The organism is Candidatus Pelagibacter sp. PS_28 (assembly GCF_059417885.1).
Map to the genome: position 1 here is coordinate 115,344 of NZ_CM182070.1, position 230,686 is coordinate 346,029.

At 29.5% G+C, this 230,686-nt stretch carries 237 protein-coding genes, 4 tRNA genes, 3 rRNA genes, 1 pseudogene and 1 riboswitch (2 of these 246 only partly in view); of the genes and pseudogenes, 160 read left to right on the forward strand and 85 right to left on the reverse strand.

Annotation, left to right across the window (positions count from 1 at the left end; genetic code table 11):
* Window positions 1-1,382, reverse strand: partial view of a preprotein translocase subunit SecA gene (secA, locus tag AC5SMR_RS00590; protein ID WP_494576991.1) — the 5' portion only. Its footprint begins 1,183 nt before the window's first position; the window shows 1,382 of its 2,565 coding nt (coding positions 1-1,382); the start codon lies at window positions 1,380-1,382; the stop codon falls past the left edge of the window.
* A gap of 65 nt (window positions 1,383-1,447) precedes the next feature.
* Between secA and argJ the strand changes: the two genes are divergently transcribed.
* Together argJ and AC5SMR_RS00600 are read left to right on the forward strand one after the other, a co-directional pair.
* Complete coding sequence (gene argJ, locus AC5SMR_RS00595; RefSeq protein ID WP_271615983.1) at window positions 1,448-2,749, forward strand: bifunctional glutamate N-acetyltransferase/amino-acid acetyltransferase ArgJ; 1,302 nt, start codon at window positions 1,448-1,450, stop codon at window positions 2,747-2,749.
* A 41-nt stretch (window positions 2,750-2,790) separates the two neighbouring features.
* On the forward strand, window positions 2,791-3,222 hold the full coding sequence (locus AC5SMR_RS00600; RefSeq protein WP_494576992.1) for a DUF1178 family protein: 432 nt from the start codon (window positions 2,791-2,793) through the stop codon (window positions 3,220-3,222).
* On the opposite strand, the gene ubiG is transcribed toward AC5SMR_RS00600, so the two are convergent.
* Window positions 3,219-3,941: a bifunctional 2-polyprenyl-6-hydroxyphenol methylase/3-demethylubiquinol 3-O-methyltransferase UbiG gene (gene ubiG / locus AC5SMR_RS00605; RefSeq protein ID WP_011281767.1), complete on the reverse strand. Its 723-nt coding sequence runs from the start codon at window positions 3,939-3,941 to the stop codon at window positions 3,219-3,221. The two genes, AC5SMR_RS00600 and ubiG, sit on opposite strands and share 4 nt — an antisense overlap.
* 65 nt (window positions 3,942-4,006) lie before the next feature.
* Here ubiG and AC5SMR_RS00610 point away from each other — a divergent pair, with 65 nt between their 5' ends.
* From AC5SMR_RS00610 to AC5SMR_RS00630, 5 genes are read left to right on the forward strand one after another with little or no spacing between them, the layout of a single operon-like run.
* Complete coding sequence (locus AC5SMR_RS00610) at window positions 4,007-5,218, forward strand: aspartate kinase (RefSeq protein ID WP_494576993.1); 1,212 nt, start codon at window positions 4,007-4,009, stop codon at window positions 5,216-5,218.
* Window positions 5,219-5,221: 3 nt separating this feature from the next.
* Entirely contained in the window at window positions 5,222-6,322 is a 1,101-nt protein-coding gene (ispG, locus tag AC5SMR_RS00615) for a flavodoxin-dependent (E)-4-hydroxy-3-methylbut-2-enyl-diphosphate synthase (RefSeq protein ID WP_494576994.1), read from the forward strand.
* 5 nt (window positions 6,323-6,327) lie between these two features.
* Complete coding sequence (prfA, locus tag AC5SMR_RS00620) at window positions 6,328-7,401, forward strand: peptide chain release factor 1 (protein WP_494576995.1); 1,074 nt, start codon at window positions 6,328-6,330, stop codon at window positions 7,399-7,401.
* Between the two features lies 1 nt (window position 7,402).
* Complete coding sequence (prmC, locus tag AC5SMR_RS00625; protein ID WP_494576996.1) at window positions 7,403-8,245, forward strand: peptide chain release factor N(5)-glutamine methyltransferase; 843 nt, start codon at window positions 7,403-7,405, stop codon at window positions 8,243-8,245.
* A 14-nt stretch (window positions 8,246-8,259) separates the two neighbouring features.
* Complete coding sequence (locus AC5SMR_RS00630; protein ID WP_271563825.1) at window positions 8,260-8,736, forward strand: DUF4167 domain-containing protein; 477 nt, start codon at window positions 8,260-8,262, stop codon at window positions 8,734-8,736.
* A gap of 2 nt (window positions 8,737-8,738) precedes the next feature.
* On the opposite strand, the gene AC5SMR_RS00635 is transcribed toward AC5SMR_RS00630, so the two are convergent.
* Window positions 8,739-10,037 (reverse strand): M23 family metallopeptidase, encoded by a 1,299-nt coding sequence (locus AC5SMR_RS00635; RefSeq protein ID WP_494576997.1) that lies wholly within the window; start codon window positions 10,035-10,037, stop codon window positions 8,739-8,741.
* Between the two features lie 330 nt (window positions 10,038-10,367).
* Here AC5SMR_RS00635 and AC5SMR_RS00640 point away from each other — a divergent pair.
* The 8 genes from AC5SMR_RS00640 to AC5SMR_RS00675 all read left to right on the forward strand — a co-directional run bounded on the left by AC5SMR_RS00640 (window position 10,368) and on the right by AC5SMR_RS00675 (window position 18,765).
* Window positions 10,368-11,842 (forward strand): 16S ribosomal RNA (locus tag AC5SMR_RS00640).
* 98 nt (window positions 11,843-11,940) lie between these two features.
* Window positions 11,941-12,017 (forward strand) — tRNA-Ile (locus AC5SMR_RS00645).
* An 11-nt stretch (window positions 12,018-12,028) separates the two neighbouring features.
* Window positions 12,029-12,104 (forward strand) — tRNA-Ala (locus tag AC5SMR_RS00650).
* Between the two features lie 149 nt (window positions 12,105-12,253).
* Window positions 12,254-15,007, forward strand: a 23S ribosomal RNA gene (locus AC5SMR_RS00655).
* The 16S and 23S rRNA genes sit together here with 2 tRNA genes alongside, the layout of an rRNA operon.
* Before the next feature lie 98 nt (window positions 15,008-15,105).
* Window positions 15,106-16,134 carry an N-acetylneuraminate synthase family protein gene (locus AC5SMR_RS00660; protein WP_494576998.1) on the forward strand — a complete coding sequence of 343 codons (1,029 nt, stop codon included), beginning with the start codon at window positions 15,106-15,108 and terminating at the stop codon, window positions 16,132-16,134.
* Window position 16,135: 1 nt separating this feature from the next.
* Window positions 16,136-16,990: a sugar phosphate isomerase/epimerase family protein gene (locus tag AC5SMR_RS00665; protein ID WP_494576999.1), complete on the forward strand. Its 855-nt coding sequence runs from the start codon at window positions 16,136-16,138 to the stop codon at window positions 16,988-16,990.
* Between the two features lie 5 nt (window positions 16,991-16,995).
* Window positions 16,996-18,459, forward strand: a complete 1,464-nt coding sequence (locus AC5SMR_RS00670; protein WP_494577000.1) for an aminotransferase class I/II-fold pyridoxal phosphate-dependent enzyme — start codon at window positions 16,996-16,998, stop codon at window positions 18,457-18,459.
* Entirely contained in the window at window positions 18,460-18,765 is a 306-nt protein-coding gene (locus AC5SMR_RS00675; protein WP_494577001.1) for a cytidylyltransferase domain-containing protein, read from the forward strand. It abuts the gene before it with no gap.
* A 369-nt stretch (window positions 18,766-19,134) separates the two neighbouring features.
* Here the strand turns inward: AC5SMR_RS00675 and AC5SMR_RS00680 are convergent, their stop codons facing one another.
* A complete protein-coding gene (locus tag AC5SMR_RS00680; protein WP_494577002.1) occupies window positions 19,135-19,794 on the reverse strand; it encodes a PglD-related sugar-binding protein in 660 nt (219 codons plus the stop codon).
* Between the two features lie 127 nt (window positions 19,795-19,921).
* Here AC5SMR_RS00680 and AC5SMR_RS00685 point away from each other — a divergent pair, with 127 nt between their 5' ends.
* The 6 genes from AC5SMR_RS00685 to AC5SMR_RS00710 all read left to right on the forward strand — a co-directional run bounded on the left by AC5SMR_RS00685 (window position 19,922) and on the right by AC5SMR_RS00710 (window position 26,312).
* Window positions 19,922-21,082 carry an N-acetyl sugar amidotransferase gene (locus AC5SMR_RS00685; RefSeq protein ID WP_494577003.1) on the forward strand — a complete coding sequence of 387 codons (1,161 nt, stop codon included), beginning with the start codon at window positions 19,922-19,924 and terminating at the stop codon, window positions 21,080-21,082.
* 21 nt (window positions 21,083-21,103) lie between these two features.
* Entirely contained in the window at window positions 21,104-21,871 is a 768-nt protein-coding gene (gene hisF / locus AC5SMR_RS00690) for an imidazole glycerol phosphate synthase subunit HisF (protein WP_494577004.1), read from the forward strand.
* Between the two features lie 80 nt (window positions 21,872-21,951).
* Window positions 21,952-22,596, forward strand: coding sequence for an imidazole glycerol phosphate synthase subunit HisH (gene hisH / locus AC5SMR_RS00695; RefSeq protein ID WP_494577005.1), 645 nt, complete (start codon window positions 21,952-21,954; stop codon window positions 22,594-22,596).
* Window positions 22,593-23,687 (forward strand): hypothetical protein, encoded by a 1,095-nt coding sequence (locus AC5SMR_RS00700; protein ID WP_494577006.1) that lies wholly within the window; start codon window positions 22,593-22,595, stop codon window positions 23,685-23,687. The genes hisH and AC5SMR_RS00700 overlap by 4 nt, the downstream gene beginning before the upstream one ends.
* 83 nt (window positions 23,688-23,770) lie before the next feature.
* Window positions 23,771-24,562 carry a hypothetical protein gene (locus AC5SMR_RS00705; protein WP_494577007.1) on the forward strand — a complete coding sequence of 264 codons (792 nt, stop codon included), beginning with the start codon at window positions 23,771-23,773 and terminating at the stop codon, window positions 24,560-24,562.
* 46 nt (window positions 24,563-24,608) lie between these two features.
* Window positions 24,609-26,312 carry an ATP-binding cassette domain-containing protein gene (locus AC5SMR_RS00710; RefSeq protein ID WP_494577008.1) on the forward strand — a complete coding sequence of 568 codons (1,704 nt, stop codon included), beginning with the start codon at window positions 24,609-24,611 and terminating at the stop codon, window positions 26,310-26,312.
* Between the two features lie 27 nt (window positions 26,313-26,339).
* Here AC5SMR_RS00710 and AC5SMR_RS00715 read toward each other — a convergent pair whose 3' ends face one another.
* Complete coding sequence (locus tag AC5SMR_RS00715) at window positions 26,340-26,543, reverse strand: hypothetical protein (protein ID WP_494577009.1); 204 nt, start codon at window positions 26,541-26,543, stop codon at window positions 26,340-26,342.
* A gap of 126 nt (window positions 26,544-26,669) precedes the next feature.
* Here AC5SMR_RS00715 and AC5SMR_RS00720 point away from each other — a divergent pair, with 126 nt between their 5' ends.
* The 6 genes from AC5SMR_RS00720 to AC5SMR_RS00745 all read left to right on the forward strand — a co-directional run bounded on the left by AC5SMR_RS00720 (window position 26,670) and on the right by AC5SMR_RS00745 (window position 32,134).
* The gene (locus AC5SMR_RS00720; protein ID WP_494577010.1) at window positions 26,670-26,948 is read left to right on the forward strand and encodes a hypothetical protein; all 279 of its coding nucleotides are present in this window, start codon (window positions 26,670-26,672) and stop codon (window positions 26,946-26,948) included.
* Window position 26,949: 1 nt separating this feature from the next.
* Window positions 26,950-28,728, forward strand: a complete 1,779-nt coding sequence (locus AC5SMR_RS00725; RefSeq protein WP_494577011.1) for an LIC12162 family transferase — start codon at window positions 26,950-26,952, stop codon at window positions 28,726-28,728.
* A gap of 138 nt (window positions 28,729-28,866) precedes the next feature.
* Window positions 28,867-29,619, forward strand: a complete 753-nt coding sequence (kdsB, locus tag AC5SMR_RS00730; RefSeq protein ID WP_494577012.1) for a 3-deoxy-manno-octulosonate cytidylyltransferase — start codon at window positions 28,867-28,869, stop codon at window positions 29,617-29,619.
* A 174-nt stretch (window positions 29,620-29,793) separates the two neighbouring features.
* Window positions 29,794-30,657, forward strand: a complete 864-nt coding sequence (locus tag AC5SMR_RS00735) for a putative sugar O-methyltransferase (protein WP_494577396.1) — start codon at window positions 29,794-29,796, stop codon at window positions 30,655-30,657.
* Window positions 30,650-31,066 (forward strand): hypothetical protein, encoded by a 417-nt coding sequence (locus tag AC5SMR_RS00740; RefSeq protein WP_494577013.1) that lies wholly within the window; start codon window positions 30,650-30,652, stop codon window positions 31,064-31,066. The genes AC5SMR_RS00735 and AC5SMR_RS00740 overlap by 8 nt, the downstream gene beginning before the upstream one ends.
* 354 nt (window positions 31,067-31,420) lie before the next feature.
* Window positions 31,421-32,134 carry a hypothetical protein gene (locus AC5SMR_RS00745; RefSeq protein WP_494577014.1) on the forward strand — a complete coding sequence of 238 codons (714 nt, stop codon included), beginning with the start codon at window positions 31,421-31,423 and terminating at the stop codon, window positions 32,132-32,134.
* Between the two features lie 112 nt (window positions 32,135-32,246).
* On the opposite strand, the gene AC5SMR_RS00750 is transcribed toward AC5SMR_RS00745, so the two are convergent.
* The 5 genes from AC5SMR_RS00750 to AC5SMR_RS00770 form a co-directional block, all read right to left on the reverse strand.
* The gene (locus AC5SMR_RS00750) at window positions 32,247-33,239 is read right to left on the reverse strand and encodes a glycosyltransferase family 4 protein (RefSeq protein ID WP_494577015.1); all 993 of its coding nucleotides are present in this window, start codon (window positions 33,237-33,239) and stop codon (window positions 32,247-32,249) included.
* Window positions 33,236-33,409 carry a hypothetical protein gene (locus tag AC5SMR_RS00755; RefSeq protein WP_494577016.1) on the reverse strand — a complete coding sequence of 58 codons (174 nt, stop codon included), beginning with the start codon at window positions 33,407-33,409 and terminating at the stop codon, window positions 33,236-33,238. The genes AC5SMR_RS00750 and AC5SMR_RS00755 overlap by 4 nt, the downstream gene beginning before the upstream one ends.
* The gene (locus tag AC5SMR_RS00760) at window positions 33,406-34,146 is read right to left on the reverse strand and encodes a glycosyltransferase (protein WP_494577017.1); all 741 of its coding nucleotides are present in this window, start codon (window positions 34,144-34,146) and stop codon (window positions 33,406-33,408) included. The genes AC5SMR_RS00755 and AC5SMR_RS00760 overlap by 4 nt, the downstream gene beginning before the upstream one ends.
* The gene (locus tag AC5SMR_RS00765; protein WP_494577018.1) at window positions 34,147-34,731 is read right to left on the reverse strand and encodes a glycosyltransferase; all 585 of its coding nucleotides are present in this window, start codon (window positions 34,729-34,731) and stop codon (window positions 34,147-34,149) included.
* A 98-nt stretch (window positions 34,732-34,829) separates the two neighbouring features.
* Window positions 34,830-35,237 (reverse strand): hypothetical protein, encoded by a 408-nt coding sequence (locus AC5SMR_RS00770; RefSeq protein ID WP_494577019.1) that lies wholly within the window; start codon window positions 35,235-35,237, stop codon window positions 34,830-34,832.
* Window positions 35,238-35,268: 31 nt separating this feature from the next.
* Between AC5SMR_RS00770 and AC5SMR_RS00775 the strand changes: the two genes are divergently transcribed.
* From AC5SMR_RS00775 to AC5SMR_RS00805, 7 genes are all read left to right on the forward strand, one after another.
* Window positions 35,269-36,423 (forward strand): glycosyltransferase, encoded by a 1,155-nt coding sequence (locus AC5SMR_RS00775; RefSeq protein ID WP_494577020.1) that lies wholly within the window; start codon window positions 35,269-35,271, stop codon window positions 36,421-36,423.
* Window position 36,424: 1 nt separating this feature from the next.
* A complete protein-coding gene (locus AC5SMR_RS00780) occupies window positions 36,425-37,510 on the forward strand; it encodes a glycosyltransferase (RefSeq protein ID WP_494577021.1) in 1,086 nt (361 codons plus the stop codon).
* A 263-nt stretch (window positions 37,511-37,773) separates the two neighbouring features.
* Window positions 37,774-38,529, forward strand: coding sequence for an FkbM family methyltransferase (locus AC5SMR_RS00785; protein ID WP_494577022.1), 756 nt, complete (start codon window positions 37,774-37,776; stop codon window positions 38,527-38,529).
* Between the two features lie 12 nt (window positions 38,530-38,541).
* The gene (locus AC5SMR_RS00790; RefSeq protein WP_494577023.1) at window positions 38,542-39,162 is read left to right on the forward strand and encodes an HAD family hydrolase; all 621 of its coding nucleotides are present in this window, start codon (window positions 38,542-38,544) and stop codon (window positions 39,160-39,162) included.
* Window positions 39,163-39,208: 46 nt separating this feature from the next.
* Window positions 39,209-39,904: a glycosyltransferase family 2 protein gene (locus AC5SMR_RS00795; protein ID WP_494577397.1), complete on the forward strand. Its 696-nt coding sequence runs from the start codon at window positions 39,209-39,211 to the stop codon at window positions 39,902-39,904.
* Window positions 39,877-40,929: a hypothetical protein gene (locus tag AC5SMR_RS00800; protein WP_494577024.1), complete on the forward strand. Its 1,053-nt coding sequence runs from the start codon at window positions 39,877-39,879 to the stop codon at window positions 40,927-40,929. Before AC5SMR_RS00795 ends, AC5SMR_RS00800 begins: the two co-directional genes overlap by 28 nt.
* A gap of 10 nt (window positions 40,930-40,939) precedes the next feature.
* Window positions 40,940-41,584, forward strand: coding sequence for a class I SAM-dependent methyltransferase (locus AC5SMR_RS00805; protein WP_494577025.1), 645 nt, complete (start codon window positions 40,940-40,942; stop codon window positions 41,582-41,584).
* On the opposite strand, the gene AC5SMR_RS00810 is transcribed toward AC5SMR_RS00805, so the two are convergent.
* Window positions 41,561-42,235: a glycosyltransferase family 2 protein gene (locus AC5SMR_RS00810; RefSeq protein WP_494577026.1), complete on the reverse strand. Its 675-nt coding sequence runs from the start codon at window positions 42,233-42,235 to the stop codon at window positions 41,561-41,563. The genes AC5SMR_RS00805 and AC5SMR_RS00810 overlap by 24 nt on opposite strands.
* Window positions 42,236-43,483 (reverse strand): hypothetical protein, encoded by a 1,248-nt coding sequence (locus tag AC5SMR_RS00815; RefSeq protein WP_494577027.1) that lies wholly within the window; start codon window positions 43,481-43,483, stop codon window positions 42,236-42,238. It lies immediately after the preceding gene.
* Between the two features lie 42 nt (window positions 43,484-43,525).
* On the opposite strand from AC5SMR_RS00815, the gene AC5SMR_RS00820 reads away from it, so the two are divergent.
* The 14 genes from AC5SMR_RS00820 to AC5SMR_RS00885 all read left to right on the forward strand — a co-directional run bounded on the left by AC5SMR_RS00820 (window position 43,526) and on the right by AC5SMR_RS00885 (window position 54,326).
* Window positions 43,526-45,205 carry a DUF8201 family protein gene (locus tag AC5SMR_RS00820; protein ID WP_494577028.1) on the forward strand — a complete coding sequence of 560 codons (1,680 nt, stop codon included), beginning with the start codon at window positions 43,526-43,528 and terminating at the stop codon, window positions 45,203-45,205.
* A complete protein-coding gene (locus tag AC5SMR_RS00825; protein WP_494577029.1) occupies window positions 45,198-45,929 on the forward strand; it encodes an FkbM family methyltransferase in 732 nt (243 codons plus the stop codon). Before AC5SMR_RS00820 ends, AC5SMR_RS00825 begins: the two co-directional genes overlap by 8 nt.
* A complete protein-coding gene (locus tag AC5SMR_RS00830) occupies window positions 45,916-46,716 on the forward strand; it encodes a glycosyltransferase family 2 protein (RefSeq protein WP_494577030.1) in 801 nt (266 codons plus the stop codon). The genes AC5SMR_RS00825 and AC5SMR_RS00830 overlap by 14 nt, the downstream gene beginning before the upstream one ends.
* Entirely contained in the window at window positions 46,713-47,534 is an 822-nt protein-coding gene (locus tag AC5SMR_RS00835) for an NAD-dependent epimerase/dehydratase family protein (protein ID WP_494577031.1), read from the forward strand. The genes AC5SMR_RS00830 and AC5SMR_RS00835 overlap by 4 nt, the downstream gene beginning before the upstream one ends.
* 2 nt (window positions 47,535-47,536) lie before the next feature.
* On the forward strand, window positions 47,537-48,577 hold the full coding sequence (gene gmd, locus AC5SMR_RS00840; protein WP_494577032.1) for a GDP-mannose 4,6-dehydratase: 1,041 nt from the start codon (window positions 47,537-47,539) through the stop codon (window positions 48,575-48,577).
* Window positions 48,570-49,511 carry a GDP-L-fucose synthase family protein gene (locus tag AC5SMR_RS00845; RefSeq protein WP_494577033.1) on the forward strand — a complete coding sequence of 314 codons (942 nt, stop codon included), beginning with the start codon at window positions 48,570-48,572 and terminating at the stop codon, window positions 49,509-49,511. The genes gmd and AC5SMR_RS00845 overlap by 8 nt, the downstream gene beginning before the upstream one ends.
* Entirely contained in the window at window positions 49,511-50,392 is an 882-nt protein-coding gene (locus tag AC5SMR_RS00850) for an NAD-dependent epimerase/dehydratase family protein (protein ID WP_494577034.1), read from the forward strand. The genes AC5SMR_RS00845 and AC5SMR_RS00850 overlap by 1 nt, the downstream gene beginning before the upstream one ends.
* Before the next feature lie 52 nt (window positions 50,393-50,444).
* Window positions 50,445-50,559, forward strand: a 5S ribosomal RNA gene (gene rrf / locus AC5SMR_RS00855).
* 13 nt (window positions 50,560-50,572) lie between these two features.
* Window positions 50,573-50,698: a type B 50S ribosomal protein L36 gene (gene ykgO / locus AC5SMR_RS00860; protein WP_006997331.1), complete on the forward strand. Its 126-nt coding sequence runs from the start codon at window positions 50,573-50,575 to the stop codon at window positions 50,696-50,698.
* A 5-nt stretch (window positions 50,699-50,703) separates the two neighbouring features.
* A complete protein-coding gene (locus AC5SMR_RS00865; protein WP_494577035.1) occupies window positions 50,704-50,814 on the forward strand; it encodes an aa3-type cytochrome c oxidase subunit IV in 111 nt (36 codons plus the stop codon).
* Window positions 50,815-50,823: 9 nt separating this feature from the next.
* The gene (locus tag AC5SMR_RS00870; protein WP_494577036.1) at window positions 50,824-51,912 is read left to right on the forward strand and encodes a Re/Si-specific NAD(P)(+) transhydrogenase subunit alpha; all 1,089 of its coding nucleotides are present in this window, start codon (window positions 50,824-50,826) and stop codon (window positions 51,910-51,912) included.
* Window positions 51,913-51,916: 4 nt separating this feature from the next.
* Window positions 51,917-52,225: a proton-translocating transhydrogenase family protein gene (locus AC5SMR_RS00875; RefSeq protein WP_020169127.1), complete on the forward strand. Its 309-nt coding sequence runs from the start codon at window positions 51,917-51,919 to the stop codon at window positions 52,223-52,225.
* 2 nt (window positions 52,226-52,227) lie between these two features.
* Window positions 52,228-53,622: an NAD(P)(+) transhydrogenase (Re/Si-specific) subunit beta gene (locus AC5SMR_RS00880; protein WP_494577037.1), complete on the forward strand. Its 1,395-nt coding sequence runs from the start codon at window positions 52,228-52,230 to the stop codon at window positions 53,620-53,622.
* A gap of 5 nt (window positions 53,623-53,627) precedes the next feature.
* Complete coding sequence (locus AC5SMR_RS00885) at window positions 53,628-54,326, forward strand: transaldolase family protein (RefSeq protein ID WP_494577038.1); 699 nt, start codon at window positions 53,628-53,630, stop codon at window positions 54,324-54,326.
* Between the two features lie 18 nt (window positions 54,327-54,344).
* Here AC5SMR_RS00885 and AC5SMR_RS00890 read toward each other — a convergent pair.
* The 11 genes from AC5SMR_RS00890 to tkt form a co-directional block, all read right to left on the reverse strand.
* Window positions 54,345-54,421 (reverse strand) — tRNA-Met (locus AC5SMR_RS00890).
* Window positions 54,422-54,427: 6 nt separating this feature from the next.
* Window positions 54,428-54,622, reverse strand: coding sequence for a 30S ribosomal protein S21 (rpsU, locus tag AC5SMR_RS00895; protein WP_006997326.1), 195 nt, complete (start codon window positions 54,620-54,622; stop codon window positions 54,428-54,430).
* A gap of 55 nt (window positions 54,623-54,677) precedes the next feature.
* Window positions 54,678-55,265 carry a DUF1013 domain-containing protein gene (locus tag AC5SMR_RS00900; protein WP_006997325.1) on the reverse strand — a complete coding sequence of 196 codons (588 nt, stop codon included), beginning with the start codon at window positions 55,263-55,265 and terminating at the stop codon, window positions 54,678-54,680.
* Complete coding sequence (gene rpmE / locus AC5SMR_RS00905) at window positions 55,266-55,496, reverse strand: 50S ribosomal protein L31 (protein ID WP_494577039.1); 231 nt, start codon at window positions 55,494-55,496, stop codon at window positions 55,266-55,268. It abuts the gene before it with no gap.
* A gap of 35 nt (window positions 55,497-55,531) precedes the next feature.
* On the reverse strand, window positions 55,532-56,272 hold the full coding sequence (locus AC5SMR_RS00910; protein WP_494577040.1) for an inositol monophosphatase family protein: 741 nt from the start codon (window positions 56,270-56,272) through the stop codon (window positions 55,532-55,534).
* Between the two features lie 5 nt (window positions 56,273-56,277).
* Window positions 56,278-56,838: an elongation factor P gene (gene efp, locus AC5SMR_RS00915; RefSeq protein WP_494577041.1), complete on the reverse strand. Its 561-nt coding sequence runs from the start codon at window positions 56,836-56,838 to the stop codon at window positions 56,278-56,280.
* The gene (thiE, locus tag AC5SMR_RS00920) at window positions 56,835-57,458 is read right to left on the reverse strand and encodes a thiamine phosphate synthase (RefSeq protein WP_494577042.1); all 624 of its coding nucleotides are present in this window, start codon (window positions 57,456-57,458) and stop codon (window positions 56,835-56,837) included. The genes efp and thiE overlap by 4 nt, the downstream gene beginning before the upstream one ends.
* On the reverse strand, window positions 57,445-58,455 hold the full coding sequence (locus AC5SMR_RS00925) for a class I fructose-bisphosphate aldolase (RefSeq protein WP_494577043.1): 1,011 nt from the start codon (window positions 58,453-58,455) through the stop codon (window positions 57,445-57,447). Before AC5SMR_RS00925 ends, thiE begins: the two co-directional genes overlap by 14 nt.
* Before the next feature lies 1 nt (window position 58,456).
* The gene (locus AC5SMR_RS00930; protein ID WP_494577044.1) at window positions 58,457-59,635 is read right to left on the reverse strand and encodes a phosphoglycerate kinase; all 1,179 of its coding nucleotides are present in this window, start codon (window positions 59,633-59,635) and stop codon (window positions 58,457-58,459) included.
* Window positions 59,635-60,642, reverse strand: coding sequence for a type I glyceraldehyde-3-phosphate dehydrogenase (gene gap, locus AC5SMR_RS00935; protein WP_271616090.1), 1,008 nt, complete (start codon window positions 60,640-60,642; stop codon window positions 59,635-59,637). The genes AC5SMR_RS00930 and gap overlap by 1 nt, the downstream gene beginning before the upstream one ends.
* 2 nt (window positions 60,643-60,644) lie before the next feature.
* Window positions 60,645-62,603, reverse strand: coding sequence for a transketolase (gene tkt / locus AC5SMR_RS00940; RefSeq protein ID WP_494577045.1), 1,959 nt, complete (start codon window positions 62,601-62,603; stop codon window positions 60,645-60,647).
* Between the two features lie 53 nt (window positions 62,604-62,656).
* Here tkt and AC5SMR_RS00945 point away from each other — a divergent pair, with 53 nt between their 5' ends.
* The 18 genes from AC5SMR_RS00945 (at window position 62,657) to AC5SMR_RS01030 (ending at window position 78,371) form a co-directional block, all read left to right on the forward strand.
* Window positions 62,657-62,980, forward strand: coding sequence for a 5-formyltetrahydrofolate cyclo-ligase (locus AC5SMR_RS00945; protein WP_494577046.1), 324 nt, complete (start codon window positions 62,657-62,659; stop codon window positions 62,978-62,980).
* The gene (locus tag AC5SMR_RS00950) at window positions 62,968-63,414 is read left to right on the forward strand and encodes a cell division protein ZapA (RefSeq protein WP_018413875.1); all 447 of its coding nucleotides are present in this window, start codon (window positions 62,968-62,970) and stop codon (window positions 63,412-63,414) included. The genes AC5SMR_RS00945 and AC5SMR_RS00950 overlap by 13 nt, the downstream gene beginning before the upstream one ends.
* A gap of 4 nt (window positions 63,415-63,418) precedes the next feature.
* Window positions 63,419-63,895, forward strand: a complete 477-nt coding sequence (locus AC5SMR_RS00955; protein WP_494577047.1) for a 5-formyltetrahydrofolate cyclo-ligase — start codon at window positions 63,419-63,421, stop codon at window positions 63,893-63,895.
* A gap of 66 nt (window positions 63,896-63,961) precedes the next feature.
* Window positions 63,962-64,768 (forward strand): TIGR00282 family metallophosphoesterase, encoded by an 807-nt coding sequence (locus tag AC5SMR_RS00960; RefSeq protein WP_494577048.1) that lies wholly within the window; start codon window positions 63,962-63,964, stop codon window positions 64,766-64,768.
* A 5-nt stretch (window positions 64,769-64,773) separates the two neighbouring features.
* Complete coding sequence (locus AC5SMR_RS00965) at window positions 64,774-65,499, forward strand: YebC/PmpR family DNA-binding transcriptional regulator (protein WP_018413878.1); 726 nt, start codon at window positions 64,774-64,776, stop codon at window positions 65,497-65,499.
* Window positions 65,499-65,993, forward strand: coding sequence for a RuvC family protein (locus tag AC5SMR_RS00970; protein ID WP_271485875.1), 495 nt, complete (start codon window positions 65,499-65,501; stop codon window positions 65,991-65,993). The genes AC5SMR_RS00965 and AC5SMR_RS00970 overlap by 1 nt, the downstream gene beginning before the upstream one ends.
* Window positions 65,994-66,046: 53 nt before the next feature.
* The gene (gene tolQ / locus AC5SMR_RS00975) at window positions 66,047-66,721 is read left to right on the forward strand and encodes a protein TolQ (protein WP_018413880.1); all 675 of its coding nucleotides are present in this window, start codon (window positions 66,047-66,049) and stop codon (window positions 66,719-66,721) included.
* Between the two features lies 1 nt (window position 66,722).
* Window positions 66,723-67,139, forward strand: coding sequence for a protein TolR (gene tolR / locus AC5SMR_RS00980; RefSeq protein ID WP_006997309.1), 417 nt, complete (start codon window positions 66,723-66,725; stop codon window positions 67,137-67,139).
* 5 nt (window positions 67,140-67,144) lie between these two features.
* Complete coding sequence (gene tolA / locus AC5SMR_RS00985; RefSeq protein ID WP_494577049.1) at window positions 67,145-67,954, forward strand: cell envelope integrity protein TolA; 810 nt, start codon at window positions 67,145-67,147, stop codon at window positions 67,952-67,954.
* 2 nt (window positions 67,955-67,956) lie between these two features.
* Complete coding sequence (tolB, locus tag AC5SMR_RS00990) at window positions 67,957-69,297, forward strand: Tol-Pal system beta propeller repeat protein TolB (protein WP_494577050.1); 1,341 nt, start codon at window positions 67,957-67,959, stop codon at window positions 69,295-69,297.
* A 24-nt stretch (window positions 69,298-69,321) separates the two neighbouring features.
* Window positions 69,322-69,864 carry a peptidoglycan-associated lipoprotein Pal gene (gene pal / locus AC5SMR_RS00995; RefSeq protein WP_271625819.1) on the forward strand — a complete coding sequence of 181 codons (543 nt, stop codon included), beginning with the start codon at window positions 69,322-69,324 and terminating at the stop codon, window positions 69,862-69,864.
* An 86-nt stretch (window positions 69,865-69,950) separates the two neighbouring features.
* A complete protein-coding gene (gene ybgF, locus AC5SMR_RS01000) occupies window positions 69,951-70,925 on the forward strand; it encodes a tol-pal system protein YbgF (protein ID WP_027306716.1) in 975 nt (324 codons plus the stop codon).
* Window positions 70,885-71,940 carry a tRNA lysidine(34) synthetase TilS gene (gene tilS / locus AC5SMR_RS01005; protein WP_494577051.1) on the forward strand — a complete coding sequence of 352 codons (1,056 nt, stop codon included), beginning with the start codon at window positions 70,885-70,887 and terminating at the stop codon, window positions 71,938-71,940. Before ybgF ends, tilS begins: the two co-directional genes overlap by 41 nt.
* Before the next feature lie 51 nt (window positions 71,941-71,991).
* Window positions 71,992-73,878 carry an ATP-dependent zinc metalloprotease FtsH gene (ftsH, locus tag AC5SMR_RS01010; RefSeq protein ID WP_027306714.1) on the forward strand — a complete coding sequence of 629 codons (1,887 nt, stop codon included), beginning with the start codon at window positions 71,992-71,994 and terminating at the stop codon, window positions 73,876-73,878.
* 279 nt (window positions 73,879-74,157) lie between these two features.
* The gene (gene folP / locus AC5SMR_RS01015; RefSeq protein WP_494577052.1) at window positions 74,158-74,934 is read left to right on the forward strand and encodes a dihydropteroate synthase; all 777 of its coding nucleotides are present in this window, start codon (window positions 74,158-74,160) and stop codon (window positions 74,932-74,934) included.
* A complete protein-coding gene (glmM, locus tag AC5SMR_RS01020) occupies window positions 74,934-76,265 on the forward strand; it encodes a phosphoglucosamine mutase (RefSeq protein WP_018413886.1) in 1,332 nt (443 codons plus the stop codon). Before folP ends, glmM begins: the two co-directional genes overlap by 1 nt.
* Window position 76,266: 1 nt before the next feature.
* Complete coding sequence (gene thiD, locus AC5SMR_RS01025) at window positions 76,267-77,079, forward strand: bifunctional hydroxymethylpyrimidine kinase/phosphomethylpyrimidine kinase (protein ID WP_006997300.1); 813 nt, start codon at window positions 76,267-76,269, stop codon at window positions 77,077-77,079.
* Window positions 77,079-78,371: an adenylosuccinate synthase gene (locus tag AC5SMR_RS01030; protein WP_018413887.1), complete on the forward strand. Its 1,293-nt coding sequence runs from the start codon at window positions 77,079-77,081 to the stop codon at window positions 78,369-78,371. The genes thiD and AC5SMR_RS01030 overlap by 1 nt, the downstream gene beginning before the upstream one ends.
* On the opposite strand, the gene rpoH is transcribed toward AC5SMR_RS01030, so the two are convergent.
* Both rpoH and AC5SMR_RS01040 read right to left on the reverse strand, forming a co-directional pair.
* Window positions 78,368-79,249, reverse strand: a complete 882-nt coding sequence (rpoH, locus tag AC5SMR_RS01035; RefSeq protein WP_018413888.1) for an RNA polymerase sigma factor RpoH — start codon at window positions 79,247-79,249, stop codon at window positions 78,368-78,370. The genes AC5SMR_RS01030 and rpoH overlap by 4 nt on opposite strands.
* 54 nt (window positions 79,250-79,303) lie before the next feature.
* On the reverse strand, window positions 79,304-80,284 hold the full coding sequence (locus AC5SMR_RS01040) for an RluA family pseudouridine synthase (protein ID WP_011281809.1): 981 nt from the start codon (window positions 80,282-80,284) through the stop codon (window positions 79,304-79,306).
* A gap of 23 nt (window positions 80,285-80,307) precedes the next feature.
* On the opposite strand from AC5SMR_RS01040, the gene AC5SMR_RS01045 reads away from it, so the two are divergent.
* Window positions 80,308-80,384, forward strand: a tRNA-Arg gene (locus AC5SMR_RS01045).
* Window positions 80,385-80,400: 16 nt separating this feature from the next.
* Here AC5SMR_RS01045 and AC5SMR_RS01050 read toward each other — a convergent pair.
* The gene (locus AC5SMR_RS01050) at window positions 80,401-81,333 is read right to left on the reverse strand and encodes an L-threonylcarbamoyladenylate synthase (RefSeq protein ID WP_494577053.1); all 933 of its coding nucleotides are present in this window, start codon (window positions 81,331-81,333) and stop codon (window positions 80,401-80,403) included.
* Window positions 81,334-81,353: 20 nt separating this feature from the next.
* Between AC5SMR_RS01050 and AC5SMR_RS01055 the strand changes: the two genes are divergently transcribed.
* From AC5SMR_RS01055 to dxs, 3 genes are read left to right on the forward strand one after another with little or no spacing between them, the layout of a single operon-like run.
* Window positions 81,354-81,599 carry a hypothetical protein gene (locus tag AC5SMR_RS01055; RefSeq protein ID WP_006997295.1) on the forward strand — a complete coding sequence of 82 codons (246 nt, stop codon included), beginning with the start codon at window positions 81,354-81,356 and terminating at the stop codon, window positions 81,597-81,599.
* Complete coding sequence (locus AC5SMR_RS01060; protein WP_271766543.1) at window positions 81,589-82,461, forward strand: polyprenyl synthetase family protein; 873 nt, start codon at window positions 81,589-81,591, stop codon at window positions 82,459-82,461. Before AC5SMR_RS01055 ends, AC5SMR_RS01060 begins: the two co-directional genes overlap by 11 nt.
* The gene (gene dxs / locus AC5SMR_RS01065; RefSeq protein WP_494577054.1) at window positions 82,461-84,374 is read left to right on the forward strand and encodes a 1-deoxy-D-xylulose-5-phosphate synthase; all 1,914 of its coding nucleotides are present in this window, start codon (window positions 82,461-82,463) and stop codon (window positions 84,372-84,374) included. Before AC5SMR_RS01060 ends, dxs begins: the two co-directional genes overlap by 1 nt.
* Window positions 84,375-84,385: 11 nt before the next feature.
* On the opposite strand, the gene aroC is transcribed toward dxs, so the two are convergent.
* The gene (aroC, locus tag AC5SMR_RS01070) at window positions 84,386-85,468 is read right to left on the reverse strand and encodes a chorismate synthase (RefSeq protein WP_494577055.1); all 1,083 of its coding nucleotides are present in this window, start codon (window positions 85,466-85,468) and stop codon (window positions 84,386-84,388) included.
* Between the two features lie 33 nt (window positions 85,469-85,501).
* On the opposite strand from aroC, the gene pdxH reads away from it, so the two are divergent.
* Entirely contained in the window at window positions 85,502-86,128 is a 627-nt protein-coding gene (gene pdxH / locus AC5SMR_RS01075) for a pyridoxamine 5'-phosphate oxidase (RefSeq protein WP_271623005.1), read from the forward strand.
* On the opposite strand, the gene AC5SMR_RS01080 is transcribed toward pdxH, so the two are convergent.
* Complete coding sequence (locus AC5SMR_RS01080; RefSeq protein ID WP_494577056.1) at window positions 86,125-87,138, reverse strand: polyprenyl synthetase family protein; 1,014 nt, start codon at window positions 87,136-87,138, stop codon at window positions 86,125-86,127. The genes pdxH and AC5SMR_RS01080 overlap by 4 nt on opposite strands.
* A 112-nt stretch (window positions 87,139-87,250) precedes the next feature.
* Here AC5SMR_RS01080 and AC5SMR_RS01085 point away from each other — a divergent pair, with 112 nt between their 5' ends.
* From AC5SMR_RS01085 to ppdK, 4 genes are read left to right on the forward strand one after another with little or no spacing between them, the layout of a single operon-like run.
* Window positions 87,251-88,057, forward strand: coding sequence for a S49 family peptidase (locus AC5SMR_RS01085; protein WP_006997289.1), 807 nt, complete (start codon window positions 87,251-87,253; stop codon window positions 88,055-88,057).
* The gene (locus AC5SMR_RS01090; protein ID WP_278386467.1) at window positions 88,047-88,931 is read left to right on the forward strand and encodes a glycine--tRNA ligase subunit alpha; all 885 of its coding nucleotides are present in this window, start codon (window positions 88,047-88,049) and stop codon (window positions 88,929-88,931) included. Before AC5SMR_RS01085 ends, AC5SMR_RS01090 begins: the two co-directional genes overlap by 11 nt.
* Window positions 88,931-91,000, forward strand: a complete 2,070-nt coding sequence (gene glyS, locus AC5SMR_RS01095) for a glycine--tRNA ligase subunit beta (RefSeq protein ID WP_494577057.1) — start codon at window positions 88,931-88,933, stop codon at window positions 90,998-91,000. The genes AC5SMR_RS01090 and glyS overlap by 1 nt, the downstream gene beginning before the upstream one ends.
* Window positions 90,997-93,660: a pyruvate, phosphate dikinase gene (gene ppdK, locus AC5SMR_RS01100; RefSeq protein WP_020169157.1), complete on the forward strand. Its 2,664-nt coding sequence runs from the start codon at window positions 90,997-90,999 to the stop codon at window positions 93,658-93,660. Before glyS ends, ppdK begins: the two co-directional genes overlap by 4 nt.
* Here the strand turns inward: ppdK and nadC are convergent.
* Window positions 93,657-94,490 (reverse strand): carboxylating nicotinate-nucleotide diphosphorylase, encoded by an 834-nt coding sequence (gene nadC / locus AC5SMR_RS01105; protein WP_494577058.1) that lies wholly within the window; start codon window positions 94,488-94,490, stop codon window positions 93,657-93,659. The two genes, ppdK and nadC, sit on opposite strands and share 4 nt — an antisense overlap.
* A gap of 5 nt (window positions 94,491-94,495) precedes the next feature.
* Window positions 94,496-95,485, reverse strand: coding sequence for a quinolinate synthase NadA (gene nadA / locus AC5SMR_RS01110; RefSeq protein WP_494577059.1), 990 nt, complete (start codon window positions 95,483-95,485; stop codon window positions 94,496-94,498).
* Window positions 95,486-95,586: 101 nt separating this feature from the next.
* On the opposite strand from nadA, the gene AC5SMR_RS01115 reads away from it, so the two are divergent.
* Window positions 95,587-96,459, forward strand: coding sequence for a class I SAM-dependent methyltransferase (locus AC5SMR_RS01115; protein WP_494577060.1), 873 nt, complete (start codon window positions 95,587-95,589; stop codon window positions 96,457-96,459).
* Between the two features lie 3 nt (window positions 96,460-96,462).
* On the opposite strand, the gene ygfZ is transcribed toward AC5SMR_RS01115, so the two are convergent.
* Both ygfZ and AC5SMR_RS01125 read right to left on the reverse strand, forming a co-directional pair.
* A complete protein-coding gene (gene ygfZ, locus AC5SMR_RS01120; RefSeq protein ID WP_494577061.1) occupies window positions 96,463-97,350 on the reverse strand; it encodes a CAF17-like 4Fe-4S cluster assembly/insertion protein YgfZ in 888 nt (295 codons plus the stop codon).
* A gap of 56 nt (window positions 97,351-97,406) precedes the next feature.
* The gene (locus AC5SMR_RS01125; RefSeq protein WP_494577062.1) at window positions 97,407-98,519 is read right to left on the reverse strand and encodes a hypothetical protein; all 1,113 of its coding nucleotides are present in this window, start codon (window positions 98,517-98,519) and stop codon (window positions 97,407-97,409) included.
* Between the two features lie 137 nt (window positions 98,520-98,656).
* Between AC5SMR_RS01125 and AC5SMR_RS01130 the strand changes: the two genes are divergently transcribed.
* The 4 genes from AC5SMR_RS01130 to AC5SMR_RS01145 all read left to right on the forward strand — a co-directional run bounded on the left by AC5SMR_RS01130 (window position 98,657) and on the right by AC5SMR_RS01145 (window position 103,496).
* Complete coding sequence (locus AC5SMR_RS01130; RefSeq protein ID WP_494577063.1) at window positions 98,657-100,438, forward strand: acetate--CoA ligase; 1,782 nt, start codon at window positions 98,657-98,659, stop codon at window positions 100,436-100,438.
* Between the two features lie 37 nt (window positions 100,439-100,475).
* On the forward strand, window positions 100,476-100,697 hold the full coding sequence (locus AC5SMR_RS01135) for an acyl carrier protein (RefSeq protein WP_494577064.1): 222 nt from the start codon (window positions 100,476-100,478) through the stop codon (window positions 100,695-100,697).
* Window positions 100,697-102,013, forward strand: coding sequence for an MBOAT family O-acyltransferase (locus tag AC5SMR_RS01140; RefSeq protein WP_494577065.1), 1,317 nt, complete (start codon window positions 100,697-100,699; stop codon window positions 102,011-102,013). Before AC5SMR_RS01135 ends, AC5SMR_RS01140 begins: the two co-directional genes overlap by 1 nt.
* Window positions 102,014-102,191: 178 nt before the next feature.
* The gene (locus AC5SMR_RS01145; RefSeq protein ID WP_494577066.1) at window positions 102,192-103,496 is read left to right on the forward strand and encodes a dihydroorotase; all 1,305 of its coding nucleotides are present in this window, start codon (window positions 102,192-102,194) and stop codon (window positions 103,494-103,496) included.
* Here AC5SMR_RS01145 and AC5SMR_RS01150 read toward each other — a convergent pair.
* Window positions 103,493-103,825 carry a DMT family transporter gene (locus tag AC5SMR_RS01150; protein WP_006997281.1) on the reverse strand — a complete coding sequence of 111 codons (333 nt, stop codon included), beginning with the start codon at window positions 103,823-103,825 and terminating at the stop codon, window positions 103,493-103,495. The two genes, AC5SMR_RS01145 and AC5SMR_RS01150, sit on opposite strands and share 4 nt — an antisense overlap.
* A complete protein-coding gene (locus AC5SMR_RS01155) occupies window positions 103,825-105,720 on the reverse strand; it encodes a propionyl-CoA synthetase (RefSeq protein ID WP_494577067.1) in 1,896 nt (631 codons plus the stop codon). The genes AC5SMR_RS01150 and AC5SMR_RS01155 overlap by 1 nt, the downstream gene beginning before the upstream one ends.
* A gap of 216 nt (window positions 105,721-105,936) precedes the next feature.
* Here AC5SMR_RS01155 and AC5SMR_RS01160 point away from each other — a divergent pair, with 216 nt between their 5' ends.
* From AC5SMR_RS01160 to AC5SMR_RS01175, 4 genes are all read left to right on the forward strand, one after another.
* Window positions 105,937-106,707, forward strand: a complete 771-nt coding sequence (locus AC5SMR_RS01160) for a bacteriorhodopsin-like (RefSeq protein WP_494577068.1) — start codon at window positions 105,937-105,939, stop codon at window positions 106,705-106,707.
* Between the two features lie 83 nt (window positions 106,708-106,790).
* On the forward strand, window positions 106,791-107,111 hold the full coding sequence (locus AC5SMR_RS01165; protein WP_271481173.1) for a 2Fe-2S iron-sulfur cluster-binding protein: 321 nt from the start codon (window positions 106,791-106,793) through the stop codon (window positions 107,109-107,111).
* Window positions 107,112-108,128, forward strand: coding sequence for an NAD(P)/FAD-dependent oxidoreductase (locus AC5SMR_RS01170; protein ID WP_494577069.1), 1,017 nt, complete (start codon window positions 107,112-107,114; stop codon window positions 108,126-108,128). It begins immediately after the preceding gene.
* Entirely contained in the window at window positions 108,125-108,751 is a 627-nt protein-coding gene (locus tag AC5SMR_RS01175) for a glutathione S-transferase family protein (RefSeq protein ID WP_494577070.1), read from the forward strand. The genes AC5SMR_RS01170 and AC5SMR_RS01175 overlap by 4 nt, the downstream gene beginning before the upstream one ends.
* Here the strand turns inward: AC5SMR_RS01175 and AC5SMR_RS01180 are convergent, their stop codons facing one another.
* A complete protein-coding gene (locus tag AC5SMR_RS01180; RefSeq protein WP_494577071.1) occupies window positions 108,752-109,579 on the reverse strand; it encodes a phytanoyl-CoA dioxygenase family protein in 828 nt (275 codons plus the stop codon). It abuts the gene before it with no gap.
* A gap of 18 nt (window positions 109,580-109,597) precedes the next feature.
* Here AC5SMR_RS01180 and AC5SMR_RS01185 point away from each other — a divergent pair, with 18 nt between their 5' ends.
* The 5 genes from AC5SMR_RS01185 to ehuA all read left to right on the forward strand — a co-directional run bounded on the left by AC5SMR_RS01185 (window position 109,598) and on the right by ehuA (window position 113,568).
* Window positions 109,598-110,389, forward strand: coding sequence for an MOSC domain-containing protein (locus tag AC5SMR_RS01185; RefSeq protein WP_494577072.1), 792 nt, complete (start codon window positions 109,598-109,600; stop codon window positions 110,387-110,389).
* Between the two features lie 107 nt (window positions 110,390-110,496).
* Window positions 110,497-111,342: a transporter substrate-binding domain-containing protein gene (locus tag AC5SMR_RS01190; RefSeq protein WP_271511512.1), complete on the forward strand. Its 846-nt coding sequence runs from the start codon at window positions 110,497-110,499 to the stop codon at window positions 111,340-111,342.
* An 82-nt stretch (window positions 111,343-111,424) separates the two neighbouring features.
* A complete protein-coding gene (gene ehuC, locus AC5SMR_RS01195; RefSeq protein WP_494577073.1) occupies window positions 111,425-112,096 on the forward strand; it encodes an ectoine/hydroxyectoine ABC transporter permease subunit EhuC in 672 nt (223 codons plus the stop codon).
* The gene (gene ehuD, locus AC5SMR_RS01200) at window positions 112,096-112,773 is read left to right on the forward strand and encodes an ectoine/hydroxyectoine ABC transporter permease subunit EhuD (protein WP_271626802.1); all 678 of its coding nucleotides are present in this window, start codon (window positions 112,096-112,098) and stop codon (window positions 112,771-112,773) included. The genes ehuC and ehuD overlap by 1 nt, the downstream gene beginning before the upstream one ends.
* Complete coding sequence (gene ehuA / locus AC5SMR_RS01205; RefSeq protein ID WP_494577074.1) at window positions 112,774-113,568, forward strand: ectoine/hydroxyectoine ABC transporter ATP-binding protein EhuA; 795 nt, start codon at window positions 112,774-112,776, stop codon at window positions 113,566-113,568.
* Window positions 113,569-113,584: 16 nt separating this feature from the next.
* On the opposite strand, the gene AC5SMR_RS01210 is transcribed toward ehuA, so the two are convergent.
* Entirely contained in the window at window positions 113,585-114,127 is a 543-nt protein-coding gene (locus AC5SMR_RS01210; protein WP_494577075.1) for a TraR/DksA family transcriptional regulator, read from the reverse strand.
* Window positions 114,128-114,169: 42 nt separating this feature from the next.
* Between AC5SMR_RS01210 and AC5SMR_RS01215 the strand changes: the two genes are divergently transcribed.
* Together AC5SMR_RS01215 and AC5SMR_RS01220 are read left to right on the forward strand one after the other, a co-directional pair.
* Window positions 114,170-115,528, forward strand: a complete 1,359-nt coding sequence (locus AC5SMR_RS01215) for a glycosyltransferase family 39 protein (protein ID WP_494577076.1) — start codon at window positions 114,170-114,172, stop codon at window positions 115,526-115,528.
* A complete protein-coding gene (locus tag AC5SMR_RS01220; protein WP_494577077.1) occupies window positions 115,525-116,397 on the forward strand; it encodes a glycosyltransferase family 2 protein in 873 nt (290 codons plus the stop codon). Before AC5SMR_RS01215 ends, AC5SMR_RS01220 begins: the two co-directional genes overlap by 4 nt.
* Here AC5SMR_RS01220 and AC5SMR_RS01225 read toward each other — a convergent pair.
* The gene (locus AC5SMR_RS01225; RefSeq protein ID WP_278386564.1) at window positions 116,390-117,670 is read right to left on the reverse strand and encodes a Y-family DNA polymerase; all 1,281 of its coding nucleotides are present in this window, start codon (window positions 117,668-117,670) and stop codon (window positions 116,390-116,392) included. The genes AC5SMR_RS01220 and AC5SMR_RS01225 overlap by 8 nt on opposite strands.
* The gene (locus AC5SMR_RS01230) at window positions 117,648-118,043 is read right to left on the reverse strand and encodes a LexA family protein (RefSeq protein WP_018413913.1); all 396 of its coding nucleotides are present in this window, start codon (window positions 118,041-118,043) and stop codon (window positions 117,648-117,650) included. Before AC5SMR_RS01230 ends, AC5SMR_RS01225 begins: the two co-directional genes overlap by 23 nt.
* Before the next feature lie 165 nt (window positions 118,044-118,208).
* Between AC5SMR_RS01230 and AC5SMR_RS01235 the strand changes: the two genes are divergently transcribed.
* From AC5SMR_RS01235 to alaS, 6 genes are all read left to right on the forward strand, one after another.
* On the forward strand, window positions 118,209-118,778 hold the full coding sequence (locus tag AC5SMR_RS01235; protein WP_494577078.1) for an SOUL family heme-binding protein: 570 nt from the start codon (window positions 118,209-118,211) through the stop codon (window positions 118,776-118,778).
* Complete coding sequence (locus AC5SMR_RS01240) at window positions 118,779-119,141, forward strand: GFA family protein (RefSeq protein WP_018413915.1); 363 nt, start codon at window positions 118,779-118,781, stop codon at window positions 119,139-119,141. It abuts the gene before it with no gap.
* Between the two features lie 6 nt (window positions 119,142-119,147).
* On the forward strand, window positions 119,148-120,074 hold the full coding sequence (locus AC5SMR_RS01245) for a uridine kinase (RefSeq protein WP_494577079.1): 927 nt from the start codon (window positions 119,148-119,150) through the stop codon (window positions 120,072-120,074).
* Window positions 120,074-121,372: a TolC family outer membrane protein gene (locus tag AC5SMR_RS01250; RefSeq protein WP_494577080.1), complete on the forward strand. Its 1,299-nt coding sequence runs from the start codon at window positions 120,074-120,076 to the stop codon at window positions 121,370-121,372. Before AC5SMR_RS01245 ends, AC5SMR_RS01250 begins: the two co-directional genes overlap by 1 nt.
* Before the next feature lie 104 nt (window positions 121,373-121,476).
* Window positions 121,477-122,628: a recombinase RecA gene (gene recA, locus AC5SMR_RS01255; protein ID WP_494577081.1), complete on the forward strand. Its 1,152-nt coding sequence runs from the start codon at window positions 121,477-121,479 to the stop codon at window positions 122,626-122,628.
* Between the two features lie 97 nt (window positions 122,629-122,725).
* Window positions 122,726-125,395: an alanine--tRNA ligase gene (gene alaS, locus AC5SMR_RS01260; RefSeq protein ID WP_494577082.1), complete on the forward strand. Its 2,670-nt coding sequence runs from the start codon at window positions 122,726-122,728 to the stop codon at window positions 125,393-125,395.
* Here the strand turns inward: alaS and AC5SMR_RS01265 are convergent.
* Window positions 125,388-126,602, reverse strand: a complete 1,215-nt coding sequence (locus AC5SMR_RS01265) for an NADP-dependent isocitrate dehydrogenase (RefSeq protein ID WP_006997261.1) — start codon at window positions 126,600-126,602, stop codon at window positions 125,388-125,390. The genes alaS and AC5SMR_RS01265 overlap by 8 nt on opposite strands.
* Before the next feature lie 77 nt (window positions 126,603-126,679).
* Here AC5SMR_RS01265 and AC5SMR_RS01270 point away from each other — a divergent pair, with 77 nt between their 5' ends.
* From AC5SMR_RS01270 to AC5SMR_RS01340, 15 genes are all read left to right on the forward strand, one after another.
* Window positions 126,680-127,327: a phosphatidylserine decarboxylase gene (locus tag AC5SMR_RS01270; protein ID WP_494577083.1), complete on the forward strand. Its 648-nt coding sequence runs from the start codon at window positions 126,680-126,682 to the stop codon at window positions 127,325-127,327.
* Window positions 127,328-127,330: 3 nt separating this feature from the next.
* Complete coding sequence (gene pssA, locus AC5SMR_RS01275) at window positions 127,331-128,134, forward strand: CDP-diacylglycerol--serine O-phosphatidyltransferase (protein ID WP_494577084.1); 804 nt, start codon at window positions 127,331-127,333, stop codon at window positions 128,132-128,134.
* On the forward strand, window positions 128,135-129,046 hold the full coding sequence (locus AC5SMR_RS01280) for a glycosyltransferase (protein WP_494577085.1): 912 nt from the start codon (window positions 128,135-128,137) through the stop codon (window positions 129,044-129,046).
* Window positions 129,047-129,658: an RlmE family RNA methyltransferase gene (locus AC5SMR_RS01285; RefSeq protein WP_006997257.1), complete on the forward strand. Its 612-nt coding sequence runs from the start codon at window positions 129,047-129,049 to the stop codon at window positions 129,656-129,658.
* A gap of 37 nt (window positions 129,659-129,695) precedes the next feature.
* Window positions 129,696-130,772: an IMP dehydrogenase gene (guaB, locus tag AC5SMR_RS01290; RefSeq protein WP_494577086.1), complete on the forward strand. Its 1,077-nt coding sequence runs from the start codon at window positions 129,696-129,698 to the stop codon at window positions 130,770-130,772.
* Window positions 130,772-131,209 carry a tetratricopeptide repeat protein gene (locus AC5SMR_RS01295; RefSeq protein ID WP_494577087.1) on the forward strand — a complete coding sequence of 146 codons (438 nt, stop codon included), beginning with the start codon at window positions 130,772-130,774 and terminating at the stop codon, window positions 131,207-131,209. The genes guaB and AC5SMR_RS01295 overlap by 1 nt, the downstream gene beginning before the upstream one ends.
* Window positions 131,199-132,764, forward strand: a complete 1,566-nt coding sequence (gene guaA / locus AC5SMR_RS01300; RefSeq protein WP_494577088.1) for a glutamine-hydrolyzing GMP synthase — start codon at window positions 131,199-131,201, stop codon at window positions 132,762-132,764. Before AC5SMR_RS01295 ends, guaA begins: the two co-directional genes overlap by 11 nt.
* 26 nt (window positions 132,765-132,790) lie before the next feature.
* Window positions 132,791-133,210 carry a VOC family protein gene (locus tag AC5SMR_RS01305; RefSeq protein WP_278386540.1) on the forward strand — a complete coding sequence of 140 codons (420 nt, stop codon included), beginning with the start codon at window positions 132,791-132,793 and terminating at the stop codon, window positions 133,208-133,210.
* A gap of 2 nt (window positions 133,211-133,212) precedes the next feature.
* The gene (gene panB, locus AC5SMR_RS01310) at window positions 133,213-133,986 is read left to right on the forward strand and encodes a 3-methyl-2-oxobutanoate hydroxymethyltransferase (protein ID WP_494577089.1); all 774 of its coding nucleotides are present in this window, start codon (window positions 133,213-133,215) and stop codon (window positions 133,984-133,986) included.
* 3 nt (window positions 133,987-133,989) lie between these two features.
* A complete protein-coding gene (locus tag AC5SMR_RS01315) occupies window positions 133,990-135,156 on the forward strand; it encodes a M24 family metallopeptidase (protein ID WP_271766612.1) in 1,167 nt (388 codons plus the stop codon).
* 58 nt (window positions 135,157-135,214) lie between these two features.
* Entirely contained in the window at window positions 135,215-136,303 is a 1,089-nt protein-coding gene (locus AC5SMR_RS01320) for an ABC transporter ATP-binding protein (protein WP_494577090.1), read from the forward strand.
* A gap of 133 nt (window positions 136,304-136,436) precedes the next feature.
* Complete coding sequence (locus AC5SMR_RS01325; RefSeq protein WP_494577091.1) at window positions 136,437-137,552, forward strand: extracellular solute-binding protein; 1,116 nt, start codon at window positions 136,437-136,439, stop codon at window positions 137,550-137,552.
* An 82-nt stretch (window positions 137,553-137,634) separates the two neighbouring features.
* Window positions 137,635-138,882: an ABC transporter permease gene (locus AC5SMR_RS01330; RefSeq protein ID WP_494577092.1), complete on the forward strand. Its 1,248-nt coding sequence runs from the start codon at window positions 137,635-137,637 to the stop codon at window positions 138,880-138,882.
* Between the two features lie 3 nt (window positions 138,883-138,885).
* On the forward strand, window positions 138,886-139,740 hold the full coding sequence (locus AC5SMR_RS01335; protein WP_271486547.1) for an ABC transporter permease: 855 nt from the start codon (window positions 138,886-138,888) through the stop codon (window positions 139,738-139,740).
* 56 nt (window positions 139,741-139,796) lie between these two features.
* Window positions 139,797-142,019, forward strand: coding sequence for a 3-hydroxyacyl-CoA dehydrogenase/enoyl-CoA hydratase family protein (locus AC5SMR_RS01340; RefSeq protein ID WP_494577093.1), 2,223 nt, complete (start codon window positions 139,797-139,799; stop codon window positions 142,017-142,019).
* Here AC5SMR_RS01340 and AC5SMR_RS01345 read toward each other — a convergent pair.
* The 3 genes from AC5SMR_RS01345 to AC5SMR_RS01355 all read right to left on the reverse strand — a co-directional run bounded on the left by AC5SMR_RS01345 (window position 142,016) and on the right by AC5SMR_RS01355 (window position 144,687).
* Window positions 142,016-143,224: a primosomal protein gene (locus AC5SMR_RS01345; protein ID WP_494577094.1), complete on the reverse strand. Its 1,209-nt coding sequence runs from the start codon at window positions 143,222-143,224 to the stop codon at window positions 142,016-142,018. The two genes, AC5SMR_RS01340 and AC5SMR_RS01345, sit on opposite strands and share 4 nt — an antisense overlap.
* Window positions 143,225-143,305: 81 nt before the next feature.
* Window positions 143,306-143,950, reverse strand: a complete 645-nt coding sequence (locus AC5SMR_RS01350; protein WP_494577095.1) for a peptidylprolyl isomerase — start codon at window positions 143,948-143,950, stop codon at window positions 143,306-143,308.
* A complete protein-coding gene (locus tag AC5SMR_RS01355) occupies window positions 143,950-144,687 on the reverse strand; it encodes a putative zinc-binding metallopeptidase (protein WP_494577096.1) in 738 nt (245 codons plus the stop codon). Before AC5SMR_RS01355 ends, AC5SMR_RS01350 begins: the two co-directional genes overlap by 1 nt.
* A 58-nt stretch (window positions 144,688-144,745) precedes the next feature.
* Here AC5SMR_RS01355 and speB point away from each other — a divergent pair, with 58 nt between their 5' ends.
* The 3 genes from speB to AC5SMR_RS01370 all read left to right on the forward strand — a co-directional run bounded on the left by speB (window position 144,746) and on the right by AC5SMR_RS01370 (window position 148,800).
* On the forward strand, window positions 144,746-145,711 hold the full coding sequence (gene speB, locus AC5SMR_RS01360; protein ID WP_494577097.1) for an agmatinase: 966 nt from the start codon (window positions 144,746-144,748) through the stop codon (window positions 145,709-145,711).
* Between the two features lie 14 nt (window positions 145,712-145,725).
* Window positions 145,726-147,162, forward strand: a complete 1,437-nt coding sequence (locus tag AC5SMR_RS01365) for an aldehyde dehydrogenase family protein (protein ID WP_494577098.1) — start codon at window positions 145,726-145,728, stop codon at window positions 147,160-147,162.
* 189 nt (window positions 147,163-147,351) lie between these two features.
* Window positions 147,352-148,800, forward strand: a complete 1,449-nt coding sequence (locus tag AC5SMR_RS01370; protein WP_494577099.1) for an NCS1 family nucleobase:cation symporter-1 — start codon at window positions 147,352-147,354, stop codon at window positions 148,798-148,800.
* A gap of 45 nt (window positions 148,801-148,845) precedes the next feature.
* Here the strand turns inward: AC5SMR_RS01370 and AC5SMR_RS01375 are convergent, their stop codons facing one another.
* The 4 genes from AC5SMR_RS01375 to argE are packed head-to-tail and all read right to left on the reverse strand — an operon-like array spanning window position 148,846 to window position 152,463.
* Window positions 148,846-149,349, reverse strand: coding sequence for an ureidoglycolate lyase (locus tag AC5SMR_RS01375; protein ID WP_494577100.1), 504 nt, complete (start codon window positions 149,347-149,349; stop codon window positions 148,846-148,848).
* Window positions 149,346-150,332 carry an allantoicase gene (gene alc / locus AC5SMR_RS01380; RefSeq protein WP_494577101.1) on the reverse strand — a complete coding sequence of 329 codons (987 nt, stop codon included), beginning with the start codon at window positions 150,330-150,332 and terminating at the stop codon, window positions 149,346-149,348. Before alc ends, AC5SMR_RS01375 begins: the two co-directional genes overlap by 4 nt.
* Before the next feature lie 2 nt (window positions 150,333-150,334).
* Window positions 150,335-151,234, reverse strand: coding sequence for an allantoinase PuuE (puuE, locus tag AC5SMR_RS01385; protein WP_494577102.1), 900 nt, complete (start codon window positions 151,232-151,234; stop codon window positions 150,335-150,337).
* Window positions 151,235-151,272: 38 nt separating this feature from the next.
* Complete coding sequence (argE, locus tag AC5SMR_RS01390; RefSeq protein WP_494577103.1) at window positions 151,273-152,463, reverse strand: acetylornithine deacetylase; 1,191 nt, start codon at window positions 152,461-152,463, stop codon at window positions 151,273-151,275.
* A gap of 27 nt (window positions 152,464-152,490) precedes the next feature.
* On the opposite strand from argE, the gene AC5SMR_RS01395 reads away from it, so the two are divergent.
* The 8 genes from AC5SMR_RS01395 to AC5SMR_RS01430 are packed head-to-tail and all read left to right on the forward strand — an operon-like array spanning window position 152,491 to window position 159,943.
* Window positions 152,491-152,832 (forward strand): tRNA-binding protein, encoded by a 342-nt coding sequence (locus tag AC5SMR_RS01395; RefSeq protein ID WP_494577104.1) that lies wholly within the window; start codon window positions 152,491-152,493, stop codon window positions 152,830-152,832.
* A gap of 5 nt (window positions 152,833-152,837) precedes the next feature.
* Window positions 152,838-153,425: a LysE family translocator gene (locus AC5SMR_RS01400; protein ID WP_494577105.1), complete on the forward strand. Its 588-nt coding sequence runs from the start codon at window positions 152,838-152,840 to the stop codon at window positions 153,423-153,425.
* 5 nt (window positions 153,426-153,430) lie between these two features.
* The gene (gene acnA / locus AC5SMR_RS01405) at window positions 153,431-156,100 is read left to right on the forward strand and encodes an aconitate hydratase AcnA (protein ID WP_494577106.1); all 2,670 of its coding nucleotides are present in this window, start codon (window positions 153,431-153,433) and stop codon (window positions 156,098-156,100) included.
* Between the two features lie 2 nt (window positions 156,101-156,102).
* A complete protein-coding gene (locus tag AC5SMR_RS01410; protein ID WP_494577107.1) occupies window positions 156,103-156,747 on the forward strand; it encodes a hypothetical protein in 645 nt (214 codons plus the stop codon).
* The gene (locus tag AC5SMR_RS01415; RefSeq protein WP_494577108.1) at window positions 156,740-158,041 is read left to right on the forward strand and encodes a PQQ-binding-like beta-propeller repeat protein; all 1,302 of its coding nucleotides are present in this window, start codon (window positions 156,740-156,742) and stop codon (window positions 158,039-158,041) included. The genes AC5SMR_RS01410 and AC5SMR_RS01415 overlap by 8 nt, the downstream gene beginning before the upstream one ends.
* A 2-nt stretch (window positions 158,042-158,043) precedes the next feature.
* Window positions 158,044-158,472: a hypothetical protein gene (locus tag AC5SMR_RS01420; protein ID WP_271486587.1), complete on the forward strand. Its 429-nt coding sequence runs from the start codon at window positions 158,044-158,046 to the stop codon at window positions 158,470-158,472.
* Entirely contained in the window at window positions 158,469-159,527 is a 1,059-nt protein-coding gene (zapE, locus tag AC5SMR_RS01425; RefSeq protein ID WP_494577109.1) for a cell division protein ZapE, read from the forward strand. The genes AC5SMR_RS01420 and zapE overlap by 4 nt, the downstream gene beginning before the upstream one ends.
* Window positions 159,524-159,943: a secondary thiamine-phosphate synthase enzyme YjbQ gene (locus AC5SMR_RS01430; protein ID WP_494577110.1), complete on the forward strand. Its 420-nt coding sequence runs from the start codon at window positions 159,524-159,526 to the stop codon at window positions 159,941-159,943. Before zapE ends, AC5SMR_RS01430 begins: the two co-directional genes overlap by 4 nt.
* On the opposite strand, the gene AC5SMR_RS01435 is transcribed toward AC5SMR_RS01430, so the two are convergent.
* The 17 genes from AC5SMR_RS01435 to AC5SMR_RS01515 all read right to left on the reverse strand — a co-directional run bounded on the left by AC5SMR_RS01435 (window position 159,940) and on the right by AC5SMR_RS01515 (window position 178,049).
* Window positions 159,940-161,361, reverse strand: coding sequence for a cryptochrome/photolyase family protein (locus AC5SMR_RS01435; protein WP_494577111.1), 1,422 nt, complete (start codon window positions 161,359-161,361; stop codon window positions 159,940-159,942). The two genes, AC5SMR_RS01430 and AC5SMR_RS01435, sit on opposite strands and share 4 nt — an antisense overlap.
* Before the next feature lie 6 nt (window positions 161,362-161,367).
* Window positions 161,368-162,498 carry a diaminopropionate ammonia-lyase gene (locus AC5SMR_RS01440; protein WP_494574731.1) on the reverse strand — a complete coding sequence of 377 codons (1,131 nt, stop codon included), beginning with the start codon at window positions 162,496-162,498 and terminating at the stop codon, window positions 161,368-161,370.
* Between the two features lie 15 nt (window positions 162,499-162,513).
* Window positions 162,514-163,839 (reverse strand): type III glutamate--ammonia ligase, encoded by a 1,326-nt coding sequence (gene glnT, locus AC5SMR_RS01445; RefSeq protein WP_006997971.1) that lies wholly within the window; start codon window positions 163,837-163,839, stop codon window positions 162,514-162,516.
* Window positions 163,840-163,882: 43 nt separating this feature from the next.
* A complete protein-coding gene (locus AC5SMR_RS01450) occupies window positions 163,883-165,199 on the reverse strand; it encodes an FMN-binding glutamate synthase family protein (protein ID WP_006997972.1) in 1,317 nt (438 codons plus the stop codon).
* A gap of 2 nt (window positions 165,200-165,201) precedes the next feature.
* The gene (locus AC5SMR_RS01455) at window positions 165,202-165,882 is read right to left on the reverse strand and encodes a GltB/FmdC/FwdC-like GXGXG domain-containing protein (RefSeq protein WP_011282299.1); all 681 of its coding nucleotides are present in this window, start codon (window positions 165,880-165,882) and stop codon (window positions 165,202-165,204) included.
* 3 nt (window positions 165,883-165,885) lie between these two features.
* Window positions 165,886-166,764, reverse strand: a complete 879-nt coding sequence (locus AC5SMR_RS01460; protein WP_271499110.1) for a class II glutamine amidotransferase — start codon at window positions 166,762-166,764, stop codon at window positions 165,886-165,888.
* Window positions 166,765-166,776: 12 nt separating this feature from the next.
* Window positions 166,777-166,929, reverse strand: a complete 153-nt coding sequence (locus AC5SMR_RS01465; RefSeq protein WP_271499107.1) for a hypothetical protein — start codon at window positions 166,927-166,929, stop codon at window positions 166,777-166,779.
* Between the two features lie 60 nt (window positions 166,930-166,989).
* Window positions 166,990-167,214, reverse strand: coding sequence for a hypothetical protein (locus AC5SMR_RS01470; RefSeq protein WP_006997976.1), 225 nt, complete (start codon window positions 167,212-167,214; stop codon window positions 166,990-166,992).
* An 11-nt stretch (window positions 167,215-167,225) separates the two neighbouring features.
* Window positions 167,226-168,626 (reverse strand): ammonium transporter, encoded by a 1,401-nt coding sequence (locus tag AC5SMR_RS01475; protein ID WP_415271430.1) that lies wholly within the window; start codon window positions 168,624-168,626, stop codon window positions 167,226-167,228.
* Between the two features lie 125 nt (window positions 168,627-168,751).
* Entirely contained in the window at window positions 168,752-169,153 is a 402-nt protein-coding gene (locus tag AC5SMR_RS01480; RefSeq protein ID WP_006997978.1) for a hypothetical protein, read from the reverse strand.
* Between the two features lie 9 nt (window positions 169,154-169,162).
* Window positions 169,163-170,587 (reverse strand): FMN-binding glutamate synthase family protein, encoded by a 1,425-nt coding sequence (locus tag AC5SMR_RS01485; RefSeq protein WP_006997979.1) that lies wholly within the window; start codon window positions 170,585-170,587, stop codon window positions 169,163-169,165.
* Window positions 170,587-171,441: a GltB/FmdC/FwdC-like GXGXG domain-containing protein gene (locus AC5SMR_RS01490; RefSeq protein WP_011282296.1), complete on the reverse strand. Its 855-nt coding sequence runs from the start codon at window positions 171,439-171,441 to the stop codon at window positions 170,587-170,589. The genes AC5SMR_RS01485 and AC5SMR_RS01490 overlap by 1 nt, the downstream gene beginning before the upstream one ends.
* On the reverse strand, window positions 171,429-172,373 hold the full coding sequence (locus tag AC5SMR_RS01495; RefSeq protein WP_494577112.1) for a class II glutamine amidotransferase domain-containing protein: 945 nt from the start codon (window positions 172,371-172,373) through the stop codon (window positions 171,429-171,431). Before AC5SMR_RS01495 ends, AC5SMR_RS01490 begins: the two co-directional genes overlap by 13 nt.
* 24 nt (window positions 172,374-172,397) lie before the next feature.
* Window positions 172,398-173,867, reverse strand: coding sequence for a glutamine synthetase family protein (locus tag AC5SMR_RS01500; protein WP_027307086.1), 1,470 nt, complete (start codon window positions 173,865-173,867; stop codon window positions 172,398-172,400).
* Between the two features lie 72 nt (window positions 173,868-173,939).
* Window positions 173,940-175,268: an NAD(P)/FAD-dependent oxidoreductase gene (locus AC5SMR_RS01505; protein WP_011282293.1), complete on the reverse strand. Its 1,329-nt coding sequence runs from the start codon at window positions 175,266-175,268 to the stop codon at window positions 173,940-173,942.
* 99 nt (window positions 175,269-175,367) lie between these two features.
* A complete protein-coding gene (locus AC5SMR_RS01510) occupies window positions 175,368-175,718 on the reverse strand; it encodes a hypothetical protein (protein WP_011282292.1) in 351 nt (116 codons plus the stop codon).
* Between the two features lie 3 nt (window positions 175,719-175,721).
* Entirely contained in the window at window positions 175,722-178,049 is a 2,328-nt protein-coding gene (locus tag AC5SMR_RS01515) for a trimethylamine N-oxide demethylase (RefSeq protein ID WP_011282291.1), read from the reverse strand.
* A 115-nt stretch (window positions 178,050-178,164) separates the two neighbouring features.
* Between AC5SMR_RS01515 and tmoX the strand changes: the two genes are divergently transcribed.
* From tmoX to tmoV, 6 genes are all read left to right on the forward strand, one after another.
* On the forward strand, window positions 178,165-179,109 hold the full coding sequence (tmoX, locus tag AC5SMR_RS01520) for a trimethylamine N-oxide ABC transporter substrate-binding protein TmoX (RefSeq protein WP_006997986.1): 945 nt from the start codon (window positions 178,165-178,167) through the stop codon (window positions 179,107-179,109).
* A 90-nt stretch (window positions 179,110-179,199) separates the two neighbouring features.
* A complete protein-coding gene (locus AC5SMR_RS01525) occupies window positions 179,200-179,679 on the forward strand; it encodes a hypothetical protein (protein WP_006997987.1) in 480 nt (159 codons plus the stop codon).
* Window positions 179,680-179,713: 34 nt separating this feature from the next.
* On the forward strand, window positions 179,714-180,091 hold the full coding sequence (locus AC5SMR_RS01530) for an MORN repeat-containing protein (protein WP_006997988.1): 378 nt from the start codon (window positions 179,714-179,716) through the stop codon (window positions 180,089-180,091).
* A gap of 11 nt (window positions 180,092-180,102) precedes the next feature.
* Window positions 180,103-180,651 (forward strand): hypothetical protein, encoded by a 549-nt coding sequence (locus AC5SMR_RS01535; protein ID WP_011282290.1) that lies wholly within the window; start codon window positions 180,103-180,105, stop codon window positions 180,649-180,651.
* Between the two features lie 72 nt (window positions 180,652-180,723).
* Entirely contained in the window at window positions 180,724-181,749 is a 1,026-nt protein-coding gene (gene tmoW, locus AC5SMR_RS01540) for a trimethylamine N-oxide ABC transporter ATP-binding protein TmoW (RefSeq protein ID WP_006997990.1), read from the forward strand.
* Between the two features lie 9 nt (window positions 181,750-181,758).
* The gene (tmoV, locus tag AC5SMR_RS01545) at window positions 181,759-183,912 is read left to right on the forward strand and encodes a trimethylamine N-oxide ABC transporter permease protein TmoV (protein ID WP_011282289.1); all 2,154 of its coding nucleotides are present in this window, start codon (window positions 181,759-181,761) and stop codon (window positions 183,910-183,912) included.
* 32 nt (window positions 183,913-183,944) lie between these two features.
* Here the strand turns inward: tmoV and AC5SMR_RS01550 are convergent, their stop codons facing one another.
* On the reverse strand, window positions 183,945-185,276 hold the full coding sequence (locus AC5SMR_RS01550; RefSeq protein ID WP_011282288.1) for a trimethylamine monooxygenase: 1,332 nt from the start codon (window positions 185,274-185,276) through the stop codon (window positions 183,945-183,947).
* Between the two features lie 79 nt (window positions 185,277-185,355).
* Between AC5SMR_RS01550 and AC5SMR_RS01555 the strand changes: the two genes are divergently transcribed.
* The 5 genes from AC5SMR_RS01555 to AC5SMR_RS01575 all read left to right on the forward strand — a co-directional run bounded on the left by AC5SMR_RS01555 (window position 185,356) and on the right by AC5SMR_RS01575 (window position 189,633).
* Complete coding sequence (locus AC5SMR_RS01555; protein WP_006997993.1) at window positions 185,356-186,384, forward strand: glycerol-3-phosphate dehydrogenase; 1,029 nt, start codon at window positions 185,356-185,358, stop codon at window positions 186,382-186,384.
* Window positions 186,378-186,572 (forward strand): hypothetical protein, encoded by a 195-nt coding sequence (locus AC5SMR_RS01560; RefSeq protein WP_011282287.1) that lies wholly within the window; start codon window positions 186,378-186,380, stop codon window positions 186,570-186,572. Before AC5SMR_RS01555 ends, AC5SMR_RS01560 begins: the two co-directional genes overlap by 7 nt.
* Before the next feature lie 6 nt (window positions 186,573-186,578).
* Entirely contained in the window at window positions 186,579-187,088 is a 510-nt protein-coding gene (locus AC5SMR_RS01565; protein ID WP_011282286.1) for a TRAP transporter small permease subunit, read from the forward strand.
* On the forward strand, window positions 187,088-188,419 hold the full coding sequence (locus AC5SMR_RS01570; protein ID WP_011282285.1) for a TRAP transporter large permease: 1,332 nt from the start codon (window positions 187,088-187,090) through the stop codon (window positions 188,417-188,419). The genes AC5SMR_RS01565 and AC5SMR_RS01570 overlap by 1 nt, the downstream gene beginning before the upstream one ends.
* A gap of 137 nt (window positions 188,420-188,556) precedes the next feature.
* Entirely contained in the window at window positions 188,557-189,633 is a 1,077-nt protein-coding gene (locus tag AC5SMR_RS01575) for a type 2 periplasmic-binding domain-containing protein (protein ID WP_011282284.1), read from the forward strand.
* 47 nt (window positions 189,634-189,680) lie between these two features.
* On the opposite strand, the gene AC5SMR_RS01580 is transcribed toward AC5SMR_RS01575, so the two are convergent.
* A complete protein-coding gene (locus tag AC5SMR_RS01580; RefSeq protein WP_494577113.1) occupies window positions 189,681-190,436 on the reverse strand; it encodes an SDR family NAD(P)-dependent oxidoreductase in 756 nt (251 codons plus the stop codon).
* 1 nt (window position 190,437) lies between these two features.
* Window positions 190,438-191,814 (reverse strand): aldehyde dehydrogenase family protein, encoded by a 1,377-nt coding sequence (locus tag AC5SMR_RS01585; RefSeq protein ID WP_027307076.1) that lies wholly within the window; start codon window positions 191,812-191,814, stop codon window positions 190,438-190,440.
* Between the two features lie 71 nt (window positions 191,815-191,885).
* Here AC5SMR_RS01585 and AC5SMR_RS01590 point away from each other — a divergent pair, with 71 nt between their 5' ends.
* Window positions 191,886-193,052 (forward strand): iron-containing alcohol dehydrogenase, encoded by a 1,167-nt coding sequence (locus AC5SMR_RS01590; RefSeq protein ID WP_494577114.1) that lies wholly within the window; start codon window positions 191,886-191,888, stop codon window positions 193,050-193,052.
* On the forward strand, window positions 193,049-193,840 hold the full coding sequence (locus AC5SMR_RS01595) for a type 1 glutamine amidotransferase (RefSeq protein WP_494577115.1): 792 nt from the start codon (window positions 193,049-193,051) through the stop codon (window positions 193,838-193,840). Before AC5SMR_RS01590 ends, AC5SMR_RS01595 begins: the two co-directional genes overlap by 4 nt.
* Window positions 193,841-193,843: 3 nt before the next feature.
* On the opposite strand, the gene AC5SMR_RS01600 is transcribed toward AC5SMR_RS01595, so the two are convergent.
* Complete coding sequence (locus AC5SMR_RS01600) at window positions 193,844-195,529, reverse strand: formate--tetrahydrofolate ligase (RefSeq protein ID WP_494577116.1); 1,686 nt, start codon at window positions 195,527-195,529, stop codon at window positions 193,844-193,846.
* Between the two features lie 126 nt (window positions 195,530-195,655).
* Between AC5SMR_RS01600 and AC5SMR_RS01605 the strand changes: the two genes are divergently transcribed.
* The 4 genes from AC5SMR_RS01605 to AC5SMR_RS01620 are packed head-to-tail and all read left to right on the forward strand — an operon-like array spanning window position 195,656 to window position 200,760.
* Window positions 195,656-196,912 carry a sarcosine oxidase subunit beta family protein gene (locus AC5SMR_RS01605; protein WP_011282278.1) on the forward strand — a complete coding sequence of 419 codons (1,257 nt, stop codon included), beginning with the start codon at window positions 195,656-195,658 and terminating at the stop codon, window positions 196,910-196,912.
* Window positions 196,913-197,179, forward strand: coding sequence for a sarcosine oxidase subunit delta (locus AC5SMR_RS01610; protein WP_271499032.1), 267 nt, complete (start codon window positions 196,913-196,915; stop codon window positions 197,177-197,179).
* The gene (locus AC5SMR_RS01615) at window positions 197,180-200,176 is read left to right on the forward strand and encodes a sarcosine oxidase subunit alpha family protein (protein ID WP_494577117.1); all 2,997 of its coding nucleotides are present in this window, start codon (window positions 197,180-197,182) and stop codon (window positions 200,174-200,176) included.
* Window positions 200,173-200,760 carry a sarcosine oxidase gene (locus tag AC5SMR_RS01620; RefSeq protein WP_494577118.1) on the forward strand — a complete coding sequence of 196 codons (588 nt, stop codon included), beginning with the start codon at window positions 200,173-200,175 and terminating at the stop codon, window positions 200,758-200,760. Before AC5SMR_RS01615 ends, AC5SMR_RS01620 begins: the two co-directional genes overlap by 4 nt.
* Before the next feature lie 3 nt (window positions 200,761-200,763).
* On the opposite strand, the gene AC5SMR_RS01625 is transcribed toward AC5SMR_RS01620, so the two are convergent.
* Window positions 200,764-201,615, reverse strand: a complete 852-nt coding sequence (locus tag AC5SMR_RS01625; protein WP_494577119.1) for a DMT family transporter — start codon at window positions 201,613-201,615, stop codon at window positions 200,764-200,766.
* A gap of 109 nt (window positions 201,616-201,724) precedes the next feature.
* Between AC5SMR_RS01625 and AC5SMR_RS01630 the strand changes: the two genes are divergently transcribed.
* Entirely contained in the window at window positions 201,725-202,036 is a 312-nt protein-coding gene (locus AC5SMR_RS01630) for a hypothetical protein (RefSeq protein WP_494577120.1), read from the forward strand.
* Here AC5SMR_RS01630 and AC5SMR_RS01635 read toward each other — a convergent pair.
* The 3 genes from AC5SMR_RS01635 to AC5SMR_RS01645 are packed head-to-tail and all read right to left on the reverse strand — an operon-like array spanning window position 202,026 to window position 203,601.
* Window positions 202,026-202,466 (reverse strand): hypothetical protein, encoded by a 441-nt coding sequence (locus AC5SMR_RS01635; RefSeq protein ID WP_494577121.1) that lies wholly within the window; start codon window positions 202,464-202,466, stop codon window positions 202,026-202,028. The two genes, AC5SMR_RS01630 and AC5SMR_RS01635, sit on opposite strands and share 11 nt — an antisense overlap.
* 3 nt (window positions 202,467-202,469) lie before the next feature.
* Window positions 202,470-203,216, reverse strand: a complete 747-nt coding sequence (locus AC5SMR_RS01640; protein WP_494577122.1) for an aspartate/glutamate racemase family protein — start codon at window positions 203,214-203,216, stop codon at window positions 202,470-202,472.
* A 37-nt stretch (window positions 203,217-203,253) separates the two neighbouring features.
* Window positions 203,254-203,601, reverse strand: a complete 348-nt coding sequence (locus AC5SMR_RS01645; RefSeq protein WP_494577123.1) for a cupin domain-containing protein — start codon at window positions 203,599-203,601, stop codon at window positions 203,254-203,256.
* A 155-nt stretch (window positions 203,602-203,756) separates the two neighbouring features.
* On the opposite strand from AC5SMR_RS01645, the pseudogene AC5SMR_RS01650 reads away from it, so the two are divergent.
* Window positions 203,757-204,418 (forward strand): annotated as a pseudogene (locus tag AC5SMR_RS01650) (alpha/beta fold hydrolase); the annotation flags it as partial.
* 81 nt (window positions 204,419-204,499) lie between these two features.
* Here AC5SMR_RS01650 and AC5SMR_RS01655 read toward each other — a convergent pair.
* The 4 genes from AC5SMR_RS01655 to purE all read right to left on the reverse strand — a co-directional run bounded on the left by AC5SMR_RS01655 (window position 204,500) and on the right by purE (window position 206,851).
* Window positions 204,500-204,706: a cold-shock protein gene (locus AC5SMR_RS01655; RefSeq protein ID WP_006998008.1), complete on the reverse strand. Its 207-nt coding sequence runs from the start codon at window positions 204,704-204,706 to the stop codon at window positions 204,500-204,502.
* Window positions 204,707-204,824: 118 nt separating this feature from the next.
* Window positions 204,825-205,292 carry a GNAT family N-acetyltransferase gene (locus tag AC5SMR_RS01660; protein WP_494577124.1) on the reverse strand — a complete coding sequence of 156 codons (468 nt, stop codon included), beginning with the start codon at window positions 205,290-205,292 and terminating at the stop codon, window positions 204,825-204,827.
* 11 nt (window positions 205,293-205,303) lie between these two features.
* Window positions 205,304-206,350, reverse strand: coding sequence for a 5-(carboxyamino)imidazole ribonucleotide synthase (locus AC5SMR_RS01665; protein WP_494577125.1), 1,047 nt, complete (start codon window positions 206,348-206,350; stop codon window positions 205,304-205,306).
* 9 nt (window positions 206,351-206,359) lie between these two features.
* On the reverse strand, window positions 206,360-206,851 hold the full coding sequence (gene purE / locus AC5SMR_RS01670) for a 5-(carboxyamino)imidazole ribonucleotide mutase (RefSeq protein WP_494577126.1): 492 nt from the start codon (window positions 206,849-206,851) through the stop codon (window positions 206,360-206,362).
* 114 nt (window positions 206,852-206,965) lie between these two features.
* Between purE and AC5SMR_RS01675 the strand changes: the two genes are divergently transcribed.
* From AC5SMR_RS01675 to AC5SMR_RS01685, 3 genes are read left to right on the forward strand one after another with little or no spacing between them, the layout of a single operon-like run.
* On the forward strand, window positions 206,966-207,937 hold the full coding sequence (locus AC5SMR_RS01675; protein WP_494577127.1) for a membrane dipeptidase: 972 nt from the start codon (window positions 206,966-206,968) through the stop codon (window positions 207,935-207,937).
* Window positions 207,934-209,586 carry a hypothetical protein gene (locus tag AC5SMR_RS01680; RefSeq protein WP_494577128.1) on the forward strand — a complete coding sequence of 551 codons (1,653 nt, stop codon included), beginning with the start codon at window positions 207,934-207,936 and terminating at the stop codon, window positions 209,584-209,586. The genes AC5SMR_RS01675 and AC5SMR_RS01680 overlap by 4 nt, the downstream gene beginning before the upstream one ends.
* 5 nt (window positions 209,587-209,591) lie before the next feature.
* Window positions 209,592-210,203: a DUF3726 domain-containing protein gene (locus AC5SMR_RS01685; RefSeq protein WP_494577129.1), complete on the forward strand. Its 612-nt coding sequence runs from the start codon at window positions 209,592-209,594 to the stop codon at window positions 210,201-210,203.
* Window position 210,204: 1 nt separating this feature from the next.
* Here the strand turns inward: AC5SMR_RS01685 and AC5SMR_RS01690 are convergent, their stop codons facing one another.
* The 3 genes from AC5SMR_RS01690 to AC5SMR_RS01700 form a co-directional block, all read right to left on the reverse strand.
* A complete protein-coding gene (locus tag AC5SMR_RS01690) occupies window positions 210,205-211,113 on the reverse strand; it encodes a homocysteine S-methyltransferase family protein (protein WP_494577130.1) in 909 nt (302 codons plus the stop codon).
* A 9-nt stretch (window positions 211,114-211,122) separates the two neighbouring features.
* A riboswitch (SAM riboswitch) is annotated at window positions 211,123-211,186 on the reverse strand.
* A gap of 89 nt (window positions 211,187-211,275) precedes the next feature.
* Window positions 211,276-211,866 (reverse strand): 2OG-Fe(II) oxygenase family protein, encoded by a 591-nt coding sequence (locus tag AC5SMR_RS01695; protein ID WP_271499334.1) that lies wholly within the window; start codon window positions 211,864-211,866, stop codon window positions 211,276-211,278.
* Between the two features lie 29 nt (window positions 211,867-211,895).
* On the reverse strand, window positions 211,896-212,642 hold the full coding sequence (locus tag AC5SMR_RS01700; protein WP_494577131.1) for a sulfite exporter TauE/SafE family protein: 747 nt from the start codon (window positions 212,640-212,642) through the stop codon (window positions 211,896-211,898).
* A gap of 18 nt (window positions 212,643-212,660) precedes the next feature.
* On the opposite strand from AC5SMR_RS01700, the gene moaB reads away from it, so the two are divergent.
* Window positions 212,661-213,161, forward strand: coding sequence for a molybdenum cofactor biosynthesis protein B (gene moaB / locus AC5SMR_RS01705; RefSeq protein ID WP_494577132.1), 501 nt, complete (start codon window positions 212,661-212,663; stop codon window positions 213,159-213,161).
* Here the strand turns inward: moaB and AC5SMR_RS01710 are convergent, their stop codons facing one another.
* Window positions 213,162-213,407 (reverse strand): DUF1244 domain-containing protein, encoded by a 246-nt coding sequence (locus tag AC5SMR_RS01710; RefSeq protein WP_271499342.1) that lies wholly within the window; start codon window positions 213,405-213,407, stop codon window positions 213,162-213,164. It lies immediately after the preceding gene.
* Between the two features lie 311 nt (window positions 213,408-213,718).
* On the opposite strand from AC5SMR_RS01710, the gene adh reads away from it, so the two are divergent.
* Both adh and AC5SMR_RS01720 read left to right on the forward strand, forming a co-directional pair.
* Window positions 213,719-215,269 carry an aldehyde dehydrogenase gene (gene adh / locus AC5SMR_RS01715; protein WP_026362714.1) on the forward strand — a complete coding sequence of 517 codons (1,551 nt, stop codon included), beginning with the start codon at window positions 213,719-213,721 and terminating at the stop codon, window positions 215,267-215,269.
* A gap of 45 nt (window positions 215,270-215,314) precedes the next feature.
* On the forward strand, window positions 215,315-215,662 hold the full coding sequence (locus AC5SMR_RS01720) for a DUF779 domain-containing protein (protein WP_494577133.1): 348 nt from the start codon (window positions 215,315-215,317) through the stop codon (window positions 215,660-215,662).
* Here the strand turns inward: AC5SMR_RS01720 and msrQ are convergent.
* From msrQ to moaA, 6 genes are read right to left on the reverse strand one after another with little or no spacing between them, the layout of a single operon-like run.
* On the reverse strand, window positions 215,659-216,228 hold the full coding sequence (gene msrQ / locus AC5SMR_RS01725) for a protein-methionine-sulfoxide reductase heme-binding subunit MsrQ (protein WP_494577134.1): 570 nt from the start codon (window positions 216,226-216,228) through the stop codon (window positions 215,659-215,661). The two genes, AC5SMR_RS01720 and msrQ, sit on opposite strands and share 4 nt — an antisense overlap.
* A gap of 24 nt (window positions 216,229-216,252) precedes the next feature.
* Complete coding sequence (msrP, locus tag AC5SMR_RS01730) at window positions 216,253-217,158, reverse strand: protein-methionine-sulfoxide reductase catalytic subunit MsrP (RefSeq protein ID WP_494577135.1); 906 nt, start codon at window positions 217,156-217,158, stop codon at window positions 216,253-216,255.
* Window positions 217,145-217,597 carry a molybdopterin synthase catalytic subunit gene (locus AC5SMR_RS01735; protein WP_494577136.1) on the reverse strand — a complete coding sequence of 151 codons (453 nt, stop codon included), beginning with the start codon at window positions 217,595-217,597 and terminating at the stop codon, window positions 217,145-217,147. The genes msrP and AC5SMR_RS01735 overlap by 14 nt, the downstream gene beginning before the upstream one ends.
* Window positions 217,597-217,866: a molybdopterin biosynthesis protein MoeD gene (locus AC5SMR_RS01740; protein ID WP_494577137.1), complete on the reverse strand. Its 270-nt coding sequence runs from the start codon at window positions 217,864-217,866 to the stop codon at window positions 217,597-217,599. The genes AC5SMR_RS01735 and AC5SMR_RS01740 overlap by 1 nt, the downstream gene beginning before the upstream one ends.
* 2 nt (window positions 217,867-217,868) lie before the next feature.
* The gene (gene moaC, locus AC5SMR_RS01745) at window positions 217,869-218,414 is read right to left on the reverse strand and encodes a cyclic pyranopterin monophosphate synthase MoaC (RefSeq protein WP_494577138.1); all 546 of its coding nucleotides are present in this window, start codon (window positions 218,412-218,414) and stop codon (window positions 217,869-217,871) included.
* On the reverse strand, window positions 218,415-219,407 hold the full coding sequence (gene moaA, locus AC5SMR_RS01750; RefSeq protein WP_494577139.1) for a GTP 3',8-cyclase MoaA: 993 nt from the start codon (window positions 219,405-219,407) through the stop codon (window positions 218,415-218,417).
* 35 nt (window positions 219,408-219,442) lie between these two features.
* On the opposite strand from moaA, the gene AC5SMR_RS01755 reads away from it, so the two are divergent.
* The 12 genes from AC5SMR_RS01755 to AC5SMR_RS01810 all read left to right on the forward strand — a co-directional run.
* Window positions 219,443-220,276: a phytanoyl-CoA dioxygenase family protein gene (locus AC5SMR_RS01755; protein WP_020169258.1), complete on the forward strand. Its 834-nt coding sequence runs from the start codon at window positions 219,443-219,445 to the stop codon at window positions 220,274-220,276.
* 22 nt (window positions 220,277-220,298) lie between these two features.
* Window positions 220,299-221,741 carry an NAD-dependent succinate-semialdehyde dehydrogenase gene (locus AC5SMR_RS01760; protein WP_494577140.1) on the forward strand — a complete coding sequence of 481 codons (1,443 nt, stop codon included), beginning with the start codon at window positions 220,299-220,301 and terminating at the stop codon, window positions 221,739-221,741.
* 5 nt (window positions 221,742-221,746) lie between these two features.
* A complete protein-coding gene (locus AC5SMR_RS01765) occupies window positions 221,747-222,649 on the forward strand; it encodes an ROK family protein (protein WP_494577141.1) in 903 nt (300 codons plus the stop codon).
* Window positions 222,650-222,839: 190 nt separating this feature from the next.
* A complete protein-coding gene (locus tag AC5SMR_RS01770) occupies window positions 222,840-224,099 on the forward strand; it encodes an ABC transporter substrate-binding protein (RefSeq protein WP_271622978.1) in 1,260 nt (419 codons plus the stop codon).
* A 63-nt stretch (window positions 224,100-224,162) separates the two neighbouring features.
* The gene (locus AC5SMR_RS01775; protein WP_494577142.1) at window positions 224,163-225,038 is read left to right on the forward strand and encodes a carbohydrate ABC transporter permease; all 876 of its coding nucleotides are present in this window, start codon (window positions 224,163-224,165) and stop codon (window positions 225,036-225,038) included.
* Complete coding sequence (locus AC5SMR_RS01780; RefSeq protein ID WP_018413992.1) at window positions 225,028-225,885, forward strand: carbohydrate ABC transporter permease; 858 nt, start codon at window positions 225,028-225,030, stop codon at window positions 225,883-225,885. Before AC5SMR_RS01775 ends, AC5SMR_RS01780 begins: the two co-directional genes overlap by 11 nt.
* A gap of 1 nt (window position 225,886) precedes the next feature.
* Window positions 225,887-226,996 (forward strand): ABC transporter ATP-binding protein, encoded by a 1,110-nt coding sequence (locus tag AC5SMR_RS01785; RefSeq protein ID WP_494577143.1) that lies wholly within the window; start codon window positions 225,887-225,889, stop codon window positions 226,994-226,996.
* Window positions 226,997-227,013: 17 nt separating this feature from the next.
* Window positions 227,014-227,883 carry an NAD(P)-dependent oxidoreductase gene (locus AC5SMR_RS01790; protein ID WP_494577144.1) on the forward strand — a complete coding sequence of 290 codons (870 nt, stop codon included), beginning with the start codon at window positions 227,014-227,016 and terminating at the stop codon, window positions 227,881-227,883.
* A complete protein-coding gene (locus AC5SMR_RS01795) occupies window positions 227,880-228,722 on the forward strand; it encodes a fumarylacetoacetate hydrolase family protein (protein ID WP_494577145.1) in 843 nt (280 codons plus the stop codon). The genes AC5SMR_RS01790 and AC5SMR_RS01795 overlap by 4 nt, the downstream gene beginning before the upstream one ends.
* A gap of 6 nt (window positions 228,723-228,728) precedes the next feature.
* On the forward strand, window positions 228,729-229,436 hold the full coding sequence (locus tag AC5SMR_RS01800) for a cytochrome c biogenesis CcdA family protein (protein ID WP_494577146.1): 708 nt from the start codon (window positions 228,729-228,731) through the stop codon (window positions 229,434-229,436).
* 23 nt (window positions 229,437-229,459) lie between these two features.
* A complete protein-coding gene (locus AC5SMR_RS01805) occupies window positions 229,460-230,044 on the forward strand; it encodes an FMN-dependent NADH-azoreductase (protein WP_494577147.1) in 585 nt (194 codons plus the stop codon).
* A protein-coding gene (locus AC5SMR_RS01810; protein WP_494577148.1) for an inositol monophosphatase family protein crosses the window boundary here: on the forward strand, window positions 230,041-230,686 show its 5' portion. 161 nt of this gene lie beyond the right edge of the window; only the first 646 of its 807 coding nucleotides appear in the window; it begins with the start codon at window positions 230,041-230,043; the stop codon falls past the right edge of the window. The genes AC5SMR_RS01805 and AC5SMR_RS01810 overlap by 4 nt, the downstream gene beginning before the upstream one ends.

The following is a 230,686-nucleotide window of genomic DNA, read 5'->3' on the forward strand; positions in this document are numbered from 1 at the left end:
TCATCATTTAGTAATTTTGAATAAATTTCTGATTTATTAATGCTAGAAGTGAAAACTAATATAGGCTGACCTTGCTTGTGACACTCCAGAACTTTTTCAATGATAGCTTTATTTTTTTCTTCTTCAGTTCTAAAAATTTGATCATTCCAATCTTTTCTAATCATTTCTTTATTTGTAGGGATGATAACCACAACTAAATTATATATTTCATAAAACTCCTGAGATTCAGTTGCTGCAGTTCCAGTACATCCTGAAATTTTATTATAGAGCTTGAAGTAATTTTGATAAGTTATTGATGCTAGAGTTTGATTTTCAGCTTGAACATCTATTCTTTCTTTGGCTTCAAGTGCTTGGTGTAAGCCATCTCCAAATCTTCTTCCCTCTAATATTCTACCAGTAAGTTCGTCAATAATTTTTAATGTTCCATCTTTAACAATATAATCCTTTCCTTTTTCAAATAGATGATGAGCTCTTAAAGATTGATTTACATGATGAACTAAACTTAAGTTTTCAGGGTCATAAAAGTTATTATTTTTTAGAATTCCAGCATCAGAGAATATTTTTTCTACATTATTTATTCCCTCATTGGTAAGCAATATATTTTTATCTTTTTCATCAATCTCATAATGTTCTGGTAATAATCTTTTTATAAATTTGTCAATCGCAAGATATTGTTCTGTTTTGTCTTCAGCAGCTCCCGATATTACAAGTGGCGTTCTAGCCTCATCAATTAAACAAGAATCTATTTCATCCACAATAGTATAAACATGTCCTCTTTGAACCATTTGTTCTTTTGAAAATTTCATATTATCTCTAAGATAATCAAACCCTAATTCACTATTAGTTGCATATGTAATATCAAAATTATAATTTTTTTTTCTTTCAAGATCATCTTGGTCATTATTTATAAAACCAAAAGTTAATCCTAAAAATTTATATATCTCCCCCATTTCTTGCGAGTCTCTTTTTGCAAGATAGTCATTTACAGTAACTATATGCACCCCTTCTTCTGTCAGAGCATTTAAATAAGCAGCTAGACTTATTGTTAAAGTTTTACCTTCACCAGTTCTCATTTCTGCAATTTTGCCCTCGTGAAGCACAACACCTCCAAGTATTTGAACATCATGATGTCTCTCATTTCTTGTTCTCTTAGAAGCCTCTCTCACAAGTGCAAAAGCTTCAGGCAATAGGGTGTCTAAATTTTCACCATTTTTAAGTCTATCTTTCAATTCTGTAGTTTTTTTAGGAAAGTCTTCGTCACTAAGGTTTTTAACAGAAGCTTCTAAGGAGTTAACTTTTACAACTATTTTGTTAATTCTATCGAGCTCTTTTTGATTGCTAGATTTAATAAACTTTGTGATAAAATTTAAGGGATTAAGCATTTAATTTTCTGGTATATAATTAATTATAACTTTTAATATAAGTATTAAATAAATATTTTAAACACATGCCAATAAACGTTAAAAACTTTATAAACTCACTAAATTTAAAGTCAAAAAATAGTGACTTTCAAGATTTAGAACATCTAGATGGAGTTTCAATATCCACAGTTTGTGCAAATTTATACAGCAAACCCAGGGATGATTTGGTTATGTTTTATTTTAGAGACGGGGCAAACTATGCATCTGTTTATACACAATCAAAAATAGTTTCAGAGAACATTAAGTGGAATTTAAATATTAAAAGTAAAAAAATAAGCTCTCTAATTATTAATACTAGAAATGCTAATGCATTTACAGGATCAGATGGTTACAAAGGTTTAAAAGAAATAGCAGAAGAAGCAGCATTACAATTAACAAAAAAACAAACTGAAGACGAAGATTTTCCAAAGAAGATATCATCAAATCAAGTACTTTTTGGATGCACAGGGACAATTGGAGAAAAATATCCAACTGAAAAAATTAAAAAGAACATTCCAGAATTAATCAAAAAAATTAAATATACACAAAATAAATTTACCTGGATGAAAGCTGCATTAGGCATAATGACAACAGACCTACAGCCAAAAATTTCTATGGAGGAATGCAAAATAGGAAATAAAAATGTTAAGATTTATGGGATTGCCAAAGGATCAGGAATGATTTTTCCAAACATGGCGACCACATTAGGTTATGTTTTTACAGATGCAGATCTTTCAAACGATATTTTAAACAAACTATTAAAGAAAAATATTAATACAACTTTTAATGCAATTAGTTGCGATGGTGACACTAGTACTAATGATATGGTTTCTATTTTTTCAACAGGAAAAGTAAAAAACTCAATCATTAATAATATTAATGATAAAAAGATATTTAGTTTTGATAAAGCCCTACATTCAGTATTATTAAATTTGTCAAAAAGAGTGGTTAAGGATGGTGAAGGAGCTACTAAATTTATTACAATCAATATAGTTAAATCAAAAAGTGAGAAAGAAGCAAGAGTAATAGCTTTTTCTATTGCGAATTCAAATCTTGTTAAAACAGCCATCGCAGGAGAAGATCCAAATTGGGGTAGAATAATAATGGCCATAGGAAAATCTGGAGTGAAAATAGATTTAAAAAAATTAGCAATAAACTTTGGTGGTATTAAGATTATAGAAAAAGGACAAATTTTTAAATATTACAAAGAAAATGAAGTGGCTAACTATATGAAAAGTCAATCAATAGATATTTCAGTAAATTTAAATATGGGATCAAAAAGTTTTACTGCTTACACAATGGATTTAACAAAAAAATATATTGAGATTAATGCTGATTATAGAAGCTAATTTGATATTGAATTAACTTTATTAATTATTAACTATAAACCATGATCAAATACAAGCTCATATGTAAAGATTGTGAAACTACTTTTGATAGTTGGTTTTCATCGTCTAAGGAATATGAAAAACTTAAAAAGAAAAAATTCTTAAATTGTCATTTTTGTAATTCTTTAAATGTTGGAAAGGGCTTGATGTCTCCTAATGTGAATACTTCAAAAAATATTTTAACAGACATTGATTCATCCAGTGAAAAATATAAAGAAATAAAAAAAACAATTTATAAATATCAAGAATTTATAAAAAAAAATTTTGAATATGTGGGAGAAAATTTTGCTTATGAGGCAAGGTCTCTACATTATAAAGACAAAAAAAAAGCCAAAGGTATTTATGGTACCGCAACAAAAAAAGATCTTAACGAATTAAAGGAAGAGGGTATAAAAGCAGAAATACTGCCTTGGATAAAAGATACTACGAACTAATTTTTTATAAATTTTGTAATATAATTAACAGAAGTATCATTTGTTACTTTCCAGCTATTATCTAATATATTAAAATTCATTCCATCTAATTTTTTAAGAGATAGATTGTTTTTTTTACTTATATCTATTAGCTCACTAGGTTTAACAAATTTTTCCCAATCATGTGTTCCAATTGGAAGCCATTTTAAAATATATTCAGCACCCACTATTGCAAATACATAAGATTTTAATGTTTTGTTAAGGGTTGCGATAAACATTATTCCATTTTTTTTCAATAATTTTGAACTTTCTTTAATAAAAAAGTCTATATCATTAACATGTTCAACTATTTCCATGTTCAAAATTACATCAAATTTTTTTTTATCTTTTAACATCTCTGGAGATGCAACTTTATAGTCAATCTTAAGTTTATTTTTTTTTGCATGAAATTTTGCAACTTCAATATTTTTCTTTGATGCATCAATGCCAACAACACTTGCTCCTAGTCTGCACATTGGTTCAGATAATAACCCTCCACCACAACCAATATCAAGTAATTTAATATTTTTTAACGGCTTATCAGATGATCTAATTTTAAAATCTTTGATAATATTTTCTTTTATATATCTAATTCTTATTGGATTAAAATTATGCAATGGTTTGAATTTACCATTAGGATCCCACCATTCTTCAGCAATTTTGGAAAATTTCTCAATTTCTTTTTTATTTATTGAATTCATAATAGATAACTTGTGGACATAACAATTAAGATGTATTTTATCAAATATAAATTACAAAATTATCAATGAAAACTGTTGTATTAAAGTTCGGTGGAACCTCCGTTGGAAGTATAGATAGAATAAAGAGCGTAGCAAAAATTATTTCCTCTTACAAAAAGAAGAAAATGGGTGTCATTGTGGTTTCATCTGCAATGAGTGGCACAACCAATGAATTAATAAAAAAAACAAAAGAATTAAGTAATACCTTTGATGCAGCAGAATATGATGTTTTGTTAGCAACAGGAGAGCAAGCAACTTGTGCATTAATTGCTGGTAGATTAAAACACCTTGGTTTTAAAGCTAGATCATGGATGTCTTGGCAGCTACCAATTATTACAGAAGGACCTTATAGCTCTTCAAGAATTAGCAAAATCAATAAAGGAAAAATACTTAGTTTCATGAAATCAGGTGGAATACCTATCATAACTGGTTTTCAAGGCATTAACTTAGAAAATAGACTTACAACACTGGGCAGAGGTGGAACTGATGCATCAGCAATAATGCTTGCAAAATTTTTTAATACTGATGCGTGTGATATCTACACTGATGTAGATGGTGTTTATACTACAGATCCAAGAAATCATTCTAAAGCCAAGAAAATTCATAAAATTTCCTACGATGAAATGTTAGAGATGGCATCATTAGGCGCAAAGGTTATGCAACCTACATCTGTGCAAGATGCAAAACTAAATAATATTAATTTTTCAGTTAAATCTTCATTTCAAAAAAAGAAAGGCACATTAATAACTGGTACAAAAAAAACCTTCAGTAATCAAATAATAACTGGAATTACTTCTACAAAAAATGATTCTAAAGTTACGATTGTAGGTGTTAAGGACAGACCAGGAGTAGCAGCTGCTGTTTTTAAACCATTATCACTTAATCAAATTAATGTTGATATGGTAGTTCAAAATATTTCTTTAAATGGAAAAGAAACAGACTTAACTTTTACAATTAAATCTGAGGATGTAAAAAAAACAGAAAAAATAATTAAACAAAATAAAAGAATTTCATTTAGAAAACTTACGTATGACAATAATGTTTCAAAAGTATCTATTATTGGTGTGGGTATGATTACAACACCAGGAATTACCTATAGAATGTTCCAAGCTTTGGCTTCAAAAAATATTAACATAATGGTTATTTCAACTTCTGAAATTAAAATTTCAGTTTTAATTTCAAATAAACAGATAAAAAAAGCAGTAGCAGTGCTTCACAAAGAATTTAAGTTAGATTAACTTATGAGCTTAAGACCATTTAGAGACATTCATAGAAAAAAAACAAAAGTAATAAATGTTGGTGATGTAAAAATAGGTGGTGACAATCCTATTTCTGTTCAATCAATGACCAATACCTTAACAACCGATATTCAGGCCACAATAAAACAAATTAATGATATTCATGAAGAGGGTGCAGATTTGGTTAGAGTTTCTTGCCCAGATGAAGAGTCTTCATTAGCTCTTAAAGAAATTACAAAACATGTATCTGTTCCAATAATTGCTGATATTCATTTTCATTATAAAAGAGCAATAGAAGCAGCTGAAAATGGAGCAAAATGTTTAAGAATTAATCCAGGAAATATTGGTGATAAATTAAAAATACACGATGTACTTAGTGCTGCTAAAAATAATGATTGTTCTATTAGAATAGGTGTTAACGCTGGTTCTCTTGAAAAAGATATTTTAGATAAATATAAAGAGCCATGCCCAGAAGCTTTAGTTGAAAGTGCACAGAGGAATATTAAAATTTTAGAAGATCAAGATTTTTTTAATTTTAAGATAAGTGTAAAATCTTCAGATATCTTTTTATCTATTGCAGCATACCGTCAACTATCAAAAGTTACAGATTATCCATTACACCTAGGGATCACAGAAGCTGGAGGTTTTGTATCGGGTAGTGTTAAGTCATCAATAGGTCTTGGCTCACTTTTAATGGATGGAATAGGTGATACTATAAGAATTTCTTTGTCTGATGATCCAGTTAAAGAAATTAAAATTGGTAATGAAATATTAAAGTCACTTAATTTAAGAAATAGAGGTGTAAAAATTATATCTTGTCCATCATGTGCAAGACAAGCATTCCAAGTAATTGACACGGTAAAAATATTAGAAGATAAACTAGCTCACATCAAAACCCCTTTAACATTATCGATTATTGGCTGTGTAGTTAATGGACCTGGTGAAGCAGCGATGACAGATATAGGAATTACTGGAGGTGGGAAAGGTAATAATATGCTTTATTTATCTGGCATTCAAAGTGAAAAAGTTTTATCAGAAGACATAATATCAAGAGTTGTAAGTGAAGTTGAAAAAAAAGCTGCCGAACTTGATAAAAAATTATAAATACAATGATACCTCTAAAAACTATTGAAGATTTAATATCTAAGCATTCTATTTTGGAGAAAGAATTATCATCAGGTGAAGTGGATAAAAAACTTTTTGCTGAAAAATCAAAAGAATACTCAGATTTAAACGAGGTAATTGATGATGCTAGAAAATATTTTTCTTATGAGGAGGAAAAAAAAGATCTAGAGAAAATATTAAGCGATTCTAGCAGTGATAATGAGTTTAAAGAAATGGCTGAGGTAGAATTAAAAAATTTAAAATTAGAAAACGAAACTATAGAAAAAAAATTAAAATTATTTTTATTACCAAAAGATGAGGCAGATAAAAAAAATGCAATTATAGAAATTAGAGCAGGTACGGGAGGATTAGAGGCAAGTTTATTTGCTGCAGATCTTTTTAAGATGTATGAAAAAGTTAGTCATCAAAAAAAATGGGAATTAGAATTAATAAGTATGTCTCAGAGTGAGGCAGGGGGACTAAAAGAAGTTATTGCATCAATTAGGGGGAAAAATATTTATTCAACATTAAAGTATGAAAGTGGAGTTCATCGTGTTCAAAGAGTTCCAGATACAGAAACTCAAGGGAGAGTTCACACTTCTGCTGCAACAGTGGCCGTACTACCAGAAGCAGAAGAGGTTGATATAAAAATAAATGAATCAGACTTAAGAATTGATGTGTTTAGAGCTGGTGGCCCAGGTGGACAATCCGTTAATACAACTGATAGTGCTGTGAGAATTACTCATATTCCAACAGGATTATCTGTATCTCAACAAGATCAAAAATCACAACACAAAAATAAAGCAAAAGGGATGTTAATTTTAAGATCAAGACTTTATGAATTAGAAAGATCAAGAATAGAAGGCGAAAGATCCGAAGATAGAAAAAGCAAAATAGGAACTGGAGACCGTTCTGAAAGAATTAGAACATACAATTTTCCACAAGGTAGAGTAACAGACCATCGTATTAATCTAACCTTGCACAAACTTGAAGCTTTTTTAGAAGGTGAAGCCTTTGATGAAATGGTAGAAAGCTTAACGCTGCAAGCACAAGAAGAAAAATTGAGCAATCTTAATTAAAATGAATATAGAAAATGTTCTAAATGAAGGAATAGGTATCTTACAAAAAAATAAGATAGCCAATCCTCAACTTGATAGTGAGATATTATTATCCAACTCGATTAAAAGAGATAAAAAACATATCATTTTAAATCCTAAAGAAGTTTTGAACTCGGAGCAATTAGGAAAATTTAAAAGTTTAATTGAAAGAAGAAAAAAAGGTGAACCAATTGCTTATTTAATAAATAAAAAAGAGTTTTGGAAAGATGAATTTTTTGTCAATAAAGATGTGCTAATTCCAAGACCTGATAGTGAACTAATAATAGAACAGGTTTTAAAAATTTATTCAAAAGATGATCAACTACAAATTCTCGATATTGGAACTGGATCTGGATGCATACTTTTATCTATATTAAAAGAGAGATCTAATTTTTATGGAACTGGAATAGATATTTCTAAAAAAAGTATAAATGTAAGTAAATTTAACGCAAAACAACTAAACTTAACTAATCGTGTAAAGTTTTTTCACTCAAGTGTTGACAATTTTAATAATGGCAAATATGATATCATTGTTTCAAACCCTCCATATATTGAACAGTTAAGTTTAAAATATTTGGAAAAAGATGTAGTTAATTTTGAGCCAAAGTTAGCTTTAAGTGGTGGGTTTGATGGTTTTTCAAAAATCAGAAAAGTAATCAATAAGACAAATAATCTGATTAAGAAAAATGGTAAATTTATTTTAGAGATTGGTTTTAATCAAAAAAATAAAGTTATAAGAATATTAAAAGAAGAAGGTTTTTACATTAACAAAGCCATAAAAGATTATGGCAACAATGATCGCTGTATAATCAGCACTAAAATTTAAATTGAAAAAATATTATGGTAACATTTAGAAGTAATAACAGTAATAACAATAGAAGACCTCCATTTAGAAGCAATAATAATAGAAGACCTCCATTTAGAAGCAATAATGAAGGGTCAAAATTTTCTAACAATGATAATTTTCAAAGAAAAGTTCCAGGTAGAAATAATCATAATGCAGTTAAACTTATTGAAAAATACAATGATTTAGCGAGAGAAGCCTTAGCTAATGAAGATAAAATTTTATCTGAAAATTATTTTCAACATGCGGATCACTTTACAAGAGTTCAAAACGAGCAAGAAAGCCTTAGAATGGCTAGAGTAAATTCATCTGCAACTTCAACTATTAAGCCAGTAGATTCAGAAAAAAAAGTTGAAGAAACTATTAAAACTGAAGCTGAAACGATTAAAAAAGAAGTGACTGAACCTGAAGTTAAAAAAGTTGTAAAAAGTCTAGATAAAAAAGTGGTTGAAAAGAAAGTCGCTGCTAGTTAATTTTATCCAATAATTAATTCTGATTTTAAAACATCTAATTTAATTTTTTCTACCTCAAATATTTCTCTATCTTTTCCTTTAAGAGTTTTACCAGAAGGCAACTTTAATTTTTGAGAGTTAACTTTTTTTCCATTTACAACTACCTCATAATGTAGATGTGGACCTGTAGATTTTCCAGTCGACCCGACATAACCAATTATCTGACCTTGTTTTACTCTTATTCCTTCTTTTATTCCTCTAGCAAAATTTTTCATATGAGCATAAATAGTTTCATAAGTTGAATTATGTTTTATTTTGATACAATTTCCACCACCACCACACCATCTTGCTCTAGTTATCAGTCCACTTCCAGATGCCATAATAGGAGTACCCATTGGGGCCGCAAAGTCAGTTCCTCTATGCATTTTATTAAAACCATCTATAGGATGTTTTCTCATTCCAAATGCAGAAGAAAGTCTTGCACCATTAATAGGAGTTTTCATCAATGCTTTTTCAACACTCTTACCATTTTTATCATAGTGTCCTTCACTTCCTTTTTTTTCAAAATAATATAATGCATTATTTTTTCCACTTAGCTTTAGATCTGCAAAAATTATATTACCAGTCTCAAATATTTTACCATCATCATCTTCAAACACTTCATACATGATTTGAAAATTATCATTTTTCCTAATATCTCTTTGAAAATCAACTTGGAATCCATAAATTCTTGCAAACTCAATAATCAAATTTGGTTGAACGTTCAAATCAATAGCTGTTTTATATAAACTTTGTGTAATTTTTCCTTCTTTAAAAATAATTTTTTTATTTAAATTTGTAATAATTATTTTTTTTTCAAAAAGGTTATTATCTAGATTTCTTGTTAATTGAATTTTTTCTGTTCTAGAAACTGGAAATAAAAAAGAAGTAATTTTTTTATTATTTGATTGATCAATAGTAATTTTTATTTCAAGATTTGGCTGAAGATTATTTATATTATAATCTGAATTTAATTTTTTTTTGATCTGATTAATTTCTTCATTAGGTATTGAATAATTATTTAAAATTTTATCAAAGGTTTCACCACTAGAAATTTTATGATCAATATTTTCATATCTTGGAACTAGACTATCAAAAATTTGGTTAATACTTTTTTGGAAATAAATATTATTTATTAAATTTTTGTAATTTTCATTTATTAATACTTTTTTTTCGTTATAGATATTGGTGCTTGAAATCGCAATTAACAATAATAAGAAAAGAAAAGTAATCTCAACGTTTTTTTTTATTATTTTTATTATTTTATTTGAACTAAATATCATCTTGAACTTTGAATTATTAATTTAGTAATGACTAAAAATCAAAAAAAACCTAGTATTTATTGATATATTTGAGCATTTATTTAAATGCTAAATGCTTGATTTACTTTTATTTTAGCTTATAAGCAGCACACTTTCTCAGTAAAATTATTGTTTACTCAATAGATTAGTGAGGATTATTGGGTGTTTTAGACCCAATTAGCTATTTGAAAAGTAAAAATTTAAGAAGAGAAGTGTGGACGGTTAAGGTTACCAAAATTTGTCGTACACACTTCAAAATCGTATGGATTGTATTCTTACAATTTATATATGAAGCTAGTGTGCGCCGTTTTTTAACTTGAGAGTTTGATCATGGCTCAGAACGTACGCTGGCGGCACGCCTAACACATGCAAGTCGAACGAAGTAGCAATACTTAGTGGCAGACGGGTGAGTAACATGTGGGTATCTACCCTTTGGCCTGGAATAACACGAGGAAACTTGTGCTAATACCGGATAAGTCTTTACGGAGAAAGCTTTATGCACCATTGGATGAGCCCGCACTTGATTAGTTTGTTGGTAGGGTAATGGCCTACCAAGACTATGATCAATAGCTGATTTGAGAGGATGATCAGCCACATTGGGACTGAGACACGGCCCAAACTCCTACGGGAGGCAGCAGTGGGGAATCTTGCACAATGGAGGAAACTCTGATGCAGCGATGCCGCGTGAGTGAAGAAGGCCTTTGGGTTGTAAAGCTCTTTCGTCGGGGAAGAAAATGACTGTACCCGAATAAGAAGGTCCGGCTAACTTCGTGCCAGCAGCCGCGGTAATACGAAGGGACCTAGCGTAGTTCGGAATTACTGGGCTTAAAGAGTTCGTAGGTGGTTGAAAAAGTTGGTGGTGAAATCCCAGAGCTTAACTCTGGAACTGCCATCAAAACTTTTCAGCTAGAGTATGATAGAGGAAAGCAGAATTTCTAGTGTAGAGGTGAAATTCGTAGATATTAGAAAGAATACCAATTGCGAAGGCAGCTTTCTGGATCATTACTGACACTGAGGAACGAAAGCATGGGTAGCGAAGAGGATTAGATACCCTCGTAGTCCATGCCGTAAACGATGTGTGTTAGACGTTGGAAATTTATTTTCAGTGTCGCAGGGAAACCGATAAACACACCGCCTGGGGAGTACGACCGCAAGGTTAAAACTCAAATGAATTGACGGGGACCCGCACAAGTAGTGGAGCATGTGGTTTAATTCGAAGATACGCGCAGAACCTTACCAACACTTGACATGTTCGTCGCAACTCTAAGAGATTAGAGTTTTCGGTTCGGCCGGACGAAACACAGGTGCTGCATGGCTGTCGTCAGCTCGTGTCGTGAGATGTTGGGTTAAGTCCCGCAACGAGCGCAACCCTCACTTTTAGTTGCCATCATTAAGTTGGGCACTCTGAAAGAACTGCCAGTGATAAGCTGGAGGAAGGTGGGGATGACGTCAAGTCCTCATGGCCCTTACGTGTTGGGCTACACACGTGCTACAATGGCATCTACAACAGGAAGCAAAACGGCAACGTTAAGCAAATCCCGAAAAGATGCCTCAGTTCGGATTGCACTCTGCAACTCGAGTGCATGAAGCTGGAATTACTAGTAATCGTGGATCAGCGTGCCACGGTGAATGCGTTCCCGGGTCTTGTACACACCGCCCGTCACACCATGGGAGTTGGTTCTACCTTAAGGCAAGGTTTTAAACCCTTGACCACGGTATAGTCAGCGACTGGGGTGAAGTCGTAACAAGGTAGCCGTAGGGGAACCTGCGGCTGGATTACCTCCTTTCTAAGGATGAGTGAAAGTAAAATTTCACTCTAAATAATATACATCGGTAATGTTGACCGTCCTCATTTCTCTTCTTAAAGTAATGTTTCCTTCTTGTAGGGCCGGTAGCTCAGTTGGTTAGAGCACACCCTTGATAAGGGTGGGGTCGAAAGTTCGAGTCTTTCTCGGCCCACCAAAAACCTAAATGGGGGATTAGCTCATCTGGGAGAGCGCCTGATTTGCATTCAGGAGGTAGCAGGTTCGATCCCTGTATCCTCCACCAGGAAACATTTAGTTATTAAAACTGTAAATAAAAATAATTTATATCAATATCTATATCCGAACATTAAAAGTTATTATTTAATGTTCAAAATAAAAATTTGATCACAACATAGATAAATTTTCTGTTAAAAGAATTTTTTTCTGTGCATAAATCAAGCGTTTAAGGGCGTGTAGTGGATGCCTTGGCACTGAAAGCCGATGAAGGACGTGATATACTGCGATAAGTTTCGGGGAGCTGTATGTAAGCTTTGATCCGAAAATTTCCGAATGGGGAAACCCACCACTTTATGTGGTACTTTAAACTGAATACATAGGTTTAAAGAGACAACCTGGAGAACTGAAACATCTAAGTAACCAGAGGAAAAGAAATCAATTGAGATTCCGTTAGTAGTGGCGAGCGAACGCGGAGTAGGCCAGTAGTTTTGTTAGAAAAATTTGAATAGTTTGGAAATGCTAACCATAGAGGGTGATAGTCCCGTATGAGTAATGTCTAACAAAATTCTTGAGTAAAGCGGGACACGAGAAATCCTGCTCGAATATAGGGGGACCACCCTCTAAGCCTAAATACTCTTCAGTGACCGATAGTGAACTAGTACCGTGAGGGAAAGGTGAAAAGAACCCCTATTAGGGGAGTGAAATAGAACCTGAAACTGCATGCCTACAATCAGTCCGAGCCCTTTTTAGGGTGAGGGCGTACCTTTTGTATAATGGGTCAGTGACTTAATTTATTAAGCAAGCTTAAGCCATCTAGGTGTAGGCGCAGCGAAAGCAAGTCTTAATAGGGCGATTAGTTTAATGAATTAGACCCGAAAACGAATGAGCTTACCATGAGCAGGTTGAAAGTTGGGTAACACCAACCGGAGGACCGAACCAGTTGACGTTGAAAAGTCTTTGGATGACTTGTGGTAAGGGGTGAAAGGCCAACCAAATTCGTAGATAGCTGGTTTTCCGCGAAAACTATTTAGGTAGTGCGTCGAATAAATAGATGTTTAGAGGTAGAGCACTAAATGGGCTAGGGGGAAGAGATTCTTACCAAACCTAATAAAACTCCGAATGCTAGACATTGTTCTTCGGCAGACAGACTGTGGGTGCTAAGGTCCATGGTCGAGAGGGAAAGAGCCCAGACCACCAGATAAGGTCCCAAAATCATGATTAAGTGTGAAAGGATGTGGAAATTCCTTAACAGCCGGGAGGTTGGCTTAGAAGCAGCCATCCTTTAAAGATAGCGTAACAGCTCACCGGTCTAATAGAGTTTCTGCGCCGAAGATGTAACGGGGCTAAAATCATGTACCGAATCTGTGGCTTTGCAAAGTTTTCGAACTTTGTAAGGGGTAGCGGAACGTTCTGTAAGCCTGCGAAGGGATACCCGTGAGGGATCCTGGAGGTATCAGAAGTGCGAATGCTGACATAAGTAACGATAAACGAAGTGAAAAACTTCGTCGCCGAAAATCTAAGGGTTTCTATGCAAGGTTAATCCGCGTAGAGTTAGTCGGCACCTAAGGCGAGGGCGAAAGCCGTAGTCGATGGAAACAAGGTTAATATTCCTTGACCTGATGGTAGTGACGGATTTCGTAAGTTGTGAGTTCTTAATGGATTGAACTTGCCGCGAAGAGGTCCCAAGAAATAGCTCCATCATGAAGACCGTACCCGAAACCGACACAGGTAGATTAATAGAGTATATTTAGGCGCTTGAGAGAATGATGTTGAAGGAACTCGGCAAAATGCTTCCGTAACTTCGGGATAAGGAAGACCCTTTTGTAGGCAACTATGGAAGGGTGGCACAAGCCAGGGAGAAGCGACTGTTTATCAAAAACACAGGGCTCTGCTAACACGTAAGTGGATGTATAGGGTCTGACGCCTGCCCGGTGCTGGAAGGTTAATGCGGTTGGTGCAAGCTAACTTCTGAAGCCCCAGTAAACGGCGGCCGTAACTATAACGGTCCTAAGGTAGCGAAATTCCTTGTCGGGTAAGTTCCGACCTGCATGAATGGCGTAACGATTTCTCCGCTGTCTCCAACATCAACTCAGTGAAATTGAATTCTCCGTGAAGATGCGGAGTTCGCGTAGTTAGACGGAAAGACCCCGTGCACCTTTACTGCAACTTTACATTGGTGTTAGGAAAAACATATTTAGCATAGGAGGGAGACTTTGAAGCAAAGGCGTCAGCTTTTGTGGAGTCACCAGTGAAATACCTCTTTTGTTTTTCTTGACATCTAACCGCTAGCCGTCATCCGGCAGCGAGACATTGTATGGTGGGTAGTTTGACTGGGGCGGTCGCCTCCCAAATTGTAACGGAGGCGTGCGAAGGTAGGCTCAGAACGGTCAGAAATCGTTCGTAGAGTGCAATGGCATAAGCCTGCCTGACTGTGAGACTGACAAGTCGAGCAGAGACGAAAGTCGGTCATAGTGATCCGGTGCTTCTGAGTGGAAGGGGCATCGCTCAACGGATAAAAGGTACGCCGGGGATAACAGGCTGATACTGCCCAAGAGCTCATATCGACGGCAGTGTTTGGCACCTCGATGTCGGCTCATCACATCCTGGGGCTGGAGCAGGTCCCAAGGGTTTGGCTGTTCGCCAATTAAAGTGGTACGTGAGCTGGGTTCAGAACGTCGTGAGACAGTTCGGTCCCTATCTGCTATGCGTGTAGAAGAATTGAGAGGAGTTGACCCTAGTACGAGAGGACCGGGTTGAACATACCACTGGTGGACCTGTTGTGGCGCCAGCCGCAGTGCAGGGTAGCTAAGTATGGAAGAGATAACTGCTGAAAGCATCTAAGCGGGAAACTCACCTCAAAACTAGTTCTTCCTATAGAGCCGTGGTAGACCACCACGTTGATAGGCTGGATGTGGAAGCGCAGTAATGCGTGTAGCTGACCAGTACTAATAGCTCAATTGGCTTGATTTATGCACTGAAAAAAATTTTTATGATACTTGATACATAAGAAAATAATTTTTTATTAAAATTAATCTAAATATAATTTCTTTAGGTTATAATTTTAAATTATGCTATTTAAAAAAATTTCCAAAAAAACCTACTTTATTGCTGAAATTGGAGTTAATCATAATGGGAGTTTATCAATAGCAAAAAAAATGGTGCTCTCTGCAAAAAAATCTGGTGCAGACGCAGTTAAATTTCAAACTTTTAAAGCCGAAACATTAGTTACCCCTAAAACTCCAAAAGTCCATTATCAAAAAAAAGCCACAGGTCTGAAGTCTTCACATTTTGATATGATAAAATCTCTTGAACTCAGTAAAGAAGACCACATTCACCTAAAGAATTTTTGCAAAAAAAAATCTATAGACTTTATATCAACACCCTACGATATAGAGTCTGCAATATTTCTAAATAAATTAGGTTGTAATATTTTCAAAACCTCATCAGCAGATATTGTAGATTTAGAGCTTCATGCTTGTTTGGCAAAAACAAAAAAGACAGTGATAATATCCACAGGCATGAGCACGATTGAGGAAATAAAAAAATGTATAGAAATATACAAAAAACACTCTAATAAAAACTATATTCTTTTGCACTGTGTATCAAATTATCCGTGTTCATTGAAATCACTCAATCTTAAAGCTATTTCTTTAATGCAAAAAAAATTTAAATGTCACGTAGGTTTTTCTGATCATAGTATTGGCCATGATGCAGCAAAAATAAGTGTGTCTTTAGGAGCAAGAATAATTGAAAAGCACTTTACTATAAATAAAAAATTACTAGGACCTGACCAAAAAACATCAGCCCTTCCTTATGAATTTAAAAACATGATATTCGAAATTAGAAAAACTGAGTTAATTTTAGGAAAAGAAGTTAAGAGCTGTCAGAAAGAAGAGTTAGAAATGTCAAAAATTTCAAGAAAAAGTCTTACAATAAAAAAAAATATTTCAAAAGGTGAAATTTTAAAAAAAAACCATTTAACACTAAAAAGACCAGGAACAGGAATTTTTTTTTCAGCAATCCAAAAAGTACTAGGAAAAAAAGCAAAAAAAAATATGAAAATAGATCATCAAATCAAATTTAAAGAATTTAAATAAAATGCCAGTCTATTTTTCTACTGGAGGTTATAAGAATTTTAACACTGTTAATGTTGTTAGGAATTTAATTTCTAATGGATTAAATTATATTGAATTATCAGGAACCTCTTATGCACCAGATAATATTAAAAGATTGACTGAATTTAAATCGACTGCAAGATTTCAAATACACAATTACTTTCCACCACCAAAAGATCCATTTGTTATTAACCTTGCTTCAATGAATAAAGAAATATATGAAAAAAGTATAAATCACATATTTAATGCTATAGAAAGTTGTGGAAAGATTAATTCTAACTATTACAGTTTTCATGCAGGTTTTTTGTGTGATATTAATGTTAACGAAATAGGAAAAAGTGTAAAAAAAAAAGTTCTACAAAATAAAGAAGATAGTATTTCATTATTTATCGATAGATTAAAATTAGTTTCTGACAAAGCAAAGAAACACAATATAAATATTATGTTGGAAAACAATGTTTTATCTAAAAAAAATCTAGAAATTTTTGAAGAAAATCCATTGCTCATGTGTGACAGTAATGATTCTTTGAATATTATCAATAATTGTCCCGATAATATAAAATTGTTAGTTGATGTGGCTCACTTAAAAGTATCAGCAAATTCATTAAATTTTAAATGTGAAGATTTTTTTTCAAAGTGCAATGATCTAATTGCAGGATACCACTTAAGTGATAATGATGGACTATCAGACACAAATAGCACTTTTGATGAAAATGCATGGTTCTGGGATCATCTAAATAAAAATTTAGATTACTATTCTATCGAAGTTTATAATTTAGATTTTGAGCAAATTTTAAGATTATACTCTCTTACAAAAAAAAAATTAAATATTTTATAAATTTAATGAAAAAAAAATACCTGTCTAATTTTACAGTTGAATTACCATCCAGACTATCAATAATACTTAAAAAAATTAATAAAAATGAAAGTGGCTTAATCTTTGTAGTTGATAAACATTTTACTTTAAAAGGCTCTATTTCAGATGGAGATATTCGAAGAAATATTTTAAAAAAGAATAAGATAAAAGAAATGATATTTTTTAAATCTTCAATAGTAAACAAAACACCTATTTTTTTAAGATCAGACTCAAATATTGAAAATATTCTTCGCATATTAAATCATGAAAGCAAATCTAAGAATATTAGATGCTTACCTCTAGTTGATAATAAAAAAAGAGTTGTAGACATCTCAACTACAAAAAAAATTAGAAGATATCCTTTGGCATCACCAATATTGGGGGAGCAGGAGTTGAATAATGTTGTAAATTCAATTAAGTCAGGATGGATTTCTTCTAGGGGGGCATACATCTCAAAGTTTGAAAAAAATTTTGAAAAATATTTGAAAGGTGGACACGCTGTTGCAGTTTCTAACGGTACAGTTGCTCTACAAGTTGCCTTATCTGCCCTAGGAATTAAAAAAAATGATGAAGTAATAGTTCCTAATTTTACCTTTGGTGCTAGCATAAATGCGATTATTAATGTTGGGGCAAAGCCTGTCATTGCAGATGTTTCACTTCAAAATTGGACAGTAGATTTAAATGATTTAAAAAAAAAGATATCAAATAAAACAAAAGCAATAATGCCAGTCCATATTTATGGCCAACCTTGTCAAATTGACGAAATAGTTAAAATTGCTAAGAAAAATAAACTATTAATCATAGAAGATTCTGCTGAAGCAATTGGGGCAACATATAAAAAAAGACTAATAGGTTTGGATGGAGATTGTTCTTGTTTTAGTTTTTTTGCAAACAAAACAATTACTACCGGAGAAGGAGGTATGGCTGTTTTTAGAAAAAAAACTGTAGCACAAAAAGCAAGGATTTTAATCAACCAAGGTCTTTCAAGTAAAAGAAAATATTATCATGATTGTGTTGGATCAAATTACAGACTTACCAATTTACAGGCTGGAATAGGTGTTGCACAATTAGACAGAATAGGTGAATTACTTAAAATTAGAAAAAAGATATTTAAGATTTATGATCAATCTTTAATACAAATAAAATCTATAAAATTATTACCAAAAAATGACTGGTCTACGAACTCGTATTGGCTATATACATTTGTTGTAAAAAACCTAGGTAGATTTAAGAGAGACAAGATAATAGAAAATTTACAAAATTTAGGAATTGAATGTAGACCAGGCTTTTTTTGTTTATCTGAAATGAATCCCTTTAAAAAATTTGCAAAGGGCAAATTTCCCAATTCAAAGTTTTTATCTGAAAACTCAATAAGCCTTCCAAGTACAGATATAAACACAAATGATCAAAAATTTATTATACAAAAACTTATCAATGAGCTTGATAAATAAATGATAGCCATAATCCCAGCAAAAAAATATTCATCTCGTCTAAAAAATAAGAATTTAAAACTTTTGAATGGTAAACCATTAATTTATTATACAATTAAAGCTGCATTAAAATCAAAATACATAACAAAAGTTCTAGTTTCTACCGATTCAAAAAAAATTGCTAAAATATCACAAAAAATGGGAGCTGAGGTCCCGTTTATTAGGCCAAAAAAATTAACAAAAAGCAACACAACCTTAGCGGAAGTATGCGTACATGCTTTAGAATTTTTACAAAAATCTGAAAAAAAAAAATTAACTCAATATTAGCTCTTCAACCCACATCACCACTCAGAACTTATAAGGATATTGACAAAGCAATTAAAATTTTTAAAAGAAATAGAGTAGAATTTCTCACGTCCTTTACAAAAACTAAACCATCTGAGTGGCTTTATCATCATTGTAAAAATAAAATTTTTAAAAAAATTATAAAAAGCAGTGGTGCTGATAATTCACAAAACTTGAAGCAAACATTAATTTTAAATGGGGCAATTTATATTTACAAAACTAAATCTCTTTATAAAAAAAAAATTAATAAAAATTTAATAAGTGGAATTATTATGCCAAATAATCGTTCAGTAGATATTGATTATTTAGAGGATTTTAATTATGCCGAATATTTGCTACGAAAAATATAATTTATAAATAAGTATTACCTAGTTTTCTATTTTTAAATATTTTTGCGGGGACTCCGAAATAGATTTTATTTTTTAAACAATCCTTGTTAACAAAAGACTTGCCTCCTATTATAGTGTTAGCTCCTATTGTCACTCCATGTTTTATTGTAGATCCAATTCCCAGGTGGCTAAATTGGCAAACTTTAACGTTACCTCCCGTGGTAACAGACGGGCCACTGCTAGAAAAATTTTCAAACACATTATCGTGGTCTATTGATGATGATGTGTTTATTATACAATGTGAACCTATTTTTGCTCCATTGTTAATTATTGAGCCCGATATAATTATTGACCCAGGTCCTATTTTTACATTACCATTTAAAATTGAGTCTTTAGATATAATTTTTGCCCATTTAATTTTTTTTAATATCTTTATTTCTTTATATATTTTTTTTCTAACATAATTATCACCAACACCAATGACCCCATATAAATTATTATAATTTTTTAGTATTTTATTTGTTCCTAAATTAAAATATTTCTTATTCCTGTATTTAATGATTAATTTTTTTTTGGTACTTGTTCCAATAAAACCTAAAATATTATATTCTTTTAATTTTAATATTTCAGAAAAAACTACTTTTGAATGATTTCCGTTTCCAAATATAATTATATTTTTCACTTATGTTTTAATAATTTTTAGCTAAGTTTATTACATGAATGTATATTTATTATTATAAGTCTAAAAAAATACAATAGCTAAATATACTTATTGATTTTAGAATGTTTATATAGAATAAGTCAATTTAATGGATATTAAAAAACATGATTTAATTAAGCTATACAATTTACCCAAGGATGTAAAATTTTGCAATAATTGTACTATATCCAATCAAAGACCCAGGATAAAGTTTGATAAAAATGGTGTTTGTTCTGCCTGTAACTTTTCAGAGTTTAAAAAAACTTTAGATTGGAAGGAAAGATCAAAGGAATTGAAGAAACTTGCTGAAAAATTTAGGAAAAATAATGGTGAGTATGACATTCTTATACCTTGTAGTGGAGGTAAAGATGGCAGTTATGTTGCTCATCAAATGAAATACGAATTTGGAATGAATCCTTTAACTGTTACTTGGTCTCCTCTCAGTGCAACTGAAATAGGAAGAATAAATTTAGACAACTTTATTAAGTCAGGTTTTAATCACATCTTAGGAACACCAGACCCAAAAGTCACCAGAAAATTAACTGAACTTAGTTTCAAATTTTTAGGAGATCCATTTCAACCATTTATTTATGGTCAATATAACTATCCATTAACTGTAGCTCTCCAAAATGATATTCAGCTAATAATGTATGGTGAAAATGGAGAAGTTGAATATGGTGGGGATATGAAAAATGCCTACACACCAAACAGAACTGTTGAGGATCAAGTTAAACATTACTTTTCAGGGGTTCACCCTAAAGAATGGACAAAACATGGTATTACTGACGATCAATTAAAACCATTTGAAGCACCTCAAATCAAAAAGATTAAAGAAAAAAATATTGAAATACATTTTTTTAGTTATTATAAATTTTGGGACCCACAAGAAAATTTTTATTACGCTCAAGAAAAATGTGGTTTTGTGCCTAATACTGAGAGAAATGAGGGTACCTATTCAAAATATGCAAGCTTAGATGATGAATTTGACGGTTTTCATTATTATTTATCATTTATAAAATTTGGGATTGGTAGAGCAACCTCTGATACCGCACATGAAGTAAGAGATAAAAAAATAAATAGAGAAGAAGGTGTCGCGCTGGTTAAAAAATATGATGGAGAATTTCCAAAAAAACATTACCAAAAATTTTTAGAGTATTGTGCAATAAGCGAAGATGAATTCAATGATGTGATTGATAGCTGGAGATCAGATCATATATGGTATAAAGACAATAACGATGAATGGAAATTAAAGAATCCTATTTGGAAATAAATTTTTAATTAGTAGTCCATAATGAGAAAAATTCGCATCATACCAAGGTTAGATATTAAAGGTGATAATTTAATAAAGGGAGTACATCTAGAAGGATTGAGAGTTATGGGAGAGCCGAATAAGTTTGCGAAACAATATTATGAAAGTGGTGCAGATGAATTAATCTATATGGATTCTGTTGCAAGTTTATATGGTAGGAACAGTTTAAAAAGTTTAATTAAAAAAGCTATTAAAAACATTTTTATACCAATAACAGTAGGTGGAGGCATCAGAAGTATTAAAGATGCTTTTGAAATTTTAAGTGCCGGTGCAGATAAAATTGCTGTTAATACTGCTGCTGTAAAAAATCCATTCCTTATTAAAGAATTGATAGATAAATTTGGATCACAAAGTATAGTTATTTCAATTGAAGCAAAACAATTAACCAAAAGTGATTGGGAAGTTTATACAGAAAATGGAAGAGAAAAAACTGGGATTAAAGTAATGGACTGGGTAAGAAAATGTACAAAAATAGGTGTTGGAGAGATATTGGTAACATCAATAGACAGGGATGGAACCAAAAAGGGATTTGATATCCCGCTCTTAAAAGAAGTTGGTGAAATTACGAATACTCCGATTATTGCCTCAGGAGGAATGGGACAACTAGAGGATTTTACAGAGTTAGTGAAAAAGTCAAACATTGATGCTGTATCAATGGCTACAATCTTACATTATAAGACTAAAAGCATTAAAGAGATCAGAAGTTATGGATTATCTAAAAAAATTAATTTAAGAGAATTTAATGAATAAAATTAAGAAATTACTTATTTCTATTTTTATAAAAGATAAATTTTCAAGATTAAAAAATACCTGTTAGCTAATTTTAATATATGACAAAGGTTACAATCATCGATTATGGAGTAGGAAATTTATTAAGTTTAAAAATGTCCCTAGAATTTTTGGGTGCAGAAGTAGTGATATCAAGAGATGAGAGAGTTATTGAAAACTCTAGTCATATTATTTTACCAGGTGTAGGCGCATTTCCAAAGGCAATGGAGATTATTAAAGGTTTAAATTTAGACAAGCATTTGATCAGGGCAAAAAATAAAGGCACATTTATTTTGGGTATTTGTCTTGGTATGCAACTTTTAACATCGGAAAGTGAGGAGTTTGGGTTAACAAAAGGCCTAAATCTTATTGAAGGAAAGGTTTTATCAATTAAAAAATCTAACAACTTTAGAGAAGATATTAAAATTCCAAATATAGGATGGTTTAATATGCATTCAAAAGAAAATACAAATGTGAAAGAAACTTTATTTAATAATATCACCATTAAAGACACTTTTTATTTTGTACATTCTTATATGTTTGGTGCAAATAAAAATAGCGACTCTGTATTGTACACAATAAATTATTCAGGAATTGAGATACCATCTGTAGTAATGAAAAATAATATAATTGGCTGTCAGTTTCATCCAGAAATAAGCGGAAAATCAGGCTTAAAATTTTTAAATTTTTTTTTATCTATTAAATGAATGTTCCAAAAATAAATTTTGATTTACCAAATAAAAATTCGGTCTTGATTTTTGATCATCTTAACTCAGAATATATAAAAAAATATATTGGTACAAAAAATATATTTATAATTAAAATTAGAAATTCAATAAATTTTTTTGCAGGTTTATATGCTTGTATTTTTTTTTATAGGTCTAATTTTAAAACTGAGTATATACAATTTTTTTTAAAAAAATCTGAAACCAAATTATTTATAAGCGCTTGCTATAAAAGCATTATTTTATTTACGTTGAAAAAATATAATCCAAATACAAAATTCTTGATAATTCAAAATGGTAGTTTTGGGAACAGTTTTATCTCATTATTAAAAAAAAATAATCACAGAAGACTCTATTGTGACTATTTTTTTTGTTTTTCTTCTCATGAAAAAAAAATTTTATCAAAATATATAAATGCAAACTATATTTTATCTGGATCTATCAAGAACAACTTTTATAGGATAAATAAGTTAAATAAAAAAAAAGAAGTTATCTTTATCTCACAATATAGAAAATCATCACTAGATGAAAACAATAGATATTATCAAGAGTTAAAATATATTCAAAAGAATGAATTTTTTATTCTACCAATACTACACAAGTTTTGTTTGAAAAATAATTTAAGATTAAAAATTCTTCCAGGCGAAAATAACAAAACTGAAGAAAAAAAATATTACGCCAATATATTAAAAAGTAGAAATTTTTATATTTATAAAAAAGACATTACAAAATCTTATATTATTATAGATAAAAGTTTTTTTTGTGTTTCGATAGACTCCACTCTCGGTTATGAAGCTCTTAGCAGAGGTGCTAAGACATGTATAATTTGTTGTAAAAAATTTTTAAACGCAAATTTTAAAGGAGAAGTTTCATCAAATATTAAAATCTTAAATAAAAGTTATAAATATTTTTTAAGTATAAATGATAAAAATCAATTAAATAAAATTTTTAATAAAATATATAAAACTGATGATTTCAAATTTTTAAAATCTATTCCCTCAAAAGATGTTATGAAATATGACGTGGACAATTCATACCTCAGTTTAACCATTCAGAATGTATTAAAAGATTAAAATAAAAAATAAAATGAGTTATAATAATTCTCAAAATCTTAGTAAAGTTAATGTAATATTAAATTAATAAAAGTTTAACATAAATGAAAAAAGTTTTTAAAAAAAATATCTTTAATGAAGCTAAAGTAAATGAGATTAGAAATTATTTAAAAGATTTTGTAAAAAGTGAACATTATTATCTTTCAATTGAAAGCCTCAAAGAAAATCATTTACTTTGGAATTTTATATTCAATAAAAAAGTTTTGGAATTTATAAAAAAATGTTTTAATGAAAAAGTATATTTTTATAACAATATAGTAATTCAAAAAAACAACTTAAGATTTAATAAAAAATTATGGTATCATAAAGACTCTGGTGATTTTCATCAATCTGAAATCCTTAAAAAAAAAGAAAATGAGCTATCAAAAGTTGGACTCTATTTGCAAAAAAATATTAAAGGAAAGGGAGGAGGAATCGATATACTCAAACCCTTTAAGTATGATAATTTTTCTGAAAACAATAAATTTATAAATAAGTTTAGAGGACTATTTTATAGACTACAAAATATTTTTAGTAACACTCATTTGTATTCTGAAGCTGGAGATGTTGTAATATTTAATGCATTAATTAATCATAGAACAAGTCTCACAAAAGAGAAATATAAAGGACATACTGAAGATAAATACGTTATTTACTTACAATTTATAAATTATAATTTAATTAAAGATACCTTAAAAATTATAGATAAAGAAAAACGATACAAGAATGATACAGATATCGAAGAACAAATGATTAATTATAATTCGTCAAATATAGAATTTAAAGTTCTTAATAAGAATTTTACAGATTTAATCTCACAATATTTAGGTGCAGCCCAAAAACCCATGTTGAATTAGTAGTGAAAAAATCTATTGATTGGCATTTAGAATATTATAAAAAAAAATGATTCAATTCCAGTTAACCAAAAAATTTTTTAATATATTCACTAAGCCAGAAAAAATTTTATTCTTTTTTTTAATCTTTATTCAATTAATATCAGCAGCATTAGAGTTAATAAGCATTGGCGCTTTATTACCAGTATTTAAATCCATAACTGATCCAAATTGGAATGAAAAATACTTTGGTTTTTTAAATGAGGAACACAGAACTTATTATATATTTTTAATAGTAATAGCTATTTTTATAATAAAAGTTCTTTTTTTAACTCTCACTGCATTCTTTTCAGGAAAATTTAGAAACAAAGTTACCGTGAGAGTCGTTAATCAAATTTACGAAAATTATTTAAATAAAAATTATCAATTTCATACTGATAATAGCTCATCTTTATTGTTGCGGAATATGCAATATGCAAATGGCATCGACTCAATTATTATGAGAATAGTAGATTTTTATGCAGATTTAATGATACTTCTGTTAGCTCTACAATGGGTTTTATTAGTAAATTTTCAAGTAACTTTAGCGGCAATAGTATTAATAATTATACTGTTATTTTGCTATTCTTTAGTAACAAAAGCTAAAATTGAGAAGTTTGGCAATGAAGATGTTAATTATAATACGTATTATATAAAAAATATGATGGAGGGAATTCAGTCATATAAAGAGATACTATTATCAGGTAGGCAAAAATTTTTTACCGATAGAAATAAAATATATAAGCAAGAATCTTTAAGATATAAATTAAGATTTACTATAGTGGAACTTTTACCAAAATATTTAGTAGAGATATTACTGGTAACTTTAGCTTTAATTGGTGCAATTTTTATTATGAGAGATGAAACAATCAATTTAAATGAATCATTACCATTTTTAGGAATTCTTTTTGTTGGGATTATAAAAACAATGCCAAATATTTTAAGATTATTTAATTCACACCAACAATTTAAATATTTAATACCCCAAATGGATATTATTTATAATAGTATTGTTCAAATCAAAGAATCTGCTCATTATAATTTAAGTGAAGATAATAATAAAAAAATTCAATTTGAGTCAAATATACAATTAAAAAATATTAATTTTGACTACAAAGGTAAAAATATTTTAAGAGGTCTTAATTTAGAAATAAAAAAAAATTCTACTATATCAATTCAAGGATCAAGTGGATCTGGGAAAACAACTCTATTAAATATTTTAACAGGATTATTATTACCTACCAAGGGATCTATTCTATTAGATGAAAACAATTGTAGTTTAAATAACAATAACTGGCAAAAAAAAATTGGTTATTTGAGTCAAAATACGCACTTATTAGATGACACCATAAAAGCAAATATTGCCTTTGGTTTTAAGCAAGGTGATATAAATCACAATTTAATTGAAGAATGTCTTGAGAAGTCAGAACTTAATACTTTTATAGAAAGTTTGCCAGAAAAACTAGATACAATTGTTGGTGAAAACGGTGCAAAAATTTCTGGAGGTCAGTTGCAAAGAATTGGTTTGGCAAGAGTATTTTATAATAATCCAGAGTTACTGATTTTAGACGAACCTACCAATTCACTTGATAGTGAAAACGAAATAAAAATTGTAAATACATTAAAGAAATTAAAAGGTAAAATTACAATAATAATTGTTAGTCATAATGAGAAACCGTTAGAAATTGCAGATGAAAAATTTGTACTAAAAAATGGAAGCCTAATTAAAAGATAATCTATAAATATTATTATTTTTACAAAATTATTTTTCTAAGATTTTTTTATAAAACTTAAGATTATCATTAATTCTATTTTTGTAAGAAAAATTCTTTTTTCTATCATTAATAAACTCATCGTAGTGAAGCACATAGCTTTTTATATTTCTTTTTTTTAATGAGTCATGTAATCTAGCAACTCCAATGCCAGCTCCACTTTTTGATGAAAAATTTAAATGTAATATTTTCATGTTTTATATAGGAATTTATACACATAAAAATTACTATTTTTTAATTAAAAAGAAGTTAGTAAAAATTTTAATTTTATTGAAGTTTTTAAGGTATCCTCTATATAAATTCCCACTTATGAATAAGCAATGTATAAAATATCAATAGTTGGACTAAGATATATAGAGTTACCCCTCTCAATGGTTTTGCAAAAACCTTGTAATGTTGTTGGTTTTGATAAATCAAAAACAGGAATGAAAAAATTTTCAAAAAAACATGATAGAAATAATGAATTTGATAAAAAAATTTTACTGAAACTTAATAAATTGGATACTTTTGAAAAAGAAAACTCTATTATCAATGGCTTAAAAGAAGCAATCCAAATAAAGAAAAAAATTCAAGAAAAACTTAAAATTATCAAATTTTAAAATGAAATTAATTCAGTTAATTACTACAAGTGATGAAGAATTAGCTGACAATGCTAAAATAATATATTTAGGAAATTGGTGTAAAAAAAACTCTTATATTATAAAGAACGAAACAGTTGTTCCATATCATTGGGATGACAGAAAAAAAATTGAAATTGATAATAAATATTTAGACAATTTATATGAAAAACTTTTATCAATTTTATGTGAAACTTTAAATAAAGCCAATAAAAGAAATAATAGCAAGGAATATTGGCGTATTATTATAGGATATTGGTTATTTTATTATTTGTCAGTAAGTTTTGAGAGATGGGAAAATGTTTCTGCAGCTTTATCAAAATATCCAAATATTAATTATTATAACTCTATAAATGTTAAAAATGAACCAATTCCTAACACCACTAGAGAATTTATGAAATTGACTTCTAGCACTACATGGAACCATTTGATTTATTCCAAAATTATTAATTTTTTAAAAAAGGAAAATAAATTAGAAATTAGATCTAAAACTAAAGAAATTTATGATGATAATTTTTATTATGGATATAAAAAAAATTTATTTCATAAAGCTAAAACTTTTTTAATGAGTAAATACATGCATGTATTTAAGAAAAAAATAGAAAAGAATAAAATTGTTTTTTTTAAAACTTATCTTGGATTAGCTAGTGAGTTGATATTAAATTTAAAGTTTAAGCAGCTACCTTTGTTTATTTCCAATAAGGACTTTGAAAAAAAAATTAATTTTTTATTAAGAAGTAAATTAGATTTAGATTATAGAGCTAATAATTTGTTTGAAAAATTTATAATTGAAAATATATTTAAAAATATTCCTTTAGAATTTTTGGAAAATTATAATTTAATTGGAGATCATATAGAAAAATTAAATTTACCAATTAAACCTTTACTAATAATAAGCACAAGATCTTTATCATCAGATAATATTTTTGTGCGATATCTTGCAGAAAAAAAGGAAACAGGGACTAAAGTTTTTTATGGACAACATGGTGGTGCGTATGGACAAATTAAATTTTCATGGGCTGAGGATCATGAAATAAAAATTTCAGACAATTATCTTACATGGGGATGGAAAAAAGAAAATCAAAATAAAATTATTCCAATGTTTGTGCTAAAAAATATAGATAATTTAAAATTTAAAAAAAAAAATGAAATAAAAAAAATATGCTATTTTGTGAGGTCAAGACCAAAGTTTACAGGTAGAATTGATAGTTCTACTGGTTCGAACCAAATGGCAAAGTATTATGATAATAGTTTGAAATTCTATAATAATTTTATAAAAAAAATAAATGATATAACTATTATTCCAAGATTTCATGAAGCCGAATTTGAATGGAATCATAGAGATATTTGGAAAAACCATAATATCAAAAAATTTAGTTTTACTGATGGAGAGAGCTTAGAAAAGGTTTATAAAAATTATGAATTGCTGATTTATTCTTATATTAGTACAGGATTTTTAGAGTCATTAGCACTAGATAAACCATTTATTCTTATTGCATCTACTGATGAATGGCCACTAAGAGATGAAGCCAAAGAAGATTTTGAAGATTTAAAAACAGCCAATATTTATTTTGAAAATGAAGATGAGGCAATTGAACATTTAAGAAAAATTTCTAAAAATATCAATGGTTGGTGGAATGACTTTAAGGTTAAAAAAATAAAAAATAAATTTAGAAATAAATATGCTATTAAAAATAGCAATAATTTAAAAATTAAAAAAATATACAATTTAATAAAAAATACTGTCTCACATGAAATATAATTTTTTAGCTTTGATTTTAGCTAGGTGTAGTTCTAAAGATATTACAAAAAGAAATATTTATAATATTAATGTGCATCATATATTCAGCTATTATATTGAAGAGAAAAAAAATCTAAAATATCTTTTGGGATCTAAATCATGAAAACTTTAGGTTTAATACCTTCAAGATTAGCATCAACAAGACTAAAAAATAAACCATTACTTAAGATTAAAGATATGCCTATTGTTATACATACTTATAAAAGAGCATTAATGTCAAAAAAATTAGATGATTTATTTATATGTTGTGACGATATTGAGATAAAAAAAATTTGTGAACATTATGGAGCTAAATCAATTTTAACATCAAAAAAACATACTAATGGAACCGAACGTATTGGGGAAGGATATAAAAAATTAAAAAAAAAATATGATTTAATTGTGGATATTCAAGGAGATGAACCACTTATAAATCCATCTCATATAGATCAAGTTATTGATTTTCATTCAAAAAATAAAAACACCGACATTATTCTTCCAACTTTAAAATCAAACAATTATGCTGGCAAACATGTGGTCAATGTATTAAAAACAGAAAAGAATGATGTAATATATTTGTCTAGAGGAAATTTACCTTTTCAATTTAAAACAAAGAATTCTTTATACTATAAGCATTTATCAATTATATCTTTTACACCATCTTCATTAAAAAAATTTTGTGAATCTAAACAAACATTTTTAGAAAAAATAGAAGGTATAGAATTATTAAGAGCTATAGAATTAAATATGAAAATCAAAACTTTATTACTTAAAGGCGATAGCTTTTCGGTAGATGTGAAAAAAGATTTTATTAAAGCTAAGAAATTCATATTAAAAGACAATATATCAAAAAAATATCTAAAAAATGAATAATCTATTTTTAAAAAAGATTATTAAAAATTTTAATATAAGCCTAAAACAATATGATAATTATTCAGCTAGTAAATATTGGAAAAAAAGTATTAATAAAAAAAAAAATTATTTAAAATTAGTAATTTAAATAATTTTAGAAATAATGGTCTATCAAATAATATTGATGATTTTTATATTAATGAAGACAAAAGCAAAAAACTATTTGAAAATTTAAAAAATTATTGTGGAGAAAAATTTTTATCTTCACTATTAGAAACAAAAAATGTTGGACAAGCAAAAAAAACTCAAAAGTTTAAAAATAAATTTTATACCCCAACTGACCTTTTTAGTATTAAATATGCTCATGAGTTAAAAAATAACATCAATCTAAAAAAAATAAATTTAATATGTGAAATAGGTCAAGGATTTGGATTGCTAGCAAGCAAATTACTAAAAATCAAAAAATTTAAAATGATTTTAATCGATTTGCCTGAGTCAAATTTTATTACCGCATATTATTTGAAAATTTTATTTCCAAAAAAAAAAATATTCACAGATATTGATTTGAAAAAAAAAAGGTTAAGCAAAAAAGATCTTAAAAAAGCTGATATTTTTATAATTTCACCATGGACAAATATTTCAGATTTAAGAATTGATCTTTTTATAAACTCTAGATCAATGATGGAAATGAATAAAAAGTCTATAAACAATTATTTTAAATTAATTCAAAGTAAAATTAATATAGGTGGTTATTTTTTGTGTATTAATAAATATTATAAAGATTTAGTTGGATATCCTATAGAGTTCCACCTTTACCCGTTTGATTTTAAATGGAAAGTAATTGTATCAAAAAGGTCGTGGATGCAACCTGCAATTCATTTTTTCTTATTAAAAAGATTGGAAAATGATGACTTAAAAATTAAACTAGAAATAAATAGAATTAAAAAAAATTATTTAAAATTAGTTAAAAAAGATAAATTTTTTTTAAGAAGGATGTTGCCTATAAGTTTTTATAGATTTTATAAAAATATAAAATATTTTTTTTTAAAAGATGAGTAATCTTGTATTAATAGATTTAGAAAAAGATGATTTAAAAATCTATGAAAATAATTGTTTTTATATCAATTTAAATAAAGGAAAAATTAATATTACTAATAGTAAAAATATATCATTTAGCGAATTAAAAAATTTTGAAAAAAAATCAAGGTTAGATTTAGCTAAATCGTTAAAGAAGAAAATTAAAACTTTTAATGATGATTTTTTTCAAGAACTTGAATTATTTAATCTAAGAAACGATAAAATATTCTCGATTTCAAAAATAATAAATTTTATAAAATTGAATTATTTTTTAAAAGGTAAAAAATTTAAAACAATTAAACTAATTACTGATGATGATTCATCAATTAAGATACTTAAATCTTTAAATTCAAAAACTATAATTAATTATAAAAAAAAAAAAGAGTTTTAACTTTGTTTTTTTTAAGATTTCAAAATTTTATGTAAAAGCTTTATTTCTAATTATCTATATTAAGTTAAAAAAAAACTTAATACCAAAAGTTAAAAATGAAGTATGCATGACAATATATCCAAATTTTTTTTTAAAAGAGAAAGATATTTTTTATAAAAAAAAAATATATCATTAATAAATTTTTTAATAACAGATGAAACTCATTTAAATCATTCTTTTTTAGAACTAATTTTTACTTATAATAAAATATCAAAAGCAAACACTATAATCGTTGAACAATTTATAAATATTCTAGATGTAATAACTTGTTATTTCAAAACTGTGTTTAAACTAATTTCATTGCGCAAAAATGATATGCATTTAGAAGTAAATAATCTTAATTTAAATGATTTTTATATAAAGAATTTTTATACTTCATTCATAAACAGGTCTAAATTAGAAATATATAATAAGGCTATACCAAAAATAATTAAGAGATTTAATATAAGCATTTTTAATTTATATTTATTTGAATATTCTTTTGGTTTTTATTTAATTAAAAAATTTAAACAAAATCGAGTATATGTAAAAGGTTATCAACATGGAATTTTTTCAAATAAATTATTTTGGTTTGATTTAATTTATAATAAAAAAAAATATCATCCTAATGAAGTAATCTCTTCAAATAAATATTCAGATAATCAATATAGAAAAATTTTTGGTAAAGATGTTAAAATAAAATTAAATAAAAAAAAAATTTCTAGCTTATTAGAAGGAATGAAAAATATAACTAAAAATTCTTCAAGAAATATATTGATTCTACCAGGTACTCATGATGTTGAGGATTTATATATTTATGTTAAGGACCAATTACTTAATAATGATAAGTTTGTATATTTTTTTAAACTCCATCCAAAAAATAAATTCTCTTTTAAAGAGACAAGCAAAATTAAAATTATTAAAAATATTAGAAATATTAATTATAAAAAAATAATAGTATCTTCAACTTCTACTCTTGTTTATGATTTTAAAGAAAAAAATATTTTAGTAGAAGTTTTTGCCCCTGATTATAAGGCAAGTTGTTATTAGTAATAGTTTAACTTATTCAATTTCTTAAATTAAATAATTGGAACTCTTTTGATCTTTATAAATACAACTCGTTATGTAGTAAAAATGGATTAGTTCCTATCATGGCTCTAATTTATTTTTGGTTTGATAAGTTGTTATAAGTTTTAATATAGATATAGATTAATTGATCTAAATCATATTTTCTAGATGATAAATAGGGCCTGTTCTTAAAAAAATTTTTGTCTTTATAAAATTTGTTAAGATATTTAATAAAACTAATAAAATTTTTATTTTTTATCACAAAACCATTATTTAAATTTTTTACAATTTCATTTGCACCTTTTCTGTCAAAAGTGATAATAGGTAAGTTACAGCTTAAAGACTCAATAAAAGTGATACCAAACGACTCTATTCTTGATAGGTTAAGGTATATATCTGATTTAGAATAATGCTTTAAGATTTTTGAATTAGGATAATACAATTCGTTCTCGTTAGTTAAATCCTCAATAATTTTCAACGAATTAATGTATTTTTTATCATTAATCGTTTTTAGAATCTTTGATGTATTTTTTCCAATTATTGTCCATTTAAAGTTAATTTTTTTTTCGAATAAGATTTTTAAAATTTTTTCCACGAGATCAAAACCTTTTTTTTTACTAGCATATCTCGCCACGGTGATTATTTTTAGTTTATTTACTTTGTTTTTTTTTACTTGTTTTTTTATTTGTTTTGCTTTTGAAAGGATAGTTCCATTTGGAATTTCAATTATTTTATTTTTTGGAATTTTTAAATTTAAAAGATCATTATAAATATTTTTTGATATTGCTGTAAAATAATCAATATTTTTTTTATTTATCTGTAAAAGTTTTTCATACTTGATATCTAGTCTATTACCATAATTAATTTTTTTTTTAATTTGAATATCGGCACCCTGAAACGTCACAATTATTTTTTGATTTAATTTTTTTAGAATATTGATAATTAGTAAACTTTTATAATTTAAAAAAATAAAGTGCCATATATGATATTTATTTTTTTTAATAAATTTTTTTAAATAAATTTTTAAAAGAAATGTTAAGTCAATATTCAAATAATAATGTAATAAAAAAATTATATTAATAATCATTTTATTAAAAAAAATAATTTTATATTTTTTTTTTTAATGGCAGTTTTATCTAGCAATACCATTTCAGCATTATGTTTTTTTTCGCAAATTTTATTTGCTAAATTATGCGCTTGAACTTGTGCACCTCCTGGATTAGGAAAAAAGGCTCCAGGCACGATTGCTATTTTCATTTTTTTTTGAGTAGTAGAATTAATAAACCATACAATAAAGTAATAAAAGATAACAATATAACAAATAATATATTTTGATTATTCAGCCTGACTCTTATCTCTTCTTTAAATCCTTTAAAAAACCCCAATTTACTTGAGACTCCATATGGATTAAATTTTCCAAAAATTTCATATTTTTTTGTATTCATACCAACAAATTTTCTCTTTATCATTTTGAATATAAAGTCTCTATCTGATGAATATTTGAACTTTGTGTCATATAAACCAATTTTTTTATGAAGCTTCTTTTTTACAAAAAAACCACATGAATGAGCAGGATAAATATTAAATTTATACCAAATTTTATTTGGCCAAAATCCATGCATTAATCTTTCTTTAACAACGCTACCAAATAAATAATCAATCTTATTATTTTTGAAATATCTATGAGCGATTGATAATGTATCTTTATAATAATAATCATCAGCATTTAAAATTCCAATAACTTCTCCTTTGCTTATTTTTATACCTTTATTTATTGCATCGTAAATTCCGTCATCTTTATCGATAATTAATTTTGAAATATATTTCTTATTCTTTTTTAAAATAGAAATTGTTTTTTTTTCTGATCCACCATCGATTACAATATGTTCAAAATTCTTAAAATTTTGTCTTTTAAGGCTCATAAAAGTTTTTTTAATTTGAGGCTGATTTAGAACAGGAGTAATTATAGAAAAGAAAATTTTTTTTGAATTCATTTAAATTTTATTGAAAAATTTTATATAAGTATCATTCTTTTTTGACAATTTAATTAAGTTTTTTTTTGCATTTTTAATTTTTATTTTACAGTTCTTAAAATTTCTAATCGCAAACTTTAATTTTTGAGAAAGTTCATTTATATTTCCAGTCTTATAAATCAAACCAAAATTATTATTCAAGATAATATCACTATAACCGCCAAAGCTTTTACTTGTTATAATCAAACAATTAAAGGAGACTGCTTCTACAATAGTATTAGGAAATCCCTCATAAATAGAAGTATTTACCAATATATCAGTTTTGTTATAAATATAATCGAGAAATCTTTTATCATTTTTAAATTTATAAAATTCTAATTTTGAGTAAGTTTTTTTTGATACGGATAATTTGATTTCTTTTTTAATATTTTTATTTGATATAATATTAAATTTAACATTTTCATTTTGAATATGATCAATACTTTTTATAAAATCAAAAAGCCTTTTCTCACTTGAATGTCTTCCAATCCAAGATATTTGCAGTATTTCATTATATTTTTTTTCATATTTTTTTTTTATATTAATAATAGGGTTAATAGTTAACACATTTAAATTAAATTTTAATCTAATGTAAGAAGATACTTTAGATGAGTTTCCAATTATATAATCTGCACGTCTATAGAAAATTTTTGCTAAATAAAAAATTATTTTTTTTTTATAAAATCTTTAAAACTTGAATATATCTCTAGCTCTTGCAGTGGTGTTCTTTCAATTAGAACTAGTTTTAAATTTTTAATATTCTTTATTATTATTGAGCTCAACACATTAGCATAGTTTATATTAGAGACAAAAATTATATTTGTTTGTTTGGATATTTTTTTAAGTTTAAAATATATCTTTATAATACCTAAAATAGTTTTTTTGGATGAAATCTCAGTTATATTTACGTTGATTTTCTGAAAATTTTTTTTATAGTGATTTTTTCCAAGTGATATAACATTTATTTTATTTTTTCTGTTCTTTAAAGTCTTACATATATTTAGTATTGAATTTCCAGCTCCACCAAGAGTAAAATCTGGAAGAAAGAAGTAGATATGTCTTTGTTTTATCATAATTTATTGTAATCCTATAATAATACGTAATATGAATATATTTTATTGGTGTCCATTTTTATCAAAGGTTGCTACCGTACAAGCAGTTATAAACTCAGCAATAAGCTTAAAGAAATACTCTAAAAATAAAATAAGTCCACATATTATTAATGCAATTGGTGAATGGGATGACTTACAAAATTTAATAAATGAAAATAATATAGGCTTAATTAAACTCACAAAAAGTAAATCAATATACAAATCATTGCCAAGATATTCTTACTTTAAAAGTAGACTATCTTATATATTTATAGGTCTTTACACATCTGTAAGTTTATTCAAATTTCTTAAAGCGAGGAATAAGGGTGACATATTTGTGATACATTTAATTTCATCTTTGCCACTTTTATTAATTTTGTTATTTAACTTCAAATGTAAGTTTATTTTAAGAATATCTGGATATCCAAAATTAAATTTTTTGAGAATATTACTATGGAAAGCTTGTAAAAAAAAATTATCAATAATTCTTTGTCCAACAGAAGATACTAAAAATGATCTTATAGAAAAAAAAATATTTAAAAAAGAGACGTTTCATATTTTATATGATCCAGTCATTGAAGTAAAAAAAATATCTTCATTAAAAAAGAAAAATATAAAAAAAAATTTGGTAGGTAAAAAATTTATTTTGAACATTGGTAGATTAACAGATCAGAAAAATCAAAAAATGTTAATAGAAGGTTTTATTAATTTTCTTAAATTTGACCCAAATTTATACCTAGTAATTTTAGGTGAGGGGGAACTTGAAAGTAATCTAAAAAAATTTGTATTAAAGAAAAATATTGAAAATAAAGTTTATTTTTTAGGTCATGTTGAAAATGTATATAACTACCTGCAAAAAGCTAAATGTTTTATATTAACTTCAAAGTGGGAAGATCCAGGGTTTGTTTTGATTGAAGCAGCATTTTTAAAACAAACAATAATTTCTGCAAATTGCCCCAATGGCCCAAAAGAAATTCTTCAAAATGGCTCTGGTGGATATTTATTTAAATCAGATGATGTAAATGATTTAGTTAATAAGTATAAACAGTTTGATAATGATACAGACAGTAATATAAAAAATAAGAAACTTAAAACTCTCAAAATTTCTAAAAACTATACTTGTTTTAATCATTATGTACTTTTCAATAAAATATTAAAATTGATTTAAAATGATAAAAAATATCATTCTTGTTTATCCATCATTTGAAAGAGGTGGTGTAAAAAAAAATTTTCTAAGTTATTTGAAAATATTAAGTAAAAAAAAAATAAATGTTAATATTATTACAGATAAAAAAATAAATAAAAAAAAATTTAAAAAAAATATAAAAGTTTTTACTACAAAAAAATACAAATTTAGTTTTATCTATAAATACTTGTGCAGTTTTATATCAGCTTATAAAATTTTACAGCTAAGAAAATCTATAAAAATTAATGATTTAAGAGTTATATCTTTTCAAAGTAGTTTTTTTACATCAATAATTTGTCGATTGATTGGATATAAATTAATTGTAAGAGTATCAGAAGACCCTATTGGAGCCACAAAATACTCAGATAATATTATTTTAGCTATATTAATATTCTTAACTAAAATTATTACTTACAACTTGAGTTATAAAATATTTGTTAACTCTAGAAAAATGAATGAAAATTTAAAAAAATTAGTAATTAATAAGAAAAAAATTATTTTGCAATATAACATGAATTTAAAAAGTGTTAGAAAATATAAAATAAATAATAAAAAAAATATTTTTTTAAATATAGGTAGATTTTGTAAACAAAAAAATCAAATTCTTATACTAAAAGCTTTTAAATTATTTATTAAAAAAAACAAAAATTTTTTACTTTATTTGTGTGGAGATGGACCAGATACCAGAAGATTAAAAGTTATATGCAAGGATTATAATATAGAAAAAAAAGTAAAATTTTTAGGTTGGAAAAATAGTACTAAAGATATTCTAATTAAATCTAAATATTTTATTTTTCCATCTTTGTATGAAGGCTTGCCAAATGCCTTAATCGATGCCGTAAACTTTGATTTAGTTTGTATTTGTAATAATGTAAGTGGTGTGAATGATATTTGTGGCAAAAATTACGTACCCTTAAAAAAAAATAATGCTGAGAGTATTTTTCAAGGAATGCAAAAATCAGTATCTAATTATAATTATTATTCAAAAAAAAATTTAACACATAAGAAAAAATTAAATAAATTTTTATTTAAAAATCTAGAAAATAAATTATTAAAAAATATCAAGTAAATAGGAATTAAATAAAAATAATTATTATTCTAAAAAAAGAAAACTATCAAAAATAGAATATTTTTTGTTAAAATTTAAAAAAACCTTGTATAACGATATTTTGATATTAAATTATAAATGAAACAAGTTTAGTAATAGCAATTTTTTTTAAAATTCCTGCAGTATAGTGATAGTAAAATTCGACTAGAAGAGATAAATTATGTTATAAGTTTATGTTAAAATTTACAAAAAAAATTTAAATTATTAAAATAATTAATCAATTGATGAAAAGAAGTATTAAAAAAATCATTGAAATGTTTGGATATGAGGTCAAAAAAATTGATAAAAAAAGACTAAATTTTGATGATATTTATAAAATGTTTTTCAAAGATAATTTAATTATTTTTGATGTTGGGGCAAATAAAGGCCAATCAATCGAAAGATTTAAAAAAATATTTCCCCTTTCAACTATTCATGCTTTTGAGCCAATTAAAAAAGAATATGATTTCATAAAAAATTATTATGAAAAACAAAAAGAAATTTTTATAAACAACTATGCTTTAGGTGAAAATGAATATGATAAAGAATTAAATTTGTCTAAAAGAACTGGTGTATCTTCTTTCAATAATTTTAATCTTGAGCATGAATGGATAAAAACAAGAAGTAGACAATATAATACAGATATAAAAGGCTTTTTAGATGGAAAAGAAAAAGTCAAAGTTGAAACACTAGATAATTATTGTAAAAAAAAATCAATTAAAAACATAGATATTTTAAAAATTGATACTCAAGGTTACGAAGAAAAAATATTATTTGGTGCAAAGAATTTGATTGGTAGTAATTCAATAAAAGCTATTGAATTAGAAATTATTTTTGATGATACGTATGACAAGTATTTATCATTTAGTGATATTGAAAAATTTTTACTTCCAAATTTCAGATTTTCAGGAATAAAAAATTATAATCAAAATCTATTTGAAGGTATTAATTTTTTTGCTGAAGTTTTATATTTAAATAAAAATATTATTAAGAATAAATAGTCATTTAAGCAAATGAAAAATAAATTAGTTATTTTTGACCTTGATGGAGTTCTGATAAACTCACTAAGTAATATGAAATTTGCTTTATTAAACACTCAAAAAAAAATGAATATAAAATTAAATTTTAATGTTTATAAAAAATATTTAGGCTTACCGTTTGAAAACATTATGAAAAAAATGAAAATTAAAATGGAAGTTGATAAAATAAAAAAAAATTATGAATATTTTTCAAAAAAAAAAATTGATACACTTAAGATAGATAAAGATATCTTGTATCAACTAAAAAAATTGCAAAAAAAATATTATCTGGCAATTTTTACTTCAAAAAGTAGAGAAAGAACACTCAAAATTTTAAAAAAACATAAATTTTTTAATTTCATTGTTACAGCAGATGATATTAAGAAAGGCAAACCAAATCCTGAAGGTTTAATAAAAATTTTGTCAAAACTTAAAGTTAAGAAAAAAAATACTATTTTTGTTGGCGATAGTCTATATGACTATCGGGCAAGTAAATTAGCAAAGATAAAATATCTTCATGCTTTGTGGGGATTTGAAAAAAATATTAAAAAAAAAAATAATATAACAAAAATTAGAAGATTTAGTGATATATCAAAAAATGTTGAAAAGTTGTAATGAAATTAGTTTCAATAATTTCACCATATTTTAAAAAAAAAAATTTATAAAAAAAACTATTGATTCTATCCTTAATCAAACCTATTTAAATTTTGAGCTTATTATAATTTATGATGATACAGATCAAGATGATTATAAATATATAAAAAAAATTTCAAAAATTGATAAAAGAATTAGAGTGATTAAAAATAGTAAAAATTTAGGAGCTGGAGAAAGCAGAAATATAGGTATTAAGCATAGTAGAGGAAAATATATTGCTTTCTTAGATTCAGATGATTTATGGCATAGTCAAAAATTAGAAAAACAATTAAGATTTATGATTGATAACAATTTTGATATATCTCACAGTTCTTACAAAATTATTAATCAAAAAAATGAAATTATTGGCAAAAGAATTGCTAAAAATTTTCTTAATTACAATTCTCTTTTAAAATCGTGTGATATTGGATTATCAACAGTGATAATAAAAAAATTTTTATTTAATAATGGTTTAAAATTTCCAAAACTTAAAACAAAAGAAGATTTTGTTTTATGGCTAAAGTTACTTAAAAAAAATAATAAAATAATGGCTTTAAATGAAACGCTAGTAAGTTGGAGAAAATTAGATAATTCACTTTCATCATCTTTATTACAAAGACTTTTTGATGGTTTCAAAGTTTACAATAAATATATGAATTATAGCTATTTAAAATCACTGTATTTGCTATCTTGTTTATGTCTAAATTTCTTAAAAAAAAAATGAGCACCATAATTTCTTTTTATACAATTATTTTAGTTATTTTTTTTCTAAATAGGCTGTTTATTAATAAAAATTTATTACTAAGTCATTCAGGTGATAAACATCAAAAGTTTGTTTGTAAAAAGAGTGTACCTTTAATTGGTGGAATTTTTTTAACTTTCTTGTTTATTTTAGTTTTTGCAAAATTTGATAAATATTTTGAAATAATGGTTATTTTTTCATTTTTTTTGTTAGGTATCTTTACAGATTTAAAAATTTTAAAGTCAGCCAAAAAAAGACTTTTAATACAAGCATTTTTTATAATCTTATTAATATTTTTTTCTAAATTGGAAATTATAGATACAAGAGTTGACTTTCTTAACGTGATTTTGGAATATAAATTTTTTAATTTTTGTTTTGTAGTTTTTTGCTTACTTGTTTTAATAAATGGGTCAAATTTTATAGATGGATTGAATGGATTATTGGTTGGTTATTTTATAATGATTTCAATTATTTTAATAAAAATTGATTTTTTTCAATATTATAATGCAAAATTTGATGAAATTTTGTTGTTTTTAACAATTTTATTTTTGGTATTTGTGTTCAATATCTTTAATAAATTATATTTAGGTGATAATGGAGCTTATGTATTAAGTATATTTTTTGGTTTAATGATTATTGAATATCACCAGAATCATCCAGTTATCTCACCATATTTTTTTATATTACTTTTATGGTACCCCTGTTTTGAAAACTTATTTTCGATAATTAGAAAATTTAGAACTAAAAAATCACCTATTTCTCCAGATACAAACCATTTACATCAATTACTTTTTTACTTTTTAAAAAGAAAAAACAAATTTACAGATTTAATGAATAATAATTTTTCATCACTTATTTTACTTTTATTTAATTCTTTAATATTTATTATCTCATTAAAAGATGTCTACTCAACCTCACTTCAAGTAGTGACTATTTTTTTTTCAATTATATTCTATATAATTATCTATATTTATTTATTCAACTTTAAGTATAATAACTATAAGTAAATTATTTAAAATGTTTGAAAAAAAAAATATAATTTTAGAAAGACTTAATAATATAAAAAATCCTATTATATTAGAATTTGGAGTTAATAGGGGTGGATCTACAAATTTTTTTTTTGATCACATTAATAATAAAGGTGGCCAATTATTTTCAATTGATATTAGAGATTGCAGTAATGCTATAAACTCAAAAGAGTGGAATTTCTTTCAATGTAACGATTTAAATAAAGATAAAATATTAAAAAAGTTTTCAATTATAGAAAAGGGTGTGGACCTTCTATTTATTGACAGTTATCATGAACCAAACCATGTTAAAACATTACTCCATATTTGGTTTTATTATTTAAAAAAAGGTGGCTTTATTTATTTTGATGATACTGAAAGTTACTTATATCGCTTAAAAAAAAATAGTATTTTATCAATTGTTAATGACTCAATAAATGATGAAATAAAAAAATTTTATCATCAAAATTATGATCAATTACTTTATACTAAATATTTTCATGGAACAGGTTTGGCAGAATTACAAAAATTTTCTGATCTTTATGTTAAACCCAACAATAATAAGATATGGAAGTATAATTTTTATATAAGTAGAATTTATTTATTTCTGAAAAAGTTAAAATTTTATTTCTTATATAAATTTTCTAAAAAATAATATTATCAAATATTTTAATATTAAAAAGCCGTCTTTGAATTCACTAACTTTTTTAAATCCAGCTATTCTCTTTCGTTCATAAGAATTTATATTATCTATTTTGTATTTTTGTTGTTTAGCTTTAACGGGTAATTCAATACAGAATGTAAAGTCTTTTCTTTCTAAATTCAGAGATTGAGCTAAAGAGGTTTTTCCAATCACAAATGTATATAAAATATCTGTGATATTTAATTTAAAAAAAACCTTACCAAACAGTGTAAAAAAAAAATTCCCAACATAAGTAAGCATAGTATCATCTTCACTTCCAGAATTTGACTGATACCTTGATGCAAATACAAAATCTAATTTATTTTCTTCAAGTTTTTTAAACATACGATTAATTTCTTTAGGATTAAAAGATCCATCAGCATTAAAAATACAAAAATATTTAGTTTTTGTATGGTTAATGCCCGCTATTAAAGCATCACCGTAACCTTTATTTTTTTGATAGAGTATTTCACAGCTATAATTTTTTATTGAATTTATTGTTTCATAGTCATCTTTTTGTAAAATTACTAATTTTTTGAAATTATAATCCTTTAGTTCATCAAGGACTAAAGGAAGTGAGTGATTTTCAAACTTAGCTGGTATGACTAAAGTTATAGTGTTCATTTATTTAAGGTATCCAAGTATCAGAAACATTGTAAAATACAAATAAATAAAGACATTAGTCTTAAATTTCATAATTTTCTTTATATCTAAATCTATATTAACCAAGGAAAAAAGTATTATAATTAAAAAAGGATCATAATATTTATGATAAATAGATGTTTGTGGGTTGCTTAATAATATCAATAAAAAAATCAAATAATTTTCAAACTTATTTGACAATATTAAAAATAAAAATAGTAAAGAGATATAACTTATTAAGTAAAATAAATAATTATTCTCAAATAAAAAATAAGAAGTTTTAAAAAATACTCCTCCACCTGTGTAACTAAATTTATAATCAAAATAAATTAGGCATATTATAAATATCAGTAAGCTTATTATAATTTTACTTGTAATATTCTTAAAATTTAGATTTAAAATATTTGTTAAATAAAAAGGTAAAAAATAAAAAAATATTATTGATGGAATTATTAATATTTGATTTGCTATATTACTAAAAAAAATTAATTTTTTTTTTTCAGTTATTGCTGCTGTTTTTGTTATAAAGTTTACATCTAGAACAAATAGATAATATAATGCAGGCAGAGACAATAAGATGTTAGTTAGAATTATATAAATTAATTCTCTACTAAAATAGCTATACTTTTTATAAAAAAAGTAAAAAAAATAAATTGAAAAAACTGAAAAATTTGGGCTGATATAAGCTGAAAATGCACAAAAAATTATGTTTAAAAAACAATATTTTAGTTGATGTGTTTTTAGAAAAAATAAATAAAAGAAAATACTTAAAGAAAAAATACTTAACCCTAACAATCTGCTATCAGGCCAAATCGATAAAGATCTAAATGTTGGAGATAAAAAGACCAAACCAACAATTAATAATAAATATTTTTTTTCAATATATCTAAATTTTTCAATTAAAATTAAGTAAAATACAAATGGTAAAACTAATAAAATATGCAAATGTATTATTCTGATTAAGTTATCACTAAGATTAATTTTTTCAAAAAAAGATAAAAAAATTATTAATACAGGTGAATGTCTTGTTGCAAAATTATCATAATTTAAAAATGTATCTTTAAAATTAATTGCAAAAGCTTTAGAAACACCTTTTTGACCTCTGTAATCTAAAAAAGCTCCACCAGTGCTATCCTCATTAAAATAAAAACCAATGATTAACGATAAATATAATAATATAAAAATTAGGATTAAAATTAAATTATTGAATTTTATTATATCATTTTTCATTTTTAGATTTATATATTAATCTTTGCTTAATTAAACTCTTACATGATCGAACATTTAACATTTTTCCTATACGTGCTAGTATTCATCTCGTCTTCTATTGGGTATGGGGTTATTTTTTCAAAAATCTTTGAAAAAGAATTCCTAAAATTGAATTTAGGATATATTGGAATAATTGGAATTTTTTTCTTAACCTTCATCTCGGCAATAACTTCTTTTTTTTATCCCCATAATTTTTACCATAATACAATTTTACATCTGGTAGGTTTAGTTTCATTTTTATTTTTTATCAAAGATGTGGTTAAAAAAGATTATGCATTATGCTTGGTCATGATCTCAGTAATGATATTAGGGGTTTTTATATTTAAAAATCATGATGATTTTCCTTATTATCACCTTACATATGCACTAAATTTAAGTGAAAATAGTTTTTTAATTGGAACAGGTGCATTCGGACATGGATTTAGAACGCCCTCATCAATGTTTTATTATCATTCCATATTATATATGCCTGGCATAAAGTATTTCCTGTTTCATACTGGCCCATTTTTTATACTTTATTTTTTTAATATAATAATTTTATCCAACATTATTGAAAAATTAAAAAAAAAAAATTTTGATTTTTTATATTTCTTAAGTTTACTTAGTTTTATTTTTATAAATATTGTTTTTTACAGAATTAGCGAACATGGTACTGATAGATCTTCTCAAATTTTACTAATAATAATATTTTTACTTTTTTTTGAAATATTGTACACAAAAGAAAAAAATAAAAATTTTCTTATCAATTTATTTTTTCTTATAATTGCTTTAGCAGCAAGTATTAAAGTTTTATATTACATATATTTCTCGTTAGCATTATTTTTGTTTTTAGAAAAAAAAATAAATTTTAATTATTTTTTAAAACAATTTACTTTTTTACTTATTATTTTCCTATTTTCTTCCGTTTTTATTTCTAAAAGTTTTTTTTCAACAGGTTGCTTAGCATATCCAGCAGAAAAAACATGTTTTGAGAAATTTGAATGGTCAATACCAAAATCAACAGTTAAAAAAATGAGTACGCACTATGAATGGTGGGCAAAATCTGGTGGTGGTCCAAATTACAAACATAAATTATCAAAAGAAGAGTATATTAAAAATTTTAACTGGGTTCAAAACTGGTACAAAAAACATTTTATTGGTAAAATTTCTGATACACTGGGTGGAATATTTTTAATAACATTGATAGTAATTTTGCTATTTAATGGGCCCTCAAATAAAAAAATTAAAAGAAAAAATTTCAAGATTTATTGCGTAATACCACTTCTTTTTTTATTGGAATGGTTTTTAAATCATCCTTCCATGAGATATGGTGGTTATATACTTTTTGCATTGCCGGTATTCATACTTACTTCAAGATATCTTGAGAAAAAAAAAATTGAATATGGCAAGATATATTATAGATCAATTTTTCTAATTTTGATTACTCTGACTATTTATAATTTAAGAAATTTAGACAGAATAATTAATGAAATTAATTTTTATAATTATGACATTATTTCAAGCCCTTATTTTCATGTACCTGATGTAAAAAGTGAAATTATTACAAGTTCGAATGATCTAGTAATATATAAGCCAAAAAACAATATGTGTTGGGCATCAAAAACACCATGTTCTTACAATCCAGGCATAAGACTTAAGAAATATTTATGGATGAAAATGATTTATAAAAGCGATGATGAATAGTTTATTTTTTAAGATATTTAATGTTTTGATTAATTTGATTGATTATTCAAATAAAAAAAAAATTCTTAATTTTTTTAAAAAAAAATTAAAAAATAAACCCTTGAATATTATTGATATTGGAGCCCACAAAGGTGAAACAATAGATTTTTTTTTAAATAATTTTTTAATAAATAGGATATTAGCTTTTGAGCCTAATGAAGAACTTTATAATCAGTTAAGAAAAAACAATAAATATTTAAATAAAAATATCAGTATTTACAATTTTGGTGTTGGAAAAAAAAATGAGATAAAATATTTAAATATAATGAGTGACAGCGCCTCATCAACATTTCATAAAATTAATCAAAACACTGATTATTTTAAAAAAAAAAAAAGAATAATTTCCCTTTTTGATCAAAATAAAGAATTTATGAAAAAAACACAGAAAGTTACAGTAATCAATTTATCAAAAATAATTTTAGATAATAAAATTAAAGAAATAGATATTCTTAAAATTGACACTGAAGGGTTTGAATATAATGTTTTAAAAGGAATTGAAAATTTTAATTTTATAAAAATTAAATATATATATATTGAGCATCACTTTGATCTCATGATTAATAAAGGCTATAAATTATCTGATATTAATATGTTATTAAATAAAAATAATTTCTACAAAAAATATAAATTGAAAATGAAATTCAGAAAATCTTTTGAATATATTTATGAGAATGAAAAAAAATAAATATTTGATAAGTGTAATTATAGTTAATTATAATAATGCAAAATATTTAAAAAGGTCTCTAGATTCTGTAATTAATCAGCAATATAAAAATAAAGAAATAATTATTGTAGATGATATGTCAACTGATAAATCAATAAAGGTTTTAAAAGAGTATGAAAATAAAGTTAAGATAATTCAAAACAAAAAAAAAACTAATATTGCAGCTTATGATCAGATGAATTCATATTATAATGGTTTTGTCAAATCAAAAGGTGATTATATATGTTTTTTAGATAGTGATGATTTTTTTAAAAAAAATAAATTAAAAAAAATAATAAACTTATTTCAATGTAATAATTCATTAAAATTAATTTTTGACAAACCTTTTATTTATTTTGATAAAAAAAATTTTTATCCATTTAAAATAAAAGAAAGAAATACTAGGCTAACTCCCTGGCCAAGATTTACTAGCCAAAGTTGTATTTCAATTGAAAGAGAATATTTAAAAAAAATATTTAATATTTTTAAAATAAAAAAATTTCCAAGTATCTGGTTAGACTTTAGAATTGCATTGCAAGGTTTTTTAGATTTTAAGAAATTGTTTATAGCAAATAATCATTTGACATATTACCAGCAGTCTTCGACACAAGTAACTAGTGTATTTAAAAAGTGGTCTTTAAATTGGTGGAAAAGAAGAAAGGAAGCTCATGATTTTACCAAGTATTTATTTAAAAAGAATAATATAAAAAAGAAAATTACTTTTGATGAGTATTTAACTAATGTTATTAATTTATTTATAAAAAAATGAAAACTTCTATTTTAATTGTTGGTAAAAAAAGTTTTATAGGATCAAGTCTTTTTAATTCATTAAAATTTTTTTTCTTGGTTAAAATTATAAAATTTGAAGATATATTAAATAAAAAAGAAAATTATTTCAAAAAATTTAATTATATAATTAATTGCACATCTAATAATAGATATAATAAAAATTTATATAATGAAAAATATGATCATGATTTTTTAATAGCTCAAAAAATACATAATTTAAAAATTTTACAAATTTTTCTTAGTTCAAGAAAAGTTTATAGAATAAAAAATAATATTAAAGAAACTCAAAAAACTTATCCTGTCTGTAACTATTCAAAAAATAAAATTAGAACAGAAAATAAACTCAAGAAACTATTAAAGGAAAAGGTATTAATTCTCAGAATTAGTAATATAGTGGGTATTAAAAAATTTAATAACAAAAAAAGAAAACTATATAAAACATTTATTGATTTTTTTTTAGAAAACACAAAAAAAGGTATCATCATTAAAAATGATAAAATTTATAAGGATTTTTTATCAATCTATAAATTCTGTGAAATTGTAGAGAAATTAATAAAAGTAAGGGCATTTGGCACTTACAATATTTCTTTAGGTAAAAAAGTTTATCTCGACAAATTAGTTAAATGGCTTAATGAATTTAATGATCATCAAAATAAATTAAAAGAAATGCCAAATAATTATAAAAAACAAAGTTTTTATTTAAATAATGATAAGTTAATGAAAAAAATTAATATTAAAAATAGATTAATTGATTTAGAAAATGATTGTAAAAAAATTAGTAAATTAATTTTTAGATAAAGATGAAAAAAACAGCATTAATTTTTGGTATAACTGGTCAAGATGGATCTTATTTGGCTGAGCTCCTTTTAAAAAAAAATTACACTGTTCATGGGGTAAAAAGAAGATCATCATCATTGAATACTGGCAGGGTAGACCATCTTTATCAAGACCCACATTTTAAAAATAGAAGTTTTATTTTACATTATGGAGATATCACAGACTCAATTTCTGTATCTACTTTAATCAAAAAGATTAAACCAGATGAAATCTACAATCTTGCTGCACAATCTCATGTTGCTGTATCTTTTGAAGTGCCAGAATACACTGCCAATGCAGATGCAATTGGAGCATTAAGAATTTTAGAAGCGATTAAATTTCATGGTTTTGAAAATAAAACTAAATTTTATCAAGCGGGTACTTCTGAAATGTTTGGAAAAGTACAAGAAATTCCACAAAATGAAAAAACTCCATTTTATCCTAGAAGCCCATATGGGGTAGCAAAGGTCTATGCTCACTGGATTACAGTGAATTATAGAGAGGCATATAATATTTTTGCATGCAATGGGATACTTTTTAATCACGAGAGTCCTGTAAGAGGTGAAACATTTGTAACAAAAAAAATTGTTGGAGCACTTTGTAAGATTAAATTTGGATTACAAAAAAAACTATTTTTAGGAAATTTAGAGGCTAAAAGAGATTGGGGCCATGCTAGAGACTATGTTGTTGCAATGTGGAAAATGATGCAAAAAAAAACTCCTAGTGACTATGTAATAGCTACTGGCAAAGAACATAGTGTTAAAGAATTTGTTAATTTAGTGCTTAATGAATTAAAAATTAAACATACGTGGCAAGGAAAAGGTATTAAGCAAAAATGCTACGATAAAAATAAGAATATTATTATTGAATGTGATGCAGCTTACTTCAGACCCTTAGAGGTAGATACGCTTTTAGGAAATGCCAAAAAAGCAAAAAAAGAACTAAATTGGAAGCCAAAAATTAAGATTAAAGAATTAGTAAAAGAAATGGTTACTTCAGAGTTAAAATCCCTAAAGCATGATTAATACTAACTCCAAAATTTTTGTTGCTGGCCACAAGGGTCTAGTTGGAAGTGCAATAGTAAGAAGATTAAAAGAAAAAAATTTTAAAAACATATTAATTAGAGAAAAATCTAGACTTGATTTAACAGATCAAAGACAGGTTTTAAAATTTTTGAAAAAAGAAAAACCAGAATTTATATTTCTTGCAGCAGCAAAAGTAGGTGGCATATATTCAAATAATAAATTTAAAGCTGAATACATTTATAATAATTTAGCGATACAAATAAATATAATTCATTCGGCATACTTAAGTAATATTAAAGACCTTATATTTTTAGGCTCTAGTTGTGTTTATCCAAGGTTATGTAAACAGCCTATAAAAGAGAGCTATTTAATGAATGGGCAACTTGAAAAAACTAATGACGCTTATGCTATAGCAAAAATTGCAGGTATAAAGATGTGTCAAAGTTATAATGAACAATATAAGACAAATTATAAATGCTTAATGCCTACAAATACATTTGGTCCAAATGATAATTATAATGAACTTAATTCCCATTTTTTGCCCGCACTTATAAAAAAGGCTCATAATTTAAAATATAATAAAAAAAGCACTTTGACATTGTGGGGCAATGGTAAAGTGAAAAGAGAAGCGATCTATGTGGATGATATAGCTGATGCATGCATATATTTTATGAATAAAAAACTTAAAGAAACATTCATTAATATTGGAACTGGAAAAGATTATTCAATTCTTGATTATGCAAAATTAATAATAAAATTAGTTGTTCCCGATAAAAAAATAAAGATCAAGTATGACCTGTCAAAGCCTAACGGTACACCAAGAAAAGTTTTAGATGTTTCGTTAGCAAAAAGTTACGGGTGGTTCTATAAAAACACTTTAAAAGAGGCTCTTTATAAAACTTATAAGGATTTTTCAAAATTAAAAAAAAGATAATGAAAAGTATTTTGGTAGTTACTGGTGGTGCGGGTTTTGTGGGGTCTAACCTTATTTCGTTATTTTTAAAAAAAACTAAATTTAAGATTATTAGTATTGATAATTATTCCACAGGGTCAAAAAAGAATCACTTAAAAGACAAAAGAATTAAATATATTAATTCTCACACAAAAAATATTTCTAAAATATTAAATAAACACAAAAAAAATATACATTCAATTTTTCACTTTGGTGAATTTGCAAGAATATATCAGAGCTTTTTTAAAATGAATGAGTGTATAAGCTCTAATACCATAGGATCACATGAGGTATTTAATTTTTGTCTATCTAATAAAATTAAATTAATATATTCAGCAACATCAGCAAGCATTGGAAACAAAGGACACGATAAAAATTTGTCACCTTACGCTTTTACTAAAGCAAAAAATCTCGAGATGTTAGAAAATATAAAGCGCTGGTATAATCTAAAATTTGAAATTATTTATTTTTACAATGTTTATGGGCCAAAACAAATAGGTGAAGGTAGTATGGCTACAGTAATTGGGATATTTGAAGATCAGTATAAAAATAAAAAGCCATTAACAGTTGTTAGACCTGGCACTCAATCAAGAAGGTTTACGCATATAGATGATACAATTGATGCATGTTATTATGCTTGGAAAAAAAATAAATGTAGACATTATAGTATCTCAAATAAAAAGAGTTATACTATAATTGAAGTTGCTAAAATGTTTAATTCAAAAATCAAATTATTACCTTCAAGACGAGGCGAAAGGTTTGCTTCTGCGTTAACAAGCCTTAATCTTTCAAATAAGGTTTATAAGAAATTTGGCAAAATTAAACTCAAAGATTATATAAAAAGCTTTATTAAAAGCACTTAAAGATACCATAATTCATGGTTTACAAAGTTCATTAATTAGATATAACACTTTCGCCGGTGATTATTGCGAAGGGGTAATACCCGATCCCATTCCGAACTCGGAAGTCAAGCCCTTCAGCGCCAATGGTACTTTGTCTTAAGACACGGAAGAGTAGGACATTGCCGGCTAAAAAAAATTATTATGAAAATTAAAAGCTCGTTAAAATCACTAAAAAAAAGAGACCTTAATTCTAAGTTAGTTAGAAGAAGAGGAAGAGTTTACATAATTAATAAAACAAACCCAAAATTTAAAGCAAGACAGAAGTAGTTTTTATGGACGATCAAGACCATAAGAATACCTGGAAAAATTTCACAAAGTTTGCATTGTGGGGAACTGTCGCTGTTATTGTTGTTTTAGTTTTAATGGCAATATTCTTGCTATAGAGTTCTCATATGAGAATTGTTTCAACTTTAGAAAATCAAAAAATTGAGAAAAGAATTGCAATCACGCCTGAGATTGCAAAAAAATACATAGCTCTTGGTTTTGAAATATTTTTAATTGAAAAATATGGTGAACATCTAGGCTTTAAGGATAGTGACTACAAAGAGTTAGGTGTTGAAATTTCTACTAACGAAACAGAAATATTAAGTAAAGCTAATATTATTATTCAATTAGGATTACCATCTGATGAAAACCTTTCAAATTTAAAAGAAAACCAAACGCTTATTGGAGTATTCAATCCTTATGCTAATAAAGAAAAAATAGAAAACTTATCTAAAAAAAATATTAATGTTTTTTCTTTAGAAATGTTACCAAGAATAACTAGAGCTCAATCAATGGATATACTTTCTTCCCAAGCCAACCTTGCTGGCTATAAAGCGGTGATCGAGTCGTTTGCAAATTTTGAAAAAGCAATACCCATGATGATGACAGCAGCAGGAACTATTCCAGCAGCAAAAGTATTAGTGGTCGGTGCGGGTGTGGCTGGTCTTCAAGCTATTGCAACTGCGAAAAGAATGGGCGCAATAGTTTTTGCAACAGATGTTAGAATGGCATCAAAAGAACAGGTCGAAAGTTTAGGGGGAAAATTTTTAACTGTTGAAGGATCTGAGAATCTTGAGACAGAAGGTGGCTATGCAAAAGAAGCCTCAGAAGAATTTAAAAAAAAGCAAGAGGATCTTTTAGCAGAAACTTTAAAGAAAATTGATATTGTAATATGTACTGCTTTAATTCCAGGCAAAAAAGCTCCATTAATTATTAAAGGTTCTATGATTGATAATATGCAATCAGGCTCTGTTATTTATGATTTGGCAGCAATTCAAGGTGGAAATGCAGAATTTACTGAAGTTGATAAAGTTGTAGTTAAAAATGGTGTGAAAATTATGGGTGAAACAAACATACTTAATAAACTTCCTGTTTCAGCATCGAACCTATATTCAAAAAATGTATTTAATTTTGTGTCCAACTTATATGATAAAGAGAATAAAAAGATTAATATTAATTTTGAAGATGAGATAATTGAGAAAACTTTAATAAAATAGATTTATGGAAATAGACCCTTTTATATTTAGATTAAGCATATTTATTTTGTCAATTTTTATTGGTTATTATGTTGTATGGAGTGTAACTCCATCTTTACATACACCATTAATGTCGGTTACTAACGCTATATCATCAGTAATTATTGTTGGTGCTATAATTGCAGGTTTAGCAGGAAGTACAGATAATGTTTTTACAATCTCGAACATTCTTGGTTTTTTAGCAATATCTCTTGCCGCCATTAATATATTTGGTGGATTTTTGGTCACTCAAAGAATGCTTCAAATGTATAAAAAAAAGAAGAAAGATAAATAGTTATGTCAGCAAATTTATCAGCAATATTTTATCTAGTATCAGGAGTTTTATTTATATTGGCATTAAGAGGTCTTTCATCACCTGAAACATCAAGACAAGGCAATTTTTTTGGAATTCTGGGTATGGTGATAGCCATTACAGTTACTTTTTTATCGGTTGGAAATTTTTCTAGTGGACTAATTTATGTATTAATTTTCTTACTAGTAGGTGGACTTATAGGGGCATTCATCGCTTATAAGATACCAATGACTGCTATGCCAGAGTTGGTAGCAGGATTTCATAGCTTAGTTGGACTATCAGCAGTTTTTGTTGCAATCTCGGCTTTCTTAAATCCGGAAGCATTTAACTTGGGATCAGTTGGTGCCATTAAACTTGCAAGCTTAATTGAAATGTCCATTGGAGCTGCAGTTGGTGCCATAACATTCTCAGGCTCAATAATTGCTTTTTTAAAACTTCAAGGAATAATGTCAGGGTCACCAATCACTTTTAAGGGACAACATTTTCTTAATGCTTTATTATTAATTTCAATTCTAGTTTTAACTTATTTACTTTGCTCATCGCAGTCATCTAACTTTTTTTGGATATTAATTGCAGTTTCATTTCTAATTGGATTTTTATTAATCATCCCAATTGGTGGAGCAGATATGCCAGTAGTAATTTCAATGTTAAACTCGTACTCTGGTTGGGCTGCGGCAGGAATAGGTTTTACTTTAGAAAATACTGCATTAATTATAACAGGTGCTCTTGTTGGATCTTCTGGTGCAATTTTATCTTACATAATGTGCAAAGGTATGAACCGTTCTTTCTTTAATGTAATTTTAGGAGGATTTGGTGCAACAGAACAATCTGCATCATCTGGAAATAAAGAACAAAAACCCGTTAAGAGTGGTAATGCTGAAGATGCAGCCTTCTTAATGAAAAATGCCTCTTCTGTTATAATTGTTCCAGGTTATGGAATGGCGGTAGCTCAAGCACAACACGCACTAAGAGAGATGGTTGATACATTAAAGAAAAATGACATTAAAGTTACTTATGCAATTCATCCTGTTGCAGGAAGAATGCCAGGGCATATGAACGTTTTATTAGCTGAAGCTAATGTTCCATATGATGAAGTTTTTGAACTTGAAGAAATTAATAATGATTTTGCTAATGCAGATGTTGCATTTGTTATTGGAGCTAATGACGTAACAAATCCTGTTGCGAAAACTGACCCACAAAGTCCAATTTATGGAATGCCAGTATTAGATGTTGAAAAATGTAAGTCTGTATTGTTTGTAAAAAGAAGTTTGTCCCCTGGATATGCTGGAATCGATAATGACCTGTTTTATAAAGAAAATACTTTAATGTTATTTGCTGATGCAAAAAAGATGACTGAAGATATAACAAAAAACCTTTAAGACTAATGACAACAAAAATTTTTTGTGACATTGCAGAATTAGATCAAATAAAGAAGTTTAATAAGAAAAAAATTGTAAAAGGTTTTACAACTAATCCTAGCTTAATGAGAAAAGCAGGAGCTAAAGATTATAAATTGTATTCTAAAAAAATATTAAAAATTTGCAACAATAAACCTGTTTCACTAGAGGTATTCGCAGACGAATATAAAGAAATGAAAAAACAAGCGCTCCAGATTAATACTTGGGGAAAGAATGTTTATGTAAAAGTACCGGTTGCCAATTCTAAAGGTGTTTTTATGGGTAAAATTATTAAAGAACTTAATAGTTTAAACATTAAACTTAATATCACGGCAATTTATAGCGCAAAACAAACAGAAAAAATTTTAAAATTAATTAATAAAAATACTAAAGTTATAATTTCAATATTTGCAGGTAGAGCAGGAGACACTGGTAGGGACCCAGTTCCAGAATTTAAAAAAAGTATAGCTTTAGCAAAAAAATTTAAAAATGTAGAGATACTTTGGGCTAGTGTCAGAGAACCTTATAATTACTTACAGGCAAAACAATTAGGTTGTCATATTATAACTATCCCACCAACAACTATTGAAAAAATAGAAAATTTTGGAAAAACATTTGATCAACTTACCAAAGAAACTGTTAAAGCATTTTTAGTTGATAGTAAAAAATCTAGGTTTAAAATTTAATTAATTTGTCGAGAGTGTTGGTTGCGGGGGACGGATTTGAACCGCCGACCTTCAGGTTATGAGCCTGACGAGCTACCAGACTGCTCCACCCCGCGGTATATCTAAATTCTGTTTTTAAGCTTATTAAGCTTTTTAACTCTTTTAATATTTTCTTGTAAAATTCTTTTTTTCTTTTCAGAAGGTTTTTCATAAACACTTTTTAATTTTACTACTTTAAAAAAACCATCACGTTGTAATTTTCTTTTTAAAACTCTTAGAGCTTGTTCAATATTGTTATCTTTAACTTCTATTTTCATAAATATTTTTTAAGAAAGTTTAAGTACCATTATATAATTTTGGTGTCTATCAAAATTATTCAATGTTCGAAACTTCTCTTGTTAGTTTTGCTTTCTCTTTTTCTTTTTTTTCTCTTTTTATTCTTCTTTCAGCTTTTTCAATAGCATCAATTAGATCCTTTTGAGAGAATAACCCCAATGCTACAGGGTCTTTAGGATTTAAATTGTTATAATTCCAATAACTTTTATTCTTAATCGCAGTAACAGAAGCCTTGGTTATTCCAACTAGTTTTGCTATTTGTGAATCTTTTAATAAAGAATGATGTTTGATTAACCATAAAGCTGAATCTGGCTTATCTTGCCTTTTAGATAAAGGAATATATTTTTTAATTTTTTTATCTTCAGTTGAAATTTCAATATCAGTATTTTTTATCTGTAATTCTTTATTTTCATCTTTTGAAGCTAGTTCAATTTCTTCTCTAGTAAGTTGACCTGATATAATGGGGTTGTAAGCCATAATTCCTTTTGCAACTTCACCATCTGCAATACCTTGCACTTCAACCTCATGCAAATTACAGAACTTTGAAATTTGTTTGAAAGTAAGTGTTGTATTTTCTACTAACCAAACAGCGGTTGCCATTGGCATTAATGGTACGTTTGACATTTAATCTTTCTTTTCTGATCTGAAATTTTGGAATTTTTTATTGAATTTGCTCACACGACCCTTGTCCATCAATTTTTGTTTTCCACCTGTCCAAGCAGCATGAGATTTTGGATCGATTTCTAATTTTAAAACCTCTCCTTCTTTTCCCCAAGTTGATCTTGTCTCAAATTGAGTTCCATCAGTCATTTCTACTTTAATTATGTGGTAGTCTGGGTGTATGTCTTTTTTCATATCGAGACTTATAGCAAAAGAATTTTATAAAACAATTAAAAGTTCTTTAATTTTTCAAGCATTTTGTCATTAATTGTCATACTAGAAGCTCTTATTTTGATGTTTTTATTTTGGGAGAGGTCAATTTCATTAATTAAGCCACCTGCCTCTTTTACCATTATTATGCCAGCAGCTATATCCCACAAATTTAGATCATTTTGAAAATAACCATCGTATCTACCAGCCGCAACATAGGCAATATCAAGTGCTGCACTTCCAGATTTTCTTAAAGGCAAATCAACTTCATTTTTAGTTATGCCGCCTGTAGCAAACAAGCAGCTATTAAGCTCTCTTTTTTTGGATACTCTAATTCTTTGATTGTTAAAGAACGCTCCACTTTCTTTTTCAGCATAAAACATTTCGTCTTTTATTGGATCATAAATTAATCCTGAAACTATTTCATCACCAGATTTTAAAGCAATTGAAATTGCAAAGTGAGGAACGCCATGTAAAAAATTAGTAGTGCCATCTATAGGATCAATTATCCATGTATGTTCTTTATCTTTATTAGTTTCAGAACCATCTTCTTCACTAATAATAGAATAGTAGGGTCTTGCTTTTTTTAATTCTTCTATAATTATTTTCTCAGCTTTTAAATCAGCATTTGATACAAAATCAGTAGGCCCTTTGATTGAAACTTGTAGTTTTTCTATTTCTCCAAAATCTCTAATTAAAGCTCTAGACGCTTTTTCTGCAGCCTTTATCATGACATTTAGATTGGCTGATATTGATTGCATATAATTTATATTTTTTTGACATATTCCATAGTTCTCGTATCGACTATGATTTTATCTCCGCTTTCAATAAATGGAGGGACTTGAATATTTACACCATTATCTAAAGTTGCGGGTTTGTAAGAAGAGGAAACTGTTTGCCCTTTTAAAGCAACATCAGTTGTATCAATCGTGCACGTTACTTGATTGGGCAATTCAACTGTTAAAGGTTTTTCATTATAAAAACTTATACTGACTTCTAAGTTTTCAGTTAACATTTTACCTTTTTCTCCAATTGTTTCTTTTTTAATATTTATTTGTTCATAAGATTTTGGGTCCATGAAATAATAATCAGTTTCATCGCTATAAAGATAATTAAATTTTGTTTCATCTAATGAAGCTTTTTCAACAGACTCACTTGATCTAAATCTTTCATTTAATTTTGTATTTTTGTTAACACTTTTCATCTCAACTTGGGCAAAAGCACCACCTTTGCCAGGTTTTACATGTTGCGTCTTTAAAACTTGCCAAAGGTCATCCTTATATTCAATTAACATTCCAACTCTAATTTCACTTGCGTATAATTTCATTTTAATTTTTTAATAGCTTCTAATGGTTTGTATTTTTTATTATTCCAAATGTAGCCTGAAATAGCCAAAAAGTTAGCTTTATTCAATAAAAGTTTTTTATAATTATTTAGTTTTATGCCGCCAATAGCTACAATTGGCAAGGAGGTTATTTTTTTTATAGATTTTAATACAGTTAAACTGGCTCTATATTTAACTCTTTTAGTTTTAGTTGCATAAAATGCACCAAAAGCTAAATAATCAGCACCATCTTTAATTGCTCTCTTTGCTAGATTTATAGAATTATGACAGGTCACACCAATAATTTTGTTCTTTAATATTTTTCTAGCTTTTATTAAGTCCATATCTTTTTGACCTAAATGACAACCGTCTGCATTTAGTTTTTTAGCAAGTAGAGGGTCGTCGTTGATTAAAAATTTAACTTTATACTTATTACAAATTTTTCTAATTTTTTTTCCAATAATTAGCTTATTTGAATTTGTTTCTTTTTTAAGTCTTAGCTGAAAGAAACTTATTTTTTTTGAACTAAATACTAGAGCTAAATCATCGTAAAAATTTATATCAAGTATTTTATTTGGAGAAATAAGATAAATAAATTTCTTATTTGTTTTATTTTGTTTCAAGTTCTTTTGACCATTTGCCTTGAGCTGCAAGCGTGCACATATTTGCTCTGTGGTTAAAGATTTTTTGAGTACCACTAGTATTATTAATGTCTTTTGACCAAAATTTAAGTGCACTTTGTTGTAAGGCTCTACCATATGAATAAGTCATAATAAAATTTGTGTCATTATGCTTATTAATTAAGTTTAAATTTTCTGTTGCTTCTACTTCTGTTTGTCCACCAGATAAAAAAGCAATTCCTGGTACATCAGTTGGTACATTTTCTTTTAAGCATTTTAGGGTAAGCTTTGCAACTTCTTCACTTGATATTTTTTTGTCAGCAGCAGTTCCTGCTAAAATCATATTAGGCTTTAAAATTACACCACTTAAATCTATTTTATTAATTATTAATTCTTCAAAGCATTTTTTAATAACTTCAGAAGTTTTATTAAAACAAGTTTTGGCAGAATGATCTCCATCCATTAAAACTTCAGGTTCTACAATTGGAACCATTCCACATTCTTGGACTAAAGCTGAATATCTTGCAAGTGCATGAACATTGGAGTGCATGGACAATTTGCTTGGATATTTATCTGAAATATTAAAAACACCTCTCCACTTTGTAAATCTTGCTCCAAGTTTATAGTAGTCCTTTAGTCTTTCTCTTAAGCCATCCAGGCCTTCTGTAATTTTTTCCTCATGAGAGCCTGCCAGAATTTTTGCACCTGTATCAACTTTAATTCCTGGAACTGCTCCAGATTTAGAAATTAATTCTGGAATAGTCTGCTTCAAGTTCGATGTTTGGTTGATAGTTTCATCATACAAAATAACACCACCAATAAAATCTTTCATCCCACTTGATGAGAAGAGAGTTTCTCTAAATAAAAGTCTATTTTCCGGGGTGGAAGGCACATTGACAGATTCTAATCTTTTAGTCATGGTTCCATTGCTTTCGTCTGCCGCAAGGATTCCTTTACCATTAGATAGTATTTTTAATGCAATTTTGTTAAGTTCTGACATGTTAATTAAGAGCCTTTATACCAGGAAGTTCTTTTCCTTCAAGATATTCTAAAAAAGCACCACCCGCAGTTGAAACAAAATTAAAATTATTAATTGCTCCAATACCATTTAAAAGAGAAACGGTATCACCACCACCTGCAACTGAGTAAATTGTATTACTCTTATTTTTTTCAATAATCTTTTTTGCTATTTCAAGACTTCCTTTGGCAAAATTAGAGTTTTCAAAATAACCTGCTGGCCCATTCCACAAGATAGTACTACTTTCTTCAATTAATGAATTGATAGCTTTAATTGTCTTGGGACCAATATCTAAAATTAACTCTTCTCTAGAAACATTATTTAGTTCCTTTATTTTAGCTGATCCATCTAAGTTTTTCCCTACAGCAACATCTTCAGGGTAAATTATCTTACAGTTTTCCTTTTTTGATAAAAAAAATATTTCTTCAATAATTTTATCACAATTATCTTCTTGAATAGATTTTCCAATTTCATATCCTTTATATCTAAGTATATTATTGGCCATTCCACCAACTATTATAATATTATCAAATTTAGCAATTAAGTTCTTAATGATATTAATTTTAGAAGATATTTTAGAACCCCCTATGATGCATGTTATAGGTCTTTGAATTTCAGATGTAATTTTAGTTAGTGCATCAATTTCTAAATTTAATTGGAGGCCAGCGTATGAAGGAATAAATTTAGTAATTTCAAAAATTGAAGCATGAGCTCTATGCGAACATGAAAAAGCATCATTAACATAAATATCAGCTAGACTTGCTAAATGCTTTGCAAAACCATTATCATTTTTTTCTTCCTCTTCATAAAACCTAAGATTTTCAAGGATTACAATTTTTTCATCATGTTCATTAAATAAATCAGTAGATTTAATTTCTTTTATATTTTTTGAAACTAATTTTATATTTTGGTTTAGTTTATTTTTTAGATCTTCACATATTGGTTTAAGAGAGAGTTCACTTACCACTTTGCCCTTGGGCCTACCTACATGAGATAGTATTATTATCTTTGCTTCATTTTTTAATAAAAAATTAATAGTAGGTAAAATTTTATCTATTCGAGTAGTGTCAGTAATTTTTCCATTATCTAATGGAACATTTAAATCCAACCTAAGTAATACTTTTTTTTGATTAAAATTAGTCTCGTCTTGAATATTTCTCATTAAGAGACTTGATGAAGATGTTCTGCTATGTCACACATTCTATTTGAAAAGCCCCATTCGTTATCATACCACGCTGAAATTTTTCCCATATTTTTACCAACTACATTAGTTAAAGACAAATCAACAATTGCTGAAGCTGAATTATGATTAAAATCAATTGAAACTAATTTTTCTAAAGTAACTTCTAAAACTTTCTTTGATTGTTCTTTAGAGGCGATAGTAAATGCCTCATTAATTGTCTCTTTGCTCATCTCTTTTTTTGTACAAAAAACTAGTTCTATAAGGGAAACATTAGGAGTTGGCACTCTCATTGCAATGCCTTCAAGTTTTCCTTTTAATGAAGGTATAATCTCACCAATTGCTTTTGAAGCACCCGTAGAAGTTGGCACAATAGATTGACTGGCAGATCTTGCTCTTCTAGGATCTTTATGGGAATTGTCCAAAATTCTTTGATCACTTGTGAAAGCATGAATAGTTGTCATAAACCCTTTTTCAATTTCAAAAGTTTCATTTAAAATATTAGCCACAGGTGCAAGACAGTTAGTTGTACAAGAGGCCGCAGAAATAATTTGATCATCTTTTGTCAAAATATTTTCATTTACTCCATAGACAATTGTCTTATCAGCATTTTTGCATGGAGCTGAAACTATAACTTTTTTAGCCCCATTTTTTATATGAGCTAATAATTTTTCTTTTGAATTAAATTTTCCAGTACATTCAAAAACATAATCAACATCAAATTTTTTCCAGTTAATATCTTCAATATTAGATTCTTGTGAAAATGTTATTTTATTATTATTAATAATTAAATGTTTTTCATCATAATCTAAATCTGCATTAAATTTACCATGAATAGAATCGTATTTAATTAAAGAACAGCTGGCTTCAGAATTTGATCGGTTATTGATGTGTTTGATTTTTATGTTTTTGTTTTGGCTTTCAATGATAGCTCTAATTACCATTCTGCCAATTCTTCCCATTCCATTGATACCAACTTTTATTGTCATATTTAACTCTTTATTAGTTTTTTTGCTTTTTGTGAAATATTTTGAACTGTTAATCCAAAATATTTATAAATTTCTTTGTAGGGTGCACTTTTACCGAATGTATCAATTCCAAAAGCTAAACCCTCAGTTCCAATATATTTTTTCCAGCAATCTGTTGAAGCGGCTTCAATAGATATTTTAAATTTTGCTTCATTAAGTATTTTTTTCTTATATGATTTTGACTGTAAATCAAAAATATCTTGGCATGGTACTGATATAACTTTAGAATAAATTTTATCTTTGGCTAATTTATGGCTAGTCTCAATTGCTAAATTAACCTCAGAACCACTAGCAAATATCGTTAAATTAATTTTTTTATGAGTTCTTAAAACCTCGTAAGCTCCAAAAGAACATTTATTTATATTTGAATATTTTTTTCTAATAGGTTCAAGATTTTGTCTTGTTAAAGATAACACACTTGGTGTCTTCAAATTTTTTAATGCTAGTTCCCAACACTCGATAGTTTCCATTCTGTCTGCTGGTCTAAAAACATTTAAATTAGGAATAGATCTTAATCCAGACAGTTGTTCTATAGGTTGGTGTGTTGGCCCATCTTCCCCTAAACCAATTGAGTCGTGGGTCATTACATAAATAACTCGCTGTTGCATCAAAGCAGATAAACGAATGGAAGGTTTACAATAATCAGAAAATATTAAAAAAGTTCCCCCATATGGAATAAATTTACTATGAAGTGCCAAACCATTCATTATTCCTGCCATGGCGTGCTCCCTAACACCGTAGTGAATATAATCACCATTAAAATTAACAGAATTAATAGCGTTATGATGTTTAGTTTTAGTGTTATTAGATCCTGCTAAGTCAGCTGAACCACCAATTAACGTATTATTTTCTCTCGTAAGAGCATTAAGAGTTAATTCAGAAGCTTTTCTTGAGGCTAGACTTTTGTTTTCTCTAAGAGAATTTTGTTTTTCACTTTTTAAAGCTTTAGAGAAATTATTTTTAAAAACTTTATCTACTAAATTTTTTTTTCTTTTATAAATTTTACTCCATGCAGAATCAAGTTTTGCACCCTTATTACCAATTTTTCTCCACTCATTCAAAATACTTTTAGGAATTTCAAAAGGTTTGTGTTTCCAATCTAATACTTTTCTAACTAATTTGATTTCATCTAAGCCAATAGGGCTACCGTGCGAAGAGGCTTTACCAGATTTATTAGGTGAGCCATAACCAATTTTTGTTTTGCATGAAATAACTGTTGGTCTTTTAGCATTTTGAACTTTTTTTAATGCTGAAAAAATTTCTCTTTCGTTATGACCATTGATTAGTATGTAATCCCAACCATAACTTTCAAATCTCTTCTTGAAATTATCTGAAACTGCCAAGCTAGTTGGTCCATCAATAGATATTGAATTGTTATCAAAAAGCATAACTAGATTTTTTAACTTTAAGTGTCCTGCTAAACTCATTGCTTCATGGCTAATGCCTTCCATTAAACATCCATCTCCAGCTAAAACATAAGTTTTATGGTTTATTATTTCTTTACCTAGTTTTTGCTTCAAAATTTCCTCTGCAATAGCGAAACCAACTGAATTAGCAATTCCTTGTCCAAGAGGACCTGTCGTAGTTTCAATACCAGTACCAGGGTGATACTCAGGATGACCCGCACAAATAGATTTTAATTGTCTAAAATTTTTAATATCATTCAAAGAAATACTTTTGTACCCAGTTAAATGTAATAAAGAGTAAAGAAGCATAGATCCATGACCAGCAGATAAAACAAATCTGTCTCTATTTATCCAGTTAGGATTTTTTGGATTAAATCTAAGAAAACTTTTGAATAAAACTGTTGCTACGTCTGCCATACCCATTGGCATTCCAGGATGACCCGAATTTGCCTTTTGCACAGCATCTATAGATAAAAACCTTATTGCGTTTGATAAATCTTTATGTAATTTGTTCAAAAATATCCTATCTAGACTTAGAAGACTCAATTTAATAATATAAATATATATATATGAAAACAGACAGTGAAAAAGAAAAAAAGCTCAGTTTTGCACTTAATAAATTGAAGAGTTTGAATTTACAAAACCCAACGCTAAAGTCTAATTTAGAAAACTTAAACATTCAAAAAAATCAATTAGAAATTGAAAAAAAACAAATAGAGGAAAAATATCAAAATTTAGAAAGCGAATACAAAGCTCTTAATCAAAAATTAGAAAATATTAACCAGCAAAAAATAGAAGAACAAAAAAAAGAGACAGAATTTTCAGAAAAAATAGATGAATTAAATCAAGAAACAGATACTTTATTAGAAGAAATAGACAAATGGCAAATGTAAATATTAAATTTAATGGTAAAGAGTTTCTTCTATCTTGTGATGATGGACAGGAAGAGCATTTAGAAGAATTGTTAACTCATATTAATGAAAAATTTAGCAATTTAAAGAATGACCTTGGAAACATAGGAGAAAATAAACTTTTATTGATCACTTCAGTTCAAATAATGGATGAATATTTTGAAACTAAAAAAAAAGTAGAACAAAAAAAAACTGAATTACAGAATTTATCAAATAAATTTAGAGAATTGAAGTCATTAGTTTATGATTACAGAGATAGAAAAGAAGAAGAGATGAAGGAACTTCAACAAGATCATGAAAGTTTTAAAAAAGAAATAGAAAAAAATAAAGAAGATTATGAAAAAATAATCGAAGCTGCAGCAGATGAAATTGAAAATTTTGTTGAAAAAGCAAATTTAGAAAATCCAATTCAGTAGATTTGTGTTAAAATCTGAATTAAGAAAAAAAATTCTTAAAGTAAGAAAAAAATTTAATACAAAAAATATTCAGCTTAATTTTAAGCAAATTGTAAAAATTCTTAAAAAAGAAAAGATAACCAATCAGATCATTATAGGTGGATACTATCCGGTAAACTTTGAGATAGATGACTTGACACTGTTAAGAAAATTTAAAAAGAATAAATTTAATATTTCTTTGCCCATAATTAAGAAAAACTTTCAAATGAATTTTTATTCATGGTCATTTTCTGAGCCTTTAAAAATAAATAAATATGGAATACCTGAACCGGAAGCTAAAAATATAGTATACCCTGACGTTTTATTAATTCCCTTGGTAGCATTTGATAAAAATTTAAATAGACTTGGATATGGAGGTGGATACTACGATAGATTAATTGAAAAATTATCAAAAAAAAAATATCATAAAGATAGGTTTGGCTTTATCAATTCAAGAAATTGATAAAGTACCAACTAATATGTATGATCAAAAATTAGATTATATTGTAACAAATAAAAATATTATAAAATGAAAATACTCTTTTTAGGTGATGTAGTTGGCATTTCAGGACGGTCAATGGTTTTGAATAATTTACTATCAAAAATTAAAGATGAAAAAATCGATTTTGTAGTTGTTAATGGTGAGAATGCAGCTGACTCAGGTGTTGGTCTTACAGAGGAAATATGTAAAGATTTTTTTAACTGTGGTGTAGATGTTATTACAACGGGTAATCATGTATGGGATCAAAAAGAAACAATGTCTCATATTGAAAAAGAAAATCGACTTCTTAGACCTAAAAATTTGTTTGAACCATCTCCAGGAAAAGGCTTTGGAATATTTATTGCTAAAAATGAGATGAGAGTAGGAGTGCTTAATTTGATGGGAAATGTTTTTATGAAGAAATGTGAAGATGTATTTGAAGCAGCTGAAAAATTTATGAAAAAATATAAGCTTAAAGAGGATTATGATTTTTTATTAGTCGATTTTCATGGTGAAATAACAAGTGAAAAGTCAGCTATGGGACATTTTTTTGATGGTAAAGCAACATTGGTTGTTGGAACTCACACGCATATTCCAACAAATGATACTAGAATATTAAAAGGTGGTACTGCTTATCAAACTGATGCAGGAATGTGTGGTGATTATGACTCAGTTATTGGAATGAATAAAGAAAATTCAATTAATAGATTTTTAAAAAAAAACTCCACAAAGCACTTTCCAGCAATTGGTGAAGCTAGTTTGTGTGGTGTGATTGTTGAATGTGATGTAGAAACAGGGTTAGCAAAAACTGTAAAAAATTTTATACATGGAGGAGAATTAAAAAATTCTCAATAATTATTATGTCGGGTCATTCAAAATGGGCAAGTATAAAACACTCTAAAGGAAAAGCAGACAAACAAAGATCTAAAGTATTTTCAAAATTATCTAAAGAGATAAGTGTAGCAGCAAAACTAGGTGATAAAGATCCTGCGATGAACCCAAGACTTAGATCTGCAATTCAAGCTGCAAAATCAGCCAACATGCCAAAAGATAATATTGAAAGAGCTATTGCCAAATCTTCGGTTAATTCTGAAACAAATTATGAAAATTTAAGATATGAAGGATTTGGTCCAGATAAAATAGCTGTAATTGTGGAAGCACTAACTGACAATAAAAACAGAACAGCTTCCAATGTTAGATCTATATTTGTAAAAAGTGGTGGCAATTTAGGAACTCAGGGATCTGCTTCACATAACTTTAATCAGTTAGGGATTATTAAAATTGATAAAAAAGAAATCTCAGATGAACAAATTTTTGAACTAGCAATTGAATCTGGTGCAGATGAGTGTATTTCAAATGATGAATTTCATGAAATTCAATGTCCTATGAGTGAAATTTATAATGTAAAAAAAAATTTAGAAAAAACAATTGCAAATTTTATTTCAACTGAGATTGAATGGGTTCCTTTAAATAGTGTAGATGTTGAAAAAGATAAAGTGGAAGCTGCAATAGAATTTTTAGAAACATTAGAAGATGATGATGATGTTCAAAGTGTTTATTCAAATATAAATTTTAAGAATAGCTAATGCTTATTATTGGAATAGACCCAGGCATAACAGGTTCTATTTGTTTTTTTCAAGATGGTAAAATAATTGATGTTATTGAAATGCCCAATATGCCTGAAGGGAAAAAAAATAAAAAACAAGTTAATGGTGCTCAAATTTATTACGAAATTTCTTCAAGAATTAAGGATATAAAAAAGGAAGATATCAAAGTTATAATTGAACAAGTATCAGCTATGCCAGGTCAAGGTGTTACTAGTATGTTTAATTTTGGACAATCGTTTGGTATTTTAAAAGGAATTTGTTCTGCAATGCAATTACCAATGTATTTTGTAAGACCGACAAAATGGAAAAAGTATTTTAACCTTATTAATTCAGAAAAAGACGCCAGTAGAACAAAAGCAATAGAGGTATTTCCTTATTTTTCATCAGAGTTATCAAGAAAAAAAGACTCAAATAAAGCTGATGCGATATTGATTGCTAGCTTTTATTACGAAACTTATAAACTAGAAGAATAAATAAAGACTTTAAAAGTCAAAATCATGACACATTTAAGTGTGAAACCTTCAATATGGAAGCTGATATTACATCTCAAGCAGTAGGCCTTGCCTCAAATACCGATTTTTCCTTGTGGAGTTTATTTTTAAGAGCAGATTTTATTGTAAAGTCAGTAATACTTATGTTGATTGGCTGCTCTATATATTCATGGGCCGTTATTATTGAAAAATTTAGACTGTTTAAAAAAATTAATTTAGAGTCTGAGGAATTTGAAGAAAAATTTTGGAAATCAAAATCAGCCGAAACTTTTTACAATAGTTTGCCAGCTGATGTAGAAAACCCTACAGCTTTATTGTTTAAAGATACAATGCAAAGTTTATTAAAAGCCAAAAGTAAAACTAACCTAAATGAAAGAATGGCAAGCATACTTGAGGTTAATATTGAAAAACAAATTTCAAAAATAGACAAAGGTTTTACTTTTTTAGCAACAGTTGGTTCAACTGCACCTTTTATAGGTTTGTTTGGAACTGTATGGGGAATAATGAACTCATTCCAATCTATAGCAATCTCAAGAAATACAAGTTTGGCAATTGTAGCACCAGGAATAGCTGAAGCCTTATTTGCAACTGCACTCGGATTATTAGCAGCAATACCTGCAGTTGTTGCCTATAACAAATTTAATAACGACTCAAAAAAATATTCACAAAGATTAGAAAATTTTTCTAAAAGATTTTTATCAATAATATAAAATGGCTTTTAATCTCAAACGTTCATCAAAAGAGCCTATGAGTGAAATAAATGTCACTCCATTTGTTGATGTAATGTTGGTGTTATTAATTATATTTATGGTAACAGCACCATTATTAACAGTTGGAATACAAGTTGATCTACCTGAAAGTTCTGCAGACTCATTACCTGAAGAATTAGAACCATTAACATTATCTATAAATTCTAAAGGTGAAATATTTATTCAAGAATCTAAAGTTGAGTATGATAAAATTATTGCAAAGATTTTAGCTGTATCTAAAAATAGAACAGACACTAGAATTTATGTTCGAGGAGACAAATCTATAAACTATGGTAGAGTTTTAGAAATAATGGGAATGCTATCTGGCTCTGGCTTTACTAAAGTAGCATTAATTTCTGAGCCATATAAAGAGAGGTAACTAAAGTGAATAGAAATATTGTTATTTCTTTTGGGCTTCATATATTTCTTGTGGTAATCACAGCTATGAGCTTACCATTCCTTGCTAAAAAACCGATTGATCTTCCTCCGATTATATCGGTTGAGCTGATTCAAATAACAGACAAAACTAATATTCCTTTTGCACCAAAAGCAAAAAAAATAATAGAGAAAGTCAAAGAAAAAGAAAAAAAATTAGTTTCTGAACAGGCACCACCAAAAAAAATAAAAAAACAAAAGCCAGATGCCGTTCCATTGCCAGATGAAAAAATAGAAAAAATAAAGAAAATTAAAGATGAAAAACAAAACCCTGAAAAAGAGGAAACAGAAATTAAACAAATTTCAGAGTTTGAAAAAAAAGAACTATTTGACACTAATAGTATTGCTGCATTAATTGATAAATCTAAGACTGAGAATGCAGAAACAAATAAAAAATCCAATCAAGTTACCCAAGATCAGGATAAAGATATGGATTTTTCTGGATTAACTTTAAGTGAAGAAGATGCACTAAAAGCTCAAATTTTTGGTTGTTGGAGTATTCCTCTAGGGTTGCCGTTTAACGAAGATTTATTAGTTAGAATTAAGTTACAATTAAAGCCAGATGGCTCTATTATAAAAACAGAGATTCTTGATCATGCTAGAATGAATAGACCTGGACAGGGATTTTATAAAGTGTTAGCTGAAAGTGCATTAAGAGCTATAAAACTTTGCCAACCTCTTAGAGTACCTAGTACAGGTTATGAAAGATGGAAAGATATGCAGCTAAACTTTGATGCTAGAGAAATGTTAGAAGGATAAAAATGTTATTAAGATATTTATTTATATTATTTATTATTATTCCCATTAAAGCTTTTGCTTTAATTGAAGTTGATATTACTAGAGGAAATTTAAATCCTTTGCCAGTTGCTGTATCCCCTTTATCAATAGATAATAAGTCAAAAGAAAATTTTAAAAAAATTTTAAAACAAGAAGATTTAGGATCAGAAATTTCAATAGTTGTTGAGAATAATTTAAGACAATCTGGTCTATTTAATCCACTAGACAAAAATGCATTTCTTCAAGAACCAGATGTGGCTAATTTAAAACCAAGGTTCGAGGATTGGAATTTAATTAAAGCACAAGCTTTAGTAACAGGTAAGGTTACATTTGTAGATGAAAAACTAAGAGTAGAATTTAGGTTATGGGATGTTTTAGCTGGAAAAGAAATGATGGCTTTAGCATTTACTACTGTTCCTAGTAACTGGAGAAGAGTAGGTCACATTATTACAGATAAGGTGTATGAACGCTTAACTGGAGAAAAAGGTTATTTTGATACTAGAATAATATACGTTTCTGAAGAAGGTCCTAAAACTAAAAGAATAAAAAAATTAGCAATAATGGATCAAGATGGTTTTAATAATAAATATTTAACACTTGGAAATGAATTAGTTTTAACACCAAGATTTAGCCCAACAAATCAGATGGTCACGTATCTTTCTTATTTTAGAAATTTACCTAGGGTATATTTATTAGATATTGAAACTGGAATGCAAGAAGTAGTCGGAGATTTTCCTGGAATGACATTTGCCCCAAGGTTTTCACCTGATGGAAAAAAAATTATAATGAGTTTTGCTAAAGATGGCAATTCTGATATTTATACTATGGATCTTGAAAACAGAATTGTTGAAAGAATTACCAATCATCCATCAATTGATACATCACCCTCTTACTCACCAGATGGAAAACAAATTACTTTTAACTCAGACAGAAGTGGCTACCAACAAATTTATATAATGGATAGTAATGGAAAAAATGTTAAGAGAATCTCATTTGGGAATGGTTTGTATGGAACTCCAGTGTGGTCTCCAAGAGGTGATTTAATTGCATTTACAAAACTTCATAAAGGAAAATTTTATATTGGAGTAATGAGAACAGATGGAACTGGTGAAAGACTGTTAACTGAAAACTTTTATCAAGAAGCTCCATCATGGTCACCAAATGGAAGGGTTATTATCTTTTATAGAGAATCTAAGACTAACTCTAAAGGAGAAGGATTTTCAGCCAAATTATGGTCTATTGATTTAACAGGGTACAATGAAAAGATGGTTGAAACCGAAACGGATGCTTCTGACCCATCTTGGTCGTCTTTATTAAGTAATTAGTCTTAATTTTAGTTGATTTTTAACTTGAAAGGTCTAATTAAATATGAAAAATATAAAGTATTACAAAACAAGGATCAAGGAGCAACAATGAACTTAAGCAAGATTTTAAAAAATGGATTTCTAATTATTTTAGCAAGTTTAGTACTAACTGCCTGTGCTACAAAAAAAACAACAACAGGACAAATGCAAGGCGATGTTTATACAGGAACAGATTCTGTTGAATATTTAGCTTCTGGTGTTCCAGATAGAGTTTTCTTTGCAACAAATGAAACTGTACTTACAACAGCTTCAAGAGAAACTTTAAGAAAACAAGCTGCGTGGTTAAGAAAAAATTCAGATATTAATGTTGTATTAGAAGGTCACGCTGATGAAAGAGGTACAAGAGAGTACAACTTAGCATTAGGTGAAAGAAGAGCTAATTCAGCAAAAGACTATTTAATGACATATGGAATTTCTTCAGACAGAATTTCTGTATTAAGTTATGGTAAAGAAAGACCAGTAGATTCTGGATCTAACCCTTTAGCATGGTCTAAAAATAGAAGATCAGTTACTGTTAAAGCGAACTAATCAATTTAATAAATTATAAAAGACCCTATCACATTTGTGAATAGGGTCTTTTTTTTGCCATCATTATAATTACTACTCAATTTATTATGTTTAATTATAAAAAAATAATTCGATTAAAATTAATATTAGTCTTTATATTTTTTCCAAATATTATTTTTGCTGATAATCATAATGTAAATGAAATTTTAGAGTTAATTCAAAAAGATTTAAAAACTCTGGAAAAAGCTGTTTACTCAGGGTCAATTAATTCAAATAGTCAAACAGGCACAAACGAAAACTCTGAGGATGTTTTAACAAGACATCTTCTAAAATTGTCTGATGTTGAAAAACAATTTCAAGAACTGACTAATAAGTTTGAAGAAATTAATTTCAAGTTAGATAAATTATCAAATAGGCTTTCTAAGGTTCAAGCAGATAACCAAATTAGATTTCAAGATCTGGAAAATACTTTATCATCTGGAGAAATTGGAAAAAAATTAACTTCAATACCAAAGGAACAAGTAGACAAAACTTTACCAGGCTCTTCACAACCTCAAGACTTAGGGTCTATTTCATATAAAGATACAGAAAGTGAAGAAACTAGTCAGCAAATACAATCAGTAGAAACTACTTCATCAATAGTGACAGAAAACTTTGAATCAGAAAAAAATATACTTCCAAATGCTACTCCAGAAAAACAATATGAATTTGCAACTAGTTTTTTAAAGGTAGGTGATTACAGCACTGCAGAGAGAGCTTTTAGAGAATTTGTGATAAATAATTCAGAGCATAAATTGGCAGGCAATGCTCAATATTGGTATGCTGAAACATTTAGAATAAGACAACTTTATACAGATGCAGCTACTGCTTATCTTGAAGGATATCAAAAATATCCAAAAGGTGAGAAGGCTCCTATAAATTTATTAAAACTTGGTGTATCAATGGTTCAAATAGGAGAAAAAGAGCAAGGTTGTAAAATGATTGTGGGGGTTGAAGAGCAATATCCTAAAGCAAATCAATCTGTGCTTCAAAAAGCAAAATATGAATCAAAAAAGTTTGAGTGTTCAAAACAAAACTCATAAACAAATTCTTAGTTTTTTAAAAGATCGAAAAATCTCAAAAGTTTATAGTGAATTCTCTTCCTCTTTAAATTCTGGGGAAAATTTAGCAGTAGCAGTTTCGGGTGGACCCGATAGTTTGGCACTGGCTTACTTGGCTAAATGCTATTCAATAAAAAATAAAATAAAAGTTAAATTTTTTTTAGTTGATCATAGACTTAGAACTGAGTCGACAAAGGAAGCAACGTTAGTAAAAAAAATTTTACAAAAAATTGGTATTACATGTAAAGTATTAAGCTGGAAAGGAAAAAAACCTTCTAGAAATATTCAATCTTTAGCAAGAGTAGCAAGATATTCTTTACTATCAAAAGAATGTAAAAAAAATAATATTAAGCACTTATTATTAGGACATCATTCAAATGATTTAGTTGAAAATTTTTTAATTAGAGTGGTTAGAGGGAGTGGACTAAATGGATTGGTATCTTTTAACAAAAGTGTAAAATATAAAGATGAGGATCTAAATATTTTAAGACCATTACTCAACTTAGAAAAAAAAGATTTAATTAATATTTCTAAAATAGTATTTAAATTTTTTATAAAAGATCCATCTAATATTAACGAGATATATAAAAGAACAAGAATTAGAACTTTATTAGAATCTCTTGAAAAAGAGGGATTGGACTTAAAAAAACTAAAATTAACCATTGATAATTTAAGAGACTCAGACAAATCAATTAAGTTTTATGTTAACAAAAATTTGAAGGATAATTCTATACATATTAAAACAAAAGATACTTATATTTTAAGTCATAATTTTTTTGATCAATCGCATGAAGTTGTTTTTAGATCTTTGACATTTGTTATTCAAAAAATAGGAAAAAAATACTATCCTGTTAGAGGAAAAAGTATCAATGAACTGATTAACCGAATTATCCTAAAGACATTTTCAAAAATAACTTTAGGAGGTTGTTTTGTTGAAAGAGTTAATGAGACGATATTAATTTCAAGGGAAAACACTAATAAAGTTAAGGTTTTGTAACAATTTGACACTTGTTTAATTAATAATAATTATTATCTTATAAGTATGAATATGAAGAATTTAGCAATGTGGGCAGTAATTGTTTTTCTAACAATAGGCCTATATAATATGTTTAAGAACCCTCAAGCAAATGTGGGCAAAGGTAATTCTATTATATTTTCAGAATTTTTATCAGAAGTTGATAATGGTGGAGTTATAAAAGTTGATATTCAAGGAAACAATATTAGAGGAGTATTAGCTAATGGAAATACTTTTTCTACTTATTCACCGAATTATCCAAATTTAATTGAGAAGCTATCTGAAAAAGGTGTGAGTATATCAGCTGCTCCTTTAGAAGATAAGATGCCCTCTTTGTTTGGTGTTTTATTGTCGTGGTTTCCGATGTTGTTACTAATCGCTGTTTGGATTTTCTTTATGAGACAGATGCAGGGTGGCAAAGGTGGAGCCATGGGTTTTGGAAAATCTAAGGCAAAGATGATGAATGAATTAAAAGGTAAAGTTACTTTTGATGATGTCGCTGGAGTAGAAGAGGCCAAAGAAGAAGTAGAAGAAGTTGTTCAATTTTTAAAAGATCCTAAAAAGTTTAGTAGACTTGGTGGAAAAATACCAAGAGGATGTTTATTAGTTGGCCAACCTGGAACAGGTAAAACTTTACTTGCTAGAGCTATAGCTGGGGAAGCAGGAGTTCCGTTCTTCACAATATCAGGATCAGATTTTGTTGAAATGTTTGTGGGTGTTGGAGCCTCAAGAGTTAGAGACATGTTTGAACAAGGTAAAAAAAATTCACCCTGTATTATTTTTATAGATGAGATAGATGCTGTTGGAAGAAGCAGAGGTGCTGGTCTTGGAGGAGGTAACGATGAAAGAGAGCAAACTTTAAACCAGTTATTAGTTGAAATGGACGGCTTTGACACGAATGAAGGTGTAATAATTATTGCCGCTACAAATAGACCTGATGTATTAGACCCAGCATTATTACGACCAGGTAGATTTGATAGACAGGTAGTTGTCGGACTTCCAGATATAATAGGAAGAGAAAAAGTATTAAAAGTTCATGTTAAAAAAATTAAAATGGCACCTGATGTAAATTTAAGAACAGTAGCTAGAGGAACCCCAGGTTTTTCAGGTGCAGATTTAGCAAATATAGTTAATGAAGCGGCATTACTTGCTGCAAGAAAAAATAAAAGACTAGTTACTCTAACTGAGTTTGAAGAAGCAAGAGATAAAGTGATGATGGGATCAGAAAGAAGATCCATGGTCATGACAGAAGAAGAAAAAACATTAACAGCTTACCACGAAGCTGGACATGCAATAGTAACTATTAATGAGGATGCGGCTCATCCAATTCATAAGGCAACAATCATTCCGAGAGGTCGTGCTTTAGGAATGGTTATGCAACTACCTGAGAGAGATCAGCTATCTCAAACAAGAGAACAGCTTCATGCTCAATTAGCTATAGCTATGGGTGGAAGAGTAGCAGAAGAAATCATATTTGGAGAAGATAAAGTTACAACTGGTGCATCTAGTGATATTGAACAAGCAACTCAAAGAGCTAGAGCTATGGTAATGCAAGCAGGCCTTAGTAAAGAGTTGGGACCAGTTGCCTATGGTTCGAATGAAGAAGAGGTATTTTTAGGAAGGTCTGTTGCGAGAACTCAAAATATGTCTGAAGAAACCTCAAAGAAAGTAGACTCAGAAATTAGAAAAATTGTAGATAAAGGTTATGAAAGAGCAAGAACAGTTTTAACTGAAAAAATTGACGATCTACACAAATTAGCTAAAGCTCTCTTAACATATGAAACACTTACAGGTGAAGAAATAGAAAACCTGATAAATAAAAATATATATCCAAGCAATAAAGAGGATTTAAAAGTTGAAGATGAAGATAAAGGTTCAGCTTTAAGTTCAATGGGTCTTAAGCCGAAAATAGTTCATTAATACTAAATGAAAAAATATTACACAAGAGCGTGTAATTTTGCTTATGGTCAATTTTCAATTGAATTAGTTAGAAAAAAAAAATCTCCCACTAAATGGTAATAAGAAAATTTCTTTTGGGCAAATTGAAATTCTTACACGAACTTCTATCAAAAAAATTGATCTTAAAGATATAAAAAAATTACCCAAACTACAGAAAGAAAAAATTAATAAAGATCTCAAGATAATTGTTAAAAAAAAAAAAATTTTTCAAGTTTAAATTTTAATAAAATACCCAATATAATGGGTATATTAAATTTAACACCGGATAGTTTTTCTGATGGGGGTAAATTTAATAAAAAGAAAAAAGGAATATCTCATGCAAAGAATTTATTTAAATCTGGAGCAGATATTATTGATGTTGGTGGAGAATCAACAAGACCTGGATCTAAACCTGTAAGTAAAAAGGAAGAATGGAATAGAATAAAAGAAATATTAAAAGATGTTAATAAAAAAATTCCACTATCATTAGATACAAGAAAATCAGAAATTATGATTAAAGGGATTCATTTAGGAGTTAAACTTATAAATGACGTGTCAGGTCTAAGTTATGACCCTAAAACAGTTAAGGTATTGATAAAAAGCAAAACTCCATTTGTCATTCAACATTCACAAGGTACACCAGAAAAAATGCAAAAAAACCCTAAGTACAAAAATGAATTATTAGATATTTATGATTTTTTTGAACAAAAGATTAAATTTTTAAGATCCATGGGTATAAAACATAATAATATTGTAATTGATCCAGGAATTGGTTTTGGAAAAAATTTGAAACATAATATGAATTTAATTAGAAGCGTTTCTATTTTTCATACTCTTGGTTTTCCTATATTACTTGGACTTTCTAGGAAAAAATTTATTAAGGATTTATCTGGAAAAAATGATAGCAAGGAAAGATTAGGTGGAACAGTATCTTCTTCCATGTATGCAATAATGCAAGGAGTTCAAATTCTAAGAATTCATGATGTGAATGAATTAAGACAAAGTATAAAAGTGTTTAAAGAATTATTTAAAAACTAATGGCAAAAAAATATTTTGGAACAGATGGAATAAGAGGTGCCGTTAATAGTAAAAATATTAATGGAGACATGTTTTTTAAATTTGGTCTTGCAACAGGAACTTACTTTAAAACTCAAAAAAAAAAGAAACAAATAGCAATAATTGCTAAAGATACGAGACTCTCAGGGTATAGTTTGGAACCTGCGTTAGTATCAGGACTTACATCGGCTGGTATGCACGTTTATACATTAGGCCCACTTCCAACTAATGGCTTAGCAATGCTCACAAAGAGTATGAAAGCTAACATGGGAATTATGATTACAGCATCTCATAATCCATATCATGACAATGGGTTAAAATTATTTGGACCAGATGGGTTAAAACTGTCAAATAAAATTGAAAAAAAAATTGAAACTTTAATTGATCAAAAAATTGAAAAATCTTTATCAAAACCAAAAAAATTGGGTCGTGTAAAAAGGTTAGAAACTGCAAATAAAGATTATATAAAAATTTTAAAAAATAATTTACCAAAAGATTTTAACCTAAGAGGTTTAAGAATAGTGATTGATTGTGCAAATGGGGCTGGATACAAGGCTGGGCCTGAATTATTAAAATCTTTAGGTGCTAAAGTATTTTCAATCGGAATAAATCCTAATGGTCTTAATATTAATAAAAATTGTGGATCTACTTTTCCAAATAAAATCAGATTAGCAGTAAAGAAATATAAAGCACATATAGGAATTTCACTTGATGGAGATGCCGATAGAATTATTATGTGTGATGAAAAAGGTATTGTAATTGATGGAGATCAAATAATTGCTGCAATAGCAATGAGGTGGAAAAGAAAAAAAATGTTAAAAGGAGGTGTAGTTGGCACTTTAATGTCTAACTATGGATTAGAAAAGTTTTTTAAACTACATAATATAAAATTCTTAAGATCAAATGTAGGAGATCGCTTTGTAAAAGAGAAAATGCAAAAAAATAATTTTAATTTAGGTGGTGAACAATCAGGGCATATTATTCTAGGCAAATTTGCAACTACTGGAGATGGCTTATTAGTTGCTTTAGAAGTTTTATTTTCATTAAGAAAAGGAAAAAAAGCTAGTAGTTTTTTTAATACCTTTAATAAAACTCCACAAATATTAGAAAATATTGATGTTAAAGACAAAAATATAATTAAAAATATTGATATTAAAAATTCTATAAAATTAGCAGAAAAATTAATTAAAGGTCAAGGTAGAATATTAGTTAGAAGCTCAGGAACGGAGTCTAAAATCAGAGTAATGGGAGAGAGTGATAATATTAAATTACTTCAAAAATGTTTGAAAATCGTTTTAAGAAAAATTAAGTAAATTGAAACCAAAATCTAAAATATTAGTTATTGCCGGATCAGATTCATCTGGTGGTGCTGGCATCCAAGCTGATATTAAAACTATCACAGCTTTAGGTTCGTATGCCATGACAGCAATAACAGCTGTCACAATCCAAAATACAACAGGTGTAAAATCAATAGTACCAATTGATCCTAAGGAAATTTCAAATCAAATAGAATTTACCTCAAAAGACATTAAACCTGATGCCATAAAAATTGGAATGTTGCATTCTACAAAAGTAATAAAATCAGTAATTCATTCATTAAATCTTATTAAAGTTAAAAAAATAATTTTAGATCCTGTTATGGTAGCTAAAGGTGGTGCAAAACTTATTGATGATAAGGCAATTCAGTTATTAAAAAATGAACTAATTAAAAAAGTTAGCCTAATTACTCCAAATATTCCGGAAGCTGAAATATTAACTAAAACTAAAATAAGAACAAAAGAAGATATGATTTTTGCTGCCAGCATACTAATAAAATTAGGAGCAAAAAATGTTTTTATAAAAGGTGGTCATTTAGAATCTAAAATCGTCCAAGATATTTTTGTAAACAAAAATGAAATTTTCATTATAAAAAATAAAAGAATTACAACCAGGAATACACATGGCACTGGTTGCACCCTTTCTTCTGCTATTTCTACATTTTTTTCATGTGGAAAAACCTTAAAGAGATCTTGTGAGCTTGCAACTAAGTATGTACACAATTCAATAAATTCAAACCTTAAATTCGGTAAAGGTCATGGGCCTATTAACCATTTAAGTTCAGTAACAATAGAAAAAAAATTTAGATAATGAAAAATGTTGTAGTTGTTGGATCTCAATGGGGTGACGAAGGAAAAGGTAAAATAGTCGACTGGCTATCAGACCAAGCAGATGTTGTTATTCGTTTTCAAGGAGGACACAATGCTGGACACACATTAGTAATTGATGGAACAACTTATAAATTAAGATTACTACCTTCTGGAATTGTAAGAAAAAATAAAATTTCTATTATAGGAAATGGAGTTGTTGTTGACCCTTGGGCACTATTAGAGGAAATAGAGGAAATTAAATCTAAGGGTGTTGAGGTTAATGTGGATAATTTTATAATTTCAGAATCTGCAAATCTTATTTTACCATTTCATAGAGAGATGGATGAAATAAGAGAAGATGCTGCTGGAAAAGGAAAAATTGGAACAACAAGAAGAGGAATTGGGCCAGCCTATGAAGATAAAGTGGGAAGAAGATCAATCCGTGTTATGGATCTAAGATCTGAGACTAATCTAGACCATAGATTGGAAACAGTACTTCTTCATCATAACGCAATTAGAAAAGGATTAGGAAAAAAAATTTTTGAAAAAGATAAACTTAAAGAAGAACTTTTAAAAATTGCTCCAGAAATATTAAAGTTTTCTCAACCTGTTTGGCTTAGAATTGATGAATTTAAAAAACAAAAAAAAAGAATATTATTTGAAGGTGCACAAGGAATACTACTAGATGTGGATCATGGAACGTACCCTTTTGTAACATCATCCAATACTGTTGCATCTGCGGCTGCAACAGGAACTGGTTGTGGTCCTAATTCTATTCATTATGTTCTTGGAATAACAAAAGCTTACACTACCAGAGTTGGCGAAGGACCTTTTCCAACTGAGTTAACAAATGATATTGGAGAATTGCTTGGTTCTAGAGGTAAAGAATTTGGGACTGTCACTAGTAGAAAAAGAAGGTGTGGTTGGTTTGATGGTGTTTTGGTTAGACAAACAATTAAAATTTCAGGCATAGACGGAATAGCATTAACTAAATTAGATGTTTTAGATGAATTAGATGAAATTAAGATGTGTGTCGAGTATGAGCTTGATGGTAAAAAAATGGATTACTTACCAGCTGCAGTTGAGGATCAGTTAAAAATTAAACCAATTTATAAAACTTTTCCTGGATGGAAAAGTTCTACACAAGGAATAAAGAATATTGAAAATTTACCAGAAAATGCAAAAAATTATATTTACGCATTAGAAGATTTTATTGGAACAAAAGTTTCAAGTATTTCAACAAGCCCTGAACGAGAAGATACTATTCTTTTAGAAAACCCTTTTGAGGTTTAGTTTGCTGGAAGTAGATTTTTAGATTTAGCAGATAATAACATGTGTTTTTGAAGCTTCTCAAATGCTTTATTTTCAATTTGTCTAACTCTTTCTCTGCTAATTTTGTATTTTTTACTTAAATCTTCAAGTGTTGTAGGTTCATCATTTAATCTTCTAGAGTATAAAATCTCTTTTTCTCTTTCATTAAGAATTTTTATAGAATCTTTAAGTAAGCTTTGTCTTTGACCCATTTCTTCTTGATGTGCAAATTTAAGATCATGGTCAAGCTCTTTATCTACTAACCAGTCTTGCCACTCATCACCATCTTCTCCAACTTGTGCATTTAAAGAAAATTCTTTGCCAGACAGTCTTCTGTTCATTGAAATTACTTCATCTTTGTTGACATCTAACTTGTTTGCAATTTCAGTTACATGCTCAGGTCTTAAATCACCTTCAGATTGAGGAGCGATTTGATTTTTAATTTTCTTTAAATTGAAAAATAATTTTTTTTGTGCAGTTGTTGTTCCTATTTTTACTAAGCTCCAAGATCTTAGAATATATTCTTGTATAGAAGCTCTAATCCACCACATTGCATAAGTTGCTAATCTAAATCCTTTCTCAGGTTCAAATTTTTTAACAGCTTGCATTAGCCCAACATTTCCTTCTGAAATCATTTCATTTACTGGAAGACCGTATCCTCTGTAACCCATCGCAATTTTTGCAACGAGTCTTAGATGACTAGTAACAAGTTTTTCTGCAGCTTTAACATTTCCTGTTGCCTTCCAATTTTTTGCAAGCATATATTCTTCCTCTGCTGCCAGCATAGGAAATTTTTTAATTTGTTCCAGATAAGCAGATAAACCACCTTCATTAGAAAGTGCGGGAAGATTACTATTCATTGTAGTGCTCATAAGTTGTATTTATTTAATTAACTATAGTATTATTTCAAGGTTTTATTTGCCAGTATTTCTAAGCAATACTAAAATATTTTCAAGTTCTTGTGGCAAAATTGAGGTAAAAACCATTTCCTCATTAGTTCTTGGGTGAATAAACCCCAATGTTTGAGCATGCAAAAATTGTCTATCTAATTTATAAATTAAATTTTCTAAATTAGTATCGATATTTTTAAGTTTTTTATATTTTTTTTTATATTTTCCATCACCCATAATACTATTACCCATATGTGTCATGTGAACTCTTATTTGATGCGTTCTTCCAGTTTCCAATCTGCACTCCACTAAGCTTAATGTAGGAGTTTTATCATTTTCAAAAATCTCAATTGTTTTGTAATTAGTGATTGCTCTTTTGCCTTTAGAGTTGCTAACTTCCATCATCTGTCTATTTTTTGAGCTTCTAGTTATAAACGTATCAATTTTTCCAGAGGACGGTCTAAGTTTCCCCCAAATTAAAAGCTGATAAACTCTCGTAATTGTGTGTTCACTAAATTGATGTGATAAGTTTTCGTGTGTTTCATTATTTTTAGCAATAACTATTAAACCTGAAGTATCCTTGTCAATCCTATGAACTATGCCAGGTCTTAGTTCATCACCTATTGTGGATAACGAGTCCTTGTTATAATGCATTAAGGCGTTAACAATTGTTTCATCATAATTTCCTGCACCTGGATGCATGATTATACCTGCCGGCTTGTTGATTATTAGCAAATCATCATCTTCATAAACAATTTGTAACTTAAAATTATATGGTTTTAATGACGCTTCTTTAGGTTCTGGAATTTGAAGATTTATCTCATCTCCACTTAATACTTTTTTTGACGGACTATTAATAATTTGATCATTTATTTTTAATTTTTCTTTAAGAATTAAATTCTTAATTCTAGTTCTGCTAATTAAGTTTTCTCTTTTATTGATGAACACATCAAGCCTGAGATTATTTTCATCTTCACCAACTATTAAATTAATGTTTTTTTCCATAAAATGTAATATTAATACTATATGCGCTTGTAGCTCAACTGGATAGAGCGCCTGACTTCGGATCAGGAGGTTCTGGGTTCGACTCCTAGCAGGCGCACCATAACCAAACAAAATGTCTAATACTTTGATGCCCTCCGCAATCTATCATTTATAGTTTTACCAAGTCCTATATTAGGAATCTTTTCCACAGCAATCGATTTATAACCCTTATTTTTTATTTTTCTGAGACACGAATAAAGATTTTTTGCTGCTTTATCTAAATTACTTTTCGAAGTTAAATAAAAATAGCTTTTGAGTTTAGTTTTCTTTTTCTTAATTAAAATGAAAGCTTCGTTATTTTTGGGTTTTGTGACGTTCATTCTTAAAGGAATACCAGGAGAGTAATGTAGCCGTGATTGGCCGGGAGCTATTTTTTTCTTAGGATTGGTAGATATATTCATCTTAAAACCTAAAGCTTTTTGAATTTTTGAAATATCTAGACCTCCTAATCTTAGTATAGTTGGTTTAGCTGTAAGGTTAACTATTGTAGACTCTATTCCAATAGCGCAAGTACCTCCGTCTAAAATATATTTAATTTTATTACCGAATTCTTCTTTAACATCTTTTGCTTTAACAGCACTTACTTTAGTTGTAATATTAGCACTAGGTGCAGCCAATGGATAATCTAGCTGTTTTAGTAAATTTTTAAATATTGTGTGCTTTGGAAATCTTACTGCTAAACTTTTCTTATTATTAGTTACATATTTTGAAATCTTAGAGTTTTTTTTTAATTGTAATACGTATGTTATTGGGCCAGGGGAAAATTTTTTATAAAGTTTAATAAAATTATCATTTATTAAACAATCTTTTTTAAGAGAATCGATATCGTGATAATGTACAATTAGAGGGTTGTTTTTTGGTCTCTTTTTTAAATTATAAATCTTTTTTACCGCTGAATTCTTGTATGCGTTAGCTGCTAGACCATAAACGGTTTCAGTTGGTACGCCAATACAGTAATTTTTATCAAGGTATTTTTTTGCTTTTTTGATATTTGATTGATTAGATTTCATGTATTAATAATTATTATTATATGAAAGATAAAAATTTACCACTTGATAATAACACACTGTCTCTTGAGGAGTTAACAAAAGAGGCAAATAATATTATTGAATCTTTAGAGTCGGAGAAAGACTTGCAGAATTCAATTGATTCATACCAGCAATTATTAAAATTAAATAATATTATTGAAAAAAAATTCTATAAAACTTCAAAAATGATCAATGAAGAAACAAAAAAAAAAATTAACAATATAAATTCAAAAAAAAATGCAAAATAAACTTGCTAGAATAGCAAAAGATACAAACTTATTTTTAAAGCAATTTATTAAAGGACAAAAAAGAACAGAATTAATAGCTGCTATGGAATATGGGTTATTTCCAGGTGGAAAAAAAATTAGATCAAAAATTTTAATTGATATAGGAGCCATATTTAAAATTAATTATAAAACATTGATTTCTATTGGTGCTGCAGTTGAATGTATTCATGCTTATTCATTAATACATGATGATTTACCTTGCATGGATGATGATAAAATAAGAAGAGGAAAAATTTCTACACATATTAAATTTGGAGAATCAACAGCGGTACTAGCAGGAAACTCACTTTTAACAATGGCTTTTGAAATCTTGGTTAGTTCGAGCTTAAAGATAAATGAAAAAATAAAAGTAGATCTAGTAAAAAAACTCTCAGAGACTTCTGGACATCTAGGAATAGCTGGTGGCCAATATTTAGATCTTAGTTTTGAAAAAAAAAAAGTTTCTAAAAGTAAAATTATAGACATGGAAATAAAAAAAACAGGCAAGCTCTTTAGCTTTTGTTGCGCTGTCCCAGTTATTATTAAGAGAAAAAATAATACACAAATAAAGTTTTTTGAAAATATAGGGTCAAATATTGGACTTTTATTTCAAATTGCTGACGATTTAATAGACTTTAAGGGCTCTACAGTTATTGCTGGTAAGTTAACCGGTAAAGACAAGAAAAAAGGTAAAGCCACTTTAATCAGTTTACTAGGATATCAAAATGCTATTAAATATGCTGATAAAATTAAGTCTAAAATAATTAAAGATTTAAATAAATATAGTTCAAACACTAACAGTTTAAATGAAACCCTAGACTACATTTTAAAAAGAAATAAATAATGCAAAACTATAAATTTCTCAAAGATATTAATTTTCCTTCTGACTTAAGAAAATTATCAGAGAACGATCTTCAAGAAGTTTCTAACGAAGTTAGAAAAGAGATGATTGATGCAGTATCTGAAACAGGAGGACACTTAGGTGCAGGTCTTGGGGTTGTTGAGCTAACCGTAGCTTTACATTACGTATTTGATACTCCAAATGACAGACTAATTTGGGATGTGGGTCATCAAACTTATCCACATAAAATTTTGACTGGAAGAAAATCAAAAATTAAAACATTGAGACAAGGTAATGGATTGTCTGGTTTTACAAAAAGATCTGAAAGTGAGTATGATCCATTTGGTGCTGCACATAGCTCAACATCAATATCATCAGCTCTAGGCATGGCGGAAGCAAATAAGTTATCAAATAAATTAAATAATATAATTGCAGTCATAGGAGATGGTGCAATTAGTGCGGGTATGGCATATGAGGCAATGAATAACGCAGGTGCTTCAAAAACTAAAATGATTGTTATTTTAAATGATAACGATATGTCGATTGCAAAACCAGTAGGTGCTATGAGAACTTATTTAGCTAAACTTCTAACAGGAAAAATTTATTTTAGTTTAAGGGAAACTTTTAAATTAATAGTTTCTGCTTTTTCTAAAAGATTTAGTGCTAAAGCTGGAAAAGCTGAGGATTTTTTAAGATCAGCTGTTACTGGCGGTACTCTTTTTAATTCTTTAGGCTTTTATTATGTTGGTCCAATAGATGGACATGATTTGTCTACACTCATACCGATTTTAAAAAACGCAAGAGACTCAAAGCATCAAGGTCCAATTATGATTCATATAAAAACTCAAAAAGGTAAAGGATATTCTTATGCTGAAAAAGCTAGTGATCATTATCACGGTGTTTCAAAATTTAATGTTGTAACTGGCGAACAGGTAAAAAGTGGAACAAATCTTCCAGCTTATACAAAGGTTTTTGCAAACACTTTAGTGAAACATGCAGAAAGAGACAGTAAAGTTGTAGGAGTTACTGCTGCTATGCCAGGTGGAACAGGTATGGATATTTTTGCCAAAGATTTTCCAAAAAGAATGTTTGATGTTGGAATTGCTGAGCAGCATGCTGTTACTTTTGCTGCAGGGTTAGCCACTGAAGGCTATAAGCCATATGTTGCAATCTATTCAACTTTTTTACAAAGAGCTTATGATCAAGTGGTTCATGATGTGGCTATTCAAAGTTTACCTGTGAGATTTATTATAGATAGAGCAGGTTTAGTAGGTGCTGATGGATCAACGCATGCTGGCTCATTCGATATTACTTATCTTTCTACTCTTCCTAATTTTATAGTAATGGCACCAAGTGATGAAGCAGAATTAGTTAAAATGATAAATACATCGATGACAATCAATAACAAACCTTGTGCTATTAGATACCCAAGAGGAAATGGCATAGGAGTGGAATTACCATCAATAGATGAGAAAATAGAGATTGGAAAAGGAAGAGTTATCCAAGAAGGGAAACAAGTTTGTATTTTAAGTATAGGAACTAGATTGGAAGAATGTAAAATTGCAGCAGCAGAATTAAAAAATAAAGGAATTGAGTCAACGATAGTTGATGCTCGTTTTGCTAAACCCTTGGACCAAGAACTTATTTTAAAGTGTGCGCGAGAACATGAGGCTATGATTACTGTAGAAGAAGGATCTATTGGAGGTTTTGGCTCTCACGTGGAAAATTTATTATCAGAAAAAGGTATATTTGATAAAGGTTTAAAATTTAGAACCATGATATTGCCTGATATTTTCATCGAACAAGATAGTCCAAAAAAAATGTATGATGTTGCTGGTCTTAACGCATCTCAAATATCAAAAAAAATACTAGACATCTTATTTACAAAAGAGTCGATAAAAGTAGTTAAAAATTAAATTTAAAAAAATTAGCTACACTGAGCTTTGTTCATTAAGTAATGGTCTAACAAAACACAATTCATCATTGCTTCCCCTACAGGAACTGCACGAATACCAACACAAGGATCATGCCTACCTTTAACTGAAATAGTAGTATTTTTTCCAAACTTATTTATAGTTTTTCTAGTTGTTAAAATCGATGATGTTGGCTTAACAGCAAATGAAACAACAATTTCTTGTCCTGTTGAAATACCACCAAGAATTCCACCTGCATTATTAGAATCAAATTTTAATTTTTTACCTTTTTGTGAAATTTCATCTGAGTTTTGTTCTCCACTTAATTGCGCAGAATTCATTCCTGAACCAATGTTAACACCTTTCACAGCATTAATACTCATCATTGCAGAGGCAATATCCATATCTAGTTTAGAATAAATTGGAGCCCCTAAACCAACAGGAATTCCTCTGGCTCTTACTTCAATAACTGCTCCACAAGATGATCCAGACTTTCTTATATCTAACAAATATTTTTCCCAGAGTTTCAGCATATTCTTATCAGGACAAAAAAAAGGATTTCTGTTAATTGTTAGATCGTTCCATTTTCTAGTATCACATCCCAATATTCCTAATTGAGTAACAGCCCCTACAACTTTAAATTTTTTACCTAATTTATTCTCTAAAACTTTTTTAGCAATTGCACCCGCAGCAACTCTTGCAGCTGTTTCTCTTGCAGAGGATCTTCCACCGCCACGGTAATCTCTTATTCCATATTTCTTAAAGTACGTAAAATCAGCGTGTCCAGGTCTGAATTTATCTTTGATATCTCCATAATCTTTTGACCTCATATCTTGATTGTAAATAATTAAAGAAATAGGTGTTCCAGTCGTTTTGCCCTCAAATACACCAGATAAAATTTGCACTTTATCATCTTCTTTTCTCTGTGTTGTAAATTTTGATTGTCCTGGTTTTCTTTTATCTAGCTCAACTTGAATATCTTGCTCTTTTAAGTTTATATTTGGTGGACAACCATCAACGACACAGCCTAATGCTGGTCCATGAGATTCTCCCCATGTTGTGAAACGAAATTGCTTTCCAAAAGTATTAAATGACATTATCTATAGTATATAGATTATTTTGTTAAAATTATGAATCAAAAAAACTCATTAGGCCTTAATAAATGCTTTTTAGATAAAATTGATCCAATAGATTTATTTGAAGTTTGGATGAATGAAGCAAAAAAAACAGAGTTAAATGATCCAAATGCACTAGCTTTAGCCACATCAGATCAAAATAATTTTCCATCAATTAGAATGGTCTTATTAAAAGATTTTAACAAAGATGGATTTGTTTTTTATACCAATCTAAATAGTCAAAAGGGAAATGAATTAAAAAAAAATCCAAAAGCATCCATGTGTTTTCATTGGAAAAGCCTTCTAAGACAAGTAAGAATTAATGGAATGGTGCAAAAAGTTTCTAATGAAGTAGCAGATGAATATTATAATAGTAGAGGTTATGAGAGCAGAATTGGAGCATGGGCCTCAAAACAAAGCACTGTATTAAATAATAGAGATGAGCTTTTAAACTCAATAGAGGAATATAAAAAAATATATAGTAATAAAAATGATGTACCAAGACCAGAGCATTGGTCAGGTTGGAATTTAATACCCATAAGTATAGAATTTTGGTTAGATGGAGATAGCAGAATTCATGAAAGACTTAAATATAGTAAAGATACTGAGGGAAACTGGGTTAAATCTTTATTAAGCCCCTAAAAGGTTCTTTGTAGACTAAATGATGTAAGACTCTCTAAAATCTTTTTTTCATCACTATCCTTAAATACAGTTAAAGAATTTGATGCAAGGTTAATAAAATGTTCAGCTTTTTTGTAGCATTCATTGATTATGTTGTACTTCTTAATAAGCTCTAAGGTAAAATTTAAATCTTCATTTGATCTTGTTTCTTGTTTAAAAATATTTTTTAACTTATCTTTTTCTATTGACGATACATTCTGAAATAACAAAATAACAGGTAAAGTAATTTTACCTTCAAGAAAATCTTTACCAATTTTTTTACCAAAAAATTTTAGATCAGAATTGTAATCTAATGTGTCATCAGCAATTTGAAATGTTAAGCCTAAGTTTTTTCCATAAAACTCTAGTGCCTCTTTTTCTTTTGTTTCTTTATTAGATAAAATTGCACCAACTTTAGTTGCTGCAGAGAAAAGTTCAGCTGTTTTTGCTGTAATAATCTTAAAATATGTTTCTTCTAACATGTCTACTTCACCTTTGTGCTGTAGTTGTAATACCTCTCCTTGAGCGATCTTTGACGAAGTTGAGGATAAAAGTTTTAAAACTTCTATATTCCCATCATCGACCATCATTTCAAAACATCTACTTAAAAGATAGTCACCAATTAATACAGAAGAGTGATTTCCCCAAATTGAATTTAATGTTTTTTTACCTCTTCTAATATTTCCAAGATCAATGACATCATCATGCATTAAAGTGGCCCCATGTATCATTTCTACACATGCTGCTAAATTAATATCTCGACCTCCTTTAGTGTAGCCACATAACTTAGCTGACCCAAGTGTTAGTAGGGCTCTTAATCTTTTTCCACCAGTGTCGATATGATATTCAGTCATTTTTTGAACGAGGTCTACTTCACTCAAGAGTTTTGATTTAATCTTTTCTTCAACTAAAACTAATTTTTCATCAACAGAATCTTTTAGCTGATAATATGAATTATTTATTTGGTTTCTAAGTTGAACTACAGTTCCCATAAAAAATAAGTTAGTATAATTAAGTTATATTTATTACTTATCAATTGACGCACCTTAATCTTCAACTATAAGTAGGCTTTATATTAAATCAAAAATTCTATAAGGATTAACAATGTTCTCTTTTTTTAAAAAGAAAAAAATAATAGCTCATATCAAGCTAAATGGTGTAATTGGCAATGCTGGAAAGTTTAAACAGGGCATAGATTTTGCAGGACAAGAAGAGATTATAGAAAAGGCTTTTTCACTAAAAAAAGCAAAAGCAGTGGCAATTACTATAAATTCACCGGGTGGATCGCCAGTCCAATCACATTTAATCTACAAATTTATTAGAGCTCAAGCTAAGAAAAACAAAATAAAAGTAATAGTGTTCGCGGAAGATGTTGCAGCTTCTGGTGGATACTTAATAGCTTGTGCAGGAGATGAGATATATGCAAATTCAAGTTCAATTATTGGATCAATAGGGGTTATTTATTCATCATTTGGATTTACAGAACTAATTAAAAAAATTGGTGTAGAAAGAAGAGTTCATACAGCTGGAAAAAATAAAAGCTCATTAGATCCCTTTCAAGAAGAGAAGTCAGAAGATATTGAGAGACTTAAGAATATCCAACTAGATCTGCATAAAGATTTTATTAAAGTTGTAGAAGAAAGCAGAGGATCTAAACTTAAAAAGGATGGGATTGAATTGTTCTCAGGAGAGTTTTGGGCGGGTAGTAAATCAAAAGAGCTAGGCCTAATTGATGGACTTGGTAATGCTAATGAAATTTTAAAAGAAAAATTTGGTGAAGATGTGATTATCAAAAAATTTGAAAAATCTAAGGGTTGGTTAAGTAAGAAATTATCTTCATCTAGCAATCAAATAGATCAACTAGCAAATATTTTAGAGGAAAGATCTATCTGGCAAAGATATGGCTTCTAAGGAAAAAATTATAAAACCTAAATTTCAATCGTTTCAAGATACTATTTTGAATCTTCAAAAATATTGGAGCAAACAGGGATGTATTCTTCTACAGCCATATGACATAGAAGTTGGTGCAGGAACCTTTCATCCTGCTACAACCTTAAGATCATTAGGACCTAAGCCATGGAAAGCAGCTTATGTTCAGCCATCAAGAAGACCCACTGATGGAAGATATGGAGAAAACCCAAATAGATTACAGCATTATTATCAATTCCAAGTTTTAATAAAACCTTCACCAGATAATATCAAAAAACTTTATTTAAATAGTTTGGCTGTAATCGGTATTAATCATAAAGAACATGATATTAGATTTGTTGAAGATGATTGGGAAAGTCCAACTTTAGGTGCGGCAGGTTTAGGATGGGAAGTTTGGTGTGATGGAATGGAAATTACTCAATTTACATACTTTCAACAAATGGCTGGATTTGAATGCAAACCTGTTTCAGTTGAAATAACATATGGTCTTGAAAGAATTTGCATGTTTACTCAACAAATGAAAAATGTTTATGATCTACTATGGAATGATGAAGGTGTAAAATATGGGGATGTGTTTCTTCAAGCTGAAAAAGAGTTTTCAGCATATAATTTTGAACATGCCAATACAGAAAATCTATTCAAAATGTTTGATATGTTCGAGCTTGAAGCAAAAGCACTGGTAGATAAAAAAATTTCACTACCTGCATATGATCAATGTCTAAAAGCAAGCCATGCATTTAATATTTTAGATGCAAGAGGAGTTATAAGTGTTGCTCAAAGAGCGGGTTATATAGGGCGTATTAGAGACATTACAAAAGCAGTCGCCGAAAGTTGGTTAAGCAGTCAAACAGATTAATGTCAGATTTTTTTATAGAGTTGTTTAGTGAGGAAATACCAGCTGGTTTACAGAGTAACTCACGTAATGTTTTATTAGAAAATTTTCAAAATTTATTTGAGGAAAAAAAAATTCTGTTCAAAAAAAGTTCTTCATTTTCAACACCAAATCGTCTTATAATTTTATTTGAAGGTCTATCTAAAGAAATAATACAAAAAGCTGAAGAAATAAAAGGACCAAATGTTAAGGCTCCAGAAAAAGCTATTGAGGGGTTTTTAAGGTCAAATCAAATAGAAAAAAAAGATCTTCTTAAAAAAACATTGGAAAAAGGAGAATTTTATTTTTTCAAGAAAGCATCAACTAAAATTAATACCATAGATTTACTTCAAGAATATACACCTATAATCCTTGATAAATTACAATGGAAAAAATCTATGACTTGGGGAAACTATAACCTTAGTTGGGCGAGACCATTAAAATCTATCCTAGCAGTTTTTGATGATAAAAGTTTAAATTTTAAATTTCATCATTTAATAGCCTCTAACACAACATTTATTGACAAAGAGTTTGAAGATAAAAAAAAAATATTTAAAAATTTTAAAAGTTACAAAGATTTCTTTAGTCAATCTGGCATAATTATAGATCACGTATTGAGAAAAGAATTTATTGTTAAAGAAATTGAAAAAATATCTAGAAAAAATAATTTCATTGTCGAGCCTAATAATAAACTTTTAGATGAAGTTACAGATATTGTTGAGCAACCAAATATTTTAGTGTGCAAGTTTGATCAGAAATTTTTGAATATTCCAAAAGAAATTTTGATTATTACAATGCAATACCATCAAAAATATTTTCCAACATTTGATAAAAAAGGAAAAATTACAAATGAATTTTTAGTTGTGGCAAATAACAAAGATGAAAAAGGTTATATTAAGATGGGTAATGAAAGAGTTGTAGAAGCAAGATTAAGTGATGCTCAATTTTTTTGGGAAAAAAATAAATCTCAAAATTTAGTTAAACAAGTTTCAAAATTAAAAAATATGAATTATTTTAAAGGTCTTGGATCTTATTTTGACAAGATTCAAAGAATGAGAAAACTTGGAGGAATGATTTCTGATGAATTATTAATTAGTAAAGATCAAGTTGAACTATCAGCATCGATTTGCAAAGTTGATTTAGTTTCTGATATTGTTGGTGAATTTCCTGAGCTTCAAGGAATTATGGGCGGACATTTCGCTGAAGTGCAAGGTTTTGATAAAGAGATAGCGCTAGCAATAAGTGAACATTATCAACCAGTAGGTCTTGATAGCAAGACTCCAAAGAAACCATTTAGTATTGCTTTAGCTTTAACTGACAAAATTGATACCTTAGTAGGTTTTTTTGGAATTAACCAAAAACCAACTAGCTCAAAAGATCCTTACGCGCTTAGAAGGTCTGCACTTGGTGTAATAAAGCTATTAATTGATAATAATAAAGAGTTTAAGATTAAAGATCTTATTAGTTATTCCACTTCACTACATAAAGACCAAGGGTTTATTTTTTCAAACGAGTCATCTCAAAAAGAATTATCCAATTTTTTAATGGACAGATTAAAATACTACATGAAAGAGAAAAAGATTAGACCAGAGGTAATAGAAGCCAGTATAAAAGCACATGGATTAGATCATATGAACAAAATATATAAAAAAGCTTCAACACTTAGTGGGCTAATCAGCAAAGTTATAGGAGAGGACATTATTACAAGCTACAAAAGAGCTTACAGTATACTTGAAAGTGAGTTGAAAAATACAGATCTTGAACTGTCAAATACAACTGACCCTGGTATTTTTAAAAATGACTATGAAAAAAACCTATTTAAAAAAATTAATGAAATAAGAAAATATTTTACAAATATTGGCAAAGATGAAAATTACATAGAAACACTTGAAATTCTTGCTGGTGCTAAAAAAGCAACTTCAGAGTTTTTTGACAATGTTAAGGTCAATGATGATGATAAAAATATTAAAAAAAACAGATTGGAACTTTTACAAATGTTATGTAGAACATTTGATAATTACATAAATTTTTCAAATATAGAAATCAAACAGTGAATAAGCTAATTTTAAATTTTAAATCAAAAGATTCAAAAAAAATTAAAAATCCTAAAAATTTTTTAGGTGGAAAAGGGGCAAACCTTTCTGAAATGGGCAGAATGGGACTGCCAGTTCCTCCTGGATTTACAATTTCAACAAAAGTTTGTGAATTATTTTATAAAGATAAAAAAAAATTAAATTCAAAAATTGTTAATATTATAAAAAAGGAATTAAAAATTATCGAAAAAGAAGTAGGGAAAAAATTTGGTGATTTAAAAAATCCTTTATTATTATCTGTTAGATCTGGTGCAAGAGTTTCAATGCCTGGCATGATGGACACAATTTTGAATTTAGGATTAAATGATAAGACCGTTCTTGCACTATCAAAAAAAACTTCTAATAGCAGATTTGCAAAAGATAGTTATCGAAGATTTATCCAGATGTATGGCAATGTTGTTATGGGTGTTGAGGGCTATCACTTTGAAGAATTAATTGAAAATTACAAATTAACCAAAGGTGTTCTTTTAGATACAGATCTTGATGCAGATGATTGGGAGGGATTAATTAATGATTTTAAAAAAGTTATTAAAGATCAAACCAAAAAAGAATTTCCCCAGAACGTATATGATCAATTATTGGGAGCTATTAGTTCGGTATTTCTATCTTGGGAAAGTAACAGAGCAAAAGTTTATAGAAAACTAAACCAAATTCCTGCTGAATGGGGAACTGCAGTTAACGTTCAATCAATGGTATTTGGCAATATGGGTAATGATTGTGCAACTGGTGTTGTTTTTACAAGAAATCCATCAGATGGGGTTAATGAAGTGTATGGTGAATACTTAATTAATGCTCAAGGAGAAGATGTGGTGGCAGGTACAAGAACTCCTCAGTATATAACCAAAAAAGCAAGAAAAGATGCAAAAGCAAAAGAAGCTTCGATGGAAGAAGCTATGCCAAAAGTATTTAAACAATTAGATAAGATTTTAAAAATTTTGGAAAAACACTACAAAGATATGCAAGACGTAGAATTTACAGTTGAAAATAATAAATTGTGGATGCTACAAACAAGATCAGGAAAAAGAACTTCAAAGTCAGCTGTTAGAATTGCAGTTGATATGGTTAAAGAAAAGTTGATTTCTAAAAAAGAAGCAGTAATGAGAATAGATCCAGCTTCTTTAGATACATTGTTACACCCTACATTAGATGAAAAAAGCACACTAAACGTTATAGCAAACGGTTTGCCAGCATCTCCAGGCGCTGCAAGTGGTAAGGTTGTTTTTACATCAGAGGAAGCAGAAAGATTAAACAATGTTATGCAGGATACTATTTTAGTACGGGTAGAAACTTCACCTGAAGATATTCATGGAATGCATGCTGCAAAAGGAATTTTAACAGCAAGGGGTGGGATGACTAGTCATGCTGCAGTGGTTGCAAGAGGAATGGGAAGACCATGTGTTTCTGGCTCTAGTGAGATTGATATTAACTATGAAGCGAAAACCTTTAAAACTTCTTCTATTGAAATTAAAGAGGGAGATATTATTACAATTGATGGTTCAACAGGAAGAATTATTCTTGGAGAGGTGCCAACGGTTAAACCAGAAATTTCAGGAGACTTTTCCAAATTAATGAGCTGGGCAGATAATTTTAGAAAACTAAAAGTAAGAACGAATTCAGAAACACCATTAGATACAAAAACTGCAAGAGACTTTGGAGCAGAAGGCATAGGACTTTGTAGAACCGAACATATGTTTTTTGATGAAGAGAGAATTTTATCTGTTAGAGAAATGATTTTATCAAAAACAGTAGAAGATAGAAACAGGGCGCTAGCAAAACTGTTACCACATCAAAAAAAAGATTTTGTACAAATATTCAAAATTATGAATGGTCTTCCTGTCACAGTGAGACTGTTAGATCCACCATTACACGAGTTTCTTCCAAAAACAGAAAAAGAAATTAATGATGTAGCAAAAGTTGTGGGGTTACCATTAAAAGAAATTGAGTCTCGAATTAACGAGTTACATGAACAAAACCCGATGCTTGGTCATAGAGGGTGTCGATTGGGAATTTCTTTTCCAGAAATTTATGAAATGCAATGTAGAGCAATCTTTGAGGCTTTATCTGAACTTAAGATAAAAAAAATTAAGTCAGCATTTCCAGAAATTATGATCCCTTTAGTATCAACTGAAGCTGAGATTAGAATAATGAAAGATTTAGTAGTCAGAGTTGCAAAAGAAGTTCAAAAGGATAAAAAAATTAAAATAGATTATTTAGTTGGTACAATGATTGAATTACCAAGAGCAGCAATTAAAGCTGATGATATAGCTAAACACGCTGAGTTCTTTAGTTTTGGAACTAATGACTTAACTCAAACAACATTCGGTTTAAGTAGAGACGATAGTGGTAAATTTTTAAATGATTACCTTGAGAATAAGATTTTTTCTATAGATCCATTTATCTCTATAGATGACGGAGTAGGTGATTTAATAGAAATTGCAGTTGAAAAAGGAAGAAAAACTAATAAAAAAATTAAACTTGGAATTTGTGGAGAACATGGTGGAGACCCTAAAAGTATTCACTTTTGTGCTAATGCAGGTTTGGATTATGTTTCTTGCTCACCATATAGAGTTCCAGTAGCAAGATTAGCTGCTGCACAAGCTGAACTTTCTAAAAAAAATTAGATTTCAAATTTAAAATCTATAGCTGGTACACTATGAGTGATACTTCCAATTGAAACTCTATCGACACCCGTTGCTGCAATTTTTTTAATAGATTTCAAATTAACGTTCCCAGAAGCTTCTGTTTCATAATGTTTTTTAGCCATTCTAACACCTGCCTTGAGTGTTTTATTTTTCATATTATCAAACAAAACAGTATTAAATTTTAAACCCATTATTTTTTTAAGTTGATTTAAATTATCGACTTCTACTGTAATTTTTCTTCCTTTTTTATTTTTGATTGCAAGAGATACTAAAGTTTTAATATCAGAGCTTGCAATATGATTGTCTTTAATAAGAAATTCATCACTTAAATTAAACCTATGGTTTGTACCACCACCTAACGAAACAGCATATTTTTGTATTACTCTTAAGGTTGGAATTGTTTTTCTAGTACAGCAAATTTTAGTTTTTTTATTAGCTAATTTAACAAATTGATTAGTCTTAGTAGCAATTCCAGAGATATGACTTAAAAAATTTAAAGCAACTCTCTCACCAATTAAAATATTTTCAGCCCTACCTTCAATTGTTGCCACTACGTCGTTCTTTTTGACTATTGAACCTTCTTTTTTTTTAATAATAAATTTAATTTTATTATCAATTAATTTGAATGTTTGTTTAACAAACTCTAAGCCAGCAACTACTGCTTGTTGATTAGAAATCAATTTAACTTTTATTATTTTCTTATTTTTAACTAAACTAGATGTAATATCACCAGAAGGGTAAAGATCCTCATTTAATGCAAGCTTAACTTTATTCCTGATATAATAGTTGCTTAATTTAATTTTAGGCACATTTATTATCTGCCAATAGCAGCCATTCTTTCAACGGATATTCTTGCCTTGTTGATAGTTTCATTATCCATAATTATCTCACCAGTTTCATTTTCTAAACAGGCCAAAATTTTTGGCAGAGTAATTCTTTTCATATGAGGACATAGGTTGCATGGTTTAATAAATTCAACATTAGGATTTTCTACCTGAATATTGTCACTCATAGAACATTCTGTAACCATCATTATCTTTTTAGGTTGATTGTCCTCTACATATTTGATCATTCCTGAAGTTGAACCAGCAAAGTCACTTGCTTTAATTACATCAGGCGGACATTCAGGATGTGCAATAATCTTTATTCCTGGATTATTTTTTCTTATATCGTGAATTTCTTTTTCGTTAAATTGGTCATGAACAATGCAAATTCCTTTCCAAGCAATAATTTCAACATCTGTCTGAGAAGCTACATATTTAGCTAAATAATCATCAGGTAGAAATATAACTTTTTTAACACCAAGAGAATTAACAATCTTAACTGCATTAGCTGATGTGCAGCAAATGTCAGTTTCAGCTTTAACATCTGCTGAAGTATTTACATAGGAAACAACAGGTACACCTGGATATTTTTCTTTTAATAATCTTACATCCTTACCTGTAATAGAGGATGACAAGGAGCATCCTGCAAGCATATCAGGTAACAAAACTTTTTTTTGTGGACTCATTAATTTTGCTGTCTCTGCCATAAAGTGTACACCAGCCATTACAATAATATCTGCTGAAGTTTTTGAAGCTTCTACTGCTAGAGCTAAAGAGTCAGCTGCAAAATCTGCTACACCGTGATAAATTTCTGGTGTTTGATAATTATGTGCAAGAATAACAGCATTTTTTTCTTTTTTTAATTGATTAATTCTATGAATATAAGGAGCATGAACTGACCATTCAATCTCAGGCATAACCTTTGAGATTTTTTGATAAATAGGATCAGTTGCAATTTTTATTTCTGTTGTAAATTTCATGTTAAAAATCTATCAATTTGTGGCAACATTGTCATTCACTAATACTGACGCATTAATTATTACAAGAAAGTTAAAATGTTATATATAGTACGCATATGGGAATGACATTTCAAACATTTGACTTATTAAAAAAAAATATAGAAGAATTTGGAAAACTTGGAAATGTGCTTACATTAGGTAGATTAGGAAATCAAATTGATACAAAAAAATTAAAATTATTTGGACTAGAGAATAATAAAGCTTTCTATAAAGAATATTCAGATGAAATATTAATAGAATACTTGGGAGCAAACTCTGTAGATTCTATCGATAATTCAGATTTTGAAAGTGCTAATATTATTCATGATATGAATAATGATCTCGATGATATTATTAAAAAATACGATACAATTATAGACATTGGAACTTCAGAACATGTTTTCAATATTAATCAAAATTTAAAGAATATCTCTAAACTTTGCAAAACTGGTGGCAGAATAATTCATTGTCTTCCAGCAAACAATCAGTGTGGTCATGGATTTTGGCAGTTTTCTCCAGAGCTTTTTTTTGGTCTTTATGATGAATCAAATGGATACCAATCAACCAAACTTTATTTGATTGATAGTTATAATGATAAGAGTTACTGGCAAATTAAAAAGAAACCTAAGGAGGAAAGATTAGAATTAAATTCTTTTTCACCATTATATATTTTTGTAACAACTGTTAAAAAATTAGAAAATACAATTCAAAAAGCTCAACAATCTGACTATGAATATGTTTGGGAAAAAAAATTAGATAATACTAATTCCATTAAAAATAAAAAACCCTCAATGAGTGTTATTTGGAAAGAAGTTAAAGATAAAACAAAACTTTTTTTAAGAAATAACTACTTTTTAAAAGAAAATTTTTCTAAATATGAAAAAAAAAGACTCTTTTTAAAGAATTTTTATAAGAATAATTCTAATTTAATAGAGTTGGATTACAATATTAAATAAAACTTATTTAATCCACTTTGGTTTTAAAACTCTTAAAACAGAATTTTTACACGTAAGTTTTTGTTCTAAAATTAAATTTTCATTTAAATTTTTAAATAAAGCAAATGGATAATTATTATCAATTAAAACCTTACCTACTTCATTGTCTCCGTTATAAATTAAATCATTCTCATTTAATTTTCCCTTAACTAACTGAATAGGAAACAATCTTTTGGAAAGTTTGTTTTTTAGCTTGATCCGTGCTGTATTTTCTTGCCCAACATAGCAACCTTTTTTAAAATCTATTCCATTGAGCTCTTCAAAATTACATTCAATTCCAAATATTTTATTTTGTAATTTGTTCAAATCTTTTTGTGCTATTCCTAATTTATGGCTCAATTGGTAATATTCATCAATTTCAGAGGATTTTAAGGATAGTTTTTTTAAGGATAGATAGAGCTTTTCTAAATTAATAATAAGTCTTGCACCAAGGTCTATATTTCTAGGATCTAACAAAATAGAATCTTCACGATATTGAATTGTATATCCAGGAATATCTTTCGCACCTTCAAATTCTAAAAATTTTTCTTTGTTAAAAGCAGCAATCACAAATTCATTACTTAAATTCATAATCTCAATGTTTGATCTAAGCTTATAAGTATTAAATTGTTTAAAAAGAGCTTCTATTTGAGATTTTTCACAATCTATAAAATATCCAGTCTTGTGTTTTGAAATTATGAAAGCAAAAAGAAACTTGCCTTGAGGTGTTAATAATGATGCAAAACAACTGTTGTTATTATTAACCTTATTAATATCATTACTAATTAAATTTTGTAAAAACTCTTTTGCATCCCCACCGTTTATGAATAAAATTCCTCTGTCATCTAAAATATAAACTTTTTGTATTTTCATGTTAAATCAATCATTTTAATATTTTATCTATTTTTTTAAAAAGTTTAGTCTGATAATTAGTCCCTTAAATTTATAGACTTATAAAGATCTAAAGCTATAGCTTTTGAAAATTCACCAGAATAGTGGACTAAATCAATAAACATTTTATCTTTTATCTTAAAATTAACTAAGTTCAAATCTACATAACGTAATAAATTTTCATTTTTATCTATTAATTTGTAAATATTTCTATAATGAAAAAAATTTTTATCATATTTAGATAATTCAGAATTTAAAACGTTGGATGAAGAATAATCATTGACTGATAAAGCTATAGGTTCCAAAACATTTACAACATTAATCTTAAATTCATTTTCTAAAGATTTGTTAATTTGGAAGTTTATTTTTAATCTATCAATTAACCTTAAGTACTCATCTTTCATATCTTGATTTTTAAAATTATTGTTATTGATTGTTTTTTTTTTAATACGTTCTTTATAGAGTTTCACAATGTTTAATCTATTAAACTTATTGGTAACCCAATTTTTAAAAATTAAAAAAGTAGAGATTTTTTTCTTTTTTATTATTTTTTCATAATCTCTAGTGAGTGATGTAATTCCAGGAAATTTATTATTAAAGATATGTTCTCTTTTAAAATCATTAAAACCTTCAATAAAAATAACCGTGTTAGGAGGTGGTAAAAAGCTTAATAAATTTTGAAATAAAATTCTATTTTGAGTACTATAAAAAAATCCCTGTCCAAAATTAATAATTTTTTTTTTATTAAATAGTTTTTCTAAATGGGCTGCTATTGTTTCATTATTCTTTAACCCATAGCCAAATATCTCTGATCCACCAAAAATCCATATCTCATCATCTCCACCCTTAGGAATTTCTTTACATAAATTTATATCATTATAGTTACATCTATTTGAGTATTTACCCACAGATAAAAATTCACTATATCTTTCACTTTCCAAAGCTTCTGTAAAAGGTGAATATTTTGAGGGAAAACTTTGAAAACTGATAACCTTTAAATAGTCTTGATAATTTTCTTCTCCATAAATTTTAGAAATATTTTTTATAAAATTTTTTTCATTTATAGAGGACTCCGTGTATTTTTTTGCTATTTTGTTACTAATTCCAAATAAAACTAAGAGAATTATTACCAAAAATAAAAATTTATTCATTTTAAATATTTAAATGATCTAATTATTTCTAAATTCTTAGAACAACGATTATAAACTGTAAACATTAATTTAATATTTACCATCAAATGTACTATACTACAGTATACAAGTAAAAAAAATAATTCAAGATTTCTTAAGTGAAAAATAACTCAAAAAAAAAATTAGAAAATTTTTGGAAAAAAAAATCTGAATTAATCCATTGGACAAAAAAACCAAAAAAAATTATTAATAAAAAACTTTTTTACACTGATGGAGTTTTGAATGCATCATATAACTGTTTAAAAAAAAATATTATAGATGGGCTAGGTGATAAAACGGCTATTGTATATGTTGATAGAAATGGTTTATTTTTAAGATTGACTTATAATGAATTAGAAAATTTAGTTGACCACTTTATAAATTTTTTACTAAATAATTTTAGTAAAAAAGATTTATCAAGTAATATTATAGCAATACACTCTTCTGCAAATTTAATTTCCTCAATATCAATGTTGGCTTGTGCAAAATTAGGAATTACTCATTGTGTTTTATTTGAAGATTTATCAAATGAAGCTATAAAAATTCGATTAAAGCTTCTTAAATCTACAATTTTAATTACAGCTGCAGATATTGATTCTTATAATCATAAAATTAAAAACCAAAAAAAGATTAAAAAAATTACTTTCTTTCAAAATGTTAATAAACTTAATGATCAATTTAATATAGATTTAAAAAAATTTTTATTAAAGAAAAATTTTAATCCATTTAAATATGAGTATGTAAAAATAAAAAGTAATAAACCATTTTTTGTTTTATTTACATCTGGTACAACAGGAGTTCCAAAGGGCATTATCCATTCAACAGGTGGTTACCTAGTCTATTCAAAGTACACATGTATAAAACAGTTTGGTATGGATAATAATACAGTTATGTTAACAGCGTCTGACGCTGGTTGGATGAATGGACACACTTATGCACTTTATGGACCATTATTGATGGGTGCAAAAACAATATTAATTGAAAAGCCAATGTCATTAATAAATGAGACTTTATTTAAAAAAATTTTATTAAATGAAAAAGTTAATATCCTATATTTGCCAGTTACTTTAATAAGATTAATGAGATCTATTGATAAAAAGATTAAAATAAAATCTAAATACCTAAAAACTTTAGGCTCAATGGGTGAGCCTCTATCAAAGCATATAGGAAGCTGGTTTAGTAAAAAATTTTCTTTTAAAAGCCTACAAATTGTTAATGCTTATTATCAAACAGAAAATTCAGCTATTTTAGCTTCACCAAAATTTAATGATAATATAAAAAAAGTTTCATTTGGAACAGTTGGCAAACAAGTAAATAATATTTTGGGTATTTTTTTAGAAAAACTAGACTCTAATAAATCTGAATTAAAAATTAGGAATCCGTGGCCTGGCTGTATGATTGGTATCATCAATGGAAGGGAACAATTTAAAAAATATTGGGACAATAAATCAAACTTTAGATTATTTGACTATGCATCTCTAGATAAAAATAGAAATTTTATAATACATGGAAGACTGGATGATGTAATAAACATTAGAGGCCATCGGATAGGTTCTGCAGAAGTAGAGTCAGTCTTATTAAAAGATAGCAATATTTTCGAGGTTTGTGCAATTGGAGTTCCAGATGAATTAGAAGGAGACTTGCTCATTGTTTTTATATCCTCAAAACATAAAAATTTAGACCAAGTAATTAAAAAAATTATTACTGAAAATTTTGGTATTTTTGCTACTCCTAAATCGATATATTACATTCCAGAAATGCCAAAAACTAGAAGTGGTAAAATTTTAAGAAGATTGCTAAGAGACCTTTATTATAACCCAGATATTGAAGAAATGGGTGATTTGAGCACTATGGTTAATCCTAAATCAGTAAATATAATTAAACAAATCTTAAAAAATTAATAAGATTTTTTTCAATTTTAATGTATATGAATTTATAATGAGTAAAAAATTGATATATCAAATTTTAGCAAGAAACTTAAAAATTTCTGAAAATAGTATCAACATAAGAACAGATGCCAAAAATACACCAGAATGGGATAGTCTTGCCCACGTTAGGATTATTATTGAATTAGAAAAAGAATTAAAAATAAAAATTAGAAACGATCAAATAGGTGAATTAAATTCAATAAAAAAACTAATTAAACATTTTACTATATAGTGCTTTTCCATAGTAATATTTTTATTCTTTATTTTTTTCCATTAACATTATTTTTACTATTTATTTCAAGCAAAATAAAATTTGATGGTAAAATAATTTTAATATTAGCAAGTTTACTTTTTTATTCCTGGTGGAACATAAATTATTTACCGCTAATTATTTTATCAATTTTTGTAAACTTTTTTTTAGGAAAAAAAATACAAAGATCTCACAAAAAAAAAATTTTTTTATTATTTTTTTCAATTATATTTAATATTGGTATCTTATTTAGTTTCAAATATGCAGATTTCTTTATTTCAAATTATAACTTTTTAACAAATTCTGAAATAGATAAACTTAATTTACCATTTCCACTGGGTATAAGCTTTTATACTTTTCAAATAGTTACCTATCTAGTGGATTGTTATTATGGTAAGATTGCTTTACATAAATTTAAAAACTTTGCATTATTCGTAGTCTTCTTTCCACAATTAATAGCTGGTCCAATAATAAAATATAATTTTTTAATAAATCAATTAGACATTAAAAAACTTTTTATTTTAAAGATTAATAACATTTTAAAAGGTCTTATTTTATTTATTATAGGCTTTATTAAAAAAGTATTCTTTGCAGATCAGCTATCTTTAATTGTAGATAGTGGCTATTTAAATTATCAAAACTTAAATTTCCTGGAGTCTTGGATGACGAGCTTAGCTTTTACATTTCAAATATATTTTGATTTTAGTGGTTACGTAGATATGGCATTAGGATGTGCTTTGATGCTTAATATAATTTTACCAATAAATTTTAATAGCCCTTATAAGGCACACAACATTATTAATTTTTGGAAAAAATGGCACATTACATTAGCTGAATTTTTAATGAATTATATTTACTACCCTTTATTAAGATCTTTACCTGCTATATCTTTCTTTTTCGTTATGCTGGTCACAATTATTGTTTTCTTTCTAGCGGGTCTTTGGCATGGCCCATCATGGATGTTTATAACTTTTGGATTAATTCACGGAATAGGTGTTGTTTTTAATCATTGTAAGGAAAAATTTTTTAATTTTAAAATTTATTTGCCATTGTCTATTTTTTTAACATTTAATTATGTAAATTTATCTTTTGTTATTTTTAGGTCAGAAAATTTTGAACAAGCCTTTGCTATAATTTACAAAATGTTTAATTTTAGCTCTTTTGATACATCTTTATTCCAAAATATATTTCTAGACCAAATATTTTTGAAAAATTTAATTCTATTATTAGTTTCAATTCTAACAGTATTTGTTTTTAAAAACTCAGACCACTTAGTTAACTCTAGATATTTAAAATAACTTTAAAATTTAAAGTATATAAAGGGATCAATATCAGTATTTTCAAATATTATATTGGTGAAAATTAAAGATATAAGCAGAACTATAATGACTATTAATTTTTTCCTTAAGCTCATAAATATAAAACAATTTAATTTTATTGTATTTATTAACCTATAAATATATTAAAAAAAATAAAATGTTAGATCTAATAATTAAAAATGGTTCATGCTACATAGACAAAGATCTTAGGTATCAAGATATAGCAATTAAAGATGGTAAAATTATAAAAATTGGTAAAATTGATAATGAAGCTAAAGAAGCTTTTGATGCTAAAGGGTTAACAGTTTTACCAGGCTGTATTGATACCCAAACTCATTTTAGAGAACCTGGGTCAACAGATACTGAAGATTTACACTCAGGAAGTAGAGCTGCAATAGTAGGTGGCATAACAAGTGTGTTTGAGATGCCAAATACTAATCCACCAACATCTACTAAGGCAGAATTTCAGAAAAAATTAGATTTAGCTAAAAATAGAATGTATTGCAATTATGCATTTTATTTTGGAGCAACAGCTGATAACGCAAATGAGTTAGCAGATTTAGTAAATTTAGAGGGTTGTTGTGGAATTAAACTGTTTGCTGGATCATCAACTGGAAACCTTTTAGTTGCTGAAGAAGAGGATATTGAAAAGGTATTTAAAAACAGCTCAAAAGTTGTAGCAGTACATTCTGAGGATGAGGAAATTTTAAATATTAATAAAAAATTAATTAAAGAAGGAGATGTTCATTCACACCCAATTTGGAGAAGTGCCGAATGTGCAATTTCATCGACTAGAAGAATTGTAAGAATAGCTGAGCGATATAAAAAAAAAGCACACATCCTTCATGTAACAACAAAACAAGAAATTGATTTTTTATCGCAGCACAAAGGTAACATCACATTTGAGATAACACCTCAACATCTAACAATCTACGCCCCAGATTGTTATGATAAACTTGGAACATATGCTCAAATGAACCCACCAATAAGAGATAAATCTCATTATGACAGGTTATGGTATGGGGTAAAAAATAATCTTAATGACACAATTGGATCTGATCATGCTCCACATTTAAAAGAAAACAAAGAAAAAAAATATCCCAATTCACCATCTGGAATGCCAGGTGTTCAGACACTTTTACCAGTCATGTTAAACCATGTTAATGATGGAAAATTAAGTTTAGAACAATTAATGAATTCTATATGTGAAAATCCAGTAAAAATTTTTGGCATTCAAGATAAAGGTTTTATTAAAGAAGGATTTGATGCAGATTTTACAATTGTTGATATGAATAAAAAAATTACAATTAAAAATGAAAATATTGAAAGTAAATGTGCTTGGTCACCTTTTGATGGATATGAATTTAAAGGTACACCAGTATCAACAATCATTAATGGTCAAATTAAAATGAGAAATGGTAAAATTTTAGGTGATCCTGAGGGTAAGGCTTTAAAATTTTAAATAGTTTTTATAGTAAAACTATTTACTAGAACAACACCAGTAACAATAAAGAACAACCCTAAAACAGCCTGCCATGATAGTGATTGTTTGAAGAAAATATATCCTAATATTGCAATTGTAAATATACCAAGGCCACTCCATGTTGCATAAACAATGGCGATAGGAAGTTTATCAACCACAAATGTTAAAAGGTAAAATGAAGATAGATACAAAATTGCAAGTGTTGTGGTTGGAATTATTTTAGTAAAATTTTGTGAAACAGGTAATAACATTGTTCCACCTACTTCACAAAAAATTGCAATAGTTAAAAATAAATATGTCTTTATCATTATTTAAGAATATTATTTTTCATTAAGTCTTCTTTTATCTCAGTTAAAATTACAGGATCATCAATAGTTGCTGGCATTTTATAATCTTCTCCGTCGGCAATTTTTCTTATTGTTCCTCTTAATATTTTTCCAGACCTTGTTTTTGGCAATCTTTTAATAACAATTACAATCTTAAATGCAGCAACAGGACCAATTTTATCTCTAACCATTTGAATGCACTCTTTAGAAATTGTTGTGTGATCTTTTTCAACACCAGATTTAAGAACGACCAAACCAATTGGCAATTGTCCTTTTAATTTATCTGCAACACCTAATACCGCACACTCAGCAACTGATTGGTGTTCCGATAATACTTCTTCAATTGCTCCAGTTGATAATCTGTGACCTGCAACATTAATAATATCATCTGTTCTAGACATAATCCAAATGTAACCATCTTCATCTATATGACCTGCATCATAAGTTTCATAGTAACCGTCATAGTTGGTCATGTAATTATCTTTGTATCTTTTATCTGCATTCCACAAAGTTGGAAAAGTTCCAGGAGGCAAAGGTAATTTTATAACTATATCTCCCATCTCATTAGGTTTTGCTAAAGTTTGATCTGGCTTCATAATTTGAACGTCATAACCAGGAACAGCCTTACAAGCTGAGCCATACTTTGTTTTCATCATTTCAATTCCTGTACAATTAGAACTAATTGCCCAACTAGTTTCAGTTTGCCACCAATGATCAATTACAGGAACTTTTAATAAATTTTCTGCCCACTTAATGGTATCAGGGTCAGCCCTTTCACCAGCTAAAAACAATGACTCAAATTTACTTAAATCATACTTAGAAAAAAACTTTCCCTCAGGGTCTTCTTTTTTAATAGCCCTAAAAGCAGTTGGTGCAGTAAAAAGTGATTTTACTTTATAATCAGAAATTATTTTCCAAAAAGCACCAGCATCAGGAGTGCCAACAGGTTTTCCTTCAAATAGTACTGTGGTGCAACCTTTAAACAAAGGAGCATAGACTATATAAGAATGACCAACTATCCAGCCAATATCACTTGCTGACCACCAGACATCATCAGTATCAATATTGTAAATATTTTTCATAGTCCATTTTAAAGCAACTATATGACCACCAATATCTCTAACTATTCCTTTTGGCACACCCGTAGTTCCTGAGGTATATAAAATATAAGCTAAATCATTTGAATTCATTTCAACACAATCTACTTCTTTTGCATTTGAAAGCGCTTCATCCCAACTGATTTCTCTTGGAGCATTTATATTTGCTTCATTTCCAGATCTTTGAAATAAGATTAATTTTTCTATCTTATGAGATGCCATTTTTATGGCCTCATCCACTAGAGGTTTGTATTCAACAGTTCTTCCTGGTTCAAAACCACACGAAGCCGTAACTAATATTTTTGCTTTACTATCATCGATTCTGCTTGCTAATTCACTAGATGCAAAACCACCAAATACCACTGAGTGAATTGCTCCAATTCTTCCACAAGCCAACATTGCAATAACTGCCTCTGGGATCATGGGCATATAAATTATAACCCTATCTCCCTTATTAACCCCTTGGTTTTTTAAAGCTCCTGCAAATTTTGAAACTTTTTCTTTTAATTCTTTATAGGTAAACTGCTTTTTGTTGCCAGTTATGGGACTGTCATAAATTAAAGCTAATTTTTCACCTCTACCTTCATCGATATGAAGATCTAAAGCATTATAACAGGTGTTAGTCACCCCATCTTCAAACCATTTATAAAAAGGAGGATTAGATTTGTTTAGAATTTTTGTTGGTTTTTTAAACCAAAAAATATCGTTAGACACTTCTTGCCAAAAATCTTCAGGGTTTTTTATAGAGTTTTGATAAATTTCACTGAATTTTTTATTCATCTTTAATGATTCTATATTTTGATATTTTAAGACTTATTAAATTAAAAATTGTATTAAAATTCAAAAAGTAAGTAAAATCAACACAAATTAGAGGCAATTAAACCTTCTAAAAACTTAATTATTTTGATAGTTAATCCTCAACATGACTTAAGCATTTGTTTAAGTCTAGTTTATATAAACTAAAAAGTTAAAAACTAACGAAAGAGGGAGTTTTTTATGAAAAAACTAAAATTGTTTGCTCTTACAGCTGTAGCCCTAATGGGTGTTTCAGGTGTAGCAAACGCAGAAACTACACTGTTAGCTTCTGATGACTTTGTTGGAATTTCATTCTGGCTTGTGTCAATGGCGTTATTAGCGTCAACGGCATTCTTTTTTATTGAAAGAGCATCGGTTCCAGCTGGCTGGAGAGTTTCGATCACTGTTGCAGGACTAGTTACTGGTATTGCATTTATTCACTACATGTACATGAGAGATGTGTGGGTTATGACTGGTGAGTCACCAACAGTATACAGATATATTGACTGGTTAATTACAGTTCCATTATTGATGTTAGAATTCTATTTTGTTCTTGCAGCAGTAAATAAAGCAAACTCTGGAATTTTCTGGAGATTGATGATTGGTACTTTAGTAATGTTAATCGGTGGATACTTAGGAGAAGCAGGATACATCAATACTACACTTGGTTTTGTAATCGGTATGGCTGGATGGTTCTACATTCTTTATGAAGTATTCTCAGGCGAAGCAGGAAAAAATGCAGCGAAAAGTGGAAACAAGGCTCTTGTTACTGCATTTGGTGCAATGAGAATGATCGTTACAGTTGGTTGGGCTATCTACCCATTAGGTTATGTATTTGGTTACATGACTGGTGGAATGGACGCAAACTCACTAAACGTGATTTACAACGCAGCCGACTTTTTGAACAAGATCGCTTTTGGTCTAATCATTTGGGCAGCAGCAATGTCTCAACCTGGTAGAGCTAAGAAGTAGTTTTACTCGTTAAATAATTAGAAGAAGGGCAGGTATGTTTTTACATACTTGCCCTTTTTTTTTATCTTATTATATTTAGATATATGCCAAAGATTACATATTTAGAAGAAAATGGAAAGTCTCATACCATAGAAGTTTCCAATGGATTGAGTGTAATGGAGGGCGCGGTTCAAAACGACATTCCTGGAATTGATGCCGATTGTGGTGGTGGAATGGCTTGTGCTACTTGTCATGTTTATGTCAAAGAAGAATGGTTTGATAAACTTCCAAAAAAAGAAGATGGTGAAGAAGATATGTTAGATATGGCATTTGAACCAAAACAAAACAGTAGATTGAGTTGTCAAATATTAGTTTCAGATGAATTAGATGGACTAACAGTTAGCATTCCATCAAAACAAGGTTAAATGATTAAAACAGATACTTTAATAATAGGCGCAGGCCCAGTAGGATTATTTTGCGTCCATCAATTAGGCATCATTGGGTTAAAATGTGAAGTAGTTGATAATTTAGATAAAATTGGAGGCCAATGTATTGAACTTTATCCAGACAAACCAATTTATGATATTCCAGCAGTTCCTGAATGCACTGGAGAAGAATTAACTAAAAACTTAATTGAACAGATAAAAGCATTTAAAACAAATTTTCATTTAAACGAAAGAGTAGAAGAGCTTAAAAAAGTTGAAAAAAAATGGTTAATTAAAACAAACAAAGGAACTGAATTTGAAGCATCAAGTATAATTATTGCAGCAGGTGTAGGCTCTTTTGAGCCCAGAAAATTTCCAACAAAAGAGATTGAAAAATATGAAGGCAAGCAAATACTTTATTCAATTAAAGATAAAACAATCTTTAAAGATAAAACAGTTACAATTTTTGGTGGAGGAGACTCGGCATTAGATTGGGCAATTGAACTTTCAAATACATCTAAAGTTATATTGGTCCACAGAAGAGATGAGTTTAGAGGAATGCAAGCAAGTATCGATAAAGTTAACCAATTAAAAGAAGAAGGCAAAATAGAAGTTCATACAAAATACCAATTAGATTTAGTCAATGGAAATGAAAAAGTTGAAAGCATAAATATTAAGCATGATGATGACAGTATAAAAGAAATTAAAACTGATTATGTTTTGGGCTTTTTTGGACTAATTATGAAGCTTGGACCAATTGCTGAATGGGGACTAAATTTAGACAAAAAAACTATTCCTGTTAACACAGAAAATTTTGAAACTAATAAGGAAGGTATTTTTGCAATTGGTGATATCTGCTCTTATCCTGGCAAACTTAAATTGATACTTTCCGGCTTTCATGAAGGAGCATTAGCTGCGAGAGGTTGCTTTAAGTATGCTAAGCCAGATGAAAAATATAGATTTGAGTTTACCACTTCCTCTAAGACGGTGAAAGGCAGACTAGGTGTTAAAGAGTGATAGAGTTATTTACAGCAGATACTCCAAACGGAAAAAAAATTACAATAATGTTAGAGGAAATAGGTTGTGATTTTAAAATTACTAAAATTGATCTGTCAAAAGATGAACAATTTAAAACAGATTTTAAAAAGATAAGCCCGTTTGGAAAAATACCAGTAATTATAGATCACGAAAATGGACAGTCATTATTCGAGTCTGGAGCAATACTTATATATTTAGCAGAAAAATATAATAAATTTTATGAAGCAAAAGATCGAAATGTTATAAATCAATGGTTGATGGCACAGATGGGAATTATTGGACCAATGATAGGACAACATCATCAATTTCATCATTATAATCCTGGTAAAAGTGAATTTGGAGAAGAAAGATATTTTAAAATTACAAAAAGAATTTATAGCGAATTGGATGAAAGATTATCTTCATCAAAATACTTAGCTGGAAATGAATATACGATTGCAGATATTGCAACTTGGCCATGGATTGCAAGACATGAATGGCATGATATTGGTCTTAAAAATTATAACAACTTAACTAGATGGTATTTAGATATTGCAAAAAGAGAAGCTGTTGTAAAAGGGTACGATCTTTTAAAAGATGGCTCGAAGATACCAAAACCTTAACTAGAAATTTCCCTTTTTAGTAGATCCAGGATAAAAAATTCTTTGAAGATCATCATTTGCCTTCTTCCTCATTTCAATATCCTCTGAATTCATAAGGCTACTTGGTCTTTTTGTATGCTGATGGTAATTAAAAGTATCATCTCCTCTTGCTTGCTGAACATACATTTTACCTAGAACTTGATTTACGTTACTGCCAATATAGCTTTGAACTACAAAGCCAATTCTTCTATCATTAGTTTTATTTAGTCCCGAACCATGAACTATAGTTGGATGATGTAAGGACATTTGTCCTGCTTTTAAAACTAAAGGAGTTGTTTCATCTAAAGGAACATTTTCAACTGTTTGACCTCTAGTTAATAAATTACCCTCATCATATTTTTGCTCATGATGTTTGATATTATCTTTATGTGAGCCAGACCACATTCTCATACAACCATTTTCTTCATTAGCATCAGTTATTGCTAACCATGCGGTCACCCAATTATGTGGTTCCAATCCAATATATGTTGCATCTTGATGAAAACTTACAAATCCTTTTTCATAAGGGTTTTTAATAAACAAAGTTGTTCCACAAATAAGAATATTTTTTCCAATTATGCTCTCAACAGCATCTAACATTTTAGAATTATGACAAACTTCATCCAGTATAGGAGAAATCATATGCACATAATTTCTTCCAGCACCTTTCAGTTCATCAGGCCATTTGGTTTCAATATTTTCTATTTCTTTTCTTATCTCAAACGCTTCATCTTTAGTTAAGACTTCTATTGGAGCCACATAGCCATTATCGTGATACTCTTGAAGTTGATTTGAGGACAATTTAGGCATATTATTTAAAAATATTATATGAGCGCAACTATTTCTTCAATAAATTATTGTCCAGTCAAATCTGTTTCATTTCAGACAATTGAAAAATGTGAAATTAAAAAAGATGTTGGAATTATTGGAGATAGAATTTTTGCATTTGCCAAAGATCTTGACTTAGATAAAGCACAACTATTTGAAAAAAGCCCAGAGGAAAGAAAAGGTAAATGGAATAAAGTTTTAACTCTTAAAAATTCCCCAGTTTTGAATAAATACAACTTTTTGTTTAAGGAAAACAAATTAACACTAACTTTTAAAGATAAAGAAATTCTGACTATTAATGCAAGTGAATTAAGCGAACGTCAATTACTTTCAAATAAAATTCTAGAATTAGAAAATTCTTTAAAGAAACCAATAGTTTTAATGAAAAATGAAGAACTTCCTTTTTTTGACACATCAATTTCAAACAAAGTTGATTTTGTTAATTCAGTTTCTCTTTTAAACATACAAAGCATCAATGATTTTCAAAAAAAAATAGATAAAAAAGTGGAAATATCTAGATTTAGAGGAAATATATGCATTGATGGAATTAAGCCTTGGGAGGAACGAAAATGGATAGGGAAAACTATAAAGATTGATAACATTTCCTTTAAGGTTGAGAAAAATATTCCAAGATGTGTTGCAATTAATTTAAAACCAGCAACAGATGACAATTCTTTAAATTTACTTCAATCATTAAAAAAAAATTATAATCATTTTGAAATGGGAATTTATTTAACGGCACTTGATGATGGTGAAATTAATTTAGGTGATAAGGTTAAGATAACTATTTAATAAAAATATTTTATTAAGCAACTTTAAGTTGCATTTACTTTTTTTGGTGTACAAATAACTTCAATTTTGTTTTAATTATTAAAATAAACTTAAATAGAGGAAAAAAAATGAATAGATTTTTAAAATCGATTGGAGTTTCTCTTGTACTTCTTTTTAGTATTTCTGCAGTTAGCGCTGAAACGTTAACTAGCAAACTAGAAGGTGGTCACAAGTTAAGACTTGGTTTTGGTACCGCTGTACCGTGGGCTTATGCTGGAGATAATGGTGAAGCTTTAGGATTTGTTAACATGATTGCTTTAACAGTTCTTGAAGAAATGGGAATTACAGAACATGAAACTAAAGTGTTTGAATGGTCTGGATTAATTCCTGGAATAAATGCAAATCGTTCAGATATGGTAACTGGCGGTATGTACATTCTTAAAAGTAGATGTGCGAATATGAATTTCTCAGACCCAATAGGTGTGTTTGGTGATGCAATGTTAGTGCCAAAAGGAAACCCAAAAAACATTAATAACTATGCAGATGTTATTAGTACTGGTGCAAAACTTGTAACTGGTGCTGGTTTCAACACAGTTGAAGCTGCTAAAAAGTATGGTGTTCCTGAAAGTCAAATGATGTTAGTTGAAGGTGAAGTTGGAATTCTAGCTGCAATGAAAGCTGGAAGAGCAGATGTAGCTGTTCAAACTTTCTTTGGTGCAAAAGAGCATGAAGAAAAAACAGGTGGTGCATTTGAAGTAACTGATCCTAAATTAATGCCTAAAGAAACTTTAAATGTAGTTGGTATTGGTTTTAGAAAAACTGATGTTGAATTTAGAGATAACTTTAATAAAGCATTAGCAAAAGTTATGGCTAACCCAGCAACTATGTTAGAAAGAGCTGGTAAGTATGGGTATGATAAAGCTCAACTACCACCTCCTGAAATGAGTACTGAGTGGGCTTGTACAACTAAATAATATAAATAATAATAAAAATTTAATCAGGCGATGAAAAAAAGTCGCCTGATTTTTTTTTAAATTTACTGTAAAGGTTTTAACTTTGAATTATTTTTCATTTTTAGCTGAGCATGGATCTACAATGCTATTAGGGACGGTCACTACACTTAAAGTGCTAGTTTGTGCTACCATTTTATATGTAATTATCTCTATAATTTTTGGGTTGATGCGTGTATCTAATAATTCAGTTATCCAAGGCGTTGCAACAGTATATATAGAATTTTTTAGAGGAACTTCTTTACTAGTTCAGCTGTTCTGGTTTTATTATGTCCTGCCTTTTTTTGGCATTTCACTAGAGGCATTTACTGCTGGAGTTGTTGCAATAGGAATGAACTTTGGAGCTTATGGAGCAGAAATTGTTAGAGGTGGAATATTAGCAGTACCTAAAGGGCAGTGGGAAGGGGCTCATGCTTTAAATTTTAGTCCTTTTAAAAGAATGAAAAATATTATTATACCTCAAATTTTTCCAATCATACTACCTCCTGCAGCAAACTTAACAGTAGAGCTTTTAAAGGCAACAGCTCTTGTTGCATTAGTAACCGTTGTTGATTTAACTTTTGAAGCAAAACAAATTAATGCAATTACATGGCTTTCAGCTCAATGTTTTGGTACCGCACTATTAATATATTATATCATTTCTAGATTCTTTTTAGTCCCATTCTTACGATGGTTAGAGGTTCTTGCTGCTAGAAAAGTTGGAAGAGGGAAAGTATAATGAACGCAGAGTGGAAATGGGATTTTGCTTTTCAAATTCTACCCCAAATGTTATGGGCAACACTAAATACTATAATGGCGGCAGGCATAGGTTATGCTATTGCAGCTGTTGTGGGTTTATTGTTTTTATTAGGTCAAAGAACACCTTATAAATTTATAAATATAATTGTTAGAGAAATTATCGAATTTATTCGTTCAACACCTCTGCTTATTCAATTATTTTTTGTTTATTTTGTAGGACCACAATTTGGAATTACATTGTCAGCTTGGGTTTGTGCAATGATAACTATAGGTCTGCATTTTGGGACTTATCTTTCAGAGGTTTATAGAGGTGCATTAGAGGGTGTTCCAAAAACACAATGGGAAGCGTGTAGAGCTTTAAATTTCACAACTTTATATACATATAGAAGAATAGTTTTGCCCCAAGCTTTTCCAATAGCAATCCCGGGAATGGGAAATTATTTAGTAGGAATCTTTAAAGACACACCACTACTTTCGACAATTGGTGTTGCAGAATTATTTCATGCAGCAACAGCTGTAGGAGGTTATCACTATCGTTATTTAGAACCATACACTATAGTTGGAATTATTTTCTTAGCTCTTTCTATTCCAGCTGCTATGGGTATTAGAAAATTAGAAAGATCAGTAAATAAAGCTCAAGGAAAGGTAAAAAATTAAATGGAACACAAAAAAGAAACTAGCGATGTCTTGGTAAAATTCTCTGATGTTACCAAACAATATGGAGACCTTGTTGTTTTAGATAAGCTTAATTTAGAAATCAAAAAAAATGAAATGGTTTCAATTATTGGTCCATCTGGATCTGGAAAAACTACTGTCTTAAGAGTTTTAATGACTTTAGAAAAAATTAATCAAGGTATAATTCATTTAGATGGTGAGCCTTTAACCCACATGATGGAGAAAGAAAAACTTATTTTTGCTAATGAAAAATACTTAAGAGAAAGACGTTCAAAAATTGGAATGGTATTCCAGCAATTTAATCTTTTCCCTCACATGACTGCCCTTCAAAACTGTATTGAGGCACCAATTGAAGTATTGGGTATGGAAAAAGAAGAAGCAGAAGAAAGAGCTTTAGATTTATTAGATCTAGTAGGATTGTCAGATAAAAAAGATGAACATCCTTCAAGATTATCAGGTGGTCAGCAGCAACGAGTTGCAATAGCCAGAGCCCTAGCAATGAGACCAAAGGTTATGCTTTTAGACGAAATTACATCTGCATTAGATCCAGAGGTTGTTGGTGAAGTTTTAAATGTAATTAGATCTTTGAATAAAGAGCATGATCTTACTATGATTATGGTCACACACCAAATGGGTTTTGCTAAAGAAATATCAGACCGAGTGTGTTTTTTTAATGAGGGTAAAATTTTTGAACAAGGACCCCCAGAACAATTGTTTGATAATCCTCAAAATGAAAGAACTAAACAATTTTTACATGCCGTTCTTGATGCTAGCTAGAAAATAAATTTAGACTTTAATCGTCAGCGTATACTTTTTCATCTTTTTCATGCTTTTCTTGTGCTGCAATACAAAGATGGGCAACTGGTCTTGCCATCAATCTTTTTAATCCAATTGGCTCAGCAGTTTCTGCACAAAATCCAAAAGTTTTATCTTTTATTCTCATTAAAGCTTGGTCAATTTTAGAAATTAATTTGATTTGTCTATTAATTGCTTTCATTTCTACAGTTTTATCCGTGTAAGAACTTGCTTGATCAACAATATCTGCTGAAACACTATTGTCGTCCATTGACCCATTGTAAAGAGCTTCATTATTTGCTTTTACCAATTCTTTTTTCCATTCAGTAAGTTTTATCTTAAAAAAAGATAAATGTTTATCACACATATATTTTTCTGTTTCTTTTGGGATATATGTTTTTGAAATTTTAATTGGTGCCTTTACTTTGATTTCAGGTGTACTATTTTTTTTTATTACTTTAGTAGCTTTTTTGACTACAGCAGCAACTTTTTTTGTTTTAGCTGTCGGTTTTTTAGTAGATGTTTTTGAGATTTTAGGCATATGTATAAATTTAGTGGCCGGAGTATATTCAGCAATTAATACGTGTCAAGCAAGCTTAATTCATATAAAATCAATGAAATGTTAATCAATAAAAACAATATAAATAAATTGTTTTATAGTTTTCTTATAATTCATTTAATTTTATGGACATTGATTCCAACATTAACAAATAATAATTTACCACTTGATACAATTGAAGCCTTGGCTTGGGGAAGTAATTTAGATTGGGGATTTAATAAACATCCACCAGCGAGTGCATTTTTTCCAGAAGTTATTTATCAAGCATTTGGTTCGCAAGACTGGGTTTATTACTTGTTAAGTCAATTGTTTGTAGTAACTGCATTTATTATTGTTTTTAAATTTGCTGAAGAACTTTTTAAGAATAAAACTTTAAGTTTAATATCAGTACTTCTTTTAGAGGGTATTTATTTCTATAATTTTACAACACCTGAATTTAATGTGAATGTTTGCCAATTACCTTTTTGGTCGTTGTGTGTTTATTATTCGTGGAAAATATTTGATAAAAAAGTAATAAACTTTAAACATTGTTTTTTACTTGGAGTTTTTGCAGCAATAGGTCTTTTATCAAAATATCTTTTTGTTTACCTTCTAATATCAATAGTCCTATTATTTTTTTATATAATCTTTGTAAAAAAATATCAAAAATTTGATTTTAAATATCTAATATCTTTAGAGATCTTTATTGTTTTATTAATTCCTCATTTAATTTGGTTGACTAACAATGATTACATTACGATTACATATGGGCTAGCCAGAACAGGGCTTGAGAATTCAAGTTTATTAGATCATATAACTTACCCTTTAATATTTTTAGGCAAACAAATAGGAATACTAATTCCATTTTTTTTAATGTCGTTTTTTTTAATAAAAAAAATTAAGTTAAAAGTAACTTTAAAAGATAAGAAGCTATTGTTCTTAATATTTATTAATCTAATTCCAATTGGATTAATGTTCTTAACTTCCATGTTAACAGGGTCTAAAATAAGAACAATGTGGATGACCCCATTTTATTTATTTTTTGGTGTATTCATTATCTATATTTTTCAAGCACGAATAAATCTTAAAAAGTTAAATGGGTTTATATCAATATTTTTGATCTTGTTTATTTTTTCACCCTTTGCTTATGCTTATATTTCAATTACTGAAACTGACAAAAGAACAGATTATTTAGGTAAAGAAATAGCAATTAAAACTGAATACTTATGGAAGCAAAATTATACATTGCCAATTAATGTTGTCCTTGGCGATGAATGGCATGCTGGAAATTTATCGTATCACCTAAATTCTAGACCCGTTTGGGAAGGGGTGATTACAAAAGATAAGCTTAATTCATTGTCGAAATATATTTGCATTGATAATATTTGTGTAGGAAATAGATGAGCAAGATAAAAATTTTAATCCCTATATATAATGATTGGAAGTCAGCTTTTAAACTTTTAGAAGATATAGACTTACAAATTAGAGATTTAAAGCATGAATTCTCAATTATAATTGTAAACGATTGCTCTACGGAAGAAAAACCTACCAGTGATTTTAATTTTAATAACCTTAAGTCTATAAAAATAATCAACATGAAAACAAATAAGGGACATGCTAGATGTAATGCGTCTGGCTTAAGATATATTGCTGAGCATGAAGATTACGATTATATAATTCCAATGGATGGAGATGGTGAAGATAGACCGGAAGAAATAACTCTTCTTATTAATAAGATAAATAACTATCCTGATAAAGTTATTACAGCTAATAGAGTAAAAAGATCTGAAGGTTCTTTCTTTAAACTTTGTTACCTTTTACACAAATATTTAACTTTTGTTTTCACTGGACAGTCTATTAAGTTTGGCAATTTTATTTGCTTACCTAAACTTGCAGTTAATAAAATGATAAAAGATAAAGCAACATGGAGTAGTTTTTCAGGTGCTGTTGCTAAACTATTTAAAGATAGAAAGTCTATCCCATCAATAAGAGGTAAAAGATTTTTTGGTCTATCGAAAATGAGTTTTATTAACTTATTAAAACATTCACTATCAATTATAGCTGTTTTTAAAATGACACTATTGATTAGATCTATATTTTTTTTAATTGCTTACTTATTTTTAGTTGCCGGTAATCTATCATGGATTACATTATTGCCTATTATAGGAGTTATTATTATGATGATTTCAGTAATTATACTTTCTCAGAGAGAAAGTATTTTAGAATTTGAAAACTCTTTAGAAAATATTAGCAGCGTAGATCAACTTAAATAGCTTTTATTATTGGTAGCGAATGAAAATTAGCTGTATCTATCTTTGAAGAGTGGTCTCTTCTCATATTCCATTTTTTATTTACTCCAGCGCTAGCTAAACTTAATGTTGATCGTCCATACTTATAATTTGTGCTATCAATAGATCTCATTAAGCCTTTAATTTTCTCATCTTTTTCAGTGGAAAATAGATTTTTACTGCCACTTGAATTAACTAAACCAGTCAGCGTTATGCCTGCTTTTTGATATCTGTATCCATTAATAAAGATTTCATTTAAAGCAATCAAAGCAGTTTTAACTATTTCAATACTATTATTGGTAGCTATTGGAAAATCTATAGTTTTAGCATTTGAATAATATACCCCTCTATTTTGAAAAGGGCTTGTTCTAACAGACACGGTTATTGATTTTGCTATTAAAGATTCTGATCTAATTTTTTCTGAAGCATTTAAACAATAACTTGCAACTGCCTCTTCTAACTCTTGAAACTTTTCAACCCTTGTACCAAATGACCTTGACACTACACAACTTTTTCTTTTTGAAGTTTTAGTTTCTAGTGGGATACAAGGAATACCTCTAAGTTCTAAGGCAGTTCTAGAACTTAAAACGTTAGAACTTTTTTTAATCCAAGTATTTGACATATTTTTTAATTGTTTAGCATTATAAATTCCATTTTGATGATAAAATTTTGTCATCTGTTTACCAACTCCCCACACATCGTTGATATCTATTTTTTCTAATAGTGGATCAATATTTTCAATTCCTATCAAGTTTGTAACACCAGATTGTTTTTTCTTTGCTATATGATTTGCAATTTTGCTTAGTGTTTTTGTTTTAGCAATACCAATGCTAGTCGGAATTCCTGTCCATTGTAAAACAATGCTTCTAATTTCTTTTCCCACATCTTCTACTTCATCATCTGGATAATTACTCAAATCTAAAAAGGCCTCATCTACTGAATATATTTCTAATTCAGGATTAAATCTTTTTAAAGTTCTCATCACTCTTCTAGATAAATCTCCATACAAAGAATAATTTGAAGAAAATACATAAACTTTATTTTTAAGTATTATTTCTTTAGCTTTAAAGTAAGGCTCACCCATTTTAATACCAAGAAACTTTGCTTCATTTGATCTTGCAATAATGCAGCCATCATTATTAGACAATACGACAACTGGCTTATTTCTAATCTTAGGATTGAACAATCTTTCACAGGAAACATAAAATGAATTACAATCTACTAATGCTATTTTCTTAGTACGTTGAATGGATGACATAAGTCACAACTCCCCAAATAAACACTTCAGTTTCATCTCCAATAATTATTTTATCTTCAATATTTTTTGAACCTGATGTTAAAAATTGACCATCTTTTGATTTAACAAAACTTTTAACAACTAACTCATCATGAACATTTGCAACCACTGTTGAAAAATTTTTAGGTTTTAAGCTTCTATCAATAACTAATAAGTCACCATCATAAATACCAACATCAGTCATCGATTTTCCCTGAACTCTAATGATAAAAGTTGCAGGAACATTTTTGATTAAGTGAACATTAAGATCTACATCCTCTTCAATGTAATCTGTTGCAGGAGAGGGAAAGCCAGCTCCAGCTTTATGTAAGTAAAAGGGAATAGTTAATTTCATGTTCTTGTTTTGTTCTAATCTATAGACTAGTTATACATTACACGCAATAGGTTGTATTTTGAGTCTGTAACTGAATCAAAGGTGAATCAAAACGTGAACATTGAAACTACATTTTGTGCTCTTGTGGATAACTTCAACCAGAGATAGTTTAAGCTTCATATTAAAATGAAAAAATTTCTATCAATAGTTTTTCTTGGCTTAATTATAACTTCTAACAGTATGTCTTATGAAGAAGCAAACTATGAAGTAGTAAAAAAAAATGAAGTTTATGAAATCAGAAAATATTCTGATCGTTTAGCAATTGAAACAGATATATCAAATGAAGGCAACAGTTTTAGAAAATTATTTAACTACATATCAGGCAACAATGATAAAAATGAAGAAATTAAGATGACAACACCAGTCACCCAAATGCAAAAAAAAGAAAATATGACCATGCAATTTTATTTACCTTCAAGATTTAATAAAGAAAACATACCAAGCCCGTCTAATCCAGATGTTAAAATATTAAATATTAAAGGTGGTTATTATGCGGTTATTAGATACTCAGGAAGGGCTTCTGATAAAAATTTTATTAAACATAAAAGCATTTTAGAAAATGAATTAAAAAAAGATAATATGATAATTTTGAGCCCACCTATTAAAGCAACTTACGATGGACCTTTCACACTACCTATGAACAGAAGAAATGAAGCAATGTTTGAAATAAATATAAAAAATAAAGGAGAAATATAAATGAAAAAACTAACATGTCACTGTGGAGAAGTAGAAGCAGAAATAAACGTGCCTGATAACTTAGAAAAAGTTTTAAAATGTAATTGTTCTATTTGTAAAAGAAAAGGAGCAATAATGTCTATGGTTAAGAACGAAGATTTTAAAATAATTAAAGGTGAGGATAAATTAAAACTTTATCAATTTCATTCAAAAATTGCAAAACACTATTTTTGTTCGAACTGCGGAATTTATACACATCATAATCCAAGAGCCAATCCAGCTATGACAGGATTTAATCTTGGATGCGTAGATGAAATAAATACGTTTGAATTAGAAAATGTTGCAGTCAACGATGGGCAAAATCATCCTCTAGACAATAAGTAATTTTTTATGCAAGCAGTTAATGATTGTTTTAAAAAAGTAAAAAAAGATTGTTTTAAATTTATCTCTTCTCAAGAAACCAAGAAGGATAAATTTAAAAATAAAGATAAGATGATCAAATCTTTTTTAATACCTGTTAGTTTTTGGATAGCAAAAAAGATTAATAAAAAAAAACCATTAATGATAGGTTTGGCTGGAGGACAAGGGTCAGGAAAAACAACTATCTCATCAATTTTAACTTTAATTTTAAAAAAATATTTTAAGTTAAATGTTTTTAAAGTTTCTATCGATGATTTTTATAAAACAAGAAAAGACAGAACATTATTGTCTAAAAATAAACACCCTTTATTAATGACAAGAGGAGTACCAGGAACTCACGATGTAGATTTAATGTTAAATTTTTTTAAACAGATTAAAGATAAAAACTTTAAAAGTTTACAAATTCCAACATTTAATAAAGCAATAGATGATAGGTGCCAAAAGAGCTTATGGTATAAAATCAAAACAAAGCCTGATGTGGTCATTTTTGAAGGTTGGTGTGTTGGAGCAAGAGCCCAATCAAGTAGCCAGCTTAAAAAACCAATTAACTCACTTGAAAAAGTTTATGATCAAGGAACTAAATGGAGAACCCATGTTAACAATCAATTAAAAACTAAATACAAAACCTTATTCAAACAATTAGATGGATTACTGTATCTAAAGGCTAAAAACTTTAGCTTATTGAGAGAATGGAGATTAAAACAGGAGCGAAAGCTCTGGGTTCAAACAAAAAACAAGAAAAATCTAAAGATTATGAGCAGTGGAGATGTGATAAACTTTATGCAGACTTATCAAAGAATTACTCAACAAATGTTTAAAGATGCGATAAAAAGCTCATCAGTTATAATGAATTTAAATAGCAATCATCAGATTGAAAAAATAAAATTTAAAAAATAATGAAAAAAATAATATTAATATCTTTAGCTATTATTCTTTTTAATGGAAAAGCTTTTTCAGTACCTTTATCAAAAGCATTGTTACAAGCGTACAATGAAAACCCGGTATTAAATGCAGAACGTGAAAATATTCAAGTTTCTAGAGAAGATGTAAAAATATCAAGAAGTGAATTTTTACCAAGTGTAACACTGTCAGGTTCTAAGAGCCAAGAAAATACAGAAAAGCTAACTGATGGAACAGGTGCTAATTCATCTTTTACTGATGTCGATCCAAAAACTCAATCAATAAATATTGAGCAAAAATTATTCCAAGGATTTGCAGGTATAGCCAGCATGGAAAAAAGTAAAATTGGATTAACTTTAGCTGAGGCAGAACTTTTAAAAACTGAACAGGAGATTTTGTACCAAGCTATTGAAGCTTACTCAGGTTTAGTTTTTTCTGATGAAAAACTTAAGATTAATCAAGATAACGTTAACCTGTTAAAGAGACAAGTTGAGACCAATCAAGCAAGATTAGAAAGAGGTCAAATTACCATATCTGATTTAGCACAATCCGAGTCTTCACTTGCAGGTGCACAAGCACAATTTTTACAAGCAAAAAATGAAACAATTACAGCTAAGCTAACCTATGAAAAAATTATAGGCCCAATTGTAAATACTAATACTTTGAGCAAGAATTCAGATTTAACCTTTGAATTACCTAAAGATTTAAATGAAGCAATTGAAATTTCAAAAACAACTAATCCAAATTTAATTATTTCAAGGTTAGAGTATGAACAATCAGAACAAGATGTAACTATAGCTAGATCTGATCTATCACCATCTGCATCTTTGTCCTTTAATAGTTCAAAATCAGACAATATAAGTTCTACTATTGGAGAGCGTGATAAAGAAATATTAAAAGCAACTATCTCATGGCCAATTTTTAATGGTGGAAAAAATACCGCCTCATTAAATAAAAGTAAAAATTTGAAAAATAGAAAAAAACTATTATTAGAGAATGCCTTAAAAACAAATGACGCAAATATTGCAAGCGCATGGTCAAGCTTTCAAGTATCAAAAAGTTTATTGAATTCAGTTACTGCGCAAGTTAAAGCGGCAGAAACAGCAAATGAAGGAATAACAGTTGAATATGAAACAGGTCTTGGAAGATCCACACTTGATGTTATTCAGTCAAATTCAATTTTATTAAACTCAAAAATAAGCCTAGCAAATTCTGAAAGAAATTATTTACTTTCACAATTTAAACTTCTTCAAGCTATCGGTTTGTTGAATAGCAATTACTTAAAAATACAGTAATTAGGCCATTTTATTATAAAAAAAATAACTATTGAAAATAAGAACAAAATGTGTACATTTAATACACGATTCGAACACTAATTATTTAATAAAAAAGGCATAAAATGACTAAAAACAACTTAAAAGTAGTTAAATCTACAAAAGCGCAACAATCAGAAGGCAACGAAAAAAACAAAGCTTTGGACGCGGCAATGAGCCAAATTATCGATAATTTTGGAAAAGGATCAGTAATGAAACTTGGCCAAAGAAGAGCAATGGACGTTGAGTCTGTTTCAACTGGATCATTAAGTTTAGATGTAGCGCTTGGAATAGGTGGCTTACCAAAAGGAAGAGTTATTGAAGTCTATGGACCAGAATCATCTGGTAAAACAACTTTAGCATTGCAAGTATTAGCGGAAGCCCAAAAAGCTGGAGGAATTTGTGCGTTTATAGATGCAGAGCATGCTTTAGATCCAATTTATGCAAAAAAACTTGGTGTAGATACTGAAGAATTATTAATTTCACAACCAGATACTGGTGAACAAGCTCTAGAAATAGCTGATACTTTAGTTAAATCAGGATCGATTTCTGTTATCGTAATTGACTCTGTTGCAGCACTAACACCTAGAGCTGAAATTGAAGGAGAAATGGGAGATCACCATGTAGGACTTCAATCAAGATTAATGAGTCAGGCTTTAAGAAAACTAACAGGTTCAATCTCAAGCACGAACACAATGATGATTTTTATTAACCAAATTAGAATGAAAATTGGTGTTATGTTTGGAAGTCCAGAGACTACATCTGGTGGAAATGCACTTAAGTTTTATTCATCTGTTAGAATGGACATTAGAAGAATTGGTGCCATTAAAAACGGAGATGAAATTATTGGTAACTCAACAAGAGTTAAAGTGGTTAAAAATAAAGTAGCACCACCATTTAAAGTTGTTGAATTTGACCTAATGTACGGCAAAGGTATTAGTAAAGTAGGTGAATTAGTTGACCTTGGTGCAAAAGCTGACATTGTTGAAAAAGCTGGAGCCTGGTACGCTTATAAAGGTGAAAAAATTGGCCAAGGAAGAGAAAATGCTAAAACTTATTTAGAGCAAAATCCTAAAATTGCAGCAGAAATTGAAATGGCAATTAGAGAAAAGGCTGGAGTGATAGCAAAAAAAATTGAAGGTAATCCATTAGATCCAGAAAAAGCAGCAAAAGATCAAATTGAGGAGCCTAAACTGGAAATAAAAGAAGAAGTAACACCTCCATCTAAAAAGAATTAGTTAAAGTCATCTTTAATTATTAAAAGGCGCTTAATTTAAGCGCCTTTTTTCCCTACACTTATCTAGACATCAAATAAAAAAGCTGTATTTTAATTATATGGCTGACATAACGCTAAATCAAATCAGAACAACTTTTTTAGATTATTTTGAAAAAAATGATCACAAGATTGTTGAGTCTAGTAATTTAGTTCCAAATAATGATCCAACATTAATGTTTGCAAATTCAGGAATGGTACAATTTAAAAATGTATTCACCGGATTAGAAAAAAGAGACTATGTAAGAGCAACAACTTCCCAAAAATGTGTAAGGGCAGGTGGTAAGCATAACGACCTTGAAAATGTAGGCTATACACCAAGACACCATACATTTTTTGAAATGCTTGGAAATTTTTCATTTGGAGATTATTTTAAAGAAGAGGCAATTAGTTACGCATGGAATTTAATAACTAAAGAGTTCGGAATTGATAAAAATCGCCTCTATGTAACAGTTTATCATGACGATGAAGAAGCATTTAACTTTTGGAAGAAAATAGCTGGTTTTAGTGATGATAGAATAATCAAGATAGCAACGTCAGATAACTTTTGGTCTATGGGTGACACAGGGCCTTGTGGACCATGTTCTGAAATATTTTATGATCACGGTGATCATCTAGAGGGTGGTTTACCTGGCACTAAAAACGAGGATGGTAATAGGTTTATAGAAATATGGAATTTAGTATTCATGCAATATGAGCAAATTTCAAAAGATAAGAGAATAAATTTACCAAAACCATCTGTGGATACGGGTATGGGTCTTGAGAGAATAGCTGCACTACTACAGGGAACACACGATAACTACGAAACAGATCATTTTAAAAAACTAATACTATCTGCATCTGACACATTAAACGTTAAAGTAACTGATGATAATCAATCAAGTTTTAGAGTAATAGCAGATCATTTACGAGCAAGTTCATTTTTATTAGCAGAAGGAGTTTTACCTTCTAATGAAGGAAGAGGTTATGTTCTAAGAAGAATTATGAGACGTGGAATGAGACACTCACATTTACTAGGTTCTAAAAAACCAGTTTTCTATAATATTTTTAAAACGCTTCTAGAAGAAATGTCTAAAAACTATCCAGAACTTGAAAGAGCACAATCTTTAATAAAAGAAACATTAAAAACTGAAGAAGAAAAATTTTTAGTTTTACTAGATAGAGGAATGAAAATATTAGATGAAGAAATATCAAAAGCAGGAAAAATATTACCAGGCGATGTTGCTTTTAAATTATACGAAACTTATGGATTTCCATTAGATCTCACAGAGGACATATTAAAATCAAAGTCACTAAAATTTGATAAAGAACGATTTGGTGAATTGATGAAACAAAGTGTTGAATTAGCTAGAAAAAATTGGAAAGGATCTGGAGATAGCTCTCTAGATAAAATTTGGTTTAGTATCAAGGATAAAATTGGTAATACAGATTTTTTAGGATACGCATCGAATGAAGCAGAAGGAGTAATAAAACTATTATTAAAAAGAAACAAAGAAGTTAATAGTTTAGGTCTAGACGATGAGGGCATCATTATTACTAATCAAACACCTTTTTATGGAGAGTCAGGAGGGCAAGTTGCAGATATAGGGATAATTTGTGCGCAAAATTTTGAATTTGAAGTATCTGATGTACAAAAAAAACTAGGGGATTTATTTGTTCATTATGGAAAAGTAACAAAAGGTTCAATTAAATTAAATGATAGTGTTGAATTAAAAATTGATACTCAAAGAAGAAATAATATTAGAGCTTACCATTCTGCCACTCATTTATTGCACGAAGCATTAAGAAGAGTTTTGGGTGAGCATGTAACCCAAAAAGGATCTTTAGTTCAATCTGATCGATTAAGATTTGATTTTAGTCACATGAAACCTATTTCAGATGAAGAGATTAGAAAAATTGAACATTATGTAAACTCAATAATTGAAAAAAAGTCAGAGGTGAAAACAAGAATAATGACACCTAAAGAAGCTGTTGAAAATGGTGCCCTAGCTTTATTTGGAGAAAAATATGGCGATGAAGTTAGAGTTTTGTCTATGGGAGATGAAGAAGGTAAATTTTTCTCAACTGAGTTATGTGGAGGAACACACGTTGTAAACACAGCTGATATTGGAAAATTTAAGATTATTAGCCAATCATCTATTGCTGCAGGCGTAAGAAGAGTTGAAGCGTTAAGAGATGTGCAGTTAGTTGATTTTTTAAAGGAAAAAGAAAACCAATCCAATTTGTCGGATCAAAAAAATGAGGCAGTTATAAAAGAATTAGAGGCAAAGATTATTAAATTAGGAGGAAAACCTAATCTTCAAAACAAGGATCAAGTAACTTTAATAAAAGACCTTAATAGACAATTTGATCAACTTTCAGTTATCTCAATATTAAAAGATAAAGATAAAAATAAAATCAACGATCAAACTATTAATGGATTTAAAGTTAGATTTCAAAATATTATAGATTTACCATTTAAAGATTTACGTAAGCTAATTGATGAAGGCAAAAAAGAAATTGGAGAGGGATTAATTATAATTTATGCAATCAATGATAATAAAGTTGGCTTAGCTGTAGGTGTTACCAAAACATTAGAAGAAAAGTTTGATGCCGTAAAAATTGTTAGAGCTGGTTCAGAAGTTATTGGGGGTAAAGGCGGTGGTGGCAGAGTTGACTTTGCACAAGCTGGTGGAACTTTGCCTAATAAAATTGAAGAGTCTTTTGAAAATATTAAAAAATTAATTAATTAAGCTTTTTCTTAAGCTGACCATCTAATTCATCTAAAAATTGATTAGTCGTTAGATAATTACTTGAGGGCCCAATTAAAATTGCCAAATCTTTTGTCATTGATCCATTTTCAACACAATCAATACAAACTTTTTCTAATGTAGTTGAAAATTTAATCAAATCTTCATTACCATCTAATTTTCCTCTATGTGCCAAACCTCTAGTCCAAGCAAAAATTGAAGCGATTGGATTTGTAGAAGTCTCTTTACCTTCTTGATGCATTCTGTAGTGTCTAGTTACAGTTCCGTGAGCTGCTTCTGCTTCCATAGTTTTTCCATCAGGTGCAAGAAGAACACTTGTCATTAGCCCTAATGATCCATAACCTTGAGCCACAGTATCAGATTGAACATCTCCATCATAATTCTTACAAGCCCAAATATATTTACCACTCCATTTCATAGCGCAAGCAACCATGTCATCAATTAGTCTATGCTCATAAGTAATGTTAAGTTTATCAAAATCAGATTTAAACTCTTTATCAAAAATATCTTGGAAGATATCTTTGAACCTACCATCATAAATTTTTAAAATAGTATTTTTAGTAGAAAGATAAACGGGCCATTTTTTAATTATTCCATAGTTAAAGCAAGATCTTGCAAAGTCTTCTATAGATTTATCTAAATTGTACATCGATAAAGCAATCCCTGGTCCAGGAAAGTTAAAGACCTCATATTTAATTTCATCACTGCCATCTTCTGCAGTCCATTTTATTTCCATTTTACCTTTACCAGGTACTTTAAAATCTGTTGCTCTATATTGATCGCCAAAAGCATGTCTTCCAATAATTAAAGGATCTGTCCAAGTTGGAACAAGTTTTGGAATATTTTTACAAATTATAGGCTCTCTAAAAACTGTACCTCCAAGAATATTTCGTATCGTTCCGTTTGGAGATCTCCACATTTTTTTTAGCTTAAATTCTTCTACACGCGCTTCATCTGGTGTAATTGTTGCACATTTTATACCAACACTATGTTCTTTAATTGCGTTAGCAGAATCTATTGTTATTTGATCATCTGTATCGTCACGACTTTTCATACCAAGATCGTAGTATTTAATATCCAAATCTAAATAAGGCAAAATCAGTTTACTTTTGATGAATTCCCAAATGACTCTAGTCATCTCATCACCATCTAGTTCAACAACTGGATTTTTAACCTTTATTTTAGCCATAAATGAATAATATATATTAGTAATTGTAATTTAGTGCTTTATATACATATTAATAAAAAATTATCAAATAGAAGCTTATGTTAGAGAAAATTTTCCCAAAAATTCATTCTGAAGGTTACAAATTTTTAGCGATAGCTATTATTGTAACAATATTTTTATATGTCCTGAGCACTTTTCTAGGATTAATTGGTCTAGTATTATCGATATGGGTTTATTATTTTTTTAGAGATCCAGAACGAATTTCAATAAATGATGAAAACTATCTAACCAGTCCTGCTGACGGTGAAGTTTTGATGGTCCATGAAGTAGATGGTCCAAAAGAATTAGGTTTAGAAGATAGAAAATTTACTAAGATTAGTATCTTTATGAACGTATTTGACTGTCACGTAAATCGAACTCCTTGTGAAGGTAAAATTTCAGAAATACTTTATAAGCCTGGAAAATTTTTAAATGCATCACTTGATAAAGCAAGTGAAGACAATGAAAGAAACTATTACAAGATAACAAATACTCATGGCGAAGAAATAATAGTTGTTCAAATTGCCGGTTTAATTGCCAGAAGAATTGTTTGTGAATCTTCAAAAGATCAACAATTACAACAAGGTGAAAGAATTGGCATAATTAGATTTGGAAGTAGAGCGGACGTTTATTTTGAGAATTATGAGCCGTTAGTTAAAGTTGGACAAAAAACAATTGCTGGTGAAACACTATTAGCTAAAAAGTAGCTTATGGAACAACCAAAAAATAATTTTAAAATAGTATCAGATAAAAAAGCTAGAATGCTTTTGCCTAATGCACTGACATTAATAAATGTGTGTATTGGATTAAGTTCTATTAAATTTGCATTAGATGCAAAGTTTGAATTATCTATTATAGCTATTATGTTTGCCGCAATTTTTGATGCATTAGATGGCAGAGTTGCTAGGATGTTAAAAGGAACTTCTTTAGTTGGAAAAGAATTAGACTCATTGGCGGATTTAATTAGCTTTGGAGTAGCTCCTGCTTTTATAATGTATTTTTGGTCTTTAAATAATTTAGGTAAATTTGGCTGGTTACTCACAATGATTTTTGTAGTTTGCGTTGCCCTTAGACTTGCAAGATTTAATGTAAGTTCAAACTCTGAACCATCATGGAAGGATAATTACTTTGAGGGTGTGCCGTCACCTGCAGGTGGAATTTTGGTATTGATGCCTTTAATATTAAGTCTAAGCGAGATAAATTTAATCAAAATTAATTACGATATAGTAGTACCAATACTGTTTATTTTGATATCATTTTTATTGATCAGTAAAGTACCTACATTTGCATTTAAAAGAATTTCTATTCCTCGTCATTTGACAATTTTTGCATTGTTTAGTGTTGTTTTATTTTTTGGACTTTTGTTAATATACACATTTAAAGTTTTAGTTATTTGTGGATTAATCTATATTTGCTTAATTCCAGTTGGATATTTTAGTTATCAAAAAATTCATAAACAGAACATTTTAAATGGTGAAAGTGACACTAAAGAAGACCTTGAAGATATTCTATAGATGAAAAAAAATGTAATTGTATCTCTGGCAGACTCAAATTACTTTGAATTACTTAATGAATTGGTCGATTCTATTAAAAGTTTTGAACAAAGCAAAGATATAGCAATTTGTATCTTAGATGCAGGTTTATCTGAAAAACAGAAAAATGAATTATCAAAAAAAGTTGATGAAATTAAATCAGCCGAATGGGATATTGACGTTCCAGCCTTCAAGGTAAAAGAAAAAGAGTGGCTAAAGAGTCAAGTATCTCGAGCCTTTCTACCAAAATATTTTCCTAGTTATGAAAAATTCTTATGGATAGACTGTGACGCTTGGGTAGGGGATTGGAGTTCAATAGAGCTTTATTTTAAGGCCTGTGAAAATGGAAAATTAGGAATTACTCAAACCTTTACACCAGGATATAAAATAATGTCTAAAGTTAAATGGGTATTTGGGCAATTAGCAATAATTAAATCTCAAAATTTTAAACATGCAATAAAGTCAAAAATTGGAATAGATAAAGCTCGGAAGCTTGCTTTTGCCCCACATATCAATATTGGTGTTTTTTCTTTAGAAAAAAATTCAGCCGGCTGGACGACTTGGCAAAAAAATTTAGAACAAACACTTAAAGCTGGAAATATTTTTGGTTCAGAACAATTGGCTATTAACATGTCAGTTTACATTGACGATTTAGAAACAGAGTTCTTGCCTCATAATTGTAACTGGTTAGTTAGTAATCTTTTACCAAAATTTAATGATGAAGAAAAAAAGTTTGTTGAACCTTATTTGCCCAATCATAATATAGGAATAATACATCTTGCCTCTGGAATTTGGAATGGAGATAAAGACATGAGATTACATAGAGAAGTAAAGATAGACATAAAAACTTTAGAAGGTAAAATTTTATCAAAAAGCTTAAGGTTTGGTCATTAATTGAAAAAAAATAGAATCTCTAAAAACTGGATTAATAAACAAAAAAGAGATATTTATGTTAGACAATCTCAAGTAGACGGTTATCGAGCCAGATCAGCATATAAATTAATAGAAATAGATGAAAAATTTAAGATATTTAAAAATGGAATATCTGTAATCGATTTAGGGGCGTCACCTGGTAGCTGGTCTCAATATATTTCAAGAACAGTAAAAAGTGGAAGATTGGTTTCAATCGACTTAAAAGGTATGGAGGAAATCGAGAATACAATCCAAATCAAAGGTGATTTTACTGATTTAGAATCTCAAGAAAAAATAAAAGCTTTATTCAAATCAAAAGTTGATGTTGTTGTCTCTGATATGGCTGTAAATACAACGGGTATAAAAGATATAGATGCAATTTATACTGGCGAACTTGCAATGGAGGCTATGAATTTTTCCAAAGAAATGTTGGTTAAAGAAGGACGATTTGTCTCTAAGATTTTTCTAGGCTCATCATTTAACGAAATTGTTGCTTTGGGTAAAAAATTATTTAAAGAAGTGAAGGTGTTTAAACCCAAGTCTAGCAGAAAAGAATCTAAGGAAAGTTTTATTATTTGTAAAATCTTAAGATAGGGACTTTTTTTTTGAGGGGAATCATATATAAATGATTATGGATCCTATAAAAGAAGCTCTCACTTTTGACGATGTTACAATGGCACCAAAATACTCAGAAGTTTTACCTTCTGAAGTTGATACCAGCACTAAATTATCATCTAATTTAACATTAAAAATACCTTTATTATCCTCTGCAATGGATACAGTTACGGAGAGCAAAATGGCAATAGCAATAGCTAAAGCTGGAGGCATTGGTGTAATTCACAGAAATTTGGATATTAAAAAACAAGTTGAAGAAATTAAAAAGGTTAAAAGATTAAACTTATTAGTTGGTGCGGCAGTTGGAGCTGGTCCATTAGAACTTAAAAGAGCAAAAGCAATTTTAAAAGAAAAAGTTGATTTAATTGTTGTGGATACAGCTCATGGACATAGCAAAAAAGTAGCTGAAATCATTAAAGCTATAAAAAAATTAAAAACAAACAAAACAACTCTATGTGCTGGAAATATTGCAACAACTGAAGCAGCAAAATTTTTAATAAAATTAGGAGTAGATATTATTAAAGTTGGAATAGGGCCAGGATCAATTTGTACAACTAGGCTAGTTGCAGGTATTGGTGTACCGCAATTAAGTGCGATCCTTGCAGTTAAAAAAGGTGTTAAAAATAATAAAGTAAAAATAATTTCAGATGGTGGAATTAAATATTCAGGGGATTTAGCTAAAGCATTGTCAGCAGGTGCCGATGCTATAATGATTGGTTCTTTGTTTGCAGGAAGCTTAGAAACACCTGGAAAATTAATTAAAAAAAATAGTAAGTTATTTAAAAGTTTTAGAGGAATGGGATCAGTTGGGGCGATGAATAAAGGATCAGCTGATAGATATTTTCAAACCAAACAAAAAGATATATCTAAATATGTTCCAGAAGGAGTAGAAGGTTTTGTGAAATATAAAGGTGATGTTAAAAGTATAATTTATAAATTAATTGGAGGATTAAAATCATCTATGGGATATCTTGGTGCTAAAAAAGTACCAAACCTTAAAAATAAACCGAATTTTGTAAAAATAACTAAGGCTGGTTTTTATGAAAGTATGGTTCATAATGTTGATCAAGTTAAAAATGAGAGCAAGTATTAATGAGAACAATAAACAAATTAATAATTGTCCTATTTTTAATTTTAAATTTTGGAAGCTCTTCTTTTGCAGAAAATAACTTTTTTGAAGAAGGAAAAAATAAATATGATGAACAAAAATATGAAGAATCTAAATTTTTGTTTCAGAGAAGTATTGTTTTTAACCCTAAGGACAAAGATTCATATTTGTATTTAGCAAAAATTTATAATTTTGAAGAGAACAAAAGAGAAGAACAGAAAAATATAGATACAGTGTTATTACTTGATCCAAAAAATGAAGAAGCAAACTACATGCTTATAGAAATAGAGTTAAAAAGATCTAATTATTCCAAAGTAAAAGAACTAGCAGATAATTTTTCAAAAATTTGCAATAAATTGTGTGATAAGAAAAATTCTATTTTAGAATCCTTAAAGAATTTGGAACCTAAAAATGAGTCTTAGTAATAATTTAAGTAAAATCTTAATAATCGATTTTGGTTCTCAATTTACACAATTAATTGCAAGAAGAGTAAGGGAATTAGGAGTTTTTTCAGAAATTGTAAGTCATAAAAAAATAAAAATAGCTCAAATTGCAAAAGATAATATTGCTGGAATAATACTGTCTGGTGGTCCTCTTAATGTTTACGAAAATGATAAATTTAAATTTGATAAGAGGATATTGAAACTTGGAATTCCAATCCTAGGCATATGTTTTGGACATCAGATATTGTCAAAACTATTAAGTGGCAAAGTTAAAAAATCAAAACATAGAGAGTTTGGTTTGGCTACTATAAGTAAAGTCTCCAATAGTATTTTAACTAAGAATTTTTTTAATAAAAATAATAGAAGTGATGTTTGGATGAGCCATGCTGATCAAGTATCAAAAATGCCAAAAAATTTTAAAATTATAGCTTCTACAAAAAACTCTAAATTAACAATTATTGAAAATATTAAAGAAAATTTTTATGGTGTACAATTTCACCCTGAAGTAACACACACTAATAAAGGTAAAATTTTATTAAGGAATTTTGTTTTTCTTATTTGTAAAATTAAAAAAAACTGGTCATCAAAAGATCAAAAATTAAAATTAATTAATGAAATTAAAGAGCAAGTAGGTGACAACAAAGTAATTTGTGGATTGTCGGGTGGTGTGGATAGTAGTGTGGTTGCACAATTATTAAGCAAAGCAATTGGAAAAAATTTAACTTGTATTTTTGTTAATAACGGTCTCTTAAGAAAAAATGAAGAAATACAAGTAGTTAATACTTTTAAGAAAAAATTAAAAATTAATTTGATTTATGTTAATGCAGAAAAAGAATTTATTACAAAATTAACAAATGTATCTGATCCTGAAAAAAAACGAAAAATCATTGGTAATCTATTTATTAAAATATTTGAAAGATATGCAAATAGAATTAAGAATGTTAAATTTCTTGCTCAGGGCACTCTTTATCCCGACTTAATTGAAAGTAAATCTGTGACTGGTAGTCAAACTTCAAAAATAAAATCACATCATAATGTGGGGGGCCTTCCTAAAAGAATGAAATTAAAATTAGTAGAACCTCTTAAATTTTTATTTAAAGATGAAGTTAGAAAATTAGGATTAGAACTTAATTTATCTAATGACATAATCTCTAGACATCCATTTCCTGGTCCTGGTCTAGCTATTAGAATGCCTGGTATTATAACTAATGAAAAAATTAAAATTTTAAAAGAGGCTGATTTCTATTTTATAAAAGCTTTAAGAGAACATGGGTTATATGATAAAATTTGGCAAGCATATGCTGCACTCCTACCAGTAAAAACTGTGGGTGTTATGGGAGATAATCGAACTTACGAACATATTTGTTTGTTAAGAGCAATTACCTCTGAAGATGGAATGACTGCTGATTTTTTTGATTTTCCTAAAGGTTTTATGCAATCAATTTCTAATCAAATTATTAATAATATTAGAGGTATAAACAGAGTTGTTTATGATGTTACTTCAAAACCACCTAGTACCATTGAATTAGAGTAATACTTTACTATAGAGTACATAATATTATGAAATATTTACACACCATGATCAGAATCTCAAACGTGGAAAAATCATTAGATTTCTACTGTAAGGGATTAGGTTTAATTGAAACTAGAAGAATGGAAAATGAGCAAGGCAGATTTACCTTAATTTTTCTAGCAGCACCTGGCGATGAAAAAGCTGAACTAGAGCTAACCTACAATTGGGATGGTGATAAGTTAGGTGATGGATCTCGTAATTTTGGTCACTTAGCATACCGTGTTGAAAATATTTATCAAACTTGTGAGAGACTTCAAGATATGGGATATACAATTAATAGACCGCCTAGAGATGGTCATATGGCATTTGTCAGATCTCCTGATAATATTTCTATAGAAATTTTACAAGAGGGTAATTTAGAAATTAAAGAACCTTGGGCCTCAATGAAAAATGAAGGTGTTTGGTAAAAATGAACAAAAAAATCTTAAACTTTATTAAAAAAAAAAATAAATCCAAAATTATAAGTCTTACTGCTTACTCTAAGAATATTGCATCAATAGTAGATAGACACTGTGATCTTGTTTTAGTAGGCGACTCCCTTGGATCTGTACTTTATAGTTTTTCTTCCACAAAAAAAGTGACATTAGATATGATGATTGAACATTCTAAAAGTGTAAGAATGGGTGTTAAAAAAAGCTTAATGGTAGTAGATATGCCTCATAATACTTACCGAAACCCAAAAGAAGCCTTAAATAATGCAAAAAAAATAATGTCTAAAACGAAGTGTGATGCAATTAAGCTTGAGGGGGGTAAAAAAGTTGTTCAAATAATTAAAACTTTAATTAAGAATAAAATTCCAGTAATGGGACATCTTGGTGTTCTTCCACAATCTGCAACAAATTTTAAATTTAAAGGAAAAAAGTTAACAGAAAGAAATAAAATTTTAAAGGACTCTAAACTTTTAGAAGAAGCTGGTGTATTTTCAATTGTTTTAGAGTGTGTTGAAAGTTCATTAGCAAAAGAAATTACAAAAACTGTTAAAGTTCCAACAATTGGTATTGGTGCATCAGTACACTGCGACGGACAAGTTCTGGTTACTGACGATCTAATAGGTTTAAACCCAATAAAAGTTAGATTTGTTAAAAAATTTTCTAATATTACAAAACAGATTAATACTGCTATAATTAAATTTAAAAATGAAGTTAAAAATAAGAAATTTCCAAAGAAAACTAATAGTTATTAAGATATGAATTTTAGCAAAGAAGAATACAAAGCAAGATTAAAAAAAGTTCAAAGCGCAATGCAAGAAAAAAACATTGAACTATTAATCTCTAGTGATACAGCCAATATGAACTATTTAACTGGTTATGATGCTTGGTCGTTTTATTATGCTCAAGCTGTAATTGTACATGTGAATGCTGATGAGCCATTATGCTGGGTAAGAAAGCAAGATTCAGGTGGAGCTTATATAAAAACTTATTTAAAAAATGAAAATATTTTAGTCTATGACGAAAAATATATTCATACATGGCCACTTCATCCATTTGATAATTTAGTAGAAATTATAAAAGAAAGAAAATGGGATAAACTTACAATAGGTTTAGAAATGGATAGTCATTATTTTACAGCTTATTGTTATGAAAAAATGAAACAAGGGCTACCAAACGTTAAGTTAAAAGATTCTGAAAGATTAGTTAATTGGGCTCGTGTTGTTAAATCTAATGCAGAGATAGAACTTATGAAATCTGCAGCAATAATTTCTCAAAAAGGAATGCAAACAGCAATTGACGTTATAAATCCTGGTGTCAGGCAGTGTGATGCGGTGGGTGAAATTCAAAAAGCATTATTTTATGGAACGCCAGAATTTGGTGGTGAATATTCAAGTATTGCAACGCTACTTCCAACAGGGAAAGGTACTTCAGCATCACATTTAACAGCAACTCAAGATAAGTTTGTAGAGGGTGAGGCTACAATAATAGAGCTTTCAGGGGTATATCAAAGGTACCATTGTCCCATGGCTAGAACAGTTTTACTTGGAAAACCAGATCAATTGAAAATTGATACTATGAATAAAACTAATGAGGCACTTCAAGCTGGAATAGATGCTGCAAAACCTGGACAAACTGCAGATGATGTTGCACAAGCTTTTTGGAAAATTTTAGATAAATATGGAATAGAAAAAACCTCTAGAACTGGTTATTCAATAGGAATTGGTTATCCACCTGATTGGGGTGAGCATACTCTTAATATATCTAAAGGTGATATGACTATTCTAGAACCAAATGTTACTTTTCATATGATTGCTGTAATGCAATTTGGGGGGTGGGGAGTTGAAGCATCAGAAGCAATACGAATAACTGACAAAGGATGTGAATTATTTTGTAATTTTTCAAAAGATCTGCACATTAAATAATTGAAATAAAAAAACTTGATAAACAAGTAAACAAATGTTTTAAATTCATTTAAAAAATATGATTAAAAATAAAGAATTTGTAAAATTTGACAATGTAGACAAAAGCTACGATGGCAAAGTACTTGTCGTTAAAGGACTAAATCTAGACATCGAAGAAGGTGAGTTTGTAACTATGTTGGGACCCTCTGGCTCTGGTAAAACAACTTGTTTAATGATGCTTGCTGGTTTTGAAACTCCAACTCATGGAGAAATTTATTTAGATGGTAAGATTATTTCAAATATTCCACCTCACAAAAGAGGGATTGGAATGGTATTTCAAAACTACGCTTTATTTCCACATATGACAGTTTATGAAAATTTAGCTTTTCCATTAAGAGTGAGAAAAATTCCAAAAGACGAAGCAGATAAAAAAATTGATAAAGCTTTATCAATGGTATCCCTTCAAGGTTTTGAAGCAAGAATGCCTATGCAATTATCTGGTGGACAACAACAGCGTGTTGCTGTGGCGAGATCTTTAGTTTTTGATCCACAAGTAGTACTTATGGATGAACCACTTGGAGCTTTAGATAAAAATTTAAGAGAGAGTATGCAATATGAAATTAAACATATTCACGAAAGTATTGGTGTAACAGTTGTGTATGTTACACACGATCAAACTGAAGCATTAACAATGTCAAACCGTATTGCAGTTTTCAATGATGGTAAAGTTCAGCAACTATCAAGTCCAGATGAATTGTATGAAAAACCGGTTAATTCATTTGTTGCTGAGTTCATTGGAGAAAATAATAAATTTTCAGGTCAAGTTTTAGATATTTCAGGAGACAAATGTAAAGTTAAATTAGAAAATGGCACAGAAATTTTAGCAAATCCAGTTGCTGTTAAAGCAAAAGGGGATAAGACTAAAGTTTCACTAAGACCTGAAAGAGCAATTATAGACCCTAAGGATAAAATGGACAATAATCACAAAGGTAAAATTGAGGAAATTATTTATCATGGTGATCACACAAGACTTAGAGTTGATTTATTAGGAAATAAAGATTTTATCCTTAAAGTACCAAACAGCACTGCAAGACTAGATCTTAAAAAAGGTAATGTACTTAATATAGGCTGGAACAGTATTGACTGCAGAGCTTTAGATCAAAAGTAATCTTTAAAAATTTCTAAAAAAATATAAATAAATAAAGGCAAATTTGACATAATTGCCTGTTGACTAATCTTATCTATATTGTTTTACTTTCACTTTATAAATTAACAAACGTTAACGTTAAATAGGAGAGAAAATGAAAAAAATAAGTAAATTATTACTTGCTCTATCTTTTGTACTTTCTATCACAACTTCAGCATTTGCAGTTACTGTAGTGTCTTGGGGTGGTGCTTACACTGAAAGTCAAAAATTAGGGTATGGTGATCCTACAGCAGCAAAATTAGGAATACCTGTTAATTGGGTAGACTACACTGGTGGATTATCAGAAATTAAAGCTCAAAAAGAAGCTGGAAAAATCACTTGGGACATCATTGATGTATATGCAAAAGATACTATCATTGGATGTGATGAAGGTATTTTTGTTGAATTCGATTTCGACAAAGACTTTGCTCCTGCTCCAGATGGAACAAAAGCTTCTGATGACTTCTTTACAAGCATGCCTTCTAAATGTGCAGTTGGAAACATTCTGTACTCTTGGAACTTTGCTTACAATAAAAACAATGTAAAAGGTACTCCAAAATCAGCAAAAGACTTTTTTAATACTAAAAAGTTTCCTGGTAAAAGAGCTATCTACAAAGGTGCAATGTCTAACTTAGAATTAGCTATGGCAGCAGGTACAAAAGCTGGTAAAGGTGGTGATAAGATTTACAGCAAACTTGAAGCTGATGGTGGAGTTGATAAAGCAATTGCTAAAATCAAAGCACTATGTGCAGATCCAAAAGGTGGATGTGTATTCTGGAATGCTGGAGCTCAGCCACCAGAATTATTAGCTAACGGTGAGGTTGTTATGGCTACTGGTTGGAATGGTAGATTCTTCAATGCACAAATGGAAGGAACTCCAATTGTACAAGTATGGGACTCTCAAATTCTTGACTATGAGTATTTCGCTATGGTTAAAGGTGGACCTAACGATGCTAACGGAAAAGCTATGAAAGTTCTTAGAGAAATGACAAGTACTGAAGGTTTAGCAGGAAGTGCTAAGTATATTGCTTACGCTCCTTGGAGAAAATCTTCAATCGCTATCATGGAAGCAGGAGAACCTTGGTTTAAAGATGGTAAGACTAACATGGTACCACATATGCCAACAGCCCCTGCGAACACTAAATCATACATTCTTATGAACCCTGAATTCTGGGCAGATAACCAGGATGAAATTGGTGAAAAATGGGAAGCAATGAAAGCTGGACTATAATTTAGTTTTATAGATTAAGTTTTTGTTATAAAATACTAGGGCGGTTACATAATAACCGCCCTTTTTTTTTAAAATTTTATATATGAGTACAGAAAAGATATTATCATCAGACGGAATACCTTTAGAGATAAGCTTAAAAAAAGCTGAGAAAAAAAATAAGCTAAAGGCTTTAATGCTTGTAGGTCCTTTATTTTTATTTCTTATAATTACATACGTATTTCCGATAGGTGATATGTTATTTAGAAGTGTTGATGATCGTATGATTACAAGTAAGTTACCAAATACTTTTGCAGCACTTAAGAAATGGGATGGTAAAGAGTTACCAGAAGAGGATGTATATGAAGCTTTTTACAAGGATTTCTATCCATTGGCTATTAATAAAGAAGCTGGAAAATTATATCAGAGATTAAACTATGAAAAATCTGGTTTTAGTAGTGGATTAAAAAAAACAAATAGAAAAATTAAGAAATTTGAAAAGAGTAACTACAAAGAGCAGTTTATGGAAACTCATAAAATCTGGAGAGATGTAGATTACTGGGTTGCTCTAAAGAATACTGCACCAAAATGGTCATATGCTAAATACTTAAAAGGTGTGGATTTAAAACTTGACCCAGACAGAAACATCGTTCAACAAGATGAAGACAGAAGAATTCATAAAATACTTTGGCTAAGAACTCTTAAAGTTGCTTTTTGGGTAACTATATTTTGCTTCATGCTTGCTTATCCAATTTCATACTTATTAGCTACATTACCCATGAAATATAGTAATTTACTGATGATATGTGTGCTTCTTCCATTCTGGACATCACTATTGGTCAGAACCTCAAGTTGGATGGTTTTACTTCAGCAACAAGGCCCAATTAATGATTTGATTGTATGGCTCGGACTTGCAGCAAACGATGCCAGACCAGAATTGATGTATAATGTAATTGGAACTTTTGTTGCAATGACTCAAATCTTATTACCATTTATGGTTTTACCGCTTTACAGTGTGATGAAAACAATATCTCCAAGCTTAATGAGAGCTGGAAAATCTTTGGGTGGAACACCATTTGTAGCATTTAGAAAAATATATTTTCCATTAACAATTCCTGGAATTGGTGCCGGATCCTTGTTAGTTTTTATTTTAGCAATAGGTTATTATATAACTCCTGCATTAGTTGGAGGGGCAAGTGGGTCTTTGATTAGTAATACAATTGCCTATCATATGAAAAGTTCTCTAGATTGGTCATTTGCTGCTGCATTAGGAACAATGCTGTTGGTTGGTGTCCTAACTATTTACTGGATCTATAATAAATTAGTAGGAATAGATAATATTAAATTAGGATAAATTATGTCATTACCAAATTATACATCATGGAATTATAGAGTTTGGCACTACACTTATTTAACAATTTGTGCATTAGTATTTTTCTTTTTAATTGCGCCGCTGTTTATAATCTTACCACTTTCATTTAATGCAGAGCAATATATTCACTTTTCTAAAGGAATGTTAGCACTTGACCCTGACGCATTTTCATTAAGATGGTATGAGGATATGATTTATGGAACTAAAAATCCATGGGGACTTGCTGCAAAGAATAGTATTTTTATTGCTTTCTTTGCAACCATTGGCTCTACAATTTTAGGAACGGTTGCAGCGCTAGGTTTAAGTAGTAGACATATGCCATATAAAGCAGCGTTCATGGCTTTATTAATATCTCCAATGATTGTGCCGTTAATTATCTCAGGAACAGCAATATTCTTCTTTATGGCAAAAGTAGGTTTAGCTGCAACGCATACAGGAATAATTTTAGCACATATTATTTTAGGTACACCATTTGTAGTTATTACAGTAACAGCAACATTAACAGGGTTTGACCATAGTGTTACAAGAGCTGCTGCAAGTTTAGGAAGTAATCCAGTTAATACTTTTATGAAAATAACATTACCATTAATTTTACCAGGTGTTATTTCAGGTGCATTATTTGCCTTTGTAACTTCATTTGATGAAGTTGTCGTTGTGTTATTCTTAGCAGGACTTGAAAACACTACTATTCCAATTCAAATGTGGGTTGGTCTAAGGGAACAGCTAAGCCCAACAATAATGGCAGTGGCAACTTGTTTAATTATAATGTCCACATTAATTCTTGTTAGCGCAGAACTTTTAAGAAGAAGATCTGAAAGACTAAGAGGAATTAACAGGTAATTGATTTACTAAGATCATTTTTTTTATTATAAACAATTCTTCGATTTTAAAATCTTATGAAAATTAAAAAAGTAGTAGTTATAGGTTCAGGAACTATGGGTAGTGGAATTGCTGCACATTTATGTAATGCAAATATTCCAGTAACTTTATTAGATTTAAAAACTGAAATAAGTGAGCAAGCACGGGATAAAATTTACAAATCGAGACCACCACTTTTGTTAGATAAGTCCAAAATAAAAAACATTAAAGTAGGAAACATTTTAGATAATTTTGATGAAGTAAAAGAAGCTGACTGGGTAGTAGAAGCTGTTGTTGAAAGAATAGATATTAAACATGATATCTATAAAAAAATATTCAAAGAAAGAAAAAAAGGTGCGATAGTATCTTCAAACACATCATCTATTCCTATCAAAATATTATCTCAACACTTATCAGAGAAAGAAAAAAAAGATTTTTGCATTACTCACTTTTTTAATCCAGTCAGATACATGGGATTATTAGAGATAGTTAAAAATGAAAATAATGATTTAGATAAAATAAACTCTCTAAAAGCTTTTTGTGAAACAGAACTTGGAAAAGGTGCAATTATTTGTAATGACACGCCAGGCTTTTTAGGAAATAGAATAGGTGTTTATGCAATGCAAGTTGCAATGACTGAGGCTTTTAAAATGAAACTTAGTATAGAAGAAGCTGATGCAATTTTTGGAAGACCAATGGGTATACCAAAAACAGGTGTGTTTGGTCTTTATGATTTAATTGGTATTGATTTAATGGCTGATGTTTTAAAAAGTTTTATTAAAGAATTATCAAAAAATGACCCTTTTCAAGTAGTTGCAAAAGAAATTCCTTTAGTAAAAAAATTAATTGAAACAGGATATACTGGCCGAAAAGGCAAGGGTGGATTTTATAGAGTTAACAAAACTGGTGAAGTTAAGATTATGGAAGCAATTAATCTTGAAACTGGAGAATACTCTGTAAGTAAAAAAATTAATATTAAATCAGACAAAATAGACCTTAAAGAATTAATATCTAGAGAGGACAAGTATGGTGAGTATGCTTGGTCTGTTATTTCTAAGATTATCAAATATGCTTCTTCTTTAGTTCCATCAATTACAAAAGATTTCAATGATATTGATGAAGCAATGAGATTAGGTTTTAACTGGACTAAAGGTCCATTTGAAATGTTGGAGGAAATCGGAGTTGAAACTTTTTTTGGTAAAATAGACGACTTTAAGGGAAATGCTTTTTTAGAAAATTTATCTGAAAATAGAAATCAAGATTTTTATGGATCTAGACAAAAATACACTGACATTGAAACGTTTGGAAAAGCTAAAAAGAAAGCATTAAGTGTTGATGGAAACAGTTCAGCACTGATATATAGATTTAAAGATTATAATATTGTTGAGTTTACCACTAAAGCAAATGCTCTAGATTACGATTCAATGGATGCTTTAAAAAAAGCCACTGACAAACCTTTGATTATAATAAATGAAAGTATGCAATTTTCTGCTGGAGTAAACTTGAGTTATACAATGGATTTTGCGAACAAAAATGATTTTAAATCCATAGAAAAATTTATTAGATACTTTCAAGAAACCTGCAAGCATCTTAAGTATTCTAATCACCCGGTGATATCTGCACCATCAGGTTTAACTCTAGGAGGTGGATTTGAAGTAATGGTCCAAAGTAATTTTGTTGCTTCACATACAAATATTGTAGTTGGATTAGTGGAAACAATAGTTGGACTGATACCAGCTGGAGGTGGATGTAAGGAAATGTTGGCAAGATGGTTTGATACAGATGAGGCTAAAAAAGATCCTCATTATGCACCACTTAAAGTATTTGATATTATTGGTTATGGAAAAACAGCAACTTCACCAATTGAGGCAGAACCATTAAAATACTTAAGACCAGAAGATAAAAAAATAATGAATAGAAATAGTTTACTAGAAGTTTCAAAAAAGATCTTAGACGACAATAAAGAATTTAAAACTCTAACAGAGACTGAATTTAAACTACCAGGAAAAGAAATTTTAACAGAAATGAATAAAATTATAGAAAACCTTTATAATAAAAAAATAATTCGTGATCACGGCGTTACTGTTGCAAAAGAACTGGCTCATGTTTTGAGTGGAGGAGATACAACTATAGATAAAATTTTATCAGAAGATGATTTATTTAAATTAGAATTAGATGCTTTCATGAGATTAATAGAGACAAAAGAAACTCAAGACCGTATTAAACACACACTAGCAACAGGAAAGGCTTTAATTAACTAATATCTTTCATCTTCTTCTTTCTTTACCTCGTTTTCTAATATTTCTTCTTTTTTTTCTTCTATTACTTCTTCTTTTTTAAATTCTATTATCTTTTCACTTTGTTCTTTTTCTTTAATTAATTGGTCATTAAATTTTTTAATCAATTCTTCTTCTTTTGCTAATTGCTCTTCATCAAATTTCCTTTCCCATTCTTTTATTCTCTCTTCTTCATCTTTAATTCTTTTTTCTTCGAGAATTCTAGCTTGAATTATTTTTTGTTCTCTTAAATTTTCTAATCTTATTTTTTCTTCTTTTAATTGTAATTCTTCCTGGATTTTTCTTTGATTGAGTTCATTTAATCTTAATTTGTTAAGTTCTTCTATTTCTAATTGTTCTTTTAGTCTAAGTTGTTTTTCTTTTTCTCTTAACTCGTCAGCTTCTTTTAATATTTTTATTTCTTTTTCTCTTATTCTTTCACTTTCAATTTTTTTGATATTTTGTTCAATTTCTTCAAGTTTTTGTTTTTGATAATTTAATTTATGCTCTTCTTCAATTAACTTTTGTATATTTTTTTTTTGTTTATCAATCTCAATATTTTTTAATCTTTCTTCTTCATCTTTTATTTTCTGTTTAGCTTCACGGGCTTTTTGTTTCTCAAGAGCCATTAATTTATCATTTTCAATTTTAGCTTTTTGTTGCTCTTGTCTTATTCTTTGCTTTTCAAAAAATTCTAATTTTAGTTTTTCTTCTTTTAATTTTAAATCATCTTGTCTTACTTTTTCCTCTTCTTCATCTCTTAGTTTTTGCTCTTCAGCTTTAATTCTTTGAGACTCAAGTTTAATTTTTTTTCTTTCAATCTGTTGCTGTTGTTTTATAATTTTTTCTTTCAGTTTTTCTTCATTAGCTATTCTTTGTTTTTCTTCCTTTATTAGATTTAATTCATTTTGTTTAATTAACTTTATTTCTTCTTTTTTTTGTTTTTCTTGTTCTAACTTTTCTTTTTTTAATTCTTTAATTTTTTCTTCTTTTATTAATTTAATTCTACGCAGTTCTTTTTGTTTAGCTCTTTCTTTGAAATCATTGTATTTTTCTATTAGTGAAGATGATGTGAAATTTGTTAATTTTTCTATATTAATCTTTTTTAAAATTTTTAAGGGTTGTTCAATTAATTTTTTTTTACTTAAATTAATTTTTTTCCTAATTGTATTTTTTAGGACATTTTTCACAAACGTATCTCATCAATTTTTAATTAATAATAATAGTTGTAGAGTGACTAAAATGGGTTCAACTTGAAATTTTATTCATTGTTAATTAAGCATTTTAAAGGAATTAATAAAATCTGGTCTTAATATATACTCTGAGCGTTTATCAGATTTTATCTTTTTCAATGCTTCGAAACCATAAAGAACTTTACCAACGGGTGTATATTCGCCTTCAAATAATGGTTCATCCTGTAGGATTATAAAAAATTGACTGTCTTCAGTGTCATTCTTAAATGTTCGAGCTAATCCGACACTACCTTTGGTATAATTAAAATTATTATCAATTTCAGATTTAATTGTACCTAAACCTGATTTTCCAGTTCCAATTTTTCCATAATCTAAATTTCCTTTTTTTCCAAATTCTAGGTCACCAGCCTGGATAAGTTTATTTTCGATTACTCTATGAAAAGCAATATTCTCATAAGCGTTAGATCTAATTAAAGTTACAAATCTTTGAACTGCATTAGGTGAAATGTTAGGATAAAGTTCTATAATTACATTTCCACAAGGTACATTTAAAATTGCGATATTATTTGGATTCTTAAAAGTAATATTCTTTGGATCAATATTTTTAACAAATAAACATTTATTTTTAATTATAAAATATGTGAAGAAAGTTGTGATAGCTAGTAGGATCAAAAAAATAAAAATAAGTTTTTCTGATTTAGAAGCTTTAATTTTTTTTATCATTAGAAAGTAAAAGAATTATCTATTTCTTTTATTTTATTTTCAATATATGAAATTTTATTATTTAAAATAGGATCAAATTTACGAATTTGATTAATTTCTTTTTTCTTTAAAAAAATCATGTGTGAATAAACTTCTGCCATATCTTCTGAAGCTGTTGATTTAGAGTATTCTGTAAAAAACCCATTAGTCTCTTGATATTTTTCTAAAGATATATTCTTTGTGCAAGTAGAGCATTCAGCGTATTTAAATTCAAAATTATTAAATTTAGCCCATTCTTCTTCATTAAAAATATTTTTGTGCTGAAGATGCATTACATGAAAAACTTCATGATGAATTACTCTTTCAAAATATTTCTGATTAAATTTGATATCTAGTATTAATGTTTTCATTACATTATCTGGAATACCAGCTGTATATATTTCTGAGATTGATAAATTTTCGCACATTACAATATATTTGAGATTAATTTTTTTTAGATAGTCATAAGAGTATCTATTAAGATTTTTATGAATAATCTTATATTTTAATTCTAAATCTTTCTTATTAGGATTTGAACAAACAATGTTTTTTTGAGTGCCTAGTCGGAAGGGTCTAGCTGCATAAAAATATCTAAGTTTATTTTTAGTATTTATTTCATAAACCTCTAAGTTAGGTATCTTAATTAAGTTATAAATAGTATTTGCCTTTAGAGGTGTAATTAAAAAAATTAATAGTAAAATAGCTCTTATTAAGTTCATAATTTTAAAGATAGAAGATATTCCATTCTTAAAGAATGTGGTACATTTTATTTATAAAATGAAAAAAGAAAGAAACAAAAATCCAATACAACCAATAAGTGGAACTAAAGTTCCACGATTTGCTGGGCCATCTACATTTGCAAGATTACCAGAATTAAGAGATGTTGAGAGTTGTGACGTAGCAATTGTTGGAATTCCATTTGATGCAGGCACTAGTTATAGACCTGGTGCGAGATTTGGACCCATGAGTATTAGGCAGGCATCAAGACATTTAAGGACTAATTATCATCCAAGTTATGATGTTGAACCATTTAAAGTTCAGCAAGTTGCTGATGCAGGCGACATTACATGTAATCCATTTAATATTGATGAAGCCATTAAACAAATTGAAGAGGGCGCTACAGAACTTTTAAGTAAAGTAGGTGGCATTATTAGTTTAGGAGGTGATCACACAATTGCTCTTCCTTTGCTAAGAGCTATTAATAAAATGAATAATGGGCCAGTTGCTTTAGTGCATTTTGATGCTCACCTAGATACATGGGACACATATTTTGGAGCACCCTACACTCATGGAACTCCTTTTAGAAGAGCAAGAGAAGAAAATTTATTTTTAGATGATGCTTCAATGCATGTTGGGATTAGAGGTCCTCTTTACAGTAGAGATGATATAAAAAATGATGAAGAGTTTGGTTTTAAGATCATTCACTGTGATGAATTTCAAACACAAGGTACAGATAAAATTGCTGAAAGAATAAGAAAAAGAGTTGGAAACAATCCACTTTATTTATCTATTGATATAGATGTTTTGGATCCTGCTTTTGCACCAGGAACAGGTACACCTGAAATTGCAGGAATGACTACAAGAGAAATGGTTAATGTCATAAGAGGCCTTTCAGGTTTAAATTTAATTTCTGCGGATGTAGTTGAAGTGTCTCCAGCATATGACCATGCAGAAGTTACATCTTTAGCAGCAGCTACAATTGTTTATGAATTAACTAATTTGTTTGCAAAAGTTAAAAGATAATATAATTTTTAGGAATGCTAGATAAAAAAAATTTTTATATAAATGGAGAATGGGTTTCTCCAAAAAAATCAAATGATTTCAAAGTAATTGACCCTTCAACAGAAGAGGAATGCGCAGTTATATCTTTAAGTGGAGTAGAAGATGTAAATGATGCAGTAAGAGCTGCAACTAAAGCTTTTGAAACTTGGGCATTCTCAACAAAAGAAGAAAGATTAAAATATTTAGAAGCCTTATATGATGTTTATAAAAAAAGATGGGCTGATATGGCTGAAGCAATCTCCCTTGAAATGGGAGCCCCAATTGATTTTTCAACTCAATTACAAGCTGGAACTGGTGCTAGTCACATAAAATCTTATATAAAAGTTTTAAAAGAATACACATTTGAAGCAAAATTAGGAGAACATGCTCTTAATAATAATATTTTGCATGAACCAAAAGGAGTTTGCGCGTTAATAACTCCATGGAATTGGCCGATGAATCAAGTTTGTTTAAAAGTAATACCAGCTATTGCTGCAGGTTGTACAATGGTCCTTAAACCATCTGAGATAGCCCCCTTATCATCGATGATTTTAGCAGAAATGATTGATGAAATTAAATTACCAAAAGGTGTATTTAATTTAGTAAATGGAGATGGTGCAGTTACTGGAAATGCATTAACAAGTCACCCCGATGTAAACATGGTTTCATTCACAGGATCAACTAGAGCAGGTGCTTTAATTTCTGAAAATGCGGCAAAAGACTTTAAAAGAGTTAGTTTAGAGCTTGGAGGAAAAGGTGCTAACATTATATTTAAAGATGCTGATGCTGAAGCAGTTGAAAGAGGAGCGCTTAGATGTTTTAGAAATACAGGGCAATCCTGTAATGCTCCAACAAGAATGTTAGTAGAAAAATCAATCTATGCAGATGCAGTGGAAAGAGTTAAAAATTTTGCTAACTCAATGAAAGTTGATGTTGCAACAAAAAATGGTGATCATATTGGTCCTGTTGTTTCAAAAACTCAATTTGAAAAAATTCAAACATTAATACAAGTTGGAATTGACGAAGGTGCAAAATTAGTTGCTGGTGGAACAGGCAAACCAGATGGCCTTGATAAAGGTTATTTTGTTAAACCTACAGCATTCGCGGATGTTAATAACCAAATGCAGATTGCAAGAACAGAAATATTTGGTCCTGTTTTGTCAATTATACCTTTCGAAACTGAAGAAGAAGCTATTGCTATAGCTAATGACACTCCGTATGGATTATTAAATTTTATTCAAACTCAAGATCAAGAAAAAGCGAATAGAGTTGCTAGAAAATTAAGATCAGGAATGGTCGATATTAATGGTGCAGGCTTAGCTCCTGATGCTCCTTTTGGTGGATACAAACATTCAGGTATTGGACGTGAAGCAGGTAAATTAGGTCTAGAAGAATATTTAGAAGTTAAAGTAGTTAGCGGTTGGAACGATTAATTTAACTAAATTGCTGTTCATAATAGGTTTTCTGCAATTCAATAAACCCTATATTTATTAGTTAATTTTCTAAACTAGAAGTTGTATCGCTTTATACTTTACATAACATAAATAATCCATAATGTCGCAGGTAGTGTTACCATAGCTTTATAGTTAATAAGAGTAACAAAAATAAAAAGGAGAAATAATATGGGTAGATCTTCAAAACTCTACAACTCAGATTTAGCTCCAACTCCAAGCAATAAAAAAAATTGGGGATGGTTTGAAATCTTTAATGTCTGGGCTAATGATGTTCAAAGTTTATTTGGTTATACTTTGGCTGCATCTTTGTTTTTAGCGTCAGGACTAAATGGTTGGGCTGTATTTGCTGCATTAATTCTAGCAGGATTTTTTATAATGTGGCTAGTAAACCTTTCAGGCAAACCAAGTGTAAAACATGGAATACCATATCCAGTTTTTGCCCGTGTTAGTATGGGTGTATTTGGAGCTAACTTTCCAGCAATGGCCAGAGGTCTTGTTGCAATGTTTTGGTATGGAGCACAAACTTATGCGGCATCAACTGCAGTAGCACTTTTAATTACTGGAATTACAGGAATGGAAGGTGAAGTAATGTTTCTTGGTATGACAGGTGTAATGTGGGTTTCATTTATATTTGTTTCAGCATTCCAAGTTTATTTATTTTGGCAAGGCGTAGATCTTATCAAAAAATTCTTAAACTTTGCTGGACCAGCCGTTTACGTTGTAATGATTGTTTTAATGCTAGTTATATGGGCTAAAGCTGGTGGAGGACTTTTTTCAGAAGTAGGAACTATATTTTCTGGGGGAGAACGAACTGGTGGTTTTGAAGGCTTAGGATCATTTGGAGCATTCATAGCTGTATTTTCAATTATGGTTGGATATTTTGCTGCAGTAGTTATTAACTTCGGTGATTTCGCTAGATTTGTTAAAAATGAAGAAGAAATGAGAAAAGGAAATCTATGGGGATTAGTAGGTAACGTGATCTTATTCTCTTTTATTACTTTAATGATAACAGGTGGAACAATCGCAATTTTTGGTGAATATGTTGCAAGCCCAACAGAGATGGTAGCTAAAGTAGATAACTTAGGATTAACAATTATTGCTGCATTCGCATTTTTTGCAGCGACAGTTGGTATCAATATGGTTGCGAACTTTATACCTCCAGCTTATGACTTGGCCAATTTAATGCCAGATAAGATAAATTTCAAAACAGGTGGATTAATTACTGCTGGTTTTGGTTTTATTATTGGTGGTATGTGGGTTGCTGTTATTACTCAAATGGGTTTATTTCCATTTGTTAATACGCTAGGAGCAATTCTTGCACCTGTTTTTGGTATCATGATTGTTGATTATTATATCATCAAAAAAGAAAAACTAGATGTAGATGCATTGTTTGATGCTAGCCCTAGTGGGAAGTATCATTACAATGGTGGCTTCAATTATAAAGGAATGTTAGCTTGGATACTATCAGGTTACATCGCAGTTGGAACTGTTTGGCCAAACATTTTAGTTTTTGGTTTAGATGATTTCTTTGCAAACCTAGGTGGTGGCGGAGGATATGCTTGGATAATTGGTGCATCACTAGGTGCTGTAGTTCATCTAGCTATATCTAAAAGATAATTAAAGTTATAACTAAAAGCCCATCAATTCATTGGTGGGCTTTTTTTATATTTTAAATTCTAAAGTGATATTTTCTTTATTTAAATCATGAAGAACTAGATTGTCACCTTCACCTTTTCTATCAACAACCAAAAAATTCATATCCTCAGTTGCAATTAAAGGAAAATGCCAAATACCAGCATTATAATTTACTCCAATTCCGTTTGGAATAATAAAAGCCTCCACTTTATTTAAATCAGGCTTATCACCCTCAGGAGCAACAAAAGCTAAAAATGTTGTTTCTTTCATTGGGATAAAGGCTTGGCTACCAAGTGGATGTTTTTCCATCATATCAATCTTCATAGGAAAAGATCTTTTTAAAGCTGAAAAAATACTAATTATAGACTCTCCACCATCTTTCTTTGCATCCAGGTTAGCTATCCCATCATATCGTTTTGCATAGCCATCATTTATTTCTAAAGGCTTGATATCGTCTGTTGTGATCATATCTCCAAACTTTTTAAAATTTTCTTTATTAATAGGTTTGGGTTTGATTGCTAAGTTGGTCATACATTTTTTCCATATATTCTAAATCGAGATATCCCACCATCTGGAAAAATATTAATTTTTATAAAATTAATTTTATCTTTTTTCATTAGATTATTTTTAAAAATATGTAATTTATTAGAGGATAATTTTGCATCTTTTAATAAATACTTCCATTTGACCGAAGAATTTACAATTTGTTTAGAGCCTTTTATTGTTGGTAAATAAGCAGCTTGTAAAGAGCAATAGCTTGGAAAGTTACCTTTAAAGTGATGAGTAGAAATTTCAATTTTATCAATTTCTTTTCCATCTAAAGAATTTAATATTAGCCAATCAAATCCTGGGCCACGTCTTCTCCTTGTTTCCCATCCATCTCCCATATTTTTAGCTTTACCAGGGGCTAAAATATTTTCAGCTTTACCAAAGTGTTCATTGTTACAAGCAATAACAGAGGCACCATCTAATAGTGATGCAAGATTTGTTTTTTTATTTTTCAATTTATTAGATTTAGCAATTGAGCCAAATAACCTCAGTCGAGCAACCCCACCATCAGGAAAAATATTAAATTTTATATGTGTAATTTTTTTTTTACTATTTGTAGTAAAGAAGTGATGGCTATTAGCTTTAGTTTTTTTCTTAGAAAGTAATGGTTCCCACTTTAATTGACTTATTTTATTTGAACTTGAGTTTGTTCCTTCAATAGAAATCATAGCTGGCTGATTTCCATTAAAATGTGATGTATCAACATCAACTTTTTTAATAGAACCAGGTTTTCCTAATTTTAAAATTATATAATCATGCCCTTTAGTTCTTTTTCTTCTAGATTCCCATCCATCCATCCATTTACCATTTTTATCAAACAATCCATCTTTAAAAATTGCTGGTAAAGGACTAATAATTCTATTTGCTGAAGCAAAAAAATCATCAGTTTTAAATATAACCTTAGTTCCCAATCTAGGTTGAGCTAAATCTATAAGACCATTTGTAAAAATAATTTTTTTTGACATTATTAAGAATAGTTTTTAATCCAATGTTTGGCTATATCAATTCTTTTACATATCCATACATCTTCATGTTTAAGAATATAATCTAGAAATTTCTTTAAAGATTGAACTCTTCCAGGCTTTCCAATTAATCTACAGTGTAATCCTACTGACATCATTTTAGGGTTTGTTTTTCCTTCCTCGTATAAAACATCAAAGCTATCTTTTAGATAAGAAAAAAAATGATCACCTGTATTAAACCCTTGATTGGTAGCAAATCGCATATCGTTGTTATCTAGAGTATAAGGAATGATTAATTGTTTTTTCTTATTTCTAGTTTCCCAGTATGGTAAGTCGTCACTATAAGAGTCACTGTCATATAAAAAACCACCATCTTCCATAACTAAGTCTCTAGTATTGGGGCTACATCTACCGGTATACCAACCATTAGGCCTCTCCCCAAAAATTTTTTTATGAGCTTGAATAGCAAGTTTCATATGTTTTTTTTCTTCTGCTTTTTTAATATTTTGATAATCAATCCATCTCCACCCGTGAGATGCAACCTCATAATCAGCTTTTATTATAGCATTACAAACTTCAGGATTTTTTTCTAAAGCCATAGCGACTCCAAAAACCGTAATAGGAATTTTCTTTTCTTGAAATAGTTTATGCAATCTCCAAAATCCTGCTCTTGAACCGTACTCATAAAGAGACTCCATATTTATATGTCTACCTTTGATAGGTTGAGCGCCAATGATTTCTGATAAGAAAATTTCTGAGTTATTGTCACCATTTAAAACACAATTTTCAGCACCTTCTTCATAATTTAAAACTATTTGAACAGCAATACGTGCATTATTAGGCCAAATAATCTTTTGATCCTTAGAACCATACCCAATCATATCTCTTGGATCTTTTTTAGACATAAAAAATTATAATTTACTTTGTATTGTTTAACAATTTATTAATTTGAAACAGATTCTGCTTTGATACCATCAAGTAAGTTTAAACATTTTTTAAGCTCATCCAAAACAATGAACTCATCAATTTTATGAGCTTGATCAATTGATCCTGGACCACACACGACAGTACTAATCCCAATTTCTTGAAATAAACCTGCTTCAGTTCCAAATGAAACAACTTGTCTAGAATTATCACCCGTTAAACTTGAAATTAATTCACAAGCATCTGACTTATCTTCTCTATCAAACCCAACTATTTCACCAATAATATCTTTTTCAATTGAAGCATTAGGAAAAACTTTTTTCATTTCAGGTAATAACACCTCATTTGCATACTTGTCGATTTCTTGATTTAAAAATACACCATCTTCCTTAATAACTGGTCGTGTTTCCCAATTAACATGACATTTGTCTGCTATTACATTATGCGCAATACCACCAAACACACCACCAATAGAAAGAGTGGAATGAGGTGGTTCAAAAATGGAGTCTTTTGGTGTTCTACTTTTAAGTTTCTCCCTAAGTTCAATTAATTTATTTACGTATTTTGATGCATATTCAACAGCACTCACACCTTTGTGAGGTGCTGAACTATGTCCTGCTAAACCTTTAAAATAAGTTGTGTATTCATAACACCCCTTATGAGCATCGATAATTTTCATATTAGTCGGTTCACCAATAATACAAATACCATCTTTAATATCTCTTTTTTTTAATTCCTCTATTAGTATAGGAGCACCCTGACATGCAGTTTCTTCATCGAATGTAAATGAGAAATGAATGTCTCTATCTAAGTTCGATTTAGAATAAACAGGTGCATAAGCTAAAGCACAAGCAATAAAACCCTTCATATCACACGAACCTCTTCCATATAATTTATCACCTTTAATAGTTGCAGTAAAAGGATCAGAGCTCCAGCCCTTTGACACAGGAACAACATCAGTGTGGCCTGATAAAATGATTGGTTTTTTACTATTTGAATTTTTAGCTTTTAGTGTTGCAAATAAATTTACTCTTTTTTTTTCACTGTCATAAGTTCTAAAAGAAGTAGCACCTAATTTTTTTAAGATACCATCACAATAATCAATTAATGAGCTATTATCTTCTCCTGAAATAGTTTTAAAAGCTATTAAGTCAGTTAAAATTTGAACTGAATTATTATACAATAGCTTTAAATTATTTTCTGTACTCATATTTATCAACCATTATATATTAAATATATGAAAGAACAAATCACCTATAATGACTTTGATAAAATAGATATTAGAGTTGGAACTGTAATATCAGTTAAAAAAAATGAAAAAGCTAGAAAACCTTCACTAGTAATTGAAGTGGATTTTGGAAAAGATATAGGTGTTAAGCAATCATCCGCACAAATTACCCATTATTACAATGAAGAAAATTTAAAAGGTAAACAAGTTATTGGTGTTTGCAACTTTCCAGAAAAAAATATTGCAGGTGTAGTTTCACAAGTTCTTATTTTAGGTTCGATTGATGATGAAGGCAAAGTTATACTAGTTCACCCATCTCAACAATCAGAGAATGGGCTTCCAATAGCTTAAACTTTATGCATCCTGAATTATTTTTATTGATTGGAATTTCTTGTTCATTAGGTTTTACACCAGGACCTAATAATGCTGTTGCTTCTTACTCAGGTTTTAATTTTGGTATAAAAAAAACAATTCCATTAATAATGGGAGTTTGGTTGGGTTATACTGTGTTAGTAATTTTGATCAATTTTGTATTGATATCAACTTTTATTAAATATCCACTAATCCAGGAAGTGATCAGAATATTAGGAACTTTATTCCTCTTATATTTAGCTTATAAAATTTCATTTTCTGAAACATCCAAAGAGGGTAAAAAAATTAATCCAGTAAAATTTATTGATACTTTTACATTCCAGTTTTTAAATCCTAAAGGAGTAATGGCAGCTATTACATTGATCTCAAAATTTGTATTAGAAAACGATTACTTAAATAGTTCTTTAACAGTTATTATCGTTTGCTCTTTGACAGCTCTAACAAGTATTACAGCATGGGCTTTTTTAGGTAAGTTTTTAAGGAATTTTGCGACAAATAATAATTTTATTAAACGATTTAATTATGCTATGTCCTTGCTACTTATTGTTTGTATAATAGGGTTCTATATCTAAATTAAATGAAACCAGGAAATCAAAATTCTTATAACTCCCTAAAAACTATCAGTATTAATGATAGGGACTACAAATATTATTCTTTAGTAGAAGCAGAAAAGAACGGTTTAGATGGAATTTCAAAACTTCCAAAGTCATTAAAAGTTTTGTTAGAAAACCTTTTAAGATACGAGGACGATCTGTCAGTTACTAAAAACCAAATAGAAGCAATTAAAGAATGGTTAAAAACAAAAAAATCATTAACTGAAATAGCTTATAGGCCAGCTAGAGTTTTGTTACAGGATTACACAGGAATACCAGCTGTTGCTGATCTTGCAGCAATGAGAGAAGCCGTTAAAGAAAAAAATAGAGATCCAAATACCATTAATCCACTGTCTGCAGTTGACCTTGTAATTGATCATTCAGTTCAAGTAGATAAATCAGCAAATAAAGATTCATTTGAAAAAAATGTTGATATTGAATTTAAAAGAAATGGTGAGAGATATTCATTTTTAAAATGGGGTCAACAAGCTTTTAATAACTTTAGAATTGTTCCTCCTGGAACTGGGATTTGTCACCAGGTTAATTTAGAATATTTATCAAAAGTAGTCTGGTCTGAAAAATTTCAAAACGAGGACTATTTATTTCCTGACACGTTAGTTGGTACTGATAGTCACACTACTATGGTTAATGGTTTATCAGTTCTTGGTTGGGGTGTTGGTGGAATAGAAGCTGAAGCTGGAATGTTAGGTCAGCCAATTTCAATGTTAATTCCAGAAGTAATAGGATTTGAAGTTAAAAATAAAATGCCAGAAGGTACTACTGCAACAGATTTAGTTTTAACAGTCGTAAAAATGTTAAGAGATAAAGGAGTTGTTGGAAAATTTGTTGAATTTTATGGAGAAGGTTTAAAGAATTTAACTCTTGCTGATAGAGCAACAATTGCAAATATGGCACCAGAATATGGAGCAACATGTGGTTTTTTCCCAATTGATGAAGAGACATTAAAATATTTAAGATTCTCAGGAAGAGATGAGAACATAGTAAATATAGTTGAGAAATATGCAAAAGAGCAAGGTTTATGGGCTAATGACAAAGTTGAATTTACTGATACCTTATCGTTAGATATGTCTACAGTTGTTCCAACTATTTCAGGACCTAAAAGACCTCAGGATAAAGTTTTATTAACAGAGGCATCTACTGGATTTAAAAAAGTTTTTGAAGAAGCAACTAATAGAAAAAAACAACATGTTTCAAAAGTATCAGGAACAGATTATGAAATTAAAGATGGCTCAATATTAATTGCAGCTATTACTTCATGTACAAATACATCCAATCCAAATGTATTAATTGGAGCTGGGTTATTAGCAAAAAAAGCTGTTGAACTTGGTTTAGAAACTAAACCTTGGGTAAAAACATCATTAGCTCCAGGATCACAAGTAGTTACTGATTATTTAGCAAAAGCAGGACTAAATGTATTTTTAGATAAACTTGGTTTTAATTTGGTTGGATATGGTTGCACGACTTGCATAGGAAATTCAGGCCCTTTACCAGAGGAAATTGTTAAAGCAATAGACAAGGAAAACATCTACGCTGTGTCAGTTTTATCTGGAAATAGAAATTTTGAAGGAAGAATTTCTCCACATATAAAAGCTAATTACTTAGCATCACCACCACTTGTAGTAGCTTATGCACTTGCTGGTCACATGGAATTTGATTTATACAAAGAGCCTTTAGGAAAAAGTAAAGATGGTAAAGATGTATTTTTAAAAGATATTTGGCCATCTAATAAGGAAATTGAAGACACATTAAGAGAATCTTTAAATGCAGAGATGTTTGTTAAAAGATATTCAAATGTTTCAGAAGGCCCTAAACAGTGGCAAGAAATTAAAACTGAAAATACCAGTATTTACAATTGGGATTCAAGTTCAACTTATGTGAAGAAACCACCATTTTTTGAAAATTTATCTGATCAACCTGAGGGCTTTAAACCTATTAAAGATGCAAGACCACTTTTGATTTTAGGGGATATGGTCACAACTGATCATATTTCTCCAGCAGGAAATATTCAAAAAGAAAGCCCAACAGGTGAGTATTTTATGGAACATCAAATACTTCCAACAGATTATAACTCTTATGGATCAAGAAGAGGAAACCATGAGGTAATGATGAGAGGAACTTTTGCAAATATTAGAATAAGAAATGAAATGGCACCAGGAACAGAAGGTGGGTTTACAAAATTATATCCAGAAGAAAAAGTAATGCCAGTTTATAATGCTGTTGAGGAATATAAAAAAAGAGGCACAGACCTTGTTGTTATAGGTGGAAAAGAATATGGAACAGGATCGTCAAGAGATTGGGCTGCCAAAGGAACAAAACTATTAGGTGTTAAAGTTGTAATAGCAGAAAGTTTTGAAAGAATTCATAGATCTAATTTAATTGGAATGGGTGTTTTACCTCTACAATTTACCGAAGGACACGATAGGGTAAACTTAAAATTAATTGGTTCAGAGTTGATAACAGTTCTTCAAATTGAAGAGGGTATAAATGCATCAGATCAAGTTCAAGTTGAAATAAAATATGCCTCAGGAGACATTAAAAAGATCAAAACCCTATGTAGAATAGACACTAAAAACGAATTAGAGTATTATAAAAATGGTGGAATACTTCAGTATGTATTAAGGAATATGATATAGCAATGGACGAAGAAATTACAATCATAGATACAAACGCAAGAAATGAGAGAATAAAGAATTTTTTTATAGATAATAAAAAAAAACTTATAATAATTATTTCAATAATATTAGTAATTATAATTGGCTATCTATCATTTGAAAATTCTAAAGAAAAAAATAAAATTAAATTAGCTAATCAATACAACTTAGCATTAATAGATCTTAATCCTGAAAATAAACAAAAAACAATTGATGAAATGGTTAATGTTGTAAAAAGTAATGATGCAACTTATTCTCCATTAGCTTTATACCATCTACTAGACAATAATTTATTAGAGAACAATGATGAGATAAATATATTATTTAATGAGTTAATTGAAAATACAAAACTTGATAATGAAATTAAGAATTTGATTATATATAAAAAAGCATTATTCAATTCAGATTTTGTTAGTGAAAATGAATTATTGAAAATACTTAATCCAGTAATTAATTCTGAAAGTATCTGGAAGTCCCATGCATTATACTTGCTTGCAGAATTTTTTTATTCAAAAGATGAAAAACAAAAAGCAAAAGAATTTTTTAATCAAATTTTATTACTGTCCAATGCAAATAATGAAATTAAACTAGCATCACAAAAAAGACTTAACAGAGATATAGGTGAGTAAAATTTTTAAATTATTATTAATTTTTATTTTTATTACAAATTGTTCATTTCACAAAAGCTCAAAGTTTTGGAATAAAGAAAATATTGAAGAAGAAAAAAATAAAAACATAACAGAAATCTTCAAAAAAGAAGAAAAATTAAATTTTGAATTTAATCCTAATTTAAAAATAGAGCTCGATTCAAGAGCTGTAAGTAATAGTTTTTTTAAAAATCTTAGCAATAATAGCGGCAAAATTAACTACAACGGTAAACTTGAGAGTTTATCTAGATATAAATTTAAAAAGATAAAAGATTTTTATCAATACGAACCAGAAATCACATTTAATCAAAATAATATTATTTTTTTTGATAATGAAGGGTCTATTTTAAACTTTGACAATAAATCGAATTTAATATGGAAAAAAAACTTTTATTCAAAATATGAAAAAAAACAAAACCCATTTTTATTTTTTGGTTACAATGATAAAATTTTAATAATTGCTGATAATATAGCAAAATTATATGCTATCAATATTAATACAGGAAAATTATTATGGTCTAAAAATAATAATGCGCCATTTAATTCACAAGTAAAGATTTATAAAGATAGAATTTATGTAATAGATCTTGAAAATACTTTAAGAGCTTATTCAATAAACGATGGAAAAGAAATTTGGGCTCGAAAAACTCAAGGTTCACTTATAAGATCTCAAAAAAGACTTTCATTAGTAATTTTAAATGAAAAAATTTACTTTAATAATTCTTTGGGCGATATAAGTGCTGTCGATATTAATAACGGTAATTTATTATGGCAAACCCCTACACAAAGTAGTTTAGCCTTTGATACGGGTTTTTTTTTAAAGACATCTGATGTTGTAGCTGACAAAGAGGCATTGTTTTTTTCTAATAACCAAAATCAATTTTTTTCACTAGATATACAAACTGGTAACTTAAACTGGAAACAAGAGATTAACTCCAACTTAAGACCAGTAATAATTAATGACTTAATATTCACTATATCAATGGAAGGTTATTTAATTATTATGGAAAAAAACACTGGAAATATTATAAGATCAAATTATTTACTTAATAAATTTAAAGCTAAAAATAGACTTAAGATAAGACCAGCTGGCTTTATTGTTGGGAACAAAAATATTTACCTATCAACTAATATTGGACGTTTTCTAGTTATTGATATTGCTACCGGCAAAGCCAGGACTATCCTAAAAATTGACAATAAAAAAATTTCTAGGCCAGCTATATTTAATAAAAATTTATATCTAATTACTGATAATTCTATTATTAAATTAAATTAGTAATGTTTCTTAAGTTACTTGATAAGCTAGGAAGAAAAAAAATTGTTTTAGATCGAGGACCCTCTCACCCCAAATTTAATGAAGCTAAACCTTGGATGAACAGATATTATGTCTTATTAAGGCATAGGCCAAAATGGTTTCCATTTAATATTTTATTACATGAAATGTTAGCTGACGATCATGGAGAAGGAGTTCACAATCATACATTTCCTTACATAACAGTGATATTAAGAGGGGGTTACTGGGAAACACTAAATACTGGAAGATTTTGGAGAGCGCCTGGATATATAGGTTTCAGGTCAGCTAATAATTTACACAGAGTTGATCTTAAACCAGGAACAAGACCGCTTACTTTGTTTATATCTGGGCCCTTTGGATTAAGAAAAGGCCCTAGATCTGAATATGGTATAGATTTTAAAACGAAAAAATGAATTTAAATAAATTATTTCTTAGTTATTGTAAAATTAATAATTTAGAAATTAATCCCAGTCAATTAGGCTTAATAGAAGAATTGAGTTTATTCTATACTCAAAACTTTAATAAATCACTTTTAAAAAAAATATTTACTAAACAAAATTATAAAACAGGGTTTTATTTACAAGGGGATGTGGGTGTAGGTAAAACCATGATACTAAATTTTTTTTATAATAATTTTGATAAAACTAAACAAAGATTTCACTTTAATGAGTTTATGATTAGTTTTCACGACTTTGTATTTAAAAACAAAGAAAATACACAAGAAAATATTATAGATAAATTTGTTCAAAAACTAAAAAATAAATCTAAATTAATTTATCTTGATGAGTTTCAGGTTACAAATATTGTAGATGCTATGATTTTAGGTAGCTTATTTAAAAAAATATTTGATGAGAATATAAAAGTTTTATTTTCATCAAATACTAAAATAAATGATCTCTATAAAGACGGATTACAAAGAGATCAATTTCTTCCCTTTATTAAAATAATGAAGGAAAAAACTTACGAGACACAATTGATTATCCAAGATGATTATAGAATGTCTGTAAAAAACAGAAATGAAAGATATTTTTATCCATTAAATGAATCAACTAATTTTAAACTTAATAAATTTTTTAGAAAAATAACTAAAAATCTTACTAATCAAGAAATGATCTTAAGTATTAAAGGTAGAAAGCTTACTATTAAGAATTACTTTAATGGAATAGCACGTTTTGATTTTAAAGAGTTATGTTCTAAAAATATTGGAGCTGAAGATTACATTAAAATAACTGAAGTATGTAATTTTATTGTTATAGAAAATATTCCAATTTTTAACAGTGATAATTCTAATCAACAACAAAGATTTATTACTTTAATTGATATTCTTTATGAAAAAAAAATACCACTTATGATAACTTCTCAATTACAATTAGATTTATTAAGCTCTTCTGAAGATTTAAAAAAAATATTTAAAAGAACTATTAGTAGGTTGTATGAATTAACATCTATTAAATATACGAAGTTATGAGACAAGAGTTTTTTAACTTAGAATTGAGTACTAATGGCCAGAATCTCTATGAATTTACAAGCCAAGCTAACAAATGGATCAAGGATAATGAATTTAATAATGGAATTATCAATATAAGCATTCAACACACCAGTGCTTCTTTAATAATTCAAGAGAATGCTGATCCAGATGTTCAAAGTGATTTAGTAAATTTTTTTAATAAGCTCGTACCTATGGACAATTCCCTTTACATCCATACAGCTGAGGGAAAAGATGACATGCCTGCACATATAAAATCTGCGTTAACTAATAATCAAATCTCTTTAAGCGTTAAAAACAATGAGTTATTACTTGGTACCTGGCAGGGTTTATATCTTTTTGAGCACAGAATTGAGAAGCAAAAAAGATTGATTATTCTTCATTATTTAGGAGATTAGTTTTTCTTAATTGTTTTAAAAGCATCTAGAGCAGCATTTCTGGCTTCAACGTGATCTACAATTGGTTTTGGATAGTTGATACCAACAACTACTTTAATCTGTTCTTGGTATTTGGTTTCAAGCTCCCATGGTTTATATAGAAACTTATTAGGCATGTTTTTAAGTTCTGGAACCCACTTTTTTGTATAAATCCCATCTTTGTCAAATTTTTCCCCCTGAAGGATAGGATTGAAGATTCTAAAGTAGGGAGCTGCATCTGCACCACATCCTGCAACCCATTGCCATTGAGCAACGTTACTGGCTTCATTATAATCAACTAAACAATTTTTAAAATGTTTTTCACCTTCCATCCAATGAATTCTTAAATGTTTAACAAGAAAAGAAGCAACAATCATTCGAACTCTATTGTGCATCCATCCTGTTTCATATAGTTCTCTCATTCCAGCATCTACAATAGGGTATCCTGTCATGCCTGCTTTCCAAGCTTTAAGAAATTTATCATTTTTAACCCAAGGAAAATTGTCAAAATCTTTTCTAAGATTACCTTTTAACATTTGTGGAAAGTAATTAATTAAACTATGAGAAAATTCTCTCCATCCTAATTCATTAATATACTTTCTATATCCAATTTTTTTAACTTTAATGTCTTGGCATTTCTTCCAAATTGTTTCTACATGTATTTGACCAAATTTTAAGAAAGGAGATAACTTGGAGGTTCCGTTAACACCTGGAATATCTCGTGCATCACCATAGTCCTCAATTCTATTATTTATTAATTCTTGTAAATATTTTTTAGCTTCTTTTTCAGATGGGTCCCAGTATTTCTCAAATTTTTTATACCAATTTTTTTTAGGTAAAATTTCTTTTATAGAAATTAAATTTTTAAATATGTTTATCTTTTTAATTTTTGATTTAACTCGTATTAATTTTGAAGGAGCTTTTGAAATATAATGCTGTTCAGTTTTTTTCCAAAATGGAGTGAATACTTTATAGGGAGTACCATCGTCTTTAGTCATTTCTTGAAATTCTACAAGAATATTTCCTTTAAAATATTTATATTGAACTTCATTCTTAATAAATAGATCTCTTATTTTTTTACCTTTATTAATTACATCTGGCTCATAAACTTTACTCCAATAAACAGTAACATCATCTTTCTTTTTTAAAATTGATAATACCTCTAGTTCATCACCTAACTGAACTTCCAATGTGATATTTAATTTCTTTAGATCTATACTTAAATTTTCTAATGATTTAGACAGCCACCATTTTTGAGCCTCTCTTTTTTTATCAAAGTTTTTTGGGTTATATATATAAAGAGCACTTACATACTCATGATTTTGAGTTGCTGTCGCTAAGACTTCGTTATATTCAATTCTAAAATCTTCTCTAATCCAAACAATGGCTTTTTTTGTCATATTTACTCAGATTTTTTGCAATCCATCACTTAGTAGTTTTTGATACATTGCACTATCAGTTAAACCTTCACAACCAAATAAAAGTACATTTGATTGTTCATTTAACTCTAGCTTATCTAAGTATTCTTTATTGTTAAATGAGCTTATTAACGCGATTATACCTGGGACAGCACATTCACCAGCTATTATTTTTAGATCGGATAAACGCTTTTCTGCTAGCAATGCTACAGTAGTTGAGATTGCTTCATCAGATATAGTTAAACAATAATTTGAAGAATTTTTTAAAATTTCCCAGGCAATACTTGATACATCACCACAAGACATTCCACCCATTACTGTTTCCTTTTTAATATCAACACTTGTGGGTTTATTATTCTTAATACTTTGAAATACACAGTCTGCATTTTCTGGTTCAACAATAATAAATTTTGGAATATTTTGTGATAATTTTGCAAAGCCAGCAATCATTGCTGCAGCCATTCCGCCAACTCCAGCTTGAAGAAATACGTGTGATATTGAATTAGATTTTACTTCATCTAAAATTTCTTTAATCATTATGGTGTATCCAGCCATAATTAATTTTGGTACTTCCTTGTAACCTTCCCAAGACACATCTTGTACAATTTCCCAATTATTTTCTTTAGATTGTTTTATGCATTCTTTTAATGAATTATCATAATTACCTTTAACTCTAATCACTTCAGCATCCAATTTACGCATTGCTTCAGCTCTAGATTCACTAACAAATTCACTTATAAATATTTTACATTTTAATCCAAGTCTTTGAGCCCCCCAGGCTACAGATCGACCATGATTTCCAGCTGTTGCTGTTGATACAGTTATATTCTCTTTTTCACTGGCAATCTTGTAAACAGCAAAAGCTCCACCTAAAGCTTTAAAAGATTTTAGATCAAACCGTTTATCCTCATCTTTGTAGTAAATATTTTTAAATTTTAATTCATCATTTAGTTTATTTAATTTAACCAATGGAGTGGGGGCATAATTATCCCAACTAGATATAGCCTTAATTGCTTCATCTATAAATTTTTCTGGAAGTTGCGTAAGTATATTTTCTTTATTAAATTTATAATTTTTATTCTCTAAAAATGATGTAATAGACCAAAGGTCTTTCTGCATGATTGATTTCATTTATTAACAATCAAGAGTGCTATTTTTTTCCCAGTGAGTTACCGAGCTTTTTTTATCAAATTTTTCTTCTTGATTAAAATCATTAATTTCAGACCTTTTTAACTTTAGATAGCTTTTAATAGTATCACCGCCAAATGCTTCCTTAATTTCTTTACTATTTTCTAGTTGATCTAATGCATCTTCAATTATGTCAGGTAATTTTTTTAGGTGAGGGTAATTTTTATGATCAGTGTACATATTACAAGATAAAGGTTCACCAGGATCTATTTTATTATTTATTCCATGTAAACCAGCAGCTATTACTCCAGCTTGAAGCAAATAAGGATTTACTGCTCCGTCCATTAACCTTAGTTCAAATCTACCTTTATCTGGAATTCTTATCATATGAGTTCTATTATTTCCTGTATAAGAAATACTACTAGGTGACCATGTAGCTCCCGATTTTGTTGGTGGTGCATTTATTCTTCTATAACTATTAATTGTCGGATTAAAAAATGCTGTTAAAGGCTGAGTAAGTTTCATAATTCCACCTAGAAAATTATATGCTAATTTGCTCAAACCTAATTTGTCTCCATTATCTAGAAATTTATTAATTTTTCCATTCCATAAAGAGATGTGAGCATGACAGCCATTTCCTGTTAGATTGCTAAAAGGTTTTGGCATAAATGTTGCTCTCAAACCATGTTTTTCAGCTAATGATTTCACCATATATTTAAAGAATACATGTCTATCAGCTGTAGTTAAACAATCTGTATAATCCCAATTCATTTCAAACTGGCCATTAGCGTCCTCATGATCATTTTGGTATGGGTTCCAACCCATAGTAATCATGCTATCGCATATTTCTTTGATTAAATCATATCTCCTCATTAAAGCAGACTGATCGTAACAAGGTTTTGATTGAGTGTCTCTTGCATCAGCAATTTTACTCCCATCTTCTGAGATCAAAAAATATTCACACTCTACACCTGACTTCATGACTAAATCTTTTTTATGTAATTTATTAATTTGCTCTTTGAGCATTACTCTAGGTGAAGCCTTAACTGGTTTACCATACATATATAAATCAGAAGCTAACCAGCCAATTTCTTTGTTCCAAGGCAATTGAATTAAACTTTTAGGATCTGGTAGAGCAAACATATCCCCATCTGCAGGAGACATATCTAGCCAAGTTGCAAAACCCGCAAAACCCGCCCCATTCTTTTGCATGTCTGCAATCGCTTGTGCTGGTACTAATTTTGATCTCAAGACACCAAAAAAATCTACAAAACTAATCAAAAAATATTTTATTTTTTTAGCTTTAGCAATTTTAGATAAATTAATAGGCATATTTTATTTCTTAATTTACAACTGTTAATTAGTCTTCACAATACTATTTTTTATTTTTTAGTCCTGGTATCCAATCTGTTCCAGCCAGCGGAACTCTTGCCATTGCTGCAGCTTCTACTGTTAAAGCTGCTAAATCTTCAGGTTCTAAATTTCTTACATCTGATTTTCCATTTGCTCTTGCTAATGTTTGCAACTCTAGGGTTAATGTGGATAAATAATTTTTTAATCTTTTACCCCCCTCTATAGGATTGAGTCTTTTTTCTAGTATAGGATCTTGTGTAGCAACACCTACAGGACATTTTCCTGTATGACAGTGATGACAGTAACCTGGCTCTGTTCCAAGTTTTTCGTAATCTTTTCTATAAAGATCTGCATTACAATTTAAAGCCATCATAGCAGCAGATCCTATTGATACAGCATCTGCTCCCATTGCAATTGCTTTTGCAACATCAGCACCAGTTCTAATTCCACCAGAAACAATTAATTGAACTTTTCTATGCATGTTCAATTCTTTTAAAGCATCTACAGATTCTCTTAAGGCACCAAGAGTTGGTATACCCACATGTTCTATAAAAACATCTTGTGTTGCAGCTGTTCCACCTTGCATTCCATCTAACACAACAACATCAGCGCCAGCTTTTACTGCTAAAGTCGTATCATAGTATGGTCTTGCTGCTCCAACTTTTATATAAATTGGTTTTTCCCAATTTGTAATTTCTCTCAATTCTTGAATTTTTATTTCTAAATCGTCAGGTCCTGTCCAATCTGGATGTCGACAAGCACTTCTTTGATCTATGCCCTCAGGTAAAGTTCTCATACCAGCAACTCTTTTATTAATTTTTTGTCCAAGAAGCATTCCACCCCCTCCAGGTTTTGCACCTTGTCCCACAACTATTTCTATAGCATCTGCTTTTCTTAAATCATCCGGATTCATACCGTATCGAGAAGGTAATAATTGATATACTAGATATTTAGAAGATCCTCTTTCTTCTTTTGTCATGCCTCCATCTCCAGTGGTTGTCGAAGTTCCCATAGCAGAAGCACCTCTGCCTAAAGCTTCCTTTGCATTGGCACCTAAAGCTCCAAAACTCATTCCAGCAATAGTAATTGGTATATCTAATTTAATAGGATTTTTTGCAAAACGGTCTCCAAGTATTACAGAGGTATTACATTTCTCTCTATAACCTTCTAATGGATATCTAGACATGGAAGCTCCTAAAAATACCAAGTCATCAAAGTCTGGAACTTTTCTTTTAGCACCCAATCCTCTAATTTGGTAAATTCCTTCCTTAGCAGCTCTTTGAATTTCTTTAATTGTTGAAGATGGAAACGTTTTAAATTCTTTTAAATCTTTTTTCATAACTAATATGAGCTCACATTATCAATTTTAAAATTATATAAATTTCTTGCAGATCCATATCTTTTAAATTTTTTTGCATCTTCAGATATATTCAAATCTTTAAAAATTTTATTTAATTCTTTTATATTTTTATCATCCATTTGTTTTTCTATACAATCAGAACCTAAACTTTTAACCTTACCTTTAACAAATATTTTTGCCTCATAAATTGAGTCTCCTAAATCAGCATCAGCGTCTCCCAAAATAATTAAATTACCTTTTTGTGCCATAAATGCTGACATATGACCAACAGACCCCTTTACTATAATGTTAATCCCCTTCATTGATATGCCACATCTTGAGCTAGCGTCTCCTTCAATAATTAAAGAACCGCCATGACCAGTTGCTCCAGCAGATTGAGAAGCATTGCCTTTGATAATTACTTTACCAGACATCATGTTTTCAGCTACACCCGTTCCAACATTTCCGTGTACGGTAATAGAAGCATTTTTATTCATCCCAGCACAATAATAGCCAGTGTGTCCTTTTATTGAAACTTCAATATCATCTTTTAAACCTGCACAAATAGCGTGTTGACCTTGGGGATTTAAAATTTGGAAACTTCTGTTATTTTTTTCTCTACCAACGTTTTGTAGTAGTTGATTAATTTCTCTTAGTTTTTTTTTATTTAGATCTAAATTCATAATTTACCAGTGATAAACAATACCAGGTTTTGGTTCAAAAATTTTAGCTGTGTTTACATTTGGCAAGTGCGCCATACATTGAAATTCTGAAGCAACCGCTACATAATCTTTTGTTTCTGCAACAACTGCTGGCTTGCAAGCTATTTCATCTCTCAACAATGCAAAACCATCTTTAGTACCAGCTATAAAGGTGTAGAAACCATCTAAATCTTTTAGGCTATTTTTTAGGGTTTCTTCTAGATTTTCTCCTTTTGAAATTTGATTAGAGATGTAACCAGCCGCAACCTCAGTATCATTTTCTGAATTAAATTTCTGACCTTCTTTTTTTAAAGACCTTCGTATGTTGTTATGATTTGAAAGAGATCCATTATGAACCAAGCACTCATCCTCTGATGTAGAGTAGGGGTGAGAACCTTGAGTTGTAATTGCACTTTCTGTTGCCATCCTAGTGTGTCCTATAGCATGAGTTCCTGAAAAAGAAGATAATTTAAATTTTCTAACCACGTCTTTAGGATTTCCTGTTTGTTTGAAGATATTAATACTTTTACCATAACCCACCAAAGAAACTTCTTTTAATTTAGAATCTAGGATTTCTAATACCTTTTCGGGTTTTTCCTCTGTTTCAAGAATTACATGATCCGAAAAAGTTTTAAGTGTTATTTTTTTTAAAAATTTAGATATTTTTTTTTTAAATTCTTTATCTGTTAATTGATTTAAACAAATAGAGTATTTAAATTTGTTTTTATTTTGTTTTGTGTATATTGCAAATCCAGCACTATCAGGGCCTCTAGTCGCCATACCATCAAGCATTCCAGATAAAAATTTACCAAGATCTTTTTCGTATTTTTTTGTTTTAAGATAAATTCCTACTATTCCACACATAGATTTTTAAGTTTATTTAATTAAGGATATTAAGAATTCTTTATAGTAGAAAATATTTCCTACTACAATGATGATAATAGCTGCTATTACTCCGTACTTTGCTTTTGGAAAAACAACACCTCTCATCTTACTTGGTCTTTGATTTTCTTGATTATTCTCATTCATATTGAATTTTTATAAAAAAAAGGGCGCCACAATTAAGTAGCGCCCAAAGTTTATTTAATATTACCAGTCGGTAATATTGCTTTTATGATCATTTGCACCATGTCTTTTCTTAGCTAATCTTGAAAGTTTTTCACTCTCAGATTTAGCTGTGATGACATGCCATCCAATCCAAAAAACTACACCAAGAATAACTAGCAAAGTTTCAGTGGATCCAGCTCCCGGATAAATGGCTCCGACAACCTCTTCTGCACTTAAATGATCTATCCAGTTTGTAACTGTAGCCATATTTTTCTCCTTTACCTAGTTGAAGAGGCGACCGCTTTTTCAGCTTCTCTATCGTCCTCCATTATTTCATAGTCTAGTCCTGCTATTTCAACTTCACGCGGTATTCTTAATTTACCAAAAGCGCTTAGTATTCTAGCAATAACGTAGCCTGGTAACATTCCAAGAACTCCGAACATTATAATTGCTCCAAGGAATTGTCCCAGTGGATTGATTGATGCATAAGTTGATCCGTCCCACATAGCTCCAACACTGTATCCAGATGAAGGATAGCCATTTAAAACAAACCCACAAATTACAAGACCAACAAATCCTGCGTAACCATGTACCGCTACTGCACCAACTGCATCATCAATTTTGAACTTACGTTCAACCCAGTAATGCATTTTATATGCTATAACAACACCGATCGCACCAATAAGCATTGCTTGTATCGGGTGATACAAATCATTACCTGCAGATGCACAGATGATCCCAGCTAGTCCACTTGAGTAAGTCCAGAATGGATCACCTTTAGCGACCACATATCCAGCCAATAATCCACCTGATAATGACATCAGGAAGTTATAGGTTATTCCACTCAGTGTGGTTGGGGTTACATATATGTTTGTTGCTGTCCAGTACGTTACACCTTCCATTCCATACTCAGGTCCAAGATCAAATATCGGTATGTTACATGCCGCATAAAATCCCCAGAAACCAGTATAGATTAAAAATAATCCAACTGTAACTAGCCATGGGTTTCTTGGTCCTATATTTCTTGGTTCACCACTTGATGAGAACTTTCCAATTCTAGGTCCTAAAACGATTAGAACACCTAAAGCAAATCCACCCGCAATTGCGTGAATTACTCCTGATGCGTAAGCGTCATGATATCCTAAAATTTTAAGCATCCATCCATCAAAGTGCCATCCCCATGCAGCATCAATTACCCAGAAACACGAACCAATTGCAATTGCTAAAATACCAAATGCAAAAGTTGTAATTCTTTCAATGATTGCTCCAGAAACAATTGAAGCAGCTGTCCATGAAAATAGTAAGAATGCAGCCCAGAATACTCCACTTATACGGTCACCTAAGTTGACAGCCATAAATTCAGTATTTGCCACATACCATTTCGCACTAAAAGTACTTTCATCAGTAATTAATGCTGAACTCTCATTCATTATTGAAGGCGCTATTCCCGGTCCTGTTGGGAATGCCCAGTAAATCCACCAACCAAAGAAAAACCAGGTTACCGTTACTAGTGGTATTACCATGGTATTTTTCATTAAAGTATGTTGGTGATGCTTGTATCGTGAGGCTCCAACTTCATACATACAAAACCCGACGTGAATCAGGAACATTAATACTACTGTTACCCAGTAGTAAAATTCTGTAAATATAACTGTAAGAGCGCCTAATTGATCATCCATAATCTCTCTCCTATTAGTTTTAAGAAAGACTATAAAATTTATAGAGACGTGACAAACTATACATTGCTTAAATAAGCAAGTAATAACTACAAGTTTTGAAAAATAATCAACCTTTGATTGAGGTACTAAAACTTAAGGTAAGCTTTTTTCAAATCAACAAGAGGGTGTTTTTTAGACATTTGAAACTTAACTAAAAGCTCTCTTGCGATCATATCTCTGTCTTGTTGGTTGTTTGGCAATTTGATTGATTTTGGAATTGTAACCCAGCCATTTGCATTTCTACAAAATACAGCAGGTCTATCTTCTTCATAACCCATGTGTATATCTTCTAGCCAATTAAGATCATCCCATCCCATTGCTTCAATATACTTTTTTAAGAATGGAGTGATTTTTTTATAATCAGGGAGTAAGTTAACATCATATCTATAACCAATATGTTGCCCAATCATTTTTTCTCTAGCAGTTTCTTTAGACTTTCCACCTAGATTTTCTTTTTTTACTTTTATTTTCGTTTTTTTCTTAACCATATTTACCTCTTATATTTTGTGATAGTTATCAACACCAACAGTGAAGTTGGTTCCTGTTAAAGGAACTTTTGCTAGTGCAGAAGCTTCCATTGTTAGTGCAGCTAAATCCTCTGGTTCTAATGAGTGAATATTAGTTTTACCACAAGCTCTTGCTAAAAGTTGAGCCTCTAATGTCATTGCATGCAAGTAATTATAAACTCTTAAAGCAGCATCATCAGGATTTAATCTAGCTCTTAATTTAGGATCTTGGGTTGCAACACCAACTGGACAACGACCAGTGTGGCAGTGATAACAGTCACCAGCCTTAACACCCATTTCTTTTTCAAAGTTTGCTTCTGGAATATCTTTATTGCAGTTTAAGGCTATTAAAGCACCAGTTCCAATTGCTATTGCATCAGCACCTAAGGCTAAAGCCTTCGCCATATCAGCACCATCTCTAATACCACCTGCATAAATTAAAGTTACCTGTCCAGTTTTACCCACATCATCAATAGCTCTTCTTGCTTCTCTGATTGCAGCAATTCCTGGGATACCAGTATTTGCAGCAGCTATATGTGGACCAGCTCCAGTTGAACCTTCCATACCATCTAAAAAGATTGAGTCAGGATTACATTTTGCAGCCATACGAACATCATCATAAACTTTTGATGCACCTAGTTTTAACTGAATTGGTACTTTGTTTTTTGTAAGTTGTCTTAATTCTTCAACTTTTAAAGCTAAATCATCTGGACCTAGCCAGTCGGGGTGTCTTGCTGGAGATCTTTGATCAATACCAGATGGTAAAGATCTCATTTCTGCAACTTGATCAGTAACTTTTTGACCCATTAAATGTCCACCCATTCCAACTTTTTGTCCTTGACCAATAAACACTTCTATTGCATCAGCAAGTTGAGCGTGGTGAGGGTTAAACCCGTATCTTGATTGAATACATTGATAGTACCATTTTTCAGAATATCTTCTTTCATCTGGAATCATTCCACCCTCTCCTGAACAAGTAGCACTTCCAGCCATTGTTGCTCCTCTTGCTAAAGCAGTTTTAGCTTCATAAGAAAGCGCACCAAAACTCATACCTGTAATATATACTGGTATATCTAGTTCAATCGGGTTCTCACAATTAGGACCGATAATAGTTTTTGTTTCACATTTTTCTCTATAACCTTCAATTACAAATCTAGTAAGAGTTCCTGGTAGGAATACTAAATCATCAAATGTTGGAATTTTTTTCATTAATGCCATTCCACGCATTCTGTATCTTCCAAGTTGAGCTTTGATGTGAATATCGTCTATAACTTCAGGAGTAAAAATAGCATTGTGACCTAATAGACTTTTATTTCTTTTACCATCTTCATGTGCATGAACATCAGCTTTTCCACCAACACTACCTTTAGCTTTTTTTAATTTTTTTTCATTTTTTTTTGTTTTCTTTTTAGCCATTAGATAGCTCCTTTCTTTTCATGAGGTTCTAGATTGTCATAGTTCCAAAGTTTTTTACCAGCTACAATTTTAGTCATTTTACTAACATCAAATTTTTCACCAATTTCTGCAACTTTTAATTTTCGTTTTAACCAATCTTGATCACTAGCAGTTAGATCAGCAGGCACAGCATCACTTCCAAATGATCCTATTTTTCCACCAATAAAGATTGTGCCATCATACATAGAGTCACCTAAGTTTATTCCAACATCACCAAGAATAATTATTCTTCCTCTTTGCATCATAAAACCAGTGAACGCTCCAGCATCACCACCAACAATGATAGTTCCACCCTTCATGTCAATTCCAGTTCTTGCACCAACACTTCCTTTGCAAATTAAATCACCACCTCTTATAGCGGCACCAAAGCAAGACCCTGCATTTTTCTCTATAACAACTTTTCCTGCCATTAAGTTTTCTGCACAAGACCAACCAACTCTACCATTAATTCTAACAGTAGGTCCATCACATGAACCCATACCAAAATAACCTAAACTTCCCTCAAAAATTAAATTTAATTTATTTAAAATACCAACCCCTAAACTATGTTTACCTTGAGGGTTTTTAATAACAATTGTGCCAAATCCTTGGCTCATTAAGTTATCAATTTCTTTATTAGCTTCTGGAGCTGTCATATCTTTAACATCTAGCTCTGTTCTTTTATTAAAATCTACATCGTAAGTTCCAAAATAATAAAGGTTTTCACCTTCATCAGGATTAAAAAACTTTTGTTGAGTTCTTCCTGTTAAAACTTCTGAGTGCATACCCATTGACTGGGCTTTAGTTTTTTTCTCTGTATTCTTTAAATTTGCCATACTTTTACCTCTCCATCAAATGGATCATATGTATCTATCTCTTGTGGTAGAACTGATCTGATTGCTATTTCTTCTGAGCCCATTGCCACTAAATCATCTGACTCATAAAGAACCAAAGGTTTTGCAGCCATAGTATCTTTTGCCATTCCTAAAGAATTTTTAGTTGCAACAAAATATGTAAACACTCCATCAAGACCTGTTAATGAAGCTTTCATGCCCTCTTCAAGGCTTGCTCCTTCTTTCATTTTTTGAGCAATATAAACCGCTATTAATTCTGAATCGCACTCAGACATAAATCTCATGCCTTTATTTTCAAGCATTCTTCTATTGTTCCAATAGTTAGTTAACTGACCGTTATGAACTACTGATACATCACTGAAAGGATAACCCCAAAAAGGGTGGGCTGATTTAATATCTACACCAGATTCTGTAGCCATTCTTGCATGGCCAATTGCATGAGTTCCAACTACTTTACCTAAATCATACCTATCAAGAACCATTTGAGCATTTCCTAAATCTTTAATTACCTCTAAGGATTTTCCCATAGATAAAATTTCAACACCTGGAATACTTTCAATCTTTTGTGAAAATTCTAGTAGATCTTTTACATCATAATCAAGCTCATATCTCAAAGAGTAGGGTAAAATTCTTTCCTCTTTTACTATTTTAGCACCTAGTTCAGATAAATATTGATCAACAATTTTCTTTCTTTTGTCATAAACAGAAACATCTTCCATTATGGATGAACTTCCTTCACCAACATTTTCTCCAACTTTAAAACGCATGATAAAATTTTTACCATCAGTATCTCCATACAAAGCATAACCTGTAGAATCTTCTCCTCTATGTTTTAAAGCTTGAAGCATTCCTTGTAGCTCACTTCCTACATTGGATGATTTTCCTCTATGTATTAATCCTGCTATTCCACACATATATTTCCCCTATTTTATTAAAGATTACGGTAGACAATCTAGATAAGTATCTAAGTCCCACTGAGTTGTTGCCCCTAAAAATCTTTCCCATTCATCATTTTTATACCAATGGAAAACTTTATACATTTCATCTGGCATAGCTGCTTTGATCACTTCATCTTCTGCCAGACGATCTAAAGCTTCACCTAGACTTAAAGGTAATTTTTTAACTTCTTTACCAGCTGCCTGAGCATCGTACATACTTCTAGATTCTGGTTTTCCTGGATCAATATTATTTGTTATCCCATCATCAAAACATTTCAATAATCCTGAACCCATCAAGTAAGGATTATGCATTGAGTCAACTGAACGATATTCAAATCTTCCTGGTGCAGAAACTCTTAATCCACATGTTCTGTTTTGAAATCCCCAATCAGCATAAACAGGAGCCCAAAAACCTGTATCCCATAATCTTCTATAAGAGTTTACAGTTGATGATCCAATTGCAGTTAATGCACCTAAATGTTTCATTACTCCACCAATTGCTTTTAATCCAACCTTACCTGGTAACTGAATATCTTTAGTATCAGGCATAAAGTAATTAGTTCCACCTTCAACATAAGTGAAAACTTCATCCATCGCTGGTATTGATTTGTGGGATAATTTATTAACTTTATCTTTTCCACCTTTCCACAAAGACATATTAGTATGACAACCACTTGCTGACACTCCCATAAAAGGTTTTGTCATAAAGCAAGCTATCAAATTAAACTCTCTTGCAACTTGAGCACAAATTTGTCTATAAGTTGAAAGTCTATCTGCATTTCTTAATACGTCATCATACATCCAGTTTAATTCTAATTGTCCTGGTGCATCCTCATGATCACCTTGAATCATGTCAAAGCCCATTGCTCTAGCGTATTCAAAAACTTTCATAAATACTGGTCTTAACGACTCGAATTGATCAATATGATAGCAGTAGGGTTTAGAAAAACCTTTACCTGTTGGTGAACCATCTTCATTTTTAGTTAACCACATCATTTCAGGCTCTGTTCCAACTCTTAATTGGTAGCCGTGTTTCTTTTTAAATTCTTGAGCGTGTATTCTTAAATTTCCACGGCAGTCTGAAGTTAAGTGTGCACCTGGGTTTTCTCTTTCTTCTCTATTTCTAAAGCAAGTAACAAACACTCTTGCAACTTTTTTATCCCAAGGGAGTTGGCAAAAAGTTTCAGGATCAGGAATACCAACTAGCTCTTTTGCTTCTGGACCATAACCAATATAATCTCCATGACGATCAACAAATAAGTTAGCTGTAGCACCGTAAACTAATTGAAAACCTTTTTCGCAAGTTCTTTCCCAGTGATCAGTAGGAATACCTTTACCTACAACTCTTCCAGTTACTGAAATAAATTGAAAAAAAATATATTCAACACCTAGCTCATTAATCTTAGCTCTAACTTGCTTTACTAATTTGTCTCTACCAGGTTGTCTTACGTGTCTATCTAAATCTGTCATTATCTCTCCCTCTAATGAATTTTTATTTAACGAACCGTAACTGAAAAATTTATTAGTGTCTAGGCTTGAAGTTTAACTCCAAGGGAACGGACTGTTAGAAGTTGGGTGAAGTTCACCTTTCTCGTAACGGTTGAATCTAAACGGTTTTAATAAATCACTTTCAGTTCCAAGAATTTCTTTTGCAACAAGTTCACCAACACCAATCATTTTGTAACCGTGGTTAGCATCAGCAATCATGTAAACATTTTCTAAAAATTTATCAAAAATTGGAAATGAGTCAGGGGTCATGCAACCAAGTCCACCTGAAGGGCCTTTTCTATAAAGATCAGATTTTCCTTCAAATCTTTTTTGACAATGAGCTAAAGCTGAGCACCACATATCATTAAACTCTTCTGTAGTTTGAAATTCAGGAGACTCAATTCCATAGGGGTCAACATTAACTTTATCAAAATGTTTATCAACTATGTAGGGTGACGTTCCACCTTGTACTCCCAAACCTTCGATATCAGGTTTATAATAAATTCCCCAAATTTTATCAGTAATTAATTTTTTTGTTTTATCAGAATATAAAGGAGCCGTAGAATCGACATGAATTACAGGTGGTTGACCACCATTATCCATTTTTAAAAAATCCTCATCAACACCAATTACACCTTCCTGTAGCATCCAGTATTTCCACATTTCAGTTTCATGAAATTTACCATCTTTATCTTTAATTTTTGCAGTTTTTGGTAGCTCTAGCATATTCCAAAAATCTCTCACCCAAGGACCAGCACCAACAACAACTTGATCGCACTCAATAATACCTTTGTCTGTTTCAACACCTGTAACAGCTTTACTGTTACTACCTCTTTTAAAACCTGTAACAGTTACCCCTTTAACAACCTTGACCCCATTTGATGTTGATTTTTCTTCAAGCGCTTTTATAGAATCTTTATTAAATGCATAACCACCTTTTTTTTCATGAAGAACTGAAGTTATCCCTTGAGCTTGCCAGTCACCAAACATATTTTTCATATACTTCATGCAGTCTGCTTCACCTTCTATAAATTCTGAATCATATCCTATTGCTTTTTGTTGTTTAGCTATTGAAGCAACATCTTCGTGCATAACTTCCGGTGAAATTTGCAAATAACCGACAGAGTTATATTTAAATGCTTTGGGATCACTTTCCCAAACCGATACTGAGTGAGCCATTAATTCTCTCATAGCGGGCTGAAAATAATTATTTCTAACAACACCACAAGCAATTCCACTTGCACCTGCTGCGATATCTTTTTTTTCTAGAACAACTATGTCATTTTCGTTTTTATAAGTTTCAGAAAGTTTCCATGCTGTACTTAAGCCATGAATCCCACCACCTATAATTACGACTTTTGCTTTTTTTGGTAAAGTTGACATAGCAAAACAATATTTTTTTGGATAAAAAAAAATACAATTTTTTATAGATCTATAAATTATATATATAAATTATATATTATAGATTTTTTTAAAAAGTGACTAATAACTTAACTTTTGCAGTGTATTTAAATATTCTTTAAACTCATTAATAAAAGTCTCACTAGGCACTATGTTTTTTATTCGCTGGTCAGTTGAAGTCTTTTCAAGACGAAAGAATCCTTTTTCACAAGCTTCATTAATAATCAATGCAGATTTTGGTCTAGAAGTTTTGAATAGTTTTGTCTTTAGCCCTTCAACAGATAACTTTTCATTATGTTTGTAAGCTGACATTACAAGTAGCATCATATGATAATGAGAAGGGGATTTTCTAAAAAAATAGTTGCTTGAAGTATGGGATTGCTTCATTTGGTCTTCCCAAAAACTTAAAAGATCTTTACTGTTATTAGGCATTTATTACGCTCTAACTCTTGATTTTGTTGGATCGTAGAAAGGAAAAGGTACAACTTTCGCTCCAATTCTTTTTTGATGACCATCAAGTTTACCAATTTCAACTTCAGTTCCAATCTCAGAATATTTTACATCTATTCTACAAAGCGCAATATTTTTTCCAAGTTTAGGGGATAGCATTCCACTTGTTATTACACCTACTTGACCACGACCTACATGAACACAATCTCCATGTAATGCCGGTTCATGACCTACTAATTCCAGACCAACTAATTTTTTTTGTGGATTTGCTTTTCTTTTAATTAATTCTTCTTTACCTATAAAATCATCTTCCTTAGTTTTAAGTGGAACTGTAAAACCAATTCCAGCTTCAAATGGATCTGTTTGATCGTCAAACTCATAACCATAAAAAATAAGGCCAGCTTCTATACGAACCATGTCTAAAGCTTCTAAACCTAATGGGGTAATATCAAACTCTTTACCAGCTTCCCAAACTTTATCCCAAACTTCTGCAGCATCTTTTGGATGACACCATATTTCATAACCAAGTTCACCCGTGTAACCTGTTCTTGAAATAACAATTGGCGTACCTGTTTCATGATCTATTCTTGCAATATTAAATCTGAACCATTCAAGTTCAGTGATTGATGGTTGGATTGGCGCCGTCCATACAAACTTTTCTAAAATTTTTCTACTATTTGGACCTTGAACGGCAATGTTATGAATATGATCTGTTGCAGATTTTATCCAAACTTTGTAATTTTTCTTCTTAGCTTGTTCTTTTAACCATTCACCACTGTATTCATCTCCACCGATCCATCTAAAATTATCTTGTCCTAATTTAAATAAAGTACCGTCATCTAGCATACAGCCATTTTCATAACACATAGCTGTATAAACAACTTGTCCGATAGATAGTTTTTTAACATTTCTAGTAAGTGTGTATTGCATTAAATTTTCTGCATCAGGTCCAAGAATTTCAAACTTTCTAAGAGGTGATAAGTCTGTTGCAATCGCACTTTCTCTACAAGCCGTATACTCTTTTATTGTTCCTGAATTTGTAAAATTATTAGCAAGCCAAAAACCTTTATACTCAACAAAATTTCTTGTTAGCTCAGAAGTTTTTTTATGAAACCCTGTCTCTTGTGTTAATTTAGGCTCTGAGTCTGTTTTCATTCTAAATGCTATTGCTTTTGAATATTTTTTTTCCTTTGAATAAGTCCTAACAAAAATATCAGTTGGATTCCAGCCATTTGCAGCATCTACATCACATGGGCAAGCAGAGGATATACAAGTTAAATCTTTTAAAGCCCTAAACAAAACATAATCCCCTGGTCTTGACCAAGGCTCATCAAAAGATGCAACATTATTAGCGTCAATAGCAGTATTGAAAAAAAGATTTATTGCAGACCAGCTTTTTCGAGAATTGATGTCATATTTATCCAGCCTATTATTAAAATTATCTGTACAATTTATGTGCCCCATATATCCCATGTCTTCATAGTATTTTGATGTGCAAGCAAGATTGAAAGTATCATGTCTTCCAACGGTATCTCTCACAACTTCAATCATAGCTTCATGATCGCCGTCATAAAACTTTGAAAATAATCCTGGCCCAGGGTAGGCACCACCCATAAAGGTTCGTGTTGTTTTATCATCAATAATGCTTTCAATACCGTCATTTAATTTTTGTGTATCAAAAGCTAAAAAATCAGAACACTGTCTTCCACCTGGATCAATTATTTGAATATATTCACCAGCTTTAACACTGTAGGTTTCAGCAGTTCTTCTTTTTACAAGTTGTTCTATAATTGGATCACTAAGTGGATCTGGTAAGATAAATTGTTCATCAGTTTCAATAAATTTAGCTTTATTTAAATAAATCGTTAAATCTGTTGGAGGATTTTGTTCATGAACATTCATTGCATCACCAGGTGCAGCAATCATTACAATGCATTTATCTTTTGAGGTTAGTGTTATTTTTTCACCCATCAAGCAATCATCGTTAAAAATGATAGATGCTTTAGCATTACTTAAATTTAAGTTTTTTTTCTTTAAAATTTTTGAAATTTTTTCATCGTTTGAGATAGTTTTTTTTGAAAAATCTGCGTTAGAATTTTCTTTTAAATTTAAAATAGATAAATCAGATTTACCTTTTGAATTAAAAACAATTATTTCACAAATTTGTTTTCCTTCTTCATTTATTATTTCTATTTTATCTTCTGGTAAAACTTCTATAATTGATAAACCTCCACCTCTTACAAAATATCTTTCAACTCCAGGTGGTAACGTTCTTAAACCAGGACTTCGTATATCTTTACTAGTATGTAGCATTGCCAGTGTAAATTTTGATAAATTACCTTAAGCATAATATATTCATAAGGGATTGACTATAAATTTAATAAATGAGAACATACTTTTATAACTTAATATTAAGGGAGAGAGAATAATGAAAAAAATAGTATCATTAATGTCTGCCCTAGTAATTTCAGTAGTAAGTTTCGCTGGAATTTCTAACGCAGCAGACAGTAAAAAGCCCATCGTAATTCCAACTCATAACTGGTCAAGCCAAATTGTAATGGCTCACGTTATTGGTGGAATTTTCGAAAGTATGGGAAATAACGTAAAATACGTAAATACTGATTCACAAGCTGTGTATGAGTCAATTCGTCTAGGTGATGTAAGTTTATCTCATGAAGTTTGGGAATCTGCTTTTGGTAAATCATTTACTACAGCGCTTGATAAAGGTGGTTTAGTTGATTGGGGAGATCATGAAGCTCGAACGCTTGAAGATATGGGATATCCAAACTGGGTTGCTGAAAAAGGATTATGTCCAGGTCTACCAGATTGGACTGCTTTAAAAAATCCAGCTTGTGCTAAAAACTTTACAACACCTGACTCAGGTGGAAAAGGAAGAATGTTAGAAGGACCTCAAACTTGGCATGGAGATTTGATACCTCAAAGGGTTGATGCTTTAGGCTTAGGAGATCTTTGGACAGTTAAATTTGCTGGAAGTGCAGATGCACTTTGGGCAGAATTAGTAGCTGCTGAAAAAGAAGGAAGAGGAACTATAATATTCAACTGGACACCAAACTTTACAGATGGTGCTGGTTTTACATTTATAGACTTCCCTCCATATACTGCTGGTTGTAGACCAGAAGATGGTGGTGACGGTAAATGTGGTTCGCCTGATGGTTACTTGAAAAAAGCTGTAAATGCAGACTTTCCAAAAACTCATCCAGCTGCGGCTGCAACGTTTAAAAAGATGTCATTCTCTACAAGTCACATTGGTGCAATGGCTGCTTTAGTTGACGTTGACAAAATGACTCACGAAGATGCAGCTAAAAAGTGGCTTGCAGATAATAAGTCAGTTTGGACTCCTTTTACTAAATAAGGATATAAACAAATAATTTAAGATCTCCCCCAATATTTATTGGGGGGGATTTTTTTATAGGTAATTTTTCAAGAAACATTCATATTATTAATGAAAAAAATTATACAAGTTATGAAATATTTTTTTTACATTTCCATAAGTTTATTTGTTTTTAATTTTTCTTTAGCACAAGATGTGAATATAGAGGAAAATATTAGTCTTAGCTTTGTATGTGAATTAGAAAAAAAAATAGTTAAGAATGCAGAATATAATTATCAAACTTTTTTAGCTAAGGATTTAGAGGATAAAGATTTAGATAAATTTGAAATCAATGCAAAACAACCAAAAACACTTTTAATAAATGGATTATCTTCATTTCTTTCAAAAAAAGAAAAACTAACAGTTAGAATAGTAAACAAAGACGTAGTTTTATTTAAAGCTATTGATGAAGAAAAAAACTACTCTGAATCAGGAATTATAAATAGAAAATCTGGTGAATTAATTCATGAAATTACAAGAGACATGAAAAGTGAAAACTCTGAAAAAGATATTTCTTTTTATTCATGTAAAAAAAATGAGAAAAAAGTCTGATTTTTTTTTATCTAATTTTGTGTAAAATATAATAATGAAAAAATATCTTATTTGTATTATTTTAAGTTTTTTAACCACATCTATAGCCCTAGCCCGAAGTACCGGATGTAAAGAGGGAAACTGTGAAAACGGCTTTGGAAAATGGGTGTACACAGATAAAACCACCTATGAAGGAGAGTGGGTTCAGACGCAAAAAGAGGGTAATGGAACTGAAACTTGGCCAAATGGCTATATTTATAAAGGTGAATTTAAAAATAGCGAATGGAGTGGTCAAGGTATTTTAACTTTTCCTGATGGCTCAACTTATGATGGGGAATGGACTAATGGCTTCATGAATGGTGAAGGAAAATTTACCTGGTCCGATGGAAAGGAAAAAATAGGAATTTGGAAAAATGGGAAGTTACAAGAATAATTAAAATAATAATGGAAAAAAAATATTTAGATAAATTAAGAAACTTACCTCATGCACTTAATCAATTTGTTGGTCTTATTTCAGTTACCGTTGTTGTAATTTTATTTTTTGTAACTCTAAATATCTTTTTTGGTCAAGGAGATGAATTAGTTAAAAAGATGAAAATAGAAGAAGAAAGAATTGCAAAAGAAAGAAAACTAAGTGAACTGACATCAAGTCTTCCATCAGGTATTTTAGTAACTTTTGATGGAACGAATCATTTTAAATTAACAGATGAATTGTATGAGGCAGTTTGTAATGCAACAAAACTTATTCCACAACGTGCAATTATGGGTGCAAATTTTTTAAATTTTAAGGCACATGAAATTTATACTAAGAATGGAAATCTAATTGATGAAACATTTGTTAAATGGGACAAAGACAAAAACAAATGTATTACAGGTTATACGGTAAGTGGAAATAACATTGGGATAGATGAAACAATTACTGTTACTGGTGAAGCTTTAAGTTTTTTAAGTACTGGTATTGATACAAGAGTTTATTTTATTAAAAATTTTTAAGGAGGAAAAACAATAAATAAAAATAATATACAGTGTATTTTATTTCTATTTCGTATAACTTATTAATACATTATGAGCGATCCTGTAATTAAATGTGAATCAGTTTACAAAATTTTTGGCTCTAACGCCAAGAAGATGCTTCATGAAGCAAATGGAAATGTGGATGCAAAAACATTTCAAGATAATGGGTGTATAGTTGGTGTAAATAATGCCTCTTTTGAAGTTGTAAAAGGTGAAATGTTAGTTGTGATGGGGCTATCTGGTTCAGGAAAATCAACATTACTAAGATGTATTTCTAGATTAACAGATGCAACAAGCGGAAAAATTTATATAGACGGTCAAGATTTACTTACACTAAATAATAAAGAATTAATTGAACTTAGAAGAAATAAGATGGGAATGGTTTTTCAAAGTTTTGCTTTACTGCCTCATAAAACAGTTGTTGAAAATATTGCTTTTCCACTTCAAATCAAAGGGATTAAAACTCAAGATAGCATCAATAAAGCAATGGAAATGGTTAAACTTGTAGGTCTTGATGGAAGAGAAAACTACTTTCCAAGAGAACTTTCTGGTGGACAACAACAAAGAGTAGGTATTGCTCGATCATTAGCGGTTGAGCCCGATATTTGGTTTTTAGATGAACCATTTTCTGCATTAGATCCATTAATTAGAAAAGAAATGCAGGATGAATTTTTAAGACTTCAAGAAAAGTTACAAAAAACAATTATGTTTATTACTCATGATTTTGATGAGGCATTAAGACTTGCTGACCGTATTGCAATTATGAAGGATGGAGTTATTGAGCAATTGGATACACCCGCCAACATTGTCTTAAATCCAGCAACTGAATATGTAAGAAAATTTACCGAAGAAGTACCTAGGGGAAAGGTTCTAAAAATAGCAGATCTAATGGAAAAACCAGAAACTGAAAATTTAAGTGATTTCAAAGTTTCGAAAAATGAAATAATTGAAAATGTGGCTGAAAAAATTTTAACTCAAGAAAAATCTGTAGCTGTTACAGATGAAAATAATAAAATTGTTGGAAGCGTTCACCCCTCAAAAATAATTCATACTGTTTTTTCAAGGGAGAAAAAATAAAGGCAAAATATGGAATTATTAAAAAAATATCCAAAATTTTTTCAATGGTTATTTTTGTTAATTGTATTTTTTAGCTTATGTTTTGCAATAGAAGTTCCTGAAACTTATAATTTTATAAGAGGCCAAGCCGAATTCATTAAAGACCCTAATCAAAGTACTTACACATTATTTGGTGCTGAGGTGAGATATTATGCGTTTGATGTTTTTTGGAGACTACCACCTTTACTTGGATGGTTGCCTATTTGGATAAACGATTCTTTATTTTTTTTAATGAATGAATGGATGCCAATGGAGTTTTGGAATGAAGACATTCAAGAGTTCAGAACTCAACCTCTACTTTTACAAATTACAAGAAATTTAACTTCATTTATGACGTTTCTTATAGAGTTAATAAGAGAAATTTTATTAGGAGGTGTTGAAACAATTGTTTCATTTAGTAGTTGGGATTGGATAGATGCAAATCCATGGGCAGAACTGCCAGGATTACCTTGGACAATCGTTACAGCAGGTGCGGTAATACTTGGATATAAATTAAGCGGTAAAGGCTTAGCTTTATTTGCAGGTTTAGTCATGATTTATATTTCTGTTTTTGGTCAATGGAAACCTTCGATGCAAACTCTTTCTTTTATATTAGTAGCAGCACCACTTTCTTTTCTTTTTGGTTTAACTTTTGGAGTTATGGCATTTAAAAGCAAACGTGTAGAAAAATTCTTATATCCAATACTTTTGGTTATGCAAACTATGCCTCAATACGCAGTATTAGTTCCTGCAATTGTTCTTTTTGGCATTGGTGATCATGCTGCAGTTATTATAACTATGGTTGTAGCGGTTCCACCAATGATATTATTAACCTTGTTAGGTCTAAGAGGAATACCCTCTGAGGTTATTGAGGCTGGTAGAATGAGTGGGTGTAATAATTGGCAACTGATGACTAAAGTATTAATTCCTACTGCTAGAAGAGATATTTTAATTGGAGTTAACCAGGTCATAATGGTGTGTTTTTCTATGGCAGTTATTTCAGCTTTTATAGGAGCAAAAGGTTTAGGGTTTAATTTATTATTAGCATTAAACCAGCTAAATATTGGATTAGCATTAGAGGCTGGTTTATGTATTAGTTTGATTGCAATACTTTTGGATAAGATGTCCTTAGCTTGGGCAAATAAGCAAATAGATTATTTTGGTAACTTGACTTATTTTCAGCGTAATAAAAATATATTATTTTTTGCAGCTGCTGTAATTCTAGGAATTATTTTTTCATATCTGGGGTCATTTTATTTTAAAGATGGGTCTAATTATTTATTTGAAGTTCCTCACAATAAAGGAATATCAACAGCAGATTTTTGGAATAAAGGTGTGGATTGGATTTGGGATACTTTCTTTCATACTTTAAAGATTTTTAATACTTGGTTGATAGTAGATGTGTTGCAACCCATGAGAGCTTTATATTTAAGAATGCCAGCAGTTGCTACTTTAGTTTTAGTCATTGGAGCGGGTTATATAATTGGAGGAATTCGTTCAGCTCTTGTAGTGGGCGGATTAACTTTATTTATTGCATTGAGTCCTTGGTGGGATAGAGCTTTAGTTACATTGTACATGGCAACTTTTGGAGTTTTTATATCCACTATAATTGGATTTACAGTTGGAATTATATCATTTCAAAACAAGCATACTGCAAATTTTATGCTGGGCGTTTGTGATATCTTTCAAACCTTCCCTTCGTTTGTATACTTGATTCCTGTGATGATGCTTTTTGGAGTTACAGATACTTCAGTATTAATTGCTGTAATAGTTTATGCAACTATACCTGCAACAAGGTATACTATTGAAGGTTTAAGAAGTGTTCCAGAAGCTTTACATGACGCTGCCACAATGTCAGGTGTAAATAAAGTACAAAGGTTATTAAAAATTGAATTCCCTTTAGCTTTTCCTCACATGATGCTTGGTTTAAATCAAACAATTGTATTTGCTTTGTTCATGGTAATTATTGGGGCTTTTATTGGAACAGAAGATTTAGGACAGTACATTCTAAAAGCTCTATCTGATAAAAAGGGTGCAGGTATAGGATTGACATTGGGACTTTGTGTTGCTTTTATTGGCCTAATATTTGACCATTTAATCAGAACGTGGGTTGGGAAAAGAAAAAAACACCTTGGTATAGGATAGCTAATATTCTCTTAAACTAGATAATAAATCTTTTATTTATTTAAAAATGTTTTTAAAGAGTCGTCCATAGCTTCTTCCCATGGTGTATGGTGAATTGGTCCAACAGAGCCTGTCACTGGTGAAGCAAATGATTTATTTCTATAAGTCATTATATTTTCCACTTTATGATGTTCCCATTCTTTAAAAGTTTTTCTAATTAATTCAAAATTAATTTTAGGATAATCAGATAAATCATGAAGTTCTTTGGTGTACTCAGTTTGAAAATCTATCATTTGTTCAGGATTTTCCAATTTTTCTTCCATTGATACCCATTTATTAATATCTTTTTCAATTTCAGAGTCATTTGGAACTTTAATTTTTCCCATTATAACATCCCTTGCAAACCAAGCCTGACAATCAAACATATTAAAAGTATGAAATTGATCTTGCATACCTAAATACATTAATTTGTGATTATTTTGCCAAACTACACCTTTGTATAGCATCGGAGGATACAATCTATTGCCAGTTTTTAATTTAAGATCTTCAGATATAAAAGGGAAATGATGAAGATATCCAGTACATAAAATTACAGCATCTGCTTCTTGCACGTGGCCATCTTTAAATATTGCCTTATTCCCCTCAAGTCTATCTAGATGAAAAACTTCTTTCATACCTTTGGGCCATTTAAATCCCATTGGATTGTGTCTATAACCAATAGTAACACTTTTTGCCCCATACTTATGACACTGAAGAGCAACATCTTCAGCAGAATAACTACTTCCTAAAACAACAACATTCTTGCCTCGAAATTCTTCTGCATCTCTAAAATCATGAGAATGCATTATTCTTCCAGGAAATGATTTCATTCCAGGATATTCTGGGATGAATGGAACCGAAAAATGACCAGTAGATACAATTACGTAATCAAAAATATCTTTCGAAATTTTGTCATTTTTTTTATCTCGATAAGTAACCTCAAAGTTACTGTTTACATAAGAAACATTAGTAACAGAGGTGTTAAATTTTATTTTAGATTTTATATTTCCCTTTTTAACTCTACCTAAAATATAATCATATAAAACTGCTCTAGGTGGAAAAGAAGGAATTGGTTTTCCAAAGTGTTCATCAAATGAGTAGTCAGCAAATTCTAAACATTCTTTAGGGCCGTTTGACCAAAGATATCGATACATACTATTAGGTACAGGGTCACCGTATTGATCAGATCCAGTTCTCCAACTGTAATTCCATAATCCTCCCCAATCTTCTTGCTTATCAAAACAAACTATTTCAGGTATTTTTTCACCATTTTTTTCTGCTTGTTCAAAGGATCTTAAAGCGGACAAACCACAAGGGCCAGCACCAATAATAGCTACTTTTGTCATAATATCATCTCTCTCTATAAATTTATAACTGTACTTTACCAACAAAATGCTAAAAATTAATATAAAAAAATACTAAATTATGAAAAAAATTATTATTATTGGTGCTGGAGCAATGGGATCAGCTTTTGCTGTACCATGTCTTGAAAACCAAAATGAGGTAACACTCGTTGGTACGCATTTAGAAGATGATTTAATAAATAATATTAAATCTAATAACAATCTTCATCCAGCTTTAAATATTGAATTACCATCAAAATTGAAGGTAGAAAAATTTGAAAAATTACAATCAATACTTGAAGAGGGAGTAGACATCATGGTTGCTGGAGTTAGCTCGGTAGGAATTGAATGGTTTGTTAAGCAAATTACAAAGAGCTACAAAAAAAATCTTCCCATTATTTTATTAACCAAAGGCCTGGCTATTGAGGGTAATGAATTAATAACACTTTCAGATAAAATTAAAAAACTTCTCAAAGATGAAGGTCATACACAAGTAAATATTTCAGCGATTAAAGGACCCTGTTTGGCAGCAGGTCTTGCATATAAAATGAGGACAGGCACAGTTATTGCAAACCCAGATATCAAAGAAACTGAAAAATTAAAAAAAATTATATCAACAGATTACTATTCAACAGAAGTATCAGATGACTTAACTGGCATTGAATTATCAGGTGCAATTAAAAATATTTATTCTATGTTAATTGGAGCCTCAGAAGGGTTAAGTAATTCAAAAGCACCTAAAGAAATTCAATCTAAATATTATTTAAATACATCAGCCTCATTAATTCATAGATCAATATCTGAAATGGTTGAGTTTGTTTCTTTCTATGGAGGAAGACCTGAAACTGTTTATGGCCTAGCTGGTTTAGGTGATTTGTATGTTAGTGCAATAGGAGGAAGAAATAGCTTGATGGGAAAATATTTAGGTGAAGGATACCTTTATAAAGAAGCTAAAGAAAAATTTATGAAAAATATTACAGTTGAAGGTGCACAACTTGCATTGGAAATTGGTCCTAAAATTTTACAAGATCTTAATTCTAAACATTTTCCATTAATGTTTAGTATGTTAAATACTATATGCGATAATAAGAAATTAGAAATTCAATGGTAAAAAATATATTAATATTTGTTTTTATAATACTTGGAATGGTGGTTATTTTAAATTTTAGCGACCATAATCTTAAAAGAGCAGTAGATGCCTGTTTAGCTGGAAGCCAAAAACTATCTAAATCTAAAATTACTGATCTTGCGGAAGCTAAAAAATTTTGTGAAGAAGAAATTAAAAAAAATAAAAATTAGAAATTTATGCCAAAAATATTTTCAATTTATGTAAATATAATAGACAACATTTGTGTCAAAGTTGGCAGATTTGTAATGTACGGTGTTTTTTTTATGATGTTTCTTTTAATATTATCTTTCGTTACGAGAAACATTATTAACTATCCTTTAATGTGGATTATAGAGATGGCTCAATTTACTCTTACAGCGTATTATTTACTTGGGGGTGGCTACTCGATGATTACTGATGATCATGTTAGAATGGATTTATTCTATGGGAAACTATCTGCAAAAGGTAAAGCTAAAATGGATGTTTTTACAAGTATTTTCTTGATTTTTTTCTTGGTAGTTCTTCTTTATGGCTCTATTTCAAGTTTACAATATACATTGGAATACAAACAAAAACTTTTTACTGCTTGGGCGCCTTATCTTTGGCCCATAAAATCTTTGATGTTACTGGGTATACTCTTGATGTTATTACAAGCTTTTTCAATGTTAATTAAAGATATCGCAAAAATTAAAGGTATTAAAATATAATGCTCGCTCAATATCTAAGTTATGAATTTATTGCATTGTTCATGTTCATAACGATGTTGGCAATGATGTTTACTGGTCAAAGAGTGTTTGGTGCAATTGGATTTGTGGCTGTTATTTCAGCATTATTAGTTTGGGGAAATGGAGCTATTGAAATGCCATATACGGCTACATGGAAACTTTTTAAGTGGTATCCAATGCTTACGCTTCCACTTTTTATTTACATGGGTTTTATGATTTCAGAGTCAGGTATTGCTAGCGATTTATATAAAATGTTCCATGTATTTTTTGGTGGAATAAAAGGAGGCTTAGCAATTGGTACAATGTTCATGATGGTTGGAATTTCAGCTATGAATGGATTAAGTGTTGCTGGTATGGCGATTGGAGCAACCATTGCTCTCCCTGAAATGTTAAAACGTAATTATGATAAAAGAATGATTACTGGTGTCGTTCAAGCAGGAAGTTCGTTAGGAATTTTAATACCTCCAAGTGTTGTGATGGTTCTTTATGGTATGATCGCACGTCAACCAGTAAGTAAACTTTGGCTTGCAGGACTTTTACCAGGTCTTTTAATGGCTACCTTATTTATAATTTATATTTATGTAAGATGTCGTCTTCAACCTGAATTAGGTCCTGTATTAAGTGAAAAAGAAAGAAATATTCCACTTAAAGAAAAACTAAAACTTTTAACAGCTGGAATAATTCCATTTGTAATATTTATGTCCATGACTGGATTATTCTTAATGGGTATAGCAAGTTTAGTTGAGTGTTCTGCTGTAGGTGCTTTACTTGCAACTTTAGCATCCATTTACAAAAAAAGATTTACTCGAAAAGTTCTTGATACAACACTTAGAAAAACTCTTGGTGTTTCTTGCATGTTTATGTGGATAATATTAGCTGCACTATGTTTTGGAGCGGTATTTGATGGACTTGGTGCTGCGCGTGCAATTGAAACTTTATTTATAGAAAGATGGCACTTAACTCCTTGGGGAGTTTTAATTATGATGCAACTTTCCTATATATTTATGGGAATGTTTTTAGATGATACGGCGATGTTAGTTATAGTGGCGCCACTTTATGTACCTCTAATTATCTCATTGGGATTCGATCCAATCTGGTACGGCGTTCTTTACACAATTACATGTCAGATTGCATATATGACCCCTCCGTTTGGTTATAATTTATTTCTTATGAGAGCAATGGCACCAAAAGAAATAACTTTATCTGATATTTATAAATCTATTACACCGTTTCTCTTAGTGATGCTCTTAGCATTGATTTTGGTTATGGTTTTTCCTCAAATTGCAACTTATCTTCCAAATAAGTACTTATAAAAAATAATAATACAACTTTAGGTTTTAAAGTTGAAAAAATTATCATTTAGTTGAATAAAATATTTCATTTTTTGGTTTAATCATAATTTTTTTTATAATAGGGTTTAAGAATACTTTTTAACTAATAGGGAGAGTTAATGAAAAAAGAAAAAAAAATAATAACAAGTAAGAGGCGATCGTTTATTAAGAAAGCTGGCTTGTTAACTTTTGGTGTAGCAGGAGCAAGTGTTGTTAAAGCACCTTACGCTTATTCTGCATCAAACCCAATTAAATGGAGGCTTCAAACATATTCAGGGGCTCCGCTTGGTGCACATGTTATCAAACCACAAATTGAAGCATTTAATAAAGCTGCTTATGGTGAAATGGAAATTGAACTGTATTATGCGGATCAATTAGTTCCTACCGATGAACTATTCAGAGCCATGCAAGCAGGAACTCTAGATGCCGTACAAAGTGATGATGCTACAATGGGATCACCAGTTGATATCTCAGTGTTTGGTGGATACTTTCCATTTGCAACTAGATACAGCTTAGACGTTCCAGCTTTATTTAAATATTATGGTTTAAATGAAATTTGGGATGAAGCTTATAGTGAGGTTGAAGGTGTTAAATGGTTGAGCACAAGTGCTTGGGATCCATGTCATCTTTTCACTGTAAACAAAAAAGTTACTTCTTTAGCAGATATGAAGGGCCTAAGAGTTTTTGGTGTTCCTACTGCTGGAAAATTCTTGGCGCAATACGGTCTAATACCAGTTACGGTTCCTTGGGATGATGTGGAAGTTGCTATGCAAACCGGAGAACTAGATGGTGTTGCTTGGTGCGGGTTTACTGAGGCATATGAAGTGGGTTGGGCTGATATCTGTAAATATGCCCTAACTAACTCCGTTACAGGAGCATGGTTTGGATCTTACTTTGCTAATCAAAAAGCTTGGGACAAATTAAGTCCAAAACTTCAAGCACTTTACAGAATGTCTATTAATGACTCTCATTATTATAGACAAGTTTGGTATTGGGGTGGAGAAGCTGATCTTCGTGTTAATGGGAAAAAAATGGAACTAACAAGTCTTCCTGATAATGAATGGGCTAAAGTCGTAAACGACTCTAAAGCATTCTGGGATGAGACTTCAAGTATTAGTCCAAGAGCTAAAAAAGTTGTGGATGCATTTAAGTTATATGCAAACACAATGGAAAAAGCTGGATACCCTTATAGATAATAAATATTTTTTAGGCGCCTCAAGAAAGAGGCGCCTAAAGTTAATAACTACGGATTAGCCGTAAGACCCCCATCAACAATCAATTCAGTTCCAGTAATATAATCTGCTTGATCACTTAATAAGAATAAAGAAGCATTTGAAATATCTTCGGGTTTACCTACTTTATTTAAAGGAATAAATTTTTCTAAATTTTTCTTTGTATTAGGATTTTTTTTCCATCTAATCTGCATACCCGTATCTATTGGCCCAGGTAAGATTATATTTGATCTAATTTTGTTAGATGCAAATTGAATGGCAAAGGACTTTGAAAGTCTAATCATTGCTGCTTTTGAAGCACCATAAGCGTCTTGAGGTTTGTCATCACCAGATAATGCATCAATGGAAGATATATGCACCATTGAACCAAATTTATTTTTAATCATTTTAGGTACAATAATTTTTGAAAGATACATCATAGATTTTAAATTTATTTCAAAAACTTTATCCCATACATTAAAATCTATATTTACCGCTGATACATCTTTATCAAACCAAAGAACACCAGTTGTATTAACTAGGTAGTCCAATCTTTTGTGTTTTTTATAAAAATTATCGATATATATTTTTAGTTTTTTAAAATTAGTTACATCAACTTTTTTAAATTCACATTTTTTATTATTATCTAAAAATTCTTTACTAGGACTTTTTAAATCTAACATTAAAACTGAAATATTGTTTTGAGATAGTTTTTTTGACATCTCTAAACCCATACCACCACTTGCACCAGTGATTACAGCAGTCTTGCCTTTAAAATTTAATTTCATTTTATTGTTCTTTTCTTAAGTGAAAGCTTTTTGGTGAAGTTAATTTTTCATAAGCTACCTCAGATAGCGAACAACCTTTTCCGGTTTCATTAACACCAGTCCATGATAATGCAGGATCTAGATAATCACATCTATTCATATAAAACGTGCCTGTATTAATTTGATTGCCAATTTTTTGAGCAACATCAAGATCTTTTGTCCAAACTGAAGCTGTTAATCCATAAGGACTATCATTCATTAATTTAATTGCTTCATTATCATCTTTAACCTTCATAATCCCAACACAGGGTCCAAAAGTTTCTTCAGTCATAAAAGCCATATCATGGTTCACGTTTGTTAAAACCTGAGGAATTAAATAATTTTTATGTTCTTTTGAAAAGTTAAATTTACTTTCATCAATCATTTTTTTTGCACCTTTATCAATTGCAGAGTTTATTTGTTGTAAAATAAAATCAGCAGCTGATAGTTTAACCACAGGACCTAAGTTGGTTTCTTTTTCTAATGGATTTCCAAGTTTGTAATTATAAGTTTTTGAAACAAACAATTCTAAAAAATTATTATAAATTTTTTCATCAACATAAATTCTTTCTATTCCACAACATGATTGACCTGAGTTAAAAAAAGATCCATCAACCAAATTTTCAACTGTTTTTTCTAAGTCACAATCATATCTGGCATAAGCTGGATCTTTACCACCCAATTCTAAAGTCATATCAATAAATTTATTCTGAGTTGCTCTTTGAACATCGTAACCTGCTTTTACTGATCCAGTGAATGAGACAAAATTAATTCGCTTATCAGAAACAATTTTTAAACTATCTTCATGGTTTAAATGTAAATAATTAAAAATATCCTTAGGCAGAATTTTTTTAGCTGATTGGTAAAGTTGCTCAGAACATAAAGGGGTTTGAGCAGAATGTTTTAATATAACAGAATTACCTGCTGCCATAGCTGGTATTATAGAGTTTACTGCAACGAGGTATGGATAGTTCCATGGCGCTATTACAAAAACTACACCAAGAGCTTTTCTTTTTATATAACTTTTAAAATTATCATCTTTTGCTACATCAATATTTGATAATTTCTTTTCTGCAATAGATAGCATGTAATCGGCTCTTTCTTTAAAGCCCTTTAATTCACCAGCCGCTTGAGAAATAGGTCTACCAATTTGTCTACTTAGTTCTTCACAAATCAGATCGCTTCTTGATAAAAAATCTTCAACAAAACTTGTTAATAGTTTTACTCTTTCTTTAATATCTAGATCGGCCCACATTTTTTGAGCTTTCATTGAGCCATTAATAGTTTCTTCTATTTTAGCTCCATCATAATTTCTTTCGATATAAAGGGTATTATCAATAGGTGTAATAGTTTTTTGCATAAATATTTCGGTTAAAATTATTTTAGAAAGTGATATACATCAACCAACTTTATAAAACACTAAAACATAATATGCAAAAATACAACTGGAATTATCCTACTACAATGTGGGTAGGTGAAAATAGAATTAATGATGTTGCTTCAGCATGTAAAAATTTAAACATTAAAAAGCCACTGCTTGTTACTGATAATGGATTAGCTCAATCAGTTATTGTTAAAAACACTTTATCGATTTTAAAAGAGGGTGGAATTATTGCTGCATTATATTCAAATGTTGTTGGTAACCCAACTGGCATGAATGTTAATGAAGGTGTTGATAGTTATAAAAAAAACAATTGTGATGGCGTTATTGCGTTTGGAGGCGGTAGTGGTTTAGATGTTGGTAAAGCAGTTGCTTTTATGTCAGGTCAAAATCTACCTATTTGGGATTTCGAAGATGTTGGAGATAATTGGACTAAAGCAAACTCTGATAAGATTGCTCCCATTATTGCAGTACCTACTACTGCGGGCACTGGTTCTGAAACAGGACGAGCGTCAGTAATATTAAATGAAGAAACTGGTGTAAAAAATATTATTTTTCATCCAAAATTTTTACCATCAATAGTTATTTTAGATCCAGTTTTAACAGTTGGATTACCAGCAAAAATGACTGCAGCAACTGGTATGGATGCGCTAGCACATAATTTAGAAGCTTATTGTGCTCCTGGATATCATCCGATGGCAGATGGAATTGCTTTAGAAGGAATGAGACTAATTAATAAGTGGCTATTAGAAGCTGTTAGCAATGGATCTAATATTGAAGCAAGAATGAATATGTTAACAGCAGCTAGTATGGGTTCAACTGCATTTCAAAAAGGACTAGGAGCAATTCATTCTCTAAGTCACCCTGTCAATGCATTAAACAATATTCATCACGGTTTATCTAATGCAATATTTATGCCTTACGTATTAACTTTTAACAAAGATGTAATTGAAAATAAGATAATTAAAATTTGTGACTATTTAGAACTTAAAGACAGATCTTTTGATGGTTTTGTTAACTGGGTTTTAGATTTAAGAAAAAAACTTGATATGCCTCATAAATTATCAGAAGTGATTGATGAAAAAGATTTTGATATTGATAGATTATCAAAAATGGCTTTAGCAGACCCATCTACTGGAGGAAACCCAAAAAAATTAATCGAGGATGATATGAGGAACATGTATCAACACAGTATGACTGGTGAATTATTTAAATGAGTGATTTAAATATTTTAATTGTTGAAGGAAATATTAGAGAAGATAGTGAGTTTTTTATTAAAGCAGCTGGCGCCTCTGCAGCAGATAATTTAAAAAATTTAATCTTAAAAATAGAACCATCTGCAATTACTGAAATTATAAATCCTGGTCATGATGATGAGACAACGAACGTTCTAAAAGACATGAGTAAATATAATGGTATTGTCTTTACGGGCGGTGCAATGCGAATAAATGATATGACAGATGTGATTAAGAAACATATTAATTTTGCATCAAATTGTTTTACTCAAAAAAAGAAAATTTTAGCTATTTGTTGGGGATTACAAGTTTGTTCTACAGCAGCTGGAGGTAAGGTAAACCCTGGTAAAAATGGTGCTCATATTGGAATTGCATCAGATGTAATTATTAATAATGAAGGTGAGAAGCATTTTATTTACAAAGATAAGAAAAAGATTTTTACATCACCAGCATTTAATTTTGATGAAGTAAGTGAATTACCAGAAAATGCTATTCTTCTATCAAGTGATAAAGTTAACAATGTAATGGGCGTTAGTTTTAACGCAGGAAACTCTGAAATTATTGGCTTACAGTATCATCCTGATTATGAGTACTTTCAGATGCTTAAACTTATTGAAGGTCGTAAAGAACGACTATTTGTAAATAAAAATTTTTTAAATGAAGAAGAGTATGAAAATCATATCTCATACATAAAATCTCAAAATGAACTATTAGATTTTAATAATAGAACACGTGAAGTTAGAAACTGGCTTAACTATCTACGTAACTAGTTTCTAAAATAGACCTTCAATTTCACCATCTTTATTTAGCTTAATTGAATCTGCCGCTGGAACTCTTGGTAATCCAGGCATTGTCATAACGGCTCCACATATAACAACAATAAACTCTGCACCAGAAGAAAGTTTAATCTCCCTAATTGGTAAAGAGTGTCCTGTTGGTGCACCTTTTAAGCTTGGATCTGTTGAAAAGCTGTATTGAGTTTTTGCAATACAAATTGGAAAGTCACCATATCCAGAATCTTCAAAGCTTTTTAATTGATCTCTAATTTTAGTATCTGCAATAACCTCATCTGCTCTATAAATTTCTTTTGCAATTGTTTCTATTTTTTTAAATAGAGGAGTTTTACTTTCATATAAGAATTTGAATTTATCCTCATTTTTCTCACATAATTCAGCAACATGACTTGCAAGCTCTTTTGTACCTTCGCCACCATTTGCCCAATGAGTACAAAGACTTGCTTTAACTCCAATAGTATCACAAAATTCTATCAAAGCTTTTACTTCATTCTCTGTATCTTTAATAAAATGATTAACAGCTACTGCAACTGGTAAACCAAATTTTTTTACATTTTCTACATGTCTTTGAAGGTTAACTAGACCTTTTTTTAAGGCTTCTACATTTTCTGTTTTAAGATTATCTTTTGCTACACCACCATGCATTTTTAATGCTCTAATAGTTGCAACAATTACAACACAGCTAGGTTTTAAATCTGATTTTCTACATTTAATATCAAGGAATTTTTCTGCACCAAGGTCTGCACCAAATCCTGCTTCTGTCACAACATAGTCAGCAAGTTTTAGTCCAGTCTTTGTTGCAATTACAGAATTACAGCCATGAGCAATGTTAGCAAAAGGGCCACCATGAATAATTGCAGGATTATTTTCTAAAGTTTGAGTAACGTTGGGTCGAATTGCATCTTTTAATAATACTGTCATTGGACCTTGTGCTTTTAAATCTTTAGCATAAACAGGTTTTTTATCTCTAGTATAAGCAATTGTAATATTTCCTATTCTCTTTTCTAAATCTTCTAAATCATTTGATAAGCAAAAGATTGCCATGATTTCAGATGCAACAGTAATATCAAAACCATCTTCTCTTGGAAAACCATTTGCAACTCCACCTAAGTTTATATTTATAGATCTTAAAGAACGATCGTTCATATCGATTACTCTTTTCCAGACAATTCTTCTAACATCGATATCAAGTTTATTTCCCCAATAGACATGATTATCAATTAAGGCTGACAACAAATTATGAGCTGATGTTATTGCATGAAAATCTCCAGTAAAATGTAAATTAATTTGTTCCATTGGAACTACTTGAGCATAACCACCACCTGCTGCTCCACCTTTCATTCCAAAAGAGGGACCAAGGCTTGGTTCTCTTAAACAAACAATAGATTTTTTTCCAATTTTGTTTAATCCATCATTTAAACCAACTGAAGTCGTGGTTTTTCCTTCACCAGCTGGTGTAGGAGTGATTGCCGTCACTAATACAAGTTTTCCATTTGGTTTATCTTTTAAAGTATCTAAATATTCTAAATTAATCTTTGCAATGTGTCTTCCCATTGGACTAAAAGCTGAGCTTTCATCAGGCACATTTATCTTGGCTAAAATATCATTTATAGGTTGCATTTTAGCTTCTCTAGCTATTTGAATGTCTGACTTAACTTCGCTCATTTTAAACTCCTATAAAATTAATTTTTAATGCCCAATTGATATCTTATTTTAAATTTTTGGAAACTTCTAAAAAATATATATAAAAAAAATAAGAACTATTTATATTCCTTTGTATAAAATTATCTTATGCAAAAATATTCTATATTTAATCTGATCAAAAATGCCTTCTCTGGTCATCAAAATTGGGATTTGGCCTGGAAAGATCCAACTCCTAAAAAAGAATATGATGTGGTTATAATTGGTGGAGGTGGTCACGGCCTAGCAACTGCTTATTATTTAGCTAAAGAGCACAATATTACAAACGTTGCTATCATTGAAAAAGGTTGGATCGGGGGTGGAAATGTTGGAAGAAATACCACAATCATTAGATCAAACTACATGCATGACGATAATGCATTGTTCAGTGAGTTTGGAATGGATTTGTGGAGAAAAATGAGCCAGGATTTAAACTACAATGTAATGTTTTCTCCAAGAGGAATTATTAACCTTGCTCACTCAGATGCCCAGATGAATGTTTTCGCAAGGAGAGGAAACTCAATGCGATTAAATGGTATCGATGCAGTTTTATTAAATAGAGAAGAGGTAAAAGAAATTATTCCAATGGCTGACTTTTCAGACAATGTAAGGTTTCCTATATTTGGTGGACTGATGCAACCAAGCGCTGGAACGGCAAGGCATGATGCTGTTGCATGGGGTTATGCACGTCAAGCAGATTCAATGGGTGTAGATATTATTCAAAATTGTGAAGTAACAGGTTTTGATGTTGTAGGTGGAAAAATTCAAGGGGTTAGAACTTCACGAGGAGATATTAAAGTTAAAAAAATTGGACTGTGTGTTGCAGGTAGTACAAATATTTTAGCAGAGAAATTAAATATGACAGTACCAATTGAAACACATCTTTTACAAGCTTGTGTTTCAGAACCAGTTAAACCTGTTTTAGATAAAGTTGTAACTTTTGGTGCAGGACACTTTTATATTAGTCAGTCGGATAAAGGTGAGATGGTAATGGGAGGAGATTTGGATGGCTATAATAGCTATGCGCAAAGAGGAAACCTTCCAACCCTTCAACATGTTTTAACTGAAGGAATTGCGATGATGCCTTTTCTTAGCAAACTAAAAATGCTTAGAACTTGGGGTGGGATAATGGATATGTCTATGGACGGCTCGCCTATAATAGATAAAACTCATATTGAAGGATTATATTTAAATTGTGGATGGTGTTATGGTGGATTTAAAGCAACACCAGCATCAGGATGGACATTTGCGCATACAATTGCACAAGATAGAGTTCACAAATTAAATGCTGGATATAGTTTAAATAGATTTCACACAGGTCACTTATTAGATGAAAAAGGACTTGGAACTAAAACGTGGATTTCATAAATGCTACATATTAAATGTCCTCACTGTGGGATGAGATCTCAAAATGAATTTTCATATGGTGGTGATGCAACTGTTAAAAGGCCAGAGCTTAATAAGGAAGTTTCAGATCAAGATTGGGATAACTTTGTCTACAATAGAAAAAGTTTAAGAGGAAAACACAAAGAACTATGGCAACATATATCAGGATGCAGACAGTGGATTAAAGTAGAAAGAGACACTGCAACTCACGAAATATTTAAAACAGTTAAAGCTAACGAAGATATTTAAATGACTCAAAATTATAGACTAGATAATGTTGGATTAATAAATAGAGATAAAAAAATCTCATTTAAATTTAATGGTGTAACTTATTCTGGTTATGAGGGAGATACCTTAGCTTCAGCGTTGCTTGCTAATGGAGTTCATTTAATAGGCAGAAGCTTTAAATATCATAGACCCAGAGGCTTTTTTGGTGCAGGGGTCGATGAACCATACGCGATTATTCAATTATACAGAAATAATGAAACTGAACCAAATGTAAAAGCTACAGAGCAAGAATTATTTGAAGGCTTGGAAGCAACCAGTGTTAATTGCTGGCCAAGTGTTAATTTTGACATCGGTGCTATCAATAATTTATTAAAAATATTTCTTCCAGCAGGATTTTATTACAAAACTTTTATGTGGCCAAAAAGTTTTTGGTACAAAGTTTATGAACCCTTTATAAGAAAAGCGGCAGGACTTGGAGTTGCATCAATTGAACATGACAAGGAAAGATACGAACATAAATATGAGTATTGTGATTTACTAATTGCAGGTTCAGGACCGTCTGGCTTAGCAAGCGCATATGCTGCTGCTAAAAATGGAGCAAGAGTAATTTTAGCAGAAGATAAACCTAGATTTGGTGGAACTTTGTTAACTAGCGAAGTTAATATTGGAAATCAAACAGGAAAAGAATGGGCAGATAATATTATTTCTGAACTTAAAGAAATGCCTAATGTTATTGTTAAAAATAGATCTCAAGTATTTGGTTACTACGATCATAATATGTTAGTGATGTCAGAAAAATTAAGTGATCACTTACCTAAAACTAAAAAATACAATCCAAAACAAAGACTTTGGTACATTAGAGCTAAAGAAGTTTTAATCTCATCAGGATCAATTGAGAGACCTTTAGTATTTGGAAATAATGATACACCAGGTGTGATGTTGTCTTCTGCAGCAAAAGAATATTTAAAAGTTTATGGAGTATTAGTTGGTAAAAAACCATTAATATTTACTAATAATGATAGTGGATATGAAACAGCTATAGAATTTAAAAAAAATGGTGTTGATCCAATTATTTTAGATACAAGAAAAGAACCTAAGTCAGAAATAATAGATGAAGCAAAAAAATTAGATATCCAAATTAAATTTTCTTATGTAGTGGTTGCTGCTAAAGGGTATAAAAAAGTTAAATCTGCTGAAGTTGCTAAAATTTCAGATGATAAAAATAAATTAGGAACTCTAGAAAATATTAATTGTGATTGTATTTGTGTTTCAGGATTTTGGACGCCAACAATACATTTAGCTTCTCAATCAGGAAATAAAACAACTTTTAATAAAGATATAGATGCATTTGTACCCGGACTATCAAAGCAAAATGAAACAACTTTGGGTGCTGCAAATGGTACTTTTACATTAGAAGAAACTTTAAAAAATTCATTTGAAAGCGGATATCAAATTTCAAAAAAAATTACTAATAATGATAATAAAACATCATCTCCAACAGTTATGGAGAAAAAATCTACTACACATGATAAATTTTGGTGCGTACCTTTACCTAAAGGCAAAACATATAAAAGATTTTTAGATTTTCAAAACGATGTAGCTGTTTCTGATGTAGAAATTGCACTAAAAGAAGGATATCGATCCATAGAACATGTAAAAAGATACACGACACTAGGAATGGCTACTGACCAAGGAAAAACAAGTAATCTCAACGGTTTGCAACTGGTTTCAAACATAGAAAATAAAATAGTACCAGAAGTAGGTCATACAACTTTTAGACCTCCATACACACCAGTTACCATTGGTGCAATTGTTGGAAGAGAAATCGGCAAACATTCTAAACCAACAAGAAAATCACCGATGCACACTTGGCATGAAAAAAATAATGCAGTGTTTGTAGATGCGGGTGTTTGGTTGAGACCAAGATATTACAAAATTGGAGAAGAAACTTTATTTGAAGGTTCAAAAAGAGAAGCTAAAAATGTTAGAACAAATGTAGGAGTTTGCGATGTAACTACTTTGGGTAAAATTGATATTAAAGGACCAGATGCTGCAGAGTTACTAAATCGAGTTTATACTAATGCTTGGTTAAAACTGCCAGTTGGTAAAGCAAGGTATGGTGTAATGTTAAGAGAAGATGGAATTGTTATGGATGATGGAACAACAACAAGAATTTCTGAAAATCATTACCATATGACAACAACCACAGCACAAGCAGCAAATGTTTTGTCTCATCTTGAATATTATTTACAACTTGTATGGCCAGAACTAAATGTCAATGTGGTTTCAACTACAGAACAATGGGCAGGAGCTGCAATTGCTGGACCAAAATCTAGAGATTTATTACAAAAACTATTTCCAAATATTGATGCCTCTAATGATGGACTGCCTTTTATGGGATATCAAGAAGCTGATTTATTTGGAATTCATGCACGAATTTTTAGAATTTCATTTTCAGGAGAGCTTGCTTATGAAGTTAATGTCGAATCTGACAATGGAAACTTTATGTGGGAGAAGATAATGGAAGTAGGGCAAGAATTTAAAATTCAACCTTATGGGACTGAAGCATTATCAACTCTAAGAATTGAAATGGGTCATATTGCAGGATCAGAACTTGATGGTAGAACCATTCCTTATGATAACTCTTTAGAAGGTCTTGTTAGTAAAAAGAAAGACTTTATAGGAAAACGTTCATTAGAAAGAGAAGCATTTATAGCTGAAGATAGACAAAAAGTAGTAGGTGTTGTTCCAATTGATAAGAAAACAAGTATCCCTGAAGGGTCTCATTTGGTTAAAGATGCATTAGCTCCAACACCAAATCCTAAATTAGGATATATTTCTGCATCTTGTTGGAGTGTTGAATATGATAATCCATTTTCATTAGCAATACTTAAGGATGGAAAAAATATGATTGGCCAAAAACTATTTGCAATGTCACCTTTAAAAAATAAAACAATACCTGTTGAGATAGTTTCATCACACTACGTAGATCCAAAGGGTGAAAGGGTAAGATCATGAGCTCAATTTCTGCTTTAAATGCCACCCATAACAAAGGACTATTTGGTGACCATGAGGGAAAAAATGATGATGAGCTGCTAAAAGTAAGTGAATTAAAAGACTTTTTAATCGTTCAAATAGTTAAATATAAGAGCTCCTTAACGGCTATTGAAAATATCAAGATAGATAATCTGAACTTAAATAATGAAACTTTAAATATAAGCTGCAACATTAATACAAGAATTTTATGGAATGGCCCAAATAACTGGCTTTTAGTTTCTTCAAAAAAAGAAATTTTAAAGGAAATTAATGAAAAATTAGTTGATACAGATTTTGCTATAACAAATGTATCCCATAGTAGAGCGATAATTCAAATAGAAGGAAAAAACACAAAAGAGATATTAAAAAAAGGATGTCCTTTTAATTTTAATGAATTAAAAAAAGATACTTGTTTAAATTCAACTTATAACGGAATGTCAGTCACAATTGACATGGTGGATGACAATCCAGACAAAGTTAGAATATTCACTCTAAGAAGTTTTGGAGAATCTTTTTATCATTCTGTTACCGATGCTTGCTTAGAGTTTGGCTATAAAGGGATTTAAAATTTATTGTTTTCTAGTTGCAATATAAACACCAAAAGTTGCCACAGCAAAACCAATTAGATCTAGATTATTTAATTTTTCATTTAAAAATAACCAAGCCATTATTGCTGTAGTCGGTGGTATTAAAAAAAATATAGAAACAGTTTTACTTGCTGAGTTATTTTTGATTAAAAACATTAAGATTGTAAATGCTCCAAAAGATACAAGGAATATCTGGTGACTCATTGCTATCAAGAATGTTGATGTAAAATTAATATAAGGTTCACTAAAAATAAAGATAATTATTATGTGAAAAAAACAACCACCTATTGCTTGATACATATTGCTGACAGACAAAGGTAAATCATTACTTATTTTTTTTTGCCACAAAGTAGAAGTTGTAATAGCTAGTAGAGCTATAAAAGAAGCTATCACTCCAATAACAGGAAGGCTTGATCCAATATCAAAACCTAAAACTAAAGCAGCACCAATAAATCCAAGGATCACACCAATCCATTGCTTGAATGTAACTTTTTCATCTAAAAATTTTCCTGCTAAAGCATTAGTTAAAATTGGCTGTAAGGTTACAATTAATGCAGCAATACCTGTTGGCATCCCGATTGAAACTGAATAAAAAACCCCACCCAAATAAACACCATGAAAAAGTACACCACTAAAAAGTGATTGCAGAAGGTTTTTAGAATTAGTTAAAATTTTTTGTTTTGTATAAATTGAAAAAATGAAAAAACCAAAAGCTACAACAAAAAATCTAAAGGCTAATGCTGCAAAGGGATCACTATTGTCTATTATTGGCTTTGTTGTCACAAAAGCTGAAGACCACAAAATAATAAAAATGAATGGAAAAATTTTAACCATATCGAGGTTATAGGTCATATTTTATATCAATATTAGAGATTAATATCCAAAATGAACACTTTCTCTCTTGAGTTGTGCTTTTAAATACTTAGGATTAAGTAGGAGTATAATGATTTTAAAAAAGATAATTGCTGGATCGGTTTTACTATTTTTTCTTAATGGTTGTGTGCAAAGTACAGCTTTATTAGGACCCGCTTATACATTGGCTAGTACTGGTAATATCTATCAGGCTGGTCTTTCATATAGTTCTAACCAAGCAGTCAAAAAAATCACTGGTAAGTCTCCTACTGAAAATATTCAAAGTCTTGTAGATAATAAAAAGATAAAAATTGAAGAAAAAGAAAAACAGGACGAGTTTTTTGCTTTAGTAAAAAGTAGGATAGAAAAAACAAGTAAAATTATTCAATTAGCTAATCAGTAATATTTAATAAAAGCTGTTCTGATTGCCCAGTTTCTTTACACCACAGCTCATAGCTTTCACACATACGCCATAAGAATTGGTGTGCTCTATCAGAAGCTTCGATGAGAGTATTATTTTCAGTTTCGTAAAGTTTAGGAATTTTAATTAAATTTTTAACAGTCATATCTCTTTGAATTTCTAGAAGTTTAATAGTTTCATCTGGTATTTTATTTCCAGTATCTTTATCTAGATATTCATTTTTTTTTAATTCACCAAACCATTCATCATGTAATGCACCAGTACTTAATTTTATAAATTCATTAGTGTCCATGAATTTATTAATAGCTTGTTTTACATCGACCTCTGGATATTTGTTTTTTTCAATAGAAACGTATGAGTAAATAATTTCAGCCATATATATAACATATGGTTTTTTGACTTTTGCGTTCATTATTTATTTTTTATATCTTGCCATACATGAGTTGGCTAATATTAAATTAGGATCAAGGTACAATTTTGAAACTTTAGCATTCTGTAAAGATTTATAAGCAAAAATTGCAATAGGTATTTCAGTACATCCAAGTATTATTTTTTTACATTTTTGCTTGATCAAATATTTAATTGCAGGCTTGATAGTTTTTTCTGCTAATTTTATATTTCCCATTTTTACAAATTTAATAGCTTTATTTACTGAATTTACTTGTAAATTATTTGATGGTTTAATTAAAGTATAATCTTTTTTAAAAATTTTATCATAAATTTCTGTTTTTAAAGTTCCCTCTGTTGCAAGAAGTCCAATTTTAGAATTTTTCTTACAATTTTTTTTTGTTTGTGTAAAAACTTCTTTAGGCATGTTAATGATGGGTATCTTAATTTTTTTCTTTAGATCTTCATACCAATAGTGTGCCGTATTACAGGGTATAACAATAAATTTGCACCCACTTTTTTCTAATGATTTACAGCCCTCTAGTAAACTTTTTAAAACTCTATTGTATTTTTTTGTATTTTTAGAATTTCTTGGAATGGTAGATAATGATTTAGTTTGAACACCTATAGACTCTGGTCTTCCAGGAATATTTGATTTGTTATAAAGTATGAATAGAGGATATTCTTGATCAGTTTTTCCTCTATTTAACATTGCAAGTTTATTGCAAAAATCAAGCCCAGCTTGAGTTCCCATTCCACCTAAAATTCCAATCATTAATATATATTTTCTATTAAATTTATTTAATATTTCCTTAAAGAGGTTTGTTGATACCTCTCATAAAAACTAAAATTAAGCAACCATCTTTAGTAAAAGACGAGTGTGTTGAGCCCGGTTCAAAAGTGACAAAATCACCTTTTTTAAAAATTTTATTATCTGGATCAGTCAATTCACCTTCTAACATCAAAAATTCCTCAAAGCCTGTATGTATATGTGGCAAACTTTTTGCATTCGGTTCCATTTTTAAAAGATAAGTTCCATTACCACCATTTTCTTTATTATAACTAATTTTATGCCAGCTCATTCCAGGCACAACAACCCCATAATTATCAAATGGAGTGAATTCAACATCATAAAGGTCAGTTATTTTTCTATTTGTCATACTTGATAGCTACTTATTATTAAATTGTTATATTTGATGATTATTAATAAAATATAAATATGCAAGATATATTTATTGAAGATGTGGGAAGTGGTACTCCACTAGTGTTAGTGCATGGTTTTTTAGGATCTTCTGAGATGTGGACTTTACAAACTGACTTTTTTAAAAAGAATTTTAGAGTTTTGGCACCAGCACTACCTGGTTTTGGAAAAAGTAATAAAGTTAACTCATGTAACTCAATTGAAGATATGGCTAAATCTATATTGACAAGTTTAGAAAAAAAAAAATAGAACATTTTTATTTATTAGGTCACTCAATGGGTGGCATGATAGTGCAAGAAATGGCAAAGTTAGTAGGTGAAAAAATCTTAAAGTTGATTTGTTATGGTACAGGACCAAGAGGAAATATACCTGGCAGATTTGAAACCATAGATGTTTCTAGAGACAAACTAAAAACTAATGGACTGGATAATACAGCTTATAGAATTGCAAAAACATGGTTCATTGAAGAGGATAAATCTAAATATTTTTATTTATGTGAAGAAGCGGGTAAGCAAACCTCTTTAGAGGCGGCGGACAATGCTCTTGTTGCTATGAAAAATTGGAGTGGTATTGAAAATTTAAAAAATATTAAGAACGAAACTTTGATAATTTGGGGAGATCAAGACAAAGCCTATAACTTCAATCAAGTAGAAACTTTAAAAGAAAATATTATAAATAGCGATCTTAGAATAGTTAATGGCTGCTCTCACAATGTTCATTTAGAGAAGCCAGATGAATTTAATACTATAGTGAGTGAATTTCTTAAAAAAAACTGATTGGTATTGGCTGAAATATTTAGCTAAATAATTAAAAAATTAATTTAACTAAAAAATCGCAGCCAATAGAAAGTGTGAATATTATGCAGTTTTTAAATTTACCGCTGAAGGACCTTTTGGACCATCTTCAACTTCAAAAGTCAAAGCTTGACCTTCATCTAAACCGTTCATACCAGCATCTCTAACAGCTGAAACGTGAACGAATACATCTTTTTCTTTATCTTCTCTTTCAATAAAACCAAAACCTTTAGTTGGATTGAACCATTTTACTTTTCCTTGTAGACTCATATTTATCTTCTTACTTTTTATTGTGTTACTTTTATTACTTATAATTAAGTAATTTACGCTTTGTTTAGATTTATTGAGGTTTTGTCAACTAAATTTAAAAGAATAAATAATTAAAGACTTATTTGTTGCTTATTAGTATGGTCATATAAATAGAGTTGATATCTTTTTTATAATGAGAGAAGGGCTCGCAGGGCTCAAAACCACACTTACTAAATAGTTTTCTAGCATTTAAAAAGAACTCACCAGCACCTGTTTCTAAACTTAATCTTTTAATATTAAGTTTTTTTGCCTCATTAATTAGATGATTTATGACTTTTGTACCATTTCCTTTACCTCTAAAGTTGTCACTAACCCTTATAGATTTGAATTCACCATGATCATTATCTAGGAATTTTAATGCACCACTTCCCATTAGGTTATTTCCTTCCCACAGGCTCCAAAATTTAATAGTTGGATCTTTTAATCCAGCTATATCAAGTACGTGAGCACTACCTTCAGGTGACACAGATCTTAACTCAATGAAATGCTTTATAAGTAGCTCATGAACTTCTGGATTATCAAAATTTCCTTCGATTGATTTTAGCATGTGAGTAATATCTACTTAAGAAGGGTTGTTAGGTGTCCCATTTTTCTTTTTGGTTTAATTTCTTTTTTAAGATAATCAAAGAAAAATTCATTTTCATTGTGTTCTTTATTTCTGTAATTAGTAATTTGGTCACCAATTATATTTGTCATCATTGCATTGGATATTTTTTTAAGAGGTATTTGCTCTAGTTTACAAACTGCTCTTACATGATTTTCAAATTGACTTACATTATACGCGTTAATTGTTAGATGCCCAGAGTTATGAACTCTTGGTGCAATTTCATTTACATAAAGATTATCATTCCTGTCAATGAAAAACTCAATACATAAAGTTCCAACATATTTTAATTCTTCTGCAATTGTTGTAGCCCATAGTTTTGATTGATCTAATATTTTATCACTAATCTCTGCTGGAATTTTAGAATTTCTTAAAATTTGATCTTCATGCTCATTTTCAATGGGTTCATAAATTTCATATTTTTGAATATCAAACCTTGTAATGATTATTGAAATTTCTTTTTTTAATTTTACTAATTTTTCTAAAATATAACCTTTTGAATAATCAACATCAATTGAATCTAAATTTTCTAAACTGTTAATGGGGTGTTGACCTTTTCCATCATATCCTAAAGTAGTAGTTTTAAGTATACCAGGCAATAAATCTTCAACAGAATCCATTTCAGATTTTTTTTCAATAGATACATATCTTGTAGTTCTTATATTTAGATTGTTGATAAAATCTTTTTCAGCTAATCTATGCTGAATTATTCTATTTACAGAAGGTTTTGGTAAAACAGGTTTTATTTTATTAATTTCATTTAATGTTTCGTAGGGAATATTTTCAAATTCGTAAGTTACAACGTCAACTTTACTCAAAAACTCATTAATCTTGTTTTTATCATTATATTCACCGTATAAAAAATCATTAGAAAAATTTTGGGCAGGAGCATCAATATCATTGCAAAAAATAACTGTTTTAATTTCAAGTTTATTTGCAGCAATCGCAAGCATACTACCTAACTGACCTCCACCTATAATTCCAAGAATTGGTTTAGACATATTTTAAAACTATTTTGGTTTTTTTTTAACAGATTTGCTTTGATTTAAACGAAACTGATTTAATTTTCTCTTAACATTTAAATCACTAAGAGCAATAATAGATGCAGCTAATAAGGCAGCATTAATTGCACCATCTTCTCCAATTGCTAATGTTCCAACGGGTATTCCTTTTGGCATTTGTGCAATAGATAAAAGGCTATCAAGACCTTTCAACTTTTTGCTTTCAATTGGAACACCTAATACTGGAAGAGAGGTAAGGGCTGAAATCATTCCTGGTAAATGTGCAGATCCACCAGCTCCAGCAATAATTACTGCAATACCATTTTTTTCAGCATTAATAGCAAATTCATACATTCTTTTAGGAGTTCTATGAGCTGATATTATTTTTATTTCAAATTTTATGTTTAATTTTTTAAGAATATTTTGACAAAATATCATGGTTTTGTAGTCAGATTGACTACCCATAACAATTGATACTTTGTTTAATTTATTTTTAGCCATTTGTTGTAATTTTATTCTAACGTAAATTGTTATTTCAAATTAAGTCTAAAATTTCAATAAAATTAATAGAATTTATCTATCTTATTGATATTCTTTAAAACAAAGAAGATCACAATGAATTTTAAAATTGATAATTTACAATATTGTAACTGGTCTAGAAAAATTTTTCAGATCAATAAACAAGCAGGACTGGATGCAATCCATGTAACTATTGTTTACCACGAAGATTTTGATGAGCTAAAAACGGTATTAAAAAATTGGGAAAATCACTTTTCAGAAAATTCCGACTTAATTTTTCACGGCAAAAGTTTTAAAGATATTGAAAAAGCTAAATCTGAAAATAAAACTGCAGTTTTTTTTGGTTTTCAAAATTGTTCACCCATAGAAGATGACATTGGATTGGTTGAAAAAGTTTATGATTTAGGATGTAGGTTTATGCAGCTTACTTATAATAATCAGTCCTTACTAGCGACGGGATGTTATGAAGCAATTGATAGTGGAGTTACTAATTTTGGTAAAGAGGTTATTAAAGAGATGAATAGATTAGGTCTTGTAATAGACATGTCTCATTCAGCAGAAAAAAGTACAATTGATGCAATTGAGATAAGTGAAAAACCAATTGCAATAACTCATGCAAATCCATCATTTTGGCATCCAGCTAAGAGAAACAAATCAAACGAATTACTAAAAATTTTATCTAAACACAAAGGAATGTTGGGTCTCTCTTTATATCCTCATCATTTAAAAGATGGAACAGATTGTTCTTTAGAAAGCTTTTGTGAGATGACAGCTAAGACAGCTGAGATTATGGGAGTTGAAAAAATTGGAATAGGTTCAGATCTTTGTTTAAATCAACCAGATACTATTGTTGAGTGGATGAGAAATGGTACTTGGACTAAAAGCAAAAATTATGGAGAAGGGTCTAAAAACAAACCTGGTTTTCCAAAACAGCCTGATTGGTTTAAAGATGCAAGAGGATTTGAAAACTTAGAGATAGGACTTAAAAAAGTTGGTTTTTCAGAAAATGAAGTTGATGGAATTCTTGGAAACAACTGGTACAATTTTTACAAAGAAATGAATCAATGAATATTTCATTAAGAGACCCCAATGTAGTAATGAAATTATCAAGACTTGGGTCTTTTCATCAATCTAAACTTTCATTTTTAAGAAGTTTTTTAAAAGAGTTTAAGGATTGGAATTATAAAAGAGATTTATTTGAATTAAACGAACATGGTTACGGCACTGCAGTTTATTCATTTAAGAAAAAAAATAGAGTTTATTCATTAATTTGTTTTGCAAATGAATTAGATGATAATGAAAGATCAGATAGAGTTATAGCTACCAAATGGGATGCAGCCTTCACACTTTTTGATGGTGTTCCAAAAAAACAAGATATTGAAAGATTAAAAAACGAAGTACCCAAACAAGAATTTGGCAGACTTTCTTATAAAGAATTAACTCTTTCAAGAGCTAATAAATCAGTTAGAGTTTTCAATCATGTGGTTGAATGTTTAAGCGAAGGTAAGCAACCTGATAATGATTTGTTAACTAGTGTTGGTTATTTATATAGAACCACAGCAGTTTATGGATCAGGCAAATTTGGCTTAGCAGATAGATTTAGAATTAAAGACCGAGAAGAAATATATGGTCCATTTAGATTGGAGATGATGTTGGTTTATCTGGTAAGACAATTTACTTTTGATCAGGTTAATCATGTTGCAAAAAGCAAGAATCCAAAAAAAGCCGTAAACCTTGATATAAATATTTGTAAAAATTTAGGAATAGGAAATTCTACGGGTCTTGGAATGGCTCCATTTATTGTTAATCATCCAACCCTTTTAAATAATTGGATTTCAGCAAGAGAAATTTCTTTAAAAAAAATAAGAGAGATAAAAACAATATCAGAGAAAGATAAAAACTTATTTTTAGAATGTTTAAAAAAATCAATAAAGAATATCACTTCTTGGAATACAGAAAGTGAATATCAAATAAATAAAATTAAATCTTTATTAAAAGATCTTAATGAATTTATTGTCTACCTAGATAATGATTTTAATTTTGAGCAAGATTATGCTTTTAATGAATTGTATCTGTATTTAGAAAAAGAATATTGTGAAGAATGTATTGAATATGTCGTCTCAATGATGATGGAACCTTATGATGATATAACGTCTCCGTTAATTAAAGAAATGAGCTCTGAAGAAGAAAAATATTTTAATATTCCAACTGAAAGAACAGTAGAAGACTTAAAGCTGATTTTAGAAAAAAAATATCCAGATATTTTAACTATAGATTTTACTAAAGATGAAAATAATTTAAATTTTTGGTTTATCTCAAAAAATAAAGAAGAGCCAAGACTAGCAAATAGATTTGATGAAGAGGGTGCTGAGTTAGAGCAACCCTTAGCAATCGCAAGGGATATTAAAAAACTTTATGAATTGTTGTCAGTTACTAAAAATAGCTGGACTATTGCTAAATTTTTATCAACTAATAATGAATTAAGACACGTTGTTAGAAGAGCATTTATAGTAGAGAAATTCCCTTATTCTGAAATACAAGACAACACTATTGGCCAAAAAATAATGCCTATTGATATGCTGAGGTTAAAGTTATCATTCTTTGGAGCATTAAAATTTGATCCACGTTCTGATAAGTGGCTAAGAATATGTATGTTTCAAGGTGCACCCCTACCAGAGCAATTAAAAAACTATGATGAACATTGGGTTTATAATTAATCAACATGAGATCATTAAGCGAAATAGATACAGTTTCTAAAAGATCAAGTAGAGCTGCTGGATATTCTTGGGGTATTGCAGAAGAAATCGGAAAAAACATAAGACTACTTGAAATTTTTAGCTTACCTGGAATTAAAAACTTAAATAGTTTTTTTAAGAAAAAAAAAGAAATAAGGTTAGAGAATATCAGCATCATAAAGCAAGACAATGAGGCTGGTAAAAATGAATATTGCCCAATAATAGCAGGGGTAAATTTTTTAGATCAGATTAAAACTTTAGAAACTTTAAATGAGATAACGTTTAAAAAAGTCTCATATCCATTACTTTTCCTACCATTTGTAAGTAGAGCAGCTGAGGTAATCGGTAAAAGAATATTCTTAAAAATGGATGACAGGGAGTTTTTGTTAAACTTCAATAACAATATTTATTCTAATTATACTAAAAACGAAATCATCATATCTGCTGAAAATATTTACTTAAAAGTTTTAGAAAACAGAGACTCGTTTGAAGAAAAAGAATGGAATGAGCTTTATAAGCTTTCAGAAGAAACTTTTGTTGAAGAAAATGACAGTTTAAAAGAAAGTGGTGCTGGTGCTGGATTAACTGATAACGATTAGTTTATTTAAATTTAGTCATTTCCTTAATATGAGAAGGTCTTGTTTCACAACATCCACCTAAAATAGTTGCACCTGTATCTTTAAATTTTTTAACAAAATTTGCCATCAATTCAGGTGTTAAGTCTTTTCTTTGACCCAAAAATTCATTTGGGTTACCAGTTTTGCTCATATTGTAATTGTTAGTATAGCCATCTTTAGGCTTAGTTGTCACGAAAGCATTTAGTTTAAATCCAAAAGGAACGCCTAAATTTTTTACTTCTTCTAAATTTTCAGAAAAGTTTTCAGGAGAAACGCACGATAAAATTAATCCTAGTAAATTGTTATGGTTAATATGATTAATAATATCTGATATTTTTTCACCACTTGGAAGATTTATTCCCTCAGAAATATGAGCACCTATTAAATATGGCTTATTAAATTTTTTAATTGCTTCAATTGCTAACCTAAACTCTTTTACGCTAGACAAAACATCTAGGTAAAAAAAATCAATATAAGGATCTAATAATTTTGCTTGATCATAAAAATTTTGTTTAATTTCATGATCTGGCCTTGTATCTTCTTCATATGTTAAATATTGAGGTGGAAGACCACCTGCAATTAACACATTAGGATATTGTTCTTTTGCTTTCTGAGCTATCTCACCAGCTTTTTTATTTAAGTATTCAAATTTATCTTCAATTTTATTATCACGTAATCTTATTCGTCTAGTAGTAAAGGTTGCTGTAACAATAACTTCAGCACCTGCTTTAATAAAATCTAAATGTGTGTCTAGTAAGAGTTGATGGTATTCTTCTTTTAATACAGCATTTGCACTCCACAATGTGCCGTTTGGCTTCATACCACGAGCCAACAATTCTTGCCCCATACCACCATCTAAAATTCGTGTTGTTTTAAAAAAATTAATATCCATTTTTATTCCTAACTTTTTTAGTGCTTTGGCTTTATGCCAGGTGCACAATACAGCTCAACTACCTTTACCAATTATATAATGATTTCCTTTTTAGCAGTTAGTACCTGCAATATGGATCAAATCGGTTAAACTATCTATATATCTAATAGACTGATTAGTAAATCACTTCTTGAATAATATTTTAGCATTAAATGAGAAGGATCTTCTCTCACCATCAACATTAAATGGATAAGCTGTGTGCATTAAATAATTAGGAAAAATCAATAAATCTCCTAATTTAGGGTTTAAATTATAGATACTTTGACTTAAAAAGTTTTTTTGACCATTAATAAAATCAATTGTTCCATTAGTTTTAATCTTTTTATTCTTAACTAGTTTATTTTGATTCATATCTTTTGGGATTTTAAGATAGCCAACCCCTGACAATTGTCCTTCATGATAATGAATTGGATTATATTCATTTTTTAACTGTTTAACTACCCATAGATTTATTATCTTAATTTCTTTAATTTTTTTAACACCTGACTTATCAAGGTAAACTTTAATATTTTTTATTAATTCTTTAGACAAACTCTTATTAATTAATGTTTTAGGTATCTTAATTTCATTCTTAATTTGACTTGCAAGTTTAGAGCTATAGTCATTTTTTTTAGATAATTGAGATTTATCAACGTGATTATTTAATATAGTAATAATTTTTTTGGATAACTTTGTTTTTCCTATGGTGGGTCCAAATGCTCTGAATGTTTTCATAATTTTTCTATAATAATTTAATACTTCTGTTATGCAAACAACTTTAGTCCCATTCGAATAGCAACAAATATGACAAGTGCTGATGTTACAAGAGCCAATATTCTTGCAGGGAAAATTTTAATATTCAAGAAATTTCCTAATTGACCGCCTATTAAAACAAACAGAAATAATGGCCAATAATCAAAAATTCCATTTATTGTTGATGCCTTTGTAAATTGGCCAGCAAGTCCTGATAAAGAATTAATCAGTATGAATAATGATGCTGCTGTTGCAATGTTTTTTGCTTTATCTACTCTAATTAATAACAATATAGGGCTTAAGAAAATTCCACCACCAATTCCAACTATACCAGACACAAATCCAATAGATGCACCAATTAATATCGATAACATTTTTGGTATCTTTTTATAAACTTCAATTTTTTGATTAAAAGATTGAAATTTCAAGAGGAGTAGAACTCCTGCTAGTGCTAAGACTAAAAAAAGTAAAATTTCAAAAATTTCTTTATCTACTGATAAAGATCCTCCTATGAATGCAAGTGGCACAGATGAAATCAAATATGGGGCAAGGATCTTAAAATTGATATTTCCAGCTTTAATATAATTTATACAATTTCCTGATACGACAATAATATTACAAAAGAGAGCAATTACAGGAAAGATCAAGTAAGGAATATCCCAAATTAATAGAAAGGCTAGATAGGTAGAGCCACCACCAAAGCCAACACTTGAATATAAAGTTGCTGTTAGAAGAAATAAAAATGATAATATAATCATAATAATTATTTTAAATTTATGATTGTAAATATAGCACTTTTAACAGTTACAGATACTAGAACTTATGAGAATGATAAGTCAGGTGCGATCTTAGTGAAAAAAATAGAGGAGGCTAAACATAAATTAGTAGATAGAAAAATTTGTAAAGATAACAAAGAGGACATCATTAAAATCCTTAAAGATTGGATTAATCAATCTGAAATAGATGTTGTAATTACAACAGGGGGCACTGGGCTTACAGGTCGAGATATTACACCAGAGGCAGTAAACGATATAGCTGACAAACATATTCCAGGTTTTGGAGAGGTGTTTAGAACAATAAGTTTAAAAACAGTTGGTACATCGGCCATTCAATCTAGAGCTTGTGCAGTACTAGCTAATGGAAAATATGTATTTGCTTTACCAGGTTCTTCAGGCGGGGTAACGGATGCCTGGGATGGAATTTTAAAACATCAGTTAGATATAAATCATAAACCTTGTAATTTTGTAGAACTGTTTCCAAGACTTAAAGAAAAATAATTATTTTTGATATTTTTCTTTCCACTCAGAATAAGGCATACCATATATATGTTCACGTGCATCTAAGTCTGAAATTTCAATATTTTTTTTTTCAGCTTCTTCTCGGTACCATTTTGATAAACAGTTTCTGCAAAAGCCAGCAAGGTTCATAATATCTATGTTTTGAACATCTTTTCGTTCATCTAGATGTTTGAGCAATCTTTCAAATGTAGCAGACTGTAATTCTTTTTTTATATTATTATCCATAACTAAATTATTAGACACATTTCAATTAAGCACAAGATGTAGGCTATATTCAATCTTAAGTAGAAAATAATAATATAATTAATAGATCTTTAGATCAATTTTTGTTTAGTTTAGTGATGGCTACAAAAAAGAAAAAAACAGCCAAAAAATCTAAAAGTAAGACCAAAAAAAAAATTAAGAAAAACTTGGTCAAGCGATCACCTAAAAATATTAAAAAAGTTAAAAAGAAAAAAGGTGTGGCTAAAAAAAAGTTACTTAAGCCAATAAAAAAAAATAAGCTTAAGAATATTAATAAAAGAGAGAGGGTAAAAATGAGCACAGAAACAGTAAAAGGTGGACGATCTCCATTACTAGATACGTCTCACTTAAAAGTTAAATTTCCATTTAAAGAACAATATGGAAATTTTATAGGTGGCAAATTCGTTAAACCAAAATCAGGAAAATATTTTGATAACGTAAGTCCAATTAATAATGATGTTATATGTTCCGTTCCAAGATCAGATGCAAAAGATGTTGAGGCTGCATTAGATGCTGCACACGCTGCCTTTCCTACTTGGGGAGTTACATCAATAACTGAAAGATCTAACATACTACTTAAAATAGCTGATGTTATTGAAAAAAATCTTGAACTATTAGCTACTGCTGAATGTTTAGATAATGGAAAACCAATTAGAGAGTGTATGGCAGCTGACTTACCATTAGTTGTTGATCATTGGAGATATTTTGCTGGAGTAATCAGAGCAGAAGAAGGTTCGGTTTCAGAGATAAGTAATAGTGAATATTCTTATCATATACCTGAACCACTTGGTGTAGTTGGACAGATTATACCATGGAACTTTCCATTATTAATGGCAACATGGAAACTTGCACCAGCACTTGCTGCAGGTAACTGTGTAGTTTTAAAACCAGCTGAACAAACACCAGCATCAATCTTACTATTAATGGAACTTATTGGAGACTTATTGCCTCCAGGAGTTGTTAATGTTGTAAGTGGTTTTGGTCTTGAAGCAGGTAAACCATTAGCTTCATCTAAAAGAATTAGAAAGATTGCTTTTACAGGTGAGACTACAACTGGACGTTTGATCATGCAATATGCATCACAAAACTTAATTCCAATAACTTTAGAATTAGGTGGAAAATCTCCAAATGTTTTCTTTGAGGATGTTATGGATCAAGATGATGATTTCTTTGATAAATGTCTTGAAGGTTTTGCAATGTTTACCCTTAATCAGGGTGAGGTTTGTACTTGTCCTAGTAGAGTATTAATCCAAGAATCTATCTATGATAAATTTATGGAAAGAGCAGTTGCTAGAACGAAAGCAGTCAAGCAGGACAATCCTCTAAAAATGGAAACTATGATTGGTGCTCAAGTATCATTAGAACAAATGGAAAAAATAAAATCTTACTTAGATTTAGGTAAGAAAGAAGGTGCCAAAGTTCTATGTGGTGGTGAAGTTGCTAACTTAAACAGTGGTTTGGAAAAAGGAAATTATATCCAGCCTACTATTTTTGAAGGTAATAACTCTATGAGAGTTTTCCAAGAAGAAATTTTTGGACCAGTTGTATCTGTTACTAAATTTAAAGATGAAGCTCATGCATTAGAAATAGCTAATGATACTCTTTATGGTTTAGGAGCAGGTGTTTGGACTAGAAATGGGAATATTGCTTATAGAATGGGAAGAGGAATCCAGGCTGGTAGAGTTTGGACTAACTGTTACCATGCTTATCCAGCTCATGCTGCTTTTGGAGGTTATAAACAATCTGGAATCGGTAGAGAAACACATAAAATGATGCTTAATCATTATAGACAGGTGAAAAACTTACACGTGTCGTACAGTGAGAAAAAATTAGGCTTCTTTTAACAGATATATTATAATGGCCTGTATTAAACTACAGGCCATATAACTATGAAAGTTTCCGCAACCCCTTCAGCTTTAGAACTAATTGAAGATCTAAAGAAAGATCATGGTAAAGAATTGCTCTTTCACCAATCTGGTGGATGTTGTGATGGAAGTGCTCCAATGTGTTACCCTATTAAAGAATTTTTAGTAAGTGATGACGATGTTTTAGTTGGAAAAATTGGTGGTATTCCTTTTTATATAAGTGAAACTCAACATGAAGCATGGAAAAATACAGATTTAATTATTGATTGCATTCAAGGTATGGGTGGAATGTTTTCTTTAGACAATGGAACTGGCAGAAGATTTTTAACAAGATCTGAGATTTGCGTTCCTGAAAAAAAATCAATTAATTAATTAAATTTCATTTTAACTCTTAGTGTAAGTAAAGTTACTATAATAATAAGATAAATCAAAGGTTCAACTGTAACTACTTTAACTAACCATAAGTAGTGAATAATTCCTAATAAAGAAATTATATAAATAAGTTTGTGTAGTTTTTTCCATTTATCTCTCAATAACCTTATCATTCGTTTAAATGAAGTAAGAGCAAGTGGCACTAATAAAAGCCAAGCTAAAAATCCAGCAAATATAAATTTCTTTTTTATAATATCATCTCCAATGCTAGACCAATCAAAACGATAATCTATTCCAACATATGTCATCATGTGTGCTGATGCATAAAAAAAAACAAACAACCCAAACATTCTCCTATAGCTAATCCAAAAATTTAATTTAGTAAATTTTTGTAAAGGAGTCATTGCAAGAGTTATTATGATAAAACGAAGTGTCCACTCACCAGTTACATGTGTTATTTTTTTCACAGGTTCTGGACCTAATTGATTAAAAATAATTTGATAAACAATGATTAATATTGGCAGTAAACAAAAAAAGAAAATTGGTATTTTTATATATTTCTGCATGTTTTATAAAACAAATTTATGTATCTAAAAGTTTTTCTTTAAATCCATACCTGAATATAAATGTGCAACTTCATCACCATACCCATTAAACATTTCAGTCTCAATTCTAGGAGCTAAAATACCCTCACCTATGACACGTTCTGTGGCTTGTGACCACCTAGGATGTGATACGTTCGGATTAACATTTGAGTAAAACCCATATTCTCTTGGAGACGATCTCATCCAAGATGATGTGGGCATATTTTCAACTAATTTTATTTTAACAATTGCTTTTGCACTTTTAAAACCATACTTCCAAGGAACAAAAATTCTTAATGGAGCTCCATTTTGATTAGGCAATGTTTTTCCATAAAGCCCAGTAACAACTGTTGTTATAGGATGCATCGCCTCATCAATTCTTAGACCTTCTCTATATGGCCAATTTAGAACAGGGTATCTTTGACCTTTCATTTGCTCAGGATCATAGACACTTTCAAACTCAACAAATTTTGCAGTATTTTTAATAGATACTTTACTAAGTAACTTACTTAGAGAAAATCCCATCCAAGGAATAACCATTGACCAACCCTCAACACACCTTAGTTTGTAGATTCTTTCTTCCGAAGGAAATAAAGAAATTATTTCTTCAGCTGAAATCGTAACTGGATTTTCTACTTCCCCTTCAATAGTTACACTCCAAGGTTTAGTAATAAATTCTTGTGAATTTCTATAAGGATCACTTTTACTGGTACCAAATTCATAATAATTGTTATACGTCGTAATATCTTCATATGATGTTAGCTTAGTTTTATTTTGTGAATAAGCATTGTTTAAGAATGGTATACTGCTCAAAGATATTGAACCAACACCAAGCCCAATTGATTTAATAAATTTTCTTCTTTTATTGTAAATTAATTCTGGTGTAATTTCTGAATGTTTATATTTTTTCATTTTTAATAGGATTACCTTTTAACCATTCACTTTCATCATTTTTATAATGTTCTTTTTTCCAAATAGGTGATCTTTTTTTGATTTCTTCAATTATATATCTAGATAATACGTAAGCTTCATCTCTATGTTTGCAGGCAACTGCGATAATTATACTAGTTTCTCCAAGTCCCACATAGCCCTTTATATGTTCTATAAAGACTGCTTTATCTATAATTTTAAGTTTTTCAGTAGTCTCTTTATAAATTTCTTCAAAACTTTTTAGCACTAGTTCGTCATGACTATCATAAGTCATACCAGTTACTTCTTTATTTTCATTAATATTTCTTACATTTCCTGTAAAAACAATTGAAGCTCCGTATGTAGATGATTTGATAAATGCCTCTGCTTCAGAAGTTTTTATTTTATTTTTTTCAATGTCTATAATTTTTGTATGTAGCATCAGCCACCTCCTATAGGAGGTATAATCCCAATTTTTTGATCTTTTATAATTTTAAAGTCATCACTAACAATATTATTATCTTCTGAGCAAAAAGCAGAGCTTTTAACTATTTTTATAAAATCTTCATTACCTTTAAAATTAATATCCAAGTAATCGATGATTTCTTTTCTTAAATCTTTGATTTCAATTTTTTCTTTAATATCAAATTCTAAGAAATCTTTATTACTAAAATCTCTACTTGCACCAAATAACTCAAGTTTAATCTTCATGATTAGAAAATGTTTTGTAAAAATTCTGGAAGCCCATCAGGATTTGTCCATAAACCACTTTTTCCACCTTCTTTAATTAATAATTTCACATTATCAATTCTAAGATGTGGGTTTACAATTTTACTAAGATCATAGATTGTAATTAATGCAGCATTAACTCCCATAATAGCTTCCATTTCAACACCAGTTTTTGCAACAGCTGACACAACACAAAAAACCTCTAAAGAGCTATCATCTTCATGCATGATAATTTTTGTTGCAGTATGATCTATTGGAAGTGGGTGACATAATGGAATTAATTCACTAGTTTTTTTAACACCTAAAATTGCTGAAACTTCAGCTAAAGTGATCGGATCACCTTTAGGCATTTCTTTATTTCTAATTAGATTAAAAACTTCTTTTCCTACATAAATTCTCCCAGAAGCTAACGCTCTTCTAAAAGTTTCTTTTTTTGATGAAACATCAATCATATTAAAAGAATTTTTTTTAAAAATTTCTTTAGCCCAGTCTTTTAATTTTTCTTCATTTATTGCCTTTAAGCTTGTCATTTATCCTCCAGTGCTTGATAAATTTGGAGTAATTCCAGTATCTCCAAGTTCTAAATAATGTGACTCTTTTTTAAGATGCAATTGTTTTATGATAAGATCTACAAGTTCATCTTTTTGACCATCATCTTGCAATAAATGCCTGATGCTAATTCCGGTATTACCAAACAAACATAATCTTAAATCACCTCTAGAGGTAACTCTTAATCTATTACAAGTTTGGCAAAAATCTTTAGTATAAGGAGCAATTAATCCAAATTTACCCTCATATTCAGGATGTATAAAGTTTAATGAAGGACCAGCATCTTTACCAAATGTTTGAGATATCCAGTTATTTTTTTCTAAATAGTCTTTGAATATTTTTGAAGAAACATGGTTTTTCTTGAAATAATCTAAATTATCACCAGTTTGCATCAATTCTATAAACCTAAAGTCAATTTTGTTTTTTTTTATAAAGTTTCCAAATTTTTCAAATTCTTCATAGGTATCATTAATACCTTTGAGTAAAACGGCATTAATTTTTATATTTTTAAAATCTAGTTTTTGTAAAATCTTTATACCTTCTAAAATTTCATTAAGCCTGTCATGTCCTGTTAGTTTTTTAAAAGTTTCTCTATTTAAACTGTCAATACTAATATTTATTCCATCTAAACCAGCTTCAAATAATTGTTCTGCAATTTTGTCTAAACGATAACCATTAGTTGTCATTGTTACTTTGGGTATATTGGAATTTTGCTTCATATCTTTTAAGATATCAAAAAAGTCTTTTCTAACTGTTGGCTCTCCACCAGTTAATCTAATTTTACAAACACCTAATTCAGATAATGCTTTTGTCAATCTTGAAATTTCTTCTGCAGACATAAAACTTCTCATGTCTCCAGGTGTTTTTTTGTAACCTTGTGGTAAACAGTAGGAGCACTTATAATTACAGATGTCTGTGATCGATAGTCTTATGTAGGGAAATTTTCTTCCAAAAGTATCACTTAGTAATTTCATCTTATATTTATTACATTATATTATAATAATAATATATGAGCAAAATTATTACCAAATCGGAACTGGATCTATTTAAAAAAGACGGAGCTGTCTTAATCAAGGGTAAATTTGATAACGCATGGATTGACAGGTTAAAAACAGGGATTAATAAAGCCAAAGAAAACCCTAGTCCGCGATTTGTAAATCATACTAAAGATCAAAATCAACCTGGATATTATGAGGATTTTTGGACTTGGGATTTACATGAAGAATTTAGAGATTTCGTGTTTAAATCTCCTACTGCAAAAATTGCGGCAGAACTTTTGGAAGCAAAAAAAATTAATTTAGTAATGGATAATTGGTTTTTTAGAGAAGCAGGGTCAAAATCATTACCCCCTTTTCATCACGATATATCATATTTTGATTTTGAAGGATCTATGTGTGTTTTGTGGATACCACTTGAACCAATAAAAAAAGAGGATGGTATAGCTTGGGTTAAAGGTTCTCATTTGTGGGATAAATTATTCCTAAGAACACGGTTTAATGACGGCCATGAAGTTGATGGTGAACCAGGGATTGTTAATGGAAAAAAATATGAATTAACTCCCGATATATTAAAAAATAAAAATGATTATGAGTTTTTGCAGTGGGATCTAGATATTGGGGATTGTATTTATTTCGATATTAGAACCTTACATGGAGGATTAGATACTGTTATACCAAATAGAGATATACATCGTTACACATTAAGAATGGCAAAAGAAAATTCGCAGATTATTTATAGGGGAGAATGGGCAAGAGAGGAAAGGTCTATTATGGAAGCTAATGGCTATAAAAATGGTGACAAATTAGAAGGTATAATGTTTCCAAAACTTTGGTCTTTAGGATAAAAGTAGTAAAAATTTATAAATTATGTACGAAAAATTTGGACAATTTATTGATGGTAACTGGTCTCCTTCAGCAGACAAGGGAACTTATGAGGTTATCAATCCAGCAACAGAAGAAATTTTAGGTCATGCTTCTAAAGCAACATCTGTTGATGTTGATAAAGCATTAAAGTCTGCTGAAAAAGGATTACAAATCTGGAAAAAAACAACACCCTGGGACAGATCTTATATTCTTAGACGTATAGCAGATAAACTTCGAGAGAAAAAAGATTTATTAGCTAAATGGATGACTTTAGAAAATGGAAAACCTTTAGCAGAAGGTGTTGGTGAAACAAACGGAGCAGCAGACATTTTTGAATGGAATGCTGAAGAGACAAAAAGAATTTTTGGACAAACTATTGAAAGTAGATTTGAAGACACAAGAGTTCATGTTTATTATCAACCAGTTGGAGTTGTAGCAGCATTATCGCCTTGGAATTTTCCACTTATTTTAGCAGCTAGAAAAATATCTACTGCACTGGCTGCAGGATGTTCGGTAATTATTAAACCTGATACAATTACACCTGGTGTAGTAATGGAGTTGGTTGATATCTGTAGAGAGTGTGGGGTTCCACCAGGAGCAGTTAATCTTTTATCAGGCGATCCACCAAGCATAGCCTCTCAATTAATTCAATCAGATATAGTTAAAAAAATTTCAATTACTGGATCTTTAAGAGTTGGAAAATTAATTTTAAAACAAGCTGCTGATAAAGTTCAAAGAGTAACAATGGAGTTAAGTGGCCATTCTCCTTTTATAGTTTTTGATGATGCTGATGTTAAAAAAGCAGCTGATATGGCTATTGCTGCAAAATTTAGAAATAATGGACAAGTTTGTATTTCTCCTAATAGATTTTATATTCATGAAAATAAAAAAGAGGAATTTATTAATTTATTTATTGAGAGAACTAAAAAGTTAAAAATTGGAAATGGAATGGATCCAGACACTCAATTAGGTCCATTAACAACTCAAAAAAGATTAAATGAAGTTGAGGAATTAGTTGAAAAAACTAAACAGGAAGGTGCTAAAGTTTTATTAGGTGGAAAAAGACCAGCAGGCTTTAATAAAGGTTTTTATTATGAGCCAACAGTTTTTGATGATGTAAAAGATGATTTTACTATTATGAAACAAGAACCATTTGGACCATTAGTTCCAATGTTGTCATTTAAATCTTTTGATGAAGTCATTGAAAGAGCTAACGATAATGACCTTGGTTTATGTAGTTATGTTTGTACTAATTCAATGGAAACAGCTAATCTGGCATCAGAAAAATTAGAAACTGGATCTGTAGCAGTTAATACAGGAGTTGTTGCGGTTGCTGAGGCACCATTTGGTGGGATAAAACAGAGTGGATATGGAAGAGAAGGTGGATCAATGGCTATCAAAGATTATCTAAATGTTAAATATACTCACATGGGCATTAAAGGCTAAGTGAAATGCAGATAGGGTTTGATGTTGGTGCAACAAAGATTGAAAGTGTAGTTTTAGATAGAGAAGGCACTGAACACTTTAGAGAAAGAAGAGACTGCCCAAAAGATTATAACGAAATTATCAAATTAATAAAAAATACCTCTTTAGAATTAGAAAAAAAAATATCACAAACTCTTCAAGTGGGTGTTTGTCATCCAGGTGTTCATTCACCACAAAGTGGTCTTGTTAAAAATGCACCAAATTGTATATGGATTGAAAAAAAACCATTTCAAAAAGATTTACATGAGGCTTTAGGAAGAGAGGTTTTTTGTGAAAACGATGGTAATTGTTTTGCATTATCAGAAGCAATTGATGGTTCAGGAAAAAATTATAAAATTGTTTATGGCATTATTCTAGGATCAGGTGCTGGAGGAGGACTTGTTATAGATAAACAAATTGTATCTGGACCAAATGGTATTGCAGGAGAATGGGGTCATAATCAACTACCATATATGGCCGCTAAAAAAGAAAACCTTGAAACATCGAATCTTAGAGAGTCTGAGATAGAAAGTTTTATTTCAGGAATAGGTTTAGCAAAAAAATATAATAAAAAATATAAAACAAATTTAAAAACTAAAGACATTTTTCAACTTAACTCTAGACATGATATAGATGCTGAAAAATTTATTGATCAATTTAAAATTAATTTAGCAATGTCATTAGCAACTATTATAAATATAATGGATCCTGATGCATTTGTTTTTGGTGGAGGTGTCTCTAACTCAATTGATTTTTTTCCCGAGGTTCAAAATCTAGTAAAAAAATATGTTATTGGAAGAGAATACGAAGGAGTTTTTCTTAAACCCAAATATGGTGATGCTAGTGGTGTTAGAGGAGCTGCTAGATTGGGTAGAAAAAGCAATTATTAGTTAATTCTCGTGAAAAGTGATTTTCTATTTTTTTATAATTAAATATTAACAATTAAATCAATATCAATTATTAAAAAGTGTTAAAACAATTGTAAGTTGTGTGTTCAATTAGCACTTACTATTTAAAGGTTTTATTTGTACAAATTCTTATCAAATATTTAATTTACTTAAATTAACCAAAAGGAAAAATATGAAAATGAAAAAAGTATTAATTGCATTATTTGCAATTTCTTTAGTTCCAAATATTTCATTTGCTGGACCTAAAGCTGAAGTGCTTCACTGGTGGACATCTGGTGGAGAAGCAAAAGCATTGAGTGTTTTAAAAGCTGACTTTGCTGCAAAAGGTGGTGTTTGGACTGATATGCCTGTTGCAGGCGGTGGTGGAGATGCTGCTATGCAAACTTTAAAAGCTCGTATTGTTGCTGGTGATTCACCTGCAGCTGCGCAAGTTAAAGGACCTGCAATTCAAGAATATGATGATCAAGGTGTTATCAAACCTTACAACATCGACTCTGTTGCAAAAGCTGAGGGTTGGGACAATTTAGTAAGCAAACAAGTTGCACAACACATGAAGTGTAATAATTTTACACAATATTGTGCTGCTCCAGTTAACATTCACAGAATTGATTGGTTTTGGGCTAATAAAAGTGTTTTAGATTCTAATGGAATTAAAATGCCTACTACATGGAAGCAATTTAATGCTGCAGCAGACAAACTACAGGCTGCAGGTATAATTCCATTTGCTCATGGTGGTCAACCTTGGCAAGATGCTACTGTTTTTGAGGCTGTTGCTTTAGGAATAGGTGGAAATGATTTCTATAAAAAAGCTTTTATAGATTTAGACCCAAAAGCTTTAAGCGGTTCAACTATGGTTAAGATATTTGACCAAATGAGAAAACTTAAAGGATACACTGATGCAGGTTCACCAGGAAGAGATTGGAACGTTGCAACTGGTATGGTTATGGATGGCAAAGCTGCTTTTCAAATTATGGGTGACTGGGCAAAAGGAGAATTTTCTGCAAAAGGTTTAACACCTGGAAAAGATTATCTTTGTTCACCAACACCATCTAATAATGGATACCTTTATAATGTAGATTCTTTTGTATTCTACAATGTTAAAGGAGCTGATAAATTAGAAGGTCAAAAGTTACTAGCAAGTTTAATCATGGGTAAAAACTTTCAAAAAGTTTTTAACATGTATAAAGGTTCAATACCTGCAAGATTAGATGTTTCAATGGCTGACTTTGATGATTGTGCAAAAAAATCAAATTCAGACTTGAATGCAGCTAGTAAAGCTGGTGGTTTAATGCCTAGTTATGCTCATGGAATGGCTCTAAAAGGAGCTCAGTCTGGTGCAATAACTGACGTTGTAACTGAACACTTTAACTCAAACATGTCTTCAAAAGATGCTGCGATGAAACTAGCAGCAGCTGTTAAAGCGTCTTTGTAATTTTAAAGTTAAAATAATTAAAATCTGTGTCACTAAGTTAGTGGCACAGATTATTTATTTATAATGTATTGGTTAAAAAAAAATTTACCTAAAATTGTAGTTGCACCATCTTTTGCAGTTATACTTTGGTTTGTATATGGTTTTATTGGATGGACTTTCTATATATCACTTACTAAATCAAAACTATTACCTAATTATGAATTTTGGGGAATTCACCAATATGTTCGTTTATGGCAAATGCCACGTTGGCATGTAGCTGTTGAAAATTTATTTATTTTTACAAGTTTGTTTATTATTTTATGTATTTTTATTGGTGTCATTCTTTCAATTTTTTTAGATCAAAAAATTAGATCAGAAGGAGTTATAAAAACTATTTATCTTTATCCAATGGCATTATCTTTTATTGTAACGGGCACTGCATGGAAATGGATTTTAAACCCTACAATGGGGATTGAAAAATTTGCACACCAAATTGGATTTGAAAACTTTCAATTTGATTGGTTGGTTACCCCAGGGATGTCTATTTACACAATTGTAATTGCAGGAGTTTGGCAATCATCAGGATTTATAATGGCTATTTTTTTAGCAGGCTTAAGATCTATAGATGACGAGGTTATAAAAGCTGCAAAAGTTGATGGTGCCAGCACTTTTTCAATTTATATAAAGATTGTTTTACCCATGATGCGACCAGTGTTTATGAGTGCAATTGTAATTTTAGTTCATTTATCAATTAAAAGTTATGACCTGGTAATTGCCTTAACTGCTGGTGGCCCAGGAATTTCTTCAGATATGCCAGCAGTATTTATGACAAAAATGGCTTTTGGAAGAAGTGAAGTTGGACTTGCATCTGCTAGTGCAATTATGATGTTTGCTACAGTTTCAGCAATAATTGTACCGTATCTTTATTCAGAATTAAGAAGGGAGCAAGATGCTAAATAAAAAAAAAGTATCTCGTATTTTTCTTTTTTTAGTTTTAGGAGTATTTGTCTTTTATTATATCACCCCTTTGTATGTAATGATTGTTACTTCATTAAAGACAATGAACGAAATAAGAGAAGGTAACTTATTTAGTTTGCCAAACAGCATTAATTTTGAATCTTGGAAAATTGCATGGGCTGGTAGAGGTGAAGGAACTAGTGATGTTTTTTTAAAACCATATTTTTTTAATTCACTTAAAATAGCTATACCTGCTCTAATAATTTCAACATTTCTAGGAGCTCTAAATGGATATGCTTTAACAAAATGGAAATTTAAAGGTGCAAATTTAATATTTTTACTATTTCTTTTTGGCACTTTTATTCCTTATCAAGCAATACTTCTTCCCATGGCTAGAACTTTGGGTTTTCTTGGAATATCAAATTCACCATTTGGTTTAATACTTGTCCACACTGTGTATGGCTTAGGGTTCACGACTTTGTTTTTTAGAAATTATTATGTTTCAATATCAGATGAGATTATTAGAGCTGCTAAAGTTGATGGAGCAGGTTTTTTTAAAATTTTTTTTAAAATATTGTTACCTGTATCATTACCAATCTTAGTAGTGACAATTATTTTTCAATTTACACAAATTTGGAATGATTTTTTATTTGGTGTGACTTTTTCTTTTGGTGAAAATGCACCGCTTCAAGTAGCGTTAAACAATATGGTATTAACATCGGCCTCTGTAAAATATTATAATGTTGATATGGCAGCAGCAATTATGGCTGCATTACCAACTTTAATAATATATGTCTTAGCAGGTAATTACTTTATTAAAGGACTAACAGCAGGGTCAGTGAAAGGATAACATGGCAACGTTAAATATTAATAATTTAGAAAAAAGATTTAAACAAACAGAGGTTTTAAAGGGAATAAATTTAAACGTTGAAGAAGGTGACTTTCTTGTATTATTGGGTCCATCTGGTTGTGGAAAATCTACGTTGTTAAATACTATTGCTGGTCTTGAAGAATCTAGTGTGGGAGAAATATTAATAGACAACCAAATAGTAAACAAAATGGAGCCTAGTGAGCGAGATATAGCTTTTGTGTTTCAGTCTTATGCTCTTTACCCAGCAATGAGCGTCAAAGATAATATTACATTTGGTTTAAAACAAAGAAAAATTTCCAAAGAAAAAATTAATCAATCATTAAACAAAATAGCAGAATTACTTAAGATTACCGAATTGTTAGATAGAAAACCAGCGCAACTTTCTGGAGGACAAAGGCAAAGAGTAGCCATGGGCAGAGCATTAGTTAGAGAGCCTAAAATCTTTTTGTTTGATGAGCCACTTTCAAATCTAGATGCAAAACTTAGGATCGAGATGCGCAGAGAAATTAAGAAACTACATAAGAATTTAAAAACGACTATGGTTTATGTTACGCATGATCAAACTGAAGCTATGAGCTTGGGAACAAAAATTGCAATAATGAATAATGGTAAAATTGAACAATTTGATACTCCAAAAAATATTTATAATAAACCTAGTAGTGTGTTTGTTGCTGACTTTGTAGGTTCTCCATCAATGAATTTTATTAAAGGTTCTTTGACATCAAATAATAAATTGATTTCATTCTTACCTGATCATGCTAGTGAAAATGAGACTATAAATTTTAATCACAATAAAGAATTACAAAATAATTCTGCAGTTTTATTCGGTATAAGGCCAGAACATATTTTTTTAAAAAAAACTCATGCTGCTAGAGTGGCAAAAGATGAAAATTTTGCTGAAATTAAAGTTAAAACTGAATTACATGAATATATTGGTCATGAACAAATAATTACTTTTAGCTATTTGGGACAGGAACTATTGGGTAAATTTGCATCTTCAATAGATGTTGAGATTGATAAAGAAATGACATTGTTTATTGATTTAAATAATATTTCTATTTTTGATAAAGATACCAAACAGAGAATATAAGTTATATAATCAATAAAATGAAAAGTATTGCGTTTATTGGAATTGGACTCATGGGTTTTCCCATGGCAAAAAACCTTCTTAAATCTGGTTATAATTTAAAAGCCTATAATAGATCTCAAGATAAAGCAGATAGACTAAAAGAATTTGGAGCAGAAATATCTGCATCCATTAAAGACGTTGTCACAAATTCTGACATAATTATCACTATGCTTACGGACGATAATGCTGTTGAAAAAGTAATGGGCAGCGATGAATTTATTTCTAATATAAAAGAAGGAGCTACTGTTATTGATATGAGTTCGGTTAATCCAGTTTTGACCGTAAAATATTCAAAAAAATTAAAAGAAAAAAAAATAGATTATTTAGATGCTCCAGTTTCTGGTGGAACTATTGGGGCAGAAGAGGCAACTTTAGCTATAATGGTTGGTGGTGATGAAGAAACTTTTAAAAATTGCTATGAGCTGTTAAAAAAAATGGGTAACCCAACATTAGTAGGCCCCGTGTCTTCTGGCCAAATTTCAAAACTAGCAAATCAAATTATTGTAGGTGTTACTATTGGAGCAGTTGCAGAAGCTGTTACATTATGTGAAAAATCTGGAACCAATCCAAATAAAATGATTGAAGCTTTATCAGGAGGATGGGCTGACAGTAAAATATTACAAACACACGGAAAAAGAATGATTGATAAAGATTTTACACCAAAAGGAAAAACCACAACACAGTTAAAAGATATGACAAATATTATTAACGCAGGAAAAGCAGTTGAAACTCATTTGCCTATTTCTAGTTTAGTTAAAGAAATGTATAAAGATCTAGTAGCAGATGGTCATGGTAATACAGATCATAGCTCTTTATATAATGCGATTGAAAAAATAAATAAAAAATGAAATTTTTAAGAATTGGAAAAGAAGGTCAAGAAATTCCTGTAGCATTAGATAAGGATGGAAAATATAGAAATCTATCATCAATTATTAAAGACTTAAATCCTGAGAATATTAATTTTGAAACTTTAGATAAAATTAAAGATATAAACTTAGAGAGCTTGGAAGTAATAAATCAAAATGAAAGAATAGGATCTTGTATTTCTAAACCTGGAAACTTTTTTGCAATCGGTTTAAATTATGTAGAGCATGCAAAAGAAACTGGTGCGAAAACACCTGAAAACCCAGTTCTATTTAATAAATCTGTTCATTCTATAATTGGACCAAACGACAATGTGATTATTCCTAAGACTTCAAAAAAATTAGATCATGAAGTTGAAATTGCTTTTGTGATCGGAAAAAAAGCAAAAAGAGTTTTAGAAAAAGATGCACAAGATTATATTTTTGGATACTGTATTTGTAACGATATTAGTGAGCGTGAATGGCAAAAAGAAAAAGGGGGCCAGTGGGTAAAGGGTAAATCTGGTGATACATTCGGACCTTTAGGTCCATATTTAGTAACTAAAGATGAAATTCAAGACATTAATAATTTGAATTTAATGCTAGATGTTAATGGTCACAGACATCAAACAGGTAACACTAATCAGATGATTTTCAATTTTAACTTCTTGGTAGCCCATATTACAAGTTTTATAACGTTAATGCCTGGTGATATAGTTACAACAGGAACTCCTCCTGGAGTTGGTCTTGGCATGAGTCCTCCTGTTTTTTTAAAAGATGGTGATAACATGGAGCTATCAATTGATAATCTTGGAAGACAAAACTTAAAAGTGTTAGCTGAATAATATTTAATGTTAGAATTATTTATTGCATTTGGCGCAGGGTTAATTAGCTTTTTATCTCCATGCGTCTTACCACTAATACCTGGTTATGTTTCATTTATTACTGGTAGTACATTAAATGAAATTTTAGAAAAAAAGAAAATAGATTTATTGCCGTTGATAGTTTTTTCATTAGGTTTTTCTTTTGTATTCATTGTCTTTGGTGCAACTGCCTCTTTCTTAGGACAAATTCTTTTACAAAATTCTCAAATTTTAAGAACTATTGCTGGAGTTATAATAATCATATTCTCTCTTCAATTAATTGGTGTTTTAAATATTAAATTTCTCAATGTTGAAAAGAAATTTTATACAAAAAAATCAAATAATATTTTCTTTGTATTTATTATTGGAATGGCATTTGGCTTTGGATGGACACCGTGTATTGGCCCTATTTTAGGATCAATTCTTGCTTTAGCTTCTACTGAAGAAACTATTTATAAAGCAATTTTACTGTTAAGTTTTTATTCACTTGGATTAGCGATACCTTTTGTCCTATCGGGTTATTTGATGCAAAAGTTTTTACTATTTTCAAAAAATTTCAAAAGAAATATTAGTTTGGTTACAAAAGGTGGGGGTACAATACTTTTAATTACAGGAATTTTAATTTTAACAAACCAATTACAAGTTCTTGGCTATTATATTCTGAATTATTTACCATTTTTACAAAATTTCGGTTAGAAACTACTAAAGATAATTAATTCATGAAAATATATCAAATTGACACCAGCGCTAGAAAAGAAGGTTCTACCTCAAGAGCTTTAGCAAAAAAATTATTGGATAAAATTAAAAAGCCAGAAGATGAGGTTGTTTACCGAGACCTTAATGACGAAATGATATTTATTTCTAATTTAACTGAGTCAGGAATGAAAATCCCTGATGGTGAGCAAACAGAGCAACATAAGAAAATGTTTGAAATGTCAGATAAACTAGTCATGGAGTTAAAAGAAAGCGACACAATTATAATTTCTGTACCAATTTATAATTTTGGCCCACCAGCAACACTAAAAGCCTGGGCAGATTTGGCAGCAAGAGTTAAAGAAACATTTAAATATAATGAAGACGGAAGCAGGGTAGGTTTGCTTGAAGACAAACAAGTTTATCTCATAATTACCTCTGGTGGCACAAAGATCAATAGTAAGGAAGATTTTTTAACACCTTGGCTAACTCATGTTTTAAATTTTTTTGGTATAAAAAAAATAGATATTATTGCTGCAGATCAATTGGCCATAGATTATGAAAAATCAATTAAAGATGCAGAAAAGCAAATTGAGAATATAATACAATGAGTTTATTAAGCGTTAATGAATATAAGTTATATTCGAAATTTTTAAGCAATTTAGCAAAAGACTTAAATAAATTTTATTATTCAAAACTTAATAAAACTTTTGTGATATCTAATAAGCTTAAAGGCAAAGGGTATGATCCTGTTACAACAGCTGACAAAGCATTTGAAAAATTTATTAGATTAAAAATTAAAAAAAAATTTCCAAATCATCAAGTTATAGGTGAAGAGTTTGGCTACAAAAAATCAACTAGTGACTTTACATGGGTGATAGATCCTATAGATGGAACAAGATCATTTGTAATAGGTAACCCCACATGGAGCAATTTAATTTCTCTTAATTTCAAAGGTAATCCTGTTGTAGGTTTAGCGAATTTTCCAATATTAAATAAGTACTATTTAAATTTTGATAATAAAAACTCTTTTGTTTTTGAGCAGGGTAAAAAAAGAAAAATTTTTGTTTCAAAGAATGTCCCTTTTTCAAAAATAAAAGTTTCAGGTGCTTTCCATGGTGCAGTTAGCCTTAGGCAGCAAATGAAAATACCAAAAGTTTTAAAATTAATGCAATTTCCAACTGCAGATGCATTAAGTTATTCTCATCTATGTGAGGGAAAAATTGATGTTGTATTTCAGGCTACAAATAAAA

Bases quoted from the DNA above. Each gene is read 5' to 3' on its own strand.
- argJ (WP_271615983.1), top strand. From the start codon at position 1,448: ATGCCAATAAACGTTAAAAACTTTATAAACTCACTAAATTTAAAGTCA.
- AC5SMR_RS00600 (WP_494576992.1), top strand. From the start codon at position 2,791: ATGATCAAATACAAGCTCATATGTAAAGATTGTGAAACTACTTTTGAT.
- ubiG (WP_011281767.1), bottom strand. From the start codon at position 3,941: ATGAATTCAATAAATAAAAAAGAAATTGAGAAATTTTCCAAAATTGCT.
- AC5SMR_RS00610 (WP_494576993.1), top strand. From the start codon at position 4,007: ATGAAAACTGTTGTATTAAAGTTCGGTGGAACCTCCGTTGGAAGTATA.
- ispG (WP_494576994.1), top strand. From the start codon at position 5,222: ATGAGCTTAAGACCATTTAGAGACATTCATAGAAAAAAAACAAAAGTA.
- prfA (WP_494576995.1), top strand. From the start codon at position 6,328: ATGATACCTCTAAAAACTATTGAAGATTTAATATCTAAGCATTCTATT.
- prmC (WP_494576996.1), top strand. From the start codon at position 7,403: ATGAATATAGAAAATGTTCTAAATGAAGGAATAGGTATCTTACAAAAA.
- AC5SMR_RS00630 (WP_271563825.1), top strand. From the start codon at position 8,260: ATGGTAACATTTAGAAGTAATAACAGTAATAACAATAGAAGACCTCCA.
- AC5SMR_RS00635 (WP_494576997.1), bottom strand. From the start codon at position 10,037: ATGATATTTAGTTCAAATAAAATAATAAAAATAATAAAAAAAAACGTT.
- AC5SMR_RS00660 (WP_494576998.1), top strand. From the start codon at position 15,106: ATGCTATTTAAAAAAATTTCCAAAAAAACCTACTTTATTGCTGAAATT.
- AC5SMR_RS00665 (WP_494576999.1), top strand. From the start codon at position 16,136: ATGCCAGTCTATTTTTCTACTGGAGGTTATAAGAATTTTAACACTGTT.
- AC5SMR_RS00670 (WP_494577000.1), top strand. From the start codon at position 16,996: ATGAAAAAAAAATACCTGTCTAATTTTACAGTTGAATTACCATCCAGA.
- AC5SMR_RS00675 (WP_494577001.1), top strand. From the start codon at position 18,460: ATGATAGCCATAATCCCAGCAAAAAAATATTCATCTCGTCTAAAAAAT.
- AC5SMR_RS00685 (WP_494577003.1), top strand. From the start codon at position 19,922: ATGGATATTAAAAAACATGATTTAATTAAGCTATACAATTTACCCAAG.
- hisF (WP_494577004.1), top strand. From the start codon at position 21,104: ATGAGAAAAATTCGCATCATACCAAGGTTAGATATTAAAGGTGATAAT.
- hisH (WP_494577005.1), top strand. From the start codon at position 21,952: ATGACAAAGGTTACAATCATCGATTATGGAGTAGGAAATTTATTAAGT.
- AC5SMR_RS00700 (WP_494577006.1), top strand. From the start codon at position 22,593: ATGAATGTTCCAAAAATAAATTTTGATTTACCAAATAAAAATTCGGTC.
- AC5SMR_RS00705 (WP_494577007.1), top strand. From the start codon at position 23,771: ATGAAAAAAGTTTTTAAAAAAAATATCTTTAATGAAGCTAAAGTAAAT.
- AC5SMR_RS00710 (WP_494577008.1), top strand. From the start codon at position 24,609: ATGATTCAATTCCAGTTAACCAAAAAATTTTTTAATATATTCACTAAG.
- AC5SMR_RS00715 (WP_494577009.1), bottom strand. From the start codon at position 26,543: ATGAAAATATTACATTTAAATTTTTCATCAAAAAGTGGAGCTGGCATT.
- AC5SMR_RS00720 (WP_494577010.1), top strand. From the start codon at position 26,670: ATGTATAAAATATCAATAGTTGGACTAAGATATATAGAGTTACCCCTC.
- AC5SMR_RS00725 (WP_494577011.1), top strand. From the start codon at position 26,950: ATGAAATTAATTCAGTTAATTACTACAAGTGATGAAGAATTAGCTGAC.
- kdsB (WP_494577012.1), top strand. From the start codon at position 28,867: ATGAAAACTTTAGGTTTAATACCTTCAAGATTAGCATCAACAAGACTA.
- AC5SMR_RS00740 (WP_494577013.1), top strand. From the start codon at position 30,650: ATGAGTAATCTTGTATTAATAGATTTAGAAAAAGATGATTTAAAAATC.
- AC5SMR_RS00745 (WP_494577014.1), top strand. From the start codon at position 31,421: ATGCATTTAGAAGTAAATAATCTTAATTTAAATGATTTTTATATAAAG.
- AC5SMR_RS00750 (WP_494577015.1), bottom strand. From the start codon at position 33,239: ATGATTATTAATATAATTTTTTTATTACATTATTATTTGAATATTGAC.
- AC5SMR_RS00755 (WP_494577016.1), bottom strand. From the start codon at position 33,409: ATGAAAATAGCAATCGTGCCTGGAGCCTTTTTTCCTAATCCAGGAGGT.
- AC5SMR_RS00760 (WP_494577017.1), bottom strand. From the start codon at position 34,146: ATGAATTCAAAAAAAATTTTCTTTTCTATAATTACTCCTGTTCTAAAT.
- AC5SMR_RS00770 (WP_494577019.1), bottom strand. From the start codon at position 35,237: ATGATAAAACAAAGACATATCTACTTCTTTCTTCCAGATTTTACTCTT.
- AC5SMR_RS00775 (WP_494577020.1), top strand. From the start codon at position 35,269: ATGAATATATTTTATTGGTGTCCATTTTTATCAAAGGTTGCTACCGTA.
- AC5SMR_RS00780 (WP_494577021.1), top strand. From the start codon at position 36,425: ATGATAAAAAATATCATTCTTGTTTATCCATCATTTGAAAGAGGTGGT.
- AC5SMR_RS00785 (WP_494577022.1), top strand. From the start codon at position 37,774: ATGAAAAGAAGTATTAAAAAAATCATTGAAATGTTTGGATATGAGGTC.
- AC5SMR_RS00790 (WP_494577023.1), top strand. From the start codon at position 38,542: ATGAAAAATAAATTAGTTATTTTTGACCTTGATGGAGTTCTGATAAAC.
- AC5SMR_RS00800 (WP_494577024.1), top strand. From the start codon at position 39,877: ATGTCTAAATTTCTTAAAAAAAAAATGAGCACCATAATTTCTTTTTAT.
- AC5SMR_RS00805 (WP_494577025.1), top strand. From the start codon at position 40,940: ATGTTTGAAAAAAAAAATATAATTTTAGAAAGACTTAATAATATAAAA.
- AC5SMR_RS00810 (WP_494577026.1), bottom strand. From the start codon at position 42,235: ATGAACACTATAACTTTAGTCATACCAGCTAAGTTTGAAAATCACTCA.
- AC5SMR_RS00815 (WP_494577027.1), bottom strand. From the start codon at position 43,483: ATGAAAAATGATATAATAAAATTCAATAATTTAATTTTAATCCTAATT.
- AC5SMR_RS00820 (WP_494577028.1), top strand. From the start codon at position 43,526: ATGATCGAACATTTAACATTTTTCCTATACGTGCTAGTATTCATCTCG.
- AC5SMR_RS00825 (WP_494577029.1), top strand. From the start codon at position 45,198: ATGAATAGTTTATTTTTTAAGATATTTAATGTTTTGATTAATTTGATT.
- AC5SMR_RS00830 (WP_494577030.1), top strand. From the start codon at position 45,916: ATGAAAAAAAATAAATATTTGATAAGTGTAATTATAGTTAATTATAAT.
- AC5SMR_RS00835 (WP_494577031.1), top strand. From the start codon at position 46,713: ATGAAAACTTCTATTTTAATTGTTGGTAAAAAAAGTTTTATAGGATCA.
- gmd (WP_494577032.1), top strand. From the start codon at position 47,537: ATGAAAAAAACAGCATTAATTTTTGGTATAACTGGTCAAGATGGATCT.
- AC5SMR_RS00845 (WP_494577033.1), top strand. From the start codon at position 48,570: ATGATTAATACTAACTCCAAAATTTTTGTTGCTGGCCACAAGGGTCTA.
- AC5SMR_RS00850 (WP_494577034.1), top strand. From the start codon at position 49,511: ATGAAAAGTATTTTGGTAGTTACTGGTGGTGCGGGTTTTGTGGGGTCT.
- ykgO (WP_006997331.1), top strand. From the start codon at position 50,573: ATGAAAATTAAAAGCTCGTTAAAATCACTAAAAAAAAGAGACCTTAAT.
- AC5SMR_RS00865 (WP_494577035.1), top strand. From the start codon at position 50,704: ATGGACGATCAAGACCATAAGAATACCTGGAAAAATTTCACAAAGTTT.
- AC5SMR_RS00870 (WP_494577036.1), top strand. From the start codon at position 50,824: ATGAGAATTGTTTCAACTTTAGAAAATCAAAAAATTGAGAAAAGAATT.
- AC5SMR_RS00875 (WP_020169127.1), top strand. From the start codon at position 51,917: ATGGAAATAGACCCTTTTATATTTAGATTAAGCATATTTATTTTGTCA.
- AC5SMR_RS00880 (WP_494577037.1), top strand. From the start codon at position 52,228: ATGTCAGCAAATTTATCAGCAATATTTTATCTAGTATCAGGAGTTTTA.
- AC5SMR_RS00885 (WP_494577038.1), top strand. From the start codon at position 53,628: ATGACAACAAAAATTTTTTGTGACATTGCAGAATTAGATCAAATAAAG.
- rpsU (WP_006997326.1), bottom strand. From the start codon at position 54,622: ATGAAAATAGAAGTTAAAGATAACAATATTGAACAAGCTCTAAGAGTT.
- AC5SMR_RS00900 (WP_006997325.1), bottom strand. From the start codon at position 55,265: ATGTCAAACGTACCATTAATGCCAATGGCAACCGCTGTTTGGTTAGTA.
- rpmE (WP_494577039.1), bottom strand. From the start codon at position 55,496: ATGAAAAAAGACATACACCCAGACTACCACATAATTAAAGTAGAAATG.
- AC5SMR_RS00910 (WP_494577040.1), bottom strand. From the start codon at position 56,272: ATGCAATCAATATCAGCCAATCTAAATGTCATGATAAAGGCTGCAGAA.
- efp (WP_494577041.1), bottom strand. From the start codon at position 56,838: ATGAAATTATACGCAAGTGAAATTAGAGTTGGAATGTTAATTGAATAT.
- AC5SMR_RS00925 (WP_494577043.1), bottom strand. From the start codon at position 58,455: ATGTCAGAACTTAACAAAATTGCATTAAAAATACTATCTAATGGTAAA.
- AC5SMR_RS00930 (WP_494577044.1), bottom strand. From the start codon at position 59,635: ATGAGAAATATTCAAGACGAGACTAATTTTAATCAAAAAAAAGTATTA.
- gap (WP_271616090.1), bottom strand. From the start codon at position 60,642: ATGACAATAAAAGTTGGTATCAATGGAATGGGAAGAATTGGCAGAATG.
- AC5SMR_RS00945 (WP_494577046.1), top strand. From the start codon at position 62,657: ATGAAAACAGACAGTGAAAAAGAAAAAAAGCTCAGTTTTGCACTTAAT.
- AC5SMR_RS00950 (WP_018413875.1), top strand. From the start codon at position 62,968: ATGGCAAATGTAAATATTAAATTTAATGGTAAAGAGTTTCTTCTATCT.
- AC5SMR_RS00960 (WP_494577048.1), top strand. From the start codon at position 63,962: ATGAAAATACTCTTTTTAGGTGATGTAGTTGGCATTTCAGGACGGTCA.
- AC5SMR_RS00965 (WP_018413878.1), top strand. From the start codon at position 64,774: ATGTCGGGTCATTCAAAATGGGCAAGTATAAAACACTCTAAAGGAAAA.
- AC5SMR_RS00970 (WP_271485875.1), top strand. From the start codon at position 65,499: ATGCTTATTATTGGAATAGACCCAGGCATAACAGGTTCTATTTGTTTT.
- tolQ (WP_018413880.1), top strand. From the start codon at position 66,047: ATGGAAGCTGATATTACATCTCAAGCAGTAGGCCTTGCCTCAAATACC.
- tolR (WP_006997309.1), top strand. From the start codon at position 66,723: ATGGCTTTTAATCTCAAACGTTCATCAAAAGAGCCTATGAGTGAAATA.
- tolB (WP_494577050.1), top strand. From the start codon at position 67,957: ATGTTATTAAGATATTTATTTATATTATTTATTATTATTCCCATTAAA.
- ybgF (WP_027306716.1), top strand. From the start codon at position 69,951: ATGTTTAATTATAAAAAAATAATTCGATTAAAATTAATATTAGTCTTT.
- tilS (WP_494577051.1), top strand. From the start codon at position 70,885: ATGAATCAAAAAAGTTTGAGTGTTCAAAACAAAACTCATAAACAAATT.
- ftsH (WP_027306714.1), top strand. From the start codon at position 71,992: ATGAAGAATTTAGCAATGTGGGCAGTAATTGTTTTTCTAACAATAGGC.
- folP (WP_494577052.1), top strand. From the start codon at position 74,158: ATGGGTATATTAAATTTAACACCGGATAGTTTTTCTGATGGGGGTAAA.
- glmM (WP_018413886.1), top strand. From the start codon at position 74,934: ATGGCAAAAAAATATTTTGGAACAGATGGAATAAGAGGTGCCGTTAAT.
- AC5SMR_RS01030 (WP_018413887.1), top strand. From the start codon at position 77,079: ATGAAAAATGTTGTAGTTGTTGGATCTCAATGGGGTGACGAAGGAAAA.
- rpoH (WP_018413888.1), bottom strand. From the start codon at position 79,249: ATGAATAGTAATCTTCCCGCACTTTCTAATGAAGGTGGTTTATCTGCT.
- AC5SMR_RS01040 (WP_011281809.1), bottom strand. From the start codon at position 80,284: ATGGAAAAAAACATTAATTTAATAGTTGGTGAAGATGAAAATAATCTC.
- AC5SMR_RS01050 (WP_494577053.1), bottom strand. From the start codon at position 81,333: ATGAAATCTAATCAATCAAATATCAAAAAAGCAAAAAAATACCTTGAT.
- AC5SMR_RS01055 (WP_006997295.1), top strand. From the start codon at position 81,354: ATGAAAGATAAAAATTTACCACTTGATAATAACACACTGTCTCTTGAG.
- AC5SMR_RS01060 (WP_271766543.1), top strand. From the start codon at position 81,589: ATGCAAAATAAACTTGCTAGAATAGCAAAAGATACAAACTTATTTTTA.
- dxs (WP_494577054.1), top strand. From the start codon at position 82,461: ATGCAAAACTATAAATTTCTCAAAGATATTAATTTTCCTTCTGACTTA.
- aroC (WP_494577055.1), bottom strand. From the start codon at position 85,468: ATGTCATTTAATACTTTTGGAAAGCAATTTCGTTTCACAACATGGGGA.
- pdxH (WP_271623005.1), top strand. From the start codon at position 85,502: ATGAATCAAAAAAACTCATTAGGCCTTAATAAATGCTTTTTAGATAAA.
- AC5SMR_RS01080 (WP_494577056.1), bottom strand. From the start codon at position 87,138: ATGGGAACTGTAGTTCAACTTAGAAACCAAATAAATAATTCATATTAT.
- AC5SMR_RS01085 (WP_006997289.1), top strand. From the start codon at position 87,251: ATGTTCTCTTTTTTTAAAAAGAAAAAAATAATAGCTCATATCAAGCTA.
- AC5SMR_RS01090 (WP_278386467.1), top strand. From the start codon at position 88,047: ATGGCTTCTAAGGAAAAAATTATAAAACCTAAATTTCAATCGTTTCAA.
- glyS (WP_494577057.1), top strand. From the start codon at position 88,931: ATGTCAGATTTTTTTATAGAGTTGTTTAGTGAGGAAATACCAGCTGGT.
- nadA (WP_494577059.1), bottom strand. From the start codon at position 95,485: ATGAAATTTACAACAGAAATAAAAATTGCAACTGATCCTATTTATCAA.
- AC5SMR_RS01115 (WP_494577060.1), top strand. From the start codon at position 95,587: ATGACATTTCAAACATTTGACTTATTAAAAAAAAATATAGAAGAATTT.
- ygfZ (WP_494577061.1), bottom strand. From the start codon at position 97,350: ATGAAAATACAAAAAGTTTATATTTTAGATGACAGAGGAATTTTATTC.
- AC5SMR_RS01125 (WP_494577062.1), bottom strand. From the start codon at position 98,519: ATGAATAAATTTTTATTTTTGGTAATAATTCTCTTAGTTTTATTTGGA.
- AC5SMR_RS01135 (WP_494577064.1), top strand. From the start codon at position 100,476: ATGAGTAAAAAATTGATATATCAAATTTTAGCAAGAAACTTAAAAATT.
- AC5SMR_RS01145 (WP_494577066.1), top strand. From the start codon at position 102,192: ATGTTAGATCTAATAATTAAAAATGGTTCATGCTACATAGACAAAGAT.
- AC5SMR_RS01150 (WP_006997281.1), bottom strand. From the start codon at position 103,825: ATGATAAAGACATATTTATTTTTAACTATTGCAATTTTTTGTGAAGTA.
- AC5SMR_RS01155 (WP_494577067.1), bottom strand. From the start codon at position 105,720: ATGAATAAAAAATTCAGTGAAATTTATCAAAACTCTATAAAAAACCCT.
- AC5SMR_RS01160 (WP_494577068.1), top strand. From the start codon at position 105,937: ATGAAAAAACTAAAATTGTTTGCTCTTACAGCTGTAGCCCTAATGGGT.
- AC5SMR_RS01165 (WP_271481173.1), top strand. From the start codon at position 106,791: ATGCCAAAGATTACATATTTAGAAGAAAATGGAAAGTCTCATACCATA.
- AC5SMR_RS01170 (WP_494577069.1), top strand. From the start codon at position 107,112: ATGATTAAAACAGATACTTTAATAATAGGCGCAGGCCCAGTAGGATTA.
- AC5SMR_RS01180 (WP_494577071.1), bottom strand. From the start codon at position 109,579: ATGCCTAAATTGTCCTCAAATCAACTTCAAGAGTATCACGATAATGGC.
- AC5SMR_RS01185 (WP_494577072.1), top strand. From the start codon at position 109,598: ATGAGCGCAACTATTTCTTCAATAAATTATTGTCCAGTCAAATCTGTT.
- AC5SMR_RS01190 (WP_271511512.1), top strand. From the start codon at position 110,497: ATGAATAGATTTTTAAAATCGATTGGAGTTTCTCTTGTACTTCTTTTT.
- ehuD (WP_271626802.1), top strand. From the start codon at position 112,096: ATGAACGCAGAGTGGAAATGGGATTTTGCTTTTCAAATTCTACCCCAA.
- ehuA (WP_494577074.1), top strand. From the start codon at position 112,774: ATGGAACACAAAAAAGAAACTAGCGATGTCTTGGTAAAATTCTCTGAT.
- AC5SMR_RS01210 (WP_494577075.1), bottom strand. From the start codon at position 114,127: ATGCCTAAAATCTCAAAAACATCTACTAAAAAACCGACAGCTAAAACA.
- AC5SMR_RS01220 (WP_494577077.1), top strand. From the start codon at position 115,525: ATGAGCAAGATAAAAATTTTAATCCCTATATATAATGATTGGAAGTCA.
- AC5SMR_RS01225 (WP_278386564.1), bottom strand. From the start codon at position 117,670: ATGTCATCCATTCAACGTACTAAGAAAATAGCATTAGTAGATTGTAAT.
- AC5SMR_RS01230 (WP_018413913.1), bottom strand. From the start codon at position 118,043: ATGAAATTAACTATTCCCTTTTACTTACATAAAGCTGGAGCTGGCTTT.
- AC5SMR_RS01235 (WP_494577078.1), top strand. From the start codon at position 118,209: ATGAAAAAATTTCTATCAATAGTTTTTCTTGGCTTAATTATAACTTCT.
- AC5SMR_RS01240 (WP_018413915.1), top strand. From the start codon at position 118,779: ATGAAAAAACTAACATGTCACTGTGGAGAAGTAGAAGCAGAAATAAAC.
- AC5SMR_RS01245 (WP_494577079.1), top strand. From the start codon at position 119,148: ATGCAAGCAGTTAATGATTGTTTTAAAAAAGTAAAAAAAGATTGTTTT.
- AC5SMR_RS01250 (WP_494577080.1), top strand. From the start codon at position 120,074: ATGAAAAAAATAATATTAATATCTTTAGCTATTATTCTTTTTAATGGA.
- recA (WP_494577081.1), top strand. From the start codon at position 121,477: ATGACTAAAAACAACTTAAAAGTAGTTAAATCTACAAAAGCGCAACAA.
- alaS (WP_494577082.1), top strand. From the start codon at position 122,726: ATGGCTGACATAACGCTAAATCAAATCAGAACAACTTTTTTAGATTAT.
- AC5SMR_RS01265 (WP_006997261.1), bottom strand. From the start codon at position 126,602: ATGGCTAAAATAAAGGTTAAAAATCCAGTTGTTGAACTAGATGGTGAT.
- AC5SMR_RS01270 (WP_494577083.1), top strand. From the start codon at position 126,680: ATGTTAGAGAAAATTTTCCCAAAAATTCATTCTGAAGGTTACAAATTT.
- pssA (WP_494577084.1), top strand. From the start codon at position 127,331: ATGGAACAACCAAAAAATAATTTTAAAATAGTATCAGATAAAAAAGCT.
- AC5SMR_RS01280 (WP_494577085.1), top strand. From the start codon at position 128,135: ATGAAAAAAAATGTAATTGTATCTCTGGCAGACTCAAATTACTTTGAA.
- guaB (WP_494577086.1), top strand. From the start codon at position 129,696: ATGGATCCTATAAAAGAAGCTCTCACTTTTGACGATGTTACAATGGCA.
- AC5SMR_RS01295 (WP_494577087.1), top strand. From the start codon at position 130,772: ATGAGAACAATAAACAAATTAATAATTGTCCTATTTTTAATTTTAAAT.
- guaA (WP_494577088.1), top strand. From the start codon at position 131,199: ATGAGTCTTAGTAATAATTTAAGTAAAATCTTAATAATCGATTTTGGT.
- AC5SMR_RS01305 (WP_278386540.1), top strand. From the start codon at position 132,791: ATGAAATATTTACACACCATGATCAGAATCTCAAACGTGGAAAAATCA.
- panB (WP_494577089.1), top strand. From the start codon at position 133,213: ATGAACAAAAAAATCTTAAACTTTATTAAAAAAAAAAATAAATCCAAA.
- AC5SMR_RS01315 (WP_271766612.1), top strand. From the start codon at position 133,990: ATGAATTTTAGCAAAGAAGAATACAAAGCAAGATTAAAAAAAGTTCAA.
- AC5SMR_RS01320 (WP_494577090.1), top strand. From the start codon at position 135,215: ATGATTAAAAATAAAGAATTTGTAAAATTTGACAATGTAGACAAAAGC.
- AC5SMR_RS01325 (WP_494577091.1), top strand. From the start codon at position 136,437: ATGAAAAAAATAAGTAAATTATTACTTGCTCTATCTTTTGTACTTTCT.
- AC5SMR_RS01330 (WP_494577092.1), top strand. From the start codon at position 137,635: ATGAGTACAGAAAAGATATTATCATCAGACGGAATACCTTTAGAGATA.
- AC5SMR_RS01335 (WP_271486547.1), top strand. From the start codon at position 138,886: ATGTCATTACCAAATTATACATCATGGAATTATAGAGTTTGGCACTAC.
- AC5SMR_RS01340 (WP_494577093.1), top strand. From the start codon at position 139,797: ATGAAAATTAAAAAAGTAGTAGTTATAGGTTCAGGAACTATGGGTAGT.
- AC5SMR_RS01350 (WP_494577095.1), bottom strand. From the start codon at position 143,950: ATGATAAAAAAAATTAAAGCTTCTAAATCAGAAAAACTTATTTTTATT.
- AC5SMR_RS01355 (WP_494577096.1), bottom strand. From the start codon at position 144,687: ATGAACTTAATAAGAGCTATTTTACTATTAATTTTTTTAATTACACCT.
- speB (WP_494577097.1), top strand. From the start codon at position 144,746: ATGAAAAAAGAAAGAAACAAAAATCCAATACAACCAATAAGTGGAACT.
- AC5SMR_RS01365 (WP_494577098.1), top strand. From the start codon at position 145,726: ATGCTAGATAAAAAAAATTTTTATATAAATGGAGAATGGGTTTCTCCA.
- AC5SMR_RS01370 (WP_494577099.1), top strand. From the start codon at position 147,352: ATGGGTAGATCTTCAAAACTCTACAACTCAGATTTAGCTCCAACTCCA.
- AC5SMR_RS01375 (WP_494577100.1), bottom strand. From the start codon at position 149,349: ATGACCAACTTAGCAATCAAACCCAAACCTATTAATAAAGAAAATTTT.
- alc (WP_494577101.1), bottom strand. From the start codon at position 150,332: ATGTCAAAAAAAATTATTTTTACAAATGGTCTTATAGATTTAGCTCAA.
- puuE (WP_494577102.1), bottom strand. From the start codon at position 151,234: ATGTCTAAAAAAGATCCAAGAGATATGATTGGGTATGGTTCTAAGGAT.
- argE (WP_494577103.1), bottom strand. From the start codon at position 152,463: ATGAGTACAGAAAATAATTTAAAGCTATTGTATAATAATTCAGTTCAA.
- AC5SMR_RS01395 (WP_494577104.1), top strand. From the start codon at position 152,491: ATGAAAGAACAAATCACCTATAATGACTTTGATAAAATAGATATTAGA.
- AC5SMR_RS01400 (WP_494577105.1), top strand. From the start codon at position 152,838: ATGCATCCTGAATTATTTTTATTGATTGGAATTTCTTGTTCATTAGGT.
- acnA (WP_494577106.1), top strand. From the start codon at position 153,431: ATGAAACCAGGAAATCAAAATTCTTATAACTCCCTAAAAACTATCAGT.
- AC5SMR_RS01410 (WP_494577107.1), top strand. From the start codon at position 156,103: ATGGACGAAGAAATTACAATCATAGATACAAACGCAAGAAATGAGAGA.
- AC5SMR_RS01420 (WP_271486587.1), top strand. From the start codon at position 158,044: ATGTTTCTTAAGTTACTTGATAAGCTAGGAAGAAAAAAAATTGTTTTA.
- zapE (WP_494577109.1), top strand. From the start codon at position 158,469: ATGAATTTAAATAAATTATTTCTTAGTTATTGTAAAATTAATAATTTA.
- AC5SMR_RS01430 (WP_494577110.1), top strand. From the start codon at position 159,524: ATGAGACAAGAGTTTTTTAACTTAGAATTGAGTACTAATGGCCAGAAT.
- AC5SMR_RS01435 (WP_494577111.1), bottom strand. From the start codon at position 161,361: ATGACAAAAAAAGCCATTGTTTGGATTAGAGAAGATTTTAGAATTGAA.
- AC5SMR_RS01440 (WP_494574731.1), bottom strand. From the start codon at position 162,498: ATGCAGAAAGACCTTTGGTCTATTACATCATTTTTAGAGAATAAAAAT.
- glnT (WP_006997971.1), bottom strand. From the start codon at position 163,839: ATGCCTATTAATTTATCTAAAATTGCTAAAGCTAAAAAAATAAAATAT.
- AC5SMR_RS01450 (WP_006997972.1), bottom strand. From the start codon at position 165,199: ATGAAAAAAGATTTAAAAGAATTTAAAACGTTTCCATCTTCAACAATT.
- AC5SMR_RS01455 (WP_011282299.1), bottom strand. From the start codon at position 165,882: ATGAATTTAGATCTAAATAAAAAAAAACTAAGAGAAATTAATCAACTA.
- AC5SMR_RS01460 (WP_271499110.1), bottom strand. From the start codon at position 166,764: ATGTGTGGAATAGTAGGAATTTATCTTAAAACAAAAAAATACGAAAAA.
- AC5SMR_RS01465 (WP_271499107.1), bottom strand. From the start codon at position 166,929: ATGAATGAGAATAATCAAGAAAATCAAAGACCAAGTAAGATGAGAGGT.
- AC5SMR_RS01470 (WP_006997976.1), bottom strand. From the start codon at position 167,214: ATGGCTACAGTTACAAACTGGATAGATCATTTAAGTGCAGAAGAGGTT.
- AC5SMR_RS01475 (WP_415271430.1), bottom strand. From the start codon at position 168,626: ATGGATGATCAATTAGGCGCTCTTACAGTTATATTTACAGAATTTTAC.
- AC5SMR_RS01480 (WP_006997978.1), bottom strand. From the start codon at position 169,153: ATGGTTAAGAAAAAAACGAAAATAAAAGTAAAAAAAGAAAATCTAGGT.
- AC5SMR_RS01485 (WP_006997979.1), bottom strand. From the start codon at position 170,587: ATGGCTAAAAAGAAAACAAAAAAAAATGAAAAAAAATTAAAAAAAGCT.
- AC5SMR_RS01490 (WP_011282296.1), bottom strand. From the start codon at position 171,441: ATGGCAAATTTAAAGAATACAGAGAAAAAAACTAAAGCCCAGTCAATG.
- AC5SMR_RS01495 (WP_494577112.1), bottom strand. From the start codon at position 172,373: ATGTGTGGAATAGCAGGATTAATACATAGAGGAAAATCATCCAATGTA.
- AC5SMR_RS01500 (WP_027307086.1), bottom strand. From the start codon at position 173,867: ATGACAGATTTAGATAGACACGTAAGACAACCTGGTAGAGACAAATTA.
- AC5SMR_RS01505 (WP_011282293.1), bottom strand. From the start codon at position 175,268: ATGTCAACTTTACCAAAAAAAGCAAAAGTCGTAATTATAGGTGGTGGG.
- AC5SMR_RS01510 (WP_011282292.1), bottom strand. From the start codon at position 175,718: ATGCCTAATAACAGTAAAGATCTTTTAAGTTTTTGGGAAGACCAAATG.
- AC5SMR_RS01515 (WP_011282291.1), bottom strand. From the start codon at position 178,049: ATGCTACATACTAGTAAAGATATACGAAGTCCTGGTTTAAGAACGTTA.
- tmoX (WP_006997986.1), top strand. From the start codon at position 178,165: ATGAAAAAAATAGTATCATTAATGTCTGCCCTAGTAATTTCAGTAGTA.
- AC5SMR_RS01525 (WP_006997987.1), top strand. From the start codon at position 179,200: ATGAAAAAAATTATACAAGTTATGAAATATTTTTTTTACATTTCCATA.
- AC5SMR_RS01530 (WP_006997988.1), top strand. From the start codon at position 179,714: ATGAAAAAATATCTTATTTGTATTATTTTAAGTTTTTTAACCACATCT.
- AC5SMR_RS01535 (WP_011282290.1), top strand. From the start codon at position 180,103: ATGGAAAAAAAATATTTAGATAAATTAAGAAACTTACCTCATGCACTT.
- tmoW (WP_006997990.1), top strand. From the start codon at position 180,724: ATGAGCGATCCTGTAATTAAATGTGAATCAGTTTACAAAATTTTTGGC.
- tmoV (WP_011282289.1), top strand. From the start codon at position 181,759: ATGGAATTATTAAAAAAATATCCAAAATTTTTTCAATGGTTATTTTTG.
- AC5SMR_RS01550 (WP_011282288.1), bottom strand. From the start codon at position 185,276: ATGACAAAAGTAGCTATTATTGGTGCTGGCCCTTGTGGTTTGTCCGCT.
- AC5SMR_RS01555 (WP_006997993.1), top strand. From the start codon at position 185,356: ATGAAAAAAATTATTATTATTGGTGCTGGAGCAATGGGATCAGCTTTT.
- AC5SMR_RS01560 (WP_011282287.1), top strand. From the start codon at position 186,378: ATGGTAAAAAATATATTAATATTTGTTTTTATAATACTTGGAATGGTG.
- AC5SMR_RS01565 (WP_011282286.1), top strand. From the start codon at position 186,579: ATGCCAAAAATATTTTCAATTTATGTAAATATAATAGACAACATTTGT.
- AC5SMR_RS01570 (WP_011282285.1), top strand. From the start codon at position 187,088: ATGCTCGCTCAATATCTAAGTTATGAATTTATTGCATTGTTCATGTTC.
- AC5SMR_RS01575 (WP_011282284.1), top strand. From the start codon at position 188,557: ATGAAAAAAGAAAAAAAAATAATAACAAGTAAGAGGCGATCGTTTATT.
- AC5SMR_RS01580 (WP_494577113.1), bottom strand. From the start codon at position 190,436: ATGAAATTAAATTTTAAAGGCAAGACTGCTGTAATCACTGGTGCAAGT.
- AC5SMR_RS01585 (WP_027307076.1), bottom strand. From the start codon at position 191,814: ATGCAAAAAACTATTACACCTATTGATAATACCCTTTATATCGAAAGA.
- AC5SMR_RS01590 (WP_494577114.1), top strand. From the start codon at position 191,886: ATGCAAAAATACAACTGGAATTATCCTACTACAATGTGGGTAGGTGAA.
- AC5SMR_RS01595 (WP_494577115.1), top strand. From the start codon at position 193,049: ATGAGTGATTTAAATATTTTAATTGTTGAAGGAAATATTAGAGAAGAT.
- AC5SMR_RS01600 (WP_494577116.1), bottom strand. From the start codon at position 195,529: ATGAGCGAAGTTAAGTCAGACATTCAAATAGCTAGAGAAGCTAAAATG.
- AC5SMR_RS01605 (WP_011282278.1), top strand. From the start codon at position 195,656: ATGCAAAAATATTCTATATTTAATCTGATCAAAAATGCCTTCTCTGGT.
- AC5SMR_RS01610 (WP_271499032.1), top strand. From the start codon at position 196,913: ATGCTACATATTAAATGTCCTCACTGTGGGATGAGATCTCAAAATGAA.
- AC5SMR_RS01615 (WP_494577117.1), top strand. From the start codon at position 197,180: ATGACTCAAAATTATAGACTAGATAATGTTGGATTAATAAATAGAGAT.
- AC5SMR_RS01620 (WP_494577118.1), top strand. From the start codon at position 200,173: ATGAGCTCAATTTCTGCTTTAAATGCCACCCATAACAAAGGACTATTT.
- AC5SMR_RS01625 (WP_494577119.1), bottom strand. From the start codon at position 201,615: ATGGTTAAAATTTTTCCATTCATTTTTATTATTTTGTGGTCTTCAGCT.
- AC5SMR_RS01630 (WP_494577120.1), top strand. From the start codon at position 201,725: ATGATTTTAAAAAAGATAATTGCTGGATCGGTTTTACTATTTTTTCTT.
- AC5SMR_RS01635 (WP_494577121.1), bottom strand. From the start codon at position 202,466: ATGAACGCAAAAGTCAAAAAACCATATGTTATATATATGGCTGAAATT.
- AC5SMR_RS01640 (WP_494577122.1), bottom strand. From the start codon at position 203,216: ATGATTGGAATTTTAGGTGGAATGGGAACTCAAGCTGGGCTTGATTTT.
- AC5SMR_RS01645 (WP_494577123.1), bottom strand. From the start codon at position 203,601: ATGACAAATAGAAAAATAACTGACCTTTATGATGTTGAATTCACTCCA.
- AC5SMR_RS01655 (WP_006998008.1), bottom strand. From the start codon at position 204,706: ATGAGTCTACAAGGAAAAGTAAAATGGTTCAATCCAACTAAAGGTTTT.
- AC5SMR_RS01660 (WP_494577124.1), bottom strand. From the start codon at position 205,292: ATGCTAAAATCAATCGAAGGAAATTTTGATAATCCAGAAGTTCATGAG.
- AC5SMR_RS01665 (WP_494577125.1), bottom strand. From the start codon at position 206,350: ATGTCTAAACCAATTCTTGGAATTATAGGTGGAGGTCAGTTAGGTAGT.
- purE (WP_494577126.1), bottom strand. From the start codon at position 206,851: ATGGCTAAAAATAAATTAAACAAAGTATCAATTGTTATGGGTAGTCAA.
- AC5SMR_RS01675 (WP_494577127.1), top strand. From the start codon at position 206,966: ATGAATTTTAAAATTGATAATTTACAATATTGTAACTGGTCTAGAAAA.
- AC5SMR_RS01680 (WP_494577128.1), top strand. From the start codon at position 207,934: ATGAATATTTCATTAAGAGACCCCAATGTAGTAATGAAATTATCAAGA.
- AC5SMR_RS01685 (WP_494577129.1), top strand. From the start codon at position 209,592: ATGAGATCATTAAGCGAAATAGATACAGTTTCTAAAAGATCAAGTAGA.
- AC5SMR_RS01690 (WP_494577130.1), bottom strand. From the start codon at position 211,113: ATGGATATTAATTTTTTTAAAACAACACGAATTTTAGATGGTGGTATG.
- AC5SMR_RS01695 (WP_271499334.1), bottom strand. From the start codon at position 211,866: ATGAAAACATTCAGAGCATTTGGACCCACCATAGGAAAAACAAAGTTA.
- AC5SMR_RS01700 (WP_494577131.1), bottom strand. From the start codon at position 212,642: ATGATTATATTATCATTTTTATTTCTTCTAACAGCAACTTTATATTCA.
- moaB (WP_494577132.1), top strand. From the start codon at position 212,661: ATGATTGTAAATATAGCACTTTTAACAGTTACAGATACTAGAACTTAT.
- AC5SMR_RS01710 (WP_271499342.1), bottom strand. From the start codon at position 213,407: ATGGATAATAATATAAAAAAAGAATTACAGTCTGCTACATTTGAAAGA.
- adh (WP_026362714.1), top strand. From the start codon at position 213,719: ATGAGCACAGAAACAGTAAAAGGTGGACGATCTCCATTACTAGATACG.
- AC5SMR_RS01720 (WP_494577133.1), top strand. From the start codon at position 215,315: ATGAAAGTTTCCGCAACCCCTTCAGCTTTAGAACTAATTGAAGATCTA.
- msrQ (WP_494577134.1), bottom strand. From the start codon at position 216,228: ATGCAGAAATATATAAAAATACCAATTTTCTTTTTTTGTTTACTGCCA.
- msrP (WP_494577135.1), bottom strand. From the start codon at position 217,158: ATGAAAAAATATAAACATTCAGAAATTACACCAGAATTAATTTACAAT.
- AC5SMR_RS01735 (WP_494577136.1), bottom strand. From the start codon at position 217,597: ATGCTACATACAAAAATTATAGACATTGAAAAAAATAAAATAAAAACT.
- AC5SMR_RS01740 (WP_494577137.1), bottom strand. From the start codon at position 217,866: ATGAAGATTAAACTTGAGTTATTTGGTGCAAGTAGAGATTTTAGTAAT.
- moaC (WP_494577138.1), bottom strand. From the start codon at position 218,414: ATGACAAGCTTAAAGGCAATAAATGAAGAAAAATTAAAAGACTGGGCT.
- moaA (WP_494577139.1), bottom strand. From the start codon at position 219,407: ATGAAATTACTAAGTGATACTTTTGGAAGAAAATTTCCCTACATAAGA.
- AC5SMR_RS01755 (WP_020169258.1), top strand. From the start codon at position 219,443: ATGAGCAAAATTATTACCAAATCGGAACTGGATCTATTTAAAAAAGAC.
- AC5SMR_RS01760 (WP_494577140.1), top strand. From the start codon at position 220,299: ATGTACGAAAAATTTGGACAATTTATTGATGGTAACTGGTCTCCTTCA.
- AC5SMR_RS01765 (WP_494577141.1), top strand. From the start codon at position 221,747: ATGCAGATAGGGTTTGATGTTGGTGCAACAAAGATTGAAAGTGTAGTT.
- AC5SMR_RS01770 (WP_271622978.1), top strand. From the start codon at position 222,840: ATGAAAATGAAAAAAGTATTAATTGCATTATTTGCAATTTCTTTAGTT.
- AC5SMR_RS01775 (WP_494577142.1), top strand. From the start codon at position 224,163: ATGTATTGGTTAAAAAAAAATTTACCTAAAATTGTAGTTGCACCATCT.
- AC5SMR_RS01780 (WP_018413992.1), top strand. From the start codon at position 225,028: ATGCTAAATAAAAAAAAAGTATCTCGTATTTTTCTTTTTTTAGTTTTA.
- AC5SMR_RS01785 (WP_494577143.1), top strand. From the start codon at position 225,887: ATGGCAACGTTAAATATTAATAATTTAGAAAAAAGATTTAAACAAACA.
- AC5SMR_RS01790 (WP_494577144.1), top strand. From the start codon at position 227,014: ATGAAAAGTATTGCGTTTATTGGAATTGGACTCATGGGTTTTCCCATG.
- AC5SMR_RS01795 (WP_494577145.1), top strand. From the start codon at position 227,880: ATGAAATTTTTAAGAATTGGAAAAGAAGGTCAAGAAATTCCTGTAGCA.
- AC5SMR_RS01800 (WP_494577146.1), top strand. From the start codon at position 228,729: ATGTTAGAATTATTTATTGCATTTGGCGCAGGGTTAATTAGCTTTTTA.
- AC5SMR_RS01805 (WP_494577147.1), top strand. From the start codon at position 229,460: ATGAAAATATATCAAATTGACACCAGCGCTAGAAAAGAAGGTTCTACC.